Genomic DNA, 230,686 nt, shown 5'->3' with positions numbered 1-230,686 from the left:
TTTTTCAATTATTTTTACTTTAAAATTTTCTTTACAAAGATTTCTTGCTGTTTTAAACCCAATACTACTTCCGCCTAAAATCATAACATTTTTAATAGTTATTTGTTTTTGACCAATTATTGGATATAGTTTTTCGATACTACTTTTAGGAACAGAAAAATAAACTTGATCTTTAATGTTATAAACCGTATCTCCACGAGGAATTATTGTTTGAGCAACACCTTCTCGTTTTATGGCAATAGTGATAAAATCTACTAAAGGAAACTTTTCTTTTGCTTCTTTAACCGTTAAATCTAAAATAGGAGATTTGTACTCTAAGGTTGTTCCCATAATGTTAAACAATCCTTTTTCAAACTCAACCGTATCATTAAATGAAGATTGATATAACAACATTTTTATTTCATTTGCAGCTAACTCTTGTGGCGAAATCATAATGTCTACTCCAAATTTTCTAAAATCGATTATATCATTTTTTAAAAATTCAGGATTATCTATTCTGGCAATGGTTTTTTTAACGCCAAGCGCTTTTCCAATAACCGAAACAGTAAAATTTGTATTTTGAGATTCGGTTACCGCTAATAATAAATCAGCAGATTCTATTCCTATTTCTTTTAAAAGATTAATAGAAGTAGCATCTCCTTTTTTTGTAAATACGTCTAAATGATTATTTATGTATTCTAGCTTATCTCCATCAAAGTCAACAACATAAGTATCTTGAGCTTCATAAGATAATAATTTAGCTAAATGGAAACCAACGTCTCCAGCACCAGCTATTATAATTTTCATAAAAGTTTAAAAATGAAAGATAGTGTACAAAGGTATTGTCTTTAATTGTATCCACAAAAAAAAAGAATTTATAATTAAATTTTAAAACGCTAAATAAATCTTATATTTATTCTTAAAACTGCTAAAAATGAAAAAATTAACCATAAAATCTTGGGCAATAGAAGATAGACCAAGAGAAAAGTTAATACTACAAGGAAAATCTGTTTTAACAGACGCAGAACTTATTGCCATTTTAATTGGTTCAGGAACAAGAAAAGAAAGTGCTGTTGAACTAAGCAAAAGAATTTTAAACTCTGTTAATAACAATATAAACGAACTTGCAGCTTTAACTTTTGAACAATTAAAAGAGTTTAAAGGAATTGGAGAAGCAAGAGCCGTAAGTATTATTACTGCTTTAGAATTAGGTAAGAGAAGGCATTTTGAACAAGTAGAACAAAAACCAATTATAAAAAGTAGTAAAGATGCTTTTCAAATAATGCAGCCAATTATTGGAGAATTAGAACACGAAGAATTTTGGGTGTTGTATTTAAATAATTCGAACAAAGTAATTGCTAAAATGCAACTAAGCAAAGGTGGAATTACAGCTACAATGGTTGATGTTAGATTATTGTTTAAAAAAGCAGTTGCCTTAACAACTGTAGGTGTTATTGTGTGTCACAACCATCCTTCAGGAAAATTAACGCCAAGTAAATCTGATGAATTGTTGACTCAGAAAATTAAAGAAGCTGGGCAAACTTTAGATATAAAACTACTAGATCATTTAATTATCACACAAAAAGATTATTTTAGCTTTGCAGACAACCAAATGCTTTAATTTAAACCTTATTTACAAAATTTGATACTCGTTTATACTCATAAAATAACACCAAGATTACGTTATGTTTTTAAGCATATTTTTACGCGTGTTTTGCAAATTCCTGTAGATTTTACAACAACTATTGAAGAGTTTATTGCTTTTAATGGTTTAAAAATGACCTATTCTAAAGCGCCGCTTGGAAGCGAATTTTTTGTAAGAAATAACGACTTGTTATTTGAACAAGGAGTAAACGATTTAGATATTAATATTTTTCATTGGGATGAAACTCCTTGTTTTTTTAATGCTGGATCAAAATCTGTAATTCCGTTTGATATTTTTGCCGCAAGTTTTTATTTATTAAGCAGATACGAAGAATATTTACCACATGTTAGAGATGTGCATGAGCGCTTTACTGCTGAACAAAGTTTAGCGTTTAAATATCGGTTTTTAGAAAAACCATTGATAGATATTTGGGCGTATAAATTACTAGAAAAACTAAAAGAAAAATTTCCAGATTATACATATAAAAACAGAAAATATAACTTTATTTCTACGATAGATGTTGATAATGCTTATGCTTATAAACACAAAAGCTTGGTAAGAACTTTTGGTGCGTTTATCAAGGATTTTTTCACAATAAAGATTCGAAATTTTTGGGATCGGTTAGCAGTAATTACTAATTTAAAAAAAGATCCTTATAATACTTTTAGTAAAATTTTATCGCTACAAAAAAAATATAAAATACAGACAATTTTCTTTTTCTTAGTTGCAGATTACACCACTTTTGACACGAACGTTTCTCCTGCAAAAAATAAATTTAAATTGCTGATAAAATCAATGGTTGATTATGCAAAAGTAGGTTTACATCCTTCTTATTTTTCTATGAAAGATGAAACAATTTTAAAAAAAGAAAAAGAACGTTTAGAGGCAATTACGAATATGCCAATGGAAAAATCTAGACAGCATTTTTTGCGATTTAGTTTACCAGAAACCTATCAACATTTAATTGATTTAGAAATAAAAGAAGATCATTCTATGGGTTATGCAAGTCATGTTGGATTTAGAGCAAGTACCTGTACACCATTTTATTTTTACGATTTAGATTTTGAAATTCAAACACCATTAAAAATTGTTCCGTTTGCTTTAATGGACACAACTTTAAACGATTATATGGGTTTAACTCCAAGACAATCTTTAGGCAAAATTAGAGAGTTAAAAAACGAAGTAAAAGCTGTAAACGGAACGTTTGTTACATTGTTTCATAACGAAAGTTTAAGTGATTATTTACGATGGAAAGGTTGGAGTAAAGTGTACGAATCAATGTTGAAAATTGCAACCGATTAATATGATTCGTTTTGTAAAAAGAAATCAAATTAATGAAGAAAAATACAATAATTGTATTTCTAATTCTTTGCAAACTAGAACTTATGCCTATTCTTGGTATTTAGATGTAGTTGCAGATAATTGGAGCGTTTTAGTTTTAGATGATTATAATGCAGTGATGCCTTTGCCTTTTCAGAAAAAATATCTGATTTCATATATTTCACAACCATTTTTTACACAGCAATTAGGTGTTTTTTCTAAGCGAGAAGTTACTGAAAAATTAATAGAAGAATTTTTAAAAAAGATTCCTAGAAAATTTTTAAAAATAGCATTGCAATTCAATTCAGAAAACAATTTTTCTACAGAAAATACCATTAAAAAAAACAATTATATTTTATCTTTAAAAGAACATTATAATACACTTTATAAAGAATTTTCTAAAGGAAGAAAACATGCTGTACAGCAAGGTTTAAAAGAAGATTTTACCATCGAAGAGGTTTCTTTTTCTGAATTATTAAAATTATCTAAAAAACATTATTCTTTTAAAGAAGTTACAGCAAAAGAATATAAGAAATTGACAAAATTAGTTTCCGTTTTACAAAGTAAAAACAAGGTAAAAATACTTGGAATAAAACTCGAAAAAAAATTAATAGGCGGATCCGTTTTTGTCTTTGATTCTAAAAGGGTAATTTATTTGTTTTCTGCAGTTTCTGAAATTGGTAAAGAAAAACAAGTTGCAAGTTTGTTGTTGAATCATATTATTAAAGAAAATTCAAACACAGAATTACTATTAGATTTTGAAGGTTCTCAAATTCCAGGAATTGCAAAGTTTTTTAAAAGTTTTGGAGCAAAGCCCGAAACTTATTTTTTACTTAATAAGTGGTTGTTGTAAAGTTTCCAAAATAAGATTGCTGAAACAATTCCTGTAAACCACATTAAAGAAGCTGAAGTTATTGCGGCACCTTTTATTCCGTATTTAGGAATCAAATAATAATTACTAAACACATTTATTAGCAACGCAACAGAAGTAATGTAAAAATTTACGTGTGCTTTGCCGATTGATGATAATAGATTACCGAATAATCCTCTGAAAATTAAGATTCCGCAAACACCAACAATTAAAATTAAAAAGGAGGTTTTGTGTTGTGTAAAACCTGCATCAAATAACGTTAAAATAACATCAGCAAACAGCCAAAAGAAAAGACAAAAACCTACACTTAAAAGAGTAAATAACAATATGTAACTTTTACTATATTTTACAATGTATTTTTTGTTGTAAATATTTTCTGTAAACGCAACAAAATCCGTATTGATAAACGCTCTTGGTAAAAACAATAAGCTCAACGGAATTAAAGAAATGTATTTATAATTGGTAACCATTTCTGCATCGTTTAATAATAAACCAATGAGCAAAATATCGATAACAAACAACAATTGAGTTACTACATTAGATAAGCTTGCAAAAATTCCGTAATTCCAAAATTTACGATTTATAATGGTTGGTTTTTTCTTGAAAAGTAAATTAGATTTGAATTTATTTATGAAAAATAAAAGAGAGAAAGTTGGTGTTAAAACTAGCGCAATTGCATAGCCTTTTTCTTTAAAAAAATAACTTAAAATCAATACAGAAATCGTTAAAACTATTGTGAATACAATTTCTGTAAAGGCAAATAGCCTGTTTTTGTGTTGTAATCTAAACTGTATTTTTATCAATTCAAATAAATAAGTTGGTATGATTGTTATTGATAAAAAAGCAAGATAATTATTGGTGGTTTCAAATTTAAAATCAATAAATAGACTTGCTAAAATAATTGTAAAAATTAAAATGAATGTAACCCAGATTCCTTTAAAAAAAGTATAGCGGAATAAACTATTTTTTTCTTCATCAGTTTTTAATAATGCACCATACCTTAACAAGCTTTGATGCAATCCAAAACCGCCAAAAGGAATGATAAATAGAATAATATTATAAGCAAAAAGTACAACACCGAGTTCTTTGTTTGGAATTAATTGTAGCGCAATCCAAGAAGCAACAAAAGATAAAAGTCTAGCAATTATGGAAGCAGATAAAATGTAAGTACCAGCTCTAGAAATAAAATTTTGTATGTAACTTTTTAATAAACTCAAGAGTCTTTTTTTAATGTTTTAAAATACAATTTAGAAAATGTCTCAGAAATAACTTCTTTGCTAAATTTGTTTTCTACAAACAAATGCATTTCTTCTGTGTTTAATTTTGTCGGATTCTTGTACTGTTTTACAATTTCTGTTGTCAACGCTTTTTTGTCTTTTACGGGAATTACAGAAAAGAAATCTTGTGGTTTTAATTCGTTTAGAATTCCTGTATTAGTAGAAATAACAAACGTTCCGCACGCTATAGATTCTGGCATTACAATTCCAAAAGTTTCGTAATTACTAAACGAGACACAAACAGTTGCATTTTGTAAATGTGTGGCTAATTCTTTTTGAGAAACATGATTTATAAACTCAATCTTTGCAGTTTTAAAGTTTAAATCAGAAATTAATTTTTCATAGTTTTCTGATGTTCCTCCAATAAATTTCCAATAAAAATCAGTTATTTCATTTTCCAAAAGTTTGGCAACTTTTAGCATATCAGTTATGTTTTTTTGAGTATCATTTAACCCAGAAACATGAACAACTGTAAACGTTGTGTATTTTTTTTCAGAAGGAATAAAAGTAGTTATGTCAACAACATTTCCGAGAGGAAAATAGTTTCCTTTTAAACTAAAATTCTGCATTCCTTTTTTTAGCTCATTACTAACTGGACACACAAAAGCGGCTTTTTTAGTAATCAATTTAGAACACATTTTTTGAAAAGCAGAAATTTTTGTTTTTCTCGAATTCAAATAACCAGTCCAATGTTCAGAAATGATAAATGGTTTTCTTTTTGTAAAATGTTGATGTAATGCAAACAACCCAAACGGATACAACGTATTTACGTGAATAAGATCAAAATTACCAATCAATTTTAAAATCTGAAAGTACGTTTTGTAAAATCGAATTGTTTTTAAAATTGGATTTTTGGTGTGCTTAACATAACCAATATAAGTTGATAAATTTTCTTCTGTATTTTTATCAATAATAGTTTTTGTGATTTTTTTGCTAGAAACTATGTGTAAAACTGAAACCTTGTGTTTTAAACTGACAGCTTTTGCATGTCTTTCAATAAAATCTCCATTTGTTGGAAATTCTTTTGAAGGAAACCAGCTACACAAAAATAGAATATGTAATTTTTTAGTCAAAAAACAGAAACTTTAGTTACAAATATAAAGACTTAAAAGAGTTTTAAGGTTTGGTTTATATTTATATTTTAGCCAAATGGAAATAAAACACATTTTTTTTGATTTAGACCATACGTTATGGGATTTCGAAAGAAACTCTAATCTAACATTCGAGCAGCTTTTTATTACGCATGATATTCAGTTAGAATTGCAAGAATTTCTAACAGTATATTCACCGATAAATTTTGAATATTGGAAACTGTATAGAGAAGAAAAAGTGAGTAAAGAAGCGTTAAGATATGGTAGATTAAAAAACACTTTCGATAAATTAAATTATGCTGTTACGGATGATTTAATCAATCAATTATCAGAAGAATATATCCATTTATTACCATTAAATAATCATTTGTTTGATGGTACAATAGAGTTGTTAGATTATTTACAGCCAAAATACAAATTGCATATTATTACAAACGGATTTGAAGAAGTTCAGAGTTTAAAGTTAGAGAAATCGGGTATTAAAAAATATTTTAATGAAATAATTACATCAGAATCTGTTGGTGTTAAGAAACCAAATCCAAAAGTATTTGAATTTGCATTGGCAAAAGCAAGTGCAAATGCAGACAATAGTGTAATGATTGGCGATAATTTAGAAGCAGATATTATAGGCGCATTAAATTGCGGAATTTCAAGTATTCACTTTAATTTAGAGAATCTTAAATTTGATAAAAAAAAATATACATCTGTTTCTCATCTTTTACAAATAAAACAATATCTTTAAACGCTATTCGTTGTTGCTAATAACACTTTAATAAATGAAAAACATTAGAAAAACTCCCATATTTTTAATCTTTATTTTTTTATTTTCTTCATGTATTAAACATGTTGATTTTGACCAAATTGAAGACTTAACTGCAGAGCCAGTTTTTAAAACTTCGTTAGCATATTTTACATTAAATCAGGTCACTTTTTTTGATCGAATTAACTCTTTAGAAATAATAGCACCCATAAGTAGAACTTCAAAATTTTTATCACTTAACAGTTCTTTTGTTAGAGAAAATTTAGAAAAATTATCTATCGAGTTCGAAATAAAAAATGAATTTAATCGAAATTTTACGGTAGATTTTCAGTTTTTAGATGATAATGACATCGTAACACATAGCTTAAGAAGATTTTATATTGGAGCAAATAATTTAAAATATTTACATAACGAAACAATTATTGTTTCTGGAAATCAGAAATTTCTATCTTCAACAAAAATTAGAGTTTTAATACAGCTATCTCCCAGTAATAATGGTGGTGGTATTAATCCTAATATCGATAAAAAGTTAGTATTTAAAACAGCAGGAACTTTTTCCCTTAAAATATAAATATGAATTTTAGAAAGTTATTTGTTGTTTTTGGGTTTTTTATTAGTTGTTTAGGTTACAGCCAAAATAAACAATTGTTGTATGGTTTTGCAGAAATGCCAAACACGTTAATGGTAAATCCTGGAGCAGAAACTAACTTTAGGTTTCATGCAGGAATTCCGGTATTATCTGGGTTAGCATTTAATATTGGCGCTTCTAAAGGAACAATTTCAGATTTATTTTTAGATGATAATAGAAGTTTTACATCAAAATTTAAAAGTTTAATAGGGAAATTATCAGAAAGAGACTTTTTAGACTTTAATACAACTATAGAGGTTTTAAACGGTGGTTATCGTTTAAATGAAAAAATGTATTTAAGTTTTGGTTTATATCAAGAAATGGATTTTGTTGGATATTTCCCAAATGATATTGTAAATTTTGCATACTATGGAAACGGAGTAAATGCAGACAAAACAGTGCATTTTTCTCAGCTAAAATTTAGAGGAGAAGTGTTAGGTGTTATACACGCCGGACTATCTTATAAAGTAAATAAAAAACTAAATATTGGTGGTAGATTTAAAATCTACTCTGGTAGTGCACATATGTCTTCAAATAATAATACAGGTACTTTTAGTACAGTGGAAGGAGGAAACAATATTTATAGAAATTATTTAAGTAATATAAATATTAATGTTAATACATCTGGAATATTAAATGAAAATGATAGAATTAGTGTTGGTTTAAAGGATGTTATTAGTAACACTTTTTTAAGTAAAAATATTGGTGTTGGTGTAGATATCGGATTTACCTATCATTACACACCACAAATAGAATTTACAGGTAGTATTTTAGATGTTGGTTTTGTTAATTACTCAAAAAATGTAAAAAATTTAACGATAGTTGGTAGTCATCAATTTGATGGAGTAGAAGTGCTATTTGATGAAAATAATAATAACTATTGGTCACCAATTAGTAAAGATTATTTAGCTGAATTAGATAGCGAATTTAAGGCAAACATTCCTAGAGAAATAAATACAGGTTCTTTTGTTTCTTGGAGACCAATAAAATTTAACGGAGCTGTAAGATATAGTTTTGGAAGAGCCAGATCTAACAAAGAGTGCTACGATGAAACCTATAAAGAGTATTATAATAATTCTGTTGGATTACAATTATATGCAATAACAAGACCTTTAAGTACACAAGTTGCTGCAACAATGTTTCTAGAGAAAAGTATTGGAGAAAAGTTCCATGCTAAATTTACATACACCGCAGATGATTATTCGTTTACAAATATTGGAGTAGGAGTTTCTACACAAATGGGTAAATTTCATATGTATGGTTTGTTAAATAACGTATTAAAATTATCAGAATTATCTGAAGCTAAGAGCGCTTCTTTACAATTTGGGTTTAATTTAATTTTTGATTAAAATGAAGAAATTATTTTTTTTTGGGTTTTTTGTATATAGTTTTTCTTTTTTTGGACAACAAAAATTAAGCAATTATAAATATGTTGTAGTTGCAGAGAAGTTTCAATTTTTTAAAAAAGCAGATCAATACCAAACAAGTTCTTTAACAAAATTTCTTTTTAATAAATATGGATATACATCGTTTTTAAGTATAGATAATTTGCCTGATGATTTAAAAAAGGATAACTGTTTAGCTTTATTTGCGTCAATTAATAATACTTCATCTATGTTTACAACTAAAGTAAATGTGGTCTTAAAAGACTGTAATGATAAAATAATTTACTCAAGTATTATTGGAAAAAGTAAGGAGAAAGAGTACAAAAAATCTTTTCATGAAGCTATTCGAAACGCCTTTCAAGATCCAATAATTAAAAACTATTCTTATAAAGCACAAGCAAACACTATAAAACCAGTTGTCAAAGTTGTAGAAACTCCTAAGGTAAAAAAAGTAGCTGTTGTAAAAGCAGTTGTAGCAAACACAACAAGCACTAATAAAGTAACAGAAACTAAAAAGGGAATAAAAAATGTATTATATGCTCAAACTACTAATAATGGATTTCAATTAGTAGATACAACTCCTAAAGTAATTTTTAAAGTTTTAAAAACACATCAAGAAAACATTTTCATTATTGAAAATAAAAATGGAATCTTATATAAAAAGAATGTTATTTGGGTTGCTGAGTTTTATGAAAACAATGTGTTAATTCAGAAAGAATATCAAGTTAAGTTTTAGTATTTATACTTGCCTTTCCATCTGTTTTTTAAAACTTCTCTAAAAGCAGTTTCTCTTGGATTATTTCCTGGTTCGTACAATTTTGTATTGCTAATTTCTTCAGGTAAAAACTCTTGATTTGCAAAGTTATTCTCGTAATTATGTGCATACTTATAGTTTTTCCCATAATCTAAATCTTTCATCAATTTGGTTGGCGCATTTCTCAAAGCTAAAGGAACCGACAAATCACCAGTTTTTCTTACTAATTCTTGCGCATTTCCAATGGCTTCATATGAAGCGTTGCTTTTTGCAGAATTTGCTAAATAAATAGCACACTGACTTAAAATAATTCTCGATTCTGGATGACCAATTATAGAAACCGCCTGAAACGTATTATTTGCTAAAATTAAAGCCGTCGGATTTGCATTTCCAATATCTTCGGATGCTAAAATTAATAACCTTCTTGCAATAAACTTAACATCTTCGCCGCCTTCAATCATTCTTGCCAACCAATACACTGCGGCATTTGGATCGCTTCCACGTATAGATTTTATAAACGCAGAAATAATATCGTAGTGTTGCTCGCCAGTTTTGTCATAATGAACAGTATTTTTTTGCACTTTCTCTAAGACAAATTTGTCAGTAATCTTTACCGGATCTTCAGATGAATTGACCAACAATTCGAAAACATTTAAGAGTTTTCTTGCATCACCACCAGAAACACGAATTAACGCATCTGTTTCTAGTAGTTTTATTTTTCGCTTAGAAATAAACTCATCTTTTTTTATTGCTCGATCTATTAAAGCAATTAAATCTTCTTTATCAAACGAGTTTAAAATATACACCTGACAACGAGAAAGTAATGCAGGAATCACTTCAAAACTCGGATTTTCTGTAGTTGCCCCAATTAATGTTACCCAACCCTTTTCTACTGCGCCTAATAAAGAGTCTTGTTGAGATTTACTAAAACGATGAATTTCATCGATAAATAAAATAGGGTTTTTACTTGTAAATAAACCACCGCTATTTTTTGCTTTTTCAATAATTTCTCTAACGTCTTTTACACCAGAACTAATTGCGCTTAGCGTATAAAAAGGTCTGTCAGATTCTTGTGCAATAATATTTGCTAATGTGGTTTTGCCAATTCCTGGTGGTCCCCATAAAATTAAAGAAGGAATAATTCCTTGTTTAATGTGGTTTGTAAGAATACCGTTTTTACCAACTAAATGTTGTTGACTAATATAGTCATCCAATTTTTTTGGTCTTATACGTTCTGCTAGAGGTTCGTTCATACTGTAAAAATAAGGAAGTTTTATGACAGATTTTCAGTAAATTTTAAATGGCTGAATTTTTGCTAATTTTATATGGATGAAAACAAGCAATCAATTTAAATTTACAAAAGAGGTATTGATAGTTCCTCTTACTTTTATTTTTGCCATCTGGTTTGTTTATTGGTTTGAAATTCAGTTTTCATTTAATTTCACAAAAGCAGGAATTTTACCAAGAAGTTTAAGTGGCTTAAAAGGTATTTTTCTTTCTCCTTTTATTCATAGCGACACAAACCACCTTTTTAATAATTCAATCCCTCTGTTCGTCTTATTATCGTTTTTAATTTACTTTTATAAATCTGTTTATATAAAAGTTCTTTTTTTAGGTGGACTTATTTCTGGATTACTAACTTGGTTGATTGCTCGCGATGCATATCATATTGGTGCAAGCGGAATTGTGTATTTAGTATTCAGTTTTGTCTTTTTCTCAGGGATTATAAAAAAACAATTTCAATTAGTTGCAGTTTCATTAATTGTAATTTTTTTATATGGAAGTATGGTTTGGTTTGTCTTTCCAATTAAAGAAGGTGTTTCTTGGGAAGGACATCTGTCAGGTTTTTTAGTAGGATTTATTTTTGCTTTTATATTTAAACAAAAAGGAATAGTTAAAGAACAATATGAATTTAAAGAAACAGAATTCGATTTGCTTTTTGATGATGATGGCAATTTTAATCCACCAAAAAAAGAAGTAGAAGAGGAGTTAAATTCAGAAGAAAAGTAAACAATCCTAACTACTAATTCCTAACCACTAATTAACCTCTGTCTAACTGTTTCGTATAAAAAAGCACCACAAGCAACAGAAACATTTAATGATTCTATATCTCCTAGAATAGGAAGCTTTGCTTTATAATCTACCATTTTTAAAATAGAAGGATTAACTCCTCTATGTTCAGAACCCATTATAATTGCAATAGGTTGATTAAAATTGATGTCAAAAATGGAATCGTCTGTTTTTTCTGTGGCGGCAACAGTTTTAATATCTGATGCTTGCAAGATAAACATAGCATCTTTAATGTGATCTACTTTACAAATTGGTACTTTAAAAGCTGCACCGGCAGATGTCTTTATTGTTTCTGCATTTACTGGAGCACTTCCATTTTTTTGAATGATAATTCCGTTAACGCCTGTACATTCTGCAGTTCTTATAATAGCTCCGAAATTTCTAACATCAGAGATTTGATCTAATAATAAAAATAATGGAATTTTATTGTTTTCTAAAGTCGTTTCAATCAATTCATCTAAATCATAAAAATCAATAGGAGAAATTTGTGCAACAGCTCCTTGATGATTGTTGTATTTTGATAAACGATCTAATTTTTCAACAGGAACATTGCTTGTAGATATTCCGTTGGCTTTTATTAGTCCATTTAACTCAGAGAATAAACTTCCTTTTAGCTCTTTTTGTAAATATACTTTACTAATTGTATTGCCGCTATGTATAGCTTCTATAATAGCTCTAATTCCAAAGATTATTTCTGTTTTAATTTCCATATTGCAAATGTAATTATAAATAAAAAAACCACCTCAATTGAGGTGGTTTCTTTTATAATTCTAATAATTAATTAGTATCCAGTATTTTGAACCATATTTGAATTGGCATCAATTTCACCTTGTGGAATTGGCCAAGCAAATGCGTTATTTGGATACGTAAATGTTGCAGCAAAATTTTGTTGCACTGAAGACTTAACTAATCCAGCTCCTGTTCTCATTAAATCATCAAAACGGAAACCTTCAAACATTAATTCTTTTCTTCTTTCTTCTAAAATTTGTGCTTTAGATATTGTATTATAAGCAGCGGCTCCTCTTTTACTTGTAATAGCATTTAATTGTGCTATTGCAGCAGGATGAGATGCAGCTCCTTCTTCAAATAATGCTTCTGCATAGTTTAAAATAACTTCTTCATATCTAATAACAACTACGTTGTCATATCCTTGATTGTCTGGGTATTTACCAATATTTCTTAACATAGTTCCTTCCATACCTAAAATACCTTTTCTAACATCACCAGCATCAAAAATACCATCAACACCATCTATAACCTGAACATCTCCGTAGCTTCCACCACCTGTTGTTCTATAGATGTATGCCAAACCATTAATACCTGCATTATCAGTTGGGCTGAAAGCTAATTCAAAAATTGAATTTCCATTCCCTTTACCAGTCCATGAAGATACATAGTTTGCAGCTGACATTACTGAATATAATCCAGAGTTTATAACAATTGACGCAGCACTTTTAGCTCTAGGATAATCTCCAAAATAAATTGCAGCTCTAGATTCTAAAGCTTTTGCAGTCATTTTAGACATGTATTCTTTTGAACCATCAAAATATGCATTACTCATTTTAGTGTAAGCCATTTCTAAATCTGAATAAATATCAGCTTTATTAGCAGCTACAGTTTCACGAGCAGGGAATAAATCAGATCCTTTAAATTCCTTAACATAAGGAACACCTAAAGTACCACCAGCATGTTGTTGACCATACATCTTTACTAAGTCAAAATGAGCTAATGCTCTCATTGCATATGCTTGCCCTTGAAGGTGCACTCCATAAGCAGCATCTCCTGTTAAAGTAGTTAAATCAGTTGCGATAACAATATTTGCAATTGCAATTGCACGATAAGCATCATCAAACATAAACCCAGAGTTTGCGTTATATGTTAAAGAAGCTTGTGTTGTAAAACGCCCAGAGTTACCGTTAGAAAAACAGTTATCAGAACGAACTTCACCATTTATGATAAAATCTCTACCATAATATCCTGAGCCAGTAATTGCATTATAGGCTCCTTTCATAATACCTTCTACATCCGATATCGTTTTAATACTTCCTTCTACTGATTTACTTTGCTCTAAACTTGGGTCTAGATCAGCAGTATTACATGAAGAAAATACTAATGTAAGGATGAAAAGAGTTGTAAATAATTTATTTATTTTTTTCATGATCTCTAAAATTTAATATTAATACCAAAAATGATAGATTTAACTGGAGGTGTTGTTAATCCAGCTGTACCACCAGCATTTACCTCAGGGTCATATTTTAAATTATCTTCTTTAACCCAAGTAAATAAGTTGGTTCCTCTAACAAATAATCTTGCAGAAGAAACTCCAATAGATTCAGATACATCCGCATCTAAATCATAACCAAAAGTTAAGTTCTTTAATCTAAAGTAATCTCCGTCGTATAAGAACTTAGAATTACTTTGCCAAGGAATTGTTGTCGCTTGCATTCTACCAAATCTTTTTCCTGTATCTCCAGGTTTTTGCCATCTATCTAAAATAGCATCGACACCTTGGTAATACAATGTAGAAAAGAAATCTGTACCGTTAGTATATCTGTGCCAGTCTTCATAAACTTTATGCCCACTTGCGTAATATCCATTAAGGTCTAAAAAGAATCCTTTAAAGTCAACATGTACGTTTAATCCACCTGTTAATTTTGGAATTGCACTACCACCTTGAAATGCTCTTTCAGCAAGATTAAAGTTATTTGTAGTAGCACCGTCTTTACCATTTAAGTAGTATAGTTCATCTCCATTAGCAGGATCTACTCCGGCCCATTTTCGCATATACCATCCCCAAACAGGTTGTCCAACTTCTGTTCTAGATCTAGAACTAGAACCATTAGAACCTCCATTAATATTAATATCGTTACCATTACCATCAACAGCTAATTCTAACACTTCGTTTTTAGTTGTAGCAAAATTACCACCTACAGAAACGTTAAAGTCTTCAGACCTAATGATGTCAGCATTGAATTCAACTTCAAACCCTTTATTTTCCATTCTACCAATGTTTCTCGTTTGATTATTAAAACCAGTCGTTAAAGAAAGAGGAACATCTAATAATAAATTTTTAGATTCTCTTCTGTAGTATCCAACAGAAGCACTAACTCTATTTTGGAATAATCCAACATCAAGTCCTACGTCAAATGTATGAGAAGTTTCCCAAGATAAATCGTTATTACCAAAACTTGTAGGGTTAATAGCACCACCACCACCATAAGTTCCTCCAAAACCAAACAATGCTTGGTAAGAGTTTAACCCGATGTTAGCGTTACCAGTTACACCATAAGATGCTCTAACCTTTAAATTATTAATATAATCTAAGTCTTCCATAAAGCTTTCTTTATGAAGGTTCCATGCAGAACCAACAGACCAGAAGTTACCCCATCTTTTTGCTGGTGCAAATCTTGAGTTACCTTCACGTGTATAAGTTGCATCAAAAACATAACGTCCTTGAAAACCTGAATAGTGTAGTAAACCTAAGTAACGTGCTACTGCCCAATCAGAGAAAGAAGAAGTTGCAGATGTAGGGTTACCAGCCGAAGCTAAGTTTGTCAATCCATCTGTTGCAAAGTTGTCACCATCACCATCTAAGTATAATCTTCTATTTTTTTGAAATTCTTGTACTAATGTAAAATCTAATTGATGATCTTCATTAATGTTATAAGTATAATCTAATGTATTTGCAAATACATAGGTTACATTATTTGTGTGTGCAGCCCAAGCATATCCGTTAGAACCTGCTCCATCTCCACTAATTCTGTTTCTATATCTCTTATAGTTATACACTTGATAATCGATATTGATTCTAGACCCCATTCTTAAATTTTCGATTGGAGTTTCCCACTCAAATAAGTTGTTCGTAATAATTCTTGTAAATTTAGAATCATCAATGTCATTTTGAGCAATCCATAATGGATTCGGTAACGTTGTATTCAAATTAATAGTTCCGTCAGGATTATATGGTTGATCAATTGCAGGCATAAAGAACTTTACCGCACGAGGTGAAGAAAAGTATGCACTAGATTCTAATAAACCATCTTGATATGTATGAGATGCACTATTCTTTGTTGAAAACTTTAACTTATCAGTTAAGTTTTTAGAAAAGTTAATAGACCCAGATACTCTATCAAAAGTAGAACCAATTACCGTAGCATCTTGTTTGTAATATCCTAAGGATGCAAAAAAGTTATGATTTTCATCACCACCTTGTGCACTTAAGTTGTATTCTTGAAATAAAGCATCTTTATTTGTAATAGCTTCAGCCCAATTACCTTCTGGTCTACCAGCGGCATTCCATTTTACGTAATCATCTCCAAAAAAACCTGTAGTTTCATACCAAGTTTTTGCAGCAGCTACATCAGCTAAACCAAAACCAGTACCATAAGTATTGTATAAAGCTTCGTAAAATAACATTTCTCTTTGAGCTCCAGTTAAAACTGTTGGTCCATCAGTTGCGTCATTTGAGAAACCAACAGAAGAGCTAAAGCTAAACGTTGTTTTACCAGACTTACCAGATTTTGTTGTAATTAAAATTACACCGTTAGATCCTCTTGCACCATAAGCAGCAGTAGCAGAAGCATCTTTAAGTACCGTAATACTTTCAATGTTGTTACTGTTGATAGATGATAATGCAGATAAAGAAGAACCTGAACCTGTAGCAGAAACGTTGCTATTGTTCATTGGTACTCCATCAATTACATATAAAGGCTCATTACCAGCTGTAATTGAACTTACACCTCTAATTCTAATATCTGTTGCAGAACCTGGTGTACCAGAATTTCCACTAAATACCAAACCAGCTACTTTTCCTTGCAGTACTTGATCTACTGTAGAAACAGGAACTAATTCTATCTCTTCAGAATTAACCTGAACAGTAGAACCTGTAAGTTCTGTTTTCTTTTGAGAACCATATCCTAAAATAACTACTTCATCAAGAACGTTAGCATCTTCTGCTAAAGTTACATTGATTACTGCAGCACTTCCAACAGTTCTTTCAATTGTTTTGTAACCAAGGTAGCTAAAAACTAAAACATTACCAGATCTAGCTCTAATGGTATATTTACCATCAAAATCTGTCTCAGTACCAGTTATTGTTCCCTTAATTAAAATACTTACTCCAGGCAATGCACCAGATGCATCTGTAACAGTTCCTGAAATAGTCTTGTCCTGTGCAAAACTCATTTGCACAACAAACGCTAATAAAAGCGTCAAGATTCCATTAAACTTTGTCTTCATTTTATAATTATTTGAATTAATTGTTACAAAAATCCTAATATTTTCTTAATTATCCCAATGTTTTAACATTTATTATTGTTAATTATTGTTAATTAAACATAATCTATTGATAAATATTAAAATTCAACATTTTTCAATAAAAAAAAGCTGTTAAGAGAAATCTTAACAGCTTTTAATTTTTTTAAATTATATTTCTATAATTAATTTACATCCCACCATAATTTAGTGTGTAAATCATCTGCTCCTTGAAAAGCAAGCATAGCAGCATAGTTATCTGGATTGTTATCTTGAACAGATGAACTATAAGCATGTCTTACAGGAATCTTCTGTACAAGTGCATATATAGAAGGTGTCAATGCAGGTGCATCTAGTCTTCTCCATTCTGCCCAAGCTTCAGGTCCGTTTAAGTATAAAGCCATATACTTTTCATAAGCAATATCTGCCATAGTAGCACCAGGGTTAGCAGCAGTATATGTATTGATATCTGCAATATCAACACCCCAGTCCATCATTGATGCTTCAATACCCATTTTTTGATGAGCGGCAGCTGAACCACCACCAACATTCCAACCCTTCACTGCAGCTTCTGCTAAAGAGAAGTGAGTTTGAGCAGCTGTATAGATTGCTACTTTGTAAGTAGGGTCACCAATAACTGTATCAGAAATAAAAGCATAATCTTTAGTATTACCATTTACCTTTCCGTTCGGTGCTCCAGCCCATACATCTGGTACTGTGTTGTCTTGTGCAGGTTTAGCATACTTTGTTTTTCTAGGATCGTTTTTAGCAGCTATAAAGCCCATAATCGTTTCTGACATCATATAGTCTTCACGGCTAAAAAATCTGTCTTCCCAAGGATTATCACTTCCTTCATCAGAACCATAATTAAATCTAATGTTTTGAGAATTACTCATGATTAATTTACCAGAAGCAACAGCTTGTTCAAATTTAGTTTTTGCAGTTGCTGCATCAATATCAGAAATTCTTAAAGCCATGATCATTTTTAATGTGTTACCAAAAGTAGCCCATCTTCCCATGTCTCCGCCAAAAAGCATATCACCTTGAGGTCCAGCATTTCCATTCATTCTTCCTAAGGCATCATCGACTTCTGCAAACATAAACGTGTAAAGTTCTTTTTGTGTATCAAACTTAGGTTGAGTTCCTTCAATACCTTTAAAAGCTTCAGACCAAGGTAATGCACCCCAAGTATCTGTCATATAGTGTAAAAAATATGCTCTTAATAGTTTAGAAACAGCAATTTGATTATCGTTATCTCCAAAACTTGCTACCACCGGAGCAGTTGCTGCATCTGAATTTACTTCAATAATTTTGTTTAAGTTTTGAATTGGTCCTGTGTACCACCCATTATAACTAAACGTTAAACCTGCATATCTAGAAGGTCCAGGATACTGTCCTTCTGTAATGTGTTGTACATAATTTATACCGCTTACAGTTGTAATAACTGAAGACACAGAAATTTGAGCCTGTGGTAACAGTTGAGATGTAACGGCAGCTGTAGGTCCATTTGGATTATTATTTATGTCTCCAAAATCAACAGTTTCACATGAACTGATAATAGTAGCAGCAAACATAAAGACAGCTATTTTTTTAATTGTTTTTTTCATTTTATATATTTTTAAAATGTTAATTTTAAGTTCAATCCGAATGATCTTGTGCTTGGTAATGTACCAGCTTCAGCCCAGTTTACTCCAGATCTTTTTTCAATTTCCGAAGGATCAATCCATGGAACATCAGAGTATATTAACCAAACATTATTTGCAAAAGCTCCGATAGAAGCAGACTTAATATTAAATTTATTTACAAAATCTTTGTTTAAAGAGTAGTTAAATCTAATAGTTCTTAATTTTGCATATGTTGCATCGTGTAAGTTGTTTTCATAAACATTACCTAAGTTACCAAGATAAAAGTGATCTACAGCCTCTACATATCTATCAACAACTGTACCATCAGAAGTTGGGTTACCATCTGCATCTGTTCCAGTTTGTAATACACCAACTATATGAACACCACCACCAGAAGCAACAGGGTCTCTTTTAGGATTTCCTTTGTCGTTTAATCCTGCAGTTATCATAGATAAACCAGAGTGGTCCATATATCTTTCAGTTCTTGAGTAGTATCTACCACCAACTTGAAAGTCAAAACCTAAGGTTAAGCTCATGTTTTTATAATCAAAATTAGTTGTTACACCTCCAGTGAAATCTGGTAATAAAGAACCTAAGAATTTGTTAGGCTGTAAAGCGAAGTTACCACTTGCTTTATACATGATTTCTCCATTAGCTCCTCTGGCGAATCCTCTTCCGTAGAATAATCCCCATTCTTCACCAACTCTTTCTTGTAACTTCATGTTAGAAGTATAAGTACTAATATCTCTAGATAAAACTCCATCATAAATATAGTCTACAACTTTAGATAACGTTGCAAAGTTTGCAGCAACACCAAAAGTAAAATCTTCAGTTCTGATAACATCCCCAGATAAACCTATTTCTATACCAGAAGAAGTTGTTTTACCAGCATTTACAGTTACACCAGTATATCCAGTTGATCCATCTAAAGGAACACGTACAGGAATACCTTCATCTTTTCTGCTGAAGTAAGTAATATCTAAACCTAATTTGTTATTAAAGAAAAACATTTCTGTTCCTAATTCTAACTCTTTTCTAATACCACCTTCTAAGATAGGGTTTGCTTGTGTACTTGACACCGACAACGTTCCGTATCCATTATATAAGTTACCTGGATTGAATACACTAGAAATTTGGTACGCACCAGGGAAAAATGGAGATGTAGAATATCCTGCTCTAACTTTAGCAAAATTTAAAACATCATTTTTAGGTAATACTTTGTGTGCTAAGAAACTTCCAGAGAATCCGTAAGTTTCAACTCTGTTAGCTAATGGGTTTGCAGTAGATTTCCAATCTAATCTGTAAGATGCATCTAAATACACTGTACTTTTATATCCAATAGAAGTTTTAGAGAAAATACCTCTTGACTCTGTTTGAGTAAGTCCTGAGCTTGTATTAACAGCATCTTTAGAACCAGCTAAGTTATAAAATAAAGGAATTGTTAAACCTCCAGCAGAACTTGCGCTTAAAGACTTATTTTCAAATTCACTAATTTCAGTACCTACAGAAACATCAACATCTAACACATCATCCATAAATTTATTGTTGTAGTTAGCCATTGCAAAAAATTCTTTTTGAGTAGCTCTAGACTGAGATTCTGAATAGAATGATTGGTCTAATAAACTTTTTGTTGTTCCTCTGTCGTCATTTTGATAAGAGTTAAAAGTTCTTCTAACCTCTGCAGTAAATGAAAGATTGTCATCAAAAGTATAGTTAACACCAATTTTACCATATACAGCATTTTTGTTGTTATGCTTTAAGTTCTCATATGAGTGTAAGTAAGGAGAATCCCAATATAATGGTTTAGTGCTTCGTGGGCTGTTAATGTTCCAAGAAACAAGGTTACCTTGTTGCTCGTAATTTCTTAACCTTTTAAAGTCTAATTGTCTTTGCCACCATTGGTTAAAGTTAGATCCTAAGTTACCATATCCTTGATCAGGATTGTTTAATAATTGTCTGCTATCATAATTCATGTTAACAAAAAATTCAATTTTATCAGAAACATTGTATTTTGCGTTAAGCGCAATTCTTGTTTGCTCTCTTTTTGAATTTGGAATAACTCCATTTTGTTGCAAGTAAGAAACAGAAGTTCTGAAAGAATAGTCTTCATCAGCTTTATTAAAAGATACAGTTGCATTTTGAGTTAAAGAAACATCATAAAATGTATCAATATCATTTGCTGTAGGAGACCAAGCTCTTAGTTCACCAAAAGTTGGAGCTCCAACAATCCATGAATCCCAGTGACGAACCATTGTTCCGTCTAATTTAGGACCCCAAGACTCATCTGCATAATATTCAGGAATTTTTTGCCCATTAAAAGATGCCCATGACGCAGGATCTGTTGCTGGATTGTATGTAAAAGTGTTCCAAGATTGACTATAACCACCACCATACTCATTTTGCATGCTTGGTAAGTTTGTTACAGAGTTTACAGTAGTTGCGTAATCTACATCAATAGTAGCAGTACCTTTTTTTGCTTGTTTTGTTGTAATAACAATAACTCCATTTCTACCTTCAGGACCGTAAATTGCTGTTGCAGAACCACCTTTAAGTACAGAAATATCAGCAATATTGTCTGTGTTAATGTCTGAAGACGCATATACTTTTATACCATCAACAACATAAAGAACGTTAGTTTCACCTCTTAATTTAATTTGAGAAGATCCAAAAGTAGAACTGTTGTTACCAACAATTTGTACCCCAGAAATTTTACCAGCTAATGCGTTAGAAATATCAACTTCTTTTGCTTTAACTAAAGCCTCACCTTTTACAGATTGTTGAGAGAAACCTAAGGCTTTTTTATCTCTTTTAATACCTAGACCAGTAACAACTACTTCGTCTAATACATTTGCATCTTCTTTCATAGTAACATTAATTGTACTAGAAGAGCCAATAGTTCTTTCGACTGTAGTGTATCCTAAATAACTAAAACTAAGAACATCACCTGCCTTAGCTCTAATAGAATACTTACCGTCAAAATCAGTTTCCGTACCTGTAGTTGTTCCTTTAATAAGGACACTAACTCCTGGTAAAGCACCTGAATTGTCTGAAACTGTACCCGAAACAGTTTTTTCTTGTGCAAAAGAAATTTGCACCACCAACGCTAGTAATAGCGTTAAAATTCCATTAAACTTTGTTTTCATTGTGTAATTATTTGAATTAATTAGAGCCAAAAATCATAATAAAAAGTTAAATACACAACTAAAAAGCTAAAAAATGTTAAATTAATTATAATTCAAAGCCAGGTTTTTTCGATTATTTTAAAATAAAGTAATCAATTTAATAGATAAAATTGAAGAATTTAAAGATGATATTGCTTCTGTAGAATTACCATATATATATGATATGTCTATTGAATTATTGTTTTTAATAAAGTTGTAACCAAAACCTAATGAGTATAAAACACTGTTTCTTGTGTTTAGATTAAAAAAGCCAACATCATGAATACTATACAAGTAAGAATTATTATTAGATAGAAAGCGAAGTTCGCTATTTAGATATGAAAATTTTGAAGAAAATATTGACTGCGCATTAAAACCTCTAATACTATTTGTACCGCCTTCTCTAAAAAGTTCATTATTTAAATAAAAACTAGAAAATAAAAACCCGCTTTTACTCCTTATATATATAGCTGTTTTATTTGAAGTTTTTATGATTCCAGAACTTGTAAGATTTAATAATAGTTGATTGTTTTTTGTATTTGTACGTCTTGTTCCGAATAAAATGTTAAAATTAAGATTAAACTCGCTGTTTTTGTGAGAATTGTAATATACTCCAAAGCCAAACATTTTTTTATCAAAATTAGAAATGTTGTTTGAGGTAAAATTTATAGTAGAATTTTCTGCTGAAAATAAAATGGATATATCTATAAATTGATTTAAAGGATAGTTTAAAGAAATTTTTGAGTTTGTGTTGATGTATGTCGAGTCGTTTCTAAATAAATTAAATGATGCTTCGGTGCTAATCTTACTGTTAAAAATATATGGCACTTTTGTGCTTAAAGTAAAATCTTGTTTTTTGTTGCTGTTGTTTTTCCAATTGATTTTAATTTCTTCTCCTTTATTAAAAATATTTACCAAGTTCAGATCTAAATAACCTCTAAAATTTAGTTTTTTGTTTTCGGTAGAAAAATTAATCAAACCATCAAAACTGTTTGCGTTTTTCTTTTTTAAATACAGATATAAAATTGTAGAATCTTTACTGAATAAAATTTCTGGTTTTTTAATTTCTGAAGCAAAATGTAATCGATTTATTTTTTTAGAGATATCTTCAATTTTATTTTCAGTAATTAAAATCTTATTGTTTAACTTTAAATAATGATTTACAAATGATGAAGGAAAATCTATATATCCATTTAGAATTGTTTTGTTGATGCTTCTTTTTTTAGAATAGCTAATTTGAAGTTCTGTGTAAAGAGATTGATTTTTGATGTTTGCGTTTATCAATTTAACTTTAGAAAAAAGCAGACCGTTTTCAATTAAATATTTATTGATAGTATTTAATAAAGGTTTTAGTTTTTCGCTTTCAAGAATCAAAAACTCATTTTTGGTTTTTAAATTTAAAGCAATAAAAATTTCAGCATCTTTTGGTTGTACCTTTATATATATGTCTTTTATTTTAGTTCCTAGTCTTAAATAATACGTGTACTTCTTTTTTTGTTGATTTACGCTGTCAATTAATAAGGTGTAATATCCTTTTTCTTTTAAAATGTTTAGAACACTATCTTTTGTTTTATACAGGTTTTCTTTTTTGTTGAAAATATTTTTGTAAACAATGCTTTTGATAGAGTTGTTTTCAATACTGTCTTTGCTTTTTATATTTAAAATATAATTATTGTTTTCCTGACTGTAAGTCGTGCACACAAAAAAGCTAAAAAAAAGTATATATATATAAGGTGTAAATTTTTTATTCAAAATCAATAAATCTATAGCCATTAAAAGTAAGTTGAAAATTATAATTGGCAATAAAAAAATATTGTTTTAAAAAATAACTTGCTGACATTTGAATAATTAGAATTTAATTGTACATTTGCAAACTCTTAAAAAGAGACAAATTATAAATAAAAACGTAATTATTAACAATTTAGTATGCCAACGATACAACAATTAGTACGTAAAGGAAGAACCAAAATAACTAAGAAGAGTAAATCGGCTGCTTTGAAATCATGTCCTCAAAGAAGAGGAGTATGTACACGTGTTTATACTACAACACCTAAGAAACCTAACTCTGCGATGCGTAAAGTAGCCAGAGTAAGATTGACTAACGGTAATGAGATAAACGCATACATTCCTGGAGAAGGACATAATTTGCAAGAGCACTCGATAGTATTAGTTAGAGGAGGAAGGGTAAAAGATTTGCCAGGAGTAAAGTATCACGTAGTACGTGGAGCTTTAGATACAGCGGGAGTTGAGGGAAGAACTCAACGTAGATCAAAGTATGGTGCAAAACGCCCAAAGAAGTAATTTTATTAACTTTTTTAATGTAAAGACATGAGAAAAAGAAGAGCGAAAAAAAGAATTCTTTTACCAGATCCAAAATTTAACGATCAATTAGTTACACGTTTTGTAAACAACTTAATGTGGGATGGTAAAAAATCAGTAGCCTTTAAAGTATTTTACGACGCGTTAGAGCTTGTAGAAGAAAGAAAAGGTGAAGAAGAAAAATCAGCATTAGAAATTTGGAAAGAAGCATTATCAAATGTAATGCCTCACGTAGAAGTTAGATCTAAACGTGTGGGTGGAGCAACATTCCAGATTCCAATGCAAATTAGACCAGATAGAAAAGTTTCTTTAGCTATCAAGTGGTTAATCTTACATACTCGTAAGAGAAATGAAAAAACAATGGCTCAACGTTTAGCTGCAGAAGTATTAGCTGCATCTAAAGAAGAAGGAGCTGCTGTTAAGAAAAGAGTGGATGTTCATAAAATGGCAGAAGCTAACAAAGCATTTTCACACTTTAGATTCTAAGAAATGGCAAGAGATTTAAAATTAACAAGAAATATAGGAATTGCTGCACATATTGATGCAGGAAAAACAACTACAACTGAGCGTATTCTTTTTTACACAGGTGTTTCTCATAAAATTGGTGAAGTTCATGATGGAGCTTCTACAATGGATTGGATGGAACAAGAAGCAGAAAGAGGTATTACCATTACTTCTGCAGCAACAACTTGTGATTGGAAGTTTCCTATTGAAAATGGGGAGCCAACAGCAGATGCTCAAGATTACCACTTTAATATTATTGACACTCCTGGTCACGTTGATTTTACGGTTGAAGTAAACCGTTCGTTACGTGTTTTAGATGGGTTAGTATTCTTATTTAGTGCCGTTGATGGTGTAGAGCCACAATCTGAAACTAACTGGAGATTAGCGGATAACTATAAAGTTCCAAGAATTGGGTTCGTTAATAAAATGGACCGTCAGGGATCTGACTTTTTAGGTGTTTGTCAGCAAGTTAAAGATATGTTGAAGTCGAACGCAGTACCAATTGTTTTAAATATTGGTGATGAAGATGAGTTCAAAGGTATTGTAGACTTAGTTAAAAACAGAGCTATTGTATGGCATGATGACAACTTTGGATCTACGTTTGATGTAGTTGCTATTCCAGAAGACATGAAAGATGAAGTGCGTAAATACCGTGCTTTATTAATCGAAGAAGTAGCTAGTTACGATGAAGACTTATTAGAAAAATTCATGGAAGATGAAGATTCTATAACAGAAGACGAGGTGCACGCTGCACTTAGAGCTGCTGTAATGGATATGGCTATCATTCCTATGGTTTGTGGCTCTTCATTTAAAAATAAAGGAGTGCAGTTTTTATTAGATGCTGTTTGTCGTTATTTACCTTCTCCTATGGATAGAGAAAGTGTAATAGGAGTTAATCCAGACACTAACAACGAAGAAAGACGTAAACCAGATGTTAAAGAACCTTTTTCGGCTTTAGCATTTAAGATTGCTACAGATCCTTTCGTAGGACGTTTAGCATTTTTCCGCGCATATTCTGGTCGTTTAGATGCTGGTTCGTATGTATTAAATAATACATCAGGTAAAAAGGAACGTATTTCTAGAATTTATCAAATGCACGCTAATAAGCAAAATGCTATCGATTTTATTGAAGCAGGAGATATTGGTGCAGCTGTAGGATTTAAATCTATTAAAACTGGAGATACTTTATCAGATGAAAAACATCCAATTGTTTTAGAGTCTATGGACTTTCCAGATCCAGTAATTGGTATCGCGGTTGAACCTAAAACTAAAGCAGATGTAGATAAGTTAGGTATGGCTTTAGCAAAATTAGCTGAAGAAGATCCAACATTTCAAGTAAGAACTGACGAAGCTTCAGGACAGACTATTATTTCTGGAATGGGTGAGTTACACTTAGATATTATTGTTGATCGTTTAAAACGTGAATTCAAAGTAGAAGTTAACGAAGGTCAGCCACAAGTTGAATATAAAGAAGCTATTACTGCTTCTGCAGATCACAGAGAAGTGTATAAGAAGCAATCTGGTGGACGTGGAAAATTTGCAGATATCGTATTTACGATGGAACCAGCTGATGAAGGTGTTCAAGGATTGGTATTCGAATCTGAAATTAAAGGTGGTAACGTGCCAAAAGAATTTGTTCCTTCTATTGAGAAAGGTTTCAAAATGGCAATGAAAAACGGACCTTTAGCAGGATACGAAATGGACTCTTTAAAAGTAACATTAAAAGATGGTTCTTTCCATGCTGTGGATTCTGATCAGTTATCTTTTGAGATTGCTGCTAAATTAGGGTACAAAGCTGCTGCAAAAGCTGCAAAAGCAAAAATCATGGAACCTATTATGAAAGTAGAAGTACTAACTCCTGAAGAAAACATGGGAGATATTGTAGGTGATTTAAATAGAAGAAGAGGGCAAGTATCTGACATGAGTGATAGAGCTGGAGCTAAAGTAGTAAAAGCTACTGTACCATTATCTGAAATGTTTGGATATGTTACTGCATTAAGAACAATGTCATCTGGTAGAGCAACATCTACAATGGAATTTTCTCACTATGCAGAAACTCCATCTAATGTTTCTGAAGATGTAATTGCAAAAGCAAAAGGATAATTTACTAAATAGATAAAAAATGAGTCAAAAAATTAGAATCAAATTAAAGTCTTATGATTACAATTTAGTAGATAAATCTGCTGAGAAAATCGTAAAGACAGTAAAGAGTACAGGAGCATTAGTAAATGGTCCAATTCCTTTACCAACACATAAAAAGATTTTTACAGTATTACGTTCACCACACGTAAACAAGAAATCTAGAGAGCAATTTCAATTATCTGCTTATAAAAGATTATTAGACATTTATAGTTCTTCTTCGAAAACTATTGATGCTTTAATGAAACTTGAGTTACCAAGCGGTGTTGAAGTTGAGATTAAAGTATAAGTATTTGAAGCTAACCTTTTCAGCTTATTTATAAGTTGAAAAGGCTTAGTTTAAAAATTTTTCCGATACAAATCGGAATCTCATAAATGAGATAAAAAAATTCTGAAGGTATTCAGAATACACATGTCCGGAGGGTTTCGCGAAGGAAAAACGGTAAAAACATATTCAGCGTTGAACATGTTTAACGCTGTTTTTTTTGAACGAATTTCTAGAAAGACAAAAGAAACGGAAGTTTCAAAAAAATAATTTATTAATAATAGACGCGATGGATAATATAAATCTAACGTCTTAAATCTAAACAGAATGTCTGGGTTAATAGGAAGAAAAATAGGAATGACCAGCTTATTCGACGAAAACGGGAAGAATATTCCTTGTACAGTAATCGAAGCAGGTCCTTGCGTTGTTACCCAAGTCAGAACCGAAGAGGTTGACGGCTACAACGCCTTGCAACTTGGTTTCGATGACAAAAAAGCAAAAAGCTCTAATAAAGCTTTAGATGGACACTTTAAAAAAGCTGGTACATCTGCTAAAAGAAAAGTCATGGAATTCCAAGGATTTGAAAAAGAGTATAAATTAGGAGATTCAATTACAGTTGAGCACTTTGAAGAAGGTGAATTCGTAGATGTATCAGGAACTTCTAAAGGTAAAGGTTTCCAGGGAGTTGTAAAGCGTCATGGATTTGCAGGGGTTGGTCAAGCAACTCACGGGCAACATAACCGTTTAAGAGCGCCAGGATCTATTGGAGCGGCATCTTATCCAGCTAGAGTATTCAAAGGAATGCGAATGGCAGGAAGAATGGGTGGAGATACAATTAAAGTGCAGAATCTAAAAGTATTAAAAGTGGTTGCAGATAAAAACCTACTTGTTGTTAAAGGAGCAGTTCCTGGACACAAAAATGCTTACGTAACTATTCAGAAATAATGAAAGTAGCAGTTTTAGATATTACAGGAAAAGATACAGGTAGAAAAGTTGAACTTTCTAACGATGTATTCGGAATCGAACCAAATAAGCACGCTATTTACTTAGATGTAAAGCAGCATTTGGCAAATAAAAGACAAGGAACTCACAAATCGAAAGAAAGAGCTGAGATTTCTGGAAGTACAAGAAAGATTAAAAAACAAAAAGGAACTGGTACTGCAAGAGCAGGTTCTATCAAGTCTGGTGTTTTTAGAGGTGGAGGACGTATGTTCGGACCAAGGCCAAGAAATTACTCTTTCAAACTAAACAAAAATTTAAAGCGTTTAGCTCGTAAATCTGCGTTAAGTACACAAGCAAAAGATAAAAATTTAGTAGTTGTAGAGAACTTTGATTTCGATACAGTAAAAACTAAGAATTTTGTTAATGTATTGAAAGCATTAGGGTTAGAAAACAAAAAATCTTTGTTTGTGTTGGCTGAGTCAAATAATAATGTATATTTGTCATCACGAAATTTAAAAAGAACAAAAGTTGTAAGTAGTTCAGATTTAAGTACTTACGGAGTTTTAAACGCTAATAAAGTTGTGTTTACTGAAGGTTCTTTAGAAGGAGTTGAATCAAATTTTAGCAAATAATAGCAATGAATATTTTAATTAAACCTATTATTACCGAAAAAGCAACAACCGATAGCGAGTTAAATAACCGTTATGCATTTGTTGTAGATAAAAGAGCTAACAAGTTGGAAATCAAAGGAGCTATTGAAGCTGCTTATGGAGTTGCAATTTCAGCTGTAAGAACAATGAATTATCCTGTTCAGAGAAATACTAAATTCACAAAGAAAGGTATGGTTACGGGAATGAAAGGAGCTTACAAGAAAGCAATAGTGCAGTTAGCAGAAGGAGAAACTATAGATTTTTATAACAATCTTTAAGTAAAAAGACAAGAATGTCAGTTAGAAAATTAAAACCAGTAACACCAGGTCAGCGTTTTAGAGTAGTAAGTGGGTTCGACACCATTACTACTGACAAGCCGGAAAAAAGCTTATTAGCTCCGAAAAAAAGATCTGGAGGTCGAAACAATCAGGGTAGAATGACAACTCGTAATATTGGAGGTGGTCATAAGAAAAAATATCGTATTATCGATTTTAAAAGAGATAAAACAGGTATCCCTGCAACAGTAAAAACTATCGAATACGATCCAAATCGTACAGCATTTATTGCTTTAGTTAGTTATACTGATGGAGAAAAACGTTATGTGATTGCACAAAACGGATTAGAAGTAGGTCAAACTATTGTATCAGGTGCAGGAGCAGGTCCAGAAATTGGAAATGCAATGTTGTTAAGTGAGATACCATTAGGAACTACAATTTCTTGTATTGAATTACGTCCAGGACAAGGAGCTGTTATGGCTCGTTCTGCAGGATCTTTTGCTCAGTTAATGGCAAGAGAGGGAAAATATGCAACAGTTAAGTTACCTTCAGGTGAAACAAGATTTATTTTGTTAACATGTATGGCAACTATTGGAGTTGTTTCTAACTCTGATCATCAATTATTAGTATCTGGTAAAGCAGGTAGAAGTAGATGGTTAGGAAGACGTCCAAGAACTAGACCAGTAGTAATGAACCCAGTTGATCACCCAATGGGAGGTGGTGAAGGGAAATCTTCTGGAGGACATCCAAGATCAAGAAATGGAATTCCTGCTAAAGGATTCAAAACTAGATCTAAAACGAAAGCTAGTAATAAGTATATTTTAGAACGTAGAAAGAAATAATAAGTTATGGCAAGATCATTAAAAAAAGGACCTTACGTTCACTACAAGTTAGAAAAGAAAGTTTTAGCTAACGTAGAATCAGATAGCAAATCAGTAATTAAAACTTGGTCAAGAGCAACTATGATTACTCCTGATTTTGTTGGACAAACAATTGCAGTTCACAACGGAAAGCAGTTTGTACCAGTATATGTTACTGAAAACATGGTAGGGCATAAATTAGGAGAGTTTTCACCAACACGTTCTTTTAGAGGACACGCAGGTGCAAAAAATAAAGGTAAAAAATAGTAGGAAATGGGAGTTCGTAAACATAACATGGCAGAACAGTTAAAAGAAGCTAGAAAGCATAAAGCTTTCGCTAAGCTTACTAACTGTCCTACATCACCAAGAAAAATGCGTCTAGTGGCGGATCTAGTAAGAGGTGTAGAAGTAGAAAAAGCACTACAAATTTTAAAATTCAGCTCAAAAGAAGCATCTATTAATTTAGAGAAATTGTTATTGTCTGCTATTGCAAACTGGCAAGCTAAAAATGAAGATGCATCTATTGAAGAAGCTGGGTTATATGTGAAGTCTATTTGTGTAGACAGCGCAGGGATGTTAAAAAGATTAAGACCAGCTCCGCAAGGACGTGCTCATAGAATTCGTAAGCGTTCTAATCACGTTACTTTAGAGTTAGGTAGTAAAAATATTGAAAGCAAATAATTAAAGTAGACATGGGACAAAAAACAAATCCAATAGGACTTCGTTTAGGAATCATCAGAGGTTGGGAATCTAACTGGTATGGTGGAAATGACTACGGAGATAAAATTGCAGAAGATGACAAAATAAGAAAGTATGTAAATGCTAGATTATTTAAAGCAAGTGTATCTAGAGTTATTATTGAGCGCACGCTTAAACTTGTAACCGTTACTATCACTACTGCTAGACCTGGTATTATTATCGGAAAAGGAGGACAAGAGGTAGACAAGTTAAAAGAAGAGCTTAAGAAAATTACTGGTAAAGAAGTACAGATTAATATTTTTGAAATTAAACGACCAGAATTAGATGCAAAATTAGTTGCTTCTAGTGTTGCTCGTCAAATTGAAAATAGAATTTCGTACAAACGTGCAATAAAGATGGCTATTGCTGCTGCAATGAGAATGAACTCTGAAGGGATTAAAATCCAAATTTCAGGTCGTTTAAATGGAGCTGAAATGGCACGTTCTGAACACTATAAAGAAGGTAGAATTCCTCTTTCTACTTTTAGAGCAGATATAGATTATGCACTTGTAGAATCTCATACAACTTACGGTAGAATCGGAGTTAAAGTATGGATTATGAAGGGCGAGGTTTATGGAAAAAGAGAATTATCTCCATTAGTTGGTTTGTCAAAAAAGCAAGGTGGAGCTAATAAGAAACAACAATCTCGTAGAAGAAAATAATTTTTAAAATTAGAAATTAAAAATGTTACAGCCTAAAAGAGTAAAATACCGTAAGGTACAGAAAGCGAAGGGGAACATGACAGGAAACTCTGGTAGAGGGACTCAACTTTCAAACGGAATGTTTGGAATTAAATCTTTAGATCAGAATTTACTAACATCTCGTCAGATAGAAGCAGCTCGTATTGCGGCAACTCGTCATATGAAAAGAGAAGGTCAATTATGGATTAAAATTTTTCCAGACAAGCCTATTACTAAAAAACCATTAGAAGTACGTATGGGTAAAGGTAAAGGAGCTCCAGAATATTTCGTTGCTGTTATAAAGCCAGGAAGAGTTTTATTTGAAGTTGGTGGTGTACCAATCGAAGTTGCAAAAGAAGCATTACGTTTAGCAGCACAAAAACTTCCAGTAAAAACTAAGTTTATAGTCGCTCGCGATTTTGATAACGCTTAATTCGATAAGAAAATGAAACAGTCAGAAATTAAAGAATTATCAACTGCAGATTTACAAGAAAATCTTGGCACGTTGAAAAAAAACTATACTGATTTAAAAATGGCTCACGCGATTTCTCCTTTGGAAAATCCAATACAGTTAAGAGCCTTAAGAAAATCTGTTGCAAGAATTGCTACAGAGTTAACAAAAAGAGATTTACAATAATTGTAGTCAGTTTTAAAGATGGAAAAAAGAAATCTTAGAAAAGAGAGAATTGGTGTTGTATCCAGCAATAAAATGGAAAAATCTATTGTTGTTTCTGCAGCAAAAAGAACAAAGCACCCAATGTATGGTAAGTTCGTTTTAAAAACGAAAAAGTACGTTGCACACGATGAGACAAACGATTGTAATGTTGGAGATACTGTAAAGATTATGGAAACAAGACCTTTAAGTAAATCTAAACGTTGGAGATTAGTAGAAATCCTAGAAAGAGCTAAATAATATGTTACAGACAGAATCAAGATTAAAAGTAGCAGATAATACTGGAGCTAAAGAAGTTTTAGTAATCCGCGTTTTAGGAGGAACAAGAAAGCGATACGCTAGAGTTGGAGATAAAATTGTTGTTACAGTAAAATCTGCAACACCAAACGGTACTGTAAAGAAAGGACAAGTTTCTAGAGCAGTAGTTATTCGTACGAAGAAAGAAGTTAGACGTAAAGATGGTTCTTATATCAGATTTGATGATAATGCTTGTGTACTTTTAAATCCTACAGAGGAAATGAGAGGCACACGTGTTTTTGGACCAGTTGCTCGTGAACTTCGTGAGAAACAATTCATGAAAATAGTATCATTAGCACCTGAAGTGCTTTAAAAGAGAAAAGACGATGACAAAGTTTAAAATCAAATCAGGAGATACTGTTACAGTAATCGCAGGAGACCATAAAGGATCGGAAGGAAAGGTTTTACAAATCCTTAGAGATAAAAACAGAGCTATAGTTGAAGGTGTTAATATGATTTCAAAACACACAAAACCTAGTGCTCAAAGTCCGCAAGGAGGAATAGTAAAGAAAGAAGCTTCAATTCATATCTCTAACTTATCGTTAGTAGAAGGAGGAAAAGCTGTAAGAGTTGGATATACAGTAGAAGGAGATACTAAAACTAGAATCTCTAAGAAAACTAAAAAAGCAATATAATCATGAGTTACGTACCAAGATTAAAAGCAGAGTATAAGAGCAGAATAGTAGGTGCTCTTACAGAAGAATTTGGTTATAGCAACGTTATGCAAGTGCCTAAATTACAAAAAATTGTAGTTAGTAAAGGTGTTGGTGCGGCTATAGCTGATAAGAAATTGATAGATTATGCTCTTGAAGAGTTAGCTACAATTACAGGACAAAAGCCAATTGCTACTTTATCTAAAAAAGATGTTGCAAACTTTAAATTACGTAAAGGAATGCCAATTGGTGTGATGGTTACGTTAAGAGGAGAAAAAATGTACGAATTTTTAGATAGATTAGTAACCGCATCTTTACCACGTGTTAGAGATTTTAACGGTATTAAAGCAAATGGTTTTGATGGAAGAGGTAATTATAATTTAGGAATTACTGAACAAATTATCTATCCAGAAATTAATATTGATAAAGTAAATAAAATCGGAGGAATGGATATTGCTTTTGTAACATCAGCAGATACCGATAAAGAAGCAAAATCATTATTAGCAGAATTAGGTTTACCATTTAAAAAAAATTAAGACATGGCTAAAGAATCAATGAAAGCCCGTGAGGTAAAAAGAGCAAAAATAGTAGCTAAGTACGCTGAGAAAAGAAAAGCTTTAAAAGAAGCTGGAGATTACGAAGCATTACAAAAGTTGCCAAAAAACGCTTCTCCAATTAGAATGCACAATAGATGTAAGCTAACAGGAAGACCAAAAGGGTATATGCGTCAATTCGGATTATCACGTGTGACATTCCGTGAAATGGCAAACCAAGGATTAATACCAGGTGTTAAAAAAGCAAGTTGGTAAAAACCTTATAAAATAAAATAGAATGTGTATCTTTGCACGCTCTATTTTTTTGAGTAATAAACATTAACTGATTTCAGGTTTAATTATCACAGAGTAATCTGTAGCATAAATAGAGATAATTAAAAACCAAAATCGCAATTTTAAATAAATATGTATACAGATCCAATCGCGGATTTTTTAACGAGAGTTAGAAATGCAATCGCAGCAGGACACAGAGTTGTAGAAATTCCAGCTTCAAACTTGAAGAAGGAAATGACAAAAATTTTGTTTGATCAAGGATATATTTTAAGCTACCAGTTCAATGATGAATCAGTTCAAGGAACTATCAAAATAGCTTTAAAATATGATAGAGAAACAAAAGAATCAGTAATTAGAAAACTAGAACGAATCAGTACACCAGGTTTACGTAAATACGTTAGTGCATTAGAAATGCCTAGAGTGTTAAATGGTCTTGGTATTGCAATCGTTTCAACATCTAAAGGTGTGATGACTAACAAGAAAGCACGTCAAGAGAATGTTGGAGGGGAAGTAATTTGTTACGTTTATTAATACTATAGTAAGATGTCAAGAATAGGAAAAAACCCAATAAGCATTCCAGCCGGAGTTGAATTAAACATCGATGGAAATGTAGTAACGGTAAAAGGAAAGTTAGGAGAATTATCTCAAGAGATTTCTGGCGATATTACTGTAAGGATAGAAGGTGAAACTGTTATTTTAAACAGACCATCAGAAAGTAAGCCTCATAAAGCTGCTCACGGATTATATAGATCATTAGTATTTAATATGATTGAAGGAGTTAGTAAAGGTTGGACTAAAGAACTAGAATTAGTTGGTGTAGGTTATAGAGCTTCAAACCAAGGACAAAAATTAGATTTAGCATTAGGTTTTTCTCATAATATTGTTTTAGAATTAGCTCCAGAAGTTAAGGTAGAAACTGTATCTGAAAAAGGAAAAAACCCAATCGTTAAACTAACTTCTTACGATAAACAATTAGTTGGTCAAATTGCCGCAAAGATTCGTTCTTTCCGCGCACCAGAACCATACAAAGGTAAAGGAGTTAAATTTGTAGGAGAACAATTAAGAAGAAAAGCAGGTAAATCTGCATAATATATAGCATTATGGCATTATCAAAGCTTGAAAGAAGACAAAGAATTAAAAATAGAATCAGAAAGATTGTTTCTGGTACTGCGGCAAAGCCAAGGTTATCTGTTTTTAGAAGTAATAAAGAAATATATGCTCAATTAGTAGATGACGTTACTGGTGTTACATTAGTAGCTGCTTCTTCTAGAGATAAAGATGTTGCAACAGGTTCAAAATTAGAAACTGCTGCATCTGTTGGAAAAGCAATAGCAGAAAAAGCTGCTAAAGCTGGTATAGAAACAATTTCTTTTGATAGAAATGGGTATTTATACCATGGTAGAATAAAAGTATTAGCAGAGGCTGCTAGAGAAGCTGGTTTAAAATTTTAAGAAGTTTATTATGTATCAAAATTATAAAAACGTAGAAAGAGTAAAACCTAGCGGATTAGACCTTGTTGATCATTTAGTAGGGGTACAACGTGTTACTAAAGTAACTAAAGGAGGTAGAGCTTTTGGATTTTCTGCAATTGTTGTTGTAGGAGATGGTAACGGAGTAGTTGGTCATGGATTAGGTAAATCTAAAGATGTTGCATCAGCAATTGCTAAAGCAATTGAAGACGCTAAGAAAAATTTAGTTAGAATTCCTATTTTAAATGGAACTTTACCTCATGAACAAAAAGGGAAATTTGGTGGAGCAAAAGTGTTTTTAAAGCCTGCTTCACATGGTACCGGAGTTATTGCTGGTGGTGCTGTACGTGCGGTATTAGAATCTGTTGGAGTACATGATGTTTTATCAAAATCTCAAGGTTCTTCTAACCCTCACAATGTGGTAAAAGCAACATTAGATGCTTTATTACAATTGCGTAGTGCAGTTACAATTGCAAAACAAAGAGGAATTTCTTTAGAAAAAGTATTTAACGGATAAATCTAAGAACGATGGCAAAAATTAGAGTTAAGCAAGTAAAAAGCAAAATCGGACGCCTTCAAAGTCAAAAAAGAACTTTAGAAGCATTAGGTTTACGTAAAATGAACCAAGTAGTAGAACACGAGGCAACTCCTTCTATCATTGGTATGGTAAATACAGTTAAACACTTAGTTTCTTTCGAAGAAATTAAATAAACACATATATAGAAATGAGTTTACATAACTTACAACCCGCAGAAGGATCTGTAAAAAAAGAAAAAAGAATCGCAAGAGGTGAAGGTTCTGGTAAAGGTGGTACTGCTACTAGAGGTCACAACGGACAGAAATCGCGTTCAGGATATTCAAGAAAAATAGGATTCGAAGGAGGGCAAATGCCACTTCAGAGACGTGTTCCTAAATTTGGATTTACTAACATTAACCGTAAGGAATATGTTGGGGTTAATTTAGATAAATTACAATCATTAGTAGACGAAGGTAAAATTACAGATACTGTAACTTTAGATATCTTAATTGCTAATAGAGTAGTAAGTAAAACCGAATTAGTAAAAATACTAGGTCGTGGAGAGCTTAAGGCTAAATTAAATATTACTGTTCACAAATTTACTGCTACTGCAAAAGCTGCTATTGAAGCTGCCGGAGGTGAAGCAGTTACATTATAAGATTAAGTAAATATGAAGTTGATAAACACCTTAAGAGACATTTGGAAAATAGAAGAGCTTAAACAAAAGCTTATTTTAACTTTAGGTTTAATTGCTGTATATCGTTTTATGGCTCAAGTTCCTTTACCAGGAATTGATCCATTACAATTAACAGCGTTAAAAGATAGTACTTCCACAGGTCTTATGGGCTTATTAAATGCATTTACTGGTGGGGCATTTTCTAGAGCGTCTATTATGGCACTTGGAATTATGCCTTATATTTCTGCTTCTATTGTAGTTCAATTAATGGGAATTGCGGTTCCTTATTTACAAAAACTACAAAAAGATGGAGAAAGTGGAAGAAAGAAAATTACACAAATAACACGTTGGTTAACAATTGGTATTACTTTGGTACAAGCACCAACATATATTACAGCGATTAAAACATCATTTGGATTGCCAGAAGAAGCATTTTTAGTTTCTGGAGGAGCCTTTTGGTTTTCATCGATTATATTGTTAACAGCAGGAACAATCTTTGCAATGTGGTTAGGAGAGCGTATTACAGACAAAGGAGTTGGTAATGGAATTTCATTATTAATTACCGTTGGTATTATCGCAAATTTCCCTGGAGCATTTATGCAAGAATTTGTATCTAAAACGTCAAGCGCAGGAGCTGGAGGAATTATGATGATTCTTTTAGAAATCTTTGTTTGGTTTGTTGTGATTTTATTGTCAGTTTTATTAGTAACAGCCGTTCGTAAAATTGCGGTACAATATGCTAGAAGAACTGTAGTTGGAGATATTAAAGATGTTGCTGGAGCAAGACAATACATTCCGTTAAAGTTAAATGCAGCGGGAGTAATGCCAATCATTTTTGCACAAGCAATTATGTTTTTACCAGTTGCATTAGCAAGAAAGTTTCCAATGTTAAGTGAGTTACAAGACATGAATGGATTGTGGTATAATGTTTTATTTGCCGTGTTAATTATCATATTTAGTTATTTTTATACAGCAATTACAGTACCTACAAATAAAATGGCCGATGATTTAAAAAGAAGCGGTGGTTTTATACCAGGTATTAAACCAGGAAGTGATACAGCTGAAAGATTAGATTCGGTATTGTCTAGAATTACGTTCCCAGGATCGTTGTTTTTAGCAGCTCTATCTATTTTGCCAGCAATTGTATATCAATTTGGTGTATCACAAAGCTGGGCAATGTTTTACGGTGGAACATCATTAATTATTATGGTAGGAGTTGCAATTGATACAATTCAACAAATTAACTCGTATTTATTAAACAGTCATTACGACGGTTTAATGAAAACAGGAACCAGTAGAAAATCATTAAAATAATATGGCTAAGCAACCAGCAATACAACAAGACGGAACAATAACAGAAGCATTATCAAATGCAATGTTTCGTGTAGAGTTAGAAAATGGACATATTGTTACAGCACATATTTCTGGTAAAATGCGTATGCATTATATTAAATTATTACCAGGAGATAAAGTGAAATTAGAAATGAGTCCTTATGATTTAACTAAGGCCAGAATTACTTATAGATATTAAAAAAAGACACAGATGAAAGTAAGAGCATCAGTTAAGAAAAGAAGTGCCGACTGCAAAATAGTTCGCAGAAAAGGTAGATTATATGTGATTAATAAACAAAATCCTAGATTTAAACAAAGACAAGGGTAATGGCAAGAATAGCAGGTATTGATATTCCAAAGAATAAAAGAGGAGTTATTGCTTTAACTTACATCTTTGGTATAGGAACAAGTAGAGCTAAAGAAGTTTTAGCTAACGCAAAGGTTGACGAAAGTATTAAAGTTCAAGATTGGACTGATGATCAAATCGCAGCAATTAGAGAACAAGTTGGATCTTTCACAATTGAAGGAGAATTACGTTCTGAAGTTCAAATAAACATCAAACGTTTGATGGATATTGGATGCTACAGAGGTATTCGTCATAGAACTGGTCTTCCTTTAAGAGGACAAAGAACTAAGAACAACTCTAGAACAAGAAAAGGTAAAAGAAAAACTGTAGCTAACAAAAAGAAAGCTACTAAATAATAACTAGATATTATGGCTAAAGCAAGTACAAAAAAGCGTAAAGTTATTGTTGAATCTGTTGGTGAAGCACATATTTCAGCTTCGTTTAACAACATCATTATTTCTTTAACAAATAAAAAAGGTGACGTAATTTCATGGTCGTCTGCTGGTAAGCAAGGATTTAGAGGTTCTAAAAAGAATACTCCATATGCTGCGCAAACTGCTGCAGAAGATTGTGCAAGAGTTGCTCATGAAGCTGGACTTAGAAAAGTGAAGGTTTTTGTTAAAGGACCAGGTAATGGTAGAGAAAGCGCAATAAGAACATTACATAATAACGGAATTGAAGTTACAGAAATTATTGATGTAACTCCAATGCCACACAATGGATGTAGACCTCCAAAAAGAAGAAGAGTATAATTAAATTTGAACTAAGTTGGATTTTTAGATTATCGAAGGAGTTTCGCCTTAATTCATAATCCCAACTTTAATAACTAAGAAATGGCAAGATATACAGGACCAAAAACTAAAATTGCCCGTAAATTCGGAGAAGCAATTTTCGGAGATGATAAAAACTTTGAAAAAAGAAATTATCCTCCAGGACAACATGGAAACGCAAAAAGAAGAGGTAAAAAATCTGAATATGCTACCCAGTTGCAAGAAAAACAAAAAGCAAAATACTCTTATGGTATTTTAGAGCGTCAATTCTCTAACTTGTTTAAAAAAGCTCAAAGAGCCGGTGGTATTACTGGTGAGGTTTTATTACAATTATGTGAATCTCGTTTAGATAATGTAGTTTACCGTTTAGGTATTGCAAAATCTCGTAGCGCAGCGCGTCAATTAGTTTCTCACCGCCACATTACTGTGAATGGAGAAATTTTAAACATTCCTTCACATACTTTAAAAGAAGGAGATGTTGTAGCTGTTAGAGAAAAATCTAAATCTTTGGTAGCAATAGAAAGCGCTTTAGCTTCTAATAGCAATGTGTACGAATGGTTAACTTGGAACTCTGATATTTTATCAGGTACGTTTGTAAAAGCACCAGAAAGAGTACAGATTCCAGAGAATATTAAAGAGCAATTAATAGTAGAGTTATACTCTAAATAATAAATTAATCATATTGAAATTTGGCCAAAGGATTTATTTGAACATCTTCACTCTTATAAATCGCGCAACCAAATAACAATTAAAACGAAGAAAACATATGGCAATTTTAAATTTTCAGAAACCAGATAAAGTAATAATGATTGAATCTACAGATTTTTCTGGGAGATTTGAGTTTAGACCTTTAGAACCAGGTTTTGGATTAACAGTAGGTAATGCATTAAGAAGAGTATTATTATCTTCATTAGAAGGTTTTGCAATTACATCATTAAGAATTGATGGTGTTGAGCATGAATTTTCAGCAATTAAAGGAGTTGTAGAAGATGTAACAGAAATGATATTAAACTTAAAACAAGTGCGTTTTAAGAAACAAATAGAAGAAACAGATAAAGAGTCAGTTTCAATCAATATTTCTGGTCAAGAGCAATTAACTGCTGGAGATTTACAACGTTTTATCTCTGGTTTTCAAGTGTTAAATCCTGATTTAGTTATCTGTAATATGGATAAATCTGTGAAACTAAACATGGAAATTTCTATAGAAAAAGGTAGAGGATTTGTACCAGCAGAAGAAAATAAAAAATCAACTGCACCATTAGGAACAATTTTTACAGATTCTATTTACACTCCAATAAAGAATGTAAAATATGCTGTTGAAAATTTCCGTGTAGAGCAAAAAACTGACTACGAAAAATTAATTTTCGATATAGACACAGACGGTTCTATCAATCCTAAAGATGCATTAACAGAAGCTGCAAAAATATTAATTCACCACTTTATGTTATTCTCTGATGAGCGTATCACTTTAGAGGCTGATGAAATTGCACAAACTGAAACATATGATGAAGAATCATTACATATGCGTCAGTTATTAAAGACCAAATTGGTAGACATGGATTTATCAGTTAGAGCTTTAAATTGTTTAAAAGCAGCAGAAGTAGATACTTTAGGAGACTTAGTATCATTTAACAAAAACGATTTAATGAAATTCCGTAATTTCGGTAAAAAATCATTAACTGAATTAGAAGAGTTAGTGATTAATAAAAACCTAAACTTCGGAATGGACTTAAGTAAATACAAATTAGATAGAGATTAACCTTTCATATTTTGCGCCCCAAACAGGGTTGATGCAAGATGAGAGTAAAAAGAAAATGTCATGAGACACGGTAAGAAATTTAATCATTTAGGAAGAAAAACAGCACACAGAAAGGCGATGTTAGCTAATATGGCATGTTCATTAATTGAGCATAAACGTATTAACACAACAGAAGCAAAAGCAAAAGCATTACGTAGATTCGTAGAGCCTTTACTTACAAAATCTAAGAACGATACTACACACAACCGTCGTGTTGTATTTAGTTATCTTAGAGATAAATATGCTGTTACAGAATTATTTAAAGAAATATCTGTGAAGATTGCAGATAGACCTGGAGGATATGTACGTATCATCAAATTAGGAAATCGTCAAGGAGATAATGCTCCTATGGCAATGGTAGAATTAGTTGATTATAACGAACTTTACAATCCTAATGGTAAGAAAGCTAAGAAAACTACTCGTAGAGGTAGAAAAAAAGCTGACACAACTGTTGATGTAGCACAAACTGAAACACCAGAAACTACTGAAGAATAATAAGATGTTTCTAATGAAATCATATAAAAAGGGATAAGCGTTTACGTTTATCCCTTTTTTTTATACAATTTTATAAACAACAAAAGCTTACTAGTTAAGATATTATTACTTTTGTAAGCGAAACGATTGAAATAACAATTACTAAAAGTACACACAACTAATAATGAAATACCAACAACAAAAAAAAGCTTTAGTTTTATTAGCTGACGGAACTATTTTTCATGGTAAATCTATCGGTATTGAAGGAACTGCTACCGGAGAAATTTGTTTTAATACAGGAATGACAGGTTATCAAGAAATCTTTACAGATCCTTCTTATTTTGGTCAATTAATGGTTGCAACAAATGCACATATTGGAAATTATGGTGTTAATGACAACGAAGTTGAATCTGACGGAATCAAAATTGCAGGATTAATTTGTAGAAATTTTAGTTTTACACACTCAAGAGTAGATTCTGATGGAAACCTAAAAGATTGGTTTATCAAACACAATAGAGTAGCGATTTCTGATGTTGATACAAGGGCTTTAGTAGCTTATATTAGAGATAATGGTGCAATGAATGCAATTATCTCTACAGAAGTAGATGATATTGAAGCATTAAAAAAACAATTGGCAGCAGTGCCAGACATGAATGGTTTAGAATTGGCATCAAAAGTGTCAACCAAAGAGCCTTATTTTGTAGGTGATAAAAATGCAACCTATAAAATTTCTGCCTTAGATATTGGTATTAAAAAGAATATCCTAAGAAATTTTGTAAAAAGAGATGCGTATATAAAAGTGTTTCCTTACAATACAAGTTTTGAAGAAATGAGTGCTTTTAAACCTGACGGATATTTTATTTCTAACGGACCTGGAGACCCAGAACCTTTAATTGATGCGCAAAATACAGCAAAAGAAATCATCAAAAGAGATTTGCCTTTGTTTGGTATTTGTTTAGGGCATCAAGTAATTGCACTGGCAAACGGAATATCAACGTATAAAATGCATAACGGACATAGAGGAATCAATCATCCAGTAAAAAATTTATTAACTGGAAAAGGAGAAATTACTTCTCAAAACCACGGATTTGCAATCAATAGAGAAGAAACAGAAGCAAATGAAAATGTAGAAATTACACATGTGCATTTAAATGATCATACTGTGGCAGGAATTAGAATGAAAAATAAAAATGTGTTTTCTGTGCAGTATCACCCAGAGGCAAGTCCAGGACCACACGATGCAGAATATTTATTCGATCAGTTTATAGAAAATATTAAAAAATAAATAAGATTTTTTTATTTGAATTAAAGAAATCTTAACTTAAAAAAGAAAACTATGAGTATTATAATTAACATTCATGCACGTCAAATTTTTGATTCTAGAGGAAATCCAACTGTAGAAGTTGATGTGTTTACAGAAAATGGAGTTTTAGGAAGAGCTGCGGTTCCTTCTGGAGCATCAACCGGAGAACATGAAGCAGTTGAATTACGCGATGGCGGAAAAGCATATATGGGCAAAGGCGTTTTAAAAGCAGTTGCCAATGTCAATAAAATTATTGCACAAGAATTATTAGGAACTTCTGTTTTTGAACAAAACAAAATTGATCAAATGATGATTGATTTAGACGGAACAGCAAATAAATCGGTCTTAGGTGCAAATGCAATTTTAGGAGTTTCCTTAGCAACTGCAAAAGCAGCAGCAAACGAATTAGGAATGCCATTATACAGATATGTTGGTGGAGTTTCGGCAAATACATTGCCAGTTCCGATGATGAATATTATTAACGGAGGATCACATTCAGATGCACCAATTGCATTTCAAGAATTTATGATAATGCCAGTAAAAGCAGAAAACTTTACACAAGCAATGCAAATGGGTTCTGAGATTTTTCATCATTTAAAAAATGTGTTACACGATAGAAATTTAAGTACAGCAGTTGGTGATGAAGGTGGTTTTGCACCCACTTTAGATGGAACAGAAGATGCATTAGATACAATTGCTTTGGCAGTTAAAAACGCTGGTTATTCTTTTGGAGATGAAATTATGATTGCATTAGATTGTGCAGCAGCAGAATTTTATGTAGATGGAAAATACGATTACACAAAATTTGAAGGAAAATCAGGAAAGATAAGAACCAGCCAAGAACAAGCAGATTACTTAGCCGAATTGGTAGAAAAATATCCAATTATTTCAATTGAAGACGGAATGGATGAAAACGATTGGGATGGATGGAAATACTTAACAGATAAAGTTGGAGATACAGTACAATTAGTTGGAGACGATTTATTTGTAACTAATGTAGAGCGCTTGTCTAAAGGAGTTGAAAACGGAATTGCAAATTCGATTTTAATTAAAGTAAATCAAATTGGAACCTTAACAGAAACTATTTCTGCTGTAAATATGGCGCACAACGCGAGTTATACATCTGTAATGTCTCACAGATCTGGAGAAACAGAAGATAATACAATTGCAGATTTAGCTGTGGCATTAAATTGTGGTCAAATAAAAACAGGGTCGGCTTCTCGTTCAGATAGAATGGCTAAGTACAATCAGTTATTAAGAATCGAAGAAGAATTAGCAAATACAGCATATTTTCCGAAGGAAAAAGCTTTTAAAATAAAGTAAATTTATTTTTACAAAAGTAAAAACCTTATAATTCATTTTATAAGGTTTTTTTTATGCTTAAAAATAAGTTAAATATATGTTTTTATGTTAAAATTCTATCTCACTTGACTTTTAAAATCTTTGAAAAATTGGTATCTTCGCAGTTCACTTCATAATTAAAACAAGTTAGAAATAATGTCAGATAAAGCTACCATAAAAATAGACGGAAAAGAGTTTGAATTTCCTTTAGTTACAGGAACAGAAAATGAAACAGCAATTGATATTAAAGATTTAAGATCGGTAACTGGTGGAATTGTTACAATTGATCCAGGATATAAAAATACTGGCTCTTGTGAAAGTGCAATTACATTTTTAGATGGTGAAAAAGGAATTTTAAGATATAGAGGATATTCTATAGAAGAATTAGCTGAGAAAGCAGAATTTCTAGAGGTAGCTTATTTATTGATTTTTGGAGAATTACCAACTTCAGAACAATTAGAAAAATTTAAACAAGATATTTGTGCACAATCTATAGTAGATGAAGATATTAGAAAAATAGTAGATGCATTTCCTAAATCTGCACATCCTATGGGTGTAATTTCTTCATTAACTTCAGCTTTAACAGCATTTAACCCTTCATCTGTAAACGTTGATTCTGAAGAAGATATGTATAAAGCTATTGTTAAAATATTAGGTAAATTTCCAGTACTTGTAGCTTGGACTATGCGTAAAAAACAAGGACTTCCTTTAGATTATGGAGACTGTAGTTTAGGCTATGTAGAAAATACTTATAAAATGATGTTTAAACAACCAAATAGTGACTATGTCATGAACCAAGTTGTTGTAGATGCATTAAATAAATTGTTAATCTTACACGCAGATCACGAACAAAACTGTTCTACTTCTACAGTAAGAATAGTTGGATCTTCTCACGCAGGATTATTTGCTTCTCTTTCTGCAGGAATTTCTGCACTTTGGGGTCCACTTCATGGTGGTGCAAACCAAGCTGTATTAGAAATGTTAGAAGCAATTAAAGAAGACGGTGGTGACACAAAAAAATATATGGCAAAAGCCAAAGACAAAAATGATCCTTTCCGCTTGATGGGATTCGGACATAGAGTTTATAAAAATTTTGACCCAAGAGCTAAAATTATTAAAGTAGCTGCAGATGAAGTTTTAAATGATTTAGGTATTGATGATCCTATTTTAGATATTGCAAAAGGTTTGGAACAAGAGGCTTTAAATGATCCTTATTTTGTTGATAGAAAATTATATCCAAATGTAGATTTCTATTCAGGAATTATTTATCGTGCGATGGGAATTCCAGTTGAAATGTTTACAGTAATGTTTGCTTTAGGAAGATTACCAGGTTGGATTGCTCAATGGAGAGAAATGCGTTTAGGAAAAGAGCCAATAGGAAGACCAAGACAAGTTTATGTTGGAGAAAAGTTAAGAAGCTTTACAGCTATTAAAAAAAGATAATAAACATTTTAGAACATGTTAAATTCAATAAAAATAATTAAGAATAGATCTGATATTGGAGCCGGAACTCGTGGTTCTGATATGGGAATTGACGCAATAGAAATTGCTGCTATAAATAAAAATAATAATTATTTTGACCAGTTTGAATTTACCGATGTAACTACAGCCAACGAATCTATTTATAATAAAGTAAAAAATTCTTTCGCAAAAAGAATAGATAGTGTGTTAATGCAATGTACCCGACTAAGCAATCATGTAAAAGTTACGTTGCAAGAAAAAACTTTTCCAATCGTTTTGTCAGGAGATCATTCTTCTGCTTTAGGTACAATTAGTGGTGTTAAAGCTGCGTATCCTAAAGAAACTGTTGGTGTGGTTTGGATTGATGCGCATGCGGATATTCACTCACCTTATACATCACCATCAGGAAATATTCATGGAATGCCATTGGCAGCAGCTTTATCTCAAGATAATTTAGACTTTCAAATAAATGAAGTAAGTAGAGAAACTTCTGATTTATGGGAGCGAATGAAAAATATTGGTATTCTTGGAGCAAAAATAGCGGCAGAGAATGTGGTATATTTTGGAGTTAGAGATACAGAAGAGCCAGAAGAAAAACAAATTGAAAGCCTTAAAATAAAAAACTATACAGTTTCTGAAACTCGTTTTAAAGGTTTAGAAAAATGTGTAAACGAAGCTTTAGAAAAACTATCTAATTGCGATGTTATTTATATTTCTTTTGATGTAGATTCTATGGATTGTGATATGGTTTCTTACGGAACAGGAACACCAGTTTCTAAAGGTTTTGATCAGCAAGAAGTAACACAAATAATGAATCAAATTATTGAGTCAAAAAAAGTAGTTTGTGTAGAGTTTGTTGAAGTAAATCCGTTGTTAGATTTAAAAGGAAATGTAATGGCAGAAACAGCATTCGAAATTTTGGATGACGTTACTAAAACCATAAAAAAATCACTTTAATTTTTTATAAATTTTTTAGTAATTATTGTATTGTTTTTTGATACAATTTTTAAAAAATAAACTCCAGTAGTTAATTCTTTAATTTCAATTTGATTGCTGATTATTTTTTGAGTTAAAACAATCTTTCCATTTACATCAATTAAAGAAAGGTGTTTAATGTCTAATCCTTCAATAAACAAAATTTCTTGTGTAGGGTTCGGAAATATTTTTAAATTATTTGATTTGTATTCTTCAATATTTAAAGCAGCAAACGAACCATTATCAAATCGATATAATTTTTGGTTAAAAACAATTGGATTTCCATTTATAAAGGTGCTCACTTTTTCGCGAGATAAAAAATATTTTTTATCATTAATTACTGTAACCCCTTCAGTTTGACTAGCTCCTAATTCGGCATTAATATCTGTTTGTTCTATAATTCCGCTAAAAATATCATCATTTATAATTGAGTTAATTTGTACATGAATTAAAAAAGGTTTTCCTGTTTGATATGTATAACCACACAATAAAAAACTGTCATCATCTTTGTTATACGTAGAACCAGTTATCAATCCGTTGGAGTTATACGAACTTACTTTTTTGGCTGAATGATTTCCAATAGTTTTCGGAATTGTGTACGCATTTACAGTTTTATCTTTCCAGTTTTTTGTAAAAATAACCAACTTGTCTTTATAAATAGAAATCGCTTCTGCATCAAAATTTGAGTTATATCTTTGCAAAGTAAAATCCGTTTGATCCTCGTAACTAAACGTAATTGTTTCTGATGTAATACTTGTGTTATTTGTATAATCAGACTTTAGAATTCTATAAATTTTTAAATCTTTTCTATTGCCATTATTGTTTCCAAAATCGGCAATATAAATGTACATTTCATCTTGCGTAATATCTTCCCAATCTACATTTGTTGCGTTAGAAATATTTATAGTTCTAACAATATTTCCAGAAATTGTGTCCAATTCATATAAGTTAGCAGCATCGCCAGAATCGTTATGTGTAATTAATTTTCCGTTAAAAAAAAGCAATCCAGAAGTTTCTGAAATCGTATTAGGTAAATCATATTTTTCTGATATATTTTCTATTTGAGCTTGTAAAGTAGCACAAAGTAAGAAGCAACAGGTAATTAATATGTATTTCATAACTATTTTGGATCTAAAGTCATAACATAATCATAGCTTTCATTTAATAAAGAAACAACAAGTTTAGAATTGGTATAAAGGTTTTCGGGAATTAAGATATAACCTTTCATAATTGCTCCGTATGATTTGTAAATCGTTGTATTAAATTTTTCAATGTATTTTTCTTGAACTTCTTTAGAAAACCGAATTCCGATTTCGCCAGCTTTATTAAATAATGAAAACATATAACCGTTTGCAGAAGTATAAGGCATGGTTTTTCCTTTGCGCTCAAAACGATTGCAATTGGCTACAAAAGCGTCGTATATTTTTAAATCTTTGTGCATTTGTATTTTTAATTTAGTTAATTTGTTTGCTTATGATTTTGCGGAATTTTAGCAAAGTGTTATACACTAGGATTAACCATTTATAGTGCAAATTCTAACGCATTTGCACAACAACTGGCTGTCTGCTATATTTTTATGTAATCATAGGTTTGTTTAAATATATAAATTTAAATCTAAACTTTTATTAATTCATGTGTTATAAACATTGTTCTACTGAATATCTTTCAAATGTTAAGTAAAAAGGACTAAAATGTTTCATTCTCTATTATTTTGATTTCAAATAATTATCCAATGATATTTTGTCGGTTCCATGAAAAAACAAAGCTAGACATCCAAATAACATTGCTAGTGCAGGTGTCATTCCTTCAATTGTGTCATCTATTCGGATATGAACAAAAATCAATGCCACTATAAAATTTATTGAAATTATAAAAGTGGTAAATCTTAATTTGTATCCTATTAATATTAGAATTGAACCGAAAAATTGGACATAAACTGAAATAACTGCGCTTGTTAATGGAAAATAAAAATTGTTAGAATTTAAGAAATGAGAAAATTCAATCATTTTCTCCCAACTCAAAATATTATCAATTACTCCATAAAGTAATCGACAGCCTATAAAAACTCTTAGCAAGAAGATTCCAATGTATTGTTTTTCTTTTAAATACTTTTCTATCATTTTAACACTTAATATTTACTTTTGCTCTATAGATAAAATAGGTGTAATGTTTTTTATTGCTAAAAACAGTTATTAACGAAGTTATCTAAAAAAGCATTTAGAAACAAACCAAATTATTAACTTTGCAACATGCAACAAACAACAAATACAATTTTAATGGTTCGCCCAGTTGGTTTTCGAATGAACGAACAAACGGCGGTAAATAATTATTATCAACAAGAATTAACAGATACTTTACCAGCTACAATAAATGCAAAAGCGCAAAAAGAATTTGATGATTTTGTAATAAAATTACAGAAAAACGGAGTAGAAGTTGTTGTTATACATGATACAGAAAAACCAAGTACACCAGATTCTATTTTTCCAAATAACTGGATTTCTTTTCACGAAAATGGCGATGTTGGTTTGTATCCGATGTTTGCAGAAAATAGAAGATTAGAGCGTAGAGAAGATGTTTTAGAAATACTAGAATCTAAAGGGTTTGTAATAAAAAATATTGTTGATTATACCGATGCTGAAGAAGAAGCTGTTTTTTTAGAAGGAACTGGAAGTATGATTTTAGACAGAGAAAACCAAAAAGCATATTGCGCATTATCGCCAAGAGCAGATGAAGAATTATTTATCGAATTTTGTGAAGATTTTGAATTTACTCCAGTTGTTTTTACCTCAAATCAAACAGTAAATAATCAAAGAGAAGCCATTTATCATACCAATGTTATGATGTGTGTTGCAGAACAATTTGCAATTATTTGTTTGGCTTCTATCGATGATAAAAAAGAGCGCAAAAATGTCATCAAACATTTAAAAGAAAACGGAAAAGAAATCATTGATATTACCGAGCAACAAGTAAATGCTTTTGCAGGAAATATGTTGCAAGTAAAAGGTGCAAATGAGCAACGTTTTTTAGTTATGAGCTCATCGGCTTATCACTCGTTAAGAAAAGAACAATTGCAGAAAATAGAAAAATACAACCCGATTATTCATAGTTCTTTAGAAACCATTGAAACTTGTGGTGGAGGAAGTGCACGTTGTATGATGGCAGAGGTTTTTTTACCAAAAGAGTAAGTTTATGACTTTATTAGCATTGGCGTTAGCACCAGCGATTGTAATAATAATTTATATTTATGTTAAAGATAAATATGAAAGAGAACCGATAAAATTTGTGCTTAAAAATTTTGGTTTAGGAGCATCAGCAAGTATCATTATCACATTAATTATTGGATTAATTCTTAAAATGATTTTTCCAACTGCAGATCCGTTAAGTGTTGCTCAGCAATTCTTAAAAGCATTTGTTGTAGTAGCGTTGGTAGAAGAATTTTCTAAATATATTATTGTTAGATATTACGCACAACGCAATAAAGAATTTGATGAACCTTTTGATGGAATTGTCTACGCAGTAATGGTTTCTATGGGTTTTGCAGCCCTAGAAAACATTATGTATGTATTTCAATTTGGAATGGCAAACGGGATTGTAAGAGCTTTTACAGCAGTTCCTGCGCATGCAACTTTCGGAATTTTAATGGGTTATTTTATGGGGAAAGCAAAATTTGCTGCTACCAAAAAATATAAAATTAGATTGAATTTAACAGGATTATTTGCCGCAACAATCTTTCATGGAGCGTATGATTTCTTTTTGTTTATCAACTTTATTCCTGGTATTTCTATTGGTGCTTTTGTATCTTTGGTAATCGGAATTATATTGTCTAGAAAAGCAATTAAAAAACACCAAGCGAGATCTCAGTTTAAGCATTGAGATATTAAAAATCTGCGTTTTCATTTTTCAATATTTTTTATAACGGTTTAAAAATTGATTTTTTATAAAAATTATAACTTATTGATTTACAGACCAATGAAATTGATGCTCTCACGGTTTTCCGTGAGTTAACTCACGGAAAACCGTGAGAAGAAAAATACCCCATTTATGGGGATTGACAAGAGCGCTTTTTTATTGATATTTATAACAATATTAATTTTAAAAATATAATAAAATGAAAAACAAAAAATTGCTAATTATTTAAAAACAGGAATCCTTTTACTTGGAGTTTCTGTATTGCTATGGAATTGTGAGAAAGAGGAATTCATCAATGAAACTGAAACCTCAGAACATCAAGAATTAAATTCACTACAAAAAATTACTTTTGAAGATCTATTTCACGATAGAACATTTACTAAAATAGCAAAGGAGTTTGAAATTGAAGATAGAATTTTAAGAAAAAATGATAATGATTTTAAAAGTAAAGGAGCTAATAATGATTTTGAAATTGATACTCAATCTATAATAAAAATTAAAAAAGAAAATTACACATCCTATACTTTTGTTGTTAAGCGTAATAATTTGCCAAAAAACACTATTGAAAATCTAATAATTGAACAAAAAACAGATACAATTAGAGGTTTTTTTGTTAGATATAAGTTTTCTGATGATTATATTAAAAATTCCTTAACACAAAAAAATCTTCCGTTTGAAGGAACAGTTCAAAGAACTAGTTATCAAAAAAATATTAATAAATTATTGGAAAGTTTAACAAAGAAAAGTAATCATTACTCTAAAGCTTTAGAGTGCTTTACTACCTCTTATACTGTAAGAGTAAAGTGTTTTTCAGGAAAACATGAAGTTGAAGAAAATTGTCAATATATTGGTAAATCGGGTGCAGCTTATAATTATACTCTAAGTAATACAACATGTACTTCTGGAGGAAATACAGGATGGGGAGTTGAAGTTGATTTTGGGGATAATACAAATTCAGGAGGAGGGACGACAAGTAATACAAATAATGACTCTAATACTTCAATAAATTTTGCTTGTGATAACGAATTTCATGGATGTGATAAAGTAGCTAGGCAATTAGCTTCAAGATTAGGCTTAGATAGCTCTCTTTTACTTGGTTTGTCAGAAGAAAACTTAGAGAAAATAGAAGAAATAGCAACAATGAAAGAGGATTTATCTACTGTTATTGATTCTCCAAACTTTGACCCATTAAATGATACATGGCTAAAAGTAATGAGAGAGTTTGCTAAACTAGTTGAGTATACAAAAAATTTCAGCAAAGATGTATATGATAAACTTACAGAACAATTAGATACTAAATTAAGTAATACTTTGAGAAGTGTTGCAAAGCAATTATATGCCGACTCGCCAAGCACAATGTTAGAATATAAGAAGGAAGAGAGGTTTAAGTACAATGGTAAACAAGGTGTTGCTATTTTGTTAGATGAGTTTGCAACTGGACTAGGAAAAGACGAAAGACCCTTTTCTGCTGATTATGATATAACAAAACAAATGATAGCAGGAAATGTACAAAATGACATTAAAGCTGATTTCTTAAAAGAACTTAACGATAAAGGCTTAACCTTTAGTCAATTTATTGCTAATGGCACTGTAGAAGATGGAAGTTATAGATTTAGTCCTGATCACACAGGGGTCGTAGATTCTTTTAATAAACATGTAAATGCAAATTGGGTGCAATTTTTTATAGGAGGCGCTAGCACTAACTATTATCCTAGCTCCGATCCAGGTTTTATCATTGTTGAACTTGCCAATGATACTAGTAGAAAATCGCTACTTTTACATGTGGGAAACAGTTATGATAGAGATGGAACGGGGAATAATAGACCTCTTTCTACAATAAAACAAATATTTAGATTCAAATTAAAAATTCAATAAATGAAATTAAAATCACTAAAAATAAAAGGTAAATTATATTTTTACATGTTGTTTTCCATTATCTTTTTTAGCAATTGTTATCTGATTCCATGTAATCTTGATTCTGGACTTAATGAATTAAATATAAAACAAGAAGATGATTTTTTTATAGGGGAATATGTTGTAGAAAAAGTAATTAATAATAGTTATAATTTTAAAATTAATAATACTATAATTAAGTTAAATAGAGACGGTACGATAGAGATGAAAAATATGCCAATAAAAGTTTTTGACTTAAAGAGAATAGATAAAGAAATAAATGTTAAAGGTACTTGGAGACAAAATTTTATAGAAGACCGCCGAGAAGATCGTTATTACATGCCTACAAATTTAGAGTTTGATAATAATTCTGATATAAGAGTTGTTTTAAGAACTATAAAAATTTATACCAAGAACAACAAACCTGTATTGTTTATTGAGTTTGGAGACCCTGATGAATGTACTGCAATTAGATTTATAAAAAAATAAATTCATTATTTTAAAAGCTTCACTTTTAAGTGAAGCTTTTTTACTTCAACGCTTCATCAACAATATCTCCAGTAGTTCCATTCGGAAATTCTATTTGTAATAAATTAGCAATCGTTGGTGCAATATCTGTAACTGTGTGTGCTTTTTTAGAAACGCCTTGTTTAATTCCGTTTCCGTAAAAAATAATTGGTACGTGCGTATCGTAGCTGTATCCAGAACCATGTGAAGTTCCGGTTTTAGAAGCTCCAATTAACGTTGATGGCAACGGAATTAAAAGCACATCACCAGAAAATTTTTGATTGTATCCCTTTTGTAATTTCTGCAAAATACCGTCTGTAAAATGCGTTGTTTGCATTGTTCTTGCAGTTACAGCTTTGTATATGTTATCAAAATTGATAATTTCATCAGCAATTTTTTGAGCAACGGTATGTACATCTAATTTTAATGCTGCTATCTTTTCTTTATTTAAAAATAGTTGAAAGTTTGAGATGTTTTCTACCAGTTTATCAGATTTAAAATGTTTTAAAGTAATTCCGTTTATATATTCTCTTAGTTTTCTAGAACTGATATAATGTGCCGGAATTTTTTCTGATTGTAAATACGAAGGCACTTGCACAGCAGCATGATCTGCAGTTAAAAACAAGGTATAATTTCCTTTACCTACCTCAGTGTCTAGATAAGTAAATAAGCTTGCTAAATCTTTATCTAAACGTAAATAATTGTCTTGAACTTCTTTAGAAGCAACACCAAATTGATGTCCGATATAATCTGGAGTTGAATAACTTATTGCTAAAAAATCTGTGAATTCAGATTTTCCTAAGTTTTCTCCTTTAATTGCAGCCTTTACAAAATCCGTTGTAAAGGAATTTCCAGCAGGAATTGCTTTTATCATTTCGAAATGTCCGTTTTTCTCTTTTAAAGTCGGAATGTCATAAGGGAAAGTTGGTGTTTCTTTTCCATTAAATTTTCCTTCAAACGGATTGTCATCGGCTAAACTTTCAGTGTAGGTATTTATATCATATAAGGTATTCCAAGGTTGAGCCATGTATTCTGCAATTTTACCCGAATTATTAAACTCGTTTACCCAACTTGGTAATTCGTCCATATAATAAGAACTGGTAATCCATTTTCCTTCTTTTTTTCCTTCTAGCCAATACGCTCCGTTTGCTGTATGTCCGCCAGGTAAAACAGCAGATCTATCTTTAATGGCAATACTAATTGTTTTTCCGTTCATATTTTGCGCCAATCGCAATTGATCTGTAATTGTTGTGGTTTGCATTCTGTTCGGAGATTTTTTTCCGCCTTTAGAATCAACTCCAACGCTTGTATAAGTATCATCATCTACACAATAAATATATTTTTTAGCATATTTATCGTACCAACTATTTCCAATAATTCCATGATTTTCTGGAGTTGTTCCAGTATAAACAGATGTATGTCCAACCGCTGTATACGTCGGAATATAATTGAAATGTGCATTTTCTAAAGAGAAACCGCCATTGATAATTCTTTTAAATCCGTCTTCGCTATATTTATCAGCAAACCGTGTTAAATAATCGTAACGCATTTGGTCAATAACAATTCCGATAACTAATTTTGGCTTTTTTGGAGCTGTTTTTTCTTGTTTACAACCAGAAAAGATTAGTAGTGATAAGAATACAAATACAATAGAGTTTTTCATTACGATAGGTTTATGTGAATCAAAAATAAATATTTTAATTAAGAATACTACAATTTTAAGGACTGTTAATGATAATTTAATACTTTAGCAGATAGAAAATGAATACATGAATTATCTAGAACATATTGGTAAGTATTTTATGATGCTTAAACAGGTTTTTAGAAAACCTCAAAGAGCTCGTGTTTTTAGAGAGGCGTTATCTCGAGAAATTGAAGAACTTGGTATAAAATCTATTGGTATTATTGCGTTTATCTCTTTTTTTATTGGTGGAGTTATCGCTTTGCAAACGGCATTAAATTTAAACAATCCTTTAATCCCAAAATCTTTAATAGGATTTGCAGCAAAAAGATCTATCATTTTAGAATTTGCGCCTACATTTTGTTCTATTATTTTGGCAGGAAAAGTGGGATCTTATATTACATCGAGCATTGGTACAATGAGAGTTACAGAGCAAATTGATGCTTTGGAGGTTATGGGAATCAATTCTTTAAACTATTTAGTATTGCCAAAAATAATTGCTACTGTTTTCTTTTATCCTTTTTTAATTATTCTTGGAATGATTTTAGGAATTTTTGGCGGATGGCTTGCTGGTACATTAACAGGTTTGTTTTCTGGAGTTGATTATATTGAAGGATTGCAAACAGATTTTGATCCATATTTAATACAATATTCAATCATTAAAACATTAATTTTTGCGTTTATTATTGCAACAGTTCCTTCTTATCAAGGATATTATGTAAAAGGTGGTTCTTTAGAAGTTGGTAAAGCAAGCACTAGATCTGTAGTTTGGACAACGGTTTTAATTGTAATCTGCAATTATTTATTAACTCAAATGCTATTAACTTAAATGATTGAAATAAAAAATTTGCATAAAGGATTTAGCGGAGTAGAAGTTTTAAAAGGGATTTCAACCACTTTTGAGCCAGGGAAAACCAATTTAATTATTGGACAAAGTGGTTCTGGTAAAACCGTTTTTTTAAAATCATTAATAGGTTTACACACGCCAGAAAAAGGTAAAATTGTTTTTGATGGACGTGTAAATACTGAAATGAATTCTGATGAAAGAAGACAACTGCGCCAAGAAATTGGTATGGTTTTTCAAGGAAGTGCATTGTTTGATTCTCAAACAGTAGAAGAAAATGTAATGTTTCCTTTAAAAATGTTTACGAAAAAATCAGACAAAGAAATGTTAGAACGCGCAAATACTGTTTTAGAAAGAGTTGATTTGATTGGTGCTAACAAAAAATATGTAGCAGAACTTTCTGGAGGAATGCAAAAAAGAGTTGCCATTGCAAGAGCAATTGTAATGAATCCTAAATATTTATTTTGTGATGAACCCAATTCAGGTTTAGACCCGCAAACAGCAACTATCATTGATAACTTAATCAAAGAAATTACAGAAGAATATCAAATTACTACGGTAATTAACACACATGATATGAATTCTGTGATGGAAATTGGAGAAAAAATATTGTTTCTTAAAAACGGAATAAAAGCGTGGGAAGGAAGCAATACAGAAATCTTTAAAACTGACAATGAAGCAGTTGTAAATTTTGTGTATAGCTCTAATTTATTCAAGAAAGTACGTCAAGCATATTTAAACGAAACAAATTAAAAAAAACATTTGTTTATTTAGATATTGCTACTATATTTGCACCCGCTAAGACAAAAGAAAAATGACCTGGTAGCTCAGTTGGTAGAGCATCTCCCTTTTAAGGAGAGGGTCCTGGGTTCGAGCCCCAGCCCGGTCACAAAAAGCTTCTCATTTCGAGAAGCTTTTTATTTGAAATTTTTGGTGAGATACTCAAGTGGCCAACGAGGGCGGACTGTAAATCCGCTGACTACGTCTTCGCAGGTTCGAATCCTGCTCTCACCACAACTTTATAAAGCAGTTTACTTTTTGTAAACTGCTTTTTTTATATCAACTATTTAACGTACTTTTGTTTAACAAAATAATAAAAAAATTAAACAAAATGAAAAATAGGTTTTTTTTAATACTATTATTAGCGTGTTCATTTCAATTATTTTCTCAAGGAACCATTAAAGGAAAAGTTATTGATGGTAAAACAAGAGATGCATTACCTTTTGTTTCTATTCTAATATTAAATACGCAAAAAGGTGAAACTACTGACGAAAATGGGAATTTTACTATTACAAATACGCCTTTAGGTTATTTTAAATTACAAGTATCTTTTATTGGTTACGAAACTGTTATAACAGATGATTATTTGGTTACAAATGATAAAATTCCGTTTGTAACTATTGAACTTTTTGAAAAAGCATCTACTTTAGATGAGGTTGTTATTAGAAGTAAATTGTTTAAAAAATCACTTGTAAGTCCGTTGTCTTTACAAACACTTGGGGTTGTAGAAATAGAAAAAAATCCTGGAGGAAACAGAGATGTTTTAAAAGTAATACAATCTTTGCCTGGAGTGGCATCTAATCCTGGTTTTAGAAACGATATTATTATAAGAGGTGGAGCAACATCAGAAAATAAGTTTTATGTAGATGGAATAGAAATTCTGGTAATTAATCATTTTCAAACACAAGGTGCATCTGGCGGGCCAGTTGGAATTATCAATGCAGATTTAATTAGAAAAGTAGATTTTTATTCAAGTGCTTTTCCTGCAAATAGAGGAAATGCTTTGAGCTCTGTAATAGAGTTTACTCAAAAAACAGGAAACCCAAACTCTTTAAATACTAGAGCAACTTTAGGAACTTCTGATGCAGGAGTTACATTAGATGGACCAATCGGAGATAGCACAACATTTATTGCTTCAGTTAGACAATCGTATTTGCAATATTTATTCAAATTGATAAAACTACCTTTTTTACCAACGTATAACGACTTTCAAATCAATGTAAAAACAAAACTAGAGAATAACGATGAAATATCTTTTATTGGGTTAGGTGCAATAGATAATTTTGAATTGAATGAAAGTGTTAATGATGGTGTAACAGACGAAGAAACGATTAAAAGAAATGGATATATTTTAAGTAATATTCCGGTTCAAGAACAATGGAATTATACTGTTGGAGCAAGATATAAGCACTTTGGAGAAAACTCAAATCAACAATACGTTTTAAGTAGAAGTGTGTGGAATAATAATTCTACCAAGTATTTTAATAATTCTGGAAATGCAAATGATTTGTTATTAGATTATACATCAAAAGAAATTGAAAATAAATTTAGATTTGAAAATAACGTCAACTTAAATGATTTTAGTATTAACTATGGAGTTGGTTTAGAACAAGCAAATTATTCGAATACAACATTTCAAAAAGATGCAAATTCGCAGGGAACAGCTACACAAAATTTTTCATCAGAATTAGACCTATTTAAATATGGTATTTTTGGTCAAATATCAAAAAATTACTTAAATTCTAAATTAGGAATTTCTTTAGGTTTAAGATTAGACGGAAACAATTACAACACTTCTATGAATAATGTGTTTAATCAGTTTTCTCCAAGAATTTCAGCAACGTTTGCTTTAAATGATAAATGGTCAATCAATTCTTCTGTTGGTAGATATTATCAATTGCCAACATATACATCTTTAGGGTTTAGAAATAATGCAAACGTGTTGGTAAATCAACCACATTTAAAATACATACAATCAGATCACTTTGTTTCTGGGTTAGAATTTAAACCAGATGCTAGCTCAAAAATTACCTTAGAAGGTTTTTATAAGGCGTATTCTAATTACCCCTTTTCTGTGAGAAATCAAATTAGTTTGGCAAATTTAGGAGCAGATTTTGGTGTTGTTGGTAGCGAAGAAGTTACTTCTACATCAAAAGGTAAAGCCTATGGTTTTGAGGTTTTTGCGCAGAAGAAATCGTATGAAGGTTTGTACGGAATTTTATCGTACACTTTTATAAGAAGTGAATTTCAGAATCAATTAAATCAATACATTCCGTCTTCTTGGGACAACAAGCATTTATTAACTGTTACAGCTGGAAAGAAGCTAAATAATAATTGGGAAATCGGATCAAAATTTAGATTAGTCGGCGGAAAACCTTATTCGCCTTATGATTTAAATGCGTCATCTATAATTGCAAATTATGATGTTGCAAATAGAGGAATTTTAGATTATACTTCATTAAATTCTGAACGTTTTGGTACCTATTCTCAACTTGATTTACGAATTGATAAAACGTGGTTTTGGAGCAAATTTTCATTAAATTTTTATGTAGATGTACAGAATGTGTTGGCAAGTAAATCTAACGGTCAATCGTTTTTATTACCAACGGTTGATGCAAACGGAAATAAAGTAATTAACGCAAACGATTCTTCTAGATATGTTTTAGAAGAAGTAGAAAGTACAAGCGGAAATGTGTTGCCTGGATTCGGATTTATAGTAGATTTTTAATTTTTAAGAATGTTATATCAAATTCATATTTTAATATTTATGACAATGATTACAAATGAATTAATTTTTGATTTCAACCAGCAAAATAGCAATTCTGATTGGGTAATTTTAGATGATGTTGTTATGGGAGGAAGATCTTACGGGAATTTTAAAATAAATAAAAATGGTCACGGACAGTTTTTTGGAACTATTTCTACAGAAAATAATGGCGGTTTTTCTTTGGTTAGATATCGATTAGATAAAAAGGATTTAGAAAAATATTCAAAATTTATAATTACTGTAAAAGGCGATGGAAAAGCGTATCAGTTTAGAGTAAAAAACAATCAAAATGATTCTCACTCATATATTTCAACTTTTCAAACAACTTCAAATTGGCAAAAGATAGAAATTCCATTTTCAAAAATGTATCCTGCATTTAGAGGACGAAAGTTAGACATGAAAGCGTATCAAGGAAAACAACTCCAAGAATTAGCATTTTTAATTGGAAATAAAAAAGCAGAAAATTTTCTGTTAGAAATTGATAAGATCGAAATAATTAAATAATCATTTAAACATTTTCTTTTTGTATATTTCCAATGTTTTTTAATCACAATTTATAGATGGAAGAAAATAATATTCAAGACGAAGCTGTAGAACAAGCAAAACAAGACATTCAAAAAGATGCAAAAGGTTTGTTTAAAGGCATCAAAAAATTTCTAATAGAATTATTAGATTTTCGCCAAGATACAGATCATCAAGCTACAATTGAAGCAATAAAAATTGATATTCCGTTTAAAGGAGCAACTGCTTGGATTTTAATCTTTGCAGTCTTTGTAGCATCCATCGGATTAAACGCAAATTCAACCGCTGTTGTAATTGGAGCCATGTTAATTTCTCCATTGATGGGACCAATTTTAGGAATTGGAATGTCTATTGCAATCAACGATATTGATACTTTAAAAAAATCACTAATCAACTTGGCAACCATGATTGTGCTGAGTTTAATTACTGCTTTTTTATTCTTTTATATTTTTCCCTTAAGTGAAGATAATTCTGAATTATTAGGACGTGTTCGTCCAGATATTAGAGATGTTTTAATTGCCTTTTTTGGTGGATTAGCTTTAATGGTTGCCAGAACTAAAAGAGGAACTGTAGCATCAGTAATTTTTGGAGTTGCAATTGCAACTGCTTTAATGCCACCATTGTGTACTGCTGGTTATGGATTGGCGCAAGGAAATTGGAGTTACTTTTTTGGTGCCATGTATTTGTTTACGATTAATACAATTTTTATTGCGTTGGCAACATTTTTAGTATTAAAACTATTGAGTTTTCCAATGCTTAAATATGTGAATTCTGCAAAAAGAAAACGTACTGCCCAATTAGCTTCTGTGTTGGCAATTGTTGTAATGATTCCTGCGGTCTTTACCTTTATTACAGTTTATAAAGAGAGTCAAATGAACAATCAAATATCAGCATTCATTAAAAATGAGGTTAAATCAAATCAGTACTTACAATTGATAGAATATGAAAGAGATTTAGATAAAAAAGAAATTAAATTAAATTTCTTTAACGAGGTTGATGATGCCACAAAAAATGCGTTGACAAATCAATTAGTGAGTAATAATAGCTATAGAAATTTAAAAGAATTTCAACTAAGTATTAAAGGAAGCGATACAAAAAGTTTTGAGTTGATTACGACTGCGTATAAAGAGAAAAGACAAGAACTAGAAGATAGTAAGAAAATTATTGATGGGCTTAGAGTTGAGATTGAAGATTTAAAAAGCACTATTTCTATTTTAAATCAAAATATAGAACAAAAAGCAGCATTGAATAACGAAAAAGCAATAGCATTTAGTAGAATTGCCAAAGAAGCTAAAATACGTTATTTAGATATTGAGAAAATAGGTTTTTCTAAAGTACTTTCTTCTAGTGATTTTATCAAAATTGATACGATTCCGTTAGCAACTGTTAAATGGAATGCATCTATAAAAGATAGTATTATAAATCTAAAAGAATTGGAGTTAAGAAAGTGGATGCAAACCGAAATGAAACTCGATACTTTATTTATAAAACGAGAAAAGTAAACTTAAAAAGTAATGCTAAGATGCAATATCGAGCGGAGTCGAGATGTAATTAAAAGTTAGTTAATGATTAGTTCTCGACTCCGCTCGAATAGACAACCGAGTTCTTTTATACATAATCTTCACCAAAAGTAGTCTTTACTTCAGATGTAATTTCTTTAATATCTTGTTCTGCACTTTTTGGACAAATAAGTAAAACATCGTCTTTTTCTACCACAATAAAATCGTGCAAACCTTGTATTACAACACGCTTTCCAGATTGTGTTTTTACCATATTTCCGTTGGCATCTCTAAAAATTGTTTCTGCACCAACAACAGCATTTTCTTGTAAGTCTTTTTTTAACTTCTGATACAAAGAACCCCAAGTTCCAAGATCGTTCCAGCCAAATTCCACAGGTAAAATCTGCACATTATTTGCGCGTTCCATAATACCGAAATCAATAGAAATGTTTTCTGCTTTTTCGTAGTTTTTGTTGATAAAGTCAGCTTCTAAATCTGTATTCCAATTTTGATTATTTTGGTTAAACAAACCCATCATTTCTGGTAAATATTTTTCAAAAGCAGCAATAATACTTTTTGCAGACCAAACAAAGATTCCGGCATTCCATAAATAATCACCACTATTTAAAAATTTTGTTGCAGTTTCTAAATCAGGTTTTTCTGTAAACTGTTTTACTTTTTTAATTTCAGAATTGTTTTCTTCAAACTGAATATATCCATAACCAGTATTTGGCGAATTTGGTTGAATTCCCAGCGTCATTAAAATATCATTTTCAGCACACGCATTAAATGATGTTTCAATATTTCTAAGAAACTCAGTTTCATTTTCTATCCAATGATCCGAAGGCGCAATTAACAACACTGCATCTGGATTTTGATTGTAAATTTTTAAAGCCGACCATAAAATGCAAGGCGCTGTATTTCGCATTGCAGGCTCTAATAAAACTTGCTGTTGGGTTACTTGAGGTAATTGTTCTAAAACCAAATCATTATAACGAGAATTGGTAGCAATTAAAATGTTTTCAGACGGAATTAAATGATGAATTCTGTCAAAAGTTTGTTGTAACAAAGATTTTCCCGTTCCCAACATGTCATGAAACTGTTTTGGGAATTCTTGTGTGCTAATTGGCCAGAATCTAGAGCCAACGCCACCAGCCATAATTACTGCATAATAGTTATTCTTCATAAATTTCAACTTCTACATTTTGATTGAATAAATACACTTTTCCGTTTTTGGTTTGAAAGCATTCAAATCGTGTTCTTCTTTTATTTCCTCGTTTGTATATCGCATTTTTAAAACGAAACAAACTTCCGTAAGGAACTTCAAAGATATAATTCTTTCCGGTTTCTTTGGTGAACTCTTTAAATGCTAACGATAATTTAACGTCTGCATCTGTACTTGCTTTCGGATTTTTTAAATAATTGGCTAAAATGGGTAAAATGTGTTTGGGAAAAATTTCTGGTTGTAAAAATGGCAACATTAAATGTTGAAAAATAGTTTTCCATTCTTTTCCGTGTGGCTGTACTCTTCCAAATTTTTGATAGGTTACATGATGTGCAATTTCGTGAATCAATGTTAATAAAAATTGATATTGATTTAAGCTGTTATTAATAGTGATTTGAAATCTTCCGTCAGGCATTTTTCTAAAATCGCCATGTTTTGTTAGTCGTTGATTTACAATTTTTAACGTAAAATGATGCTGCTCAATTAAATATTGAACAATCGGAATTGCCTTTTCTGGAATGTATGTTTGATAATTATTTTTCAAATGTCTTATCTGTCAGTTCGAGTGAAAATTTGTAAAATTTTTGTATCGAGAACTCATTATTAAAAACTTCTCGATATAATTTTCTTTCAGGAAATCACTCGAAGTGACACTCTGGTTTTTTATGGATTTGTACTAGAAACTTGCAATACTTTTCCGTTGTAAAACTGATTTCCTGTTAAAGAGAAGTTACAAATATAACTCGCCATTTCTTTTGCAGTTGTTGGTGCTTTATAACCTGGGAAAGCTTCTTCTAACATTTCTGTTTGTACTGCTCCAAGTGCCAACACATTAAAAGAAATTCCTTGTTCTTTGTATTCTTCGGCTAACAATTCTGACAATGTAATTACGGCTCCTTTCGATGAGCTGTACGCGGCTAAACCAGGAAATTTTAAACTTCCTTGAATTCCGCCAATACTACTAATTGTTACAACATGACTTCCTTTTTGTAAAAAAGGAATCATACTTTTTGTCAATTCTGCAACACCAAAAACATTAACTTTATAGACTTCTAAAAAATCGTTAGAAGTAATTTCTGCAAATGGTTTGTTAACTAGCATTCCTGCATTATGAATAATAATATCGACATTTTTCCAAGTTGATGAAACAAAATCAACTACTTTGTTTACATCCTTTTCATCAGAAATATCAACCGATAAAGCAGTAATTTTTGGGTGATTTAATTTTGAGATCGTTTCTATATTTCTAGAAATTGCTAATACATTATGATTTGCATCCGCAAATAATTGCGCTAATTCAAATCCGATTCCTCTGCTAGTTCCTGTAATTACAACGTTTTTCATCTTTTTTGGTATTCTTTTTGAAAGCTAAGATTAAAGCAGGCAATCTACTCATTTTTTAATACATTTATAAAATCTAAAAACAAGAATCATGAAAAAATTAGTGTTATCTATCATTCTATTATTATCTGTAACTTTTGTGTCTGCCCAAAAAACATATATTTTATGCGGAAAATTAGTGGATACAAAATCAGGTAAAATAGAAAGCAGAAAAACAATTGTTGTAGAAGGAAATAAAATTATCAATATTCATAATGGATATATTCAACCAAAAGACAGAACATCAAAAACAATAGATCTAAAAAACAAAATAGTAATGCCCGGTTTAATAGATATGCATGTTCATCTTGAAATGGAATTTGATGCAAATACACGTTTGAATAAATATATTTTAAACGATGCAGACATTGCCTTTAATGCTACAGTTTTTGCAAAAAAAACGTTGTATGCTGGTTTTACAACGGTTAGAGATTTAGGTGGTTCGGGTGTAAATGTTTCTGTTAAAAATGCAATCAATGCTGGTAAAATAGAAGGCCCAAGAGTTTTTACTTCAGAAAAATCATTAGCAACTACTGGCGGACACGCAGATCCAACCAATGGAAATAGTAGAAGATTAATTGGAGATCCAGGGCCAAAAGAAGGAGTTGTAAATAGTGTTACTGATGCAAAAAAAGCAGTAAGACAACGTTATAAAAATGGTGCAGATGTAATTAAAATTACTGCAACAGGTGGTGTTTTAAGTGTTGCTAAAAGTGGAGATAATCCGCAGTTTACAATTGAAGAAATTAAAGCAATTTGCGATACAGCAAAGGATTATGGAATGCACGTTGCAGCGCATGCGCACGGAGATGAAGGAATGCGTAGAGCAATTATTGGCGGTGTAAAAACAATTGAGCACGGAACATATATGAGTGATAAAACAATGGAGTTAATGATACAACACAACGCTTTTTTAGTCCCAACAATTACAGCAGGAAAAGAAGTGGAAGAAAAAGCAAAAATTAAAGGTTTTTATCCAGCGATTGTAGTTCCAAAAGCATTAGCAGTTGGTCCGCAAATTCAAGGAACATTTGCTAAAGCATATAAGAAAGGAGTTGGAATTGCATTCGGAACAGATGCTGGAGTTTTTAACCATGGAAATAATGGAAAAGAGTTTGGCTATATGGTAGAAGCAGGAATGCCAGCAATGGAAACGATACAGTCTGCAACGATAACAAATGCAAAGATTTTAAACATGGAAACTGAAATAGGACAAATTAAAAAAGGTTTTTTTGCCGATATAATTGCTGTAAATGACGACCCAACAAAAGATATTAAAACCATGGAAAATGTAGTTTTTGTAATGAAAGATGGAATCGTTTATAAAAAATAATCTATGAAAAAATACGTGAGTTTAATTCTGGCAATAATAATTATTATAGATGTTATTGTAAGTTTTGTAAAAGACAAAGGTGTTGAAAACGTTTTTGGAATTGAAATGGATATTTGGGTGTATAGATTTCTTTGGTCTCTCTTGGCTTATCTGTTAATCAAAGGTTTTTTGAAAGAGTTGAAAAATGAAAAAACTACTGAAAAGTGATATGTTGATACGCACCAATATCAGGAGAAGAAGTTCTGTTTGTTCCTAAAATATCTAACGGAATTAATTGTGAAGCACTGTTTAATGCTTTATTGATACCGCTATTGTTTTGACCAATATTAAATTGATTGATAAGCGAATTTTGAAAATGAACTGTTCCGTTTATAATGTTGTTTAGGTAATGAGAAGTATCATTAAAATCTAATTCTGCATTTGATGCAAAAATATTGTCAATATCGTTAAACTGAATCATGTTATTTTGCACAGAATAATTAAATAAACTTCCAGAAACCTTGTCTAATACAAACTCGATATTGTTGTTTCCGGCAATAATACAATTGGTAAAATTAGCAGCGTGTAAATCTCTTGTTTCTGTAATTTCTTGGTTATTTGCATCTACATAAGTAAAAAAATTATTTACTAAAACAGCTGGTAATTGTCGTGTTCCGTTGCTCCAATAATTTGCGAAAGTTGAATGTGTAAAGTTGTATGTTCCGCCAATTGTACAGGCTAATGCAGATTGACCTGTGTTTCCAATCACTAAATTTTCTCCTTTAATATTGGTTTCTCTTCCTAAGATTCCAAAATTAGAATTGTTGTAAATCTGAGAATTTTTTATGGATAAAGTTGGTGTATTTGAGCCTAAAGAATCAACTAAAATACCGATAATTCCGTTTTTAATAATGGCGTAATTAATTTCGTTTTCTTTGCTTCCGGCGCGCATCCATATGGTTCCCCATTGACCAGGAACATCATTAAAACGATGTTCTAATCTGTCGCCTTCAAAAACAACTTCATTATTGATGGTTCCGTTTACTTTTAAACTTCCTTTTGTATCTACAATGATTCCTGAATTATTATGAAAATACAACTTTGCTCCAGCCTCAATTATTGCTGTTTTATTTGCTGGAACTGCGGCATATCCATAAATTACATACGGTTTTGTATTGGTAAAAGTTAATTCAGCATCAGTTAAAAACCGACCTTTAATCGTTGTTGGTTTTCCATCCAAAGACAATGAATCAATTTTCATGGAAATAGGATCTTTTCCTGGATACATAAAAATTGCATCTTGAACTAAAGTAACTAAATCAACATCTTGCTGATTGTTTCCTGTATCAAAAATAATTTTATCGGTATATAAAGGATTCGAAACCGAAGCATAATCAATAGTGGTTTCAACAAAAATAAAGAGACTGTCTTTTGCTAAAATATCGATGTTTTTAAAATCTTTAGCAGGAATTCCATCAACACTAATTCTGTAATTAGAAGCATTTCCGTTTTCTAAACTAATAGACGGAATTGTAATTGCATTGTTGCTTTTGTTATACACTTTAAGATTATAAGTGCTAGAACCAATATTTGTAAAAACCGTGTCTAAAAAAACGGTGTCTTTAGAGAAAGTAAGTTTGCCAAAACTAGGAATTGTATCAAAATCTTTTCTGCAAGAACTTACAGAAATTAAAAGAATGCAAATTAAAAAGGTGAAAATTTTTCTCATAAAGTTACAATTGACTCCTTGAGCGGAGTCTAAAGGTTTTTTGGAGGTCTCGACTAAGCTCAACCTGACATTTTAGATTCTTAAAATATAACTTTTAATTGATTTAAATATTGTTATTGTTTTACTAATTCTATTTCAAAAAGTTTTCCCCAATGTTTACCAGTAACAAAAATTCTTCCTGTTTTTTTGTCAAAAGCAATTCCGTTTAAAACTTCATCCTGATCAGTTAACTTCTGTTCTTTTTTCATCAGATTTTGAAGTTTTTCTAAAAGGATAACTCCTTCAACAATTCCAGTTTCTGGATTGATAATGCCAATATTTGGTTTTTTCCAATAATTTGCATAAATCTTTCCATTAATATAATCTAATTCATTTATCTCATAAAAAGGAGTGCTTTTTAAATAAACTTGAATAGATTTTTGCTCTTTCTGCGTTGCAGGATCTAAGAACCAAATTTTGTTTGTTCCGTCAGATTTTATCAATTGATTTCCATCATTTGTTAATCCCCAACCTTCATTACTCCACGTGTAAGGGAACTCTTTTTTTTGTTTAAAAGTTTCTAAATCATATACAAAACCTTTTCTTGCTTGCCAAGTTAACCAAAAAATATTGCCATTTAAAATGGTCATTCCTTCGCCAAAATATTTTTTATCTAATTTTGTTTCTTGCAAAACTTTTCCTGTTTTTAATGCTATTTTACGCAACACAGATTTGCCTTTTTTTCCAGTGGTTTCGTATAAAAAGCCGTTGTAAAACTCTAATCCTTGCGTATAAGAAGTTTTGTCGTGTGGATATGTATTTACTATTTTGTAATCATAAATAATAGGATTTTTTTCAGAGTAAACTAAAAATGAATTGTTTACTTTTTTAGTTTTTTCAGGATAAAATGCCAAAGCAGTTACGGTAAACTTTCCAACGCCTAATTTTTTAGTATCAAATTTTATGGTATTCCCAGTTGATGCAACTCTTTTTCCGTTAACAAAAAACTGAATAGAATCAATTGGTTTGTTATTAACTTCTGTTAAAGTTGCTGTTGCTTCTTGATTGATTACTAGTTTTTTAGAGGTTGTTAGCTTAAACCTATAAGCATTGCTGCAAGAAGTTAATACTGTTAAAAAGAGTGTTACTAGAGATATGTATTTTAATAAACGCATAGTTTAAATAATTTTACACAAATTAAATAAATTATTTCTTTGTAATCTTAAAAATATCGTTAAATTTGCAGCCTTAAATAACTAATGCTCGTTATTTTAAGATTAAGAGTAAGAATTTACCAGCTTAACTCTTTTATAAACAAAGTATTAAAAAGATTATAAAAGTAAAAGTAAGATGAAAAAAGGCATACATCCAGAAAATTATAGAATGGTAGCTTTTAAAGACATGTCTAATGGCGATGTTTTTTTAACAAAATCTACTGCAGATACAAAAGAAACTTTAGAGGTAGAAGGTGTAGAATATCCACTAATTAAATTAGAGATTTCTAGAACATCTCATCCTTTTTATACTGGTAAATCTAAATTAGTAGATTCAGCAGGACGTATTGATAAATTTAAAAATAAATACGCAAAATTTAAAAAGTAATTTTTTAAATTTTTAAACATATTTAAAAGCTCCAACATTTTTGTTGGAGCTTTTTGTTGTTTATTTTTCAAATAATTAATCAATTGATTATTTATATTATTTACTTTTGGTTGAAATTACATTAGTTTAAAATTTTACATTTTATGAGAAATACAATTTTATCTATCTTTATTAGTATTACAATCTTGTCAGGGGTTTTGGTTTTTTTTGTTCCGCAAATAGGGACAATTATCATGTTTTCCATTAGTGTTATTTTAACAGCAGTTGCCATTAGAGATAGTTTGCAAAGAAGACATTCTTTATTAAGAGCTTTCCCTTTAGTTGCAAGATTAAGATGGCTTTTTGAAGAAGAGAGAGATAAAATTCAACAATACTTTATAGAAGATAATTTAAACGGAAAACCAATAAGTAGAGAGCAAAGAAGTTTGGTGTACCAACGCTCAAAACAACAAGTAGAAACCATTCCGTTTGGTACACAACATAATGTATATGCTAAAGGATATGAATTTGTAAAACATTCAATATTTCCAAAAGATCACCACAATATAAAAGGTGATCGGGTTGTTTTTGGTTCTGATAAATGTTCTCAAAAATACGATGCTTCAATCATCAATATTTCTGCAATGTCTTTTGGGTCGCTAAGTAAAAATGCCATAATGGCTTTAAATCAAGGAGCAAAAATGGGAAATTTTGCACACAATACTGGCGAAGGTGCAATTTCTCCGTATCATTTACAAGGAGGTGATTTAATTTTTCAGGTAGGAACTGGTTATTTTGGAGCAGGAAAACATGATGAAAATGGAAAAAGATTTTTTGATGCAGAAATATTTAAAGCAAATGCATTGAGACCAACAGTTAAAATGATAGAAATAAAATTATCTCAAGGAGCAAAACCTGGTCATGGCGGAATTTTGCCAGCGAAGAAGAATACAGAAGAAATTGCAAAAATTAGAGCTGTTACGCCATTTACTAGAGTAGAATCGCCTCCTGGACATACTGCTTTTTCTAATTTTGATGAAATGATTTCTTTTATCCAAAAAGTAAGAGATTTATCTGAAGGAAAACCTGTTGGAATAAAATTATGTGTTGGAGATTACCCAGAAATAGAAGCTATGATTAAAACTTTTGCAGCAACAAAAAATTATCCTGATTTTATTTCTGTTGATGGTGGAGAAGGAGGAACAGGTTCTGCTCCGATGGAATTTACAAATTATATAGGAACTCCGTTATTAGAAGGTTTGACTTATGTTGTGCAACTACTAGAAAAATACAACTTAAAAAGTCAAATTAGAATCATTGCAAGCGGTAAAGCTGTTGATGCTTTTGATGTTGTAAAATTATTAGCTTTAGGAGCAGATACTGTAAATATGGCGCGTAGTTTTATGTTGAGTTTAGGCTGTATTCAGGCTAGAGAATGTAATTTAGATACATGTCCGGTTGGAGTAGCAACGCAAGATCCACATTTGGTAAAAGCGTTGGTTGTAATGAAGAAAAACGTTCGTGTAAAAAACTATCACGATAAAACCATACAAGCTGTGAAAGAAGTTGTTGCTGCAATGGGAGTTGATTCTATTTCGAATTTACAACCAAATCAAGTTTTTAGAAGAGCTAAAAACGAAAAAGTGGTTAGTTTGGAAGAGGTTTATTATAAGTAATTTTTATACTTTAATGTCATTCTCATTAAAAGTAAACCTAAACTTTAGTTGTTTTTTAATTTTCTCTTTTAGACGAATTAAAACCTTTAAATAGCAACCAAATCGGAAGTGTTAATTGAATCAAGCCAATTGGTAAAAGCATGTCCATGCTGATGCTATTTCCGTAAATTGAAAACATTTCTTGCACAAGCATAATAAGAACAGCTACAATTCCGAAAACAGAAAAGAACCTTGGAACAAGCTTAGAAATAAACAAAGTATAATACAACACAAAAACAGGAAAGCAAGAAATTAGTAAATATAAATAATGCGTCCACCAATGTTTTTCGTAAAGAAGAGTTTCCGTCACTTTTAAAGAACTAGATTCTTCTCCATGATTCAAATATGCTTTGCTAAATTCTAACATTGATAAAACACTGCTGTTATCTAACATTATTGCGATAAAATTTAAAATGCAAAAAGCAACATATAAATACGCTAATCTATAATTGTATTTTTTAAAAATAGGTAATAGAATTACAGCAATTACAATTGATATTACTCCACTAAAGATTCCAAGAACTATAGAACTAATTAATTTGGTTGCATTTTCAGAAGCAGAAGTTATATAATCATTTGAAAAAAGTACAGCTCCTTGTAAAAATTGAAAAATAGTAACTCCTGAAATAAAAACAAATAGCAATAACGCTCCAGTGATTCTTCCAATTTTTTTATTTGAATTCATAATGTTTTTTTGAATGATTATTAATTTAACTCTATATAAAGACGTAAGTAATTTATAAATAGTTGCCTAGATTTTAATGTTTCTAATTTAAGGATAGATTAATTTCAGTAAAATCGGCTAAATATTAAAAAATAGGTTTGCTGTAAATAGTCTTTATTTTTTTAAACAAAAAAAACCGTTTCAAATAAATGAAACGGCCTTTAAAATACTTATTTGTAGACATTGACTGCTACATGTAATCCTCGATTGGGTTACAAGAACAAATTAAGTTTCTATCTCCAAAAGCGTCATCAACTCTACGAACCGATGGCCAAAATTTATTTTCGGCAATATAGTCTAAAGGAAATGCTGCTTGTTTTCTAGAATAAGGCAACGTCCAATCATCTGAAGTTAACATTTCTTGAGTATGTGGTGCGTTTTTCAACGGATTGTTAGCATCGTCTTTAGAAGCTTCAGAAATTTCTTTTCTAATAGAAATCATTGCATCACAAAAACGATCTAATTCAGCTTTGCTTTCAGATTCTGTTGGCTCAACCATAATTGTTCCAGCTACCGGGAAAGAAACCGTCGGAGCGTGGAAACCGTAATCCATTAAACGCTTTGCGATATCTACTACTTCAATTCCGTTTCGTTTAAAATCTCTACAATCTAAAATCATTTCATGAGCTGCTCTGTTCATTTCTCCAGTATACAACGTTTCATAATGTCCGTGTAAACGATCTTTCATGTAATTGGCATTTAAGATGGCATTCTTAGTAGAATCTGTTAATCCATCAACACCTAACATGGTAATATATCCGTAAGAAATTAAACAAACCAAAGCAGAACCCCAAGGTGCAGAAGAAATAGCTGTGATAGCATTATCTCCACCTGTTTCTATAATCGGATTTGTTGGTAAAAACGGAACTAATTGTGGAGCAACACAAATTGGTCCAACTCCTGGTCCACCACCACCATGAGGAATAGCAAATGTTTTATGTAAATTTAAGTGACAAACATCTGCGCCAATTGTAGCCGGATTTGTCAATCCAACTTGCGCATTCATATTTGCACCGTCCATATAAACTTGTCCGCCATTATCATGAATAATTTGCGTAATTTCTCTAATTTCTTTTTCGTAAACTCCATGTGTTGAAGGATACGTTACCATTAAAGCGGCTAAATTATCTTTGTGTAAAATCGCTTTTTCACGTAAATCTTCCACATCAATATTTCCGTTTTCTGCGGTTTTAGTAACCACAACTTTCATTCCGGCCATCACTGCTGATGCAGGATTTGTACCATGAGCAGAAGCAGGAATTAAGCAAATGTTTCTATGCGACTCATTATTTGATTGATGATAAGCTCTAATGGTCATTAGTCCAGCAAATTCTCCTTGTGCACCAGAATTTGGTTGTAAAGAAGTTCCCGCAAAACCTGTAATAATATTTAATTGATGTTCTAAATTTTTAAGAACAGTTTGGTAACCTTCAGCTTGATTTAAAGGCACAAATGGATGAATATTTCCCCATTGTGGATTGCTCAAAGGCAACATTTCAGATGCTGCATTCAATTTCATTGTACAAGATCCTAAAGAAATCATAGAATGATTTAACGCTAAATCTTTACGCTCTAATTTTTTGATATAACGCATCATATCAGTTTCTGAACGATAGGTGTTAAATACTTCGTGATCTAAAAAAGAAGTGTTTCTTAGCACATCTTCTGAGATAGTTGTAGAAGTAGAAAGTTCTGAAATTGGAGTGCTATCAACATTAAAAGCTGATTTAAAACAATCAACAATAGCATTTATTTCTTTTAAAGAAACAGTTTCGTTGATAGAGATAGATACTGTGTTATTATCAATATAATTGAAATTGATTTCGTTAGATTCTGCAACAGCTTTTAATTTCTTTGCATCAACTTCTACAGTAATTGTATCAAAGAAAGAGGAGTTTGTTTGCTTAAAGCCTAAGTTAGATAAAGCATTTGCTAAAGTTACTGTAGAAGCATGAACTCTATCAGCAATATATTGAATTCCGTCTTTTCCATGATAAACAGCATACATTCCTGCCATTACAGCTAATAAAACTTGCGCAGTACAAATGTTAGAAGTTGCTTTTTCTCTTTTAATATGTTGCTCACGAGTTTGCAATGCCATACGCAAAGCACGTCCGCCATCAACATCTTTTGAAACTCCAATAACTCTTCCAGGAATACTTCTTTTATATGCTTCTTTTGTAGCAAAATATCCTGCATGTGGACCACCGTAACCTAATGGAATCCCAAAACGTTGTGTAGTTCCAACAACTACATCAGCTCCAAATTCTGCTGGTGCTTTTAATTTTGCTAATGATAATATATCTGCTGCAACTGCAACTTTAATATTGTTTTCGTTTGCTTTTGCAACAAAATCTGAATAGTCATAAACTTGTCCGTGTTTTCCAGGATATTGTAAAATTGCTCCGAAAAAGGCATCAGAAAAATCAAATTCTTCATGATTTCCAACAACTAATTCTATTCCGATTGGTGTAGAACGTGTTTGTAAAATTGATAAGGTTTGTGGTAATATTTCTTCAGAAACAAAAAACTTGTTTACATCTGCTTTTTTCTGAGCTCTTTCTCTAACATCAAACAATAACGCCATTGCTTCAGCGGCAGCAGTTCCTTCATCCAATAAAGAAGCATTTGCCAATTCCATTCCTGTTAAATCACAAAGCATTGTTTGAAAATTTAACAAAGCTTCTAATCTACCTTGAGCAATTTCTGCTTGATAAGGCGTATAAGCTGTGTACCAACCTGGGTTTTCTAAAATATTACGTTGAATTACACTTGGTACAATTGCTTCGTGATATCCTAAACCAATATAACTTTTAAATACTTTATTTTTTGCTCCTAATTCTTGAATATGACTTAAATATTCATATTCGCTCATTGCAGGGTCTAAATCTAATTTGCCTCCTAAACGAATATCATCTGGAATTGTTTCTGAAATTAATTGATCTAAACTATCAGCTTTAATTGTTGCTAACATCTCTTTTTGCTCTGCTGTGTTCGGACCTATATGTCGTATTTGAAATGAATTTGTGTTCATTATTTAGTTGTTTTATGTTGTACGTATGCAAATTTTAATTTGCTTACCAAAAGTAATTAAAAATAAAGAATATTTTATGATACAAAATTAATTAAAAGAAATATTTTATGAACCAATTCAAAGGGTTGTTAACATAAATGTTATTTTTGTAGGATGATTATTCTAAAAAAGCTTTTAAACTTTTACTTAAACGCAAGTATTCACGTTGCTTTGTCGGTATTTGCGTTTGTGCGAATTACGGAGCTTTATTTTGAAATTGAAAACAATACTGCTTTTAATTTTTTTATGTTTTTTAGCACAATTACTGCGTATAATTTTGTAAAGTATTTTGGCATTGCAAAATTTCATCATAGAAGTTTAACGAAAGATTTAAAAGTCATTCAGGTTTTTTCGTTGTGCTGTTTTTTATTGATGTGCTTTTTCGCCTATCAATTGTCAATAGAAATTCTTATTTTATTTATTCCGTTTGGCTTTTTAACTGTTTTATATGCGATTCCTTTTTTAAGCGGATTGCAAAAAAGTTTACGAACAATAAGTTATTTAAAAATAATAATTGTTGCCATAGTTTGGGCTGGCACAACAGTGTTTTTACCATTATTAAATGCTGATAAAGTGATAGACGAAAATGTTGTTTTATATATAATTCAACGTTTTTTAATTGTGGCAGTTTTAATTTTACCTTTTGATATTAGAGACATACAATACGATGCCATTTCTTTACAAACAATTCCAAAGAAAATCGGAATTAAAAACACCAAAAAACTCGGATTTGTATTGTTGGCTTTTGCATTAGTTATTGAGTTTTTAATTTCTACACAAACAACATCAAAAAATATATTCTTAGTTTTTTCTTTGGTAACATTATTATTTTTAATGCGCGCAAAAGAAAATCAATCTAAATATTACAGCTCTTTTTGGGTAGAATCTTTGCCAATTATTTGGTGGATAATTTTAACAAGTATAATTTAAATTTTAATGAACAGAAACTACGTTTTCGATTTTGATAGTACACTTACAAGTGTAGAAGCATTAGATGTTTTAGCAGAAATAACTTTGGCAGAAAATCCAAATAAAAATGCAATTATTCAAGAAATTATAGACATTACCAATTTGGGAATTGATGGCGAAATTTCGTTTACAGAATCTTTAGAAAAACGAATTAAATTATTACAAGCAACAAAATCTGATTTACCAATATTGATTAAAGAATTACACAAAAAAGTTTCTCCGTCTATAGAAAGAAATAAAGCCTTTTTTGAAAAATATGCGAACTCTATTTATGTAATTTCAGCAGGATTTAAAGAGTTTATAATTCCTATTGTTGCTGAATATAATATTGCTGCAGATCGTGTTTTTGCCAATACGTTTGAGTTTGATAATCAAGAAAATATTGTTGGTTTTGATAGAGAGAACCCGTTGTCTGTACATAACGGAAAAATACAATGTTTACGCGATTTAAACTTAAAAGGAGAAATTCAGGTTATTGGCGATGGTTACAGCGATTATGTAACAAGAGAAGCCGGAATTGCAGATAAATTTTTTGCTTATACAGAAAATGTTTCAAGAGAAAAAACAACTAAAAATGCCGATTTTATCGCTCCGAATTTAGATGAATTTTTATTTGTAAATAAATTACCAAGAAGTATTTCATATCCAAAGAATAGGATTAAAATATTATTGCTAGAAAATGTGCATCCAGATGCTTTTGAGAAGTTGTCTAAAGATGGATTTACAGTAGAAACAGTTTCTAAAAGTTTGTCGGAAGATGAATTAATCGAGAGAATAAAAGATGTTCATGTTTTAGGAATTCGTTCTAAAACACAATTAACTAAAAAAGTAATTAAATCAGCAGAGAAATTAATGGTAGTTGGTGCTTTTTGTATCGGAACTAAGCAAATTGATTTAAATGCTTGTAAAGAAAATGGTGTGGTCGTTTTTAATGCGCCTTACAGTAATACAAGATCTGTTGTAGAATTAGCTCTTGGAGAAATTATTATGTTAATGCGAAGTGTTTTTCAACGTAGTACAGAGTTGCACAATGGTCAATGGAATAAGACAGCTCAAGGTTCAAGAGAGGTTAGAGGAAAGAAACTTGGAATTGTAGGTTACGGAAATATTGGCAAGCAATTATCAATATTGGCAGAAGCACTTGGTATGGATGTTTATTATTACGATGTAGAAGATAAGTTGGGACTGGGTAATGCTACAAAAATTGAAAAATTATCTGAGTTATTGTCTATCGCTGATGTGATAACTTTACATATTGATGACAATGCAGCCAACAAAAATTTTATCGGAGAAAAAGAAATTTCTCAAATGAAAGATGGAGTACATTTAGTAAATCTTTCACGTGGATTTGTAGTAGATATAAAAGCTTTAACCAAAGCATTAAAAAACGGTAAAATTGCAGGAGCAGCAGTAGATGTGTATCCGGAGGAGCCGCGAGCGAACGGAGATTTTTATACAGAATTAAAAGGATTAGATAATGTAATATTAACTCCGCATGTTGGTGGTAGTACTGAAGAAGCACAAAAAGATATTGCAGATTTTGTGCCTAGTAAAATAATGGCGTATATCAATTCTGGGAATACAGTTGATGCAGTAAATTTCCCTAATATAAGATTGCCAAAACATAGCAATGCACATCGTTTTTTACATATTCATAAAAATGTACCTGGTGTTATGGCAAAAATTAATAAAGTATTGGCAAAATATAATATGAATATTATTGGGCAATATTTATCTACTGATGAAAAACTTGGGTATGTTATTACAGATTTAGATAAAGGCTACAATCAAAAAGTTATTAAAAAACTTAGAGAAGTAGAAGGTACTATAAAATTTAGAGTGTTGTATTAAACGAGAAGCATGAAAAAAATCAACAGGTGTTTATACCTGTTTTTGACCCTACGTATTGCTAATAATTAATAAACTATTCTTTTATATAATTTATTTTACCTAAATTAGACGAAGCAAAGGAGCTATGCTTTGCTAAAAATTGCAATATTAACTTAAATTTATATACAATGAAAAAGATGAAAAAAATCTTAATTTTCTCTATTTTTATAGGGGGGGGCAGCACTATTTTTTAACTGTCAAAATACTGATTTCGAAGAAATAGTACAAGAAGAACAATTTCTTGGAAAGAAAAAACCATCAAAATTTATTTACTACCAAGGTTTAAAGGTAAAAAAACGTTTTCTAGCTTCAGAAGAAGAATTAAACACAAAGAAAGATAAAAAAGACTTAAAGAAGCTATATAATAAATTAAGAAAAGAAGCTAGGAAAAACACTAACACTCAGGGTAAAAAATCTAAAATTAGTTATGAAATAGATGATGGGCCAATAGAAGATGTAGAGTTGCCAAGCCCAGAAGCACTTGTTGAAGCGGCTAAAGTGGTTTTAAATCAATTTCCATATGAAGAGATTGAAGGATATGCAACAACTAATAACCCGAATCCTTATTCTACAAATCATGAAATGATTAAAAACGATTTTTCGGATTTATCTGATTCACAGCTTGAAACAAATACAACTATCATTGATGATTATTATTCCGATAACTTAGACTATATGGTGCTGAATGAGATAGCTATAAACCCACAATTATACAATCATCTTGGGACTAATAAATATAAACAAGGAGTAACTATTGGTGATGTTTGGAATGAGATTGTAGTTACGACCTGTACACTATCTTTTACATACGATTACGGACTTGTTCGACCGGCTATTTCATATTTTTTGGCTACACCAATCGCATATTTTTCAGCAGAAAGTAAATATCCTAATCTTGGAGGGAGTAATGACAGGAGAGATGCATACAGACATATGTTATGGAGTTCCTTATTAGCACAGTATTATTTTACAATATCTTCTAAATCTAAGGGGTTTAATTTTTCAAAATTGGTCACAGACCTCAGAGAAGGCAGCATTTGTGGAACGGGAAACCCTATTGATGGTAAAGCAATGGATCTTCATAACAATTTTATTGGCAGGAAAATATGGAGCGATGGAACTGACTATTTAAAAGTATTTGGTATAACAATAGGTTTAATAAAATCTTCTACATCACAATACAAAATACGTATTTATAATATAGTTGAAAGGGAAAGTTGTTATATTGTAAAAACTAATAAAGATAATTCTAATTTTGATTATAGTAAGGAAGAGGTTTATTCAATAATTCAACAAGAAAACATTAATACACCAGTTTATTTTATTGACCCAATAGCACCTGTAAGCTATGTCGGAAGCATTGAATTAGAATATTATGAGTGTGATGATAACGAAGGTGATTTTATACCGAAACGAAGAAGAAAAACTACGAACGCATTTGGTATAGTACCAGATGAAACTGGTGATTGTTTTCGAGAAATAATGGTGTACACTCCTGTTTACCCTTGCTACAAGACTGAAGACCCTAACTATAACCCATATTGATTATGAAAAAACAAAATATAATAGTTGTCTTAACTTTATTTATTTTAATTTCTTGTTTGAAAGATGAAGATAGAGTGCGTTATGGTTTTACTATAGCATTTTGGAACTATACAAACGAAGTTTATGACGCCAAAATGATTATTGGTGGAATGAAAAATGGAATATTTATTCCAACAGATTCAATTAGTGTAAATAAAATTAAATTGGGTGGGGATATTCATCCGTATTATTTCATAAACGAAAATAGATGGAAACCTAACCTTGATAAAATAAGAACTATTCCATCAGAACGCTGTTATTTTATGCTAAAGTTATCTAGTCAAAGAGAAGAAATGATTAAAAAATATGAGCAACAAGAACTAATGAGTATGTTATTGCCGAGTAGTGATACTTTTATTGATGATTATGGGCGATTATTAATTTCAATTAGAGATAATCAAATAACAGGTAGAGCAGCTAAAGAATAATAATTAAACAAAATATTTAGTTCAAACTTATTTTTAATACATTTTGGAGTTTCTAATAAATATAAATTGCTAAAAAAAAGAAAAATGAAAACAAAAATTTTAATGGTAGCTATTGCACTAATTTTTATTAGTTGTTCTAGCTCAAAAGAAGAGTCAACAGACCCAGTAGTAGGAATTTGGAAGTTGAACTCAATTACAATGCTAGGTCAAGAGTTTATTAATAATTGTAAATTAAAAGACAATATAGAGATACGTTCAAATAAAACTTTTACAATAACTTCTCATAACTTAGACGATAATTGTGCTATAGAAACTGCTTCTGGTAATTGGGTTTCAGTTTCAAATGATAAATATAATTTTAGCGCTGCAGGAGATACTCAAACGTTTACATTGGTGTCAGATAATATGCTTACTTTTAGTTTTGTGCAAAATTCAAATACCGTTGTGTATACATATATAAAATAATAATTTAATTTAAAGCCTCCAGATATTGGAGGCTATTTTTATGGTTTTACAATCAAAGATTCTTTTAAATCAATAATTTTATCATCTTTAACCCCTAAATAACGTCGGCTTCCTAAATATCTATTGGTGTTAAATTTATCGTAGTGTTTTTCGTTTTCGTTTACAGAACTTAAATGTACATTACTCGCAGAATGAATAAACTCTCCTTTTCCGTTTCCTAACCAAATTCCAACATGTGTAACTCGCATTTTTTTACCATCTTTTGCTGGTGTCCCAAAGAACATTAAGTCGCCTTTTTCCAACCCTTCAAATTTCAACTCTTCATCTACAACTTTACCTGCAGTAATTTGTTGTGATGCGTCACGCGGAATTACAAATCCGTTCATTAAATATACTGTTTTTGTAAAACCACTACAATCATTTCCTTTAGGTGAAGTTCCGCCCCATAAATAAGGAACACCTAACATTGTTTTTGCAGATGTTTCTATAAATTCTGCATTTGCAGGATTCTTTTTTAACCAAGAATTGTACAACACAGCTTCCGATTTATCTAGAAAACCAGTTCTTCCATCAGGATATTCCACTTCGTAAAAAGAATCGTGTTCTTTTTTTATTGCTAAAATTCCGCCAAAAGCAATATCAGAAACTCTGGTAGACTTTGCGTTTTTTTGTTCATAAACATATCCTGAGTTTTTTGTGTAAATCAGTTTGTCTTTTTTATTCCAATTTTGCAAATCTTCGGCAGTCATTCTTTCAATTCCGCCACCATCAACCCAAGAAATATAATTATCTGGAGTTTGCACTCTGTACCAACTTCCTTTTTTGTCTAATACTTTTAGTTCCATTCCTAACAAACCTTGCGTTCCTAATTCAGACGAATGTCTTGGATACGTTCTAATGTTAATTACAGAGTTGTTTCCTAATGCAAATTTTCTGTTTCCAACAGCGGAATCTGGTAGAATTCTTACTTCATTTTTAAAGGAAATATTTTTTATTTTTAAACTATCAATTAAAAGATCTAAAGCTTTTTTTGTGGTCGTTTCTCCTTTTAAAACAAGCGTATTATTTTCAGTTTCAAATTTAATATCAAATAATTCTACACGTTTATCTGGAGCAAGTTGTTGCTTAATGTTTGCGTGAATTGTTTCTAAATCTGAAACAGAATTTGAGGTGTCGTTACAAGAAATAAATACTGTAAAAATTAGAACAAAAATAATTTTAATTGATTTCATCTGAATGATTTTTTTGCTAATGTACAAAATCGTTAAATTATTCAAATTGATTTATCGAATAATCTTATATTTGGGGATAACCATTTTTTTAATGACACACCAAAACAATTTAGCGTACGCAAAACAACAAGATACAGAAGATAAATTGTCGCATTTACGTGATCAATTTCACATTCCGAAAGATAAAAACGGCAATGATTGGCTATATTTTACAGGAAACTCTTTAGGATTGCAGCCAAAAAATACGCAAAAATACATTCAACAAGAATTAGATGATTGGGCAAATTACGGCGTAGAAGGTCATTTTGAAGCGAAAAAACCTTGGGTAAAATATCATGAGTTCTTAACAGAATCAATGGCAGAAATAGTTGGCGCAAAACCAATAGAAGTAGTTGTGATGAATACTTTAACAACCAATTTGCACTTGTTAATGGTGTCTTTTTATCAGCCAACAAAAACCAAATATAAAATTGTAATTGAAAGCGATGCTTTTCCTTCGGATCGATACGCGGTACAATCGCAACTACAATTTCACGGATTTAATTCAGAAGAAGGATTGATAGAATGGAAACCAAGAAAAGGAGAAGATTTATTAAATATTGACGATTTAGAAACCATCGTTTCTGAACAAGGTGATGAAATTGCTTTGCTATTAATTGGCGGCGTTAATTATTATACGGGACAATCTTTAGATTTAAAAAGAATTGCAGAAATAGGTCATTCAAAAAACTGTTTTGTCGGAATTGATTTAGCACACGGAGCAGGAAATATTTCTCCAGATTTACATAATTCTGGAGTTGATTTTGCAGCTTGGTGTACGTATAAATATTTAAATGCTGGTCCAGGAAGTTTAGGTGGATTATTCGTCCACGAAAAACACGCTCATAATAAAGAATTGCCACGTTTTTCTGGTTGGTGGAATCATAACAAAGAAACACGTTTTAATATGCGTCAACCATTTGATGTAATGCCAGGCGCAGAAGGTTGGCAATTGTCCAATCCGCCAATATTATCAATGGCAGCTATTCGTTCATCACTTGATTTATTTGATAAAGTGGGAATGGACGCTCTGCGTCAAAAATCAGAAAAATTAACGGGTTATTTTGAGTTTTTAATTAATGAAATCAATTCTGATGATATCAAAATTATCACACCAAGTAATCCGAAAGAACGCGGTTGTCAATTATCAATTCAAGTAAAAAATGCCAATAAAAGCTTACACAAAAAATTAACTAAAAATAATGTTATTACAGATTGGCGAGAACCCGATGTAATTCGTTGTGCACCAGTTCCGATGTATAATTCATTTGAAGATGTGTATAGAATGGTAAAAATCCTATCCCTAGCCCTTTCCGAAGGAAAGGAACTCATGCCGATAAATAATAAAGAAAAATAATTTTGAATACGAATAAAGAAATATCAAACAATAACAAAAAAAACCTTTCCTCTAGGAAGGGTTGGGATGGGAATAAGATCTTGATAATCGGAGCTGGATTATGTGGTTCATTGTTGGCACTTCGTTTAGCGCAAAGAGGTTTTAAAGTTGCCGTGTACGAAAGTCGTCCAGATTTAAGAATAACCGATATTTCTGCTGGAAGAAGCATCAATTTAGCATTATCAGATCGTGGATTTAAAGCCTTGCGTTTGGCAGGAGTTGAAGAAAAAGCGAAAGCAATTTGCATTCCGATGTACGGACGTTTAATGCACGACACAAAAGGAAATACATTTTCGTCGAATTATTCTGGTAGAAATGGAGAATATATCAATTCGATTTCTCGTGGAGATTTAAACGGAATTTTATTAACAGAAGCAGAAAAGCACGAAAATGTAACCATTCATTTCAATTCAAAATGTGTTTCTGTAGATATTGAAAACACAAAAGCTACTTTTGAAAACTATAATAATAAAGTAGAATTTTCTGTAAATGCAGATGTTATTTTCGGAACAGATGGCGCAGGTTCTGTTTTGCGAAAAAGTTATTATTTAGAAAGAAAATTTTTGTTTAGTTATTCTCAAAATTATTTATCACATGGATATAAAGAATTAGAAATTCCTGCTGATAAATACGAAAAACATCAAATAAGTAAAGATCATTTACACATTTGGCCACGTGGCGATTACATGTTAATTGCATTGCCAAATATGGACGGAAGTTTTACTGTAACATTATTTTTAAGTTATGATGAAGGCGAATATAATTTCAATAATTTAACTTCCGAAGAAAAAATTACAGCGTTTTTTGAAAATGAATTTCCGGATGCCTTGGCGTTAATTCCAAGTATAAAAGACGAGTTTTTAAACAATCCGGTTGGCGCTTTAGGAACTGTAAAATGTTCGCCTTGGTCTTATCAAAATAATACTATTTTAATGGGCGATGCCGCACACGCAATTGTTCCGTTTTATGGGCAAGGAATGAATGCTTCTTTTGAAGATGTTACTGTTTTTGATGAAATTTTAAATCAAGATTTAGATAATTGGGAAACTATTTTTAAAGCGTATGAGAAAGCAAGAAAACAAGATACAGACGCTATTGCAGATTTAGCGATTGATAATTTTCATGAGATGAAAAATCATGTTGCAAATCCGTTATTTAAGCAAAAGCGAAAAATAGAAATGGATTTGGAGAAAAATTTTCCAACTGAATATTTTTCAAAATATTCTATGGTTACTTTTAATGAAAATATCAGTTATGATGAAGCAATGAAAAAAGGACGTGCACAAGACAAAGCATTGTTAAATATGATTGCTGATGATGATATTTCGACTTCGCTCGATATGACAAAAGAAGAATTACAAATCGTTTTAGAAAAAGTGAAGCAAGAAACAAACGAAATTTTAGAAGAAGATAGAATCGCAGAATTATAAATGAAAAAATACATCGTATTACTAAGAGGGATTAACGTGTCGGGGAAAAATAAACTTCCGATGGTCGAATTGCGAGAACTCTTAAATGATTTACAGTTTCAAAATGTAAAAACCTATATTCAAAGTGGAAATATTATTTTAACTTCTGATGAAAGTAAGATGGTAATCTGTCAAAAAATAAAAGATGGAATTTTTGTTAAATTTGGATATGATGTTCCGGTTTTAGCAAGAACAATTTCTGAATGGGAAAAGGCAATAAAAAACTACCCTTTTTCAGTAGAAAATGAGAAAATAGTAGCATTTACTTTTTTAGAGAAACCGGTTGATGTAGAAACAATTGAAGTAAACGGAATAAAAGAAGATCAATATAAGATAGAAAAAGACGTTATTTACTTGTATTGTCCGTCAACGTTTGCTGACACAAAATTAAGTAATAACTTATTTGAAAGAAAGTTAAAAGTAACAGCCACAACACGTAATTTAAGAACAACATTAAAGTTGTTAAAATTGGCTAAAATCAAATAATTGTCTCCTCGAGCGCAGTCGAGAGGCTTTTAGAAGTAATAAATAATAAATAGGTCTCGACTGCGCTCGACCAGACAAAACAATGGAAGAAAAAAAAGTAACACCAAGAGGCGCATATCCACATGTAAAAGTTGTAGGAGATTTTATTTTTGTATCAGGAACTAGTTCCCGAAGAGCAGATAATACAATTGCTGGAGTTGATATTATTGACGAAATGGGAACTAAATATTTGAATGCTGAAACACAAACCAAGGAAGTCTTAAACAATATTGACAAGAACTTACAAAAAGTAGGAGCATCTTTAAAAGACGTTGTAGATGTTTCTACTTTCTTAGTTAATATGAATGATTTTGCAGGATATAATAAAGCGTATGCCGAGTTTTTTGACAAAGAAACTGGACCAACAAGAACTACCGTTGCTGTGCATCAATTGCCACATCCAGATTTGGTTGTGGAAATTAAAGTGACGGCTTATAAGAAACAATAAAATAAAATGTCTCCTCGAGCTCAGTCGAGAGGTTATTAAGTGAATGAAAATTAAATAGGTCTCGACTTCGCTCGACCTGACAAACGTAGATAAATGATTAAATTCTTCCGGAAAATCCGTCAAAATCTCCTTATGGAAAACAAAACACGCAAATACATTAAATACGCAATTGGAGAAATTGTATTGGTGGTTATTGGTATTTTAATTGCATTGCAGATTAACATCTGGAATGAACAAAAAAAAGAACAAAAAATAGTCAAATCTTATTTAAAGAACCTTGTAGTGGATTTGAATGAAGATATTAAAATGACAGAAAACTTGATTCAAATTATAAAGTATAAAGTTTATTATATAGACAAGCTTGCAACGTTTTTTAGAAACAAAGAGATAAATGAATTGGATAATTTAGAGGTGTTTTATGAAGCTTATGACAATTATGGATATCGCCCTTTTACTTGGTATAAAAGTACAATAGATGAAATAAAGAATTCGGGGAGTTTAAAATTGATTAAAAATGATTCGCTACGGAAACAAATAAATCAATATTATGCTTTAACAGATCATTTAGATCAGGACTTTATTAATGATAGTGAAACAGCAACATCATTACGTACATCTTTATTTAATATTGTAAATACAAATTACCCTAACCGAAAAGATCTAATAGATACCTTAAATCTATCCTACAGAAAAAGTGATAAATCTATATTTACAAACTCCAAAGTTTATAAAGAGGCAAAAAAAAACAATTTTAAATTGCTTACAAATGATATCAATGATATTCATGTGTTTGTAAATAACTTATTTAGATATAATGGTTTATTGAACGTTAGGTATAAAAGCGAGTTTCCTAGATTAATAAAAATGGGGAAAAATATAATTGAATCTGTTGAAAAAGAATACAATGATTAAATTCTTCAGACATATCAGAAAGTCATTACTTATGGAAAATAAAACATCTAAGTATTTTAAATATGCAGTTGGTGAGATTCTATTAGTAGTTATAGGTATTTTAATAGCATTACAGGTAAGTAATTGGAATGAAAATAGGAAGTTACAAGAACGAGTCAATAATTTTTACCCAAAATTAAAATTACAGATAGAAAAAAATATTAAAAAAGTTGATATGTATTTGTACGAAGTAGATTATCAATTTAAGGTAGCGAAAAGGAATATAAATCTTCTGGGTAGTAAAAAAAGTGAAATAACCTTGTTAAGGTTAGATTCATTAATTATTTTCACAGGGATAGATTATCATCTAAATTTAGATATGATTACTTTAAATGAAGCTAGATTAAACGAAAATTTATCACTTATAAAATCAGACACTTTAAGAAAAACTATATATACTTTTATTAAACTTAATGATGATATTATTGAAAGAGAAAAAATTGTAAATGAAGATTTAAAAAATGAGTTAAAACCATTTATAAACAAACATTTTAATCTTAGAAACTTATTTAATGTTTTAGGGTATAGTGGGTTAAGTAAATCTAAAGTATATAAAGATGACAATGAAAAGATTATAGATAATCAAGAGTTTGAAAACCTTATTGTTACCAGAATCATGTATATAGAAGATGTATTTGTTTTGTATTCAGATGCATTAAGTATTTTAGAAATAATTAATGATTTATTAGAAAAAGAAATTAAAAAATAGAATGATTAAATTTTTAGGCTAAAATGAACATCCAAAACTACATCAATGGAAAATTCGTAAACCCAATAAATGGAGAGTATATTGATAATTACAATCCTTCAAACGGAGAAATCTATGGGCAAATTCCGAATTCAACTACAAAAGATGTTAATGTTGCCTATCAAGCAGCAAAAGATGCATTTCCTAATTGGTCAAACTCAACATTAGAAGAACGAAGCAGAATTTTGATTAAAATTTCTGAATTATTAGAAGCAAATTTAGAACGTTTTGCAATGGCAGAATCTAAAGACAACGGAAAGCCATTAAGTTTAGCTAAACAAATTGATATTCCGAGAGCTGCAAGTAATTTTCGTTTTTTCGGAAATGCCATTACTCAGTTCGCTTCAGAATCTCACGAAAGTGTTGGATTGAATGCTGTAAATTTTACGTTACGTCAACCAATCGGAGTTGTAGGTTGTATTTCTCCTTGGAATTTACCCTTGTATTTATTTACGTGGAAAATTGCGCCAGCAATCGCTGCAGGAAATTGCGTTATCGCTAAACCGAGTGAAGTAACTCCTATGACCGCTTATTTATTAGGAGAAATTTGTACAGAAGCTGGTCTCCCAAAAGGCGTTTTAAATATTGTTCACGGTTTGGGAACCACAACAGGTCAAGCAATTGTTGAGCATCCAAATATCAAAGCGATTTCATTTACTGGCGGAACTCAAACAGGAGCACACATTGCCAGAGTTGCAGCGCCAATGTTTAAGAAATTATCGTTAGAATTAGGAGGTAAAAACCCGAATATCATTTTCGCAGATTGCGATTATGACAAAATGTTAGAAACCACGGTTCGGTCTTCTTTTGCCAATCAAGGTCAAATTTGTTTATGCGGAAGTAGAATTTTTGTGGAAGAAACTATTTATGAAAAGTTCAAGAAAGATTTTGTGCAAAAAGTAAAACAATTACAAGTTGGTCATCCATTGGATGAAGCTACAAATATTGGAGCATTGGTTTCGAAACCTCATTTAGAAAAAGTAGAAAACTACATCAAAATTGCAGAAGATGAAGGCGGAAAAGTGTTGTGTGGAGGACTAGAGGTAACTGTTCCTGGTTTTGAAAACGGCTATTATTTACAACCAACAGTAATTGAAGTTCAAGATAATTCATGTCGTATCAACCAAGAAGAAGTATTTGGTCCAGTTGTTACGATGATGTCATTTAAAACAGACAAAGAAGCGTTACATTTAGCAAATGATGTAAAGTATGGCTTGTCTGCAACCTTATGGACAAACAATTTAAATAGAACCATGCAGTTTTCGAAACAATTACAAACTGGAATTGTTTGGGTAAACACGTGGATGTTACGTGATTTACGAACGCCTTTTGGTGGTTCAAAAGCATCTGGAGTTGGGCGAGAAGGCGGTTTTGAAGCTTTGCGTTTTTTTACTGAATCAAAAAATGTGTGTATTAAATATTAAAAAATTGAAGGATTTAAAAATTAAAGGATTGATTTTCAGTTTTTGAATCATTGAATCTTTAAATAAAAATAAATGAACTTAGAAATACAAAACAAAAACGCTTTAGTTTGCGGAAGTACACAAGGAATCGGAAAAGCATCTGCAATAGCATTGGCTGCAGAAGGAGTAAATGTAACTTTGGTGGCAAGAAATGAAGACAAATTAAAAGCAGTTTTAGCAGAGTTACCGAACAACAATCAATGTCATAGTTATTTGGTTGCCGACTTTTCGAATCCACAAGAATTGAAAGAAAAAATTGAAGCTTCTGCGTTGCAATTTCATATTTTGGTAAACAATACTGGCGGTCCGGCTGGTGGACCAATTTTTAACGCTAAGTTAGAAGAATTTGAGAGTGCTTTTACGCAACATTTAAAATGTAATCACGTATTGGTGCAAGCGGTTGTTCCGTTTATGAAAACTAAATGTTTTGGTAGAATTATCAATATTATTTCAACTTCTGTAAAGCAACCATTAGATGGTTTAGGAGTTTCAAATACCATCAGAGGAGCTGTGGCAAGTTGGTCAAAAACATTGGCAAATGAATTGGGTGAATTCGGAATTACAGTAAACAATGTTTTGCCAGGAGCAACAGGAACAGAGCGTTTGAATGAAATTATTAAGAATAAATCAGCGAAGTCAGGAAAATCTTTTGATGAAGTTGCAGAAGCAATGAAAAATGCTTCTCCAGCAAAACGTTTTGCAAAACCAGAAGAAATTGCAAATGCTGTAGTGTTTTTAGCAAGTGAAAAAGCAAGTTTTATCAACGGAATAAATGTTCCGGTTGATGGAGGAAGAACAAAAAGTTTGTAAATTGAACGAAATCTCGCGTTAGGGATTGAAGCGGCATCCTTTTTATGTCAGTTTGTAAAGAGCGTCATTACGAGTAAAACGAAGTAATCTCTTTATAAATTTGAGATTGCCACAGAAAGTGAAAAACTTTCTTCGCAATGACCATAAAAAGATATAGCAGAAAGCCCGACCTTTAGGTAACGCCCAAAAAAAAGAATAAAGAATAGAGAAAAAAGAGTTGAGATAGTTTTAACTGAAATCTTATCTTTTGATTCTAACAATCTAAATATCCAATAATTTAAAAATCTATAAAAATGAATTTAGTACAACCTTTAAATTTTAAAAAGTGGATTGATGAACATCGTCATTTATTAAAACCACCAGTTGGAAATAAATGTGTTTGGGACAACGGAGAATATATTGTGATGGTTGTTGGTGGTCCAAATGCTAGAAAAGATTATCATTACAACGAAACGCCAGAATTCTTTTATCAGGTTGAAGGAGATATGGTGTTAAAAATTATGGTGGATGGAAAACCGCAAGATGTAGAAATTAACGAAGGTGATATTTATTTATTGCCAGCAAAAGTGCCACATTCTCCGCAACGCAAAGCAAATACAGTTGGTTTGGTAATTGAATATCCACGTTCTAAAGGAATGTTAGATGCGTTGGAATGGTATTGTGAAAACTGTGGAAATCAATTGTATAGAGAGAAATTTGCGTTGGATAATATTGAAACCGATATGCCACTAATTTTTGACACGTATTATTCTGATAAAGAGAAATGTACCTGTTCTAATTGTGGAACGGTAATGGAAGCACCCAGAAAAATTAAATAAATTTGTTTGTCATTACGAGGAAGTAATGACGAAGTAATCTCACTATAAAATAAAAAGATTGCCACGGCTAAAGCCTCGCAATGACAGAAAGAATGGAAAAAAGAAAATTACGTATTAACGGACATTCACATTTATTACCCTACCCAGAAGAGATTCCGCAGTTTATGAAAGACAAAGGAATTTTTTGGGTGGATAAAGACCGTAAATTTATGCTTCAAAAAGATTGGAGCAGACCAGTTACAGATTCTAGTTTTTTCTTAGATGAAAAATTAGAATGGATGGAGCGTTTTAAGATTGACCACGCAGTTGTATTGAATTTATCTCAATTGTACGGAAATGGTTTGCGTGTTGAGGAAATGAAACAAGCCTTGCGCTTTCAAAATGATTTTAATGCGAGAATTCAGCAAGAAAATCCGTCTAAATTTACTTGTGGGTTTGTGGTTCATCCAGGATTTGTTCAAGGAGCTTGTTGGGAAATTGAGCGTTGTGTAGAACAATTAGGAATGCGTTTGTTGTGTTTGCCAACACATTATATGGATACAATCGGAACATGGCGCTGTATTTTTGATGAAGAAAATGAACCAATTTTTGAATTAGCAAGCAAGTATAACTTAGCGGTAGAAATTCATCCGTATGACGGAGAAAAATTCATCAAATTAGAAAATACTTCTTGGCGTTTTCATTTAATTTGGATGTTGGCACAATGTGCAGATGCATATCATTTTTTAACCTTAAATGGATATCAAGATAAATACCCAGGAATGCGCGTTTGTTTTGCGCATGGCGGACAATTAGCACAAATAAATTTAGGGCGTAGAATTCAAGGTTTTGACGGAAGGCCAGATTTATTTGAAGGAAAAACACATCCACGAAAAGCAGTTGGACATAAAAATATTTTCTTTGATACGTTGGTGCACGATACTGGCGGATTGCAATTATTGATTAAGAATCAAGGTTCAAAACAAGTGTTAATGGGCTTAGATGATCCGTATCCGTTAGGAGAAATGGAAAGTGAAATACAATCTTCCTATCCAGGAAAAATTTTAGATTTAGCGATTGAAGAAGGCATTATCAACGAGACAGAAAGAGATGAAATTTGGGATGATAATGTGCTACAATGGATTTTTGGAGATGATGAAAAAGGAAAACAAGAATTGGTTAAAAAGATTTTATCTTAAATAAAAAAAGCCTCGCAATTGCGAGGCTTTTTTTATGTAATTATTTCTGTTTTTATTTAAAAGTAGAAGTAATGTTAATTGCAACTTCACTCCAAGTTTTAGAAACTCCGTCTGCAGCTTTATGTAAATCTCCACAAATTTCATTTAAAGATTTTACAGCATTTTGAGCATTCCAATTATCTAAATTCATCGTTGCGTTTAACTTGAATTCTTTTCCTTCTAATGTATAAGTAAAAGGTAAATCTGCTGTTACGCCATTCATTGTAATTGACGCAACTCCGTTTGTTTCATCTGTCAACATTAATTTCCCAGATAATAAACTTGTATTGTCCATTACTCCGAAGAAAAACTTACGCAGTTTAAAATCTCTGTCGTCTAAATTTGAAAAAATACTACTAACAGGAATTGAAAATTCAGCATTATTTACGGCATCTTTTGCAGTATCTCCATTTCCGTTTTTAGTAATGTTTACTTTTTTAAATTCGCCTTTAACAGCAATTTTATCTGTTGTTTTATAAGCAACCCAATTAATTGAATTACTTGCTTTATCTAATGAAAAAGCGGCTGTTGCAACTTCTTTTGTTACTGTTTTCTTCTTAACATCAGTTTTACAAGCTGTAAAATGAAAAGAAAATACTGTTAGTACAGTAAGTATAATTAATTTTTTCATGGTTGATTTTGGTTGTTAAAATTATAATGTATTTACAATTTTGATGTATTCTTTTTTTGCTTTTTCTATCGACATTCCTCTTAATTGAATCCATGCATTTAGTTTAAATCCATTTCTTAAATCTAAATCATTTTCGTCGTCAATATAAGCTGGATTGTTATCGCCGTAGGTAGCTTGTTTGTAGAAGGCATATAGCTTTAACATAATGTCTGGAGCAAATTGATCTTGAGACAAACTAGAAACTGTTTTATAAGCTTCTTGAAATTGTATGTCTATTGATTTACCCATTTTTTACTTATGTGCAACTATTTGTTCTCCGCCTTTAACTTTGTCGCCAATTTTTACATCAACTTTAGTGTTTAAAGGTAAAAATAAATCTACTCTAGATCCAAATTTGATAAAACCAGCATCTGTTCCTTGAACAACTTCTTGCCCTTCTTTAGCGTAATTTACAATTCTTTTAGCTAATGCACCTGCAATCTGCCTGTATAAAACTTGACCAAAAGTGTTATTCTCTAAAACAATTGTAGTTCTCTCGTTCTCTGTAGATGCTTTTGGATGCCAGGCAACTAAATATTTCCCTGGATGATATTTACTGTATTTAACAGTTCCGCTTAAAGCATAACGAGTAACATGAACGTTTATCGGAGACATAAAAATTGAAACTTGTAGTCTTTTGTCTTTAAAAAATTCTGGTTCAAAAACTTCTTCAATTACAACAACTTTTCCGTCTACAGGAGCAATAATTTGACCATCATTAATTACAGTGTTTCTTCTAGGGTTTCTAAAAAATTGAAGTACAATAATAAATAGAAAAATCAACCCAATTTGAATTGTTTTTTGCAACCAAGCAACCTCAATAAATTTGTCTGCTAGTAAAATTCCGCCAACAATAATTAAAGAGGTAATTGTAATGATTTTAAATCCTTCTTTATGAAACATAAAAGTTCAATTTTAAATGATGAAGTATAAATACAAATATACAAATGGAGCGGCAAAAAACAAACTATCTAACCTGTCTAATAATCCACCATGACCAGGCATAATGTTTCCGCTATCCTTAATATTTGCTTGTCTTTTAAATTTTGATTCTATTAAATCGCCAATTGTACCAAAAATAGATAAAATAGCTGCAATAATCATCCAATCTATCAATGTGATTTTTGAGTGATTATGTTGTTGTGTGATAAAAAATGCCGCAATTAATGAAAAAATCAATCCACCAAAAAAGCCTTCAATAGTTTTTTTAGGAGAAACACTTTCAAATAACTTTGTTTTTCCAAAGTTTTTTCCAACTAAATAAGCAAAACTGTCATTTACCCAAATAAAGATTAATACGCAGATTAAAATTTTTGGTTGATAATTACCAAAGATAAAAGGTATAGAAATTAAAAAATAAAAAGGTAAAACAAGATAAATAAGTTGTAAAAATAGACGTTGAAAAATGGTGTCGGTTTTAATTTTTTTAGAACTAAAAAGTAAATAAATTAAAATAACTAGACCAACAATAGTAAAACCTAAACTTGTTACCGACGAATAACCTTCTATTGGGTTTATGAAAAAATAGAGCATTCCACCTAAAAAAAGATACGGAATAACATTTTTAGATTGTACAAGTTTAGAAAATTCCCAAATGCAGACAATAGCAAAAACAGTTGTTAAAGCAATATAACTTTTTGCGTCGTATAGAATTGCAAATAAAAAAAGAGTAACATAAACAAATCCAGAAATTGATCTGGTTAGTAGGTTGCGCATATTAAAAGTCTTCAAACAGCAGCAAATATAAGTTTTTTGAATTACTGTTGCCGTAATTTAAGAAATTATCATCTTTTTTTTGCAAACAATAATTTTTAACAGCACTAATATTTGTTGGAATATTACCTTTAAAATTAGTTTTAATACCTGTTAAACCTTCTCCCGTATTTTTAACTAATTGACTTGTAGTTGCGTACACTACAAAGTGCTCTGAAAGAGAAGATAATTTTTTACTACGTATTTGATTTGAAGAAAAAAGAACATCTCCATTATCTGCAATTAAATGTTCACAAGTTGTAAAAAAAGGAGCAGAATAATTAATATCTGATTTGATAGTTATGCCTGTTTTTTTAATCAATCCACTTAGCTTTTTGTCTATGCAAACCAACTCATTCCAACTATTTTCTTTGATGATGTTTTGTAGGTGGAATTCAATTTCTTCCTTTTTTGTACAGTATAAAAATTTACCGCCTTTTTCTAAAAAATAGTGAACAAAAGAATCATCTAAAGATAAATTGACTTCTTGTTGTTTAGCCGCTTTTTCTTCAGATGTTTCTGATGATAATTTAAATACCTTTTTAAAAAAACTCATTTTGTAAAAATAAGATTATTCTTCTTTTTTGTCCGATTCTTTTACGTCAATAACAATTTCTTTTTTTACGATTTCTTCTTCTTCATCAAAAGGTCTTTTTCCGAATATTTTCATTAAATCATCTTTAAAGATGACTTCTTTTTCTAATAATAACTCAGCTAAAATGGTTAATTTTTCTTTGTTATTTTTTAACAATTCGATGGCTCTAAGATATTGTTCTTCGATCATCTTAGAAATTTCTCTATCAATTTTTTTAGCAGTTTCTTCGCTATATGGTTTTACAAAAGCATCGTTACCAGATGAGTCATAATAGGTAATGTTTCCTACCTCTTCATTTAAACCATAAACAGTTACCATTGCTCTTGCCTGTTTTGTTACTTTTTCTAAATCGCTTAAAGCTCCTGTAGAAATTTTATCAAAAATAATTTTTTCTGCAGCTCTTCCGCCTAAAGTAGCACACATTTCATCAAGCATTTGTTCTGTTTGAACAATCATTCTTTCTGCGGGTAAATACCACGCTGCACCTAATGATTGTCCTCTTGGTACAATTGTAACTTTTACCAAAGGCGCTGCATGTTCTAACATCCAACTAACAGTTGCATGACCAGCTTCGTGATATGCAATTGTTTTCTTTTCTTTTGGTGTGATAACTTTATTTTTCTTTTCTAAACCACCAACAATTCTATCTACAGCATCTAAGAAATCTTGATGTTCAATAGCTTTTTTATTTGTTCTAGCAGCAATTAAAGCAGCTTCGTTACACATATTTGCAATGTCTGCACCAGAAAAACCAGGAGTTTGTTGTGCTAAAAATTCAATATTTACACTTTCTGATAACTTTAAAGGCTTTATATGTACTTCAAAAATTGCTTGACGCTCATTAATGTCTGGTAAATCAACATAAATTTGTCTATCAAAACGACCAGCACGTAATAATGCTTTGTCTAAAACATCTGCTCTGTTTGTAGCAGCAAGCACAATAACATTAGTGTCTGTTCCAAAACCATCCATTTCTGTTAAAAGCTGATTTAACGTATTTTCACGTTCATCATTTCCTCCTGTCATACTGTTTTTTCCACGTGCTCTACCAATTGCATCAATTTCATCAATAAAAATAATTGATGGTGATTTTTGTGCAGCTTGTTTAAATAAATCTCTAACACGAGAAGCTCCAACACCAACAAACATTTCAACAAAATCTGAACCAGATAATGAGAAAAAAGGCACACCAGCTTCGCCTGCAACGGCTTTTGCTAATAATGTTTTTCCTGTTCCAGGCAATCCAACCAATAATGCTCCTTTCGGAATTTTTCCTCCTAAAGAAGTATATTTTTCTGGGTTTTTTAAGAAATCTACAATTTCTTGCACTTCTTCTTTTGCGCCTTCTAAACCTGCAACATCTTTAAAAGAGGTCTTTACTTTGGTATCTTTATCAAAAAGCTTTGCTTTAGATTTACCAATGTTAAAAATTTGACCGCCACCACCGCCACCAGCACCACCGCCCGACATTCTTCTCATGAAGAATAACCAGATTGCAATTAAAATAATAAACGGTAAGAATGCAAAAATTTGATCCATAAAACTTGTTTGCTCTATGTGTTTTTGATCAAAATCTAAATTGTTTGTTTTTTTAGCTTCGGAAAGCTGATTTTCAAAATTTTGTAAATCACCAAAATCATAAGAAAATGCGGGTGCTTTCTGATTAAAAACAGTTGTTTTTTTATACTTTCTATAAGCTTCTTTATTTAATGCTTTTTCGGTAAGATAAATTTGCGCACTACTTCTGTTTACTATAACTATTTCTTTAATATCGTTACTGTTTAATATTTCAGAAAATTTATTTGTTGATATGTTTTTAGAAGCTGTATCACCAGAATTTAAAAACTGAAATGCAATTAAAAGAACAAATATTGCTCCGTAAATCCAGTAAAAATTAAACTTAGGTATATTTTTTTTATTGTTATTTTTTGAATCACTCATGTGTAAAATTTCTATGCTATTGATTAATTGCTTGAGCTAATTGTAGTTATTTTAGCATCGCCCCAAAGACTTTCTATATCGTAAAATTCTCTAATTTGTTTTTGAAAAACATGAACTACAACATTTACGTAATCCATTAAAATCCATTCAGAGTTTATTTCTCCTTCTATATGCCAAGGTTTGTCTTTTATACTTTTACTAACAATTTTTTGAATTGAACTAGAAATAGCTTTAACTTGTGTGTTAGAACTTCCAGAACAAATAATAAAATAATCGCAAACTGTATTTTCAATTTCTCTTAAATCTAGTAGTTGTACATCTTCTCCTTTTACATCATCAATTCCTTTAATTATTTCAGCAATTAACTCGTCCGTGTCTATTTTTTTTATCGTCATTAAAATTCTTTAATATTTAAAACAAAGTTATTGTTTTTTTATGATTATTTTGCGGTATATTCTACATGTTTGTAGAATATTTAACAAATGAGGATAATCAAACTTAATGCCATCGATTCTACCAATTCTTTTTTAAAGGAAATGGCACATTCTTCGGTGCTTGAAAACTTTACTGTAATTGTAGCAAAAAAGCAAACAAAAGGCAGAGGACAAATGGGAACTAGTTGGCTTTCTGAAGCAAATAAAAACTTATTATGCAGTGTGTTTGTTCGGTTTAATTCTTTTCCAACAACTCACAAAGTATTGGTTAATTATGCAGTTTCTATTGCTATTGTAAATGTGCTAAATAGTTATAAAATACCGAAAGTAACCATTAAGTGGCCTAACGACATTTTGTCATCAAATAAAAAATTGTGCGGGATATTAGTAGAAAATGTCATGCAAAAAGATGAAATTAAATCTTCTATTATTGGGGTTGGTTTAAATGTAAATCAATTAAATTTTCCGACTAATTTTAATGCAACTTCTCTTTTAAAAGAAACACAAACAGAAGTAGATCTTGATGAGCTTTTAAATAAATTAATTACTGAACTAAAAATTCAAATTTCTTATATTACCAATGCTTCAACAAATGTTTTAAAGAAAAACTATTTAAAAAATTTGCACAAAAAAAACACCCCAGCAATGTTTAAAGATAGCGAAGGTGTTTTATTTATGGGTAAAATTGTAGGTGTTTCTCCTGTAGGAAAACTTCAAGTTGAATTAGAAAATGATTCAATTAAAGAATTCGGAATCAAAGAAGTTTCTTTTGCTTAAATTTTAGAAATATTTTCAGCTAAAACTTCAATAAATTTTGTCAATGGTTTTTTTACCATCATTGCCATCATCGGATTAAAATCGCCATTAAAAGATAATTGAACTTCACTTTTTTCATCAGTTAATTCAGAAATATTTGCAGACAATGTAAAAGGCAACTTGCTGCTTGCGGCTCCTAAAGTGATGTTAGAAAATTCCGTTTTTTCTTTTAAAATCAACCTAATTTCAGGCATTCCTTTTAAAGCAAATAAAAACGATTCTCCATCAACTTCAAATTTCTGAGTGTTTTCTGGCATTAATTGCTCAAAGTTTTGAAGACTTATTAAAAATTCAAAAACTTCTTTTGAGGATTTTGCAACGGTAACTTTAGTGCTTTCTAAATTCATAGTTTGTTTTATTGATTCCACTTGCTTGGATTTTTTCTCCAATCTTGTAGTGTGTTTAATTCTTTGTCTGAAATGTAATTGCTATCTAGCGCTTGTTCTAGTAAATATTCGTAGCTACTTAATGTAGTTAGTTCTACGTTATTTTCTTTAAAGTTATTGTCTGCAATTTCAAATCCGTAGGTAAAAATAGCAACCATTCCTTTAATATTAACATCGGCCTCTTTTAAAGCTTCAACAGCTAATAAACTGCTTTTTCCGGTGCTAATTAAATCTTCAATAACAACAACGTTTTGTCCTTTTTCTATGTAGCCTTCAATCTGGTTTTTACGGCCGTGTTTTTTAGCTTCTGGTCTCACATACACAAACGGAACACCCAATTCTTGAGCAACTAAAACGCCAATTGCAATTGCGCCAGTTGCAACACCAGCAATTACATCTGGTTTTCCATGTTTTTGCTCAACAAGTTTAGCAAGTTCTGTTTTAATAAAATTTCTAACAGGAGGAAAAGATAAGGTAACTCTATTGTCACAATAGATCGGGGAATTCCATCCAGAAGCCCAAACAAAAGGCTCTGATGGGTTTAACTTTATTGCTTTTACTTGCAATAAAAGTTCAGCTGTTTTTTTTGCTGTATCTTTGTTTAAAATCATGTCGCAAATGTATAAAGTTTTTGTAAATGATAAGCCAATTATTTTAACAGATTCATTAAAAAAAAACAATAATTACCGTGTTTATATTTTTAAGGATATTGTTGTTGATGAAATTTTGCACAAACTAAAAAAAGGCAACTCAAAAGGTGTAAATTTATTCTGTGCTAACTTAGAAAAAGATTGGAAAACTTTTAAAAAACATTTTAAAGTGGTTTCTGCCGCTGGCGGATTGGTTTTAAATCCAAATAATGAAATGCTTTTTATCCACCGATTAGGTATGTGGGATTTACCAAAAGGAAGAATTGAAAAAGGTGAAACCATAGAAGAAACAGCTGTTAGAGAAGTAGAAGAAGAATGCGGAGTTAAAAATTTAGTTTTAGAAAAACCATTATTAACTACCTATCATTTATTTTTTATGGATGATCTTCAGCAATTAAAAATTACACATTGGTTTTTGATGAAAACAGGTTTTCAAGAAAAACTAACTCCACAATTAGAAGAAGGAATTACCAAAGTAGCATTTAAAAACGAAGCACAAGTTAATGAAAATCTGCAGAATACCTACGCAAACATTAAGTTGGTTCTAGATTCTTACAGGCAATTATAAGTTCAAAATAAAACCTATATTTGCCGTCTTCAAAAATCAATCAAAATTATGACTGAATTTATTAGAAAAAGAGTACAAAATGTAAAGAATGATGTCTTATCAGGAATTACAGTTGCCTTAGCTTTGGTGCCAGAAGCAGTTGCTTTTGCTTTTGTTGCTGGAGTTGATCCTTTAGTTGGATTGTATGCTGCATTTATGGTTGGTTTAATTACATCTATTTTTGGTGGTAGACCAGGAATGATTTCTGGTGCAACCGGTGCTTTAGCAGTTGTAATGGTTTCGTTGGTTTCTGAAGGAAATGCAATGGGAAATCCTGATGAAAATTTAGGATTGTATTATCTATTTGCTACCGTAATTTTAATGGGATTGATACAAATTTCTGCAGGAGTTTTTAAGCTTGGTAAATTTGTTAGATTGATTCCGCATCCAGTAATGATGGGATTTGTAAACGGATTGGCAATTGTTATTTTCTTATCACAATTAGGAATGTTTAAATCAACTGTTAATGGAGAGAAAGTATGGTTAGAAGGAAATAACTTATGGTATATGATTGGTTTAGTTTTGTTAACCATGATTATTATGTGGGGTTTGCCTAAAATAAAAGCAACAAAAAAATTACCAGAAGCATTAATCGGAATTTTAGTTGTTACCGGAATTGTAATTTTTGCAAATTTAGACGTCGCAACTGTTGGCTCATTTATTAGAGACGGTGGAGGAGAAGGCTTAAAAGGTGGATTGCCAACGTTACATTTAGAAACATTTTCTAAAATACCAATGAATTTTGATACCTTGAAATTTATTTTTCCATATGCTTTAATTTTAGCAGCAATCGGGTTGATAGAATCGTTAATGACGTTGAATTTAATTGATGATTTAACAGAAACTAGAGGAAACTCAAATAGAGAATGTGTTGCACAAGGTGGTGCAAATATTGTAACTGGATTGTTTGGTGGAATGGGAGGTTGCGCAATGATTGGACAATCAATTATCAATATTAAAGGTGGTGGAAGAGGAAGATTATCTGGAATTACAGCAGCAGTTATGTTGTTAATTTTTATCGTTTTTGCATCTTCATATATTGAACAAGTTCCAATTGCAGCACTAGTTGGAGTTATGTTTATGGTTGTAATTGGAACCTTTGCTTGGTCTAGTTTTAGAATCTTAAATAAAATACCAAGAACCGATGTTTTTGTATTGGTGTTGGTTTCTGGTTTAACGGTAATTTTTGATTTAGCAATTGCAGTTTTAGCTGGAGTTATTGTAAGCGCATTGGTTTTTTCTTGGGAAAATGCAAAACGAATTAGAGCTAGAAAACGAATTAAAGAAGACGGAACAAAAGTGTACGAAATTTGGGGTCCTTTATTCTTTGGAAGCATTTCTGCTTTTAATGAAAAGTTTGATGTTAAAAATGATCCACAACACGTAGAAATTGATTTCGTAGAAGCTCGAATTAGTGATCATTCTGCAATTGAAGCAATTTTTGCGCTGGTAGAAAAATACCATGCAGAAAAAAAATCGATTGTTTTAAAACATTTAAGTGAAGATTGTAAAGTATTGTTGTATAAATCGAGCCCAATTTTTTCTGGAATTATAGAAGAATCAATTGATGACCCAAGGTATCATTTAGCAGCAAATCCAGAAGATTTTACAAAACCTTTATCAGAATATAAATTTTAAGATCTAAACGCTTGCCAATCTTTTGGTGTGTTTAAATTCTTCAAAATAGATGCATCGTTAATTTCTACCAATGAAATTTTTGATGCATTTCTTTTTTTGATTTGAATATCTAATCTTGAATCTACATCCATATTGTTTAATTCTAAAAGTGATTTCCAGAATTTTGGAGCTAACTTCACTGGATGACCGTTTTTGTTGTTATAAGTCGGAATGATAATTTCATTTTCTGAATCCATGATTTTTTTCAATTCTGATGGTTTTAACATCGGAACATCAATTGGTAAAATGACTGCTTGATGATTTGTGTTGAGTGTTTTTAAAACGGATTGTAATGTAGAAAATAATCCAAATTCTGGAGTTTTATTAATGATTACACGTACTTTTTTTTGTTGATATATTTGTGGACTTTCAACAGCTTTTTCTAACCAAGGAATTGCATCAAAATACAATTGACAATCAAAACCTAATCCTATAAAAACTTCATTTCCAATATAAGATTCTATTTGAGAAAGCAACCAAAAACGATTATTGTGTTTTAATAAGCCTTTTGGAAATTTCATTCTAGATGATTTTCCGCCTGCGAGAATAATAAGAACAGTGTTTGTATTCATAAAAAAGATTCCCGCAAAGTGTGCGGGAATTTTAGTTTAATAATTTTTATTTTTTACACCAAACCATGTTCAGATAAAGGCAAAGAACGATATCTTTTTCCTGTAGCGTTAAAAATGGCATTTGTAATTGCTGGCGCAATTGGCGGAACTCCAGGTTCTCCAACTCCAGTTGGAGCTTCATCACTTTCTACTAAAGTAACATCAACTGTCGGAATATCATTCATTCTTGACATTTTATAATCATGGAAATTACTTTGTTCAATCTTGCCATTTTTTGCAGTAATTTTTCCGTGTAATGCAATCGATGTTCCAAAAACAGCAGCACCTTCCATTTGGTTTAATACATTGTCTTTGTTAAGAACCATTCCGCAATCTAAAACTGTCCAAATATTATGGAGTTTTACTTTATTGTTGATAACTGAAACTTCAACAACAGTTGCAACATAACTATAAAAACTATAATAAAAGGCAATTCCTAAACCATGACCTTCAGGTAAATTTCTTCCCCAATTTGCTTTTTTAGCAGCAATATTCATCACATTTTTTAAACGTTTTGTATTTAATGGATGTGGAGAGTTTTCTTTTCTAATTCTGTCATTTCCAACTAAATCTAGTTTAAATTGTAACGGATCTTTTTTTGCTTTATCTGCCAACTCATCAATAAAAGAATTGATTCCGAAACTATGAAATATCGCACAAACGGAGCGCAGCCAACCAATTCTTACATGCGGTTCGGCTTTTGCATTTTCATAACGAGTATTTTCAATTTCAAACGGATTGTTATTCATTCCTTGACCAATTTCCCATCCTGCTGCATAATCTACTCCAGGCACAAAAGTTGAGTTAATTGAAGGAAAAGCAGTTCTGTGTAACCAACCAGTTACTGTTCCGTTTTTATCTAACGAAGCTTTTAAATATTGTGCATTTGTGGTGTGGTAATAACTATTTTGTATATCATCTTCTCGAGTCCAAACTACTTGAACTGGAGCATTCATTTTTTTAGATAAAGCAACAGCTTCATTCACAAAATCTGGTTTCGATTTTCTTCCAAATCCACCACCTAAAAAAGTAACATTAATGGTAACATCTTTTACTTCAATTCCTAAATATGCAGCAACATCTGCTCTTGCAGTTTGCGGATCTTGTAATGGCGCCCAAACTTCACACTTTCCATCATGAACCCAAGCTAAAGCGTTTGGTGTTTCCATTGGTGCATGTGCTAAATGTGGTAATTGATAGGTTGCTTCAACAATTTTAGAAGCTTTAGAAAAAGCTGTATTTACATTTCCTGTTGTTGGCGGAACAATTTTTCCTTTATTATGTACACGATTGGTAATTTTTTGCATGTACTTTTTGCTATCATATTGTCCGTTTTTACCGTTATTCCAAGTAATATCTAATTTGTTTTTTCCCTGTATTGCTGCCCAAGTATTTGTTGCAATTACTGCAACTCCACCAAACATTCCGAAAGGTTTTTTTACTTGTTCTAATTCAACAACATCCAAAACTCCATCAATTTTAAGCGCATCGGTTTTATCAAAGTTTTTAACGGTTCCGAAAGCAGACGGACAACGAGCAACTGTTGCAAATTTCATGTTTGGCAAGCGAGCATCCAATCCGTAGATTGCAGAACCATGTGTAAAATGATTGATGTCGATACTTTTTAAAGCCTTACCAATATAATTAAAGTCTTTTTTGTCCTTAAGTTTTACATCTTTAGGAATTTCAATTTGCATTGCATCTTCAACTAAATCGCCAAAAAAGAGTTTTTTATTGTTGTTCTTATTGATAACATAATGCATTTCTGCCTTACAATCTGTTATAGAAACTTGCCATTTTTTTGCAGCAGCAGCAATTAATATTGCTTTTGCAGTTGCACCCATTTTACGCATCGGTTCTAAAATAGTTCTTACACTACGAGAACCATCGGTATTTTGATTTCCGAATTTTTTATCACCAGTTGCTTGTTCTACAGAAACATACTTCCAATCTGCTTCCATTTCATCGGCAATTGCCGAAGTTAATGAAGTTCTAATTCCTTGTCCCATTTCTGAACGAGAACAGATTAAAATTAATTTTCCGTCTTTTTTTAATTGTACAAATAAATTCGGATTAAACGTAGTTCCGTCATCAATTCTAACAATTTCATTTCCTGAGGTAAATTGACATCCAATAATTAATCCTCCTGAAGCTAAGCCAAAAACTTTTACGAAATTTCTACGGCTCATATTTTGCATACCTTCCATATCTATTTGTTTTTAAGTTTTACTGCTGTATGAATTGCTTTTCTAATTCTAGGATAGGTTCCGCATCTACAAATATTTCCGCTCATTGCATCATCAATTTCTTGGTCTGTTGGATTAGAATTATTGTCTAATAAAGCAGTTGCTGCAATTAATTGTCCTGACTGACAGTAACCACATTGCGGAACATTAATTTCTTCCCAAGCTTTTCTAAGAATTTCTAAATTGTCTGTTTTTCCTTCTATGGTTGTAATTTGTTTTCCAACGCCATAACTTACAGGTAAACTACAAGAGCGAACTAAATCGCCATCAATTAAAATAGAACATGCGCCACATTGACTAACTCCGCAGCCGTATTTTGTTCCTGTTAATCCAATAATATCTCTAATTGCCCACAACAAAGGCATATCATCTTGCGCTTCTAGATTGTGGTTTTTTCCGTTAATTGTAAGTGTTTTCAAATGGTTGATTTTTTTATGCTCACTAAGTTACTACTTTTTTAAAAAAAGCATAGAATTTAACCAAATTTAACTTTTTACAAAAGCAGAATGTACTGGTTTTTTTGATTGATTTTTTTTAGCTTCTATTTTATTTCAATAAAATTAAAAAGGGATTTTTTCTGAATCATTCGTTTAAAAGTTTCTTAAATGGTATCTTAGCAATAATGCTAAAAATAGGAGTTTTTCTTCTGATTTTACACAAAAAACACATAAAACTCATTGGAATCTACAAAAAACACACTAAACTCATTACAAACATTCTCGGAACTTATTCAAGTTTTAGATGAAGAAGAGAGGACAAACTACACAGCTATTTTAAAATCGATGAAACTACCAAATGCAGAATTTAAAAAACATGCAAATTGGTCTAAAACTTGTTATACTCGAAACTGTATTTTTGAAAATGAAAACTTTGAACTGATTTTAATTTGTTGGGAAAAAGAACAAGTTACAGCAATTCACGATCATGGAGGAGAAGAATGTTGGGTATATTTTGTTGAAGGAGAGTTTAAAGAGAATGTATATAAAAAAAGTGAAAAAGGTGAGTTAAAAATCATTAAAACTACAAACGCTAAAGCTGGTGATGTTGCATATATGATTGATTTTATGGGTTTTCATAATTTAGAAAACACATCAAATAAAAGAAGCATGTCGTTGCATTTATATGCAAAACCAATTAAGAATTGTAATGTGTACGATTCAAAAAAAAATAAATTTGTTCGTAAGGAATTATGTTATGACAACGTCGAAGAAGTAGCACAAATAAAACCAAAAAAGAAGAAAAATATATGTCTGAATTAAGTAATGATTTAACCCTATTTAATGAGCTAGTTGAAGTTTTATTAAACGAAGAAAAAAATCATCCAGTTGCAAAACGCATTGATTCAAGTATTTTATACGATTCTATTGATTTGTCTCTTCAAGAAAATGCGTTGGTAGAAGATGCTTTTAAAAAAGTGTTAAAAGAGGTACTTATTGCAACGCCAAAAACTGCTACAAATTTATTTTTCAATCAATTATTTGGAGGAAGACAAAGCAAAGCTATTTTAGGAGATTTATTGGCTGTTTTGTTAAACAATAGCATGTATACATACAAAGTTGCTGGTCCGCAAGTTGGTATTGAACAAGAAATAATAAGACAATCTTGTAATTTGATTGGTTATGGATCGCAGAGTAACGGAACTTTTCCTGCTGGCGGATCGATGAGTAATTATATGGCGCTGATAATGGCAAGAGATGTAAAAGATCCAGATTGTAGACAAAACGGAATGTCGAAACCTTTAGTTGTATATACTTCTAAAGAATCTCATTATTCCAATGCTAAAAATGCAAGTTTTACAGGAATTGGAAAAGCAAATATTCGATACATAGAAGCTGATGAAAGAGGACGAATGATTCCTGCTAAATTAGAAGCACAAATTAATCTTGATATTCAGAATGGAAAGATTCCAGCTTTTGTAAATGCAACTGCAGGAACAACTGTTTTAGGAGCTTTTGATCCGATAGATGAGATTGCTACTATTACAGAAAAATACAATATTTGGTTGCATGTTGATGGTGCTTATTGTGGTTCTATTATTTTTAGTGACACAAAAAGACATTTGTTAAAAGGAATTGAAAAATCGGATTCTTTTAGTTATAACGCACATAAAATGATTGGAACACCTTTAACCTGTTCTGTTATTTTAGTGAAAGAAAAAAAACATTTACATAATTCTTTTAGCAATGATGCAGATTATTTATATCAAACAGATGGCGATGATTTTAATTTAGGGAAAACTTCTTTTCAATGTGGAAGAAGAAATGATGCGTTGAAATTTTGGACCTTGTGGAAATCAGTTGGGACAAACGGATTAGAAAAAATTGTAGATCAACAATTTTATTTGGCAGATATCGCTAGAAAATATGTTGTAAATCACCCAGATTATACCTTGTATAGTTATGAGGATTCAGTTTCAATTTGTTTTAATTATAAAAATATTGATCCAAAAACATTGTGTACGTTGTTGTACGAGCATCAAATTACTGTTGTTGGTTTTGGTGATTTCAAAGAAGATACTTTTATAAGATTGGTTACAATAAACGCAACAAATACTGAAAAAGATATTTTAAACTTCTTTAAAGTATTAGAAAGTTTCGTGGAAAAAAATCAACAGCTTTTAGAAGCTGTTTACTAGAAATTTATTTTTTATTTAAAGATTCTGATACAGATTTAGGTACTAAAATAGAAGCGTCTCCACCATTTTTAAGAATATCTCTAACAATTGTAGAACTGATAAAAGAAGTTTCTGCGCTCGTTAATAAAAACACACTTTCTATATTTGACAACTTTCCATTGGTTTGAGCAATCGCTTTTTCAAATTCAAAATCTGCAGGATTTCTCAAGCCTCGTAAAATAAAATTTGCGTTGATGGATTTACAATAATCAATCGTTAAACCACTGTATGTTTCTACAGTAATATTATTTTCTGAAGAAAAAGCATCCTCAATAAATTTTTTACGCTCTTCAAGAGAGAACATGTATTTTTTTTCGGCATTAATTCCGATTGCGATGACAATTTCATCAAATAAATGAATTCCTCTTTTAATAATATCTATATGTCCTAATGTTATTGGATCAAAAGATCCGGGAAAAATTGCTTTTCTCATATTGTTACTTAGTTAGTGCCATTTCTATCGCATTGTCAAATAAATCTGGTAAGCTAATATTTGCTTCGTTTGCTTGTTGAGGTAATAAACTTTCGTTAGTTAAACCAGGAACAGTATTCATTTCTAAAAAATGTGGTTCTCCATCAACTAAAATATATTCAGAGCGAGAAAATCCACTCATATTTAAAACTTGATATACTTTTTTTGCAACTTTTCTTACTTTTTCTGCAACATTTTCTGACAAATCTGCCGGAGTTATTTCTTGAGATTTTCCTTCGTATTTTGCTTCGTAATCAAAAAAATCATTTTCTGTTTTAATTTCGGTTATTGGCAACACTTTAATTTCTCCTTTGTATTGAATAACACCAACAGAAACTTCGCGTCCGTCTAAAAAACTCTCTATTAAAATTTCAGAATCTTCTTTATAAGCTTTTTCTATTCCTTTAATAATTTCTTCTGCAGAATATGCTTTTGAAATTCCGAAACTTGAGCCAGCATTGTTTGGTTTTATAAAACAAGGCAAACCAACTTTTGCAATAATGTTATCGGTATTAATTACATCGCCTTTGTTTAAGTATACTGATGCAGCAGCAGGAATTTCGTAATGTTTTACAACGCTTAAACAATCTCTTTTGTTAAATGTTAAAGCCATTTGATAAAAAGGCGCAGATGTGTGTTTTATTCCGATTAAATTAAAATAAGCTAGAATTTTACCATCTTCTCCAGGAGTTCCATGTATGGCGTTAAAAACACAATCAAAAGTTATTTTAGTTCCGTTTATGGTTACAGAAAAATCATTTTTATCAATAGGGTATTCAACTTCATTATCATCTAAAACCACCCATTTTTCTTTTAAAATATGTACTTTATACGGATTGAATTTTACTCTATTCAAATTATTGTAAACCACTCCACCACTTTTTAATGAAATGTTTACTTCAGAGGAAAAACCTCCCATAATTATGGCAATATTTTTTTTCACTTGTAAAAATTAAAAATGTATTAACAAATTTATCAAAATATAAATAGAAAGACTAACGTTTGGTTTTATATCTTTGTTGTTATTAAAAAATTGATCATGAGTATAATTCAATTTATAAAAAGTAAAACTTTCTTTAAACAAGTAGCAATTGCTGTAGCGGGCTTATTTATTATTGTTTTTGCTACACAATGGTGGTTTGGTTACACTACCAATCACAATCAAAAAATTGAAGTTCCAGATTTACATAAAATGGAACTATCTGAAGTTGATAAAAAATTACAAGAATTAAATTTAACTTTTATTGTATTAGATTCTACTAGGTACAATCCAGAATACCCAAATAAATCTGTTATAGAACAGGAGCCAGAAGCTGGCGATTTTGTAAAAGAAAAAAGAAAAATTTATTTAACGGTAAATCCTTCAAAGTATAACGATGTTACCATTCCAGATTTAAACGGAAGAACAAAAAGGCAGGCAATTACGCATTTACTTTCTATAGGGTTTAGAATCGGAGAGTTTTCTTATGTACGCGATATTGGAAAAGATGTTGTTAGAGGTATGAAACACAAAGGAAGTAGATTAAAACCAGGAGAAAAACTACCAAAAGATTCGGTCATCGATTTAATTTTAGGAGACGGAAAAGAGTAAATTCAGTTATCAGTTATCAGTTATCAGTTATCAGTTAACAATTATCAATTAGCAGTTAACAATTATCAATTAGCAGTTGTTAAACTGAATTATTGAATAGTCTTACTAAAAAACATTATAGCGCAACATTTATGCAGGAAGAAAATACAGATTTAGAGAACGACGAATTATACGAGCATTTTAGGTTTACAGCAAGCGAAGGTCAAGAACCTTTAAGAGTTGATAAATATTTAATGAATTTTGTAGAAAATGCAACGCGTAATAAAGTGCAACAAGCAGCAAAAGCAGGAAATGTTTTGGTAAATGATGTTGCAGTAAAATCGAATTACAAAGTAAAACCGCATGATGTTGTTCGTGTTGTTTTAGCACATCCGCCAGCAGAAAATTTATTGGTTGCAGAAGATATTCCGTTAGATATTATTTACGAAGACGATACAGTAATTGTTGTGAATAAACCAGCCGGAATGGTAGTGCATCCAGGACACGGAAATTATTCTGGAACATTGGTTAACGGGTTGATTCATCATATAGAAAACTTACCAACAAATTCTAACGAACGCCCAGGTTTGGTGCATAGAATTGACAAAGATACAAGTGGATTGTTAGTGGTTGCAAAAACCGAATTTGCCATGGCACATTTATCGAAACAGTTTTTTGACAGAAATACAGAACGTATGTATTACGCATTAGTTTGGGGAAATGTAGAAGAAGATGAAGGAACTATTGAAGGAAATATTGGACGTAGTTTTAAAAATCGTTTGCAAATGGATGTTTTTCCAGAAGGAGATTTTGGAAAACACGCCGTTACTCATTTTAAAGTTTTAGAACGTTTAACCTATGTAACTTTGGTGCAGTGTAAATTAGAAACAGGTAGAACGCATCAAATTAGAGCGCATTTTAAACATATTGGACACACATTATTTAATGATGAACGTTATGGCGGTGATGATATTTTAAAAGGAACCACCTTTACCAAATACAAGCAATTTGTACAAAATTGTTTTAAAACGTTGCCAAGACAAGCATTGCACGCAAAAACACTTGGATTTACACATCCAAAAACAGGTGAATTTATGCGTTTTAATTCCGAAATTCCGAAAGACATTTCAGATTGTTTAGAAAAATGGAGAACCTATACAATAAATTCTAAAGACGAGGTTTAGAGGGTTTCTATACAAGTTCACAAATCATTTTTAATTGCTAAAGAGCACATTAAGAGTGTTTAAGGAAGTAATAATTTTAATTATTGATGCTATTATTCCGGTAGGAAAACTATATAAGTCTAATTTTCTTGAACTGTTAAAGGGATAGTTTGTTTCTGTTTTAACTTTTAAATAATGAGTTGTTTTAGCTAATTTCTTATTAATATTAAAATGTAACTTATTCTATTTTATCAATTTTCTAAACTGTTCAATATTACTCTGACTTCCTTGAATGTATAAAATGTCTCCTTGTTTTAAAACTTCTGTGGGTTGTATGCTTTCCAAAACGTCATCTTTTCTTTTAATTACCAAGATATTTATCCCATAATTAACTCTAAGATGCAAGTCGTTTAAAGGTTTTCCTAAAAACTTATTACTGTCTGTATTCATGCGTACACAACTTATATTAAAGTCTGCTAATTTTGTTGGTCGGTAAGTTTTAGAAGGCTTTAATTCATCTTTAAACAAACGATAATTATCTGATCTTACTTTTTCAATAAGTTGTTCAATTTCGCCTTCTGGTACAAGAAAGTTATGCAAAATATGTCCAAATATTTGTATGGATGTTTCAAATTCCTCCGGAATTACTTCATCGGCTCCTAACGCCAATAATTCAGAAGTTTCTGCAACATATCTTGTTCTTACTACTAAATATAAAGAATCAGATTGTGCTCTAATATTTTTAATAATACTTTCGGTTGCAGTATTTTCAGAAATAGCAATTACAGCTGCTCTAGCTTGAGAAATATTTACGGTATCTAAAATGTGATGATTTGTTGCGTCACCAAAAATAATTGGCAATCCTTTTTCTTTTTCTTGTTTTACCGTTTCAGCATCCATCTCAATAACTATAAACGGAATTTTACTTGCAGTTGCAGCTTTTGCCAAATTGCTTCCATTTATTCCGTAGCCAATAATTACCAAATGGTTTTCTAACTTATCTTTAATATTTTCTTCAATAATACTGTTTGTAGCGTCTGTTTTTTTTATTCCTAATTTTTTTGAAATGCTAATTAATTTTTCAGCAATATCTTCCGAAAAAATGATGACAAACGGAGTTAGAATCATTGATACAATAGAAACTGATAAGAAGTATTGATTTGTTTGCGGAGTTAACAAATTATATTCAATTCCTATTTTAGAAAGGATAAAAGCAAATTCTCCAACTTGAAAAAGCGATAATCCTGTTAAGATTGCTGTTTTTGTTGGATATTTTAAAATTGCAACAGCAATTGCCGCAACAGTAGATTTTAAAATGAGTACAACAAATACCAATAATAAAATAATTGGTATGTTGTTGATGAAAAAGCTTAAATCAAGTAACATTCCAACAGAAACGAAAAAGAAACTTGTAAAAAGCTCTCGAAAAGGAAGAATAATACTTGTTGCTTGATGACTATATTCTGATTCTGAAATAATAAGTCCGGCAATAAAAGCACCTAATGCTAATGACAATCCTATTTCTGCTGTAAAAAATGCAATTGCAAAACAAAGTGTAATTGTTACTAATAAAAAAAGTTCTTTACTATTGGTTTTTGCAACAGCATGCATCAATTTTGGCACAATATATCTTGCACTAATATATGTCATAACTACAACTATTGCAGATTTTACAAGTAACATAAAAATGTCCATGCCAATATCCGAAGATTCTCCTGCAATCATTGGTGTAACAAGCATCATTGGAACTACAATAATATCCTGAAAAATTAAAATTGCCAATGCATTTCTGGCGTGTGGCGCCGAAATTTCTTGCCGATCTTGTAATGTTTTTAAAACGATTGCTGTACTCGATAAAGAGAAAAGAAAACCAACAAATACAGATTCATTCCAAGAATTTCCCAAAAGATTATAAACAAGAGCAGCAACACCAACAGTTAATCCTACTTGTAAAAGTCCACCAATAAAAACAGTTTTTCTGATGGATGTTAATTCTTTAATAGACAGTTCCATTCCAATTACAAAAAGTAACAGAATTACACCAACTTCCGATAAAATTTCTACTTGTTCAACAGCTGTAATAAGACTTAATCCATAAGGACCAATAATTACACCAGTTAATAGAAAACCAATAATAGAAGGAAGTTTTAGTCTTTGAAGTACAAAAACGATAACGACTGAAAAGCCTAAAAGGATAAGTATATCTTGTAATAATGGCATATTTTAGTGTTTTTAATTTCCTTTTTTAATCCGCTCAATTTTATATATAAAGCACAAATTACAAAACTAAATTAATTACAATTAAATTATCTATTAATATGATTTTTCTTTATTAGAAAAATATGTAGTTTTTTTACTGAAGAATAGTATCCAAAGAAAGCATAGAAATAAGTAGAATTAAAGAGTTTATTATATTAAAAATATCACAAAAAAACAAAACCCTATAATTAAATTATAGGGTTTTGTAGCTGCTATACTTTTAGAGCTAATTGATTATTAATAATGGTCAGCCATTTTTTAATAGATTCTAATTCTCCACTAAGCATCATATTAACATCGGCATCAAAAAAAGTTAATTTTATTTCTGATTTACTTTTTACAAGCGGAATAAAACTTAAAAACAACTGATCTATTTCCTTAAAATGTTGATTTTTATCTTTTACTGTTTGATAATGAGTACAAATTGTACATTCTTTGAAATCAGAGAGTTTAATACAATCTTCAACAATTGCCTTATTGATTTCTTTATTAAAAAATAGAACACCATTTTTAGTGTCAATTCCGATGAGATAATCTCCACAGAATTCATGTGTGTCAATTTTACATTCAATATTTTGTGCGTTTAAATGGAGTAATTTTAACCTGTTTTTTTTCTTTTTTCTACTTTGTTGGTTTAAAATTACAAATGGTGTTATACAAATAATTGCCAAAATAACTCCAACAAGCGTGTTTCCTAAATTCATTTTTATGATTTTTTATTTAATTGATAAATTGATTGGCATTGTAGCTTTTACAATGCATTAAAACGATGATAATAGTCAAGCGACTACTTAGTTTATATCAATTACCAATGATAATGGAAAGGAAAAATTAGGTCAGATTTTCTAGAGAGAATAAGAAAGTTTTGTTCAGTATTTGTGTATTGTAAAAACTGAAATTTAATAAACTGCTCTAGTGATTTGTTTGTAATAAAAGGCTTAGCAATTGATTCTCCATAAAAAAATAGAAACGTGTTAGATCCTAATTGATTTATAGTTGTTTCTTCAGCTTGTATTGCTTTAAGAAAAACTAATTCAAAAGAAGTAGAAGAAGTTTTTTCTTTAAAAAAAGAAGCTTCGTTATGCTCAATGTTGGTAGTGCTTGTATGCGTTTCTCCTTTTGTAAAGGAGCAACATACAATTAGCAACGCTAAACCAAAAAAGTGCATATATTTTTTCATATAGTAAAAGTAAATAAGAAAATGATACAAAGTAAAAATAAAATATATTTTTTATATTATTTAAACAATAATTAACAAATTTTATGGCTTCACTATTTTTGAAAACATATAATTTAAGCAATCAATTCTATTTATAAGTACATCAATTTTAATTTTTTAAAAACTTGACTGTTTTAGTTTCTAATTGTATTTTTACTCTATTAAGAAAACAGTTTTATGAAAATAATTATTTCTCCAGCAAAGTCATTAGATTTTGAAAGTAAAGTTCCAACGAGTTTACATTCGCAGCCACAATTTTTAGACGATTCAGTAAAGCTGAATAAGAAATTAAAAACCTTGTCTAGAAAAAAACTTTCTGAGTTTATGGGAATTTCTGATGATTTAGCAGCACTAAATTATGAACGTAATCAAAATTGGAATTTGCCATTTACACCAGAAAATTCTAAACAAGCCATTTTTGCGTTTACCGGAGAAGTTTTTAGAGGCATCGATGTAAACACTCTAGATTCTGATAAAATTCCGTTGTTACAAGATCGTTTGCGTATACTATCAGGTTTGTATGGTTTACTAAAACCATTAGATTTAATACAAGCTTATCGACTAGAAATGGGAAAAAAGTTAAAAGTTGGTCGAACAGAAAACTTGTACAAATTTTGGGGCGATAAAATTGCCGAAGCTTTAAATGAAGAGTTATTAGAAGATGATTTGTTGGTTAATTTAGCAAGTTCAGAATATTTTAAAGCGGTCAATCAAAAAGTATTAAAAGTGCCAATGATTACGCCAGTTTTCAAAGATTTTAAAAATGGCCAATACAAAACCATTATGACGTTTGCTAAAAAAGCTCGTGGATTAATGGTGCGTTATATTATTGATAATAATATTACAACGATTGATGCTTTAAAAGGATTTAATGTTGATGGTTACGGATTTGATGAAAATATGTCTACCGAAACAGAACTGGCTTTTACACGTTAAACAATTAGCAATTCTTAAATTGTTAATTTAAGATTTTTCAACCGTTCTACTTTTTCCAAAAGACAAAACCCAAAAAAAGAGATTGCTTCATTACATTCGCAATGACCAAACTTTGCTACTTTGCAACTTTCTAACTCAATAATTAGCAATCCGCCAAACGAACCGTAATAGCCAAACCGCCTTCAGAAGTTTCTTTGTAGTTTCTGTTCATGTCTTTTGCAGTTTCCCACATGGTGTCAATTACTTTATCTAACGGAACTTTTACTTCTTTCGGATCCGTTTCTAAAGCCAATTCAGCGGCATTAATTGCTTTAATCGCTCCCATTGCATTGCGTTCTATACAAGGAATTTGAACCAAACCACCAATCGGATCACAAGTTAAACCTAAATGATGTTCCATTGCAATTTCTGCAGCAACCAAGCATTGTGCTGGAGTTCCGCCTAAAACTTCAGTTAACGCAGCTGCAGCCATTGAAGAAGAAACTCCAATTTCTGCTTGGCAACCGCCCATCGCAGCAGAAATAGTTGCATTTTTTTTAAAGATACTTCCAATTTCACCAGCAGTTAATAAGAACTTTTTAATCTCGTTAAAATCAGCTTCGTGATTTTCAATCACTAAATAATACATTAAAACTGCTGGGATTACACCAGCACTTCCGTTAGTTGGTGCTGTAACAACTCTTCCTAAAGAAGCATTTACTTCGTTTACAGATAATGCAAAACAACTAACCCATTTTAAGATTTCTCTAAATTTTACCTCTGAACTTCTAATCGCTGTTATCCATTCTTTCGGATTTGTATAAGAACTGTCTTTAATCAATTTATTGTGCATTGTTAAAGCTCTGCGTTTTACATTTAATCCGCCAGGTAAAATTCCGTCTGTATGACAACCAATGTACATACACTCTAACATTGTGTCCCAAATTCTACGCAATTCAAAATCAATTTCATCGGCAGATTTTAATTCTAATTCGTTTAAAAAAACAATATCAGAAATTGATTTGCTTTCTATTTCACAATAATTTTCTAATTGCGTTGCTCTATTTATTGGAAAAGGAAAGTTCTTTTTTGAAATTTCTATTTCTTCTTCTAAATTATCATTTTCTTGAACAATAAATCCGCCACCAATAGAATAATAGGTTTCTTTAGAAAGCACTTTGGTATCATGATATGCTGTAAACGTCATTCCGTTAGAATGAAATGGTAAAAAATCTCTATTAAAAGTGATGGTGTTTTCGGTATAAGGAACATCGTCTAATGCATTCAATTTTAAAATACCAGTTTCTTTTATGTTTGATATGATACTATCTATAGAATCAATCGGAATATACTCAGGATCTGTTCCGCTTAACCCTAATAAAACAGCTAAATCGGTTGCGTGCCCTTTTCCTGTTAAAGAAAGTGAACCGTATAAATCTACCTTAATGTGTGTAATTGCATCGGTAATAATTTCCAAATTCAGCTTTTTAATCCAAAGTTGGGCGGCACGCCAAGGTCCAAGAGTGTGAGAACTTGATGGTCCAACTCCAATCTTTAACATATCAAAGACACTAATAAATTGCGACATACTTAAATTTTTGGCTAATGTATAAAATTTGTCGATTTCAAAAATTTTATTTCATAGATTTTACGATGCCCAAAAAACTAAAATTTCTGTCAACCTGTCACATTTTTTGAGTTGTAAATCCTATAAACTGACATTTTTTTATTTAAACAGAGATGGCATACAAATTGACTATTAGAGAATTGTAAAATAGAAATAACAATATTAATTATATAAATAACAATTATGAGTAAAATTATAGGAATTGATTTAGGAACAACAAATTCATGTGTTTCCGTGATGGAAGGAAATGAGCCAGTTGTAATTCCTAACGCAGAAGGAAAAAGAACAACACCATCTATTATTGGTTTTGTTGAAGGTGGAGAACGTAAAGTTGGTGATCCAGCAAAAAGACAAGCGGTAACCAATCCAACAAAAACTGTTTATTCTATCAAACGTTTTATGGGAAACAAATTTTCTGAATCTAAAGAAGAAGTAGAAAGAGTTCCTTATAAAGTGGTAAAAGGAGACAATGATACACCAAGAGTAGATATTGATGGACGTTTATATACGCCACAAGAAATATCTGCTATGGTATTGCAAAAAATGAAAAAAACTGCTGAAGACTATTTAGGACAAGATGTTACTGAAGCGGTAATTACTGTGCCAGCATATTTTAATGATGCACAAAGACAAGCTACAAAAGAAGCTGGAGAAATTGCAGGTTTACAAGTTCGTAGAATTATCAACGAACCAACTGCTGCTGCTTTAGCATATGGAATGGATAAAAAAGGTACTGATCAAAAAATCGTTGTTTTTGATTTTGGTGGTGGAACACATGATGTTTCTATCTTAGAATTAGGAGACGGAGTTTTTGAAGTTTTATCTACAGAAGGAGATACACATTTAGGTGGAGATGATGTCGATCAAAAAATCATCAACTGGTTAGCAGACGAGTTTAAAGCAGAGGAAAACATGGATTTAAGAGAAGATCCAATGGCTTTACAACGTTTAAAAGAAGCTGCTGAAAAAGCAAAAATAGAATTGTCTAGTTCTGCTTCTACAGAAATTAACTTGCCTTATGTTACTGCTACAGCTAGCGGACCAAAACACTTGGTAAGAACTTTATCAAAAGCAAAATTTGAGCAATTGATAGACGATTTAGTGAAGCGTACAATTGCGCCATGTAAATCGGCTTTAAAAGCTGCTGGTTTATCTACTTCAGATATTGATGAGGTAATTTTAGTTGGTGGTTCTACAAGAATTCCTGCTGTACAAGAAGCAGTAGAAAAATTCTTTGGAAAAGCGCCAAGTAAAGGAGTTAACCCTGATGAAGTTGTTGCTTTAGGAGCTGCAATTCAAGGTGGAGTTTTATCTGGTGATGTAAAAGATGTATTGTTATTAGACGTTACACCTTTATCATTGGGTATCGAAACAATGGGGAATGTATTTACAAAGTTAATCGATGCAAATACAACAATTCCAACTAAGAAATCGCAAGTATTTTCTACAGCAGTAGACAATCAGCCTTCAGTAGAAATTCATGTTTTACAAGGAGAAAGAGCAATGGCTGCAGACAATAATACTATTGGACGTTTTCATTTAGATGGATTGCCACCAGCACAAAGAGGAGTTCCTCAAATTGAAGTAACTTTTGATATTGATGCAAACGGAATTATTAAAGTATCTGCTTTAGACAAAGGAACTAATAAATCTCACGAGATTAGAATCGAAGCTTCATCTGGATTGTCAGAAGAAGAAATCGAGAAAATGAAGCAAGAAGCAGAAGCAAATGCAGATGCAGATAAAGTAGCAAAAGAAACTGCTGAGAAAATCAATGGAGCTGACGGAATGATTTTTCAAACTGAAAAGCAATTGAAAGAATTTGGAGAAAAATTATCTGACGATAAAAAAGCACCAATTGAAGCTGCATTAGTTGAATTAAAAGCTGCTCACGAATCTAAAGATATTGCACAAATTGATGCTGCAATGGAAAAGATAAATGAAGCTTGGAAAGCTGCTTCAGAAGAAATGTACAAAGCAGAGCAAGAGGCGCAAGCTGGAGCTGGAGCAACAGAAGGTCAACCAGAAGCAAACGATGCTCAAGGAGACAATGTTGAGGATGTAGATTTCGAAGAAGTAAAGTAAGTGAAATAGTATTTTGTTTTCAAAATACGTAATTGAACTTATCCCGCTGAAAAGCGGGATCTATCTAAAAGAAATTTAAGTCTTTATAAATATCAAAACGCAATCATTAAGTTGGTTGCGTTTTTTTGTTTTTAAAAAACACATTTTTTTTGAGGTTAAAGTTATTTTATTACATAACTTTAAGTGTTTTTTAATCTACATAAATGAGTCTTAAAAGTAAAATCGTAATCTGTGAAGATCATCCAATTTATGCAAATGGAATGAATGATTTTCTAAAAAAACATTTTGATATAGTGCAAATTGTAGATAACGGAAAAGATGCTTTAAAATACCTAAAAAAATACAAAGCAGACATTCTTCTTTTAGACTTAAATATGGAAGAGATAAATGGAATTGAGGTTGTAAAAAAGCTTAAAACTTCAGGAAACAAAGTTAAAATTGTCATCGTTAGCATGTACAACGATAAAATGTTAATTGAGAAATGTAAAAAACTAGGCGTAAATGCATATTGCAGTAAACAGGTTGTAAATAGTGAGCTACTAACTATCTTAAACACATTAAAGCACGGTGAGTTTATCGTAGATTCTAGTTTAAAAGAAAAAATAAGAAGCAATAATACAATCTCTAAGAAAGAAGATTTTGAGAAAAAGTATTTATTGACCAAGAGAGAAAAAGAACTCATTATTTTTTTCTCTGAAGGATTGTCTAACAAAGAAATTGCAAGTGAATTAAATGTAAGTAGTTTTACGATTGATACTCACAAAAAAAACATTTTTAGAAAATTGAATATTAACTCAACAGTTGAACTGGTAAAGTTTTATTATGAAAATTTCTAAACAAATATTTCTTGTTTTCTTTTTTTTATCTGGATTTAACTTGAGTTATTCTCAAACCAATTTTAAAGTAGAAGAGAATTTTAAAACTGTAAAATTCGACCAATTCATACACATTCATAAAACTGAATTAGATACGAATGCCAACGATTTAATAAATGATAATGCTATAAAATGGGAAGAAAACAAAACTTCTTATGGTTTTTCTAAAGCCTTTTATTGGCTTAAGTTTTCAATAGAAAATACATCGACTTTAAAAAAGGAATTGTATTTTGAAGTTAATAATCCACATATAAAATATATTGAGTTTTACGAATCTAAAGAAGAAGAATATCAACTTAAATATTATTGTGGCGATTATATGCCGTTTGATTCGAGACCAATTGATAATGAAAAATTTATTTTTCCTATTGTTTTAAATCCAAATCAAAAATCATCATTCTTAATTAGAATTGATAAACGAAATACATCGGTTAGTTTTCCAACTTATTTATGGGATAAAGATGAGTTTATCAAAAATAGTAATAAGTACAAATTAGTTCGAGGTATTTTTTATGGCGGATTTGTAATTTGTTTTCTTTTTAGTTTCGTGAGTTTTTTCTTTTTACGAAAACAAATTTACTTGTGGTATAGCTTGTATATTTTGGCTTCGAGTTTGTATTTATTTACAACAATGGGATATTCTTTCCAATATTTATATCCAAATACAGTCATATTTACATCCTTTTTTAGAATGACAACCTTAGTTTTTGGCGCGTTGTTTTTATTAAAATTTACTCAGAGTTTGTTAAAAACAAAAGAATATGCAACTAAAACTCATTTGTTAATGGATTTTTGTGTGTACGCTTTTCTGTTTTTATTAGCTGTTTGGTTAATATTTCCAGAATTCTTTCAAAGTCAGATAACCTTAATGATAAAAACATTGTACATTTTGTTATTTATCTCTTTAATGAGTTATTTTTTAGCAGCTTTAATTACTTATTCAAAACAAAAGGAAGTCGCTAGATTGTATTTAGCATCTTTTGGCGTTTTATTTCTTTGTGGCGCATTTTCTTTATTATTAGAATACGGTTGGTACTCAGAATTACGAACTTATATTTCATTATTATTTATAGGAACTTTACTAGAAGTAGTTATTTTGGGAATTAGTTTGCTTAATGATGTTCGTTTAACTTATCAAGCAAAAAGCGATTTAACACTAAAAGTTGCAGAAAAACAAAAAGAAATTACTGAGGCTTTTATTGATGGAATGGAAAAAGAAAAAGTAATTATTTCTAATGAATTGCATGATGATATTGGTAGTAGAATGGCAAATTTTCTCAGACAAATAGATCATGATAAAAAATTATCTGACACATCTAGAGAAAAATTAATTTCAATTATTGATGATGTTAGAAAAATATCTCATCGATTAACTCCAAAAAAAAGCAGCTTACTTTCATTTGAAGAACGGCTTACAAATTTGGTTGAAGAAGCTTTTTATGAAAGCGGAATTACGTATGATTTTCAGTTTATTGGCAACAAGAATTTTTTAGACGAAAAAGAAGAACTGAACGTTTATCGAATACTTCAAGAAATATTACACAACATTTTAAAGCATGCAAAAGCAAACTCAGTAGAAATTCAGTTTGTAAATTTTGATAACGAAATTACTATAACTATTGAAGATGATGGAGTTGGCTTTAATTCAAGCAAAAGAAAAAAAGGATTAGGAATATACAATATTCAAAAAAGAGTAGCTTATTTAAATGGAACTATAGAAATTTCATCCATTAAAAATAAAGGAACTTTTATCGTAATTGTAATTCCAAATATTCAAAAAAAGGAAATTTAAAAAATACCGTAAATAAGGTATTTTTTTGGGTTTATAAGTTGATTAATTTTATGGTAAAATTAATTCTATTCATATGATTCAAAAAACTACACTTACAGTATTCTTTTTATTTTTAATATCATTTTCTTTTTCGCAATCAGTTGCAATTCCAGATGCAAATTTCGAACAAACTTTAATTGATTTAAAAATAGATTCAGACGGAGTAATAAACCAATCGGTTTTACTAACTGATGTTGCAACCGTTACAACATTAGATGTATCAGATAAAAAAATTAAAGACTTAACGGGTATCAGTTCATTTTCGGCTTTAGTTACATTAATTTGTAATACAAACGAATTAACAGAATTAGATTTAAGCGCAAATACCAATTTAATGAATTTAAATTGTGATGATAATTTTTTAACCTCTTTAAATGTAAAAAACGGCAATAACACCAACGTAAAATTTGGTGGTGGAAGCTACAGCGCATTAAATAACAGATTATTTTGTATTAATGTAGATTTTGCTGGACAATATTCTGAGTTTGCACCAGGTACAACACGATGGATTGCATCAGATGATGAAGTAAAAGGTTTTAGCGAAGATTGTGAAAATGTTGATGTAATGCCATTTATATCGTCTTTTCCGGCAGAAATTATTACACTTTTAAAAGAAAAAGTAGACACAAATAAAGATGGTAAATTATTGTTAAGCGAAGTAAAACTATTTGTTGGAAACTTAGATTTATCATCAATTACAGGAATTGCAGATTTATCTTTTTTAGATTCATTTGTAAATATGCAAGGGTTGGTTTTGGGTAAAAGCGATTTATCTGCGATAGATTTATCACAATTTAGAGATTTAAAAAACATTGATTTAAGTGATAATGATGCGTTAAAAAACATCGACTTAACTAAAAATCCATTTTTACAAGCTTTTGCTGCAAACGGAAATGCAATATTAGAAGCGATTGATTTTTCTAAAAACCCATTATTAACAGAGTTAATATTGAAAAATTGTCCTGTTATAAAAGCGTTGGATATTACAACTGTAGCAGAATTAGATAGTTTGGTTGCAAAAGGAAATACTGCGTTAACTCAAATTAATTTTGCAACAACAAATGCTAAAAGAAAATCAGCAGTAAATAACACAAAACTTAAAACAGTAGATCTTAGTAATAACGCTTTAACTACGTTAGATTTATCAAGCTTTCCTTCATTAACAAGAATTATTGTTAATAATAATGCATTAACATCGTTAAAAGTAAATAACGGAAATAATACAAATATTACAAACGATAATTTTAATGCAACAAATAATAATTTAACAACAATAACGGTTGATGATGCTACGTTTTCTACTGCAAATTGGACGAATATTGATGCAGGAACTACTTATGTTAGTGGTGCATTGTCTGTAGATTCTGAAGTCTTAGCTTCAATGATTAATGTGTATCCAAATCCGTTTACAGATTATATAAAACTAGATTTCGATGCAAGTATTAATGTTAAAAGTGTTTTGTTAAGAGATATTACCGGAAAACGAATTTCTAAATTTTCATCAAAAAATAATAAAACAATAAACGTTTCTCATTTAACAAGCGGAATGTATTTATTGATTGTAGAAACAGATAAAGGAACCGTTTCTAGGAAAATCATCAAATAAAAGTTCTTAATTCAATTAAAAAATGCGCAATCATTAAGTTGGTTGCGTTTTTTTGTTTTTTGTCATTGCAAGGAACGAATCAATCTTTTTATGAAACAACTGATTTCTTTATTACATTCGCAATACACTTTAATTACTGACTTTGAAAACCTACAATCAAACAAACTTCTTTAAACAAACTTTTTGTGATTTTACGCAAGTGAATAATTTTGTTTTTCCAGAAAACACACATTATAAAAGTAAATCAAATAGCTTTTATTTTTATACGAATAAAGGTGTGTATAGAAAATCAAATCATTGGGGGCGCGTTGCAAATTGCAGATGGCGTTTACTTTCTGATGAGAAAATTAAAAGTCAAAACGATTATGTTGGATTTGCAAAATGGACAGATTTTTATCCATTGAATGAAACAGAAAAGCAGTTTTATATCACTGTAGAATTTAAAAATAAAACTGTGGATTTTCATCATAAGGCAACCAAAGAAAACGCTTTCTTGTTTTTTGCAGAAACTGCTCAGAAAAAAATCATTCAAGTTAGAAAGTTATTTTCAGATGATAAATGGGCAAATTATTTTGAAGAAGAAATTTCAGTTCTGAGAAAAGAAATAGTTTTTGAATTGATAAATTCTAATAAAAGCTTGCAAGAAATAAAAAACGCAATGCGTTAATAAAAATGTATTTTTGAAAAAAAAACGAGATGTTATTTAATTCTTTTGATTTTTTATTTTTTTTACCTACAATTTTTGTATTGTACTGGTTTGTTTTCAAAAAGATACAAAATCAAAATATATTATTGCTAATTGCTAGTTATGTTTTTTATGGTTGGTGGGATTGGCGATTTTTAATTTTAATTCTTGTAAGCACAGTTGTAGATTATTTTATTGGTTTATTATTACAAAAAGTTGAAAATTGTAAACGAAGAAAACATTTACTTTGGATTAGTTTGGTTTTTAATTTAGGGCTTTTAGGTTTCTTTAAGTATTTTAATTTCTTTATTGATAATTGGGTAGAAGCGTGGTCTTCTGTAGGAGTTGAAATGCATAAAAGTTCTTTGAATATTATTCTACCAGTCGGAATTTCTTTTTACACATTTCAAACATTAAGTTATTCGATTGATATTTATAGAAATAAATTAAAACCAACTAAAAACTTTATTGCTTTTGCAAGTTTTGTCTCCTTTTTTCCGCAATTGGTTGCTGGTCCAATTGAAAGAGCAACAAATTTGTTGCCTCAGTTTTATAAGAAAAGAACCTTTAATTATGAGTTGGCAGTTTCTGGAATAAAACTTATTCTTTGGGGCTTGTTTAAGAAAATTGTTATTGCAGATAATTGTGCAATTTATGTTAATGAGATTTTCGGAACCTACGAAGATCAATCAAGTTTAACCTTAATTTTAGGAGCTGTTTATTTTGCATTTCAGATTTATGGAGATTTTTCAGGTTATTCTGATATTGCAATCGGTACAGCAAGATTATTTGGCTTTAAATTAATGAGAAACTTTAACTATCCATATTTCTCTAGAGACATTGCCGAGTTTTGGAGACGCTGGCACATTTCATTATCAACTTGGTTTAGAGATTATGTTTACATTCCGCTAGGTGGTTCTCGTGGTTCAAAATCAATGCAAATTAGAAATGTTTTTGTGATATTTTTAGTGAGCGGATTTTGGCATGGTGCCAATTGGACATTTGTTGTTTGGGGCGGATTAAATGCTCTTTTCTTTTTACCTTTATTGTTAGCGAAAAAAAATAGAAATCATGTTGGAGATTCTGCAGAGAATAGAGTTTTTCCTTCTGTTAAAGAATTTTTTCAAATAGGAATTACTTTTTGTTTAACCACATTTGCATGGATCTTTTTTAGAGCAAATTCTGTAACTGAAGCTATAGATTATCTTGGGAATATGTTTAATACTAGAAATATCTTTTCAATAGATTATTTAGGCGGAATCGAAAGATATTCTTTTGAAATGGTTTTTTTAATTCCAATTTTAATTCTTTTTGAATGGATTTACAGAAAAAAAGAAACACCTTTTGAAGGTAGGTTTAAAAATTTAAATGAAGTGATTATACTATTATTTTTATTGGTTTTTGGTCAGTTTACAAATCATTCGAGTTTTATATATTTTCAATTCTAATGAAACGATTTATAAAATATATTAGTCTAAGAGTTGTAGCATTAATTTTTATGCTATTTCTACTAGATATTTTATTTACAAGCATTTTTTTTAACAAAAAAGGAATACGAAATAAGGTAGAGTTTGTTTTTCAAAACAAAGAGAAAAACTTTGATTATATTTTTTTAGGTTCATCAAGAGTTGAGCATCATATAGATACAGATTTTATCAATGAAAAATCTAATTTGAAAAGTTTAAATATGGGAGTTTCTGGGCAAAATCTTTCAGAAACTTTTTTGCTATTGAAATTATTGATAGACAAAGAGTTTAAAGCGAAAAAATATTTTATTCAAATAGATGAATCAGATTTAAATGCTATGAAAAGTAAATCTGTAATTGGTGCAAGTTATTTTATGCCATTTATTAAAAATGTTGAAGTAAAAAATCATTTCAAAAAATATGATGAAGATTTTATTTTAAATTCTAAAGTTCCATTTTATAGATATATGAATTTTGGTTACAAAATTGGATATAGAGAACTATTATTAAAACTGAATAATAAAACAAGAGAGAAAAACTTTTTTATTGGTTTAGAAAAAAACTTAGCAGATTCAGAAGCTTCTTATGTTTTTGAAGAAAAACATCAAAATGATTTGTTAAATGAAATAAAATTATTTGCTCAAAAAAATAATTTGCAGTTAGCTTTTTTTACTTCACCTTATTATAATCCAATTAAAACAGAAAAATATAAATCATTTGCAAAGAGAAATAATATTGTTCAATACATTGATTCTATAAAAGAAGTAAAATATTTTAAAGATTCAGACCATTTAAATATTAGGGGAGCAAAATTGTTTACAAAAATGATTATTAGAGATTTTAATTTAAAAAAATAGAATCTCATTATAATTTTAATATTAAATTATAATTTTAAAGTTGTTCTTATTGTTGATAATTTCGTAAATTTATTCAGTTAAATTTCACTGAAATTAATCGTATTTATTTACAATGCATTTATGAACATACCACAAACTAGTTTGCCAAGAGTTGTAATTGTTGGTGGAGGTTTTGCTGGATTAGCACTCGCAAAAGGATTAGAAAAAAAAGAAGTTCAAGTTGTTTTAGTCGATAAGCACAATTACCACACTTTTCAACCATTGTTATATCAAGTTGCAACTGGCGGATTAGAACCAGATTCTATTGCATTTCCTATCAGAAAATTATTTAACAATTTAAAATATTATCATTTTAGATTAGCAGAAGTGTTAAAGATTCATCCAGAAAAAAATGAGATAGAAACATCAATTGGCAATTTAAGTTATGATTATTTGGTTTTAGCAACAGGTTCTAAAACTAATTTTTTCGGTAATAAAAACATCGAAAAACATGCAATGGAAATGAAAAACATTCCGCAATCTTTAAATATTAGAAGTTTAGTCTTAGAAAATTTTGAAGAAGCTTTACTCACATCAGATTTTGAAGAACGCAAAGCATTAATGAATTTTATTATTGTTGGTGGCGGACCAACAGGAGTTGAGTTGGCTGGTGCTTTAGCAGAAATGAAAAAAGGTATTTTGCCAAAAGATTATCCAGATTTAGACATTAGAGAAATGCAAATTAATATAATTCAAGGCTCAGATCGTTTAATTGACGCAATGAGTGCTAAAGCATCTGAAAAAGCAGAAGATTTCTTAGCTGATTTAGGTGTGAATATCTGGAAAAATTTACGTGTAATCAAGTATGATGGCGAGTTGGTTACAACCAACACAAATGAGGTTTTTAAAGCAGCAACTGTAATTTGGGCAGCTGGTGTTCAAGGTGAAACAATTAACGGTTTAAATGAAGAATGTATTGTTGAAAGAGCAAACAGAATTAAAGTTGATGCTTTTAATAAAATAAACGGACATAAAAATATTTTTGCGATTGGAGATGTTGCTTCCATGAGTTCTGAGAAAAATCCACACGGGCATCCAATGATGGCGCAACCAGCTTTGCAACAAGGAAAACTATTGGCAAAAAATATTTTAGCAGCATTAAAATCAAAACCATTACAGCCATTTGTTTATAATGACAAAGGATCAATGGCAACAATTGGTAGAAACAAAGCTGTTGTAGATTTAAAAAGATGGAAATTTCAAGGTGTTTTTGCTTGGTTTGTATGGATGTTTGTGCACTTATTTTCTTTAATAGGTTTTAGAAACAGAGCAATTGTGTTTTTAAATTGGGTGTATAATTATATTCGTTTTGATAGAGAATCAAGATTGATAATTAGACCTTTTAAAAATAAAAACAACCAATCTTTTAAATAGCAAGATTTGTCTACTACTTCACACATAAAATGTTTAAATTGCGGGGTTTTTAATACAAATAGAGAGTATTGCGAAAATTGTAATTCATTAATTTCTCACAAAAAAAAGCAAGTTGAAAGAGCAACTAAAATTCATGAAAAAGAAATAACTTTAGCAAAAGAAGAGCTAGAAAAATTAAGTTTTATAGATAAATTAAGAAAACATCCTTTTTTTTTGGTAAAAATTATTGGTTGGATTTTACATTCAGTTTGGATACTGCTTAACATTATCGGTGGATTAATTGCTTGGTTGATTGTAAGTCTTTCTGGATGAAAAAAGCACTTCCATATTATATTATAATTTCTGTAGTTCTCGGATTTGGAATTTACATTTGTGAAGTTCTCGGAATTTTATTACCAAAGATAATTCGGTTTTATGTAAACGATTTTTTAATTATTCCGATTGTTTTATATCTAAGTTTATTTGTGATTCAAAAACTAAAAAGAGATTCAAACATACAATTATCGCTTTTAAATATTCTATATATCTGTTTGATGTATTCAGTGATATTTGAATATTGGTTGCCTAAATTTCATTCAAGATATACATCAGATTTTATAGATGTTTGTTTGTATTTCTTAAGCGGATTTGTATTTTATTATTTACAGAAAAAAAAACTAAATTAGTGACTAAAATATGAATACAGAATCTGTAAGAAAAGAAAACGTTGCTAGAATTAACAATGCAATTCTGTATATAGAAACACATCTTTCAGAGAAATTAATTTTGAGTGATATTGCCAAAGAAGCGTATTTTTCTCCATTTCATTTTCATAGAATTTTTTCTTTAGTTGTAGGTGAAACAGTCAATAATTTTATTGCTCGTTTGCGAATAGAAAAAGCAGCTAATTTTTTAATTCATCAAAAAGAAATATCAATTACAGAAGTTTCGGAAATCATTGGTTTTACAAGTTTATCGTCTTTTTCTAGAGCATTTAAAAAATTTTTCGGAATTAGTCCTGCAGAATTTAAAGAATTAAGTCCAGATAAATATAGCAAGATTTGTAAAATAGAAAGCAAGAATGGGCAAGTTGTTGTGACTTTTGAACAATACATTTGCAATGTAAATAACGCATTAAATTGGATTAAAATGAACGGAAAAACAACCATACAAAACGTAGAAGAATTACAATTGGCATACATTTCTCATAAAGGAGAAATGGAAAAAATTGGAGAAGTTTTTAACAGATTAATTCAATGGGCAGCACCAAAAGGATTGATGAATCAAGAAAATTTACGATTGCTTACTATGTATCATGATAGCCCAAAAATTACAAGTCCAGAAAATATTAGATCGAGCATAGCAATTGTTTTAAATACCAAAACTACTGTTGAAGGAGAAGTGCGTTTAAAAACGATACAACCAGGAAAATGTATTGTATCAAGATTCGAAATTACTCCAAATGAATTTCAACAAGCGTGGGAATCTAATTTTGTTTGGATGTCAGAAAATGGGTATAAAAAAGGCGATAAAGATCCGTTTGAAATTTATTATAACAACGCTGCAGAACATCCAGAGAATAAATTTATTGTAGATATGTGCATTCCTGTTTTATAGTTGATGCATTAAACTTTACATTTAAACAATTCATCATTACTTTTTTACAATTCAGTAACTCTTTTTAGTCAGAGCTTGTTTTCTGCTACATCTTTGTGGCATCAAACAAACAAAACAATTCATAAAAATGAAACGACTATTATTTTTTATTATCGCTATTTGCCAAATTTCTTTAGCAGCACAAACCACAGTTTCGGGTAAAGTAACAGACAAAAAAGGAGAACCAATTATTGGTGCAAATGTATTTTTAGATGGCACTTATGACGGAACATCAACCAACGAAAAAGGAGAATTTTCTTTTACAACTTCAGAAAAAGGAATTCAAACCTTAAAAATTTCATTTATATCATATGTGCCATATTCTAAAACTGCGGATGTAAAAACATTCTCAAAATTGCTAATAAAATTAAGAGAAGATGTAAATACTTTAGATGCGGTAAATATAAATGCTGGATCTTTTGAAGCTGGAGACAACGCAAAAGTTACCGCTTTAAAACCATTAGATATTGTAACAACTGCTGGCGCGATGGGCGATTTTGTTGCGGCTTTACAAACTTTGCCAGGAACATCAAATGTTTCTGAAGATGGGCGACTTTTTGTTCGTGGAGGTGATGCAGGTGAAACGCAAATTTTTGTAGACGGAATTAGAGTTTTTACGCCGTATTCTCCAACTCCAAATAACATTCCAACTCGCGGACGTTTATCTCCGTTTTTATTCAAAGGAATTACATTTTCTACCGGTGGATATTCTGCTGAATACGGACAAGCATTGTCGAGTGTTTTGTTGTTAAATTCTATTGATGAACCCACAGAAGAAAAAACAGATTTGTCTTTTATGACACTTGGTTTGGGTTTAGGGAATACACAAATTTGGGATAATAAATCGTTAAGTGTAAACGCATCATATATAAATTTGGCGCCGTATAATGCAGCTTTTCCAGATAATGAAGTTTGGCATAAATCACCAGAAGCTTTAGGCGGAGAAATGATTTATCGTCAGAAAATGAAAAATGACGGAATGTTAAAAATGTACGGAGCTTTTGGTTATTCAGATTTAGATGTAACCCAAGAAGATATCAATTTACCAAACGGATTTCGTTTTGGATTAAAAAATAGAAACGTATATTTTAATACTTCTTACAAAGGATTTTTAAAAAATAATTGGACCTTTTTAACTGGTTTATCTTTAACAAACGATCATTCTGATATTAAGTTAGAAGCTGATGAAGTTACAAATGACGAAAATTCGGCACATTTTAAAGTGCGTTTCAAAAGAAACATAAACAATAGAGTGAAACTAAATGTTGGTGCAGAATATTTTATGACCAATTTTAAAGAAGATTATAAAAGCACAAATGTTGGGAATTATAACTATGGATTTGACAATAACATTTTTGGAACGTTTGCAGAAGTAGATGTTTTTTTCTCTAAAAATGTTGCTGCAAAAATTGGGTTGAGATCAGAATATTCGCAATTATTAAAAGAGCTTACAATTTCTCCAAGACTTTCATTAGCATATAAAGCGAGTGAAAATGGACAATTTTCGTTGGCGTACGGACAGTTTTATCAAAATCCAAATAGTGAATATTTAAAATTCAATTCTAATTTTAAAGCAGAAAACACATCACATCTAATTGCCAATTATCAATATGTAAAAGACAAGAAAATTTTAAGAATTGAAGCGTATTATAAAAAGTATAACGACTTGGTAAAATACGACACTGATTTTACGTTGCCAACATCAAACTATTCGAATAATGGCTTTGGGTATGCAAAAGGATTAGATGTTTTTTGGAGAGATAATAAAAGCTTTAAAAATACAGATTATTGGATTTCATATTCTTTCTTAGATACCAAAAGAGATTATAAAAATTACGCAGCTTCTGCAACGCCCAATTTTGTTGCAAAGCACAATTTGTCTGTTGTTGTAAAACATTTTATTACCGATTGGAAAAGTCAAGTTGGGTTTAGTTATAATTACGCTTCTGGTAGAAATTTTACAAATCCAAATATGACAGGATTCTTAAACGATCAAACAAAAAGTTACAACGCATTAAATGCTAATTGGGCGTATTTAATTAGTCAGCAAAAAATACTTTATTTGTCTGTAAGTAATGTGTTGGGAACTAAAAACATCAACGGATATCAATACTCAAATCAACAAAACCCACAAGGTAAATTTGATAGTAGAGCGATAACTCCATCTGCTGATAGATTCTTCTTTGTAGGTTTCTTTTGGACGATAAGTGATAACAAAAAAGACAATCAATTAAAGAATTTATAAATTGATTACAACTCAGTCATAAAAAACAACAATTCGGTTATAAATATATTTTTAGGGCTTTAAATAATTAGATATTTGAACAGAAATAAAAATCAAACATTATGCAAAAAGTAATTTTAACGTTCGTACTTATCATCACAAGTTTTTTCTTTTCACAAGCATTTGCTCAAGAAAAAGAAGCAAACACACTTACAATAACAATCTCTGGAATGAAATCTGACAAAGGTGACGTTTTTGTAGCCTTGTACAATTCTGAAAAAGATTTTTTAAAGAAAAGCTTTAAAGGAAAAATTGTAAAAGTATCAGCTAAAAAAGCAACGGCAGTTTTTAAGAATATTGAAAACGGAATTTATGCAATTTCAGTTTTTCATGATGAAAATAACAATAAAAAACTTGACACTAAAATCTTCGGAATTCCGAAGGAACCAATAGGAATGTCTAACGACGCAACAGGATTTATGGGGCCGCCAAAATATAAAGACTCAAAATTTAGTGTAACCAAAGACATTACAATTCCTATAAAAGTAAAATAACTACTGTCATTAAAAACCACGTATAGCAATCTTTTAAATTAATGAGATTGTTATGAAATTAAAATTTCTTGAGAAGAAAATAAACAATATTAACAAACTAAAATATTTAAAAATGAAAAAAATAACTCTAGTACTAGCACTAATTTTTGCAGTAAACAGTTTTGCTCAAACACAATATGAAAAAGGAATGACCAAAGCATTTGAACTTTGGGGACAACAAAAAAACACGGAAGCTGTTCAGCTTTTTGAAAGAATTGCATCTGCAGAAAAAGACAATTGGTTGCCACCATATTATGCTGCAACTGTATTAATTATTGATGGTTTTGCTATCAAAGATGAATCGAAGTTGAAAACACATTTAGACAAAGCACAAGCGTTGTTAGACGATGCAAATGCACTTTCTAAAAGCAATCCAGAAATAATGATTACACAAGCTTTATTAAACACGGTGTATGTTGCTTTTGACGGACAAAAATACGGAATGACATTATCTGGTGAGAACATACAATTATACAATGCAGCGTTAAAAATTGCACCAAATAACCCAAGAGTTGTTTTAGGAAAAGCACAATGGGATATTGGCGGAGCAGCATTTTTTGGACAATCTACCAAGCCATTTTGTAAAGAAATAGAACGTTCTATAGAATTGTTTAAAAAGGAAAAGCAAAAAGGAAAGTTTCATCCTTTTGGCGGCATTGAAAGAGCGCAAGAAGCGTTAAAACAATGTAGTAAATAAGTAATTTTAAAATTAGTTGAATTTAAAAACCTTCATCATAAATGATGAAGGTTTTTATGTTTCGCTAACGGTTTTGGCTATGATTTGTTGCGGATAAATCCGCGAGGATTTTCCGCCGTAAACCAAAGATAGCAAACTTGCGTTGAATTCCGATTAGGAATTCAGTAGCAATGAATTATAGCCGTTGTTGGCAACTGTATTTATTTGTTTTTTATCACCTTAGAATATTTCATATTAAACTTAATTGTTTCTCCAACTTTCAATTTTTGACTAGGATAATATGGTTCATTAATAACCATATTATCGTAATTGCAATCAGGATAATCAAGAACTCTGTATACTAGATTATATCCACCTTTACGTTTATTTTTCTTAGTGATTACTCCTTTGATAATACAATCAAAGTTTTCTCCATCAAAAGTATATGAATATGGATTCAAAGTTGTAATGTCTGTACCATTATGTCTTTGAATTACATTGTACGGAACTTTTATAATATCTCCTATTTTCAGTTCTTTAAATTTTGTTTTAATCTGTTTCTTTCTCAATTTATCTTGTCTTCGAATTTCGTCAAGATTAGGGAAGTCTAGTTTAAAAGTTCTAATGACGCAAGTTTTTTCGGTTTTAAAAAGTCCTTTTTGGTATGCTTGTGAATGTAACTCGGGTAATTTATCAAATTCTTTTTTGCGAAGTCTGTCAATTTTCTTAGGTGATATAAAATCATAGGTAGAAGCCATAAAAAGAACTATTTCTGCATTTTCACATTCTTTTGGAATAGAGATTGTTGCTGATTCGTAGCCAACTCCAGCAAAAATTAATATATCTGTTTCTTTAGGTAATTTAATCTTAAAATATCCATCCAAGTCAGACAACCCGATCTCGGTAGTGTCTTTATTGGATATTGTAATTCCAATGGCGGTTTCAAAAAATTGGTCGATAATTCTACCTTTTAAAGTCCGTTGACCAAATACGGAAAGGATGCAAAAAAATAATGATATGAAAAATGTTATTTTAAATCTCAATGTTTTCGGTTTTCATATTGTTGCCAATGCATTTTAATATGAATCTGTTTCAATGATTTATATCAGCAGTTAGCGAAGTTATCAAAAAAAGAGATTAGAAACAAGCTAAACTACAGCGCTTTATTTTTAGTTTGAATAATTTCTGCGGCAATACTAATTGCAATTTCTTCTGGAGTTTCACTTTTAATATGAATTCCTATTGGCGCAAAAACAGTATCAAGTTCTTCTTGTTTAAAACCTTCTTTAAGTAAAACTTCCCACATGGTTTTTAGTTTGGCTTTGCTTCCTAAAACACCAACATAAGCGTAGTTGTTTCGTAGCAATTGACTCAATACTAATTTATCATCTGTATATTTATTGGTCATTATTGCTACATAACTATCGTTTCCTTTTTTAATAAAATCAGCAATTTTTGTATACTCAATGACGTGTTTTTGATGCGCAAAAGTATTTGATTCTAGCGTGTTTAAGTTATCTCTATTATCAAAAACTACAACAGTAAAATTTAAAAAACAAAACAGTTTAGAAACCGCCAAACCAACATGTCCGCCACCAACAATATATAGCGTTTCTTTAAATCCGATATTTTCGTTGAACTGCCAATCAGTTTCAGAATTGATTTCTGCTTGATATTTTTCTAATTTTTTTGTTTCTGTAAAATCAATTCCAGTAGGAGAGAAGCTCAATGTTTTTTGTTGATTGTTTTGCAAACAATTAAGAATGTTTTCTACAAGCTGAATATCTGTAGTTTGTAACGGATGAAAAACCACTGTTTGTTCTCCAGAACAAATCATTCCAGATTTGTCTTTTCCGCTTCCTTGGTGAATTTGTTTTTTGAAAAATATTGGTTGATTTTCTTTTTGCAACAATTCTTTTACTTCTTCTACTAAAGTAAATTCCATTACACCACCACCAACAGAACCAAAAATAAATCCATCATCAGCAACCAGCATTTTAAATCCTTTTCTGCCGGGCGAACTTCCAAAATTTTCAATAACCGTTAAGAGATAAACCTTTTTATCTTGTTGTAATTGTGTTAAAAGTTGTTGCCAAAAATCCATAGTTCTATTTATGTTAGCAATATACAAAAATGCAAATACTAGAAAACGGGTTTTTAGTGAATTTCATTTATCTTTGAATTAAAAGAATTTTACATGGAATCAATTTTAGAACAAAAAGATGCTTTGCGAAAAGAAATGTATAAAAAACGCGCAAGAAATAGATCTAAAACTAAAAAAGAATATGATTTATGGATTTGTGCTGAACTAGAAAAGTTGGTAAAAGAACGAAATGTAAAAGTGGTTCATGCCTATTTGCCAATGGGAACAGAAATTGATATTCGTCCATTTATACAAAAAATGTTGCAGCAAAATATCAAAATTATTTCTCCAAAAACGTTGCCAAAACGTCAATTAGAAAATTTAGAATTACATTCTTTAGAAGACGTAGAAAAAGGTGTTTTTGGAACATCACATCCAGCAAATTCTACTATTTATTCTGGAAATTACGATTTGGTTGTTGTGCCAGGTTTGGCTTTTGATCATCAAAATTTTAGATTGGGTTATGGCGGCGGATATTACGATACGTTTTTAGCGCAATATCCAACTACTTTTAAAATCGGAATTTTTTATCCGTTTCAAGAAGTGAAATCAGTTCCTAAAGAAAACCACGATGTTTGTTTGGATCAAATTTTAGTAAAAGAATTAGTTTAACTCGTTGTCCATTTTATCATTTAAAAAGTTTTCGATACAATTTTTCGTTCCTCATAATCACTCGAACTTACGTTTTAATACAATTTAGAATTATTACTTTCTCTTAAGTTTTAGAATAAATTGTTTAAAGAGCTTTCTAATTTTTTATGAGCAAACTGAAAACCTGTGTTTTCTATTTTTTTAGAAGAAACTCTACTTCCAGTTGTTAATATTATTGACAATTCACCAAAAATTAGTTTTAATAAAAAAGCAGGCACTCCAATTGGTAGAAACGGCCTTTTTGTTTTTTTAGCCAATAGTTTTGTAAACGTATAACTGGTTTGTTCTTCTGGCGCCACTGCATTAAAAATTCCTGTTAACTTATTTTCAACAGCAAAAACGAACATAGCAGTTAGGTCATTAATATCAATCCAAGGTAAATATTGTTTTCCGTTTACAATTGGAGTAATAATGGGTGTTTTCATTTTTTCTAACGCTCCGCCTTTTTTACTCAATACAATTCCGAGTCTAAAAATTGTAGTTGGAACATCAATTTTATCAAACTCTAAAACTGAGTTTTCCCAAAGTTGGCAAACATTGCCAAGAAAATCGTTTGCAGAAATATCATTTTCTGTAAAAATTTTCTCTGAAGTAATTGCTCCGTAATAACCAACAGCAGATGCAGAAATAAAACCACGAAGCGACACATTTAATTCTTGTACTTTATCTAATAATAGTTGTGTAGATTTTGTTCTGCTATTAATAATTTCTTCTTTTCTTTTGGATGTCCATCTTTTATCGGCAATTCCTGCGCCAGCTAAATGAATGATGTAATCAAGGTTTTCAAAAGCTTTTTCATCTATAAAATTGTTAGAAATATCCCAAGAAAACTCATTTTTTTCTTTTGGAGTTCTTGTTAAAACACGAACATTATAATTTTTGTTAGTCAATTTTTCTGCAAGTAGTTTTCCAACCATTCCAGTTCCTCCAGTAATTAAAATTGTTGCCATCATTCAAAAATAAGGATTCTTTTCATAAAAAAAACAATTATTTCTCCGTCACTTAAACTACATAAAATCAAGTATTTATAATTTATTTTTTAAATAAAATTCATTTTTATCAAAAAAAATAAAACCGTGCCTTTCATTTTCTCGTAAGTAGAGGTGAATAAGTAATTAACTAAAATTTACAATCATGAAAAAAATGAAATTAATTATTGGAACATGCGCATTTGCAGTATTAGGTTTAATCTTATATGCAGCAGATCATATTGATGCTCCAGCAGTCTCAGGTGGTTCAAGTGACATCACCGATTTTTACGCCTTTCAAGGTGAAAACACCAACAATTTAGTTTTTGTTGCCAACGTACAAGGATTATTAAGTCCGATGGCATCACAAACCGCAAAATTTGACGAAAACGTTTTGGTAGAATTTAACATTGATACCAACGATGACAAAATTGAAGATTGGGTAATACAAGCAATTCCAAGAAACGGAAAAATGTATTTCTTCGGTCCATTTATGCCAAATACCACAGGTTTAAATAGTACAATTCCCACAGATGATTCTGAATATGGAGTTGCAATTACGCCATACGGAGCAAGTGCAATTGTAGGAACAAAAGGAGAAATGAAATATTTTGCTGGTCCAAGAGACGATCCTTTCTTTATGGATTTTGCACAATACGGAGAAATTATTGGCGGTAGAGCAACAAGCTTTAACGATCCTGGGGCAGATACTTTTGCAGGAACAAATGTTTTATCTATTGTAGTTGAAGTTCCAAAATCTATGATTGGCGGAACAGGAACTATTAATACTTGGGTAGAATCAAAAGTAAAACAATAATAAAATATCAACTTTAAAACTTAAAATTATGAAACTTAAAAACATAAAATACTTATCAATTATAGTAGTAGCAGTAATTGCTTTTGCAAGTTGTACTAAAGAGGATACAATGATGGAAGAGGTAGCTATTGATTTTTCTGGAACTTTTGTTCAAAAAGATCAAATGGGAAGACCAGCAATTAATACTGTATTTGTAAATTCAAATATGAAAGATGCTTTTAATACTACAATTCCTTCTCAACAAGGAGCTGCATTTCAAACAATGTTCGAAACAAATTTAAAAGCGTTAAGTCCGGCGTACGCAAATGCAGGAGATAAAAATGCATTAATGTTAGACGCTGCAACTTTTACAAGTGTTTTGGCAACCGATGTATTAACGGTTTCTTTAGACGGAACAACTACTTTTTATGACGGTACAAATGTGTTAACAGGAAGAGCGTTGGCAGATGATGTTATTACTGTAGAATTGTTATTGATTTTTGGAGGAGAAGATTTTTCTGAAAACCCAACATTATCAGATGATCATGTAGATGCAAATGATAAAACTTTTTTAACATCGTTTCCTTACTTGGCTTCGCCTTGGTAAAAAGCAGAATTTAAAAATTGGCTGTTGTAATAGACGGCCAGTTTTAAATACTAATTATGAATTAAAATCCTTCGAGAAAATGAAAACTCAACAAACTATATTTTTAGCATTATTTACTTTTGTTTTACTTAGTTGTTCAACAAAAAATAATACTACAATTACACATAAAAGCGATTACGATACGTATTTAAATTTATCGGAAAATACTTCAAAAACAACTGCCCAAAAAGAGCTTACTTTTTGGCAGGAAAAACTTAAAAAGCAACCAAGCCAATATCCGTATTTAGGGAAAATTGCTAGCGCAAATACGATGCTATTTTCATCTGATGGAAACATAGAGTATTTAGTAAATGCAGAAAAGAAATTAGTAGAATTAAACAGTAAAACCAATTATACAAACTCTGGTAGTTTAAGGGCTTTGGCTAGAAATTATATTTCTCAGCATAAGTTTAAAGAAGCTTTAGAATTGGTAAAAAAAGCAGAAACTTTAGGAGATAATTTAAAAGCAACTCAAAAAATGCTTTTTGATATCCATTTAGAGTTAGGAAATTATACAGAAGCAGAAAGTTATTTAACTGAAATTAAAAGCTTTTCAGATTTTGATTATTTGATTAGAGATTCTAAATGGAACGATCATATTGGCGATTTAGATTCTGCAATCCATTTTATGGAAAAGGCAACTGAAATTGCTGAATCTTCAAATAATACAAATTTAAAAATTTGGTCTTACACAAATTTAGCAGATTATTATGGTCATAATAATGAAATTAAAAAAGCATATACTTTTTATTTAAAGTCTTTAAAATTAGATGCTAATAATTCGTATGCAAAAAAAGGAATTGCTTGGATTGTGTATTCTCATGAGAAAAACCCAGAAGAAGCATTGCGAATTTTAAATTCGATTTCTAAAGAAAATGCATCTCCAGATTATTATTTGTTAAAGGCAGAAATTGCCGAGTTTAAGAATAATTTAACAAGTAAAAATGAAAACCTAGACTTATATTTGTTAGCTGTAAATAATGACTTTTATGGCGATATGTATAATCAATACAATGCCAAACTATTTTTAGAAGAGTTTGATAAGAAAGCCGAAGCTATGGCAATTATTCAAAAGGAAATTGAAAACAGACCAACACCACAATCTTATGATTTATTGGCGTGGTATTATTTTCAAACCAAAGAATATACTAAAGCATTAGAATTAATGAATTCTTATGTTGTTGGAAAAACATTTGAGCCAGAAGCGCAATATCATTTAGCAGAAATTTACAAAGTAAACGGTTTTACAAAAAAGGCTTTAAAGATTAAAAAAGAATTGCTAGAAAGTGCTTTTGAGTTAGGGCCATTAATGGAGAAAAAAATTAATTATATTTAAAAAAAACTGTTTTGAAAACGAAAATTTTACTTTCTGTTTGTACAATGTTGTTTAGCTTACAAAGTTTTGCACAGCTATTTTCTGGTCGAATTGTGAATACAGATAAAGAACCTTTAGAAAATGTTTACGTATATAATACAACGTCAAATAGTCATACACACACAAAAATTAACGGAGATTTTATTTTAGAAAACTGTAAAGTTGGAGATGTTATTGAAGTAGGAATCTTAGGTTATAAAAAACTACAATTTACTTTAAATGACACTCAACTTAAAAACAATACAACGTTAATTTTAGAAACCAAAGTGTTTTTATTAGATGAATTGATGTTGACTAAAAAAATGGATCCAATACAAACTGTTGTAAAAATAGATTTGGCTAAAAACCCAGTAAATTCATCGCAAGATATTTTACAAAAAGTTCCAGGTTTGTTTATCGGTCAACATGCTGGTGGAGGAAAAGCAGAACAAATATTTTTACGTGGTTTTGATATAGATCACGGTACAGATTTAAGTTTGTCTGTTGACGGAATGCCGGTAAATATGGTTTCTCATGCGCACGGACAAGGATATAGCGATTTACATTTTTTGATTCCAGAAACCATTCAGAAAATTAATTTTGGGAAAGGACCTTATTATGCAAATCATGGAGATTTTAATACGGCTGGATATGTAGATTTTAAAACTAAATCAGCAATACAAAAAAGTCAAATTAACATTGGTATTGGTCAATTTAATACTTTTAGAACCTTAGGAATGTTTAATTTATTAGGGAATAAAGGTAATGAAAGTGCTTACGTTGCTTTAGAGTATTTAGCAACTGATGGTTTTGTAGAATCGCCTCAAAACTTTAGCCGAATTAATTTGTTTAGTAAATACAATACATACTTAAAAGACAACAGTAAATTTACATTAACAGCTTCTCATTTTACAAGCAAATGGGATGCTTCTGGACAAATTCCGCAAAGAGAAATTGACAATAAAAATATCACTCGTTTTGGATCAATTGATGATACCGAAGGAGGAGAAACATCTAGAACAAATTTAAATTTTCAATACAATAAAACTTTGGATGATAATGTAGAATTACAAACCAATGTTTTTTATACAAAATATGCTTTTAAACTGTTTTCAAACTTTACGTTCTTTTTAGATGATCCAATTAATGGAGATCAAATTAAGCAACAAGAAGATAGAGATATCTTTGGATTTAATTCCCAGTTTAAAAAGAGTACAAACATTTCTGATATTGATGTAATCTTAACAGCAGGTACAGGTTTAAGAACTGATGTTGTAAAAAATGTTGAATTATCGCACACATTAAACAGAAAAACATTGCTTAATAATATTCAGTTAGGTGATGTAAATCAAACCAATTACTATGCGTTTTTAAATGCTGAATTTGAATTTGGAAACTTTACAATTGCACCAGCTCTGCGTTTAGATTATTTAGATTTTCAATATAATGATGCTTTACAACCAACTTACACAAGTGAATCGGCATCTAAAGCAATTGTAAATCCGAAGTTAAACTTTACCTACACACCAAATGAAAATGTACAATGGTTTATAAAATCTGGAATTGGTTTTCATTCAAACGACACGCGTGTTGTTGTAAAACAAACCAATAAAACATTGCCAAGAGCTTATGGTTTAGATTTTGGGAATAGTTGGAAACCAACATCAAAATTAATTTTAAACACAGAACTTTGGTATTTATTCTCTGAGGAAGAATTTGTGTATGTAGGTGATGCCGGAATTGTAGAACCATCAGGAGAATCTGAACGTTATGGTTTAGATGTAGGAATTCGTTATCAGTTTGCAGATTGGTTGTACTTTAATACTGATGCAACATTTACAAAAGCAAGAAGTGTAGAAGAAGTTGCGGGTCAAGATTACATTCCGTTAGCTCCAAAAGTTACTTTAACTGGCGGATTATCAGTAAATAATTATAATAATTTTTCTGGCGGAATTAACTATAAATATATTGGAGATAGAGCTGCAAACGAAGACAATTCTATTGTGGCAGAAGGATATTTTGTTGCAGACGCAAATGTAAATTATAAAATGAACAATTTAACATTGGGTATTTCTTTTGAGAATTTATTTGATGTTGAGTGGAACGAAACTCAGTTTGCAACAGAATCTAGATTAAAAAACGAAGCAAATCCAGTAGAAGAAATTCATTTTACACCAGGAACACCATTTTCAGCAAAACTATCAGTTAGTTATACATTTTAAAAATACAGTTGATTTTTTATCGGGGGATCTAAATCAATGTTTGTTATTATATTGTTTTGAAGGATTCAAATAGTAACAAAAAAAATAGCCGCTTTTAAAGCGGCTATTTTCATGTGTAAAATTTTCTTTCTAAGGGCTTACTGCACCTAATGTATACAATTGTTCTAAAGTTGGCGAAACGCTTCCTCCTTCAGGCTCTAATGTAATTCCGAATGCTTGAGATTGGTTTGGGTTTTCAATCGAGAAAATCTTATTTGCATCCGCAGTAAAATTATCAATTGTACCTAAACTTGTTGGCGACAACGGATTCAGTTTTAAAGACCAAACCTGATATACTTTTCCTTCTGGTGGATTTGGTAAACCTTGCGCGTCTAAATAAATATTCTGCGTTTTTTTATCCCAATATACTTTTGCGTACGCTTCAGGAAAAACTTTTTGTCCTTGTAACGGAATCGAAATAATATTTTTATCTCTAATTATTGTTAGTAATTTTTTGTTCTGCGCTAAATCTATTGATGCTTTTTCTAATTGTAACTCAAATAGCTGTTTTTCTGTATTTAATGCTTCTAGTTTGTTGTTTAAATTAGAAGTATTATAAACAGAATACGTTAATGTAGAGCCAATAATAATTGCTGCTGCCCAACCAGAATATTTTGCCCAGTTATTTGTTGATTTTGATATAGAAACTACTTTAGAAGTATTTTCTTTATCCTGAATCATTTTTATTAAAATATTCTTAAAAGAATTTTCTGTTTCTTTAGGCGCAACACTAGAAGTAAGTGTAGAAATGGTTTTTTCTATTTCTCTAATTTCTTCTAATATCTCTGGATGTTCTTGTAGTAAACGATATACTTGTTCGTTTTCTTTTTCAGAAAGCGCACCAGCAATATATAGCTCTAATATTCCAGATTCTATGTGTTCGTTTTTTGTCATTATTTTAGCATGAGTCTTAGCTCATTTATACAATTTCTATTTCTTGTTTTTATAGTTCCTAACGGAACATCTAAACTTTCAGAAACTTCTTTTTGAGTAAATCCTTTAAAATATAAAAGTTCTATTACTTTAATACATTTATCTTTTAATTTATTTACAAAGTTTCTAATCCCGATAGCATCCGTTTTTGAATCTAAACTATCATGTGTCTCTAATATATCTACGAAAATTTGGGCATCTAGGTTTTTAGAATTGTTCTTAAAGTTTTTAGAACGTGTTTTATCTATGGCTGCATTTCTAGCAATATTGATAATCCAGGTAAAAAAACGCCCTTTTTTTGCAGCATAAGAATCTGCGTTATTTCAGGCTTTGATAAAAACATCTTGTGCAATTTCTTCTGCAGATTCTTTATCTCTAACAATATTAAAAACAACACCTTGTACACTTTTATGATACATTTCATATAAAGTTTCAAAAGCTTTTACATCTTTATTTTTAAATTGAACAACAAGTTCTTCTAATTGCATCTATAAGTTTTTAAGAGGTTGTAAAATACTAAAAACAATTACCAATCTCCTCTAGATTTCATATTTCTTTCACAAAGTAGAATTATTTCTTTAATTCTTTTTTCTCTTGTAGCTTCTCTTTTTACTTGATGCAACCAATATAAATAGCTTTTTCTATAACTTGGAGCAAAGTTTTTATAGTTAGAAAAAGCAGTTGAGTTATTATCGAATACTTGTTGTAAATCATCCGGAATAATTCCTTTTTCTACAGCATCTAAAGCTGTCCAAGAACCATTACTTTTCGCAATTTTAATTTTATCTAAACCAGAAGGATGCATCAACTTATCTTTCAGTAATTCTTTAATGTACCTTTTGTTTAAAGCGCTCCAAACACTTTTGTCGTTTCTTGGACCAAATGTTTGTTTTCTTTTTCCGTTTCCTAAACTTTTCACGGTAGAATCTATCCATCCAAAACACAAAGCAACTTTTACAGCTTCTTCCCATCGCATTGATTCTTCTCTGTTTTCTACTTTATAGAAAATTAAATAAACTCCGTTTGAGGAACTGTAGTTTGCAGAAAGCCATTTTCTCCATTCAATATCATTTTTAAAATAGAGTTCTGGTTTTTTTACCATTTTCTAATAATTTTAGAAGGGAAAACAACAACACTTTCGTGTCCGTCTTTTCCAATAGCTGCAACTCCAAATAAATAATTGTCAACAACAATACCTTCTAAAACAAAACGAGAAACATCACCAACATAACGACTTTTATCCCAAGTAGGAGAAGTAGTGTCTCTCCAGTAGATTTTATACCCTTTAGCGCCTTTTACTTTATCCCATTCTAATTTTACAGATGCTTGAACTGCACCTCCAATTCCAACATTTGTTGGTGATGGTGGAGCAGAAGCTAAGCCAGCCATTGTAATTGCATTTACAGCAGTTAACTTTTTTGCGTAATCAAAATTTACGTGCTCAAAAGTATCGCCATATTTAATGCCATTTTCTACTCTAATATTTTGATGTTGTTGTGTGTAATTTTCGTGGGCTTCCATAATTCTGATTCCTGCAAAACCCAAATCATTAAAAGGTCTGTGATGTCCGCCACGACCAAAACGATCTAATCTGTAAATCATCATCGGATTCATTTCTGGCATATAGGTTTTTGTCATTTTATGTGTATAACGAGCTAATTGACGAGAAATACCGTCAACTTCTCCGCCATAAAAACGTCTTGCTCTACGTTGTCTTTCTGTTTCATTTGCAGGAACTGGTTCTGAAAAAATTCTAAACGTTCTATTGTCAATTACGCCATCAACTCCAGTAATATTTCCAATCATATCATTATTTAAAACACCAATAATATCCCAACCTTTGTCTTTTGCATATTTTGCCAAGCCTGCGCCGCCAAACAATCCTTGTTCTTCGCCAGATAAGCCAACATAAATAATACTATTTTCAAATTTATATTTTGATAAGACTCTAGCGGCTTCAATGGTTCCTGCCATTCCGGAAGCGTTATCGTTTGCGCCAGGAGCATCATTACTTGCACGAGAGTCAATATCTCCACTCATAATAATATATCTGTTCGGGTATTTTGTTCCTTTTTGTACGGCAACAACATTTACAATCCAAGCGTCATGAGGAACTCTATTACTCATTTTAGTGGTTACTAAATCTTTTTGATAAAAGACATTGATACAATCATTACAATCTTTAGAAATGTTTTCGAATTCAGATTTTATCCAACGACGAGCTGCACCAATTCCACGAGTATTAGAAATAGTATCAGAAAAGGTGTTTCTTGTACCAAATTCAGTTAACGTTTTAATGTCTTTTTTAATTCTATCTGCTGATACATTATCAATAATGTCATAAATTTTTTGATCTGTTTGTGCAGTTAAAAAGATAGTTGCAAATAAAGCGAAAGTTGTAAGTGTTTTTTTCATTGATTTAATTTTTAAAATACCAAAATGGAATATGAATATCTGTTACAAGTATTGTGTCATTTTTTCTTTTTCTTAATCTTTTTAATTTTAAAATATGTTTTCCTTCAGAAAGGTTTTTGATGTTGATGTAGGTTTCAAATCCAAATTGTTTTTTTTTATTCTTTGCAATTAAAAAATCTTTATTAAACTGAACGGAATCAATATAAATTTGATGCATTTTGTTTAAAACTTCTAAATATTTTTTTGTTAAACTATCTCTTTTTACTAAAGATTCTGTAGAATTAAACATAATAATATCAGTTTTAAAACCTCTTGTATCATTTTTTGGTTTTAATGATGGATGATAATTATAAATCTGGTTTTCTACATTTTCTGTAAAAATTTTAAAGATTTTTAAATATGGATCGGTAATTACTTTAGATTGAATGGTGGCAATCTTTGCAAAATCATCACCTTTAACTAATAAATCTTCGTAGTTCCTATTATCAATATATGTAGAAGATACATGCTTCGCTGATTCTAAGTAATTAGTATTGTTGTTTTTAAAAGAAATAAGGATTGAAATTATAATATAAGATGGTACTAAAAAAAAGCTTAATCTTTTGGTAAATTTATTATCTAAAAAATTATAAACTAATGGTCTATACAGGAAAGTTAAAGTAAGAAAACTAAATACCCAATAAAATGGAAAATAAATTTTAGAAAGCCATTTGTTCTTTTTTAAATATCCTTGCGTTAAAAAATCTATAAAAACTAAAAATGCGCCAATGAGTATAAAAAATAAGAAAAATACACCAATAAATACTCTAGAAAACTCAGGCAAACTATCATTAGCAATAATTAAAGTTGAAATTCCTACAATACTAAGAATAATGATAGAAATTGAAATAACGTAGAAAATGAGTAAAAATGATGCAGCAAATAATACACTACAATAATTCTCTAAAGTTGCTACATATTTATCAAAAGAAACAATTTTCTTTTCTAGGTATTTTGTGAATTTTGGACTGTAGTTTAGCTTTTCAAAATCTATTTCTCCAGAAACATAACGCAAACCTAAAGCGCCAATCCATAAACCTCTTAGAATTACATGAATTAATAAGTTAAAAATTAAAATACAACAAGCTATAAAAGCAATTAATAATAGTCCGAAAGCGTAAATCTGTTTATCATTTTCTGCTATAATCATTTCCGTTCTAACAAACGGAATAGCAGTAATTAACCCAAAAATAGCAAAACCAGAAATTAGTAATTCTAGTTGCCAACTTTCTTGCTGAAGTTTGTCTAACAGCTTTTTAAATTTACTGTCTTTATAATCGTTATTCATTAAAAAAATATTTTTTTTAAAGATACAGACTTTTTAAAAACAAAAAAACCATTTCATTTACTGAAATAAATTCAATAAATAAAATGGTTTTAGTAATTGAATTTAAAGAAAGAGGTTATTCTTCTTTATCCATTTTTTTTACCAAGTTAAACCCAATAAATAATGAAGCTCCAGCACATAAAAAGATAGATGCTGCATAGAATGTTTCTGGGCTTACATATTTTTCTGGACGACTCTTCCAAGGTCCATCATAAGCAAAGTTATAACTTAAAAGAGTTCCTAATAAAATTCCAACTCCAATTCCCATTGCCAATAAACCTAAGTTTAATATAAAAACTTTAGCCAAAGACGGTGCACCTTTTCTTCTTTCTCCTTGCATAAATATTTTTGCATCTACACCTTTTTCTATCAATGCTAAGCGTTCTTTGTTTCTCGTTGAAAAGAATAAATAAAAGATTCCGAAAAATGTTCCAAAAATTATTGCGAATACTGCTACTTCCATAATTGTTATTTTAAATGATTAATTTTAATGCGTTCATTCCATATGACTTTGTCTTTTTAAAAAAGGTTACAAAAAAAAGATAAATAATTTTTTTTAGATATTTTGTAACCTAATTATTAGAATAGAAGTCAAAGATAATAATGACCAAGCTAACTGACGAAAACTATATAGAAAAAACCATTAAAGGAGATTCTAATGCTTTTGCTTTCTTAATTGATAAGTATAAGGATATGGTTTTTACGTTAGCAATAAAAATGGTAAAGAATAGAGAAGTTGCAGAAGAGGTTTCGCAGGATGCATTTTTAAAAGCCTATAAATATTTATCAAAATTTAAAGGCGATTCGAAATTTTCTACTTGGTTGTATAAAATTGCCTACAACACATGTTTGGACGCTATTAAAAAGAATTCGAATCAAAAAAATAATATAACAATTGATGAAATTACAATTAACTATATTTCATCTGTAGAAACTGTTTTAGACGGAATAGAAAGAGAAGAAAGAGCAGAAATCATAAACGATTGTTTAGAACAATTGCCAGAAGATGAAAAAGCAATATTATTGTTTTTCTATTTTAAAGAGTTAAGTTTAAAAGAAATTATAGAAATTACATCTATAAGCGAAACAAATGTTAAAGTAAAATTACACAGAGCTCGTAAAAAATTATTGAGTATTGTAAAAAACACTGTAGAACCTGAATTAATTAGCCATTATGGGAGAAAATAAACATATTAAAGAAATTGATGCTTTTGCAAAAAAGTATGTAAAAGAGATTCCGACAGAAACTCCTTCAGTAGATTTTACATCAAATTTAATGAAGTCAATTACGCAATTAGAACCTGTAAAAAGTACAATAGTTTACAAACCATTAATATCTAAAAAAGGTTGGTTTGTTGTTGGGTTAGCAATTCTAGCAATTATTCTAATTCCTTTTAGTTCTTCTAAAGAAGAAATAGTTACATTACCAAAACTAGATTTTTCTTTTCTAAATAAATTGAGTTTTTCTGGTGTTTTTGAAAACCTAGCAGTTTCTAATACAACATTTATTATAACAACTATTTTTGGGTTATTGTTATCAATTCAAATAATATATTTAAAAGGATATTTCGAAAAAAAGTTACATTAATCTAAAGAGTGCTTCTTTCTAAATCTCACAGAATGCCACCAACATAATAAACCTAATGAAGCGTAAACAAATCCTGGTAATCCAAAATGTAATCCTATTTTAAATTTTGCTAAAATAAACGATATAAACCCAACAATTACAAATATTAAAAAGTGACGAGCGTAAAATAATAAATTGTAATTTTTACCTTCTTTTCTATCTTTTTTAAAAGCTCTTAAGTACATTAAATACACAGATAAAAAAATAGATAAAAACCCAACACTATACATTTGAAAAATATTAGACAATTGATCTATGTTTATTTTTTTTCCTCCAAGAGCTGTGTTTAATAAAGATTTTACAGGAAATACATAAAATAATACTGTAAAAAGCAGTATCATATTTAAGGCGATAATCCAATTATCAATATAATCTGTTCTTCTAAAAAAATTATAATGAACTTTCCAAATTGCCATCATTACAAAAAAACTCACAGCAAAACTCACCAAATTTGGGAGTTCTTCTTTAAAAGAAATTAGATCTGTGGTAATACCAACATTAACAACCATTAAAGTTGCAGCAAAAGCAAAAACACCATCGCTAACAGCTTCTAATCTATTTTTAGAATGTAGAAGTTTCATAATTAATCAGACACTAAAGCTAGTTGTGTACCAGCCGAATTTACAAGAATTCTCGAAATATTTTTGAACTTATTTATTGGAAACGTATGAAAAATACTCCAATCGCTATCAGTTGCTGGGTTAAATTTCATAATTGTATTTCCAACTGCAATTAATAATGTTCCGTCTGGCAACCAACAAACATCTTCTTTATTACCAACGGTTTCAATAATTTTTCTTCGTTCACCATTTTTAGGATTATACATTGTAACTTCCCATTGTTCTTTATCTTTGTTGATATAACTTACAAAAGTAGTATTGGGAATATGATGTACAGATCTACCTACTTTTTTTTGAATGGTTGTATTTCTATTTGATTTTAATTCGCTTTTAATTAAATCTAAATCTTCGCCAACAATAACAGCATTTATAGTAGTATTTTTATCGTACCACATTGGATACGCAACCTTTAAATCTGCAATAATTTCTGTGTCTTTTCCTGTTTTATAATTGTATTTGTAAAATCGTTGTAAACCATCAGTATCTAACCTTACAGCAGAAATATCTTTAGATTTCGGAATTCGTTGCGGCGAATATTCTCCGCCATTTGGTGTGCTATTTATAAATTTAATTTTGCCAGTTTTTATATTGTATTCTGCAATATCTGTTTGTTTATTTCTGGTTGATGAAAAAATAACTGAATTCTTTGAATAAAAATGTGGCTGACTGTCGTAACCTGGATTGTTAGAAATATTTTTTCCGCTACCAACAGACCAATTTCCTTTGTTGTTGTTTATTTTAAAAAGATAAACTTCTGTGTTTGTTTGCGCAACAGCAAAAGTAGTAGCAAATAAAAAGAATAGGATTTTTTTCATTTTTTATGATTGAGTTTTTCAAATATACTAAAATTCTTATTGCAGATTTGGTTATTTCATAAATGTAAAGTATATTTGTCATATGGTAAAAATAGTTTTACTTAATATAAAATAAATTTGTCAATTATGGGTTCAAAAAAAATTATAGACTGCGAAAGAAGTACTATACAGAAAATTTTAGATTTTCGATTACCACAATATTTTAAAATGATTGGAATTGTGTTGTTTGCAGTTTCTTTTTTATTTATGTTTTTAAAATCTTCCTTTCCAGAATATGCATCAGTAATAAAAGAAGCTACAAAAAAGCTAATGCTTGTAGCCATGTTGCTTATGTCTATGGCAAGAGATAAAGAAGAAGACGAGTTAATAACATTAATCAGAGGTCAATCATATGCAGCAGCATTTATTTTAGGAGTTATTTATGCCTTAATAATGCCTTATGTTGAGTTTGGAGTATCTAACTTGGTAAATTCTGAAGTAGAGCCTTTTAAAGAATTAGGAGATTTTCAGATATTAATTTTTATGCTAATGATACAATTAATGTATTATCATATTTTAAAGAGAAATAGATAATGGTAAATACAATTAAAGTAGAACGGGCAATATTAAATCTTACTCAAGACGATTTAGCAAAAAAAATTGGTGTTTCTAGGCAAACCATTAATTCTATAGAAGCTAATAGATATGTGCCTTCCACAGTGTTGGCGTTAAAGCTATCTGAGGTTTTTGGTAAGCCAGTGAACGATTTTTTTAAACTTAGCGAAACAGATTAACTAAAAAACCTCTTTGAAAAAATCAAAGAGGTTTTTTATTGTAAGAAAACAGTTCTCTTAAGCCATTACTTTGCTTATTTGAACCACAGGTTCTGCATTTGTAAAGTTTGGTAAATCAGCTAAAATTTCAGAAGCATTTGGTCCAAAAGAATTTTGAAAAGAATCTACAGATTCAAAATAAATGTTTCCTATTGCGGCAAAAGTTGCAGGAGAATTTGGAACTGGTCCACCTAATCCTTCTTCTACAGTTGCACCTTTTATAGCATTACCTAATAATTTGGCAACTAACGGAATGTGAGAATCTAAATAATAATCCATGTTAAATGTTTTGTCTTCTCCTGATGGATATAGTACGCTTAGTTTAATCATTCCTGGTTTCATAAATTGTTGTTTATGGTTAGTTTTTTGTAAGTTACAACAAATATACTTAGAGTAAGTGTTTTTAAATTAATCTAGAGAACTGTAAATTAGCGGTAAAGAAGCATCTAAAAACATTCCTTTTTTAAAATCTTTTTGAAATTGATCCCAATTAAAATTATAAACCGCTTTTTTATCTTTATTTTTTATTGGATTTGGAAACAAAGTATCATCAAAAAAATAATCAGTTTTAATATCTGTAACTTTAATTTGGTGTTTTTTGTCTAAATAATTAATTATAGACTGTAATGTATTAAATTGATATACATAACTTTCTACCAAATTATCTCCAAATAAATCTAATCCTAAACACATCCATTCTAAATTTAATTGATAGTCATTTTTATCAATATTAAAATAGACACCAATATAAAAAACCATGCCTTCATAGTTTTCTAAATTTTGATGCTTTATAGAAAATGCTCCTTTTTTTGCATTAAATGCAAAAGTATTTAGCTCTTCAAAGTTTTTAAAAAAAACAGTTTTAGAAGTCATTGATTACAATTTTAAAAAACAGTTTTAAGATAGAGGATTAGTAATAGGAAGCTCTTTTTTGCTAGAAATAAAATTAAAAACTTCTCTAATTGTTTGCTTTCTAATTTTACGTTGCATATCCATATCAACTTGTTTTAAAGTGTATTGAAATTTAAGATCTAAATAATCAACTTTCATTTCTACTACTTTTAAATTGTATGTTTTTGGCTCTATATATTGACTAAAACTTTTAAGCGAAGAAATAATTTCTTTTTCAAGTAGTTCAACACTATCAATATATTTTAATGCGATTTGAAAATCAACCGTCATAAAACGAGCATCTCTTTTAGTGTAGTTGATAATTTCGTTGTAATGTACTTTAGAGTTTGGAATGATAACAATATCATCATCATCATTTAAAACCTTTACTTTTAGCATATTAATTTCTACTATTTTTCCTTTTAGATGATCAATCTTTACATAATCGCCAATTTCAAAAGTGTTGGAAAAACTTAGGTAAATTCCGCTGATAAAATCAACGATATATTCTTTAGTTAAAATTGCAATTGCCGCTGCAACAATGGTTAACGATGTTATTAAATCCTTTGGATTTACACCACTAAAAAAGCTGATAAGCATAATAATGGCAGCTATACCAACTGTAAAATTAGCGATATTTTCGATTCCAAAATGAACATTATTTTTTTTACCTGTAGAAATTTTATTTCTTTTAGAATACAAGTATTTTGCCAGATTTGCAGTAAAAATGACAGAGATGTAAAAAATAAAAAAAGCAACTAAAGATTGTAATTCGTTATACTTTTGTATAAAGCCATGAGTTGTTTCGTTAAAAAGCTTTAGATAGATTATACCGATTAATAGTATCGGATATAAAGCAAATTTCCATTTTCTATTCATCTTAATTTCTTTTATTCAAAGATAGTGAAAAGAATAATGTACAATTTAAAAATGTAAATACATTACATGATTTGGGTTTGTATGTGTGGCAGAAATTCTAAAATCGTACGTTCCTACAATTTTAAAACCCATTTTTGTGTAAAAATTAATGGCGCGTTTGTTTTCTATCCAAACATGCAACCAAATTCCTTGTTGTTGGTGTTGTTTAGCAAATTCAATATTAAAATTGAATAGTTTTTTTCCTAATTGTAAACCATAAAATTCTTTAAGCAAATACAATCTGCTTAAACAAGTTGTGTTATTTGAAGTAATATTTTTGTTGGGTGTATTGAGTGTAATTTTAGAATATCCGGCCAGTTTATTATTGTGATATATCAAATAATAATGATTTTCTGGATTTGAGATTTCTTTAATAAATGTGGTTTCATTAAAATTTTCTGAAACATAAAAATCTACATCTTCTTTAGATGCAGAATGTCCGTGCGCTGGTAAAAAAGTTTCTTTAGCAAGTTCTGCTAAGGTTTTTGCGTCTGTTAGTTTGGCTTTGGTAATGTTGTGCAATCTTAAATAGTTTATTTAATTATTAAATATGCTAAAATAATTAATACAGCTACTATGATTGCTAAAATAATTGTGTTTTTATCAAATCCTGAACTCCAAGGTTTTACATTTTGTGATTTATAAAACTGGTCTTTATCTAATCCATTGCCTTTTAGAAAAGTGTCTTTATTGTACTTGAAAATAAATGAATCTTTTGGTAAATTTTCTTTATAAGTTTGAAAATGAATAGATTTTTCCAAAAGCTCTCTGTATTTTTCCATTATAAGACTTCCAGGGTTTCTTTTTTTTCTTTCTCCAAAAACCACTTCAGTTACAGCTCTCATATATACAGGAGGTCCTAAATGAAAGACTCCACGTGGATTAATTAAATACCTGCCTTTTAGATTGTAATCAATGGCTTTTTTAAAAATAGGATTACCTTTTGAGCTTATCATAAAATCTTGAGAAAAATCAACATCATTATACGTAGGTAAAACACACTTTGTATTGGGTTTTATAACAGTATTAAAACTAATGTTACAATACCTATCTATATCAATATAAATACCACCTTCTTTGTAAATTTTTATCAACCTCCAAAGATCTAATTTTTCAACAATTTTTTTATTTTTTATTTTAAAATATTCCCATTTACTAAGGTTTTTTATAAGATAACTGTCTACATCCTTGTCGTCACTAATTTCTAATTTATAATTGGGATTTAATTTTTTTAGATTAACAAGACCGTTTAAAATTAATGGAGATTGACTATTTAAAATATTTTTATTTTTCCATGAAACATGAATGATTTTAGGTATCGGTTCTAGCTTAGATAGATCTAATTTTATTTCCATTTTAAATTTAATATTTCTTTGCTTATTATTTAGTAAATTGTAGCATTACAATTTACAAAAAAAAACCTCTCTGTTTGCACAAAGAGGTTTTGGGTTTATTTGTCATTGCGATTGTAATGAGGAAATCTTGTAAATGAGAAACAGGTTATTTCGCTATTGCTCGTAATGACGTTTTATTTTTATGAGATTGCCACGTCATTTGTTCTCGACTACGCTCGAACTGACATTTCTCGTAATGACACTTCGTGTCTATTTAATCAATTCGTATGAACGTTTGATAAAATTGGTCAACTCTTCACCATGTAATAGGTTTTGAGACAACTTTGCCAAATCAAAAGATTGTTTAATTAAACGCTCTTGTTTTTTAGCGGTTTTGGTGTTTAAAATTTCCCCAACTAATGGATGATTTGTATTTACCACCAAATTGTACATGTCTGGCATATTTCCCATTCCCATCATTCCGCCACCAGTTGCGCTCATTTCTTTCATTCTACGCATAAATTCTGGAACTGTAATTAAAAAAGGAGAAGCTGCAGAATCCATCGCTTCTAACTGAACTGTGTATGTTTCTTTAGGAACAGCAGCTTCAATAATTGGCTTTAATTTATCTTTTTCTTCGTCAGATAATTTAGAAATAATAGTATCGTCTTTCTTAATTAAATTATCAATATGATCAGAATCTACACGCGTAAATTTTAACTTTTCGTTGCTTCCTTCTAACTTCTGAATTAAATGCCCAACAATTGGAGAATCTAACAACAACACTTCATATCCTTTTGCTTTTGCATCTTGTATATAACTGTGTTGTGCTTCTTTATTTGCAGCGTACAAAATGATTTGATTTCCATCTTTATCGGTTTGTGCGTCTTTTGTTTTCTCTTTTAATTCTTCTAAGTTAAAATACGTATCATTTACCGTTGGATACAATGCAAAACTTTGCGCTTTGTCAAAAAATTTATCGTCAGATAACATTCCGTATTCAATAATTACTTTGATGTCGTTCCATTTTTGCTCAAAATCTTCACGGTTGTTTTTGTACAACGAGTTTAATTTATCAGCTACTTTTTTGGTGATGTATCCAGAAATCTTCTTCACCGCACCGTCTGCTTGTAAATACGAACGAGAAACGTTTAACGGAATGTCTGGAGAGTCAATTACACCTTTTAACATTTGTAAGAAATCTGGTACAATTCCTTCAACATTATCCGTTACAAAAACTTGATTTTGATACAACTGAATCTTGTCTTTTTGAATGTCCATATTCGGACTCAACTTTGGAAAAAATAAAATCCCAGTTAAGTTAAACGGATAATCAACGTTTAAATGGATGTGAAATAAAGACTCTTCAAATTGCATTGGATACAATTCTCTGTAAAAGTTCTTATAATCTTCATCTTCTAAATCAGCCGGTTTTTTTGTCCACGCAGGTGTTGTATTGTTGATGATATTATCAACCTCAATTTGTTTGTGTGGTTCCGTTGTTTCTTTACCGTCTTTATCTTTTGTAGTTTTTGGTGTAAAATCTGGATCGTTTACTTTTTTTGTTCCAAATTTAATTGGAACTTGATTAAAACGATTGTATTTGTTTAGCAAACTAGAAATTTTAGATTCTTCTAAAAAGTCTTTTTCATCATCAGAAATGTGTAAAATAATTTCTGTTCCTCTTTCTGTTTTGTCGTGTACTTCAATAGTATATTCTGGAGAACCATCACAGGTCCAATGAGCAGCTGGCTCGTCTTTAAAAGATTTGGTAATAATTTCTACTTTTTCTGCAACCATAAATGCAGAATAGAAACCTAATCCGAAGTGACCAATTACACCAGTATCGTTATTGTCGTCTTTGTATTTTTCTAAAAATTCTTCAGCACCAGAAAACGCAATTTGGTTGATGTATTTTTCAACTTCATCAGCCGTCATTCCAATTCCGTTGTCTTTAATTGTAAGTGTTTTCTTTTCTTTGTCGATGCTAATTTCAATTTTAGCATCACCTAATTCTACTTTGGCTTCGCCGATAGCAATTAAGTGTTTTAATTTTGTAGTTGCGTCTGTTCCGTTAGAAATTAACTCACGTAAAAATATTTCGTGATCAGAATACAAGAACTTTTTAATTAACGGAAAAATATTTTCTACCGATACATTAATGTTTCCTTTACTCATAATTTTATATTTATTTTAGATTTTTAATTTATTACTGTCACTTCGGGTGATTTTCTTTTTTTGAAAATTGTATCGAGAAGTCTTTTTTCTCGATACTAATTTTATTGTTCCTCAAAATTCACTCGAACAGACAATTCGTTTATTTCATTTACTAATAGTCAAATAAAATACCAAAAGAAAATTTGTGACAAACTGACATAAAAAAAACGCCAATATAAAATATTGACGCTCCTTTTAGTTTGGTTATAGTTGTTTGTGCTTTTTGTAAACCACTTACAAGTTGTAAATATATAAATAAATTTAGTAAGTTTGATAGACTAAATTTTAAAACATAAAAAAGACATAAAAAAGTATGTATAATTCAAAAATAACAGGTTTAGGTTATTACGTTCCAGAAAATGTTGTAACAAATGATGACTTGAAACAGTGGATGGAAACAAGTGACGAGTGGATCCAAGAAAGAACAGGAATTAAAGAACGCAGATGGATTGATCCTAAAACGGGAGATACAACTGCAGTAATGGGAGCAAAAGCTGCTAAAATTGCCATTGAACGCGCGGGATTAACTAAAGATGATATCGATTTTATTGTGTTTGCAACTTTAAGTCCAGATATGTATTTTCCTGGTGGCGGAGTTCAAATTCAAGAAATGTTAGAAATGCCAACAATTGGCGCATTGGATGTTCGTAATCAATGTTCTGGTTTTATTTATTCGATGTCGGTTGCAGATCAATTTATAAAAACCGGAATGTATAAAAACATTTTGGTCATAGGATCAGAAAATCATTCTGGCGGATTAGAAAAATCTACAAGAGGAAGAAATGTTTCTGTAATTTTTGGAGATGGAGCAGGAGCAGCAGTTTTGTCGAGAACAGAAGAAAAAGGAAAAGGAATTTTATCGTCTCACTTACATTCTGAAGGAAAACACGCTAAAGAATTGGTTTTAGAAGGTCCTTCAACTTCTCGTTGGGTTCCAGAAATTATGGCAGAAAACAATCCAGAAGATGTTTCGTATTATCCATATATGAACGGACAATTTGTATTTAAACACGCTGTAACTCGTTTTTCTGAAGCAATTGTAGAAGGTTTAGAAGCAAATGGTTTGCAAAAAGAAGATATTGATATGTTAATACCGCATCAAGCAAATTTAAGAATTGCGCAATTTATTCAACGTAAGTTTAGATTAGAAGATGATAAAGTGTATAATAATATTATGAAATATGGAAATACAACTGCAGCATCTGTAATTATTGCGTTAACAGAAGCATGGGAATTAGGTAAAGTAAAAGACAACGACTTGGTTGTATTGGCTGCTTTTGGTAGTGGATTTACTTGGGGTTCTGTAATTATGCGTTGGTAGTTATAAAAAACATAAAAAAAGATAAACAATAAAAAAACCGAAGCATTTGCTTCGGTTTTTTTTTAATTCAAATACTAACTTGGTTGTATAATAATATTATAGAAAGCTACCGCCTTGTTTTTCGTTGTTGTCTCTATTTCTTCTGCTTTTTGCACGATTTTTTCCGCCGCCAAACCTGTAGTTAAAGCCAATATATGCTGATTGATTTTCTCCTTGAAATTGACCAGTTTGTGTAAATGGCGTTGTAGAGTTAAACTTAAATTTCATTGAGTTAAAAATATCGTTTACTCTAAAAGTAAAGTTTCCTTTTCCGTCTAAAACTCTATAATTTGCTCCTGTATTTATCATCCACATTGGAGAAATATCAAATTGTAAATTCTTGTTTGCACCTCTATACATTGCAAATAATTGAAAGCGTAAATTCTTTGTTGCTGTAAAACTATTGCTTACTCTTAGATTTAAAGCGGTGTTTGTAATTTCACTTTGTACGTTAGCAACCAAACCTTTTAATGTTTGAGAATAGAAATCTAAACTCGCATTTGCTCTCCACCAATTTGTAATTTTATAATTGGTAGACATTTCAAATCCATATCTATTATTTCCATCAAAATTTGCATCAGATTTTATTTGTTTTGTGTCAGTTGCATCATTTGGGTCTTTGTATAAGATGGTAGAAATTTCATCATTTACTCTTCTAAAGAATGTTCCAACAGTTACAGAGCCACCATTTATTTGTCTTGTATAGTTTACTTCAAAAGAGTTGGTAAATTGTGGTAATAAATTTGGGTTCCCTAAAGAAGTTACTAAAGGAGTACTCCATTCTCTAATAGGGTTAACTTGCTGAATCGATGGTCTATCAACTCTTCTGCTATAACTAAATTGCCATTGGTTTTTTTCTGATGGATTGTAAGTTACAAATGCTGAAGGATATAAACTAAAGATGTCGCTCTTGTAATTTGCAGAAGGTTTTGTTTCTTCATTAAACAAGCCATCAACAGTATATAATTCTATTCTAGCACCTAATTGCATTGTTACTTTGTTAATTTTATAACCGTAGTTAAAGTAAGAAGAAAGAATAGTTCTGTCATATGTAAATGAAGAATTGTTAAACCCTGCTTGCGATGTGGTATTTGTATTTGATGTTTTATTGATGCGAACTTCTGCACCTAATTCTACTTTTGCATTTTCTGAAACAGGATTTGTATAATCGATATTTAACAAGGTGTTATTTCTATTATTTTTTACAAGATTTGTATAAGAACTTGGGGTAATTAACTGACGATATATTGCAGTTTCTGGTTGTTTAGATTCAGAAAATGTTGCTTCCAATTCTAAATTATGTCCTTTCTTTTCAAAATCTACTTTGTAGTTCATATTATAAACGCTAGATGTAATTCCACTTAAATCAGATTCAAATGGCGCATTAATTAACAAGTTTCCGTTTTGTGAAACTTTTGTTGATCCCATTCCAAATACATCAGTAAAATTTTGAGTTGTATATACTGAGAACGTTTTTTTATCACTAATATAGAAATCTGCACCAAATTTTATTAAGTGAGATTCGTTACTATTTAAAAAGTCAAACTCTTGTAATGAAGCATTTGACCCTGTTCTTGTAACATTTCCAAAATTGTGCTGATCTCCTTTATTAAATCCGTAATTGGTGTAAAAATTTACATTTCCAGTTTTATAGTTCATGTCTATCGAACCATTATATCTTGTGTTTTCTCCTTGTGTAATTCCGGTGTTTACAGATCCGTTAAAACCAATATTTGCGCTTTTATTTAAAATAATATTTATAATTCCACTCATTCCTTCTGGATTGTATTTTGCGGACGGATTTGTAATTAATTCAATACTTTTAATTGATGTAGACGGAATTTGTTGTAATAATTGCGCTGTGCTAATATTTGTTGGTTTGCCATCAACTAAAACTCTAACATTATTGTTGCCACGTAAACTTAATGCGCCAGTTTGGCTATCAACACTTACAGATTGTACATTGTTTAATAATTCTGAAGCTGTTGCTCCTGCAGCAGTTAGATCTTTACCAACATTAATAACTTTTCTGTCAATTTTTTGGGTAACGGTAGAAAGTTCTGCTCGTATTTCAACTTCATCTAAATTGGTTGCATCTTCTGATAATGGGATTGTACCAAGACTTAGTCTGTTATTTCCATTTTTGATATTTATTTCTTTAGAAAAAGTTTTATACCCAATAAATTGAATTTCAACCAAACTAATTCCTTCAGGAATATCTTTTACTTTAAAATTTCCTTCTAAATCTGTAATCCCGCCAGTAATAATTTTTTTGGCTGTATCTTTAATTACAATATTAACGTATGGTAAGGTTTCTTTTGTTGTTTTATCTACTACCTTACCAGTAATTGTTCCTGGTTTAGCAATTTTACTTTTGTCTAATTGAGCGTAGGAGCTAATACTAAATGTTAAGACAAAAAGTAGGATTAATTTTTTCATAAAATGTATTTTAAGTTGTTTTGATTTGATGCTAAGTAGACATAAGATTTCATATATTTGTTACAGACTTTAACAGTCTTTAACTTTTAATTAACAAAATGAAAAAAACTACTTTAGTACTCGGAGCGTCAGTAAACACTGAGCGTTATTCAAATAAAGCAATTCTTAAATTAAGAGCTAACAACATTAAAGTTTTTGCTGTTGGTGCAAAAAAAGGAACTGTTTTAGATGTAACAATTGAAGTAGAAAAAGTACCATTTAAAGATATTAATACGGTAACTTTATATTTAAATCCAACCAGGCAAAAAGAATATTATGAGTATATAATTGGATTAAAACCAAAACGTGTAATTTTTAATCCAGGAACAGAAAATAGTGAATTTGAAGAGTTGCTAAAACAAAAGAATATTAAAACGGAAGTTGCTTGTACATTAGTACTTTTAAGCATCAATCAATATTAAAAAAAAGTAAATTGAATTGGCTTGTAAATTTTCTTTTTCAAATGTTTTTATCCCCTAATAAATACTTTAAAAAGCCAATCCAATTTACAAAAAAAAGTTGTCGTTGAATTTCATTGTAAAGGTAGCAGTTCTCTTAATTTGATACAATACTCATTGTGAGTATTTTCTAAAATTAAATTAAATTAGAGTTTGTTTTAAGATAACTGCTTAGTTCTATTGTAGAGGTTAGATTTAACTTTTTTAGAATATTTCTTCTGTGAGTATCTACTGTGTGTTTGCTAATGTTTAAGCTTTCAGCAATCTGTTTGCTAGATTTATTTGTAATTAATAAACGAATAATATCTCTTTCTCTATTGCTAATAACATCTAACAAATTGGTGTTCGAAACATTTTTATAAAACAATGTTTCGTACTCGTTTTTGTCGTTTAAATACTTTGCGCAAGCACAGATATCCATGTTTAAATCACATTCTAAAACAGTATAATGTGCCAAACCAATCATCGGCTTGTTTTGATCATCGAACTGAATTGGAGTAGTATTCTGAATGATAGTTACATAGTTTCCTTTTGCATTTTTTATTCTGTAATTCCAAGTGTAACTCATTCTTTTTCGTTGCTCGTCTGTTAATTCGGTCATCGTAAAATTCATGAGTTCTTTTAAGCAATCTAACCATGGATTTATATCGTCTTTATGAAACAACGACCAAAAATAATTCATGCCGCCTTCAATCATTTTATCTTTTGATAAACCTGTACAAGCAGTAAAATTTTTACTTATAAATTCAAAATTCTGATTGGCGGTATTTGTGATGCAAAAAAAAGTAGTGTTGTACGGATAATAATAATCGAGTTCAATTAATTTATTGATATGTTCTTTGACTTCAATATTGGGATATGAATCAAAAATTTCGTTATAAATCGTGTTTATTGATTGATTATTTAAAAGGGACATTATAAGGGGTTAATTACCTTATAAAGATATCTTTTTTCCTGCTTCTGCTAAAGTAACTTTCGAAAAAATTTTCTCTGCTTCTTCTTTAAATAATTCGATGTTTTTATATCTACTTGAATAATGACCAATAACTAACTGATTTACATTTGCTTGCAATGCAATTTGCGCAGCTTGTTTTGCGGTAGAATGTTTTGTTTTTTTTGCTAAATCTTCTCGGTCAGATAAAAAAGTAGCTTCGTGATACAGTAAATCTACATCTTTTATAATCGGAACAATGTCTTCTTTGTATGAAGTATCGCTACAAAAAGCATAACTTTTTGTTTTCGCTGGCGGCAATGTTAATTCTTCGTTTTTGATGATTTCTCCACTTTCTAAAACCACATCTTTTCCTGCTTTTATGTTGTGATAATCGCAAGTTTGTATTTCTGAATATTGCTGAACATTTTCTATGTGCAATTTTCTAGCACCAGCTTTTTCTCTAAACAAATAACCGTTTGTATATACTCTGTGATTTAACGGAATTGTAGTAACAGAAACTTTATCATCTTCAAAAATAAGTTCGCTGTTTTTTGATGTTAATTCATGAAAAATAATATCGAACTTGGCATACGATTTTGAAACTTTTAATTGCAAATTAGTAACTTCTTTGATGCCTTTTGGACCATAAATATGCAATTCTTTTTCTCGATTTAAAATTCCGAATGTAGAAATTAAACCAATCAATCCAAAGAAATGATCGCCGTGTAAATGAGAAATAAAAATATGATTGATTTTTGCAAAACCAACTTTGTATTTTCGCATTTGACGTTGGGTTCCTTCGCCACAATCAATTAAAAAATGACTGTTATTTATTTCTAAATATTGCGCTGTTGGATGTGAGTTTACTCTTGGTGTAGCAGAATGACAACCTAAAATAGTTAGCTCTAAATTCATTTAATTACAAAGCGTTTCGAAACCATTTCATTGCTACTTCTAATTGCATAAATATACATTCCAGATTGTAAATTATCTCTGTTAAAAGTAATTTTATTAATGCCTTTTTTTGTTGAATAAGTTTTTGAAAAAACAGTTTTTCCTAAGACATTTTTAACGACTAAAAAAACAGTTTGATTTTTTGTGGTATTAAATTGTATGGTTGTTTTACTAAAAAATGGGTTTGGAGCAGCAGCTAATTTCTGCAACGTTTTCTGAGAAAAAACGGCTGTAGAAAAACATAAAAATAGAATAAAAAGTAGTTTTTTTACCATTTGTTAGTTGTTGTTATTTAAAAAAGAAATCAGTTTTAAAACCCTAAATCTCTTTCTATTGCTTCCATTTCTAGAACATCTTCTGCTTCTTGTAATGTAGGTACAACATTAATTTCATCAGGAATTTCGTCAATGTCGATTCCGTTACAAATTACTACAAAAGACATGCCATTTGCTCTGTAATTTGTAGCGATATCCAAAAATAGAGACAAATCGTTTACGGTTGTGTTAAGGTTTTCAGAAAGTTCAAGAACCATATGATTTTTTGCAGTATCTAATTTTTCTGCTTGAAACGCATTTATAAATTCAGTAAAAGAATTTTCGGTTGATGAAATAAGTATATAACTGTCTTTTTGAGAAATTTTCATAAGAAAAGGATTAAGAAAATAAATTATCTTTTAATCTGTTGCGCCAGTAAATAAATAACTGCCATTCTAACGGCGACGCCATTTTCAACCTGATTTAAAATAATAGAATCGTTAGAATCTGCAACATCACTTGTAATTTCTACACCACGATTTATTGGTCCTGGATGCATAATCACAATCTTCTTGTCTAAGCTGTCTAACACTTGTTGATTGATTCCGAAAAGTTGCGTGTATTCTCTGGTTGAAGGAAAATAATTAACATCCATTCGTTCGTGTTGTACACGTAAAACATTGGCAACATCACACCAGTTTAATGCTTTTTTTAAGTTGGTTTCTACAGTAACTCCTAAGCTTGTAATGTATTTCGGAATTAACGTTGTTGGCCCGCAAACTTTCACTTCTGCACCTTGTAATTGCAGTGCAAAAATGTTTGATAATGCTACTCTAGAATGTAAAATATCGCCAACAATTACAATTTTTTTACCTTTTACACTTCCTAGTTTTTCTCTAATAGAATACGAATCTAGCAATGCTTGTGTTGGATGTTCGTGTGTGCCATCACCAGCATTTATAATTTTTGCATCAACATGTTTTGATAAGAAAACGCCAGCGCCAACATTTGGATGACGCATCACCACAATATCAACTTTCATTGATAAAATATTGTTTACCGTATCAATTAAAGTTTCTCCTTTTTTTACAGAAGATTGACTTGCAGAAAAGTTGATAATATCCGCAGAAAGTCGTTTTTCAGCCAATTCAAAAGAGAGTTTTGTTCTTGTGCTGTTTTCAAAAAATAGATTGGCAATTGTAATATCTCTAAGCGAAGGAACTTTTTTAATTGGTCTATTGATAACTTCTTTAAAATGATCGGCAGTTTCAAAAATAAGATTAATATCGTTTTTGTTCAGATATTTTATGCCTAATAAATGGTCTACGCTTAGTTGTTTCATTTTATGAATTCTGTTCTAAATAAACTACGTCCTTTTTGTGTGTTTCTTTCCAACAAACTTTTACTTTTTCTTGGTTGATAGCATCAACTTGTCTTCCTCTATAATTTGGCTGAATTGGTAAATGTCTGCTAAAACGTCTGTCAATCAACACTAATAATTCCACCAAATTTGGTCTTCCAAAATCGTTTATTGCAGATAAACCAGCTCTAATACTTCGTCCAGAAAATAAAACATCATCAATTAAAACCACGTTTTTATCTTCAATTAAAAAATCGATTTTTGTACTGCTTGCATCAATCGGAGAATCTCTTCTTCTAAAATCATCTCTATAAAAAGTAATGTCTAGAAAGCCTAATTTTAAATCTTTGATATTGTAATCGTTTACTAAAATAGTTGCAATTCTATTAGCCAAATAAATGCCTCTTGGTTGTAAACCAATTAAAACAGTGTTAGAAAAATCGTTATGGTTTTCGATAAGCTGACACGCTAGTCGATGTAAGATGATTTCAATTTCTTTCGAGTTTAATAATACCTTCGAGCTCATAAGAAAAATGCCCAGATTTAATCTGGAATAAATCAGTAAAACTGATAATTAATACTAAGCAAAATTAGTGTAAATAAAAGGATTCGCAAAATTTTACTGAAAAGCATTTTAAAAAAGGCGTAATTTTTGTTAATTAATTTGTTGAAAAGTAAAGTGTTTTTTATAAAAGTGCGCCAAGACTTGTAGTACTTTTATTTATGTAATATAATCAGATTATTACAGCTTATTTAATCGAATAATAAAGGAATATTCATTTTTGTTTTTTCCTTTTGATGATAAAATCAGAAGCCTATGTCACTATCAAAATTCGAATCCATGTTAAAAACAAATAGTGTGTACTTCTTTGACTCTGTTGAGTTTGAAGAAATCATTCAGCATTATTTAGATAACGGAAAGCATTCTTTAGCAAACAAAGCAGTAAAGTTAGGTTTGGAGCAGCATCCAACTTCTATCGTGTTAAAATTATTAAAAGTTGAGCTGTTAATTTTTGAAGACAAACTACAAAATGCAACTTCTTTAATCAACGAAATAGAAGCAATTGCTCCAAACAATGAAGAATTGTTGATTCAGAAAGCAATTATTTTATCTAAAAACGATAAACATGTTGAAGCGATACAAACATTGAATAAGATTTTAGCGGTTACGGATGATCCTGTAGATATTTGGTCTATGGTTGGTATGGAATATTTGTATTTAGACGATTTTGAAAATGCGCGACTAAATTTTGCCAATTGTATTGATGTAGATTATGAAGATTATTCGTCTTTATATAATGTTGTGTATTGTTTTGACATGGAAAATAACCACGAAGAAGCAATTGTGTATTTAACAAATTATATAGACACAAACCCGTTTTGTGAAGTTGCTTGGCATCAATTAGGAAGACAATATTTTGTGTTAAATAGATTTAAAGAAGCGTTAAGAGCTTTTGATTATGCGGTACTTATTGATGAATCTTTTATTGGCGGATATTTAGAAAAAGCAAAAACGTTAGAAGAATTAAAACGATACGAAGAAGCAATTCAGAATTATTTAATTACGTTAGAATTAGACGATCCAACAGCATTTGTATTTGTAAGAATTGGAGAATGTTATCACAAATTAAACGATTTAGATGCTGCAACAAAATACTTTAAAAAAGCGGTGCATGAAGATCCGTTATTAGACAAGGCTTGGTTGTTGCTAACCAATTTATTTCAAGAAGAAAAAGAATATCAAAAAGCTTTGTATTATATTAAAAAAGCCTTGCATATTGATGATTCAAACCCAATGTATTGGAGAAAATATGCAGAGATCAATTTAAAATTAAACTTTTATGAAGAAGCGGTAAAAGCTTTTGAAAAGTGTTTAGATTTAGACGACCAATCTTTAGAGATTTATGTTGGTTTGGCGGATGTTTTATTGTTTTTGGGCGAGTTTAAAGATGCTTTAAAAGTGATTATCAAAGCTAAAAACACCTACAAGCAATTTGCAGAAATAGAATATCGTTTGTGTGGTTTGTTTATGTTGACTTCTAAGGAAAAATATGCTTTGATTCATTTAAAAAACGGACTCGCAATTGACGAAGATTACAGAAAGATTATTGAAGAATTGTATCCAACAGTTTTTGATAATGAAAATGTGCAAACAATTATACAGAATTACTTGAAAGCTACGGAATAATACTGTTCTGAAAAGTTTATAAATAAAAAACCGAGTTTGTTAACTCGGTTTTTTTGTATTAATTTAATTTCCGCCTTATTACTTTTGACATTCCAAAATGAACTTTACTGTGTGGTCCAGAAATTTTTCTAAGAACAATATCAAATTCAAATTTGGATTTATTTTTTGGTAAATCAATTATTATATCAATATATCCTTTCTTCCTAAATTCGATTTGAACTTTCCCTTCTAAATCTTTCTTTTGAATGTAATAATTTCCATCTCTTTTTGATCTTACTACTTTTTTACTATTCTCGGATCTTAAAATAACTTTTACTCTTGGAAAAGGTTTTGTTAATGTAGTATCTCTATATATTTTTCCTGTAACTTTTATTTGTGCAAATGATAATCCAATAGTAAAAAAAGTAATTAATACTGTGGTTAAAATTTTTTTCATTTTAATTTCCTATTTCAAATACCAATTCAATTGAACAACGTTAATATCGCTATTTCCAGCGTTTACCAAACTTTTAAATTTTGCAACATCACTTAAACCACCAGTTCCTCTATAATGATACGGATATACTTCTTTTGGTTTGAATTCCAACACCGCATCAGCAGCACTTTCAATAGTCATTGTGTACGGTAAATTCATACAAACAAAAGCTTTGTCAATATTTTTTAATGCGCGCATTTCTGGAATGTCTTCTGTATCGCCAGAAAAATAAATTCGCTGATTGGCAATGGTAAAAACATAGCCATTTCCTCTTCCTTTTGTATGAAACTTTAACGCTTCTTCTCTAAGATTGTACATCGGAATTGCCTCAGCTTTTAAAACACCAAATGTTTTTTCTTCTCCGTTATTCATGATGATGATTTCTTTTGCAATTCCTTCTGGTAATTTTTCTGCAACCGCTTTTGGAGCAACAATTGTTGTTTCAGATAAATCTAAAGATTCCAATGTTTTTATACTTAAATGATCTCCATGAATATCCGTAATAAAAATATAATTTGGAGCAGAAAAGTTAGCAAACGCATCTGCATTTCCTGTTGGATCAATAAATACTGTTAGCTTATCCAATGTAAAAACAGCTGTTCCGTGTTCAATTGGCGTTATCACTAATTTAGCTTCTTCTTTTGTTTTACAACTGATTGAAACTACTGCAATCAGAAATAAGAATATCATTTTTTTCATGTGTATTGTTTTATTTATTTGATTTTAATTTTGGTTCTTTTCTATGTAATGTTCCTTGTTCGTAAGAATAGGCAAGTTTTATCAACGTTGGTTCTGCATACATTCTACCCAAAAATTGAATTCCTGCTGGTAAATTTCCTTTTGTAAATCCCATCGGAACAGTAAAAGCTGGTTGCCCAGTATGTGGCGCAATAATTTGATTGTTATCGCCCAAATATTCTTTTTCAAAGAAATCGATTCTTGCGGGTTTATTATTCCAAGTTGGATAAATAATGGCGTCTAATTGTAAAGAATCCATTACTTTTTCAATTGCTTCTCTAAAAGCAATTCTTCTTGGATCTTTATATGCATCCAAACATTTCTCTTTTACATCGCCCCAACGCGTAAACTTTTTGCTTGCAGATAATAGATTATCGCTTGCATATTTTGAAGTGCTACCAATTCTGATAATATCTTCAATAGTTTTTATAGTATCGTTTTTAACATAGGTTGCTAAATATTCTTCAACATCTTTTTTAAACTCAGAACACCATTGATTTTGACGTAATTCCGCAAAATTTGGAACAACAATTGGGTCGATAATTTTTGCGCCTAATGATTCTAAATCTACAATTGCTTTTTCAAATAAAACTTTTACTTCAGCATCAACATTGTCTTCACTTAATTCTCTTAAAACTCCGATTCTAGCGCCTTTTAATCCGTCTTTATTTAAAAACTGCGTGTAATTTTTAAAAGTTTTTCCTTCAGAATAGGAAGTTATTTTATCTTTTGGATCAATTCCTACCATAATTTCTAACACACGAGTTGCATCTTCAACAGTTCTTCCCATTGGGCCAACAACATCATTTCTTAAAAACAACGGAATAATTCCTTCTCTACTAATCAATCCGAGCGTAGTTCTAAATCCGACCAATGCATTATGCGAAGAAGGTCCTCGAATAGAATTTCCAGTGTCAGTTCCTAATCCAATTGTTCCGAAATTTGCAGCAACAGAAGCTGCAGTTCCTCCGCTTGATCCAGCCGGAACATATGCTAAATTATAAGGATTTCGAGTCGTTCCTTTTGTTGAACTTTCTGTATGCATTGCAGAAAAAGCCCATTCTGCCATATTCGATTTTGCAATAATAATTGCTCCAGCGTCAATTAATTTATTGATAACAAATGCGTTTTCTTCTGGAATAAAATCCTTTAAAGCCAAAGCGCCACCAGTTGTTGGAAGATTTTTTGTGTTGATATTATCTTTTATAATAATTGGTATTCCGTGAAGCGGTCTTAATTTGTTGGTTTTCTGAAATTCTTCATCCAATGCTTTCGCTCTAGAAATTGCATCAGGATTAATTATGGATATTGAATTGATTTCAGAATCGTGCTCTTTAATTCTTTTGATGTATTCTTTTACCAATTCTTCACTCGTGTAATTTTCTTTTTGATAAGAATCATGAATTTGAGAAATGGTAAGTTCAGAGACATTTATGGGTGTTTCTTTTTGATGATCACAACCAATTAGCAACACTGTAAAAAATGAAAAAAGTGCTATTTTTCTATGCATAATTTCTAGTTTGATGAGAATAGTAGGCTAAGTTAAGTTTTTAAATGCTTAGTTTCAAACTAAATAAAATTACAATATCGCTGTTTTCACAATTTCGTGTATCTTCGTTTTACTAAAAAAAACAAACCAAACAGATGAGTAGAACAATTAAAGATTTTGTTGTAATCGGATTAAAAGGAATGGCAATGGGAGCAGCAGATGTTGTGCCTGGAGTTTCTGGCGGAACGATTGCTTTTATTTCTGGAATTTATGAAGAATTGCTAACGTCAATTAGTAACGTGAATTTAAGTTTGCTAAAAACCTTAAAATCAAACGGAATAAAAGCTGCTTGGAAACAAGTTAATGGCTCATTTCTATTATCATTATTTATCGGAATTTTTGTCAGTATTGTTTCTTTGGCAAAAGCCATAAAATGGATGTTAGAAAACGAACCAATTATGTTGTGGTCGTTCTTTTTTGGTTTGGTGTTGGCAAGTATTATTTACATTGCTAAGCAAATTACAAAATGGAACACCTTAACTTTTGTTTTACTAGTTCTTGGCGCTGGTTTGGCTTATTATATTACAACGTTAAATCCGTTAGTTACAGAAAGTTCTTCTTCATTGTTTTTATTTTTAGCAGCTGCTTTGGCAATTTGTGCTATGATTTTACCTGGAATTTCTGGAGCATTTATTTTAGTGTTATTAGGAGCGTATAAACCAGTTTTAGCTGCAGTAAATAATAGAGATTTTACAACGATTGCAATTGTTGCTGCAGGAGCAGTTGTAGGATTATTAACTTTTTCTAGAGTTTTAAAATGGTTATTTACGAAATTTAAAAACTACACATTAGCTGTTTTAACAGGATTTATTATTGGTTCGTTAAATAAAATTTGGCCTTGGAAAGAAACCTTGACATGGAGAACCAATTCTCACGGAATAGATGTTCCGTTAAAGCAACAAAGTGTTTCTCCGTTTGCTTTTGAAGACAATCAATTGCTGTTTGCAATTGGATTAGCAATTGTTGGTTTTGGGTTGATTTTATTATTAGAAAAATTAGCGGTTAAAAAAGAATAATAGTTGTCTGAGCGTAGTCGAAAACAACAATCTTAAGAAAGTCTAAAATGAAATTTGAACGTACTTTTTTACAGAAAGCCTCACTTTTTTTAAAAGGATTGGCAATGGGAGCAGCAAATAAAGTTCCTGGAGTTTCTGGTGGTACAGTTTCTTTTGTGTTGAGTTTTTACGAAGAATTAATTTATTCTTTTCAAAAGATAAATTTAAAAGCATTTAAACTTCTAATTAATGGACGATTTAAGAGTTTTTACCAATATGTAAACGGACAATTTTTGCTCTTAATTATGGGCGGAAGTATGTTTAGTTACTTTAGCATTTCTTTAGTTTTAGATTATCTTTTGCATCATTACGAATTGTATGTTTGGAGTTGGTTTTTCGGAATGATTATCGGATCTGTTTTTTATATCTACAAAGATTTTGGCGATTGGAATTTAAAAAATACACTCTCTTTTGTTATCGGAATTTCTGTTGGAGTAGGAATTAGTTTTATGACGCCAGCACAAGAAAATGATAATTTATGGTTTGTGTTTTTATGCGGAATTATCGGTGTTTCTGGAATGACATTACCAGGTTTGTCGGGTTCATTTATTTTAATTTTGCTAGGAAATTATGTGTTGCTTTTGGTAGATTCTGTAAACGGATTATTTACCGTTGTTACAGGAATTTTATCTGGGAACTTTGAGGTTTTAGACCTTCCAGAAAATATAAGATATCTAAAGATAATTTCTGTTTTTACTGCTGGATCTGCTTTTGGATTGGTGTCATTTTCTCATATTTTAGGATATGTTTTAAAACGATGGCATCAAATAGTTACAGCAATAATTATTGGTTTTATTGCAGGTTCTTTAGGGATTGTTTGGCCATGGAAACACAAAATTTTTGCAGTTAAGAACCAGGTGTTTTTATTAGACAAAAAAGGAAATAAGATTATACAGAATTACGAACGATATTTCCCAGATTTTTCGAATTCAGAAACGTGGTTTGCCATTTTTTATATTGTAATTGGTGTTGCATTAATTTTAGGAATAGATTATTATGATAGAAGAAAAAAAGCAAGAAAGTAAACATTTATTTGGACTGTTAGGAAAAAATATTTCCTATTCATTTTCTAGCGGATTTTTTAAAGAAAAGTTCGAAGAATTAGAATTAAGCAATCATCAATATCAAAATTTTGATTTGCAATCTATTGACGATTTTCCATCACTTTTAAAGAAACAGAATTCTTTATGTGGAATGAATGTTACAATTCCGTATAAAGAAGAAATCTTACCTTATTTGTCAGAAATAGATGATGAAGCGAAAGAAATTGGTGCAGTAAATACCATCAAATTTTTAGAAAACGGAACCATTAAAGGTTTTAATACAGATGTGTTTGGCTTTTTAAATTCTTTAAAACCATTGTTAGAAATTCATCATACAAAAGCTTTAATCTTAGGAACTGGTGGCGCGTCAAAAGCAATTGCTTTTGCATTAAAGAAATTACAAATCGAGTTTGTTTTTGTTTCTAGAAATCCACAAAAAGAAAATGAAATTTCCTATTCAACTCTTTCACAAGAAGTAATCTCAAATCATACAATAATTATTAACTGTACGCCTTTAGGAACTTTTCCTGAAACAGATTTATGCCCAGATATTCCATATCAATTTATAACTTCTCAACATTTATTATACGATTTAATCTACAATCCGGCAATAACTACATTTTTACAAAACGGTAAAAATAAAGGTGCTAAGATTAAAAACGGATTGGAAATGTTACAACTACAAGCTGAGAAATCTTGGCAAATTTGGAATCGCTAATTTTTTGTTATAAAAAGCTTAGTTTTTTTGTCATTTTGTAATACATTCCTATCTTTAGAGACTTAATATAGGAACCTTAAACATTATAAGATGTTAGATAAAAATCAAGAGAATACAGAAGATCAAATCAATCAAAATCCAGAGGAAAATAATGTAACACCAATTGAAACTCCGAAAACTGAAAAAGTTGAAGAAGCAAAAGAGGTAGAAGCAGTAGAAGCAGTAGAAGAAGTTGAGGATGAAAAAGCGTCAACAGATAAAGCTGTTGAAGAGATTGAAGAGAAAGTGGCGGAAGATGCAGAAAAAGATGAAGAAAGAAATTCTATACCAATGTTAGAATATGAAAACATGGAATTAGAAGCTTTGACAGATGAGTTAGAAAAGCTGCTAAAAGATTTTCCGGTACAACAATTAAAGAAAAATATAGACGCAATTAAAAATGCTTTTAATGCAAAATTTGGTGCAGTTTTAGCCGAAAAAAAGGCAGCATTTTTAGCAGAAGGTGGTAATTCTATCGATTTTCAATATTCAAGTTCAGTTAAAGCTACTTACAATTCTTTATTGTCTGATTATAAAAAGAAAAGAGACGCCTATTATTCTGATTTAGATACGCAATTAAAAAATAATTTAGAAAAAAGACATAAAGTTATTAACGAACTTAAAGATTTGATTGAAAATGCAGATCCAAAAACAATGTATAAAAACTTTAAAGTTATACAAACAAGTTGGAGAGAAATTGGAGCTGTGCCAAGAAACAAATACAATGATACTTGGAGAAATTATCATCATCATGTAGAACGTTTTTATGATTTATTACATTTAAGTAATGATTTTAGAGATTTAGATTTTAAGAATAACTTAGAAGAAAAACTAAGATTAATTGAAAAGGTTGAAGCCTTAGCAGAATTAGATAATGTTAATGATGCGTTTAAAGAATTACAACAATATCATAAAGCTTGGAAAGAAGATATTGGTCCTGTTTCTCAAGAATATAGAGAAGAAGTTTGGCAAAAATTTAGTGCAGCAAGTAAAAGAATTCACGATAAAAGACACGATTATTTTAGGTCATTAAAGTCTCAATATCAAAATATTATAGAGAAGAAATTAGAGATTGTAGCATCTATAGAAAACTACGATACTTCTAAAAATAAAAAACATAGCGATTGGCAAAAAAGCATCAACGATATTGAAGCGATTAGAAAACAATATTTTGATGCTGGTAAATTACCTTACAGCAAAAGCGAAGAAGTTTGGCAAAAATTTAAAGCTGCAACAAAAAAGTTTAACGCAGCAAAAAATGTTTTTTATAAAAGAGAAAAAGGTATTCAGCAGGATAATTTAGATAAGAAAAATGCCCTTATTGAATTAGCTGAATCTTACAAAGAAAGCGAAGACTGGGAAAATGCAACAAATGCAATGAAAAAAATCCAAGCTGATTGGAAAAAAATTGGTCATGTTCCAAGAAAATTTTCTGATGATATTTGGAAACGTTTTAAAGCTGCTTGTAATCATTATTTTGATAGATATCACAATAGGCAAGATGATTTAAACAAAGAACAGCAGGTTTTTATTGAAGAGAAAAAAGTTTTTTTGGATGAAATTAAAAAAGTAGAAAAAGCTACTATTGAAGAGATTAACGAATTTATTCAAAAATGGAGAGATCTAGGTGATACACCAAGAAGTGTAAGACATATAGAATCTAAATTTTACAAGCAGATTGATAAATTGTTAGAAGGATTATCTTTAAGTAAAGAAGAAATTTCTATACTTAAATATAAAAACTTAATTGACGGACTTATGGCTCAAGGAAATGGGCACAAATTAAATTCAGAGCAATTATTTGTTAGAAAAAAGATTGATGAAATTAATAAAGAGATACAGCAATTAGAAAATAATTTAAGCTTTTTTTCAAATGCTAAAGAAGACAATCCGTTGTTGGTAAACGTAAGAAATAATATTGATTCTTTTAAAGACGAAATTAGTGTTTGGGAACAAAAATTAGAGTATATAAAAAGTTTAGATTATTAAATAACTACGAATTTAAAAACAAAAACTCGGAGAAATTTCTCCGAGTTTTTTTTATGTATTAAGAATTGATTTTTGTTTAAGAAATTAAAGCATCAATTTTCTCTTTTTCTTCTTTTGCTAAATCAGCATCTACTAAAATTCTACCACTATATTCATCAATCGTAATTTTTTTACGAGTAGCAATTTCTACTTGAACTTGAGGTGGAATTGTAAAGAAAGAACCTCCAGAAGCACCTCTTTCTATAGATACAACTGCCAATCCATTTTTTACTTTAGAACGAATTCTTTTATAAGCAACTAATAAATGCTCATCGATTGCTGCCGAAAATTCTGCAGACTTAGCAACTAACATTTTTTGCTCTTTTTCAGTTTCTTTTAAGATTCCGTCTAATTCAGCTTTTTTATGTTTTAAATGCTCATTTTGCTTTGCTAATTTTTCTTTAGTAGCATTTATGATTTCATTTTTTTGTTCAATTCTAGCAGAGTATTCTCCAATTCTTTTTTCAGCTAATTGAATTTCTAATTCTTGATATTCAATTTCTTTTGTGATAGAATCAAATTCTCTGTTGTTTCTAACTTTCTTTTGTTGCTCTTCGTATTTTTTCATCAACCCTTTAGATTCTTCTATTAATAATTTTTTGTTATTAATGTCTGTACCTAAGTTTGCTACGTCTTCTGCATAATTTGAAAGTCTAGTGTTTAAGCCTGCAATTTCATCTTCTAAGTCCTCAACCTCTAAAGGTAGTTCTCCACTAACACTTTTTATTTCATCAATTCTAGAATCGATTAATTGCAAGTCGTATAATGCTCTTAATTTTGCTTCTATCGTAACCTCTTTCTTCTTTGCCATGTTTTAACTATAATAAATTGGGTTTGTACTTTTTTCTGATAAAATGACTGCAAAATTAGTGAATTTTTTTGTAAGATACTCAACTAAAAGATTTTTTGTGAATTGTTCACTTTCATAATGTCCAATATCTGCTAATAAAATTTGTTTTTCTGCTTTAAAAAAATCGTGATATTTAAAATCAGCACTAATAAATACGTCTGCATTTAAAGCAATTGTGTTCTCAATTGCAAAACTTCCAGAACCGCCTAAAACGGCTACTCTCTTTATTGATTTACCTAATAATTCAGAATGACGAATACATTCGGTTTTCATTGTAGTTTTTACAAATTGTAAAAAATCTACTTCATTCATTTCTGTTTCTAATTCGCCAAGCATTCCCATTCCAATGGTTTCCTGAGTGTTTAGATTTGATTTCGGAATTAAAATTTCTGTATTTTTTAAACCTAAAACTTCACAAATTTTCCCGCTTACGCCATCTTTTTTATTGTCTAAAGCGGTATGCATTGCATAAATTGCAATGTCATTCTTTATCGCTTTTAGCACAACACGTTCTACATATGTATTGCCATTTAATTTTTTTAATCCGCTAAAAATAATAGGATGAAAACTAACAATTAAATTGCAATTTTTAGCAATTGCTTCATCAACCGTTGCTTCTAAACTATCTAAAGTTACCAAAACTCCAGTAACTTCTGTGTTGTAATCGCCAACTAATAAGCCAACATTATCAAAACTTTCTGCATAAGAAAGCGGAGCTAATTCTTCTAAATAATTGGTTATGTTTTGTATTTTCATTGCGTTTAAATTAAAAATAAACTAGTGTACTATTCTTTAAAAAGAAAATTATTACGAGAACCAAAGTTAAGATTTTTAATTACTTTAGTACTAATGAAATTAATTCGATTTTTATTATTTCCGTTTGCCATCATTTATAGTATTATTACTACTATTCGTAACTACTTTTTTGATATTGGTTTGTTTAAATCTACGTCATTTAAAAAACCAATTATTGCCGTTGGTAACTTATCTGTTGGCGGAACAGGAAAAACACCACAAATAGAATATTTAATTCAATTGTTAAGAGACAATTATAAAATTGGAGTTTTAAGTAGAGGTTATGGCAGAAAAACAAAAGGTTTTATTCTGGTTGATGACACGAAGAACGCTGTAGATGTTGGTGACGAACCATTACAATTTTCTAAAAAATTTAAAGAAATTGCGGTTGCAGTTGATGAAAATAGAGTAAACGGAATTCAGCAAATGCAAAGCTCAGAAGTTATTTTATTAGACGATGCTTTTCAGCATAGAAAAGTAAAAGCCGGGTTTTATGTGTTATTAACAAAGTACAATGAACTGTTTTCCAATGATTTTGTATTGCCAACAGGAAATTTAAGAGAACGAAGAATTGGCGCAAAACGAACAGATGTTTTAGTAGTTACTAAATGTCCAGCTACAATTGATACTTTAGAAAAAAAAGAACTTAAACAATTGATAAGTAGATATTTTAACGGCCCAATTTTCTTCTCGACAATACAATACGCTGATGTTTTATTCAGTAATAATGATGTTCAAATTAAAACTTCAGATTTAAATTTATACGAAGTTTTATTGGTAACAGGAATTGCAAACCCGAAACCTTTAGAAAGCTATTTATCAAGTTTAAATTGTGCATTTAAACACGTAAAATTTCCAGATCATCATCAATTTTCTGAAGAAGAAATCGCTGATTTAAAAGAACAATTTATTGCATTAAAATCTAAAAATAAAATCATTTTAACAACAGAGAAAGATTTTGTGCGTTTGTTTAATCAACTAGAAAACTTGTATTATTTACCAATTCAAACACAATTTTTAGAAGGTCAAGAAAAGTTTAATTTGTTAATTACAGATTATATAAAAGAAAGCTTATAATTTATTGCGATATAAACTTTTTATAATTCCGTCTGCTAAACCAATTTTTGGAACATAAATTTTTCTTGCTCCGCTCCATTTCATAGCAGATAAATAGATTTTTGTTGCCGGAATAATTACATCGGCTCTATCTGGATTTAAACTTAATTCAGAAATACGATCATCAAAACTCATTTTTTTTAAGAACTGATATTGCGCATTTAAATAGATATAAGAAATAGGTTTTCCAATTGTTCTACCAGACATTTTAAATATTTTATTAATATTTCCGCCAGAACCAATTAAGGATAATTTTTTAAGATCTTTTGTGTTGGATTCTATCCATTTTTGCACTTCTTTAAAAATGATTTTGTTTTCTGCTTTGCTGTTGTTTATCAAACGGACAGTTCCCATTTTAAAAGACTTAGTGTTGATGATTTTTCCTTTGGAGAAAATGGTAAATTCTGTGCTTCCGCCACCAACATCAACATATAAGTAAGACGAATCACTTTCAATTAATTCGTTTAAATCTGTAGAAGAAATAATTGCAGCTTCTTTTTTACCACCAATAATTTCTATCTCAACACCTGTTTTTTCGAAAATCATTTTGGCAATTTCTTTACCATTTTCAGCTTCACGCATTGCAGAAGTAGCACAAGCTTTGTATTTTTCTACATTATTAATTTTCATTAATAATTTAAAAGCTTCCATTGCATTTACCATTCTTTGTGTATTTGCTGGAGTAATTTCTCCAGAAACAAAAGTATCTGCTCCTAAACGAATTGGTACACGAACCAAAGATGATTTTCTAAATTGTGGTTCTTTATCTTTATCAACAATAACATTTGCTATGAGTAAGCGTATGGCGTTTGAACCAATATCTATTGCTGCATATTTTTTTATTTCTAACAAACGGACTTTTTTTATTTATGGTTTTTTGGAAACTCAATTAATATTGTTTTTCCTTTTTTTAAGCTTTTCCAATGTTCATTTTCAAATTCAATTCCGATAACACCACAAGTTGGCACGTGAGCAATTGGTTTGCTTCCATATTTATTTACAAAAGTGTTAATTCCGTGATCGTGGCTAAAAATAATTGCCGAATCAAAACTATCATCTAACGCTTTAATGGTTTTTACTAAGTAGCCATCGCTAAAGCTATATAATTGCTTTTTTATATATAAGTTAGACAATGGATAACCAAAATTATCGCAAAAAATAATTGCTGTATGCATTGCTCTATTTGCGCTACTGGTTACAAAAACATCTGGTTTTTTAATGGTTTCTGCTAAGAAATTTGAGATTAAATGAGCGTCTTTAATGCCGCGTTCTTTTAGTGGTCTATCAATATCTGCAATACTTTCATATTCCCAAGAAGATTTTGCGTGACGAACAATATAGAGTGTTTTCATTCTAAAGTTTGATAAGGTAAAGATAAAAAATTATGGAGCTAATCGTTCTATTTTCCAAGAAAAATCTTCTTGTAAAGTATAGCGAATTCTATCGTGCATTCTGTTGGGTCTTCCTTGCCAAAACTCTATAGAAATAGGTTTAACTAAAAATCCGCCCCAATGTTTAGGACGTGGAATTTCTTGTTGATTGTATTTTTCTTCAAAGGTTTTAAGTTGATTGTCTAATACTTCTCTTGATGAAACAACTTCACTTTGGTTTGATGCCCAAGCGCCTAATTTACTTCCGTCTGGACGAGATTCAAAATAGCCGTCAGATAAATTTTCTGCCAATTTTTCTGCTTTTCCTTTGATGATGATTTGTTGCTCTAATCCAGCCCAAAAAAAAGACAAACAAATATGATTGTTTGCTAAAATTGCTTTTCCTTTTTCAGAATTGTAATTGGTGTAAAAGATAAAACCTTCCCAAGTATATTTTTTAAGTAATACAACTCTACTTTTAGGAAATCCGTCTAAACCAATAGAAGCAACAGTAACTGCATTTGCTTCGTGAATCATTTCTGAAGCATCTGCATTTAAAAACCATTGTTGAAATAATTCTATAGGGTTTTCTGGACAATTACTTTCTAGCAATTCTTGCTTTTCGTAAGATTTTCTATGATTGCTTAAATCGTGGGCCATAAATTTAAGTTACTTAATTTTTTGTTTAGCGCCAATCATAAAGTATAACAGTGTACCAAGTAAATTCATAAACAAAACTAATAATACCCAAATAATTTTGTCATTTCCTTTAAAATCACTTCTTAAAATATCGATTAATGCTATTATTGGTAAGGCAATAGCAAATAACAGAATTACAATTAAAGCAAATGGTCCAATAAATCCTAAATAGTTCATATTTATATTGTTTTTACTCAGTAAAAATACAAATGTTTTCTGAGCGATATAGTATTAGTTTTCTTTTTTTAATCCTGCTTTATATTCTGGGCGCATTAAGTTTTTTACGGTTAAAATTGCATCTAATTCTTCTATAGATAACAATTCTTTTTCCAATACTAATTCTCGAATAGATTTTCCTGTTGCAATGGCTTCTTTGCCAATAATATCTCCCATATGATGACCAATATACGGATTCAAATAGGTAATCAATCCAACAGAATTGTACACCATATTTTTAGTGTGTTTTGCGTTTGCGGTAATTCCGCTAATACATTTATCGGCGAGAGTTATACAAGCGTTAGAGAGTAATTCTAAAGATTCAAAAAGCGATTGAGCAATTACGGGTTCCATTACATTTAATTGTAATTGTCCGGCTTCAGCAGCAAAAGAAATAGTAACATCATTTCCAATTACTTTAAAGCAAACTTGATTTACAACTTCCGGAATTACAGGATTTACTTTTGCTGGCATAATAGAAGAACCAGCTTGCATTTCTGGTAAGTTAATTTCATTAAAACCACATCTTGGTCCAGAAGATAATAAACGTAAATCGTTACAAATTTTAGACATTTTAACAGCCGTTCTTTTTAAAGCACCAGAAACCATTACATAAGCGCCACAATCTGAGGTTGCTTCAATTAAATTATGTGCCTTTATAAATTTAACACCAGTAAAATCTTGTAAATAATTGATAGATTTTTCTGTGAAATTCTTTGGTGCATTTACGCCAGTTCCAATTGCTGTGCCTCCTAAATTTAATTCTAAAATTAGATTTCTAACAGTACGTAAGCTTTTAATTTCTTCTCTTAAGTTGGTTGCCCAAGCAGAAAATTCATCGCCCAAAGACATCGGAACAGCATCTTGTAATTGCGTTCTTCCCATTTTTAAAACGTTTGAGAATTTTGCTGATTTTTTACTTACTTCTTTAATTAAATAACTTAAATCTTCAATAAGTTGATTGATATAATAATACAACGCAATTCGAAATCCAGAAGGATACGCATCGTTGGTAGATTGTGATTTATTTACATGATCGTTTGGATGTACAACACTGTAATTTCCAAATTCATATCCATTTAATTGCAAAGCTACGTTGGCAATTACTTCATTGGTGTTCATGTTTACAGAAGTTCCTGCGCCACCTTGAAAAACATCAACCGGAAAATATTTAGCGTATTTAGAAATATTATTTAGAATTTCATCACAAGCTTGGATAATCATATCTGCTTTATCTGCCGGAATTGTACCAATTTCTTTATTGGCAAAAGCACAAGCTTTTTTAGTCAACACCATTCCTTTTATAAAAATAGGATAATCACTAATTGTTGCTTTTGATATTTTAAAATTATCAATGGCTCTTTGTGTGTGAATTCCGTAATAGAGATTGTTTGAAATCTCCATAGTTCCTAATAAATCTTCTTCGATTCTGTTTTTCATTACTTACGTGTTATTTGTAAGTATAAAAATAGTAGTTTTTTATTAGTTTTTGAGAAAGATTACTTATAAACTTTCACAATAAAATCCTTCTTTTTGAACAATGTTTTTTACATCATTTTCATGTAAATTATCATTCGCTTCAATTCGCAATACATTATCGATGTCTTCTAAATCGATAGACCAACTTGTAATAATTGGGTGTTGGTTTAGCAAAGGTTTTATTTGTTTAACTTTTTTCTTTGTCTTGATATCTGTTCTTAGGATAATTAATTGCATAATTTAGTTCTTAAAAACTTAGTTTTCATCAGGAATAGTATCTGTTATTGGATGGTTTCTCTTTTTAATATATTCTTCATAGGCAGATTCTCCTTCTTCTTTCCAATAAGAATCGTACAACTTCCATTTAGAAAAATCATTTTTAGATTTTTTTTCTTTTTTAGAATTTGGCTCACAACTGCTATTGTCGCTACTTCCTCCAAAGCCACCAAATATAAATTTAGCGAGGATAAAAAGTCCAACTGCTTGCCAATATGTAATGGTTGTTAATCCGAATATTTCTGGCATTAACCAATTCCATAACCACATCACCACAAAACCAAATAATATAGCGATTCCAGTGATTGCAAGTATTCCTAATACGATCCACCCAGCAATTTCTAATGGGCTTTTTGTTCTTAATTTGTGTTTCCAGTAATTTGACATATTATGTGTTTTTAACTATTATTTTTTTTATTTTCTAGACTTTTAAAAAGAATGGAAATAGCTCTGTGTCTTCTAGACATTAGCGTACCAATCGGAATTCCTGTATCATAAGAGATTTCTTTATAACTATAACCTTCTACATCTACAGCTAAGATGATTTCTCTGTAATGAGGTTTTAAATTAAAAATAGCTTTCTTTAATTCAGTTTTTAATTCTTCTGAATATTGTTGTTCTGAACTTTCGTAAAAATTTTCTGCAAAACCTGCTAACTGATTTTCAAAATCATCATCAATATTTGTAGTTTTTTTGTTTTTCCTTAAACTGTCTATAATTTTATTTTTTATCGAATAATAAACAAAACCAGCGATGTTATTTATTGGTAAAACACTTTTACGAGAAAATATTTTTAATGCTACATCTTGAATGATATCTTCGGCATCTCTATCAACATCGTTTTCAATCTTAGAATGCACATAAGCTTTTAGGTTATGATATTCTGAGTTAAAGAATGCTTTTAGTTGCTTATCGTTTTCTGTTTCTGATGACATTCAAGTCCCTTTTTTGTAGGTCTTCATATATAAAGACGAAGCAATCTACAATTATTGCATTTTTTTTGAAGTTTTTTTAATTTATTTTATTCAAATGCTTTGCAACATACACGCCAATACTTGCACAAGATTGTAGTAAGTAGCCGCCAGTTGGTGCGTCCCAATTAAGCATTTCGCCAATACAAAATTGATTTGGTAAACTTTTTAATTCAAAATTTTTGGTGATGGAATTTAATTCAATTCCGCCAACGGTAGAAATAGCTTCATCTAATTTTGCAGTATTTGAAATTTCTAATGGAAATTTTTTAATGAATTCTGCTAATACACTTGGAGTTAAATACGACTCTTTAGAAAGCGTTGTTTTTAAAAGGTCGATTTGTGCCGAACTTAGTTTCAGATCTTTCTTTAAGGTTGCAGTTGTGTTTTTTTGTGTTGATGAATTGATTTTAGAAAGCACATTTTCTAAAGTGAACGAAGGTTTAAAATCGATAAAAATGGTTGCTTTTGAATCTTTAGAAAGTGCTTCTCTAATTTGTGGACTCAATCCGTAAATGGCATTTCCTTCCAAACCAAATTTGGTAATCACAGCTTCTCCTTTTTGTGTTTTATTTCCACAAGAAATTGCAATGTTTTTTAAAGGAATTCCCTCGTTTTTATTGATGAATTCTGATTTCCAATTGATTTGATATGCGCAATTTGAAGCTGCAAAAGGTTTAGTGTTGATTCCTTTTTTAGCAAATGTGTTGCGCCAATTTCCATCAGAACCCGTAATTTTCCAGCTTCCGCCGCCTAAAGAAAAAACAGTATAATCTGACTTGACAATTTTGTTGTTAATTATCGGATTGTTATCAATGTCCCAATCTTTAAAAATATGTTCGTATGTAATTGTGATTCCTTTTTCTTTTAAAGAAGTAAGAATTGCATTTAGTACTTCAATCGGTTTAATGCCTTCTTCTGGATAGATTCTTTTACTGCTTCCAACATAAGTCGGAATTCCAATTTGTTTTAACCAATTTTTAAAATCAGTATTTGTAAAATTTAGTAATGCATCTTCTAAAAAATCAGTAGGCGTATAGCGTTTAAGGAATTGCTCCATCGGTTCTGAATGCGTGATATTAAATCCGCCTTTACCTGCAACTAAAAACTTACGGCCAGCAGTTTTGTTTTTTTCATAAATAGTAACATCAAATTTTGAAGTATCTAAAAAAGCCGCTAATAAAAAAGCTGAAGCTCCTCCGCCAATAATAGAAATTGTTTTTTTCATGTTGAAAGAGTTTTTTGGAGGTTTCGCTAACGTGTTTGTGTATGGGTTGTTGCGTGTTTAAGCAACTAATTTAGTAAACAAAAACGAACGCGAGAAAATTCCGAAGGAATTTTCCAAATAGGCACTTGCCAAAGCAATTAATTATACACGGTGTTAGCCACTGTTATTTTAGTTTTTCAAGTATCTCAATAATTTCATTTCCTTCTCCCATTTTTAATTCCTCTCCTTCTAATTTTACATATGGAATTCCTCCTTTAACATATTTTAAAACTCCATTTTTATCTAAAAATAAATTCATTGGATATGCTGTAATTCCTAATTGGTCTGTAAAGTTTTCAGCGTTTATAAGATGTTCAAAATTAAAAGGATGTTTTTTTAGAAATTTCTTTACATCTTCTTCTTTTTCGTAAGTGATTGCAATAAAATTAAAATCATCTTTATACTTTTCCTTAATTTTATTCAAGATTGGCATTTCGTCTATGCAAGGTGCACATCTTGTAAACCAAAAATTTATCATAGTTGGTTTCCCTTTTAGATTTTCCGAATCAAAATTTTCTTCTGTTAAAGTATTCAAGTCAAATTTTGGAAATGCTTTATCTTTAAATTCAGAAAGCGGACCAGTATTCAATAAGTCATTTTTCTTTTTATCACTTATAGCAAAAGTTATTTTAGAAATTATTGAATCCTTTTTTGTTATCGTTTCTTCGACTGTTAAACTCCCATATAATTGTTTACCGAGTATTTTAGTCATTTTGTCAACTTGTTTAGTTAACCTTTCCTTGGCTTCTGCTTTTGTGATTCTGTTTTTCCCATCAGTTGTAAAATATTCTGTTTGACAATAAGAATTAAAAGAAATTAATAAGAATAATGATGTAATTAATATTTTCATAGGTTTTGTTTTTTAATAGTGGCTAACTTTTATGATATCGAACGTTTTAACGTTATATATCTGGAGTTAGCGAAGTTACCGAAAAAGGTGTTTGGAAACAAGTTAAATTACTTTCTCTTAAACAACCACAATCCAATAAACGTAATCAATCCGTTTAATATCAATAAAGCAAAATTAAAATCGAAACTTAAATAGGTTATGCACAAATAATTGATTAAGAAAGTTAGTATTGGAGAAGATAAACAGATAAACGGAACGGCTTTGTCTTTTACGTTGAGTTTGGTAAATAAACCAAAAGCATACAAACCTAATAAAGGTCCGTATGTGTAATTTGCAAACGTAAAAATCTTGGCAATAACACTTGCATCCGCAATAAAATATTTAAAAATAAGAATGGTTGCTATCAACACAAAAGAAAACAACACATGAATTTTTTTACGAATTTTTTCTTGTTCACTTTTCTCTTTTTTCTTGTCAATTTCTAAAATATCAATACTAAAAGAAGTCGTTAAAGAAGTTAATGCAGAATCTGCGCTTGAATACGCAGCAGCAATCAATCCTAGTAAAAAGAAAATTGCAGTTGCCAAACCTAAAGTTCCTTTGGTGGCGATAATCGGAAATAATTCGTCTTTATGTGCGTCAATTCCGTTTCGTTGAGCGTAATCTGTTAATAAAACTCCCAATGCTAAAAAGAAAAAGTTGACAATTACCAATACAATGGTAAACCAAAACATGTTTTTCTGTGCGTCTTTTAAGTTTCTGCAGGTTAAGTTTTTCTGCATCATATCTTGGTCTAAACCTGTCATTGCAATGGCAACAAAAGCTCCGGCTAAAAATTGTTTCCAGAAATAATTTCCTGCTTTTGCATCTTCAAAAAAGAAGGCTTTAGACAAATCGCTATCTGCAACATAACTAAAAATATTACTGATTTGCATTTCACCAGAAATGGTATAAATACAAACTCCAACTGCAATTAGCATAAATAAAGTTTGCAAAGTATCTGTCCAAACAATGGTTTTAATTCCGCCTTTAAACGTGTACAACCAAATCAATAAAATAGTAATAGAAACGGTTACCCAAAACGGAACACCATACGCATCAAACAATAATAATTGCAATACATTGGCAACTAAAAATAATCGGAAAGCTGCTCCAATTGTTCTAGAAATCAGAAAGAACGTTGCTCCGGTTTTGTAAGAATTTCGTCCAAATCTGTCTTCTAAATACGTGTAAATCGACGTTAAATTTAATCGATAATACAGCGGTAATAAAACCAAACCAATAATTGCATACCCAACTACATAACCCAAAACCATTTGCATATAACCCATACTTTGGTCTTCTACCCAACCCGGAACAGAAATAAATGTGACTCCAGAAAGTGATGCGCCAATCATGCCAAAAGCAACTAAATACCAAGGCGATGAATTATTTGCTTTAAAAAAAGTTTGATTAGTTGCTGATTTTCCTGTGATGTAAGAAATTAAAATTAGAACACTAAAGTATGCTACGATTAATAAAATAATATGAAGTGGTTGCATGGGTAATTATGAATTACAAATTTTTGAATTACGAATATAGTTTTTTTAGAGGATAGATAAGTGAGAAATGAAAATAGATATATCGAAAAGTCTTTTTTCTAAATTCTCTATTCTTTTTTCTTTTTGAAATTGTAGATTTGCATCTATGGATTTTTCATCAAAATTGTTAGAAAATGCAGTAAACGAAGTTTCGCGTTTGCCAGGAATTGGAAAGCGAACAGCATTGCGTTTGGTGTTGCATTTGTTAAAACAACCAACAGAACATACCAATTATTTATCAGAAGCGTTGTTGCATTTACGTAATGATGTAAAGTCGTGCGAAAAATGTCATAATATTTCTGATACCGTTTTGTGCGAAATCTGTAACAATCCAAAACGGAATTCAGAAATTGTGTGTGTTGTAGAAGATATTAGAGATGTAATGGCGATAGAAAGTACTTCGCAATTTAAAGGTTTGTATCATGTGTTGGGCGGAAAAATTTCTCCGATAGAAGGTATTGGTCCACACAATTTACAAATAGAATCGTTGGTAGAAAAAGTAGCAAACGGAGAAGTGAAAGAATTGATTTTTGCACTAAGCTCTACAATGGAAGGCGATACAACCAATTTCTATATTTTTAAACAAATAGAAAAATTTGAAATTACAACTTCTACTATTGCACGCGGAATTTCAGTTGGCGACGAGCTAGAATACGCAGATGAAGTTACCTTGGGAAGATCAATTGTAAATAGAATTCCGTTTGAACAATCGATAAGAAGTTAATTTTCTAAATCTTCTTCTTCTAATAAATCATTTTCTTCAGAAGTATCCCAATTTTTTTTAGCTCTAATATTTTTGTAGAGTTTAATTCCGAGCATTAATAAAACTCCGAAAAGCGCAATTCCTACAACGCCCCAAATCCAGTTAATAGCACTTTTTAATGTGACTAAAAACACAACAGCAAATAGAATAATGGTGGCAACTTCGTTCCAAATTCGTAATTTAAAAGAAGAATATTTAATGATGTCGTTTTGTAATTGTGTAAATATTTTTTGACAAGCGCCATGATAAAAATACAACGCCAATACAAATGCTAATTTAACCAACATCCAATCCATTGTTAAATACGCAGGATTTTTATACAACATCCAAAAAGCAAAGAAACTCGCTAAAATTGCAGACGGCCACGTAATGATATACCACAATCTTTTAGACATCAATTTATATTGATTTTGTAAAATTTCTTTTGCGGGTTCTTCCTTGTCTTCGGCTTCTACATGATAAATAAACAAGCGAATAATGTAAAACAAACCTGCAAACCAAGTAACTACAAAAATAATGTGTAATGCTTTTACGTATAAAAAATCCATAATGTTATACTAAGTTTTAAAGTCGAAAGTAAAAGTAATTATTCTAATTTTAATGAGATTGCCACGTCATGCTTCCTCGCAATGACAACTATTAACTGCTACTGATTACTGCCAACTATTTTTCCGCCCATTCATCAATCCAAGTATTCATTACTTTAACCCAATCGTCATTATCGTTTAAACACGGAATGTGTTTGTAATCCGTTCCGCCACCTTCTAAAAATTGCTCTTTTCCTTCCATGGCAATTTCTTCTAAAGTTTCTAAACAATCGGACACAAAAGCCGGAGTAACAACTGCCATTTTTCGTTTGCCTTCTTCTTTTGGAATACGGTCAAACTCAAAATCTGTGTATGGTTTTAACCAAGGATCTTTTAATAAACGAGATTGAAATGAATTGCTATAGGTTCCTTCTTTTAAATCCAATGCTTTTACAATTTCTTTGGTAGTTTCAAAACATTGATGACGATAACAAGTTTCGTGCGCAATCGATGGTTTTTCGCAACAAGATTTATCAAGTTTACAATGCTTTTTTGTTGGATCCGTTTTAAAAATATGACGTTCAGGAATTCCATGATATGAAAACAAAATATGATCATATTCAAAATCCTTTAAATAATTTTTGATGTTGTCAGACATTGCTTTGATATATCTTGGTTCATTATAAAAATGCGGAATTTCAGTCGTTTTTATATTTGGATAAAACTCTTTTCTAATTTCTTCTGCTTTTACCAAAACGGTTTCTGTAGAAGACATTGCATAATGTGGATACAAAGGAACAATTAAAATTTCGTTAACACCTTTGTCTGCTAGTTCTTGAAACCCTTTTTTAATAGTCATACTTCCATAACGCATTGCCAAAGCAACCGGAATTTCTGTGTTATCAGCAACTTTTTTCGTAAAACGTTCAGAAATCACCACCAAAGGCGAACCTTCTTTCCACCATATTTTTTTATACGCAGCAGCAGATTTTTTTGGTCTAACGTTTAAAATAATTCCTTTAATTAGTAACCAGCGTTTCCAATACGGAATATCGATGACGCGTTCGTCCATTAAAAATTCGTCTAAATACGTTCTAACGTCTTTTGTTTTTGTGCTATCTGGCGATCCTAAATTTATTAATAAAACTCCTTTCATTTTTATATTTTCAAAGTTCAAAGTTCAAAGGTTCAGAGTTACAGAGGTTCAAAGTTGCAAAGTAAAAAAAGTTACAAGTTTTATTGTTTTGTAAATTTCAAAATTTTAGTTTTTCCTAATTCCTAATTCCTAATTCCTAATTCCTAATTCCTAATTCCTAATTCCTAATTCCTAATTCTTAATTGATTCGTTACTTCATACAATGCAATTGACAAACTATGCACAACATTCATCGAAGAATTTCTTCCGTACATTGGTATTGCAACTGTATTGTCAACTAAATTGATGTTTTCAATTCCGTTGCGTTCACTTCCTAAAAGCAACACTATTTTTTTATGTTTTGTAAAATCAAAATTTTGAATTTCTACACTTTTATCGGTGATTTCAATTCCGATAATGGTGTTTCCTTCTGCTTTTAATTGATGTATGGTTTTCGTAAAATCAGAATACGTTTCATGTTCAATTTGATTGAGTGTATTTCTCGCTGTTTTTTTTACAATTCGGTTTTCAATTGACGGCGAAGTTTCGTGTAAATAGATTTTTTGCACACCAAAACTTTCAGAAATCCTGAAACACATTCCGATGTTTTCTGGAGTTCTTATCGCGTCACAAACAATGGTAATTGGAAAATCTTGTTGTTTGTTTTCTATTTCAGTGTGATGTAATTGCTTCATTTAACTGTTTTGTAAAGAACTCACGTATTTTTTTGGAGTGGTTCCAAATTTCTTTTTAAAAGCAGCAATAAAATGACTTGATGTGCTGTAGCCAATTGTAGAACCCACTTCGTTTACATTGTGCTTGTTGCTTTCTAACAATCTTCTGGCGTGTTCCATTTTATAATCAAATAAAAAACCATAAACAGTATCGCCATAAATTTGTTTAAAACCTTCTTTTAATTTTTTTAAGGATAAACCAATTTCTGTAGATAATTCTTGTAAACTTGGCGGTTCTGCCATTCTAGAAATAATGATGTCTTTTGCTTTTCTAATTTTTAAAACATTTTGCTCATCAACTAAAAACGGACAAAAATCTGCATTTGCAGTGTCTTCTTTTTGAAAATGCAAACTCAATAATTCGTATATTTTACCTTTAATAAACAATTCTTTAATAGAACTGTTTACATTAGAATTGATAATTTGCTGCAAAACAATTAATACCGAAGGTTTGATAACATCGTCGTTATAATATTTTCTGTTGATGTTTTCATCACTTAAAAAAGGAATGTGATTTGCTTCTTTAGAAAACAACGAATGAAATTTTTCTATAGAAATCAACAAAGAAACCAAAGAAGTATTTGGATCTATTTCTAAATTTATTGGTAGTTTTTGTTGTGGATTATATAATAAAATACAATGCTGGTTTAAAACATCAAGTGTGTAGCTTCCGTTATTAAATAGAAACTTAGAATTTCCTTTAATACAAAAATGCAATTGAATAAAAGAGCTATCTATGTCTCTTTCAAAACGTTGTATTTTTTTACTTTCGTTTTCGAAGTGCAATAAGAAAAATAAATTTTCAATACTTATTTCTTTTAGAGTACTTTTTGCGTTGTTTTTTGTCATTTTTAAAATTTAATAAGAATCTTTTTTATTTAGAATGATTCTATATAAAAATCGATAGAAGTCCTTATTTTTCGGCAAAAATACATATTTTTTAGTTTTATTTAATATTAAATAGTTAAAAAACGTAGAACGACATTAATAGTTCTTTTAGCGACACTTTTATTGGTAATAAGTTTTTACTTTTGAGCTACTTTTTGAAAAAAGATACATGACAACCAAAAATCATCAAGTAAATTTATTCAATATCGGAGTAAGCTATAAAAAAGCAGAAGCAGATGTTAGAGGTAAATTTTCGTTAACTAAAGAAGCTCAGACTCTTGTATTAAAAGAGGCAAAAGAAAGTGGTATTGATGGCATTTTTGTATTATCAACTTGCAATAGAACAGAGATAACTGGTTTAGCAGAAGATCCTAAGCAATTAATAGATTTATTATGCAAGCATTCTAAAGGAACTGCAGAAGATTTTGCAGCTGTTTCTAATGTGTATGAAAACCAAGAAGCCATTTCGCATCTGTTTAGAATGGGAACTGGTTTGGATAGTCAGATTTTAGGAGATTACGAAATTGTTGGTCAATTAAGAAACTCTTTTAAGCAGGCAAAAAAACAAAAAACGACCAATGCTTATTTCGAAAGACTTTTAAATCATGTAATGCGAGCAAGCAAACGTGTTAAAAATGAAACGCGTTTAAGTTCTGGCACAACTTCTGTTTCTTATGCTGCGGTACAATATATCATTTCTAATTTACCAAATTATAATCATAAGAATATTTTGGTTTTTGGTTTGGGTAAAATGGGAAAACATACCTGTAAAAATTTAGCAGAATACACAGAAAATAAATCGGTTTGCTTAATCAATAGAACAGAAGAAAAAGCAACAGAATTTGTTAAAGAGCATCAATCAATTAGAAAAGCAACAATCAATAATTTAGCTTCAGAAGTAAAAAAATCTGATGTTTTAATTGTCTCAACTGGTGCAAATTTTCCAACAATAACAAAAGAACACATTCCTACAGATAAAGAAATTCTAATTTTAGATTTATCAATGCCTGCAAATGTTGACGCCGAGGTAAGAAATTTACCAAACGTAACACTTGTTAATGTTGATGAATTATCTAAAATTACGGATGAAACCTTGGCAATTCGTCAACAAGAAATACCTTTTGCAGAATCAATTATAGAAACTCATAAAAACGAGTTTAATGAATGGTTAAATCATCGTAGATTTACACCAGCAATTAATGCGCTAAAACAATCGCTAGAAACGATTCAGCAAGATGAAATTGCTTTTCATAAAAAAAAGTTGAAAGGTTTTGATGAAGAACATGCAGAAATTATCACATCAAGGTTTATTCAAAAAATAACAACACAGTTTGTAAAACATTTAAAAGACGACGAAACGTCAATTCCGCTAAGTATAAATGTGGTAAGTAAAATGTTTGGAACTGAATTAGAAAAACTACATGCAGAAGATTATTAGAATTGGTACTAGAGATAGCGAGTTAGCACTTTGGCAAGCAAAAACAGTTCAACAACAACTAGAATATTTAGGACACAAAACAGAAATCAAAGCAGTAAAATCAGCGGGAGATTTAGTTTTAGATAAACCTTTGTACGAATTAGGAATTACAGGAGTATTTACAAGAAATTTAGATATTGCTTTAATGAATGATGAAATTGATATTGCGGTTCATTCTTTAAAAGATGTGCCAACAGTATTGCCAAAAAGTATTGTTCAGGCAGCAGTTTTAAAAAGAGGAAACTCTAATGATATGCTTGTTTTTAAAGACAACGAAGAGTTTTTAACCCAAGAAAATGCCATTGTAGCAACCGGAAGTTTACGTAGAAAAGCACAATGGTTACATCGTCATCCAACGCATCAAGTTGTTGGTTTAAGAGGAAATGTGCAAACCAGATTAGAGAAATTAAAAAATAACGATTGGAATGCTGCAATTTTTGCAGCTGCCGGACTGGAAAGATTAAAAATAAAACCAGACGGCGCTTTTAGTTTAGATTGGATGATTCCTGCTCCCGCACAAGGAGTTGTAACTATTTCTGCATTGGCAGAATCTACAGATATTTTAGAAATTTGTAAAGAATTAAATGATGAAGAAACTGCAATGCTTGCAAAAGTAGAGCGCGATTTCTTAAACATTTTAGAAGGCGGATGTTCTGCTCCGATTGGCGCTTTAGCTTTTGTAAAAGAAGATGAAGTATATTTTAAAGGTGTTTTGTTAAATGCTGATGGAACCAAAAGAATTGATGTTACTTCTAAAGAAAAAATTGGAAGACATAATTACATCGCTAAAGAATGTGCAGATTTTGTATTGAATAGAGGCGGAAAAGAAATAATGAATTCGCTAAAAGGAAATAAAGAAAAAGAATTTGCAGTGTATTCTACAAAGAAACTTTCTGAAATTCAAAAACGTTTATTGCCAGAAACTGTTGCGGTTGATGATAGTGATTTTATTAAAATTCGCTTTAATAGAATTCCGCCAAAAGTGGTTAAAAATGAAATTGAAAATGTGATCATAACTAGTAAAAACGGCGTAGAATCGTTGTTGAATAGTTTTGTAAAACAGGAATTAAATTTCAAAAACATTTACTGTGTTGGCAGAAGAACAAAGAAGTTAATAGAGCAGAAAATAGGAAAAGTTACACATTCTGAAAAGAATGCAGAAAAATTAGCAGAATATCTTTCATCAAACATAAAAGGACAAGAAGTAACCTATTTCTGTAGCGATTTACGTTTAGATACCTTGCCAGAAGTATTGACAAAAAATGAAATTACAGTAAACGAAGTAGAAGCCTATAAAACCATGTTTAGTCCAGTAAATGTTAGAGATAATTTTTCTGGTGTACTATTTTACAGTCCGTCTACAGTAGAAAGTTATTTGCAAGATAATCAACCAAATAAAATTGCTTTTTGTATCGGAGAAAGTACCGCGAAAGAAGCAAGAAAACATTTCGAAAATGTACAAGTTGCCAATTTGCCAACCGTAGAAAGTGTGTTAGAATTGGTGAATTTACATTTTGTAAAAAAATAAATTAAAATGTCTCCTCGAGCGGAGTCGAGAGGTTTTAATTAGGTCTCTACTCCGCTCGACCTGACATCGAAGAAAATAAAGATAATGTTCAGAACAAGAAGACTTAGAAAATCAGAAGGAATCAGAAGATTGGTTAGAGAAACTAAACTATCTGTTGATGATTTTATTTATCCGCTTTTTATCGAAGAAGGAGAAAACATTGAAACAGAAATTGTTTCGATGCCAGGCATCAAACGTTTTTCTTTGGATAGAATTTCTAAAGAATTAGACGAAGTTGTAGCCTTAAATATTCCAGCAGTTTTGTTATTCGGAATTCCGTCTAAAAAAGATGATGAAGGTACAGAAACTTGGAATGATAACGGAATAATGCAACAAGCAATTCGTTTTATTAAAAAAAACTATCCGAGTTTATATGTGATTACTGATGTGTGTTTTTGTGAATACACTTCTCATGGACATTGCGGAATAATCCACGAGAATGATGTGGATAATGATGCTACTTTAGTCAATCTAGCAAAGCAAGTAATTTCGCATGCAAAAGCAGGTGTAGATATGGTTGCGCCATCAGGAATGATGGACGGAACAATTGATATGGTGCGTCAGTCTTTAGATAATTCAGGTTTTGAAAACTTGCCAATTATGGCGTATTCAGTAAAATATGCATCCGCATTTTATGGACCTTTTAGAGATGCTGCAGATTCTGCTCCAACTTTTGGAGATCGAAGAACCTATCAAATGGATCCATCAAATAGAGAAGAAGGAATGCGTGAAGCAACCTTTGATGATCAAGAAGGAGCCGATATTTTAATGGTAAAACCAGCTTTATCTTATTTGGATATCATTAGAGATTTAAAAAATAATTTTGACCGACCAATTGCATGTTATAATGTAAGTGGAGAATATGCCATGATAAAAGCTGCGGCAGAAAAAGGTTGGATTGATGGTGAAAAAGTAATGATGGAAAGTTTACTATCTATGAAAAGAGCAGGAGCAGATATCATCATTACGTATTTTGCTAAAGAAGCTGCTAAAGTTTTGTTGAGAAAAAGTTAAAATGTCTCCTCGAGCAGAGTCGGGAGGTTTTTTAAGTTCTCGAATGCGCACAATCAGACAAAAAAATAAAAAAATGAAATTCGAAAAATCACAAAAGTTATACGAAAAAGGATTGGTAAACTTAGTAGGAGCGGTAAATTCTCCAGTAAGAGCATTCTCATCAGTTGGAGGAAATCCGTTGTTTATCAAAAAAGCAAAAGGAACTAAAATTACAGATGTTGATGGCAATGAATATATTGATTTAGTGTTGTCTTACGGGCCAATGATTTTAGGGCATCGTCATAAAAAAGTACAAAAAGCAATTACCAAAGCTTTAAAAAATGGCTATTCTTTTGGGGCATCAACAAAAAATGAAATCAAACTTGCTAAAATTGTTTGTGATGCGTTTCCAGGAATGGACAAAGTACGTTTTGTAAACTCAGGTACAGAAGCTGTGTTAAGCGGAATCCGTTTGGCAAGAGCTTATACAGGAAAAGATAAAATCATCAAATTTTCTGGCTGTTATCACGGACATCAAGATGCTTTGTTGGTGGCTGCAGGTTCTGGGTTAGCAACATTGAGTTTACCAGGAAGTAAAGGAGTTCCAGATGGAGCAGTAAAAAATACACTAATTGCCGAATTCAATAATTTAGAAAGTGTAAAAGCACATTTTGAAAAATACGATGATATTGCGGGAGTTATTATTGAGCCTATTGCAGGAAATATGGGTGTTGTAATTCCGCAAGATAATTTCTTAGTAGAATTAAAATCCTATATAGAAACCAAAGGGGCCTTGTTGATTGTTGATGAAGTGATGACAGGTTTCCGTTCTAAATTTGGAGGAGCGCAAGAATTGTTAGGAGTTGAAGCAGATATTACCTGTTTAGGAAAAGTAATCGGCGGAGGTTTTCCTGTTGGAGCGTATGGAGCACGAAATGAAATTATGCAAGAAGTTGCTCCGCTTGGAGGAATGTATCAAGCAGGAACGTTGAGTGGAAATCCGATTGCGATGGCAGGAGGAATTGCAACATTAACTGAATTGAAAAAGCAAAATCCGTATGAACAATTTAATGCAGTAGCAGAAAAAATAGAAGGATTTTTACACGCATCAGCAGAGAAAAATGGAGTAGGAATTACGGTAAATAGATTTGGTTCTATGATCAATCCGTTTTTCACAAAAAGCGATGTAACAAATTTTGAGCAAGCACAAACTTCTGACACACAAAAATTTGCAGTATTCTTTTGGGAAATGATAAAAAATGGCGTGTTTTTACCACCAAGTCAATTTGAAGCCTGGTTTTTATCATCTGCATTGAGTGAAAAAGATTTAGAAAAAACAAGTAAAGCAATTGATGCAGCAATGTTAGCTGTTTCTAAAATGTAAATAATAAATGCCTTAAGCAATATGCTTTAAGCTCTATGCAGCCTAAAGCCTAAAGCCTAAAGCCTAAAGCAAAATCATGATAAAAAACGATTTATTTTTAAGAGCCTTAAAAGGAGAAACTGTTGATAGACCACCAGTTTGGATGATGCGCCAAGCAGGAAGATATTTGCCAGAGTTTATGGAAATCAAAAAGAAATACGATTTCTTTACACGTTGTCAAACTCCAGAATTAGCATCAGAAATTACAGTGCAGCCAATTCGAAGATACGGAATGGACGCTGCAATTTTGTTTTCTGATATTTTGGTAATTCCACAAGCAATGAATATTGATGTAGAGATGAAACCAAATTTTGGTCCCTATTTACCAAATCCTATTAGAGATCAAAAAGGTGTTGACAATGTTATAATTCCTGATGTTCATCAAGAATTAGGATATGTAATGGAAGCAATTAAAGCAACCAAAGAAAAGTTGAATGATGAAATTCCGTTAATTGGTTTTGCAGGTTCACCATGGACAATTTTATGTTATTGTGTGCAAGGTCAGGGTTCAAAGAATTTTGACAAAGCAAAAGAATTTTGTTTTACAAATCCAATTGCAGCACATCAATTATTACAAAAAATTACTGATACAACCATTGCCTACTTAAAAGCAAAAGTGGAAGCAGGAGTAAATGCTGTTCAGGTTTTTGATTCTTGGGGCGGAATGTTATCTCCAGTAGATTATCAAGAGTTTTCGTGGCAATATATTCAGCAAATTATTGATGCATTAAAAGAAGATGCGCCAGTAATTGCATTCGGAAAAGGATGTTGGTTTGCATTAGACACGATGGCAAAATCAGGTGCTTCTGCTTTGGGTGTAGATTGGACATGTTCTCCAAGAAATGCACGTTATTTATCGGGTGGAAATATTACATTACAAGGTAATTTTGATCCAACAAGATTGTTTTCTCCACCGGCAGAAATCAAGAAAATGGTACATCAAATGATTAATGAATTTGGAAAAGATAAATATATTGTGAATTTAGGTCACGGTATTTTACCAAATATTCCGTTAGAAAATGCAAAAGCATTTATTGATGCGGTAAAAGAATATAAAGCAAACTAAAATTCGAATATTTTGGGCGTTCCCTAAAGGTCGCGCTTTCCGTTATATCTTTTTGCAAAAAAGCAAAAAGGATGTCACTTCAATCGCTAACGCACATTTTAGTCCATTTATAGAATGAAGAACAAATTTTACGCTTACATAGAAAATCTACAAGACACCATTACTTCAACATTAGAAAAAGTTGATGGAAAAGCAGCATTTCAAGAAGATCTTTGGAAACGTGCTGAAGGCGGTGGAGGTAGAACTCGTGTAATTGAAAATGGAAACATTTTTGAAAAAGGAGGCGTCAATATATCTAAAGTATTTGGAGAATTGCCAGAAGCTTTACGAAAACAATTTGGAGTAGAAGAAGGAAATTTCTTTGCTTGTGGATTGAGCTTGGTGTTGCATCCAAAGAATCCATTTGTGCCAACTGTTCACGCCAATTGGCGTTATTTTGAAATGTACAACTCATCTGGAGAAATTGTTACGCAATGGTTTGGTGGCGGACAAGATTTAACTCCGTATTATTTGTTTGAAGAAGATGCAATTCATTTTCATACTGTTTGCAAAACAGCCTGTGATAAACATCACCTAGAATTTTATCCGAAGTTTAAAGAAACCTGTGATGACTATTTCTGGAATACTCACAGAAATGAAGCGCGTGGAATTGGTGGTTTGTTTTTTGATTATTTAAAAGAAACCGATGAGTTTTCTATAGAAGATCGATACAATTTTGTTACTGAGGTTGGTAATAGTTTTTTAAATTCTTACGTTCCAATTGTAGAAAAAAGAAAAGAAATTGAATACACTAAAGAGCATGAAGATTGGCAAGAAGTTCGCCGAGGTCGTTATGTTGAATTTAATTTAGTACACGATAGAGGAACATTGTTTGGTTTAAAAACTAATGGACGCATAGAAAGTATTTTAATGAGTTTACCACCAACAGTTCAATGGAAATACAACCATCATCCAGAAGAAAATTCTGAAGAAGCTAAATTATTAGAAGTGTTATCGAAACCTAAGAATTGGATTTAAAACATTATTATATCTTTATAAATTAATCAACATATTTGTTGATATGATTATTTATCTCATAATAATTGAATTTTATTAAGAATAATGTAATTTTTAATTTTAAGGCATTTCAATTTTTCAATAAAAATTTTGATAAATAATCATTGAAATTTAGTACTTTCGCAGTCTGTAAAACAATTAATATAATGGCTAGATTTGAATTAAAACTTCCTAAAATGGGTGAAAGTGTTGCAGAAGCAACAATTACATCATGGTTAAAAGAGGTTGGTGATACGATAGAATTAGATGAAGCAATTGTAGAAATAGCTACTGATAAAGTAGATTCTGAAGTGCCAAGTGAAGTAGAAGGGACCTTAGTTGAAATTTTATTTGAGAAAGATGATGTTGTTGCAGTTGGTGCAACAATTGCTGTTATAGAAACTGAAGGAGGAGAACCTGTTGCGGTTTCAAATGAATCAAATGAGTATCCAAAAGAAGTTGTTGAAATAGAAAAAGAAATAGAAGCAACAATAGAACAAGTTGCTACTCCAATTACTAAAAATTCTGAAAGCGGAAAGTTTTACTCACCTTTAGTTAGAAATATTGCTCAGAAAGAAGGCGTTTCTATGCAAGAATTAGAATCAATTTCTGGCAAAGGAAAAGACGGTAGAGTTACAAAAGATGATATTTTATCATTTATAGAAAATAGAAGCTCTGCTCCTCAAAAAGTTACAGAACAACCGAAAGCTACTCCAATTAAACCTCAAGTTACAAAAGAACTTTCTAAAGCGGCTCCAGTTTCTGTAAACGGAGAAGACGAAGTTATTGAAATGAGTAGAATGGGAAAATTGATTGCCAAACATATGGTAGATTCTGTTCAAACATCTGCGCATGTACAATCGTTTATAGAAATTGATGTTACAAATATTGTAAAATGGAGAACAAAAGTAAAAGATGCTTTCTTTAAAAGAGAAGGAGAAAAATTAACTTTTACTCCAATTTTAATGCAAGCTGTTGCATCAACTATTAAAAAATATCCACTAATTAATATTGCTGTTGATGGTGATAACATTATTAAAAGGAAAAGTATTAATTTAGGAATGGCTGCTGCTTTGGCTGATGGAAATTTAATTGTTCCTGTTATTAAAAATGCAGATCAGTTAAACTTAGTTGGTATGACAAAAGCGGTAAATGATTTGGCAGTAAGAGCAAGAGGAAATCAATTAAAACCAGACGATATTCAAGGTGGAACCTACACAGTAACTAATGTAGGAAGTTTTGGTTCTGTGATGGGAACTCCAATTATAAATCAACCACAAGTTGCTATTTTAGCATTAGGAGCTATTAGAAAAGTTCCTGCAGTTATTGAAACTCCTGAAGGTGATTTTATCGGAATCAGACAAAAAATGTTTGTTTCTCATTCTTATGATCATAGAGTTGTAAATGGTGCTTTAGGCGGAATGTTCATCAAAACATTAAAAGAAACATTAGAAGCTTGGGATGTAAATCAAGACTTTTAAAAAGTAAATTATAAATAGATTAACAAAACGCTTGGAATTTCCGAGCGTTTTTTATTTTGTAATAATCTTAAAATAAATCAGTATTTGATGCTATATTTGTCATCTTAAATTATATACATAAAAAAAATGAAAAAACTACTTATTTTAATTGTTATTGCATTTACAATTAACACAAATGCACAAGAATCAACTTTATTAAGATTAAACTATAAGAAAGGAGATGTGTATAAAATGGTTATGACTCAAAACGTAAGCTCTGCTCAAATGGTTTTAGACATGAAAATTAACTCTGAGTTAACTGTTTTAAATGTAAACGGAGACATTTATGAAAGCGAAACTAAATTTACAAAATTAGTTGTAGATTTAATGCAAGGAACTAATATGATGAGTTACGACTCTAGTAAAAGTGATGATGAATTAGATCAAATGGGTTTGATGTTAAAGACACAAATGAGTCCAATGTTAAGTGCAGTTATTTCAACTAAAGGAAATAATTTAGGGGAAGTAATTGAATCAAAAACAAGTATTCCATTTCAAGGATCAGAAAATTTAGGGGAAAGCAATGTTATTTATCCAAAAGAAGCTGTTAGAGTAGGAGATACCTTTAAGATGGATAAATCTGCTGCTGGTGTTACTATAAATATGGTATATACAGTTAAGTCAATTTTAAATGATAAAGTAATTTTAGATTTAGCTGGTTCTGGTAGTGCAAAAATTAAAGGAACATTAACTATTGATAGAGCTACTGGTGTAACTTTAAAAATGGATATAGTTACAGAAGTAGTAGAACAAGGTGTAACAACTACTGTGGGAATGATTACTACCAAACAATAGTAAATTCATAGCATATCACCTTAAAAACTGAACACAGTTTATAAAGTAATAAAAAAGCCTCAAGATTTCCTTGAGGCTTTTTTTATTATTCGATACTTACATGAAAAAGAGCATCTCCTTTATTTACAATTGGAGTTTTATTTATACAAAATATATGACAATTAAAAGGAGCATAAATTTTCTTTTTAAACTCTCCAAAAGGATCTTCAATTATTCCTAAAACTTCTTTCTTTTTTATTTTTGCTCCATTTTTTACTAAAATCTTAAACATTCCAGAATGTGAAGATCTCAACCACTTTGCTTTTTTAATTAAAACAGGTTGTTCTTTTATAGTAACCTCTCCTTCAATTAAACCTAAATAGATCAATACATTTTTTGCGCCATTTACGCCTTCATTAATTATAGAAGCATCTAATTCTTTTGATTTTCCACCTTCAAATAATAGTACGGTTTTCCCCATTTTATTAATGGTTTCTCGTAAAGATTTTGCAATATTATTAGAAAAAACTATGATTGGAGGATTAAAAACTTTAGCCAACTCTAATCCCTTTTCGTCATCAATATTACATCTAATTTGAGCAATGTTTTCTCTTTGACCACCACCAGTATGAAAATCGATTACATAATCTACATGAGGTGCAATTTCTTTGGTAAATTGATAAGCAAACTGGCTCGCTAAAGAACCATTTGATGAACCTGGAAACATTCTGTTTAAATCTCTTCCGTCTGGAAACTCTCTTGTTTGAATTAAATATCCGAAAATATTAAAAACAGGAATACAAATTATAGTTCCGTTTACAGGTTTGTTTATTTTCTGCCCAATGATTTCTCTTAAAATACCAACTCCATTTATTTCATCACCATGAACACCGGCTAATAGTAATACTACTGGGCCTGGATTTAAAGATCGTTCAATAATTACAGGAACTTTTAAGGTGGTTCTTGTATGTAATTTGGCAACTTCTAAATCTAAAACGGTACGTTCTCCTTTAGGAATTTCTTTCCCTAAAATTTTAAAAGGTTTATTCAACATTTAATTCTAAATAACGGATAATTTCTTTAGCAATATTTTTCTTTGTAGCAACTTCTATGCCTTCTAAACCTGGCGAAGAATTTACTTCTAATACTAATGGACCTTTAGAAGATTGTAACATGTCAACTCCGGCAACACCTAATCCCATTGCTTTGGTAGCTTTTAATGCTGTTTTTTCTTCTTCATCTGTTAATTCAATAATATTTGCATTTCCTCCTCTGTGTAAATTAGAACGGAATTCACCTTCTTTTCCTTGGCGTTTCATTGCGCCAATAACTTTTCCATCAACAACAAAAGCTCTAATGTCTGCTCCGCCTGCTTCTTTGATAAATTCTTGAGCAATAACTCTTGCTCCAAGTCCATTAAATGCTTCTAAAACTGATGTTGCAGCATTTTGAGTTTCTGCTAAGACAACACCTAAGCCTTGAGTACCTTCTAAAAGTTTTAATACCAAAGGTGGCCCACCAACAGATTTTACAACATGTTCTACATCTTTTGTGTAATTTGTAAAAACTGTTTTTGGTAATCCAACTCCAGCTCTTGCTAATATTTGTAAGCTGCTTAATTTGTCTCTAGACCTAACCAATGCCATTGAAGACACTGCGGTAAATACTTTCATCATTTCAAATTGTCTGATTACTGCTGTTCCATAAAATGTTACAGAAGCGCCAATTCTTGGGATGATTGCATCAATATCTGTTAAATATTCTCCTTTATAAAAAATCTTTGGAGCTTTTCTTTCAATTTCTATATTGCATTTTAAATGATCTACAACAATAACTTCATGACCTCTTTTTTCTGCAGCTTCTACAAGCCTTCTTGTTGAGTATAATTTTGGATTTCTTGATAAAATGGCAATCTTCATAATTAGATTCTTTATTTTAATTTGTAAGAATTATTTTTTTGTGATGTATCAACAATAAATTTTTTAGTAAGAAACTTTCTTCCTAATAAAATAGGATACTTCATGTCGCTTCTTTCGCTTAAAGTTAATTCGATATTGTGAGTTTCGTTAAAAAGAGTAACAGTTGTTTTGATAGCAAAGCGTTCTTCTGATGTTCCGTTAGAACTTTTAATTACTTTTTTATAGTAATTTTTCGTTCTAAACTCTTTTTCATTGTATTGAATGTGTTCTGGATCTAAAAGTGTGAAGTTAATAAAATTCTCACCATTTATTATGGTTTCTTCTATTTTATGTGCGTGTATAGCTGATGTATAGGCTCCAGTATCAACTTTGGCTTCAATATTTAAAAGGCCAAATTCTGGAAAATCAATTTGATCAATTCGTCCAATTGTTTTTTTTTTCATTGTTTTTAAAAAAAATATACTCTGTTTTATGTAGGTTGCTAAGGTATAACAATTGTTGTTTCAAAAAAAAAGCTCAGAAATATTTCCGAGCTCTTTTTATCAAATATTTATAAACCCTTTTACGCTAACATGGTAACAGGGTTTTCTAAATACGTTCTTAAAGTTTGTAAAAATTGTGCTCCTACAGCTCCGTCAACAGTTCTATGATCACAGGCTAAAGTTACTTTCATGGTGTTACCAACCACAATTTGTCCGTCTTTTACAACAGGTTTTTGTACAATGGCACCAACAGATAAAATTGCTGAGTTTGGTTGGTTGATAATTGAAGTAAATTCTTGAATTCCAAACATTCCTAAATTAGAAATTGTAAAGGTGCTTCCTTCCATTTCGTTTGGAGTAATTTTTTTATTTCTTGCTTTTCCTGCTAATTCTCTAACATTCCCGCCAATTTGAGTTAAGCTCATTTGGTCTGCAAATTTTAAAACTGGTACAACCAATCCTTCATCTACTGCAACAGCAACCCCAATATGAATATGACTTTTAAAAACCGTAGCATTATCTGTCCAGCTTGTATTTACTTGCGGATGTTTTTTTAATGCCATTGCACAAGCTTTAACAACCATATCATTAAATGATACTTTTGTGTCTGGAATTGAGTTAATGGTTTTACGAGAATCCATTGCATTGTCCATATCAACTTCTATTGTTAAGTAGAAATGTGGTGCATTAAATTTCGAATTTCCTAAAGCTTTCGCAATTGCTTTACGCATTTGCGAGTTTTTTACTTCTTCTGTATGTTCTTCTCCTGCAGGAACAAATTTTGCAATTGTAGCAGAAGATGTCGCAGCTGGTGTTTCAGTTGCTACAGTAGTAGATGGAGTGTAATTTTCTACATCTTTTTTAGTAATTCTTCCATTATCACCAGAACCTTTTAAGTCAGCTAAATTGATGCCTTTATCACTAGCAATTTTCTTTGCTAATGGCGATGCAAAAATTCTTCCACCAGAATTAGTAGTTGCTTTTGTTTCTACAACTTCAGCAACTGGTTCTGCAAATTCCACTTTTTCAGGTGCTTCTTCTTTTTTCTTTTCTTCAGGTTTAGCCTCTTTAGGTTTAGAACCACTAGCACTTAATAAACTAGAAATGTCTTCACCTTTCTCACCAATAATAGCTAATAGTGTGTCAACCGGAGCACTTTCTCCTTCTTGAACACCAATATGTAATAAAGTTCCTTCGTTAAACGATTCAAACTCCATTGTTGCTTTATCTGTTTCTATTTCTGCTAAAATATCTCCTTCTTCTATAGAATCTCCAATATTTTTTAACCATTGTGCCACAACACCTTCTTCCATGGTGTCACTTAAACGCGGCATGTTTACTACTATTGCCATAATCTATCTTTTGATAAAAGGATAATCTTTTTGTTCGTATACAACATCGTATAATTGATCTACTTCTGGATAAGGAGAGTTGTCTGCAAACTCTTCACATTCTTTTACTAAATCTTTTACTTCTTGGTTGATTGTTTCAATTTCTTCTTCTGTAGCGTATTTTTTTTCTTTGATAACATCTAAAACTTGCGTAATAGGATCAATTTTTTTGTATTCTTCTACTTCTTCTTTCGTTCTATAATGTTGTGCATCAGACATTGAGTGTCCTCTATAACGGTAGGTTTTCATTTCTAAGAAAGTTGGCCCATCTCCACGACGAGCTCTTTGAATTGCTTCGTCAACAGCTTCTGCAACTTTAATAGGATTCATTCCGTCAACGGGTCCACAAGGCATTTCGTATCCTAAACCAAGTTTCCAAATATCTGTATGATTTGCTGTTCTTTCAACTGAAGTTCCCATTGCGTAACCATTATTTTCAACAATAAAAACAACTGGTAATTTCCAAAGCATTGCCATGTTAAAAGTTTCGTGTAAAGAACCTTGTCTTGCAGCTCCATCACCAAAATAGGTTAATGTTACTCCGTCATTTCCGGCATATTTATCTCCAAAAGCAATTCCTGCACCTAATGGTATTTGTCCACCAACAATTCCGTGACCACCGTAAAAACCTTTTTCTTTAGAGAAAATGTGCATAGAACCGCCCATTCCTTTTGATGTTCCAGTTACTTTACCGTACAATTCTGCCATTACAGCTTTCGGATCAACACCCATTCCAATGGGTTGAACGTGATTACGATATGCGGTAATCATTTTGTCTTTACCTAATTCCATTGCATGTAACGAACCTGCTAAAACAGCTTCTTGTCCGTTATATAAGTGTAAAAAACCTCTTACTTTTTGTTGGATATATACAGCAGCAAGTTTGTCTTCAAACTTTCTCCAAAACAGCATATCTCTATACCAATTTACGTAAGTTTCTTTGGTGATTTTCTTCATTATTAGTTGATGTTAAAAAGTCTAATTTAAGTAGCATAAAAAATGAATGCTAACAGCAAAAATAAGGGTTTTTTAGTTTTTAAAAAAAATGTTTTTAATAAAAAGTAAAATGCTTAAAAAAGGAGCTTTATAAAAAGAATTATTATTTGTCTTTTGCTATTAAAATTGTAGCAACAGCACCAGTTGCAAGATTCCATTCGTTAGATGAAATTAAATTATTTTCATCATCATAAACTTTAAAAGCTGCTGTGTTTGGTCCAGAAGTACCTTGATTTAAAGCTTTAAAAGCAATTCTATTAATTCCTACTCCAATTGGAATCGTAAATTTTTGATAGTTTTGCTTTAAAGTAATATTTGTAATAACAGGAATGTTGTTTACAAGAATGGTAACCATATCTCCGTCCGGATATTGAAAATCTCTACAAATAATAGTTACATTTTTTGAGTTGGTTCTAAAACTACCTAAATCTTGATCTACTTTTGGATATTGATATCGACCATTTATTTTTTTGTATGCTTTTAAAACACGTTCCTCGTTGAGTTTAGCTTGGTTTAATATTCCTTTATTTCTTAAATCTGCATCTTTTTGAGCTTGCGTTTTTGTTTTTTGCGAATTTTTGTAGGCATCTTGAAAACCTTTTGTTGCATCAAAATCTAAGGAGCCGGGTTTTTTTACAGGAATCGTTTTTGCTTTTATTGTAACCTTCTTTTTAGCGCCAATTTTATCCTCTTGTGAATACAAAGATTGGGCAGCCAATAGCAGTAAGCTTAAAACAAAAAAGAGTTGTTTGTTCAGGTTCATAAAATAAAAATATAATTTCTATACTGCAAATATAGTACCATTAATTTAAAAGATTGAGATCATTTTCTAAAAAAAGTATGCAGCATTAATTGCATTAATAAGAGTTCTATAATTTTTTTATGATCTATAGTTATTGAACAGTCATATTTGTTTAATCTTAATTATTTTTAGACTTAAGAAACGTAATTTATACTTTCTAAAAAAATAATAAAAGGTGTTTATGTTTAGTAATAATTTATATTATATGTTGTAAATTAGTGTTTTAGAAATATGTTTACTATATTTACGTGTGATTACTAATATTAAGCCTTAAAAACTAAAGATATGAAAAAACTAATAATTTTAATTTGTGTTTTAGCTGTAGTCAGTTGTACAAATGAAGAAAGTGATGAAAATAATTATGTAAATTTTGATACTGCGGTTGATTTTTCAATAGTAAATAACATAGGAGAAAATTTATTAAACCCTAACCACCCAAATACTATTGACATAAGTAAAATTAGAATTTTCTATGTGGTTAATGGGGTTAAAAAATTATACTACGGTGGCACAAACTTAGACCACCCAAATGGTTTTATGATATTTGGTTCTAATTATAAAAAAATAAGAATTTTTCAAAACCCATCAGTTACAGAGTCAAGACCAAAAACTATAATTGAGTGGGGACAAAACAATAGTGATGTTTTAGAAGCAAAATATAGAATATATCAAAATACCCCTATTTTACTTGAAGAATTTTGGTTAAACGGTACTTCTGTTTGGACAATTGCAGATGAATCTAATTCTGAAACAACTTATAAATCTTTTAAGCTGATAAAATAAGCCTTAATTATTTTATATTTAATTTGGATTTGTATGATGATAATAATGGAAGGTTTGGTTTGCTTTTGATTTTTTTGTGAGTAACTTAAATTTTATTATTGCTAAATGAATGATTGTTAATATTAAATCATTTTTATTGTTTTTAGTTTTGTTAAAACTAAAACTATTCAATAGGAAAATTAAAATAAGTGTCAGGAAAAGGTTCATTTTTTAAAGTAAAATGCCACCATTCAGTTTTTATTGGCTTAAAGCCGTTTGTAACCATTAGGTTTCTTAATAGCAATCTGTTTGCTCGTTGTTTTTTTGATATTTTATCATTTAAAGCATGAGATTGCTCACCGAAAAAATCATACGGACTTCCCATATCTAATTCTTCTCCACTTGTTAAATCCATAATTGTTAAATCTACTGTGCTTCCTCTTGTATGACCAGATTTTGAAGAAATATAACCTCGATTAAACAATTGTGTTTTAGGAACATTTGGGTAATATTGTCTTTTCATTAATGTGTCGTTCAACACTTTTGCCCAACGCACAAAATGATCTACCGCTTGTTGTGGTCTATAAGTATCAAATATTTTAAGGCTTAAATTAAATTGTAGTAATTCTTGCTGTACTTTTTTTAATGCATTTGCAGCAGTTTCAGAAATAATAATTGTTGGTTTAATATAACCATCAATTGGTTTTCCAATAAAATTATTATTAGAAATATATCTCATTTCTGTTTGAATACTTGCATCAACATTAGAGAGATACACAAAGCCTTTTGGTAAATTTTGTCCGCAAGATGACATTGAAATACAAAGAAATAGAAGTAAGGTTATTTTTTTCATAGTTATAAATGTACAAAAAAAGTAAAAGCCATATTATAAATATAATATGACTTTTACAAAGTAAACTAATAAAACCAAGTATTAGTACTATAATTAAGGTTGAAGTTGCCTTAATATAGATCTTAAATATGTTAATGTAGGCTAATCACTTTTGTGATTTTCCAACTATTTTTTTCTTTTTTCCAAACCATAATAAATTTACTAGGAGTCGATTTTGCATTTGGTTCTTTTTTGTTATAAAATTTATGATATCCAATTTGAATGGCTCCATAATCTTTTATAGGATATACCTCAATACTTCCTTTTATTAATGTTCGTGTTACTTTGTTACAAATGTTTTCTTTTAAAGCTTTTAAAAGGCCATTTTTATCTGTTGACAAACCGCCTTTATCGTGAAAAAACTCAATATTTTCATCGTATAATTCAGCTTGAGTTTCCATATCGCACGTATTGTATGCAGTGAAATATTTTGCATCCATTTTTACAATCTGATTATGTAAATCTACATTTGATGGTTTGTATTTCGGAATTTCATTTATTTGTCCAATTGCAAAATAAGACATTGTTACTGCGATAATAAAAAGGTAAATCTTCATCATAATTGTAACTTTTTTAATTCTTTATTTTAGTTTGAAGAAATACTTCCTCCAGAAGATTTCTTTTTATCAATTCTCTTCGGATTTCCTCTGTAATCAATATCTCCGCCACTACTTGCTTTTGCGGTTAAAGATTCAACTACATGTACATCTATATCTGCGCCACTATTTACTTTTACGGTAGCATTTTTGCTTTCTAAACCGTAAGCTCTAATCGAACTTCCGCTTGTTGCTTTTGCAGAAAAATAATTTGCTTTTCCATTTAGTCTTAAATCTGCTCCGCTAGAAGAACTTGAATTTACAGTATCAGCATTTATATCAATTCTTGCATCTGCGCCACTACTTACATGTGCATCAAAAATATCAGCATTAATTGTGTTTTCTGTTACAACATCGCTTCCGCTAGTTGCTTTAATTGCGTTGATGTTTGGTGCAGAAAGATATATTTTTTTAGATTTTGCTCTTCTAATATTTCTTTTTGATGATATTTTTAAAACACCATTCACAACTTCTGTTCTAATTAGTTTGTGTAGGTTTTCATCAGCTTTTACAACTAAAGACAAATCACTGTCTTGTGTAATGTACAATTGAATTCCTTGACCAATTTCTATTTTTGTGAAGTCGTCATTAATTTTACGAGTTTCTGTAATTACATTTCTATTTCCTGTAACCGTGTTAATACCATCTAACATACAAGATGTAGAAACGGTTGCGATAAAAAGAAATGCGAATGCTTTGGTGATGATTGATTTCATAATTTTTATATTTTAAAATTCAAATGTCAATAGATAGCTGTTTTGAAACGAATTTTGGTTACTCAATTGTCGTTTTTTATTGACGAACTGTTATTCTTCGTCATTTTCTTCTAAGGCTTTTAGTTCTTTACTGTGCAATCCATCATCCGTCATTAGAAAATAATGGTTTACCATTCTTGGATCGTAGGTGTTTGTTGTATTTTCTATATTGTTCAAATATTTTTTTGTGGAAGTATCAAAATACACAGTTACCCCATTTGGAATAAATAATTTTATATATACATCTTCATCTTTAAAAGCATTTTTAAACTCGCTAATAAAATAAGCATCTAGCAAAATTTTGTTGTCTTCAATTTTATAATTGTACGAAATGCTTTCTGCATTTTTAGTTGCGTTTAATTTATTTCTTCCTTCAGAATATTTTCTAATTTGCAGATATGCTTTATCAGAATTGCTTTTTTCTACATCAATATATACATCGGTAGATGATAATTTCTTTTTATCATCAATATAAATTACCTCTACATTGTTGTTGCTGTATCTGTTGTCTTGAAAATAAAGATCATCACTTTTTACCATTTTTAAAGTAATTGTGTCATTTGCAACAGTAGTTAAATCAATGGTTTCAATTTTATTTCCATCAGCAGCTCTAGTAGTACCATATTCAATTCCTGTAAAAACAAGTGCTAAAACTGCAGCTAACCAAATGCCAAATAAGGTTAATGATGTTGCTTTGCTAAATTGTTTTACATTACTAGATAAGATTCTTAATCCTAATACAAACAGAATCAAGAATGGAATTCCGATTACTAAAAACGAACAAATCATTAATAACCAATAGGGCATTATTGAGTCATGGAAAAATGGTTGAAATATTGGGAAATCACTATCAAATCCAATAAATTCTAAACTTCCGATAGAAAATGCACCAATGATTAAAGAAATTAAAGTGATTGCGGCAACAAACATTAGAATCACTCCAATAAACTTACCAATAATTTTAAATATTGTAAGAATTATTGTGCCTAAAGTGTCTAAAAAATCTTGAAAACCCGATGTTGTTTTTTTGCTTCCTTTTTTTAAACCGTCATTTACTTTTGATGCACCATCTTTAATTTTACTAGAAACTTCGCTAGCACTATTTTTTATGGTTTCTGAAACATGACTAAATTCTTCGCGAATTTTTTTTTCAATATTATCAATGTTTACAGCTTCGCCTTCCATTTGTAATTTCTCTGCAGTTGTTTCTGCTTCAGGAATTACAATCCAAAGAATAACATATGTTATAATGCTAAATCCGCTGAACGCTAATAAGATAAATGCCAAACGAATCCAAACTGTATCTACATTAAAATAATGCGCAATACCAGATGCAACACCACCTAAAAATTTATCGTCTCCGTCTCTAAATAGTTTTTTGCCACTAGAAGTTCTTCTTCTTTGATAGTTATAATCTTCGTTTGCATAGCCTTCTTCTGCATCAGCATAATCTTCTGGTTGTCCCATAATTTTGATAACTTCATCAATATCACCTTCATTTACAACCTGACGTGCGTCTGTTATTTTTTCTGATAGCAACTCGCTAATACGAGCTTCGATATCTGAAATGATTTCATTTTTTCCTTGAGGATCATCGCTTAAAGATCTAGAAATAGAATCTAAATATCTTTTTAATTTTTGAAAAGCAATTTCATCTATATGGAAAAAGAATCCTCCTAAATTTATGTTTATTGTCTTATTCATTACTTTGTTTTTTTACTTGTTATTTGGTTTACAGCTGTTACTAGGTTTCCCCAGGTTTTGTCTAATTCTTTAGAAAACATTGCTCCGTTTTCTGTTAATACATAATACTTTCTTGGTGGGCCAGAAGTAGATTCTTCCCAACGATAGGTTAATAATCCTGCGTTTTTTAATCTTGTTAATAGCGGATAAATAGTTCCTTCTACTACAATCATTTCGGCACTTTTTAATGTTTCTAATATTTCAGAAGTATACGCATCGCCGTGTTTTAATATCGACAAGATGCAGAATTCTAAAACTCCTTTTCGCATTTGTGCTTTTGTGTTTTCTATCTTCATATAAAGAGTTTTATACGTGTTATTTAATAAATTTTATGGTCAAAGGATATTTGTAATTTTCTCCTTCTTTAGATTTTAAAGCTGCAATAATTATTAAAGCAATCTTTAACAAACCTAGAATTGAAATTAATGCCCCCATTCCTATGAATCCAAATAATCCAGTTCCATCACTAAAGTGAAAGTTAAAATCAAAGTCATTGTAATGGCGCATATGACTAAAAAATGAACTGAAAGCAAATGGAAGTATAGATAAACCTAAAATGAATACATATAAAGCGTAACTTATATTAAAGTTAACAGCTTCTTTTCCTTGTTCGTCTAAAAAACGACTTCTATCTTTCATAGTTTGCCATAATACTAATGGAACAATAATGCTACCAAATGGAATTATATATCCAGAAAATGCTGAAACATGGATTAAGAATGCGTTTGTGTTTTCGTTATTTCTACTCATTGTTTTATTTTTATATACTACTTGACTATGCAAATATATGTATAAAAGATGGTACTATGCAAAACAAAGTACTATATTTTTTTAAAATATTTTTAATTTATTGATTTATTTATCAATTAAAAATGCTTACATTGCTTGCTTATAAAGGGTTTTGTGAATTTTTATTTCAATTAAAAAAAAGCAATAATTTTTTATTTTTAAAAATTATAATTCAAAAGAAACAATCAAAATATGAAAATTACACCACGTAAAATCAATTTATATATGCTTTTTAAATTGCCTTCTGCATTTTTTTGTGGTGTTAGAGTAGTGTCAATTTCTGATACAAAAGCGGTTGTAAAAGTAAAACATCGATGGATTAATCAAAATCCGTTTAAATCGTTGTATTGGGCAGTTCAAGGAATGGCTTCTGAATTTGCAAGCGGAATCTTAATGATGGAAGAAATAAGAAAATCAAACAGAAAAATTTCGATGTTGGTTACGCATCAAGAAGGTCGTTTTACAAAAAAAGCGACAGGTAAAATTAATTTTACGTGTGAAGATGGAAGCTTGATAAAAGATGCAATTCAGAAATCTATTGAAACTGGAGAAGGACAAATTATTCATTTAAAAACTGGTGGTTATGATGCAACTGGAGAATTGGTTTCTCAGTTTGTATATGAATGGAGTATTAAAGTGAAAGAATAATCAATGTACAATTATCATTTATCACTAGAGTAGTCTATTGTACTATGTACGCTGCCATCTTTATTATATTTTGTCCAAACTCCAACTCTTTTATCGTTTTTATAATAATTAATTTTATATAATTGGCCACCAACTAGGTAGTAAATCCATTTGCCATCTTTTTTACCATTTAAATAATGTGTAGAACTAAATAACCTACCATTTTCCCAGTAACTTTTCCAATTACCATGTCTTTTATTATCCTTATAGTATTTAATTTGATCTAATGAACCATCACCATAATATGTTTTCTTAATGACAACATCATTGATTTTTTTATCAAAAGAATCTATATAATCTCTTTTATCAGAAATGTTTGAATTACCGCCCTTTTTTTCAATACTTTTAACAATAATAGAATTATCTAAATCGTGTATTTCTAAAGTCAGTTTTCTCGCTTTTTGTATTTGTAAACTAAAACTTTTATAATTTTCAGCTATGTTTTTATAGTTTTTACTTTTATTATTATTGTTGCTTGTTCTCACAAATCTATCAGTATAAACAGTCAGTTCTTTTAAATAAGTAAAACTATGATACAAGAGTCTTTGTAAATAGGTAGTTTTACTTCTCAACTTTTTATATTCATCTCCATTTTTGCTTCTCTGTAAAATGATCGTATTATTCTGAGCTCTTTTTAATATTCTAATGTATTCCTTGGCTTTGCTTTCAGCTTTTTTAGAATAATTATTCTTGTCGTATTTGTTTGTAGAACTAGCAATTTTGTTAATATAGTTAAGTAAAGTTTTCTTTCCTTTATATACTTTTTCAATATCAGTAAAAATTTTTCCTGCTGATTGAGATTGAATTGTTGAAAATGTTAAAAAACAAAATAGAAGAGTCACATTTTTTTTCATAAAATAAGAAGTTAGAAATCAAAAATATAAAAAAAAGGGAAGAACAAAAAAATACTTTTATTCCTTTCGCTTTTTTTATTTCTGTTTTATCGGTATCCAAATTTCTTCTTCAGAATTTGGATCGTTATTTTTATACTTCTCTCCCAAGACTTCAAAATGTGGTCTATCGTCTAATACATACTCTGAATTTGGAATCCATGTTCCATAAATATATTGAAAAATACTGGTGTCAGCACCAGAGCGTTTATGTTCAAAAACTGCATAAAGTCCCTCAGAAAGTAAAAATGTTTCCATGCCATTTGGTACAGCATTAAATTCTGAAACTTCTGTTAGTGCCCATTTTTCAAATTCTGCTTTAGGATTAAAAGATTGAAAATGAGTTGGATTATAGACTTGTAAACTAATGAAATCGTTAGATGTGTTGTTGGTTATTTCTTTGCGCCTTTGCATAAAACTTTTCCAAAGTTGGCCAGTTTTATTGTTAATTAACGACATTGTTATATGCAAACCAATTAATTTTTTTCCTGATAGCTTTTCTATTCTTGGTTGTAATTTTTCTTTATTTATTTTGTTTGTTCTTGTTTTGTCGATTTTAATTACCAACTCCTTTTTTCGGCTTTTTATTTAAACAAGTTTTATTCATTTGCTTTTAAAACTCGTAATAAATTACTTCCAAGAATTTTAACAATATCTTCTTCGCTATATCCTTTTTCTACCAACGCTTTTGTAATTACTGGATATGTAGTAACGTCGTCTAACTGCTTTGGTGTAAGATTTATTCCGTCAAAATCAGAACCAAGTCCAACATAATCAACACCAACTAAATTAACAATATAATCTATATGATCCATCAATTTAGATAAAGGTGGTCTCATTGCTTCAACTTCAGTATTGTATTTTTTGTACAGAAAATCCATTGTGTACCAATCATCTAGTCCGCTTTTTTTGAGCGAATCAGCTTCAATAGCATGTTTTTTTAGAAAATCCATTTCTTTTTTATCAAAACTATCATCAATAAAACCAGGATGAAAATTTACCATTATAACTCCGCCGTTTTTAGCAATCGCTTTTATTTGATCATCTTTTAAGTTTCTATGACTCGGTACAAGACTATATACAGAACTGTGAGAAGCAATTATTGGTTTTGTGGTGATTTCAATTACATCCCAAAATGTTTGATCTCCAACATGACTCACATCTACCATCATTCCTAATTCGTTCATTTTTGAAACGACTTGTTTGCCGAAATCTGTTAATCCTTTTTGTGCTAAATCTGGATTTGTAGTTTCATCTGCAGCACTTGTTGCCCAAGATGGAGCAACATTATGTGTTAAGGTTAAATATCTTGCTCCACGATAGTAAAGCGCTTCTAATTTGGTAAGATCATCTTCAATCATATGTCCGCCTTCTACACCAAACAAAGCTGCAATTTTATGTTCTTTTACAGCTTTTAAAATAGCTGCATAATTTGCTGCTTTGGTAATTTTAGTTGGATTTCTAGCAACTACAGCATCTAAACTGTCCATTTCTCTGTTAGCAATTGCAAAAGCATTTTTCACACCACCATCTGTATAGACAGAAAATATTTGAACATCTAAACCTCCAATTTTCCATCGATCTAAATCGCTATGCGTTTTTCCGGTTAAATCTTGATCAAAAATAACTCCGTTGTCAACAGCTTTCATTAAAATGTCATTATGAGTATCAACCACAATAGCATTAAAATGAATGTCTTTATAATTTTTTGATTCAGGTTTTTTATCTGTTGCTGTTTTGCAGGACGATAAAACAACAAGTAATATTAGTAAATATCTCATAAGTTTTAATTCAGGATTTTGCACCAAGTTAGTAAAAAAAGAGCAGTCAAGTTTTGGTTTTATTCTTTAGATTTTAATTCAGATCTTTTGCTAAGTTGCCACATTAAAATTCCGCCTGTAATAAACATCCAAATAGAATATGCTGCAGTTGGAATTGCCATTTCTATATTGTTTAAGATAGATGTTGCAATAACAAATGCTAACGTTCCGTTTTGTATGCCGCTTTCTACAGTAATTGAAATAGCATTTTTTATATTCAGTTTAAATAATTTGGCTGTTAGAAAACCCAATCCCATTGTTAGGATATTTAATAGTAAAGTAACAATTCCAACTTCTGACATTGCTTTACCAATTAAACTAAAGTTAGCAGTTAATACAGCAATAAACACTAAAATAAAAATAACGGTTGATGCAATTCGCATTGGTTTTTCCATTCTTTTAGCAAAATTAGGTTTAAACTTTCTAATCAACATTCCAATAGAAATTGGAATTACTGTAATTACCATTATTTGTAAAATGGTATCTAGAATTGGTAATTTAATAGTAACATCTGTGCTTGTACCAAAAAATGCTAAAGCATATGATAAAATAAACGGAATTGTAAGAATGCTTATAATACTAGCAATTGCAGTTAATGTAACTGATAAAGCAATATTTCCTTTACAAATTTGTGTGATTAAATTACTTGTTGGTCCACCAGGACAAGTTGCTAAAATTAGTAATCCGACAGCCATAACTGGACTTAAATTAAAAATAATGGCAAGAGAAAAACCAATGATTGGTAAAAAGATAAGTTGATTGGTCATGCCAATTAAAATAGCTTTAGGATATTTTATAATTCTTGTAAAATCGGCAAGAACTAATGTCATTCCCATACCAAGCATAATAATTGCGAGTGATAAAGGTAAAAACACTTTGCTTAAAAGTTCGGCAACAGTCATAAGTTGTAATGTATTAATGTTCTCTTGTAAAAAAGAGTTAGGTTGTAAAGCAACTAATTTAGGAAATTAAATTTGAAACTTCTGAAGATGCCAAAGAGCGTAATTTTTTTTGGAAGTGAATAGTAGAGAGTTGTCGAAAAATAAGTTTTAAAAAAAGGCTCTAAAGTTTAATTTAGAGCCTTTTAAGGTTAATGTGATTTTATACTCGAGATTTACGTTTTTTCATTTTTTTATCTTCAAGTTTTTTTAAAATTTTTTCTTGCCTTTTATCGTTTATTTCTTTCTTCGTTAGCTTTTTTCTTAAAACTGCCATGATATAATATTTTAATTACTAATAAATAAAAACATCACTAAAACTCCAAATAAGTACATTATTTTAGTTGTGAGTAGTAGCACTCAATATGTTTTGATTGAAAAGCTTTTTAATAAATAATGTAATAGAGTTGTTCAGACACACTCACGGTGTCTGATTAATCGTGGAAGATAACTTTGCGTTGTAGCATAACAAGATAATAATAAGAACAAAATAACCTGTAGACTAACTTATTGTAGTAGTTTTTTTGGTGTTTTGTTATTTGTTGCATTTTAATATTATCAATAAATTAGTGGTAATAAAAGCCAAACATAGCCATAAAGTTTCAACTTTCCTAATTTACAAATAGAGTTTAACTATTCTGTTATAGAGTCTATTAAAATAGTCAACATATCAATAGCAGCTTGTGCAATTTTTGTGCCTGGACCAAAAACTCCAACCGCACCAGCATCAAATAAAAATTGGTAATCTTGTGCAGGAATTACGCCACCAACAATCACCATAATATCTTCGCGTCCGTATTTTTTTAATTCAGAAATAACTTGCGGAACCAACGTTTTATGTCCGGCAGCTAACGAAGAGATTCCTAAAATATGAACATCATTTTCTACAGCTTGTTTTACTGCTTCTTTTGGAGTTTGAAATAACGGACCAATATCTACATCAAAACCTAAATCTGCATAACCGGTTGCCACCACTTTTGCGCCTCTGTCATGACCATCTTGCCCTAATTTTGCAATCATAATTCGTGGACGTCTTCCTTCTGACTTAGCAAAACTATCTGCTAACTCAGTTGCCTTTTTAAAGGTCTTATCTTCATTTATTTCTTTACTATACACACCAGAAATGGTTTTATGAACTGCTTTATGTCTTCCGAAAACTGCTTCTAAAGCATCAGAAATTTCGCCTAATGTTGCTCTGTTTCTTGCGGCAATAATTGCTAATTCTAATAAGTTTTCTTCGCCAGATTTTGCAGCTTCAGTCAAAGCTAACAAAGATTTTTCAACTTCGGTAGTATTTCTTTCAGATTTTAGTTTGTTTAATCTTTCTATTTGTGACAAACGAACGGCTTCATTATCAACTTCTAAAATATGTAAAGGATCTTCTTCTTTTAATTGATATTTATTTACACCAACAATTACATCTTGTCCACTATCAATTTTTGCTTGTTTAATTGCCGCAGCTTCTTCAATACGCATTTTCGGAATTCCTTTTTCAATAGCTTTGGTCATTCCGCCTAATTCTTCCACTTCTTTAATCAATTCCCACGCTTTGTTGGCAATATCTTCTGTCAATTTTTCTACATGAAAACTTCCAGCCCAAGGATCAACTGTTTTAGTAATATTGGTTTCTTCTTGTAAATAAATTTGTGTATTTCTTGCAATTCTTGCAGAAAAATCTGTTGGCAAAGCGATGGCTTCATCCAACGCATTTGTGTGTAAACTTTGCGTTCCGCCAAAAGCTGCTGCCATTGCTTCAATGGTAGTTCTGGCAACATTATTAAACGGATCTTGTTCTGTTAAAGACCAACCGCTCGTTTGACAATGTGTTCTTAAAGCTAACGATTTTTGATTCTTTGGATTAAATTCTTGAACAATTTTTGCCCACAACATTCTTGCTGCTCGCATTTTTGCAATTTCTCTAAAATGATCCATTCCAATTGCCCAGAAAAAAGAAAGGCGAGGAGCGAAGCTGTCAATATCCATTCCAGCTTCAATTCCTTTTTTGATGTATTCTAATCCGTCTGCCAATGTGTATGCCAATTCAATTTCTGCAGTTGCTCCGGCTTCTTGCATGTGATAACCAGAAATAGATATCGAATTAAATTTTGGCATTTTATTACTTGAGTATTTAAAAATATCAGCAATAATTTTCATGGATGGAGTTGGCGGATAAATGTACGTATTACGCACCATAAATTCTTTTAATATATCATTTTGAATGGTTCCAGAAAGATTTTCTGGTGCAACTCCTTGTTCTTCTGCGGCAACAATATAAAATGCTAAAATTGGTAAAACAGCGCCGTTCATTGTCATAGAAACCGACATTTTATCTAACGGAATTTGGTCAAATAAAATTTTCATGTCTTCAACAGAATCGATGGCAACTCCGGCTTTTCCAACATCGCCTTGCACACGTTCGTGATCAGAATCGTAACCTCTATGAGTTGCTAAATCAAACGCAACAGACAATCCTTTTTGTCCAGCTTCTAAATTTCTTCTATAAAAAGCATTGCTTTCTTCTGCGGTAGAAAATCCTGCATATTGCCTAATCGTCCAAGGTCGGCGAACATACATAGTAGAATAAGGTCCACGTAAAAAAGGAGGAATACCTGCAACAAAATCTTCGTGAAAAAAAGTTGTCTCATCTTGATTTTTAGGAGTTGATAAAGAAATATTTTGAAGATTTTTTCTATTCATTTTTTTAAAACTTTACAGCTTCATTTTATTATACATTTTTTCTCCCAAAGATTTTATTTTTCTATTAATTTTATTAATTTTTTGATACATTAAAATTAAATAAGTAGATGTTAATAACACTAAAAGAATACTGATAACTAAAACTAAATTATAACTGTTTCCAACAATTTTATTCAGTTTTCCGTCTAACAAAGCAATAAGAGCAAAACAAAAAAAGATTAACCCAAAGATTGAATATGGTATTTTCTTTTTTGTTTTTTTAACCAATTTTTTTAATACTCGTTGTTTTGTTTCGTATTCAATTACTATTTTTTCTTTCTCCACAATAATAGTTTTGTTCAGAGTCTATTCTGCTTTTTTCAATAGCCTCAGATAATCGTCTTTTTATTACGGGAGATAATAATGTTTTGATCGGTTTTATTTTGATAAACGGATAAATTTCAATTTCATTTTTCATAGAATCATTTTTATTGGCTTGTTTATTTGTGCCAATTAAAACGATTTCTTTTTTGTCGAATTTTTCTTGTTCTTTGTTGGCGCTTTCTGTAATTTTTCTTTGGATAACTCCTTGTTTTAATTGTTTTAAAAAACCGCCAGATTTTTCAATATCTTTAAATATTTGTAATGTTTTTTCTGCTAATTTATTGGTAATACTTTCTATATAATACGAGCCATTTGCAATAGTATTTGCATTTTCTAAATTGCTTTCTTGCTGTAAAATTAGTAATTGATTTCTAGAAATACGCTCTCCAAACTCATTTTTTTTATGAAAAACACAATCATAAGACAAATTATTAACTGTATTTGCACCTCCTAAAATGGCACTCATACATTCTGAAGTTGTTCTTAACATATTTACGTTATAGTCGTAAATTGTTTTATTTCTTTGTGTTGGTTGCGCAAAAATATGTGCGTTTGCCTCAGTTACATCGTATTCTTTTAAAAGTGATTTCCAGAGAATTCTAAACGCTTTTATTTTAGCTATTTCGAAAAAATAATTGCTTCCAACGGCAAAATTAAAATGAAATTTATGTGCAATTTCTTTTCCAAAATGATTTAAATATTCGTTGGCATGAGCCAAAGCATACGCTAATTGTTGCGTTATTGTTGCTCCAGCATTTTGATATAAAGTAGCGTCAATTCCAACTGAATTATTACAAGAGTTTACAATAGCTTCAAAAGCTAAATGATCTGCTTTTAAATTCGTGAACCAATTTCCGCTTTGTGCTAAATTGTTGATAATATCAACCTGAATAAAACAATTTTTAGAATCGATAAACTTAGAAAGTTTATTAATAAATGTAGCATCTAAAAAATGAAACCTAAAATAAAGTTTCGTTTGTTTTGTGTCAATTTTTTTAAGAACAGCTTTGTAATCGAAGGTTTTTTCTACAATAAATTCAATTGCATTTGCACCTTTTTCTAAAGCGTTTAACGCAATATAATTTGCTATTTTTTCATCATTAATAAAAATAGATTGAGAGATATTACAATTGAATTTAGCTTCTGTTGAGTTGCTGTTTTTTCTGTCTTCTTTTGTGTAAAATGGTTTTACAACAATATCTTCATCAGTTTTCCATAAAAGTGTTTCGTTATAATCAGCACCTTTTAAATCAACTTGAATTTTTTGTTTCCAAGCTGCGGCAGATGTTGTGTTAAAATGTTTAAATAACGTTGAACTCATTATTTTTTTATGGTATCAAATTCTATAATATAAATATCTTCATTTTCTTTCTTCATCAAATATTGCTCTCTTGCAAATCGTTCTATTTCTACAGAATCTTCTAAGTTTTTTATGGTTAATTTATCTTCTTCAATCTTTTTTTTGTAAAATTCTATAGCAGTTTCTAATTCATCAATCTCTTTGTTGAACTCTTTGTGAACAAGATAAGAATTTTCGTCAAAAAAAAACATCCAAACAGAAAAAGCAATTAGTATAATTACATATCTGTTGGTGAAAAATCTGACAAACTTATTTTGTTTTAACTGCTTAAAAGTCATTATAATTTATTGCTGATTACAGTTCTAACTATATCTATAGCAACATTATTATGTCTGTCGTTAGGAATTATGATATCGGCATAATTTTTTGTTGGCTCAATAAACTGTTGATGCATTGGTTTTAATGTGTCTTGATATCTACTTAAAACTTCGTTAACATCTCTGCCACGTTCATTAATATCTCTTCGAACTCTTCTAATTAATCGTTCATCAGTATCTGCGTGTACAAAGATTTTAATGTCAAAAAGATTTCTTAATTCTTCATTATTAAAAATTAAAATTCCTTCAACAATTATTACTTTTCTTGGATGCGTTTTTACAACATCTTTAGTTCTGTTGTGTGTAACAAAAGAATATACTGGTTGATTAATAGTTTTACCAGATTTTAATTTCTTTAAATGTTCAATAATTAATTCGAAGTCAATAGCTCTTGGATGATCAAAGTTTATTTTTGTTCTTTCATCATAACTTAATTCATTAGTAGCTTTGTAATAAGAATCTTGTGAAATAACACAAACTTCATCTGTAGGAAGCTCTTTTATTATTTTATTTACAACAGTAGTTTTTCCGCTTCCTGTTCCTCCAGCAATTCCAATTATAAGCATGTAGATAAGGTTGTTTATGTGTGATAATTGTGAACAAATTTAATAAAAAATCATTCAAGTGTAAGCATAAAAAAAGTCCTTTCTTTTGAAAGGACTTTAAAGAGCCGATGAAGGGACTCGAACCCCCGACCTGCTGATTACAAATCAGCTGCTCTAGCCAGCTGAGCTACATCGGCTTTTGCTTATTTTTAAGCGTGGCAAATATATTATCATTTCTGATATTGACAAACTATTTTTTATTTTTTTTTCTCTAATACAATTGCTTCAGGTTTTGAAGAAAAATTAGTTTGATAAACGATATTCCAATCTTTTACTTTTGCTGTAAATCCTTTATGGCTAAATAAGTGTTCTTGAAGTCTTTCTTTTACATTTTTGCTAGTATAACCAACATAGTGTTTTTGAAGTGATATAGAAAAAAGAATATAAACGGTAAACATTTTTCTAAAACAAGAAAAAAGTTGAATATAAATAAAATATTCAACTTTTTGTCGGGGTGGCAGGATGATAACTCATTCTCCACTATGCAGTAAAATCAATACTTTAGGTAAAATACTAAAACAGTGTGAACCGAATTGTTGACCTATTAGTTAAATTGAAATAGTATATTTTGATAGAACGTCTTTGACAAATTTACGAATTTAACTTCATTAAAACCAGATAAATAGCATCAAATATTATGGTTAATCTATTAAGTATTTATTAATAATTTCTTCTTCAATACCACTATAAATAGCAAAATCCTTTACTGTTAAAAATTGATGAGGTTCTTTGTCTAAATACTCTTTTATCCTATTAATAAGCTTACGACAATAACGCTCGCTACGTCCTGTGATACGTTGAATGTCCTTTGGGTATATACAAGCTCTTTTTGTAATCATCATACTTTATCTATGCTTTAACCATACTTAAAACCAGTAGTGTCATTTTAGGAGTATTTAGGTTTAATCGGTAAGAATGGTTTTAATCGGTTTCTCTTTTTCTTTAGTAAGTCATAAAGTTACGTGATTTGAAAGATTAATCATAAAAAATGTAAAATTATGGCAAAACAAACAGGAATTATTAAACTAAAAGGAACTATCGGAGGTATTTCTTTTTATAAAACAAGTGATGGACACCTTGCACGTGAAAAAGGAGGTGTGGATAAAAGCAGAATTCAGAATGATCCTGCCTTTCAAAGAACTCGTGAAAATGGTTCTGAATTTGGAAGAGCTGGTAAAGGTGGTAAAGTATTGCGAAATGCAATTCGTGTGCTTTTGCAAAATGCAAAGGACAAAAGAGTTGTCTCTCGTTTGACAAAATCTTTAGTGGCTATCACAAAGACAGATACGACTAATGAAAGAGGTTTAAGAACGTTGCAAGATGGAAATTTAAGCCTTTTAGAGGGTTTTGAATTCAATTTGAATGGAAAGTTAGGAGCAACTTTATTTGCTGCATTTACAAAAACATTTGACAGAGTTTCTGGAGATGCAACTTTAGATTTGGCTGCATTTTCACCAACTGTTAGAATTGCTGCACCTGCAGGAACTACCCATTTTAAAGTAGTAATGGGGGCTTCTGAATTAGATTTTGTAAATGAAACTTCAACATTTGAAAATGATGAAACAGCAATTTTGCCTTATACTGCTGCAAATACTGCTGCAATTGCATTATCTGCAACAATTACTGCTAATTCTACATTACCAGTAGTACAGGTTTTAGGTGTAGAGTTTTATCAAGAAGTAAATGGAGAAATGTATGCCCTTAAAAATGGTGCTTACAATGCTTTATCTGTTGTTACAATTGATACTCCATAATAATGGAGTTAGTGCTTCAAAGAGCTTATTTTAAAGAGGGTACTAACGGTACTCTCTTTTCTTCTGATAATTTTCTTTGTCATACCATTGAGTTACCCTGGTTAAATAATAAGAGAAATGTTTCTTGTATTCCTGAAGGAGCCTATGAAGTTGTTCCTAGATTTTCGAAACGATTTCAACATCATTTGATTTTGAAAAATGTGAAAGGTAGAAGCTTTATTTTATTTCATCCAGCAAATAATGCCTTAAAAGATTTACAAGGCTGTATTGCTCCTGTAACTTATTTAAGTGGGATTGGTAGAGGTATATATTCCAAGGATGCCCTACAGAAACTATTATCATTAGTTTATCAAGCTAAAGACCGAAAAGAAAAAATAATATTAAAAATTAAATCACAGAATTATGAAAATTATAGAACGTTATAAAAAACCAACTCCGAAATTTTTTAGAGTATTAAGAAATATAGGTATTGCATTAGCTACTGCAGGAGGTGCTATTATTGCAGCTCCTGTTAGTATACCTGCTGCAATAATTACTGTGGCAACCTATATGACTGTTGCAGGAACTGTAGCTACAGCAGTTAGTCAAGCTGTTGTTTCTGATGAAAAAAAGGATGAATAAAATATGTTTCAGAACGATATTCAAATAAAGTCAGGTGTTGTTGGGGGAACATTACTTTCTACAGTTTTTACTATTAGTTTAGACGATATACTTTTTACTGTTATTATGGCTGTTATTGGAGCAGTTGTTAGTTTTTCTGTTTCTACATTATTAAAGTGGTTGTTTTTTAGAAAGCAAAAAAAGAATACCTAGTCTTAGTACTGGGTATTCTTTTGCTTTCATTGACTAGATAGTCAGAATTTCGTTTTCAAAGAGAATTATTCTAGTTTTTAAATGTCTTTGTTTCGCAAGTTGAATTATGTTTTTTGTTCCTTTACTTTTTCCATCCCAAAAAGCAATTAATGCGTCTGCATATATTGCCATTTGTTTATTTCTTTTTGGTCCAGCAGCTTTTACGTATTTTATCCAATCGGCCGGAAATTTTACGATTTTGATTTTTTTTTCGGACGCGTATTTCTCTCCTAATTTGTCTGCACCTTTGTAATGAGCTCCAGATACAATCTCGATATTTTTATAATCCTGGAGGAATTTATCACATTCTTGTTTTAATTTTTGATAGTTGGTGAAGTTTCTGCTCCCTGCTATAATTATTTTCATAGTTTAATTTGTTAAGATCTTAGTAAGGCTATTTTTAGTTTTGAAATAGTTGACAATTGTTGTTTTAAGTTGTCTTCGAAAGCAGTTATTTTTTTGAGTTTTTCAACTTTCAATTGCCATTGTTGTTCCTCATAGTTTTGCAGTGCAGTATTGATTACTTTTTTTACGTCTGAAATACCAATAAATGGAATGACAGAACCTTTTAAATAATACCCAAAGTATTGACCAACTTTTAAGGATAAACACAGGTAATACAAAGACTCTCTATTTGCTCTAGAAGTTGTGGAAACTACAAAGCAGTTTGGGCAAGGTTTGTCTAATGGTTTTCCAGAATTTAATCCTTTATTCAAAATAAAAAAATGTGGGTTTGAGTAAGTTCGTCCAATTTTGTGGGTTTTGATTTCAAAAATTTGCATAAGTATCCATTTTTAGGTTTAGATTCTTTTGCTATTTTTTTGCCCATAAAATTTTGGAAAGGAAAACAACAAAAAGAAAGCTGTTTCTAAATGGAGAGGATAGACTATCAAGGTTTTTGAAAAAAATACTACCAACTACTGAATGTTGAATTTTAAGTATTAAGTTGTTATTTGGTGGAGATTTTTTTCAAAACCCGAAGGGCTTGACCTTTATAGGCTAAAAGCGGAGGCTTTTAAAAGACAAAATTTTATACAATTACATTTTTTCTTGAATGAAACAGATGCTGAAAGTATTGCTACATTAAGGGAACCATTTGTTTTGCTGTCTTTTTTTTGTTTTTCTTTTTATCCTTTATTTTTTATTATATGTAAAATGATAGATTTTATCTGGATTTTATTTGTGATTACTTAACGAAATGAAACAAATAAAGACTTGAGATAAGGAATATTTGGACTTAGCGATGGTTTTGTGCAGTTGAATGAGGTAAGGAATTATAAAAAATTAAAATACTTAGTGCGCGGGCAGAAGCGAGAATAAGTGTATTGTTTTTTATTTGTTTTGTTCCAATTTCCTTAATTGGTTTTGTTAAAAGTGAATGCTTTATATTTTTATTCAAGAATTAATGGTGAGATTTTATACGTAATTTTAATAAAACACTATTTGCATTTGCTTTTAGTGAAACCAATATTAACTACATTTTATAGCAAATAAAAAACAATAATCTTATTGGCTTTTTTTGATTTTATGGGTGCTTTATAATTGTAATATAAACTGAAATTATAATAGTTTTAGTAATGTTAATTTAAAATTACAAATAAGCACTTATAAAAACAATGCAACAATTTCTAAATGTTGTTTAAATAACTAAATGTTATCAATTATTAACTACGTGAGCGTTGGAAGAGCAGCTATTTTACATAATGGCGTTATAGACCAGAAAGTGAATGAATGTGTATATAACTGCGCATTATGTAAAGATAGCTTTGGGAAGTTTTGTGTTTTATGAAATAATAAAAACACGTTGCTTTTTAGAGTTGTGCAATGAGTATGCGAATGGAACAAGCTGTAAAATGCAACTAACAATAGAATATTAAAACGCTAAACTTGCATTGGCACGCGGAACAAACCAAAATACAGCGATTTTTTGCTTTTGCAACAAATTGGATTTTGGTTTGTGTGGGATTTTAAGAAGTGAAATCTATATCAAAACCATTTCTTGATAAATAGGCCATAAAACTATGTAATAAATCTGTTGAATATGGTTCTTTGTATCTTTTTACACGTTTAATTTTAAAATTAAAAATCCTGTTTTGATAATCATAAACTTCTAGATCTTTAATTTTAAATTCTTTAGTTAATGAAGGATTGTTAAAGAAAGAATTTAATAAGTTAAACTCGCTAGTAAATTTACCATCTAATTTTTTTCTTATAGTATTATAAGCCTGATAAACTTTTTCCTCTTTTATAAAATTTTTATGAATTGCTTTATATCTTTTTTTCCAAGATTCTTGAATTACATTGTTATCATCAACGTTTTTATTATTCATATCTATTATGGCAGAACTTGTTGAATTGAAAACTGTTAAATCTAAAATATCAAGTTTAATATTTTGATATTCTGAAAAAAGAGCACATAGAATTTTATTATTACTGTCTGTACGATATAATTTATACGAAGTTGCTGGGTTGAAGTTTTTCACATCTAAATCAATTAATGGAATTAATATACCCTTATTATAGGATCTATTTCTAATACCCTTACTTCTTAATGCTAAATTACAAGGTTGTACTGCCAAAATATACCTTTGGGAATCTATCTCAAAAATATCACCGTTGGCAATCGGTAAATTGAGAATGTTTAAATAATCTTGATTTGTATATAATTCTTTCTCTCTGATTAGTAAAGATTCTGGACTTATTTTTTTATTATAGCCAGTATATATACTATCTATATTTCTAACACTTAATACTGATTGGTCAAATTCTTTTCTAACATTCTCTTCTAATAAAGATGAAAAATTGGCATCTGAATTTAAAATTGTGTTTAAACGAAATAATGATTCAACCTCCCAAACACCTTCTTTATACGATGATTTTTGAATAATTTGATTAAACGTTTTTGGAGATATTTTTTTAAAATCTTTAATAGATTTTTCGTTACTTTCTCTAAGTATTTTTATAGATTTAGATTTTAGGTCTTCTATATACCTAGTTATCAATATATACTTAATTCCTTCCGCAAAACCACTTAATTGAGGGTCTTTTGCAAATCTACTTTTAGAAATAGTGCAAAAATGTTTTTTCTTCAAATCAAACTCTTTTCGATATATTTTTCTATAAGTGTCTTCTTCCTCTTCAGAGTATTTATGTGAAAAAATACCACATATAACCTTGTCAGAATAACCAGTTTCTATAAGTTCTTTAATAAGTTGAATTCCATTTGTTTCTTTGTTGGGACCTGAGAAGTTTTCTAATTCAAAGTCAAATAAACATAAGACTTTACGACCTTCAGGTATGGAATCTAATATTTCTTTTTTACTTGCAATCCATTCATTTGGTGTTAAATATAAAGCATTTTCACCAGGAAAATAATCTTTAAACTCTAATGCAGGGGTAATGTTTGAACTTTCGTTGTCACCAATTAGATTAGAAATATTATGGATAAGCTTTTTTTTATCTATTGTGTCTTCCCATATTTTTAAAATTTCTTTATTAAATGCGGCTAAAGGTAGCTGCCAATTAATGTTTGAAATGAAATTATCATCTGTAGGAAGTTTACCACTATTTTTTATTTGTTTTAGCATTCCAAGGAAAAACGCTTTTTGAGCTTCAATATCAAATTTGTCGTCTATATATAATATTTTTTCAATACCTTCCTTATCTAATAAAGTATTAATAGCTTTGACAGCAGTATCAGTTAGACTAGGATTTTCTTTGGGAATTATTTGAAGGCTTTCTTCTTTTAGACTTAGGATAATTTTCTCACTCATATTAAATCATAGCATTATTTAAGTTGATAGCAAAAATGTATTTTTTATCAAATTCATTTCTTTTAGGCTCCAATGAAATTGAACTTCCCATAGAATCTAATAATTGTAGAACTATAAAAAGACCTAGACCACGACCTTCACCTCTTGGTTTAGTAGATACAAATGGTTCAAAAATTTGATTTTCTATATTTTTTGGTATGCCAAAACCATTATCTGAGATATATAGCCACGGTTTTTCAACTGTAATATTTATTTTAGGGTTGAAATGTTTTTCTTTTAATTTTTTTTCTTTGAGCCAATACTCTGAGTTTATTAGAATATTATCAATTATTTGAGTTAATTTACCTTTATTAATTTTCAAGGAGAAATCATCTTTAATTTTTACAATGACTTCAATTTCTTTAGAATTGAATCTTTTTTTATAATAACTTTTCTCTTCGGAAAAATATTTTGATAAACTAAATTGGTTTTTCTTTTCTCTTTGATATTTAAGAGCAGGGTCTAAATGTCTTAATTGAATCTTTAAACCATTTACGGTTTCATTTATGTATTCCAATAGTATGAAACTATCGGACTCTTTTAACTCTTTGTTTTTTAACTTTTGTTGATAAAATAGCGCTCTTTCATTTAAATTATCTACTATGTTTAAAAACTCGTGACTGATTGATTCTGCTGTTATTCCTAAACCAGCTAATTCAGTAAAATTATTTAATTGTTCTTCTAATACTTGTATTTTTGGCTTTAAAATATCAATTACTTCATTTAAATCTTCAGTTTTCTTAATTACCTTCTCGACCTTAGAAAAAGCTTCTTGAATTGACTTTAATTTGTTTAATAAGAGTTGTGCTTTTTTAACGTTTTTTTTATTTTCTTCTGTAGCAAAAAGAGGATTGTCTTTTACATCACTTACAATGATTGTTTGTTCTTTTACTAATTCACTTATTACTGAACCTGAACTCTTTAATTCGTCTGATATTGCTGTTGAAGAAACAACGATATTATTGATATGATTAAAAGATTGTTTAACCGAAGTTATTCCATTGTTTTTTGTTTTAGATATTTTTACATAATCAACAAAAGCTCTACGAATCCTTTCTTGATAATTGTTAATTTGTCTTATTATAAAAAATGCTAAAACGAAAAAATTCCTAGAATAAGGGTTGGATATTAATCCTTCTCTATCAGTTTTATCTTTTAGATTTTTATTTACACCTTCATCAATAGAAAAATATCCAATAACGTTTTTGGGTCTTAAAGGATAATATGATGATGCATTAGTTTGTGAATCTGCCAGTTTAAGCCAGTCTTGACCATTAATACCAAAAGGTTTGATAGCGAAACCATTTCGAAATAATTTAATACCTGCTTGACTTTGTGCAAAAGCTCTATAATTAGATAACCCGTTAAAAATATTATTTACTTGTTCATCATAAGTCATCCAATTATCAAGGCTGAATTCATCTATAACACCTTCAAAACTTCCGGGATTTGCTATTTCACCATCAAAAACTTCCATACCGGAAATTTCATCAAGTGTAAATTCGTTTTTTAATTCTAAAAAGTAATTATTTTTATCAGAAAGTAGAATATCATTATAAGCACTTTCTTTTAAAAAATTATAGAATTTTTTTCCATTATCAGATTCCAAAAATTCTACAAAGTGCTCTTTCTTATTCCCAATAAACTTTGTTAGTTTAGTTTTACCACTAATCTTTACTTTTTTACTATTATAAGAAAATTCAAATTTTGAAATTGCTAAATCTCTAAGGTCATCATTTATTTTTTCTAAGTCAATTACTTCGTTATTAACTGTAAGATAAACATCAAAAGGCCTGTTTTCTTTGTATGGTGAGATTATTTGAGAAACAAAACCTTTAAATCTTTCTAGGTTTTTACCTTCCCAAACTTCAGAGTGATTAAGATTAGTTAGTATTAATTTTGTACCATTTTTAATTAAAGGATTGTAAATTTTTGATTTAATTTCAACATCTGAAAGCCTTTCTTCTTTTTCAAAATCTTTCCAGTTAAATGCTAAATGAGTCCCTTCTGTTTTGTTAGTGTTGGTAAGTATTTCACAAATATCAGCTAACCTTTGTGTGCTTAATCTCCCTAAACCCTTTTCTCCTAAAGGTGTCCTACCACCAGGTGTTTTAATGTTTTTTGCTTTTTGTTCCCTTTTTTTCGAATACGAAATCAATAGCCACGATTTGAGTATCGTTTCTTTACTCATACCAAAACCATCATCTTCTACAGCTATATATCCATTATGCTTTGGAAAGATTAAGTTTTCATCAGTATATTGACCTTTAGTATTAATATCTATTGAAACATAATTAGCATCTGCATCATAAGAGTTTTTAATTAACTCTAATAAAGCTGTTACTTCATCTGAAACTAATTGTTCACCTAATTGTTTAACAATGTGGGGTGTTATATCAAAATGGTAATCGTTGCTCATTGAATATTTTAACTATTGTAGATTAAGATTTTTTCTTTACTCATAGTTTTAGAAAAATTATTTTTGTCAGGCATTCTTTTAGATAGAATATCCCTTTCTAAATCTGTAAAAATGTTTATACCTTTTGTTGCTAATAACTCGGTTAAAATTTTATCATTCTCAACTTCTTTATTATTAACATTTCTATTACCAACTGTCCAAGCAAAATATGAATTAGGCATCATTTTTTCTAAAACATTGTCAATTGTAATATCTAAATCATTAATAAAACTCACTACTTTTCTAGCTCTTAGTCTTTCTTCTGCATTAAAATTTCTAAAAAATTTCTTTAAAGTTTTTGATTTGGAAAACATCTCTTTTTCTATAACTGAATAATCAGAAACATTTTTACCTCCTAAACTTCTTGAATCAATTTCTTGTATTACATCTAAATAGTTCATAGTTATACTTTCATCAATATCTACTACAGGAATCCATTGTAAAGGGAGATATGAAAATTGGCCATATGTTACTGTTGTATGATTGTCACCATAAGGAGGTGAGGTAACAAGAAGATTATGTTTTTTTGTTGTATTTAATTTCTCTTTAGAATCACCCCAAGCGACTTCAACTTCATAAATGTATTTATCTTTTTCTAAAAGATTATTCTCTAATAGTTTATTTTTTACTTCAAAAATATCATTTATACTTCTTTGACATATTTTTATAAAATACACTTTAGGCGACAAGTTACGGTTGTTTATATCTTCTTGAGCCCTAACGTGCATTTTAAAGGTTGATGTTCTATCATTATTTGTTAAACGAATAACTTCAGCTAGAGCAACCCAATAAAACTTTCTTATAAATAAATTTTCTTCTTGAATGATTAATCTTCGAATTTGAGATAACTCAATTTGAACATCTTTTTTAAACCATTTATTAATATTCTTAAAATTAATATCAATTTTTGCAGATCTACTTCTATTTAATCTTTTTTTGAAATTTAAAAAGCTAGTTTTTAGCTCGTTTGAAAATATATGTGTTTTTACTTGACTTATAAGGAGTGATAATGGATTTATATCTTGACCAAATGAATTAATACCATAACGCATTGATGTAATAATAGTATTTGAAGCGCCCATAAAAGGATCAATCATAGAAGAATTTTCTGGTAGCGCATCTATTAAAGTTTTTATTATAGGTTCTTGAACACTTGGAACCATCATTGCTGGATAGTTCAAAATTTTTCTTGCATAATCATTTCTATCAAAACTATCACCGTTTAAAACTGATGCAGTTATAGAATTTAATTGATTTTTTATTTGGTTACTAGTTAACACTTATTCTTTGATATAATTAATCTGAAAGATATGAATTTTAACAATATATTTTGTATTAATTTGATATAATTAAACGTTTGATTCATTGTCTTTTATCTATACAATCTTTATTAAATGCTATCAAATTAAATAATTGACGCATTCTACTCCTTACTCTATTGCCATATCTTTCTTCTAATTCTTGTGCATTTAAGTTAGTTGTTGCGTGTGTTTTAGTATTTTTTTTTAGGAATAAATCGTAACGTGATAAAAGGATTTCACCCATTACATTACAATCTTGACCAAAATGCCTGCCAGTTGTTTCTACACCTAAGTCATCAAAACAATAAAAACCATTATTACCATAATCTTCAATAATTTTGAACCCGCTTTTATTGAAATTAAATGTAATATTTCTTGCAGGTACAACTATATACTTAATTTGATGAGGAACAATGTGTGGTAATAATTTCATTAAACTTGTTTTACCACAACCTACTGGACCAGATAATAAAATTCCTTTATTGGGATCTATATTTAATTTTTTGCAAGCATCAAAATCACGAATAAAATAAATGCATAATTTGTATAAAATTGCTTCATCTTCTGAATATATTTTGAAATTTTTATCAAATAATAATTTCCCTTTTGCTTCTAAATAGATTAGCATTTTTGGAAAATCGTATATTATTTGATTTCCTTTTAGTTCGCCTAATTGGTATTGGACGCTGCCTTCTTGGATTATGTGAGGTGTATTTGTTTTCATTTTTTCTTTTTATACTTATTATTTTCATTTTGCCTTGATGCAAAACGAAACAAAAGATTAAGACTTGGATTTTCAGCGGTCAATTTAATTTTCAAAAGCTAAAAGAAAATAACTCGCTAAGCTCAAACAGATTTTCTTTTTACACTTTTTCAAATGATTGACACTCGCTTGCAAATCCTATGTCGAGTTTACATTATGAAATCATTTTGTATTTGGCTTTATTAGATTTACAGTTGTTCATTTCTTTTTATTTTATCGTCAATTTGCAGAGAGGAAGGGATTCTAAACCTTAGAAAACAGAATAGTAAATACGAAGGTGGTTTTAATAAGAGCTTTCGACTATGCAGAAGGTGACATTTAGAGCGGTTCATTGTAGTTTTTATTTTTACTGGTCTTTAGGTTGTCTTGATTTTGGCTAACTGGATTTTGGTTTTCTTTGTTTTTAATTTCTTCTGCTTTTATCATCCAATTTTTTGCTGTTGCTTGCCAATTGACAATTTTTGTTTTTCCGCCAACTTTCCATCCTATTCCTTGGTAATGGTTGAAGAATTTTTGAGCTTCAATTGTTGACCATTTTTCTTTTTTAAAAAAAGCAATTACCTCTTTTTCATTTTTTGGCTGGTCAAGTTTATAAATGTTTTTAATGTTTCTATTAGTTTGTATATGTTTATTAATAGATACCAGTGCTTGTCCAGTACTTGTCTCATTTTTGGTACTGTTGTGTACCACAACTTGTCCAGAACTTGTCTCGAATTTGAACATCTTAATTTTACTCCCTTTGTAAGGATTGTGTGAAGGGTAGTAAATGATATATTTCCAATGACTTAAATCTTTTATGCATTTATGATATGTTGATTTTGAGCCAATTTTAGAAAAGCACATTACTTCTTCTCGATTGATATAGAATTCTTCTAAAAACCGATTGTTATTCCAAATTTGAAAAAGTGCTATATACAAACTGATATGCGTTGGATTTAGTCGATTATCTTTAGAGAATTGAATAAAAACTCCTTTGAGATGTTTTATGAAATTTACGTTTTGCATAATTTATATCAATACTTTTTTGCTTGATCAAAAAGTATTCAAAAAATCAAGACTCACTTTCATTTTTATTGAATTCTACTTTTTATTACACTTACGAATCCAGACCGTGAACTCTTTGGATTCTCCCGTTTCATAAAAATTGAATTTCTACTAAAAATAAAATAGGTCGGATTTAGATTCTGACTATATATAATATATTCCTTTTTTTTATGATGAGATTGCTTCACTTTGTTCGCAATGACGTTTAGAACTTATTGTGAATGCGATTTTCCTCTAACACTTTTACAATTTCTTCATAATCGTAATAGATGACACCACCAACTTTAGAATAGGGGAGTGTTCCATTGATTCTTAAATTTTGTAATGTACCTGGAGAAATACTTAACAAGTCTCTAACCTCTGGAGATTTTAACCATTTTTTAGGTGCGAAACCTGATTGATGGTTAATCATTGCTTTTATGTCTTCTAATAATTCTTCTTTGAACTCTCTTAAATCTTCTGTAGTAATAATAGTTGCTGCCATTTTCTAACAATTTTAGTAAAGAAGCTGTTGAATGCCCCCACATTCAAGCAGCTTCTTTTGGTTAATTTAGTTCACGATTTTTCTGTTATTATGTGAGTGTGAACCAACGATTTGACTTTCGTTAGGCAAATATGATATGATTTATTGAAGTTTATACACAAGTAAAACCCAACTTGGGTAATTTTATATCTACATTTTTAATACGTTGTATTGACATTGATTGCTATTCTCATTATTTTTTTTGGTAACAAAAAAGTGCAAATTATATGTAAATAATTTGCACTTAAAAACACCCAGCTTGGGTATTTATTCATCAGAATCTAACATCTTATTTTCTAAGGATTGTTTAAGTTTATCTATGAATTTGGTTTGATTAATTTTGCGTGAACGAATTTCTAAAAATGTCCTATAATAATCACCAAGGTCTATATTAAACATTTGCTCGCAAGCTGATGCCATTTCTTTAATATCTGCAGTACCACTATTTACGGAACCAGAACTATGAAGTGCATAGATAAGCTCTATTAAATCGGTTTTATTTCCAGTTCAAAAAAGTTTTGACTGCTTTTTAAATGCATTGAAATTGGTTTCCATACTATTATTGTTTTCAAGTTTATCTATTTCTCTTTTTAGATAGATGATTAACATATCATATGCCATAATAGTAGCCACAGTTGTATCGTGACTCGTAGAAAATTTATCATCTGTAAAAAATGATAATGAGTCTGGAAATAGCCTAATATCTGCTTTACCTCTCATAAAATATTCTTCATCTAAAAAAATGGCACCTCTTCTGAAATAATGATAAAATTCTAGATTATCATTAAAATAGTTTTGAAGCCTATCTATGTGATTATTGAAGTATTTTACTTGAGATTTATTACTACTTCTTGGTCTTTTACTTTCTATACTAAATAATTTGACATAATATATTAGTTTACTAAAAACATAAGGTTTAATGCTTTTGAAAAAACCAATCTCTTCGTTTTTCGGGATTAATTTTTTCCTTAAAAAAAGTATTCTTATTTGTTCTAATGCTCTTTTTGTTATTCTAATACTTTCTTCTGCTTTTTCTAATACTCCTTCTGTTTCTTTTTCTAAAAAATCTAAATTATAGTCTAATTCTTTAACAATTTTTTCAATCTTTTTCAATTTTTTTCATCTGTAAAAAATCATACCAATATCTAAATTAGTATGATTTTAGTTATCACTTTATTTATCGCACATATTTATATTTCATTAATATTTAATTTATGGAGTTGTTTTTTAATTCACACTCCATTTCATTTTCTGTAATCTCACAGCATTTAAAATAGCTAATAACGCAACACCTACATCTGCAAAAACGGCTTCCCACATTGTAGCTAATCCACCAGCTCCTAAAATTAACACAATCACTTTTACACCAAATGCTAATCCAATATTTTGCCATACAATTTTTCTTGTAGAACGACCAATTTGAATTGCTTTTATCACTTTTGAAGGTTGATCTGTTTGAATAATTACATCTGCTGTTTCAATAGCAACATCGCTACCTAAACCACCCATTGCAATACCAACATCACTTGCAGCCAAAACAGGCGCATCATTAATTCCATCACCAATAAAAGCAATCTTATTTTCTGAATTTTGTTTTAATTTTTCTACTTCATTCAATTTATCTTCTGGCAATAAACCGCCTTTAGCTTTTTCAATATTTAGTTCTGTAGCTACTTTTTGCGTAATAGAATCCTTATCCCC

Annotated in this window: 241 protein-coding genes, 3 tRNA genes and 2 pseudogenes (2 of these 246 running past the window's edge); 128 read left to right on the top strand and 118 right to left on the bottom strand. The window is 30.4% G+C overall.

What is annotated here, in order from left to right:
- Positions 1–786 carry the 5' portion of a Trk system potassium transporter TrkA gene (gene trkA / locus ABDX67_RS06490; protein WP_347174146.1) on the bottom strand. 564 nt of this gene lie to the left of the window's left edge, so the window shows 786 of its 1,350 coding nt (coding positions 1–786); its start codon is at positions 784–786; its stop codon lies off the left edge, out of view.
- A gap of 127 nt (positions 787–913) precedes the next feature.
- Here trkA and radC point away from each other — a divergent pair, with 127 nt between their 5' ends.
- The 3 genes from radC to ABDX67_RS06475 are packed head-to-tail and all read left to right on the top strand — an operon-like array spanning position 914 to position 3,797.
- Positions 914–1,600, top strand: a complete 687-nt coding sequence (radC, locus tag ABDX67_RS06485; RefSeq protein WP_347174145.1) for a RadC family protein — start codon at positions 914–916, stop codon at positions 1,598–1,600.
- A gap of 21 nt (positions 1,601–1,621) precedes the next feature.
- Complete coding sequence (locus ABDX67_RS06480) at positions 1,622–2,926, top strand: polysaccharide deacetylase family protein (RefSeq protein ID WP_347174144.1); 1,305 nt, start codon at positions 1,622–1,624, stop codon at positions 2,924–2,926.
- A gap of 1 nt (position 2,927) precedes the next feature.
- Positions 2,928–3,797 (top strand): hypothetical protein, encoded by an 870-nt coding sequence (locus ABDX67_RS06475; RefSeq protein WP_347174143.1) that lies wholly within the window; start codon positions 2,928–2,930, stop codon positions 3,795–3,797.
- On the opposite strand, the gene ABDX67_RS06470 is transcribed toward ABDX67_RS06475, so the two are convergent.
- Both ABDX67_RS06470 and ABDX67_RS06465 read right to left on the bottom strand, forming a co-directional pair.
- Positions 3,767–5,032, bottom strand: coding sequence for an MATE family efflux transporter (locus tag ABDX67_RS06470; protein ID WP_347174142.1), 1,266 nt, complete (start codon positions 5,030–5,032; stop codon positions 3,767–3,769). The genes ABDX67_RS06475 and ABDX67_RS06470 overlap by 31 nt on opposite strands.
- Positions 5,029–6,165, bottom strand: coding sequence for a glycosyltransferase family 4 protein (locus ABDX67_RS06465; protein ID WP_347174141.1), 1,137 nt, complete (start codon positions 6,163–6,165; stop codon positions 5,029–5,031). Before ABDX67_RS06465 ends, ABDX67_RS06470 begins: the two co-directional genes overlap by 4 nt.
- Positions 6,166–6,241: 76 nt before the next feature.
- On the opposite strand from ABDX67_RS06465, the gene ABDX67_RS06460 reads away from it, so the two are divergent.
- The 4 genes from ABDX67_RS06460 to ABDX67_RS06445 are packed head-to-tail and all read left to right on the top strand — an operon-like array spanning position 6,242 to position 9,692.
- A complete protein-coding gene (locus ABDX67_RS06460) occupies positions 6,242–6,925 on the top strand; it encodes a YjjG family noncanonical pyrimidine nucleotidase (protein WP_347174140.1) in 684 nt (227 codons plus the stop codon).
- Positions 6,926–6,959: 34 nt separating this feature from the next.
- Complete coding sequence (locus ABDX67_RS06455; RefSeq protein WP_347174139.1) at positions 6,960–7,514, top strand: hypothetical protein; 555 nt, start codon at positions 6,960–6,962, stop codon at positions 7,512–7,514.
- A 2-nt stretch (positions 7,515–7,516) separates the two neighbouring features.
- Positions 7,517–8,920 carry a DUF5723 family protein gene (locus ABDX67_RS06450; protein ID WP_347174138.1) on the top strand — a complete coding sequence of 468 codons (1,404 nt, stop codon included), beginning with the start codon at positions 7,517–7,519 and terminating at the stop codon, positions 8,918–8,920.
- Position 8,921: 1 nt separating this feature from the next.
- Positions 8,922–9,692 (top strand): hypothetical protein, encoded by a 771-nt coding sequence (locus ABDX67_RS06445; protein ID WP_347174137.1) that lies wholly within the window; start codon positions 8,922–8,924, stop codon positions 9,690–9,692.
- On the opposite strand, the gene ABDX67_RS06440 is transcribed toward ABDX67_RS06445, so the two are convergent.
- Positions 9,689–10,963, bottom strand: coding sequence for a replication-associated recombination protein A (locus tag ABDX67_RS06440; RefSeq protein WP_347174136.1), 1,275 nt, complete (start codon positions 10,961–10,963; stop codon positions 9,689–9,691). The genes ABDX67_RS06445 and ABDX67_RS06440 overlap by 4 nt on opposite strands.
- A 76-nt stretch (positions 10,964–11,039) precedes the next feature.
- Here ABDX67_RS06440 and ABDX67_RS06435 point away from each other — a divergent pair, with 76 nt between their 5' ends.
- Positions 11,040–11,720 (top strand): rhomboid family intramembrane serine protease, encoded by a 681-nt coding sequence (locus ABDX67_RS06435; RefSeq protein WP_347174135.1) that lies wholly within the window; start codon positions 11,040–11,042, stop codon positions 11,718–11,720.
- Between the two features lie 20 nt (positions 11,721–11,740).
- Here ABDX67_RS06435 and rlmB read toward each other — a convergent pair whose 3' ends face one another.
- From rlmB to ABDX67_RS06405, 6 genes are all read right to left on the bottom strand, one after another.
- Entirely contained in the window at positions 11,741–12,490 is a 750-nt protein-coding gene (rlmB, locus tag ABDX67_RS06430) for a 23S rRNA (guanosine(2251)-2'-O)-methyltransferase RlmB (protein WP_347174134.1), read from the bottom strand.
- 71 nt (positions 12,491–12,561) lie between these two features.
- The gene (locus tag ABDX67_RS06425; protein WP_347174133.1) at positions 12,562–13,938 is read right to left on the bottom strand and encodes a RagB/SusD family nutrient uptake outer membrane protein; all 1,377 of its coding nucleotides are present in this window, start codon (positions 13,936–13,938) and stop codon (positions 12,562–12,564) included.
- A gap of 5 nt (positions 13,939–13,943) precedes the next feature.
- On the bottom strand, positions 13,944–17,018 hold the full coding sequence (locus tag ABDX67_RS06420) for a SusC/RagA family TonB-linked outer membrane protein (RefSeq protein WP_347174132.1): 3,075 nt from the start codon (positions 17,016–17,018) through the stop codon (positions 13,944–13,946).
- 200 nt (positions 17,019–17,218) lie between these two features.
- Positions 17,219–18,640 (bottom strand): SusD/RagB family nutrient-binding outer membrane lipoprotein, encoded by a 1,422-nt coding sequence (locus ABDX67_RS06415; protein WP_347174131.1) that lies wholly within the window; start codon positions 18,638–18,640, stop codon positions 17,219–17,221.
- Between the two features lie 11 nt (positions 18,641–18,651).
- Positions 18,652–21,801, bottom strand: coding sequence for a SusC/RagA family TonB-linked outer membrane protein (locus tag ABDX67_RS06410; RefSeq protein WP_347174130.1), 3,150 nt, complete (start codon positions 21,799–21,801; stop codon positions 18,652–18,654).
- Positions 21,802–21,918: 117 nt separating this feature from the next.
- Positions 21,919–23,520, bottom strand: a complete 1,602-nt coding sequence (locus tag ABDX67_RS06405; RefSeq protein WP_347174129.1) for a BamA/TamA family outer membrane protein — start codon at positions 23,518–23,520, stop codon at positions 21,919–21,921.
- Between the two features lie 225 nt (positions 23,521–23,745).
- Between ABDX67_RS06405 and rpsL the strand changes: the two genes are divergently transcribed.
- The 36 genes from rpsL to rocF all read left to right on the top strand — a co-directional run bounded on the left by rpsL (position 23,746) and on the right by rocF (position 46,085).
- On the top strand, positions 23,746–24,120 hold the full coding sequence (rpsL, locus tag ABDX67_RS06400; RefSeq protein ID WP_188597492.1) for a 30S ribosomal protein S12: 375 nt from the start codon (positions 23,746–23,748) through the stop codon (positions 24,118–24,120).
- 27 nt (positions 24,121–24,147) lie between these two features.
- The gene (gene rpsG / locus ABDX67_RS06395) at positions 24,148–24,624 is read left to right on the top strand and encodes a 30S ribosomal protein S7 (protein ID WP_347174128.1); all 477 of its coding nucleotides are present in this window, start codon (positions 24,148–24,150) and stop codon (positions 24,622–24,624) included.
- A 3-nt stretch (positions 24,625–24,627) separates the two neighbouring features.
- Complete coding sequence (gene fusA, locus ABDX67_RS06390; protein ID WP_347174127.1) at positions 24,628–26,745, top strand: elongation factor G; 2,118 nt, start codon at positions 24,628–24,630, stop codon at positions 26,743–26,745.
- A gap of 19 nt (positions 26,746–26,764) precedes the next feature.
- Positions 26,765–27,070, top strand: a complete 306-nt coding sequence (rpsJ, locus tag ABDX67_RS06385) for a 30S ribosomal protein S10 (RefSeq protein WP_347174126.1) — start codon at positions 26,765–26,767, stop codon at positions 27,068–27,070.
- 303 nt (positions 27,071–27,373) lie between these two features.
- Positions 27,374–27,991, top strand: a complete 618-nt coding sequence (rplC, locus tag ABDX67_RS06380) for a 50S ribosomal protein L3 (protein ID WP_347174125.1) — start codon at positions 27,374–27,376, stop codon at positions 27,989–27,991.
- Positions 27,991–28,620: a 50S ribosomal protein L4 gene (gene rplD, locus ABDX67_RS06375; RefSeq protein ID WP_347174124.1), complete on the top strand. Its 630-nt coding sequence runs from the start codon at positions 27,991–27,993 to the stop codon at positions 28,618–28,620. The genes rplC and rplD overlap by 1 nt, the downstream gene beginning before the upstream one ends.
- 5 nt (positions 28,621–28,625) lie before the next feature.
- Positions 28,626–28,916, top strand: a complete 291-nt coding sequence (gene rplW, locus ABDX67_RS06370; protein WP_301401472.1) for a 50S ribosomal protein L23 — start codon at positions 28,626–28,628, stop codon at positions 28,914–28,916.
- Between the two features lie 14 nt (positions 28,917–28,930).
- Positions 28,931–29,755, top strand: coding sequence for a 50S ribosomal protein L2 (gene rplB, locus ABDX67_RS06365; protein ID WP_347174123.1), 825 nt, complete (start codon positions 28,931–28,933; stop codon positions 29,753–29,755).
- A 6-nt stretch (positions 29,756–29,761) separates the two neighbouring features.
- The gene (gene rpsS, locus ABDX67_RS06360; RefSeq protein WP_347174122.1) at positions 29,762–30,040 is read left to right on the top strand and encodes a 30S ribosomal protein S19; all 279 of its coding nucleotides are present in this window, start codon (positions 29,762–29,764) and stop codon (positions 30,038–30,040) included.
- A gap of 6 nt (positions 30,041–30,046) precedes the next feature.
- Positions 30,047–30,454 carry a 50S ribosomal protein L22 gene (gene rplV, locus ABDX67_RS06355; protein WP_347174121.1) on the top strand — a complete coding sequence of 136 codons (408 nt, stop codon included), beginning with the start codon at positions 30,047–30,049 and terminating at the stop codon, positions 30,452–30,454.
- 11 nt (positions 30,455–30,465) lie between these two features.
- Positions 30,466–31,173 carry a 30S ribosomal protein S3 gene (rpsC, locus tag ABDX67_RS06350; RefSeq protein WP_347174120.1) on the top strand — a complete coding sequence of 236 codons (708 nt, stop codon included), beginning with the start codon at positions 30,466–30,468 and terminating at the stop codon, positions 31,171–31,173.
- A gap of 22 nt (positions 31,174–31,195) precedes the next feature.
- Positions 31,196–31,624 carry a 50S ribosomal protein L16 gene (rplP, locus tag ABDX67_RS06345; RefSeq protein ID WP_347174119.1) on the top strand — a complete coding sequence of 143 codons (429 nt, stop codon included), beginning with the start codon at positions 31,196–31,198 and terminating at the stop codon, positions 31,622–31,624.
- Between the two features lie 12 nt (positions 31,625–31,636).
- On the top strand, positions 31,637–31,828 hold the full coding sequence (rpmC, locus tag ABDX67_RS06340; protein ID WP_301401462.1) for a 50S ribosomal protein L29: 192 nt from the start codon (positions 31,637–31,639) through the stop codon (positions 31,826–31,828).
- Positions 31,829–31,846: 18 nt separating this feature from the next.
- Complete coding sequence (rpsQ, locus tag ABDX67_RS06335; RefSeq protein WP_347174118.1) at positions 31,847–32,104, top strand: 30S ribosomal protein S17; 258 nt, start codon at positions 31,847–31,849, stop codon at positions 32,102–32,104.
- Between the two features lies 1 nt (position 32,105).
- Positions 32,106–32,474, top strand: coding sequence for a 50S ribosomal protein L14 (gene rplN / locus ABDX67_RS06330; protein WP_347174117.1), 369 nt, complete (start codon positions 32,106–32,108; stop codon positions 32,472–32,474).
- A gap of 13 nt (positions 32,475–32,487) precedes the next feature.
- Positions 32,488–32,796, top strand: a complete 309-nt coding sequence (gene rplX, locus ABDX67_RS06325) for a 50S ribosomal protein L24 (RefSeq protein ID WP_301401457.1) — start codon at positions 32,488–32,490, stop codon at positions 32,794–32,796.
- A 2-nt stretch (positions 32,797–32,798) separates the two neighbouring features.
- Positions 32,799–33,350 (top strand): 50S ribosomal protein L5, encoded by a 552-nt coding sequence (gene rplE, locus ABDX67_RS06320; protein ID WP_347174116.1) that lies wholly within the window; start codon positions 32,799–32,801, stop codon positions 33,348–33,350.
- 3 nt (positions 33,351–33,353) lie between these two features.
- A complete protein-coding gene (gene rpsN / locus ABDX67_RS06315; RefSeq protein WP_347174115.1) occupies positions 33,354–33,623 on the top strand; it encodes a 30S ribosomal protein S14 in 270 nt (89 codons plus the stop codon).
- 150 nt (positions 33,624–33,773) lie between these two features.
- A complete protein-coding gene (gene rpsH, locus ABDX67_RS06310) occupies positions 33,774–34,172 on the top strand; it encodes a 30S ribosomal protein S8 (protein WP_347174114.1) in 399 nt (132 codons plus the stop codon).
- Positions 34,173–34,184: 12 nt separating this feature from the next.
- Positions 34,185–34,730 carry a 50S ribosomal protein L6 gene (gene rplF / locus ABDX67_RS06305; RefSeq protein WP_347174113.1) on the top strand — a complete coding sequence of 182 codons (546 nt, stop codon included), beginning with the start codon at positions 34,185–34,187 and terminating at the stop codon, positions 34,728–34,730.
- Positions 34,731–34,741: 11 nt separating this feature from the next.
- Positions 34,742–35,092, top strand: a complete 351-nt coding sequence (gene rplR / locus ABDX67_RS06300) for a 50S ribosomal protein L18 (protein ID WP_347174112.1) — start codon at positions 34,742–34,744, stop codon at positions 35,090–35,092.
- 10 nt (positions 35,093–35,102) lie between these two features.
- Positions 35,103–35,627: a 30S ribosomal protein S5 gene (rpsE, locus tag ABDX67_RS06295; RefSeq protein ID WP_347174111.1), complete on the top strand. Its 525-nt coding sequence runs from the start codon at positions 35,103–35,105 to the stop codon at positions 35,625–35,627.
- A gap of 11 nt (positions 35,628–35,638) precedes the next feature.
- Complete coding sequence (gene rpmD / locus ABDX67_RS06290; protein WP_301401447.1) at positions 35,639–35,821, top strand: 50S ribosomal protein L30; 183 nt, start codon at positions 35,639–35,641, stop codon at positions 35,819–35,821.
- Between the two features lie 14 nt (positions 35,822–35,835).
- On the top strand, positions 35,836–36,285 hold the full coding sequence (rplO, locus tag ABDX67_RS06285) for a 50S ribosomal protein L15 (protein ID WP_347174110.1): 450 nt from the start codon (positions 35,836–35,838) through the stop codon (positions 36,283–36,285).
- Positions 36,286–36,297: 12 nt separating this feature from the next.
- Complete coding sequence (gene secY, locus ABDX67_RS06280) at positions 36,298–37,617, top strand: preprotein translocase subunit SecY (RefSeq protein ID WP_347174109.1); 1,320 nt, start codon at positions 36,298–36,300, stop codon at positions 37,615–37,617.
- Position 37,618: 1 nt separating this feature from the next.
- A complete protein-coding gene (infA, locus tag ABDX67_RS06275) occupies positions 37,619–37,834 on the top strand; it encodes a translation initiation factor IF-1 (protein WP_068206835.1) in 216 nt (71 codons plus the stop codon).
- Positions 37,835–37,846: 12 nt separating this feature from the next.
- Positions 37,847–37,963: a type B 50S ribosomal protein L36 gene (ykgO, locus tag ABDX67_RS06270; protein WP_004568720.1), complete on the top strand. Its 117-nt coding sequence runs from the start codon at positions 37,847–37,849 to the stop codon at positions 37,961–37,963.
- Positions 37,963–38,337, top strand: a complete 375-nt coding sequence (gene rpsM, locus ABDX67_RS06265) for a 30S ribosomal protein S13 (RefSeq protein ID WP_347174108.1) — start codon at positions 37,963–37,965, stop codon at positions 38,335–38,337. Before ykgO ends, rpsM begins: the two co-directional genes overlap by 1 nt.
- A gap of 12 nt (positions 38,338–38,349) precedes the next feature.
- Complete coding sequence (gene rpsK, locus ABDX67_RS06260) at positions 38,350–38,733, top strand: 30S ribosomal protein S11 (RefSeq protein WP_347174107.1); 384 nt, start codon at positions 38,350–38,352, stop codon at positions 38,731–38,733.
- Positions 38,734–38,814: 81 nt separating this feature from the next.
- Positions 38,815–39,420: a 30S ribosomal protein S4 gene (gene rpsD / locus ABDX67_RS06255; protein WP_347174106.1), complete on the top strand. Its 606-nt coding sequence runs from the start codon at positions 38,815–38,817 to the stop codon at positions 39,418–39,420.
- 97 nt (positions 39,421–39,517) lie between these two features.
- Entirely contained in the window at positions 39,518–40,510 is a 993-nt protein-coding gene (locus tag ABDX67_RS06250; protein ID WP_347174105.1) for a DNA-directed RNA polymerase subunit alpha, read from the top strand.
- Between the two features lie 60 nt (positions 40,511–40,570).
- Complete coding sequence (gene rplQ / locus ABDX67_RS06245) at positions 40,571–41,044, top strand: 50S ribosomal protein L17 (RefSeq protein WP_347174104.1); 474 nt, start codon at positions 40,571–40,573, stop codon at positions 41,042–41,044.
- A gap of 163 nt (positions 41,045–41,207) precedes the next feature.
- Positions 41,208–42,308, top strand: coding sequence for a glutamine-hydrolyzing carbamoyl-phosphate synthase small subunit (gene carA, locus ABDX67_RS06240; protein ID WP_347174103.1), 1,101 nt, complete (start codon positions 41,208–41,210; stop codon positions 42,306–42,308).
- Between the two features lie 51 nt (positions 42,309–42,359).
- The gene (gene eno / locus ABDX67_RS06235) at positions 42,360–43,649 is read left to right on the top strand and encodes a phosphopyruvate hydratase (protein ID WP_347174102.1); all 1,290 of its coding nucleotides are present in this window, start codon (positions 42,360–42,362) and stop codon (positions 43,647–43,649) included.
- A gap of 174 nt (positions 43,650–43,823) precedes the next feature.
- On the top strand, positions 43,824–45,110 hold the full coding sequence (locus tag ABDX67_RS06230; protein WP_347174101.1) for a citrate synthase: 1,287 nt from the start codon (positions 43,824–43,826) through the stop codon (positions 45,108–45,110).
- Positions 45,111–45,125: 15 nt separating this feature from the next.
- Positions 45,126–46,085 (top strand): arginase, encoded by a 960-nt coding sequence (rocF, locus tag ABDX67_RS06225; RefSeq protein ID WP_347174100.1) that lies wholly within the window; start codon positions 45,126–45,128, stop codon positions 46,083–46,085.
- Here rocF and ABDX67_RS06220 read toward each other — a convergent pair.
- From ABDX67_RS06220 to ABDX67_RS06210, 3 genes are all read right to left on the bottom strand, one after another.
- Positions 46,082–47,221: a T9SS type A sorting domain-containing protein gene (locus ABDX67_RS06220; RefSeq protein ID WP_347174099.1), complete on the bottom strand. Its 1,140-nt coding sequence runs from the start codon at positions 47,219–47,221 to the stop codon at positions 46,082–46,084. The two genes, rocF and ABDX67_RS06220, sit on opposite strands and share 4 nt — an antisense overlap.
- A gap of 2 nt (positions 47,222–47,223) precedes the next feature.
- Positions 47,224–47,544 carry a hypothetical protein gene (locus ABDX67_RS06215; protein WP_347174098.1) on the bottom strand — a complete coding sequence of 107 codons (321 nt, stop codon included), beginning with the start codon at positions 47,542–47,544 and terminating at the stop codon, positions 47,224–47,226.
- A gap of 265 nt (positions 47,545–47,809) precedes the next feature.
- Positions 47,810–48,223 carry a DoxX family protein gene (locus ABDX67_RS06210; protein ID WP_347174097.1) on the bottom strand — a complete coding sequence of 138 codons (414 nt, stop codon included), beginning with the start codon at positions 48,221–48,223 and terminating at the stop codon, positions 47,810–47,812.
- A 129-nt stretch (positions 48,224–48,352) separates the two neighbouring features.
- On the opposite strand from ABDX67_RS06210, the gene ctlX reads away from it, so the two are divergent.
- The 4 genes from ctlX (at position 48,353) to ABDX67_RS06190 (ending at position 52,394) form a co-directional block, all read left to right on the top strand.
- Positions 48,353–49,288, top strand: coding sequence for a citrulline utilization hydrolase CtlX (ctlX, locus tag ABDX67_RS06205; RefSeq protein WP_347174096.1), 936 nt, complete (start codon positions 48,353–48,355; stop codon positions 49,286–49,288).
- A gap of 4 nt (positions 49,289–49,292) precedes the next feature.
- Positions 49,293–49,976: a PrsW family intramembrane metalloprotease gene (locus ABDX67_RS06200; protein WP_347174095.1), complete on the top strand. Its 684-nt coding sequence runs from the start codon at positions 49,293–49,295 to the stop codon at positions 49,974–49,976.
- A gap of 297 nt (positions 49,977–50,273) precedes the next feature.
- Entirely contained in the window at positions 50,274–51,887 is a 1,614-nt protein-coding gene (locus ABDX67_RS06195; RefSeq protein WP_347174094.1) for a hypothetical protein, read from the top strand.
- Positions 51,888–52,394: a hypothetical protein gene (locus tag ABDX67_RS06190; RefSeq protein WP_347174093.1), complete on the top strand. Its 507-nt coding sequence runs from the start codon at positions 51,888–51,890 to the stop codon at positions 52,392–52,394.
- A 40-nt stretch (positions 52,395–52,434) separates the two neighbouring features.
- Here the strand turns inward: ABDX67_RS06190 and pafA are convergent, their stop codons facing one another.
- Complete coding sequence (gene pafA / locus ABDX67_RS06185) at positions 52,435–54,075, bottom strand: alkaline phosphatase PafA (RefSeq protein ID WP_347174092.1); 1,641 nt, start codon at positions 54,073–54,075, stop codon at positions 52,435–52,437.
- A gap of 106 nt (positions 54,076–54,181) precedes the next feature.
- On the opposite strand from pafA, the gene ABDX67_RS06180 reads away from it, so the two are divergent.
- The 7 genes from ABDX67_RS06180 to ABDX67_RS06150 all read left to right on the top strand — a co-directional run bounded on the left by ABDX67_RS06180 (position 54,182) and on the right by ABDX67_RS06150 (position 60,508).
- Positions 54,182–54,922, top strand: a complete 741-nt coding sequence (locus ABDX67_RS06180; RefSeq protein ID WP_347174091.1) for an MlaE family ABC transporter permease — start codon at positions 54,182–54,184, stop codon at positions 54,920–54,922.
- Positions 54,923–55,690, top strand: coding sequence for an ABC transporter ATP-binding protein (locus ABDX67_RS06175; RefSeq protein ID WP_347174090.1), 768 nt, complete (start codon positions 54,923–54,925; stop codon positions 55,688–55,690).
- Positions 55,691–55,753: 63 nt separating this feature from the next.
- Positions 55,754–55,826: transfer RNA gene (locus tag ABDX67_RS06170), tRNA-Lys, on the top strand.
- 43 nt (positions 55,827–55,869) lie between these two features.
- Positions 55,870–55,951: transfer RNA gene (locus ABDX67_RS06165), tRNA-Tyr, on the top strand.
- A gap of 97 nt (positions 55,952–56,048) precedes the next feature.
- On the top strand, positions 56,049–58,445 hold the full coding sequence (locus ABDX67_RS06160) for a TonB-dependent receptor (protein ID WP_347174089.1): 2,397 nt from the start codon (positions 56,049–56,051) through the stop codon (positions 58,443–58,445).
- Positions 58,446–58,454: 9 nt separating this feature from the next.
- Positions 58,455–58,988, top strand: coding sequence for a CIA30 family protein (locus tag ABDX67_RS06155; RefSeq protein WP_347174088.1), 534 nt, complete (start codon positions 58,455–58,457; stop codon positions 58,986–58,988).
- A gap of 56 nt (positions 58,989–59,044) precedes the next feature.
- Positions 59,045–60,508, top strand: a complete 1,464-nt coding sequence (locus tag ABDX67_RS06150; protein ID WP_347174087.1) for a DUF389 domain-containing protein — start codon at positions 59,045–59,047, stop codon at positions 60,506–60,508.
- Positions 60,509–60,614: 106 nt separating this feature from the next.
- Here ABDX67_RS06150 and ABDX67_RS06145 read toward each other — a convergent pair whose 3' ends face one another.
- The 3 genes from ABDX67_RS06145 to ABDX67_RS06135 form a co-directional block, all read right to left on the bottom strand.
- Positions 60,615–61,691 (bottom strand): mannose-1-phosphate guanylyltransferase, encoded by a 1,077-nt coding sequence (locus tag ABDX67_RS06145; protein ID WP_347174086.1) that lies wholly within the window; start codon positions 61,689–61,691, stop codon positions 60,615–60,617.
- The gene (locus ABDX67_RS06140) at positions 61,681–62,274 is read right to left on the bottom strand and encodes a SprT-like domain-containing protein (RefSeq protein WP_347174085.1); all 594 of its coding nucleotides are present in this window, start codon (positions 62,272–62,274) and stop codon (positions 61,681–61,683) included. The genes ABDX67_RS06145 and ABDX67_RS06140 overlap by 11 nt, the downstream gene beginning before the upstream one ends.
- 119 nt (positions 62,275–62,393) lie before the next feature.
- Complete coding sequence (locus ABDX67_RS06135) at positions 62,394–63,074, bottom strand: SDR family NAD(P)-dependent oxidoreductase (RefSeq protein ID WP_347174084.1); 681 nt, start codon at positions 63,072–63,074, stop codon at positions 62,394–62,396.
- Positions 63,075–63,162: 88 nt separating this feature from the next.
- Here ABDX67_RS06135 and ABDX67_RS06130 point away from each other — a divergent pair, with 88 nt between their 5' ends.
- Both ABDX67_RS06130 and ABDX67_RS06125 read left to right on the top strand, forming a co-directional pair.
- Positions 63,163–64,443, top strand: coding sequence for a metal-dependent hydrolase family protein (locus tag ABDX67_RS06130; protein ID WP_347174083.1), 1,281 nt, complete (start codon positions 63,163–63,165; stop codon positions 64,441–64,443).
- A 3-nt stretch (positions 64,444–64,446) separates the two neighbouring features.
- A complete protein-coding gene (locus tag ABDX67_RS06125) occupies positions 64,447–64,650 on the top strand; it encodes a hypothetical protein (RefSeq protein WP_347174082.1) in 204 nt (67 codons plus the stop codon).
- Here the strand turns inward: ABDX67_RS06125 and ABDX67_RS06120 are convergent.
- Both ABDX67_RS06120 and ABDX67_RS06115 read right to left on the bottom strand, forming a co-directional pair.
- Positions 64,637–66,151 carry a hypothetical protein gene (locus ABDX67_RS06120; protein ID WP_347174081.1) on the bottom strand — a complete coding sequence of 505 codons (1,515 nt, stop codon included), beginning with the start codon at positions 66,149–66,151 and terminating at the stop codon, positions 64,637–64,639. The two genes, ABDX67_RS06125 and ABDX67_RS06120, sit on opposite strands and share 14 nt — an antisense overlap.
- A gap of 113 nt (positions 66,152–66,264) precedes the next feature.
- Positions 66,265–67,305: a glutaminyl-peptide cyclotransferase gene (locus ABDX67_RS06115; protein WP_347174080.1), complete on the bottom strand. Its 1,041-nt coding sequence runs from the start codon at positions 67,303–67,305 to the stop codon at positions 66,265–66,267.
- A 175-nt stretch (positions 67,306–67,480) separates the two neighbouring features.
- Here ABDX67_RS06115 and ABDX67_RS06110 point away from each other — a divergent pair, with 175 nt between their 5' ends.
- Positions 67,481–67,732, top strand: coding sequence for a type B 50S ribosomal protein L31 (locus ABDX67_RS06110; RefSeq protein ID WP_347174079.1), 252 nt, complete (start codon positions 67,481–67,483; stop codon positions 67,730–67,732).
- A 143-nt stretch (positions 67,733–67,875) separates the two neighbouring features.
- The gene (locus ABDX67_RS06105) at positions 67,876–69,387 is read left to right on the top strand and encodes an FMN-binding glutamate synthase family protein (protein ID WP_347174078.1); all 1,512 of its coding nucleotides are present in this window, start codon (positions 67,876–67,878) and stop codon (positions 69,385–69,387) included.
- A gap of 55 nt (positions 69,388–69,442) precedes the next feature.
- Here the strand turns inward: ABDX67_RS06105 and ABDX67_RS06100 are convergent, their stop codons facing one another.
- Positions 69,443–70,111: a DUF4386 domain-containing protein gene (locus ABDX67_RS06100; protein ID WP_347174077.1), complete on the bottom strand. Its 669-nt coding sequence runs from the start codon at positions 70,109–70,111 to the stop codon at positions 69,443–69,445.
- Between the two features lie 229 nt (positions 70,112–70,340).
- Entirely contained in the window at positions 70,341–73,184 is a 2,844-nt protein-coding gene (gcvP, locus tag ABDX67_RS06095) for an aminomethyl-transferring glycine dehydrogenase (RefSeq protein WP_347174076.1), read from the bottom strand.
- Between the two features lie 153 nt (positions 73,185–73,337).
- Here gcvP and ABDX67_RS06090 point away from each other — a divergent pair, with 153 nt between their 5' ends.
- The 5 genes from ABDX67_RS06090 (at position 73,338) to ABDX67_RS06070 (ending at position 78,559) form a co-directional block, all read left to right on the top strand.
- The gene (locus ABDX67_RS06090; RefSeq protein WP_347174075.1) at positions 73,338–74,153 is read left to right on the top strand and encodes a UbiA prenyltransferase family protein; all 816 of its coding nucleotides are present in this window, start codon (positions 73,338–73,340) and stop codon (positions 74,151–74,153) included.
- Between the two features lie 6 nt (positions 74,154–74,159).
- Complete coding sequence (gene serA, locus ABDX67_RS06085) at positions 74,160–76,043, top strand: phosphoglycerate dehydrogenase (RefSeq protein WP_347174074.1); 1,884 nt, start codon at positions 74,160–74,162, stop codon at positions 76,041–76,043.
- A gap of 501 nt (positions 76,044–76,544) precedes the next feature.
- Entirely contained in the window at positions 76,545–77,627 is a 1,083-nt protein-coding gene (locus ABDX67_RS06080; protein WP_347174073.1) for a DUF6973 domain-containing protein, read from the top strand.
- Positions 77,628–77,629: 2 nt separating this feature from the next.
- On the top strand, positions 77,630–78,094 hold the full coding sequence (locus ABDX67_RS06075; protein WP_347174072.1) for a hypothetical protein: 465 nt from the start codon (positions 77,630–77,632) through the stop codon (positions 78,092–78,094).
- Positions 78,095–78,178: 84 nt separating this feature from the next.
- On the top strand, positions 78,179–78,559 hold the full coding sequence (locus ABDX67_RS06070) for a lipocalin family protein (protein WP_347174071.1): 381 nt from the start codon (positions 78,179–78,181) through the stop codon (positions 78,557–78,559).
- A 38-nt stretch (positions 78,560–78,597) separates the two neighbouring features.
- On the opposite strand, the gene ABDX67_RS06065 is transcribed toward ABDX67_RS06070, so the two are convergent.
- Entirely contained in the window at positions 78,598–79,791 is a 1,194-nt protein-coding gene (locus ABDX67_RS06065) for a C40 family peptidase (protein WP_347174070.1), read from the bottom strand.
- A gap of 91 nt (positions 79,792–79,882) precedes the next feature.
- Between ABDX67_RS06065 and kynU the strand changes: the two genes are divergently transcribed.
- From kynU to ABDX67_RS06015, 10 genes are all read left to right on the top strand, one after another.
- On the top strand, positions 79,883–81,187 hold the full coding sequence (gene kynU, locus ABDX67_RS06060; protein ID WP_347174069.1) for a kynureninase: 1,305 nt from the start codon (positions 79,883–79,885) through the stop codon (positions 81,185–81,187).
- 77 nt (positions 81,188–81,264) lie between these two features.
- Positions 81,265–82,656 (top strand): FAD-dependent oxidoreductase, encoded by a 1,392-nt coding sequence (locus ABDX67_RS06055; RefSeq protein ID WP_347174289.1) that lies wholly within the window; start codon positions 81,265–81,267, stop codon positions 82,654–82,656.
- On the top strand, positions 82,657–83,181 hold the full coding sequence (locus ABDX67_RS06050; protein WP_347174068.1) for a DUF1697 domain-containing protein: 525 nt from the start codon (positions 82,657–82,659) through the stop codon (positions 83,179–83,181).
- An 82-nt stretch (positions 83,182–83,263) separates the two neighbouring features.
- Positions 83,264–83,668, top strand: coding sequence for a RidA family protein (locus ABDX67_RS06045; RefSeq protein ID WP_347174067.1), 405 nt, complete (start codon positions 83,264–83,266; stop codon positions 83,666–83,668).
- 132 nt (positions 83,669–83,800) lie between these two features.
- The gene (locus ABDX67_RS06040) at positions 83,801–84,580 is read left to right on the top strand and encodes a DUF6090 family protein (protein WP_347174066.1); all 780 of its coding nucleotides are present in this window, start codon (positions 83,801–83,803) and stop codon (positions 84,578–84,580) included.
- On the top strand, positions 84,573–85,328 hold the full coding sequence (locus ABDX67_RS06035) for a hypothetical protein (protein WP_347174065.1): 756 nt from the start codon (positions 84,573–84,575) through the stop codon (positions 85,326–85,328). The genes ABDX67_RS06040 and ABDX67_RS06035 overlap by 8 nt, the downstream gene beginning before the upstream one ends.
- A 23-nt stretch (positions 85,329–85,351) precedes the next feature.
- Positions 85,352–86,791 carry an aldehyde dehydrogenase gene (locus ABDX67_RS06030; protein ID WP_347174064.1) on the top strand — a complete coding sequence of 480 codons (1,440 nt, stop codon included), beginning with the start codon at positions 85,352–85,354 and terminating at the stop codon, positions 86,789–86,791.
- Positions 86,792–86,863: 72 nt separating this feature from the next.
- Positions 86,864–87,640 (top strand): SDR family oxidoreductase, encoded by a 777-nt coding sequence (locus ABDX67_RS06025; RefSeq protein ID WP_347174063.1) that lies wholly within the window; start codon positions 86,864–86,866, stop codon positions 87,638–87,640.
- Between the two features lie 293 nt (positions 87,641–87,933).
- Positions 87,934–88,458 (top strand): 3-hydroxyanthranilate 3,4-dioxygenase, encoded by a 525-nt coding sequence (locus ABDX67_RS06020; protein WP_347174062.1) that lies wholly within the window; start codon positions 87,934–87,936, stop codon positions 88,456–88,458.
- Between the two features lie 92 nt (positions 88,459–88,550).
- Entirely contained in the window at positions 88,551–89,636 is a 1,086-nt protein-coding gene (locus ABDX67_RS06015; protein ID WP_347174061.1) for an amidohydrolase family protein, read from the top strand.
- A 52-nt stretch (positions 89,637–89,688) separates the two neighbouring features.
- Here ABDX67_RS06015 and ABDX67_RS06010 read toward each other — a convergent pair whose 3' ends face one another.
- From ABDX67_RS06010 to rsfS, 7 genes are read right to left on the bottom strand one after another with little or no spacing between them, the layout of a single operon-like run.
- Positions 89,689–90,306 carry a YceI family protein gene (locus ABDX67_RS06010; RefSeq protein ID WP_347174060.1) on the bottom strand — a complete coding sequence of 206 codons (618 nt, stop codon included), beginning with the start codon at positions 90,304–90,306 and terminating at the stop codon, positions 89,689–89,691.
- Positions 90,307–90,327: 21 nt separating this feature from the next.
- A complete protein-coding gene (locus ABDX67_RS06005) occupies positions 90,328–90,594 on the bottom strand; it encodes an acyl-CoA-binding protein (RefSeq protein WP_347174059.1) in 267 nt (88 codons plus the stop codon).
- 3 nt (positions 90,595–90,597) lie between these two features.
- The gene (locus tag ABDX67_RS06000; protein WP_347174058.1) at positions 90,598–91,248 is read right to left on the bottom strand and encodes a phosphatidylserine decarboxylase family protein; all 651 of its coding nucleotides are present in this window, start codon (positions 91,246–91,248) and stop codon (positions 90,598–90,600) included.
- A gap of 12 nt (positions 91,249–91,260) precedes the next feature.
- Positions 91,261–92,061 (bottom strand): phosphatidate cytidylyltransferase, encoded by an 801-nt coding sequence (locus ABDX67_RS05995; RefSeq protein ID WP_347174057.1) that lies wholly within the window; start codon positions 92,059–92,061, stop codon positions 91,261–91,263.
- Position 92,062: 1 nt separating this feature from the next.
- Positions 92,063–92,653, bottom strand: coding sequence for an LUD domain-containing protein (locus ABDX67_RS05990; protein ID WP_347174056.1), 591 nt, complete (start codon positions 92,651–92,653; stop codon positions 92,063–92,065).
- A 15-nt stretch (positions 92,654–92,668) separates the two neighbouring features.
- The gene (gene ftsH / locus ABDX67_RS05985) at positions 92,669–94,633 is read right to left on the bottom strand and encodes an ATP-dependent zinc metalloprotease FtsH (RefSeq protein ID WP_347174055.1); all 1,965 of its coding nucleotides are present in this window, start codon (positions 94,631–94,633) and stop codon (positions 92,669–92,671) included.
- 23 nt (positions 94,634–94,656) lie between these two features.
- Entirely contained in the window at positions 94,657–95,028 is a 372-nt protein-coding gene (rsfS, locus tag ABDX67_RS05980; protein WP_347174054.1) for a ribosome silencing factor, read from the bottom strand.
- An 87-nt stretch (positions 95,029–95,115) separates the two neighbouring features.
- Here rsfS and ABDX67_RS05975 point away from each other — a divergent pair, with 87 nt between their 5' ends.
- On the top strand, positions 95,116–95,844 hold the full coding sequence (locus ABDX67_RS05975; protein WP_347174053.1) for a biotin--[acetyl-CoA-carboxylase] ligase: 729 nt from the start codon (positions 95,116–95,118) through the stop codon (positions 95,842–95,844).
- On the opposite strand, the gene ABDX67_RS05970 is transcribed toward ABDX67_RS05975, so the two are convergent.
- Positions 95,841–96,230 carry an SRPBCC family protein gene (locus ABDX67_RS05970; RefSeq protein ID WP_347174288.1) on the bottom strand — a complete coding sequence of 130 codons (390 nt, stop codon included), beginning with the start codon at positions 96,228–96,230 and terminating at the stop codon, positions 95,841–95,843. The genes ABDX67_RS05975 and ABDX67_RS05970 overlap by 4 nt on opposite strands.
- Before the next feature lie 8 nt (positions 96,231–96,238).
- The gene (gene pyrE, locus ABDX67_RS05965) at positions 96,239–96,880 is read right to left on the bottom strand and encodes an orotate phosphoribosyltransferase (protein WP_347174052.1); all 642 of its coding nucleotides are present in this window, start codon (positions 96,878–96,880) and stop codon (positions 96,239–96,241) included.
- A 7-nt stretch (positions 96,881–96,887) separates the two neighbouring features.
- On the opposite strand from pyrE, the gene ABDX67_RS05960 reads away from it, so the two are divergent.
- Together ABDX67_RS05960 and ABDX67_RS05955 are read left to right on the top strand one after the other, a co-directional pair.
- On the top strand, positions 96,888–97,487 hold the full coding sequence (locus ABDX67_RS05960) for an NUDIX hydrolase (protein WP_347174051.1): 600 nt from the start codon (positions 96,888–96,890) through the stop codon (positions 97,485–97,487).
- A gap of 48 nt (positions 97,488–97,535) precedes the next feature.
- Positions 97,536–99,164 carry a SulP family inorganic anion transporter gene (locus ABDX67_RS05955; RefSeq protein ID WP_347174050.1) on the top strand — a complete coding sequence of 543 codons (1,629 nt, stop codon included), beginning with the start codon at positions 97,536–97,538 and terminating at the stop codon, positions 99,162–99,164.
- Here the strand turns inward: ABDX67_RS05955 and ABDX67_RS05950 are convergent.
- Genes ABDX67_RS05950 through ABDX67_RS05940 form a run of 3 tightly spaced genes read right to left on the bottom strand, consistent with a single transcriptional unit; the run spans position 99,161 to position 102,479 of the window.
- Positions 99,161–99,775 carry a nucleotidyltransferase family protein gene (locus ABDX67_RS05950; RefSeq protein WP_347174049.1) on the bottom strand — a complete coding sequence of 205 codons (615 nt, stop codon included), beginning with the start codon at positions 99,773–99,775 and terminating at the stop codon, positions 99,161–99,163. The two genes, ABDX67_RS05955 and ABDX67_RS05950, sit on opposite strands and share 4 nt — an antisense overlap.
- A 53-nt stretch (positions 99,776–99,828) precedes the next feature.
- Entirely contained in the window at positions 99,829–102,003 is a 2,175-nt protein-coding gene (locus ABDX67_RS05945; RefSeq protein ID WP_347174048.1) for a xanthine dehydrogenase family protein molybdopterin-binding subunit, read from the bottom strand.
- Positions 102,004–102,023: 20 nt separating this feature from the next.
- A complete protein-coding gene (locus ABDX67_RS05940; RefSeq protein ID WP_347174047.1) occupies positions 102,024–102,479 on the bottom strand; it encodes a (2Fe-2S)-binding protein in 456 nt (151 codons plus the stop codon).
- A 258-nt stretch (positions 102,480–102,737) separates the two neighbouring features.
- Here ABDX67_RS05940 and ABDX67_RS05935 point away from each other — a divergent pair, with 258 nt between their 5' ends.
- Together ABDX67_RS05935 and ABDX67_RS05930 are read left to right on the top strand one after the other, a co-directional pair.
- Positions 102,738–103,319, top strand: coding sequence for a cysteine dioxygenase (locus ABDX67_RS05935; RefSeq protein WP_347174046.1), 582 nt, complete (start codon positions 102,738–102,740; stop codon positions 103,317–103,319).
- Entirely contained in the window at positions 103,307–104,695 is a 1,389-nt protein-coding gene (locus ABDX67_RS05930; RefSeq protein ID WP_347174045.1) for a pyridoxal phosphate-dependent decarboxylase family protein, read from the top strand. The genes ABDX67_RS05935 and ABDX67_RS05930 overlap by 13 nt, the downstream gene beginning before the upstream one ends.
- Before the next feature lie 4 nt (positions 104,696–104,699).
- On the opposite strand, the gene coaD is transcribed toward ABDX67_RS05930, so the two are convergent.
- Positions 104,700–105,167 (bottom strand): pantetheine-phosphate adenylyltransferase, encoded by a 468-nt coding sequence (gene coaD, locus ABDX67_RS05925; protein ID WP_347174044.1) that lies wholly within the window; start codon positions 105,165–105,167, stop codon positions 104,700–104,702.
- Positions 105,168–105,171: 4 nt separating this feature from the next.
- Positions 105,172–106,149, bottom strand: coding sequence for a D-alanine--D-alanine ligase (locus tag ABDX67_RS05920; protein ID WP_347174043.1), 978 nt, complete (start codon positions 106,147–106,149; stop codon positions 105,172–105,174).
- Between the two features lie 96 nt (positions 106,150–106,245).
- On the opposite strand from ABDX67_RS05920, the gene ABDX67_RS05915 reads away from it, so the two are divergent.
- Together ABDX67_RS05915 and ABDX67_RS05910 are read left to right on the top strand one after the other, a co-directional pair.
- Positions 106,246–106,797 carry a PASTA domain-containing protein gene (locus ABDX67_RS05915; RefSeq protein WP_347174042.1) on the top strand — a complete coding sequence of 184 codons (552 nt, stop codon included), beginning with the start codon at positions 106,246–106,248 and terminating at the stop codon, positions 106,795–106,797.
- A 131-nt stretch (positions 106,798–106,928) separates the two neighbouring features.
- Positions 106,929–107,960: an RluA family pseudouridine synthase gene (locus ABDX67_RS05910; RefSeq protein ID WP_347174041.1), complete on the top strand. Its 1,032-nt coding sequence runs from the start codon at positions 106,929–106,931 to the stop codon at positions 107,958–107,960.
- A gap of 222 nt (positions 107,961–108,182) precedes the next feature.
- Here ABDX67_RS05910 and ABDX67_RS05905 read toward each other — a convergent pair whose 3' ends face one another.
- The 3 genes from ABDX67_RS05905 to ABDX67_RS05895 form a co-directional block, all read right to left on the bottom strand.
- Entirely contained in the window at positions 108,183–110,159 is a 1,977-nt protein-coding gene (locus ABDX67_RS05905) for a monovalent cation:proton antiporter family protein (RefSeq protein WP_347174040.1), read from the bottom strand.
- Between the two features lie 251 nt (positions 110,160–110,410).
- The gene (locus ABDX67_RS05900) at positions 110,411–110,902 is read right to left on the bottom strand and encodes a hypothetical protein (RefSeq protein ID WP_347174039.1); all 492 of its coding nucleotides are present in this window, start codon (positions 110,900–110,902) and stop codon (positions 110,411–110,413) included.
- A gap of 101 nt (positions 110,903–111,003) precedes the next feature.
- Positions 111,004–111,378, bottom strand: coding sequence for a hypothetical protein (locus ABDX67_RS05895; RefSeq protein WP_347174038.1), 375 nt, complete (start codon positions 111,376–111,378; stop codon positions 111,004–111,006).
- A gap of 216 nt (positions 111,379–111,594) precedes the next feature.
- Between ABDX67_RS05895 and yaaA the strand changes: the two genes are divergently transcribed.
- The gene (gene yaaA / locus ABDX67_RS05890) at positions 111,595–112,353 is read left to right on the top strand and encodes a peroxide stress protein YaaA (RefSeq protein ID WP_347174037.1); all 759 of its coding nucleotides are present in this window, start codon (positions 111,595–111,597) and stop codon (positions 112,351–112,353) included.
- A gap of 142 nt (positions 112,354–112,495) precedes the next feature.
- On the opposite strand, the gene ABDX67_RS05885 is transcribed toward yaaA, so the two are convergent.
- A complete protein-coding gene (locus ABDX67_RS05885) occupies positions 112,496–113,920 on the bottom strand; it encodes an L-serine ammonia-lyase (RefSeq protein ID WP_347174036.1) in 1,425 nt (474 codons plus the stop codon).
- A gap of 222 nt (positions 113,921–114,142) precedes the next feature.
- Between ABDX67_RS05885 and dnaK the strand changes: the two genes are divergently transcribed.
- The 14 genes from dnaK (at position 114,143) to ABDX67_RS05815 (ending at position 129,926) form a co-directional block, all read left to right on the top strand.
- Complete coding sequence (gene dnaK, locus ABDX67_RS05880; protein WP_347174035.1) at positions 114,143–116,044, top strand: molecular chaperone DnaK; 1,902 nt, start codon at positions 114,143–114,145, stop codon at positions 116,042–116,044.
- A 203-nt stretch (positions 116,045–116,247) separates the two neighbouring features.
- Positions 116,248–116,880 carry a response regulator gene (locus ABDX67_RS05875; RefSeq protein ID WP_347174034.1) on the top strand — a complete coding sequence of 211 codons (633 nt, stop codon included), beginning with the start codon at positions 116,248–116,250 and terminating at the stop codon, positions 116,878–116,880.
- Positions 116,867–118,711 carry a sensor histidine kinase gene (locus tag ABDX67_RS05870; RefSeq protein WP_347174033.1) on the top strand — a complete coding sequence of 615 codons (1,845 nt, stop codon included), beginning with the start codon at positions 116,867–116,869 and terminating at the stop codon, positions 118,709–118,711. The genes ABDX67_RS05875 and ABDX67_RS05870 overlap by 14 nt, the downstream gene beginning before the upstream one ends.
- Positions 118,712–118,784: 73 nt before the next feature.
- The gene (locus ABDX67_RS05865) at positions 118,785–120,356 is read left to right on the top strand and encodes a T9SS type A sorting domain-containing protein (protein WP_347174032.1); all 1,572 of its coding nucleotides are present in this window, start codon (positions 118,785–118,787) and stop codon (positions 120,354–120,356) included.
- A gap of 142 nt (positions 120,357–120,498) precedes the next feature.
- A complete protein-coding gene (locus tag ABDX67_RS05860; protein ID WP_347174031.1) occupies positions 120,499–121,023 on the top strand; it encodes a hypothetical protein in 525 nt (174 codons plus the stop codon).
- 29 nt (positions 121,024–121,052) lie between these two features.
- A complete protein-coding gene (locus tag ABDX67_RS05855) occupies positions 121,053–122,489 on the top strand; it encodes an MBOAT family O-acyltransferase (protein WP_347174030.1) in 1,437 nt (478 codons plus the stop codon).
- Positions 122,489–123,364, top strand: coding sequence for a hypothetical protein (locus ABDX67_RS05850; protein ID WP_347174029.1), 876 nt, complete (start codon positions 122,489–122,491; stop codon positions 123,362–123,364). Before ABDX67_RS05855 ends, ABDX67_RS05850 begins: the two co-directional genes overlap by 1 nt.
- Before the next feature lie 120 nt (positions 123,365–123,484).
- A complete protein-coding gene (locus ABDX67_RS05845) occupies positions 123,485–124,777 on the top strand; it encodes an NAD(P)/FAD-dependent oxidoreductase (protein ID WP_347174028.1) in 1,293 nt (430 codons plus the stop codon).
- A 6-nt stretch (positions 124,778–124,783) separates the two neighbouring features.
- Positions 124,784–125,089, top strand: a complete 306-nt coding sequence (locus tag ABDX67_RS05840; RefSeq protein WP_347174027.1) for a hypothetical protein — start codon at positions 124,784–124,786, stop codon at positions 125,087–125,089.
- Entirely contained in the window at positions 125,086–125,442 is a 357-nt protein-coding gene (locus tag ABDX67_RS05835; protein ID WP_347174026.1) for a hypothetical protein, read from the top strand. Before ABDX67_RS05840 ends, ABDX67_RS05835 begins: the two co-directional genes overlap by 4 nt.
- 10 nt (positions 125,443–125,452) lie before the next feature.
- Complete coding sequence (locus ABDX67_RS05830) at positions 125,453–126,373, top strand: AraC family transcriptional regulator (RefSeq protein WP_347174025.1); 921 nt, start codon at positions 125,453–125,455, stop codon at positions 126,371–126,373.
- Positions 126,374–126,500: 127 nt separating this feature from the next.
- Positions 126,501–128,657, top strand: a complete 2,157-nt coding sequence (locus ABDX67_RS05825) for a TonB-dependent receptor (protein ID WP_347174024.1) — start codon at positions 126,501–126,503, stop codon at positions 128,655–128,657.
- Positions 128,658–128,758: 101 nt separating this feature from the next.
- Positions 128,759–129,190 carry a DUF2141 domain-containing protein gene (locus ABDX67_RS05820; RefSeq protein WP_347174023.1) on the top strand — a complete coding sequence of 144 codons (432 nt, stop codon included), beginning with the start codon at positions 128,759–128,761 and terminating at the stop codon, positions 129,188–129,190.
- A gap of 112 nt (positions 129,191–129,302) precedes the next feature.
- Positions 129,303–129,926 (top strand): hypothetical protein, encoded by a 624-nt coding sequence (locus ABDX67_RS05815; protein ID WP_347174022.1) that lies wholly within the window; start codon positions 129,303–129,305, stop codon positions 129,924–129,926.
- 200 nt (positions 129,927–130,126) lie between these two features.
- Here the strand turns inward: ABDX67_RS05815 and ABDX67_RS05810 are convergent, their stop codons facing one another.
- Together ABDX67_RS05810 and ABDX67_RS05805 are read right to left on the bottom strand one after the other, a co-directional pair.
- Entirely contained in the window at positions 130,127–130,948 is an 822-nt protein-coding gene (locus ABDX67_RS05810) for a carboxypeptidase-like regulatory domain-containing protein (protein ID WP_347174021.1), read from the bottom strand.
- Positions 130,949–131,058: 110 nt separating this feature from the next.
- Positions 131,059–132,009: an XdhC family protein gene (locus ABDX67_RS05805; protein ID WP_347174020.1), complete on the bottom strand. Its 951-nt coding sequence runs from the start codon at positions 132,007–132,009 to the stop codon at positions 131,059–131,061.
- Positions 132,010–132,102: 93 nt separating this feature from the next.
- On the opposite strand from ABDX67_RS05805, the gene ABDX67_RS05800 reads away from it, so the two are divergent.
- Positions 132,103–132,660, top strand: a complete 558-nt coding sequence (locus ABDX67_RS05800; RefSeq protein WP_347174019.1) for a 5-formyltetrahydrofolate cyclo-ligase — start codon at positions 132,103–132,105, stop codon at positions 132,658–132,660.
- A gap of 110 nt (positions 132,661–132,770) precedes the next feature.
- On the opposite strand, the gene ABDX67_RS05795 is transcribed toward ABDX67_RS05800, so the two are convergent.
- Positions 132,771–133,652 carry a TIGR01777 family oxidoreductase gene (locus ABDX67_RS05795; protein WP_347174018.1) on the bottom strand — a complete coding sequence of 294 codons (882 nt, stop codon included), beginning with the start codon at positions 133,650–133,652 and terminating at the stop codon, positions 132,771–132,773.
- Positions 133,653–133,833: 181 nt separating this feature from the next.
- Between ABDX67_RS05795 and ABDX67_RS05790 the strand changes: the two genes are divergently transcribed.
- The 4 genes from ABDX67_RS05790 (at position 133,834) to ABDX67_RS05775 (ending at position 138,685) form a co-directional block, all read left to right on the top strand.
- Positions 133,834–134,484: a DUF4331 family protein gene (locus ABDX67_RS05790; RefSeq protein ID WP_347174017.1), complete on the top strand. Its 651-nt coding sequence runs from the start codon at positions 133,834–133,836 to the stop codon at positions 134,482–134,484.
- A gap of 109 nt (positions 134,485–134,593) precedes the next feature.
- The gene (locus tag ABDX67_RS05785; protein WP_488168663.1) at positions 134,594–135,070 is read left to right on the top strand and encodes a DUF4331 family protein; all 477 of its coding nucleotides are present in this window, start codon (positions 134,594–134,596) and stop codon (positions 135,068–135,070) included.
- A 79-nt stretch (positions 135,071–135,149) separates the two neighbouring features.
- Complete coding sequence (locus ABDX67_RS05780; protein ID WP_347174015.1) at positions 135,150–136,445, top strand: tetratricopeptide repeat protein; 1,296 nt, start codon at positions 135,150–135,152, stop codon at positions 136,443–136,445.
- Positions 136,446–136,489: 44 nt separating this feature from the next.
- Positions 136,490–138,685 (top strand): TonB-dependent receptor, encoded by a 2,196-nt coding sequence (locus ABDX67_RS05775; RefSeq protein ID WP_347174287.1) that lies wholly within the window; start codon positions 136,490–136,492, stop codon positions 138,683–138,685.
- A gap of 129 nt (positions 138,686–138,814) precedes the next feature.
- Here ABDX67_RS05775 and ABDX67_RS05770 read toward each other — a convergent pair whose 3' ends face one another.
- The 6 genes and pseudogenes from ABDX67_RS05770 to ABDX67_RS05745 all read right to left on the bottom strand — a co-directional run bounded on the left by ABDX67_RS05770 (position 138,815) and on the right by ABDX67_RS05745 (position 143,901).
- Entirely contained in the window at positions 138,815–139,618 is an 804-nt protein-coding gene (locus ABDX67_RS05770; RefSeq protein WP_347174014.1) for an anti-sigma factor, read from the bottom strand.
- Positions 139,618–140,145 (bottom strand): annotated as a pseudogene (locus tag ABDX67_RS05765) (RNA polymerase sigma factor). Before ABDX67_RS05765 ends, ABDX67_RS05770 begins: the two are co-directional and overlap by 1 nt.
- A gap of 38 nt (positions 140,146–140,183) precedes the next feature.
- A complete protein-coding gene (locus ABDX67_RS05760; protein WP_347174013.1) occupies positions 140,184–140,759 on the bottom strand; it encodes a YdeI/OmpD-associated family protein in 576 nt (191 codons plus the stop codon).
- The gene (locus ABDX67_RS05755) at positions 140,753–142,072 is read right to left on the bottom strand and encodes a M28 family peptidase (protein WP_347174012.1); all 1,320 of its coding nucleotides are present in this window, start codon (positions 142,070–142,072) and stop codon (positions 140,753–140,755) included. The genes ABDX67_RS05760 and ABDX67_RS05755 overlap by 7 nt, the downstream gene beginning before the upstream one ends.
- A 4-nt stretch (positions 142,073–142,076) precedes the next feature.
- Positions 142,077–143,399 (bottom strand): hypothetical protein, encoded by a 1,323-nt coding sequence (locus ABDX67_RS05750; RefSeq protein WP_347174011.1) that lies wholly within the window; start codon positions 143,397–143,399, stop codon positions 142,077–142,079.
- A gap of 115 nt (positions 143,400–143,514) precedes the next feature.
- Entirely contained in the window at positions 143,515–143,901 is a 387-nt protein-coding gene (locus ABDX67_RS05745) for a DUF6249 domain-containing protein (protein ID WP_347174010.1), read from the bottom strand.
- A 140-nt stretch (positions 143,902–144,041) separates the two neighbouring features.
- On the opposite strand from ABDX67_RS05745, the gene ABDX67_RS05740 reads away from it, so the two are divergent.
- Together ABDX67_RS05740 and ABDX67_RS05735 are read left to right on the top strand one after the other, a co-directional pair.
- Positions 144,042–144,626, top strand: coding sequence for an RNA polymerase sigma factor (locus tag ABDX67_RS05740; RefSeq protein ID WP_347174009.1), 585 nt, complete (start codon positions 144,042–144,044; stop codon positions 144,624–144,626).
- Positions 144,613–145,026 carry a hypothetical protein gene (locus ABDX67_RS05735; RefSeq protein ID WP_347174008.1) on the top strand — a complete coding sequence of 138 codons (414 nt, stop codon included), beginning with the start codon at positions 144,613–144,615 and terminating at the stop codon, positions 145,024–145,026. Before ABDX67_RS05740 ends, ABDX67_RS05735 begins: the two co-directional genes overlap by 14 nt.
- On the opposite strand, the gene ABDX67_RS05730 is transcribed toward ABDX67_RS05735, so the two are convergent.
- Together ABDX67_RS05730 and ABDX67_RS05725 are read right to left on the bottom strand one after the other, a co-directional pair.
- Positions 145,023–145,646, bottom strand: coding sequence for a TMEM175 family protein (locus ABDX67_RS05730; protein WP_347174007.1), 624 nt, complete (start codon positions 145,644–145,646; stop codon positions 145,023–145,025). The two genes, ABDX67_RS05735 and ABDX67_RS05730, sit on opposite strands and share 4 nt — an antisense overlap.
- 2 nt (positions 145,647–145,648) lie before the next feature.
- On the bottom strand, positions 145,649–146,500 hold the full coding sequence (locus ABDX67_RS05725) for a TolB-like translocation protein (protein ID WP_347174006.1): 852 nt from the start codon (positions 146,498–146,500) through the stop codon (positions 145,649–145,651).
- Between the two features lie 126 nt (positions 146,501–146,626).
- On the opposite strand from ABDX67_RS05725, the gene ABDX67_RS05720 reads away from it, so the two are divergent.
- Both ABDX67_RS05720 and ABDX67_RS05715 read left to right on the top strand, forming a co-directional pair.
- Entirely contained in the window at positions 146,627–147,073 is a 447-nt protein-coding gene (locus ABDX67_RS05720) for a hypothetical protein (RefSeq protein WP_347174005.1), read from the top strand.
- Positions 147,073–147,273 (top strand): helix-turn-helix transcriptional regulator, encoded by a 201-nt coding sequence (locus ABDX67_RS05715; protein WP_347174004.1) that lies wholly within the window; start codon positions 147,073–147,075, stop codon positions 147,271–147,273. The genes ABDX67_RS05720 and ABDX67_RS05715 overlap by 1 nt, the downstream gene beginning before the upstream one ends.
- A 57-nt stretch (positions 147,274–147,330) precedes the next feature.
- On the opposite strand, the gene ABDX67_RS05710 is transcribed toward ABDX67_RS05715, so the two are convergent.
- The 6 genes from ABDX67_RS05710 to htpG all read right to left on the bottom strand — a co-directional run bounded on the left by ABDX67_RS05710 (position 147,331) and on the right by htpG (position 152,633).
- A complete protein-coding gene (locus ABDX67_RS05710; protein WP_347174003.1) occupies positions 147,331–147,654 on the bottom strand; it encodes an EthD family reductase in 324 nt (107 codons plus the stop codon).
- Between the two features lie 66 nt (positions 147,655–147,720).
- On the bottom strand, positions 147,721–148,185 hold the full coding sequence (locus tag ABDX67_RS05705) for a hypothetical protein (RefSeq protein WP_347174002.1): 465 nt from the start codon (positions 148,183–148,185) through the stop codon (positions 147,721–147,723).
- 24 nt (positions 148,186–148,209) lie between these two features.
- Positions 148,210–149,082, bottom strand: a complete 873-nt coding sequence (locus ABDX67_RS05700) for a mechanosensitive ion channel family protein (RefSeq protein WP_347174001.1) — start codon at positions 149,080–149,082, stop codon at positions 148,210–148,212.
- 45 nt (positions 149,083–149,127) lie between these two features.
- A complete protein-coding gene (locus ABDX67_RS05695) occupies positions 149,128–149,643 on the bottom strand; it encodes a GNAT family N-acetyltransferase (RefSeq protein ID WP_347174000.1) in 516 nt (171 codons plus the stop codon).
- 11 nt (positions 149,644–149,654) lie between these two features.
- Entirely contained in the window at positions 149,655–150,476 is an 822-nt protein-coding gene (locus ABDX67_RS05690) for a glycosyltransferase family 32 protein (RefSeq protein ID WP_347173999.1), read from the bottom strand.
- A gap of 249 nt (positions 150,477–150,725) precedes the next feature.
- Positions 150,726–152,633, bottom strand: coding sequence for a molecular chaperone HtpG (htpG, locus tag ABDX67_RS05685; RefSeq protein WP_347173998.1), 1,908 nt, complete (start codon positions 152,631–152,633; stop codon positions 150,726–150,728).
- A 352-nt stretch (positions 152,634–152,985) separates the two neighbouring features.
- Between htpG and ABDX67_RS05680 the strand changes: the two genes are divergently transcribed.
- Positions 152,986–153,993 (top strand): 3-oxoacyl-ACP synthase III family protein, encoded by a 1,008-nt coding sequence (locus ABDX67_RS05680; protein WP_347173997.1) that lies wholly within the window; start codon positions 152,986–152,988, stop codon positions 153,991–153,993.
- Positions 153,994–154,089: 96 nt separating this feature from the next.
- Here ABDX67_RS05680 and ABDX67_RS05675 read toward each other — a convergent pair whose 3' ends face one another.
- Entirely contained in the window at positions 154,090–156,471 is a 2,382-nt protein-coding gene (locus ABDX67_RS05675; protein WP_347173996.1) for a TonB-dependent receptor, read from the bottom strand.
- A 98-nt stretch (positions 156,472–156,569) separates the two neighbouring features.
- Between ABDX67_RS05675 and ABDX67_RS05670 the strand changes: the two genes are divergently transcribed.
- Positions 156,570–156,932: a CoA-binding protein gene (locus tag ABDX67_RS05670; RefSeq protein WP_347173995.1), complete on the top strand. Its 363-nt coding sequence runs from the start codon at positions 156,570–156,572 to the stop codon at positions 156,930–156,932.
- 172 nt (positions 156,933–157,104) lie between these two features.
- Here the strand turns inward: ABDX67_RS05670 and ABDX67_RS05665 are convergent, their stop codons facing one another.
- The 6 genes from ABDX67_RS05665 to pyrR are packed head-to-tail and all read right to left on the bottom strand — an operon-like array spanning position 157,105 to position 160,996.
- Positions 157,105–157,884, bottom strand: a complete 780-nt coding sequence (locus ABDX67_RS05665; RefSeq protein WP_347173994.1) for a response regulator transcription factor — start codon at positions 157,882–157,884, stop codon at positions 157,105–157,107.
- A gap of 18 nt (positions 157,885–157,902) precedes the next feature.
- Positions 157,903–158,817, bottom strand: coding sequence for a ribonuclease Z (locus ABDX67_RS05660; RefSeq protein ID WP_347173993.1), 915 nt, complete (start codon positions 158,815–158,817; stop codon positions 157,903–157,905).
- Positions 158,814–159,131, bottom strand: a complete 318-nt coding sequence (locus tag ABDX67_RS05655) for a T9SS type A sorting domain-containing protein (protein ID WP_347173992.1) — start codon at positions 159,129–159,131, stop codon at positions 158,814–158,816. Before ABDX67_RS05655 ends, ABDX67_RS05660 begins: the two co-directional genes overlap by 4 nt.
- 35 nt (positions 159,132–159,166) lie before the next feature.
- On the bottom strand, positions 159,167–159,499 hold the full coding sequence (locus ABDX67_RS05650) for a hypothetical protein (RefSeq protein ID WP_347173991.1): 333 nt from the start codon (positions 159,497–159,499) through the stop codon (positions 159,167–159,169).
- Between the two features lie 23 nt (positions 159,500–159,522).
- Positions 159,523–160,452, bottom strand: a complete 930-nt coding sequence (locus ABDX67_RS05645) for an aspartate carbamoyltransferase catalytic subunit (RefSeq protein WP_347173990.1) — start codon at positions 160,450–160,452, stop codon at positions 159,523–159,525.
- Between the two features lies 1 nt (position 160,453).
- Positions 160,454–160,996 carry a bifunctional pyr operon transcriptional regulator/uracil phosphoribosyltransferase PyrR gene (gene pyrR, locus ABDX67_RS05640; protein ID WP_347173989.1) on the bottom strand — a complete coding sequence of 181 codons (543 nt, stop codon included), beginning with the start codon at positions 160,994–160,996 and terminating at the stop codon, positions 160,454–160,456.
- A 315-nt stretch (positions 160,997–161,311) separates the two neighbouring features.
- Here pyrR and ABDX67_RS05635 point away from each other — a divergent pair, with 315 nt between their 5' ends.
- Positions 161,312–162,658 carry a tetratricopeptide repeat protein gene (locus ABDX67_RS05635; RefSeq protein WP_347173988.1) on the top strand — a complete coding sequence of 449 codons (1,347 nt, stop codon included), beginning with the start codon at positions 161,312–161,314 and terminating at the stop codon, positions 162,656–162,658.
- A 58-nt stretch (positions 162,659–162,716) separates the two neighbouring features.
- Here ABDX67_RS05635 and ABDX67_RS05630 read toward each other — a convergent pair whose 3' ends face one another.
- The 3 genes from ABDX67_RS05630 to ABDX67_RS05620 are packed head-to-tail and all read right to left on the bottom strand — an operon-like array spanning position 162,717 to position 165,381.
- Complete coding sequence (locus tag ABDX67_RS05630) at positions 162,717–163,094, bottom strand: hypothetical protein (protein WP_347173987.1); 378 nt, start codon at positions 163,092–163,094, stop codon at positions 162,717–162,719.
- A gap of 9 nt (positions 163,095–163,103) precedes the next feature.
- Complete coding sequence (locus ABDX67_RS05625) at positions 163,104–163,832, bottom strand: MBL fold metallo-hydrolase (protein ID WP_347173986.1); 729 nt, start codon at positions 163,830–163,832, stop codon at positions 163,104–163,106.
- A 10-nt stretch (positions 163,833–163,842) separates the two neighbouring features.
- Positions 163,843–165,381: an amidase gene (locus ABDX67_RS05620; RefSeq protein ID WP_347173985.1), complete on the bottom strand. Its 1,539-nt coding sequence runs from the start codon at positions 165,379–165,381 to the stop codon at positions 163,843–163,845.
- Positions 165,382–165,515: 134 nt separating this feature from the next.
- Here ABDX67_RS05620 and ABDX67_RS05615 point away from each other — a divergent pair, with 134 nt between their 5' ends.
- The 4 genes from ABDX67_RS05615 (at position 165,516) to ABDX67_RS05600 (ending at position 170,264) form a co-directional block, all read left to right on the top strand.
- A complete protein-coding gene (locus ABDX67_RS05615) occupies positions 165,516–166,436 on the top strand; it encodes a polyprenyl-phosphate transporter (protein ID WP_347173984.1) in 921 nt (306 codons plus the stop codon).
- Between the two features lie 47 nt (positions 166,437–166,483).
- Positions 166,484–167,500 (top strand): DUF368 domain-containing protein, encoded by a 1,017-nt coding sequence (locus tag ABDX67_RS05610; protein ID WP_347173983.1) that lies wholly within the window; start codon positions 166,484–166,486, stop codon positions 167,498–167,500.
- Positions 167,472–168,236, top strand: coding sequence for a shikimate dehydrogenase family protein (locus ABDX67_RS05605; RefSeq protein WP_347173982.1), 765 nt, complete (start codon positions 167,472–167,474; stop codon positions 168,234–168,236). The genes ABDX67_RS05610 and ABDX67_RS05605 overlap by 29 nt, the downstream gene beginning before the upstream one ends.
- A gap of 90 nt (positions 168,237–168,326) precedes the next feature.
- A complete protein-coding gene (locus ABDX67_RS05600; protein ID WP_347173981.1) occupies positions 168,327–170,264 on the top strand; it encodes a DUF349 domain-containing protein in 1,938 nt (645 codons plus the stop codon).
- A gap of 76 nt (positions 170,265–170,340) precedes the next feature.
- Here the strand turns inward: ABDX67_RS05600 and ABDX67_RS05595 are convergent, their stop codons facing one another.
- Together ABDX67_RS05595 and ABDX67_RS05590 are read right to left on the bottom strand one after the other, a co-directional pair.
- Positions 170,341–171,114 carry a zinc ribbon domain-containing protein gene (locus ABDX67_RS05595; protein ID WP_347173980.1) on the bottom strand — a complete coding sequence of 258 codons (774 nt, stop codon included), beginning with the start codon at positions 171,112–171,114 and terminating at the stop codon, positions 170,341–170,343.
- A gap of 3 nt (positions 171,115–171,117) precedes the next feature.
- Entirely contained in the window at positions 171,118–171,909 is a 792-nt protein-coding gene (locus ABDX67_RS05590) for a Nif3-like dinuclear metal center hexameric protein (protein ID WP_347173979.1), read from the bottom strand.
- A gap of 93 nt (positions 171,910–172,002) precedes the next feature.
- Between ABDX67_RS05590 and lpxK the strand changes: the two genes are divergently transcribed.
- Positions 172,003–173,025: a tetraacyldisaccharide 4'-kinase gene (gene lpxK / locus ABDX67_RS05585; RefSeq protein ID WP_347173978.1), complete on the top strand. Its 1,023-nt coding sequence runs from the start codon at positions 172,003–172,005 to the stop codon at positions 173,023–173,025.
- On the opposite strand, the gene ABDX67_RS05580 is transcribed toward lpxK, so the two are convergent.
- The 11 genes from ABDX67_RS05580 to ABDX67_RS05530 all read right to left on the bottom strand — a co-directional run bounded on the left by ABDX67_RS05580 (position 173,020) and on the right by ABDX67_RS05530 (position 181,733).
- Entirely contained in the window at positions 173,020–173,916 is an 897-nt protein-coding gene (locus ABDX67_RS05580) for a Ppx/GppA phosphatase family protein (RefSeq protein WP_347173977.1), read from the bottom strand. The two genes, lpxK and ABDX67_RS05580, sit on opposite strands and share 6 nt — an antisense overlap.
- Before the next feature lie 11 nt (positions 173,917–173,927).
- Positions 173,928–174,416, bottom strand: coding sequence for a SixA phosphatase family protein (locus ABDX67_RS05575; protein WP_347173976.1), 489 nt, complete (start codon positions 174,414–174,416; stop codon positions 173,928–173,930).
- Positions 174,417–174,446: 30 nt separating this feature from the next.
- Positions 174,447–175,094 (bottom strand): pyridoxamine 5'-phosphate oxidase, encoded by a 648-nt coding sequence (gene pdxH, locus ABDX67_RS05570; RefSeq protein WP_347173975.1) that lies wholly within the window; start codon positions 175,092–175,094, stop codon positions 174,447–174,449.
- 9 nt (positions 175,095–175,103) lie between these two features.
- Positions 175,104–175,310: a PLDc N-terminal domain-containing protein gene (locus tag ABDX67_RS05565; RefSeq protein ID WP_347173974.1), complete on the bottom strand. Its 207-nt coding sequence runs from the start codon at positions 175,308–175,310 to the stop codon at positions 175,104–175,106.
- A 54-nt stretch (positions 175,311–175,364) separates the two neighbouring features.
- Positions 175,365–176,789: an aspartate ammonia-lyase gene (gene aspA, locus ABDX67_RS05560; RefSeq protein WP_347173973.1), complete on the bottom strand. Its 1,425-nt coding sequence runs from the start codon at positions 176,787–176,789 to the stop codon at positions 175,365–175,367.
- A 63-nt stretch (positions 176,790–176,852) separates the two neighbouring features.
- Positions 176,853–177,065 carry a hypothetical protein gene (locus ABDX67_RS05555; RefSeq protein WP_347173972.1) on the bottom strand — a complete coding sequence of 71 codons (213 nt, stop codon included), beginning with the start codon at positions 177,063–177,065 and terminating at the stop codon, positions 176,853–176,855.
- A gap of 18 nt (positions 177,066–177,083) precedes the next feature.
- On the bottom strand, positions 177,084–177,491 hold the full coding sequence (locus ABDX67_RS05550) for a hypothetical protein (RefSeq protein WP_347173971.1): 408 nt from the start codon (positions 177,489–177,491) through the stop codon (positions 177,084–177,086).
- A gap of 11 nt (positions 177,492–177,502) precedes the next feature.
- Entirely contained in the window at positions 177,503–178,039 is a 537-nt protein-coding gene (locus tag ABDX67_RS05545; RefSeq protein WP_347173970.1) for an RNA polymerase sigma factor, read from the bottom strand.
- A 76-nt stretch (positions 178,040–178,115) separates the two neighbouring features.
- Positions 178,116–179,303 (bottom strand): BaiN/RdsA family NAD(P)/FAD-dependent oxidoreductase, encoded by a 1,188-nt coding sequence (locus ABDX67_RS05540; RefSeq protein ID WP_347173969.1) that lies wholly within the window; start codon positions 179,301–179,303, stop codon positions 178,116–178,118.
- 163 nt (positions 179,304–179,466) lie between these two features.
- Positions 179,467–180,192, bottom strand: a complete 726-nt coding sequence (locus tag ABDX67_RS05535; protein WP_347173968.1) for a TlpA family protein disulfide reductase — start codon at positions 180,190–180,192, stop codon at positions 179,467–179,469.
- A 107-nt stretch (positions 180,193–180,299) separates the two neighbouring features.
- Positions 180,300–181,733: a sodium:solute symporter gene (locus tag ABDX67_RS05530; RefSeq protein WP_347173967.1), complete on the bottom strand. Its 1,434-nt coding sequence runs from the start codon at positions 181,731–181,733 to the stop codon at positions 180,300–180,302.
- 145 nt (positions 181,734–181,878) lie between these two features.
- On the opposite strand from ABDX67_RS05530, the gene recR reads away from it, so the two are divergent.
- Positions 181,879–182,496: a recombination mediator RecR gene (recR, locus tag ABDX67_RS05525; protein WP_347173966.1), complete on the top strand. Its 618-nt coding sequence runs from the start codon at positions 181,879–181,881 to the stop codon at positions 182,494–182,496.
- On the opposite strand, the gene ABDX67_RS05520 is transcribed toward recR, so the two are convergent.
- The 4 genes from ABDX67_RS05520 to ABDX67_RS05505 form a co-directional block, all read right to left on the bottom strand.
- Positions 182,493–183,083, bottom strand: coding sequence for a CopD family protein (locus ABDX67_RS05520; RefSeq protein ID WP_347173965.1), 591 nt, complete (start codon positions 183,081–183,083; stop codon positions 182,493–182,495). The two genes, recR and ABDX67_RS05520, sit on opposite strands and share 4 nt — an antisense overlap.
- A 115-nt stretch (positions 183,084–183,198) precedes the next feature.
- Positions 183,199–184,218, bottom strand: a complete 1,020-nt coding sequence (hemH, locus tag ABDX67_RS05515; protein WP_347173964.1) for a ferrochelatase — start codon at positions 184,216–184,218, stop codon at positions 183,199–183,201.
- A gap of 164 nt (positions 184,219–184,382) precedes the next feature.
- Positions 184,383–184,892, bottom strand: coding sequence for a TrmH family RNA methyltransferase (locus tag ABDX67_RS05510; RefSeq protein ID WP_347173963.1), 510 nt, complete (start codon positions 184,890–184,892; stop codon positions 184,383–184,385).
- Positions 184,893–185,780 carry a helix-turn-helix domain-containing protein gene (locus ABDX67_RS05505; protein WP_347173962.1) on the bottom strand — a complete coding sequence of 296 codons (888 nt, stop codon included), beginning with the start codon at positions 185,778–185,780 and terminating at the stop codon, positions 184,893–184,895.
- Positions 185,781–185,988: 208 nt separating this feature from the next.
- Between ABDX67_RS05505 and hemA the strand changes: the two genes are divergently transcribed.
- From hemA to ABDX67_RS05465, 8 genes are all read left to right on the top strand, one after another.
- A complete protein-coding gene (gene hemA, locus ABDX67_RS05500) occupies positions 185,989–187,257 on the top strand; it encodes a glutamyl-tRNA reductase (RefSeq protein WP_347173961.1) in 1,269 nt (422 codons plus the stop codon).
- Complete coding sequence (gene hemC / locus ABDX67_RS05495; protein ID WP_347173960.1) at positions 187,241–188,824, top strand: hydroxymethylbilane synthase; 1,584 nt, start codon at positions 187,241–187,243, stop codon at positions 188,822–188,824. The genes hemA and hemC overlap by 17 nt, the downstream gene beginning before the upstream one ends.
- A gap of 84 nt (positions 188,825–188,908) precedes the next feature.
- Complete coding sequence (gene hemB / locus ABDX67_RS05490) at positions 188,909–189,877, top strand: porphobilinogen synthase (protein ID WP_347173959.1); 969 nt, start codon at positions 188,909–188,911, stop codon at positions 189,875–189,877.
- Positions 189,878–189,950: 73 nt separating this feature from the next.
- Positions 189,951–191,240, top strand: coding sequence for a glutamate-1-semialdehyde 2,1-aminomutase (hemL, locus tag ABDX67_RS05485; protein WP_347173958.1), 1,290 nt, complete (start codon positions 189,951–189,953; stop codon positions 191,238–191,240).
- 76 nt (positions 191,241–191,316) lie between these two features.
- Positions 191,317–192,345: a uroporphyrinogen decarboxylase gene (gene hemE / locus ABDX67_RS05480; protein WP_347173957.1), complete on the top strand. Its 1,029-nt coding sequence runs from the start codon at positions 191,317–191,319 to the stop codon at positions 192,343–192,345.
- 114 nt (positions 192,346–192,459) lie between these two features.
- Entirely contained in the window at positions 192,460–193,362 is a 903-nt protein-coding gene (gene hemF, locus ABDX67_RS05475) for an oxygen-dependent coproporphyrinogen oxidase (RefSeq protein ID WP_347173956.1), read from the top strand.
- Positions 193,363–193,547: 185 nt separating this feature from the next.
- Entirely contained in the window at positions 193,548–194,861 is a 1,314-nt protein-coding gene (locus ABDX67_RS05470; protein WP_347173955.1) for a dihydrolipoamide acetyltransferase family protein, read from the top strand.
- A 126-nt stretch (positions 194,862–194,987) separates the two neighbouring features.
- A complete protein-coding gene (locus ABDX67_RS05465; protein WP_347173954.1) occupies positions 194,988–195,695 on the top strand; it encodes a hypothetical protein in 708 nt (235 codons plus the stop codon).
- An 85-nt stretch (positions 195,696–195,780) separates the two neighbouring features.
- Here the strand turns inward: ABDX67_RS05465 and ABDX67_RS05460 are convergent, their stop codons facing one another.
- The 6 genes from ABDX67_RS05460 to ABDX67_RS05435 all read right to left on the bottom strand — a co-directional run bounded on the left by ABDX67_RS05460 (position 195,781) and on the right by ABDX67_RS05435 (position 201,225).
- On the bottom strand, positions 195,781–196,728 hold the full coding sequence (locus ABDX67_RS05460; RefSeq protein WP_347173953.1) for a succinylglutamate desuccinylase/aspartoacylase family protein: 948 nt from the start codon (positions 196,726–196,728) through the stop codon (positions 195,781–195,783).
- Positions 196,718–197,593, bottom strand: a complete 876-nt coding sequence (gene rimK / locus ABDX67_RS05455) for a 30S ribosomal protein S6--L-glutamate ligase (protein ID WP_347173952.1) — start codon at positions 197,591–197,593, stop codon at positions 196,718–196,720. The genes ABDX67_RS05460 and rimK overlap by 11 nt, the downstream gene beginning before the upstream one ends.
- Before the next feature lie 11 nt (positions 197,594–197,604).
- Positions 197,605–198,036 (bottom strand): ATP-dependent zinc protease family protein, encoded by a 432-nt coding sequence (locus ABDX67_RS05450; protein WP_347173951.1) that lies wholly within the window; start codon positions 198,034–198,036, stop codon positions 197,605–197,607.
- Between the two features lie 119 nt (positions 198,037–198,155).
- Complete coding sequence (locus ABDX67_RS05445) at positions 198,156–199,427, bottom strand: pyruvate dehydrogenase complex dihydrolipoamide acetyltransferase (RefSeq protein WP_347173950.1); 1,272 nt, start codon at positions 199,425–199,427, stop codon at positions 198,156–198,158.
- A 3-nt stretch (positions 199,428–199,430) separates the two neighbouring features.
- The gene (gene pdhA / locus ABDX67_RS05440) at positions 199,431–200,423 is read right to left on the bottom strand and encodes a pyruvate dehydrogenase (acetyl-transferring) E1 component subunit alpha (RefSeq protein ID WP_347173949.1); all 993 of its coding nucleotides are present in this window, start codon (positions 200,421–200,423) and stop codon (positions 199,431–199,433) included.
- 142 nt (positions 200,424–200,565) lie between these two features.
- Entirely contained in the window at positions 200,566–201,225 is a 660-nt protein-coding gene (locus tag ABDX67_RS05435; RefSeq protein ID WP_347173948.1) for a hypothetical protein, read from the bottom strand.
- 324 nt (positions 201,226–201,549) lie between these two features.
- Here ABDX67_RS05435 and ABDX67_RS05430 point away from each other — a divergent pair, with 324 nt between their 5' ends.
- Positions 201,550–202,047 (top strand): hypothetical protein, encoded by a 498-nt coding sequence (locus tag ABDX67_RS05430; RefSeq protein WP_347173947.1) that lies wholly within the window; start codon positions 201,550–201,552, stop codon positions 202,045–202,047.
- Between the two features lie 163 nt (positions 202,048–202,210).
- On the opposite strand, the gene ABDX67_RS05425 is transcribed toward ABDX67_RS05430, so the two are convergent.
- The 6 genes from ABDX67_RS05425 to ABDX67_RS05400 form a co-directional block, all read right to left on the bottom strand.
- A complete protein-coding gene (locus ABDX67_RS05425; RefSeq protein WP_347173945.1) occupies positions 202,211–202,879 on the bottom strand; it encodes a M15 family metallopeptidase in 669 nt (222 codons plus the stop codon).
- Positions 202,880–203,010: 131 nt separating this feature from the next.
- Entirely contained in the window at positions 203,011–203,478 is a 468-nt protein-coding gene (locus ABDX67_RS05420; RefSeq protein WP_347173944.1) for a nuclear transport factor 2 family protein, read from the bottom strand.
- A gap of 26 nt (positions 203,479–203,504) precedes the next feature.
- A complete protein-coding gene (locus tag ABDX67_RS05415) occupies positions 203,505–204,230 on the bottom strand; it encodes a head GIN domain-containing protein (RefSeq protein ID WP_347173943.1) in 726 nt (241 codons plus the stop codon).
- A 90-nt stretch (positions 204,231–204,320) separates the two neighbouring features.
- Positions 204,321–205,973 carry a PspC domain-containing protein gene (locus ABDX67_RS05410; protein WP_347173942.1) on the bottom strand — a complete coding sequence of 551 codons (1,653 nt, stop codon included), beginning with the start codon at positions 205,971–205,973 and terminating at the stop codon, positions 204,321–204,323.
- Positions 205,973–206,308, bottom strand: a complete 336-nt coding sequence (locus tag ABDX67_RS05405) for a PadR family transcriptional regulator (RefSeq protein ID WP_347173941.1) — start codon at positions 206,306–206,308, stop codon at positions 205,973–205,975. Before ABDX67_RS05405 ends, ABDX67_RS05410 begins: the two co-directional genes overlap by 1 nt.
- A gap of 19 nt (positions 206,309–206,327) precedes the next feature.
- Positions 206,328–206,762 (bottom strand): DUF4870 domain-containing protein, encoded by a 435-nt coding sequence (locus ABDX67_RS05400; protein WP_347173940.1) that lies wholly within the window; start codon positions 206,760–206,762, stop codon positions 206,328–206,330.
- Between the two features lie 231 nt (positions 206,763–206,993).
- On the opposite strand from ABDX67_RS05400, the gene ABDX67_RS05395 reads away from it, so the two are divergent.
- On the top strand, positions 206,994–207,449 hold the full coding sequence (locus tag ABDX67_RS05395) for a DUF4442 domain-containing protein (RefSeq protein WP_347173939.1): 456 nt from the start codon (positions 206,994–206,996) through the stop codon (positions 207,447–207,449).
- A gap of 14 nt (positions 207,450–207,463) precedes the next feature.
- On the opposite strand, the gene ABDX67_RS05390 is transcribed toward ABDX67_RS05395, so the two are convergent.
- The 12 genes from ABDX67_RS05390 to ABDX67_RS05335 all read right to left on the bottom strand — a co-directional run bounded on the left by ABDX67_RS05390 (position 207,464) and on the right by ABDX67_RS05335 (position 217,320).
- Positions 207,464–208,342, bottom strand: a complete 879-nt coding sequence (locus ABDX67_RS05390; protein ID WP_347173938.1) for a toxin-antitoxin system YwqK family antitoxin — start codon at positions 208,340–208,342, stop codon at positions 207,464–207,466.
- A gap of 75 nt (positions 208,343–208,417) precedes the next feature.
- Positions 208,418–208,945: a GyrI-like domain-containing protein gene (locus tag ABDX67_RS05385; protein ID WP_347173937.1), complete on the bottom strand. Its 528-nt coding sequence runs from the start codon at positions 208,943–208,945 to the stop codon at positions 208,418–208,420.
- A gap of 32 nt (positions 208,946–208,977) precedes the next feature.
- On the bottom strand, positions 208,978–210,159 hold the full coding sequence (locus ABDX67_RS05380) for a dipeptidase (protein ID WP_347173936.1): 1,182 nt from the start codon (positions 210,157–210,159) through the stop codon (positions 208,978–208,980).
- 59 nt (positions 210,160–210,218) lie between these two features.
- A complete protein-coding gene (locus ABDX67_RS05375) occupies positions 210,219–211,100 on the bottom strand; it encodes a bile acid:sodium symporter family protein (protein ID WP_347173935.1) in 882 nt (293 codons plus the stop codon).
- Positions 211,101–211,769: 669 nt separating this feature from the next.
- Positions 211,770–213,833, bottom strand: coding sequence for a methylmalonyl-CoA mutase (scpA, locus tag ABDX67_RS05370; protein WP_347173934.1), 2,064 nt, complete (start codon positions 213,831–213,833; stop codon positions 211,770–211,772).
- Between the two features lie 12 nt (positions 213,834–213,845).
- Positions 213,846–214,157, bottom strand: a complete 312-nt coding sequence (locus ABDX67_RS05365) for a hypothetical protein (RefSeq protein WP_347173933.1) — start codon at positions 214,155–214,157, stop codon at positions 213,846–213,848.
- Positions 214,132–215,517, bottom strand: coding sequence for a methylmalonyl-CoA mutase subunit beta (locus ABDX67_RS05360; protein WP_347173932.1), 1,386 nt, complete (start codon positions 215,515–215,517; stop codon positions 214,132–214,134). The genes ABDX67_RS05365 and ABDX67_RS05360 overlap by 26 nt, the downstream gene beginning before the upstream one ends.
- Positions 215,517–215,834, bottom strand: coding sequence for an FtsB family cell division protein (locus ABDX67_RS05355; RefSeq protein ID WP_347173931.1), 318 nt, complete (start codon positions 215,832–215,834; stop codon positions 215,517–215,519). The genes ABDX67_RS05360 and ABDX67_RS05355 overlap by 1 nt, the downstream gene beginning before the upstream one ends.
- Positions 215,834–216,439, bottom strand: a complete 606-nt coding sequence (udk, locus tag ABDX67_RS05350; protein ID WP_347173930.1) for a uridine kinase — start codon at positions 216,437–216,439, stop codon at positions 215,834–215,836. Before udk ends, ABDX67_RS05355 begins: the two co-directional genes overlap by 1 nt.
- A 102-nt stretch (positions 216,440–216,541) precedes the next feature.
- Positions 216,542–216,615: transfer RNA gene (locus tag ABDX67_RS05345), tRNA-Thr, on the bottom strand.
- A gap of 60 nt (positions 216,616–216,675) precedes the next feature.
- The gene (locus ABDX67_RS05340; protein ID WP_347173929.1) at positions 216,676–216,876 is read right to left on the bottom strand and encodes a GIY-YIG nuclease family protein; all 201 of its coding nucleotides are present in this window, start codon (positions 216,874–216,876) and stop codon (positions 216,676–216,678) included.
- 243 nt (positions 216,877–217,119) lie between these two features.
- On the bottom strand, positions 217,120–217,320 hold the full coding sequence (locus tag ABDX67_RS05335; protein ID WP_347173928.1) for a hypothetical protein: 201 nt from the start codon (positions 217,318–217,320) through the stop codon (positions 217,120–217,122).
- Positions 217,321–217,476: 156 nt separating this feature from the next.
- On the opposite strand from ABDX67_RS05335, the gene ABDX67_RS05330 reads away from it, so the two are divergent.
- Genes ABDX67_RS05330 through ABDX67_RS05315 form a run of 4 tightly spaced genes read left to right on the top strand, consistent with a single transcriptional unit; the run spans position 217,477 to position 219,045 of the window.
- Entirely contained in the window at positions 217,477–218,232 is a 756-nt protein-coding gene (locus tag ABDX67_RS05330) for a hypothetical protein (RefSeq protein WP_187482747.1), read from the top strand.
- 2 nt (positions 218,233–218,234) lie between these two features.
- Complete coding sequence (locus ABDX67_RS05325; RefSeq protein WP_347173927.1) at positions 218,235–218,657, top strand: DUF5675 family protein; 423 nt, start codon at positions 218,235–218,237, stop codon at positions 218,655–218,657.
- Complete coding sequence (locus ABDX67_RS05320) at positions 218,635–218,853, top strand: hypothetical protein (protein ID WP_088352981.1); 219 nt, start codon at positions 218,635–218,637, stop codon at positions 218,851–218,853. The genes ABDX67_RS05325 and ABDX67_RS05320 overlap by 23 nt, the downstream gene beginning before the upstream one ends.
- A gap of 3 nt (positions 218,854–218,856) precedes the next feature.
- Positions 218,857–219,045, top strand: a complete 189-nt coding sequence (locus tag ABDX67_RS05315; protein ID WP_347173926.1) for a hypothetical protein — start codon at positions 218,857–218,859, stop codon at positions 219,043–219,045.
- A 33-nt stretch (positions 219,046–219,078) separates the two neighbouring features.
- Here the strand turns inward: ABDX67_RS05315 and ABDX67_RS05310 are convergent, their stop codons facing one another.
- The 10 genes and pseudogenes from ABDX67_RS05310 to ABDX67_RS05265 all read right to left on the bottom strand — a co-directional run.
- The gene (locus tag ABDX67_RS05310) at positions 219,079–219,450 is read right to left on the bottom strand and encodes a DUF2493 domain-containing protein (RefSeq protein WP_347173925.1); all 372 of its coding nucleotides are present in this window, start codon (positions 219,448–219,450) and stop codon (positions 219,079–219,081) included.
- 11 nt (positions 219,451–219,461) lie between these two features.
- The gene (locus ABDX67_RS05305; protein ID WP_347173924.1) at positions 219,462–219,866 is read right to left on the bottom strand and encodes a DUF6943 family protein; all 405 of its coding nucleotides are present in this window, start codon (positions 219,864–219,866) and stop codon (positions 219,462–219,464) included.
- A gap of 1,185 nt (positions 219,867–221,051) precedes the next feature.
- Positions 221,052–222,857 (bottom strand): hypothetical protein, encoded by a 1,806-nt coding sequence (locus ABDX67_RS05300; RefSeq protein ID WP_347173923.1) that lies wholly within the window; start codon positions 222,855–222,857, stop codon positions 221,052–221,054.
- A gap of 1 nt (position 222,858) precedes the next feature.
- Complete coding sequence (locus ABDX67_RS05295) at positions 222,859–225,315, bottom strand: ATP-binding protein (RefSeq protein WP_347173922.1); 2,457 nt, start codon at positions 225,313–225,315, stop codon at positions 222,859–222,861.
- Positions 225,316–225,323: 8 nt separating this feature from the next.
- Entirely contained in the window at positions 225,324–226,634 is a 1,311-nt protein-coding gene (locus tag ABDX67_RS05290; protein ID WP_347173921.1) for a hypothetical protein, read from the bottom strand.
- 82 nt (positions 226,635–226,716) lie between these two features.
- Positions 226,717–227,379, bottom strand: coding sequence for a P-loop NTPase family protein (locus ABDX67_RS05285; RefSeq protein WP_347173920.1), 663 nt, complete (start codon positions 227,377–227,379; stop codon positions 226,717–226,719).
- Positions 227,380–227,736: 357 nt separating this feature from the next.
- The gene (locus tag ABDX67_RS05280) at positions 227,737–228,423 is read right to left on the bottom strand and encodes a hypothetical protein (protein ID WP_347173919.1); all 687 of its coding nucleotides are present in this window, start codon (positions 228,421–228,423) and stop codon (positions 227,737–227,739) included.
- Positions 228,424–228,667: 244 nt separating this feature from the next.
- Positions 228,668–228,946 (bottom strand): helix-turn-helix domain-containing protein, encoded by a 279-nt coding sequence (locus ABDX67_RS05275; protein WP_347173918.1) that lies wholly within the window; start codon positions 228,944–228,946, stop codon positions 228,668–228,670.
- A gap of 306 nt (positions 228,947–229,252) precedes the next feature.
- Positions 229,253–230,098, bottom strand: a pseudogene (locus tag ABDX67_RS05270) (RteC domain-containing protein).
- Positions 230,099–230,212: 114 nt separating this feature from the next.
- Positions 230,213–230,686 carry the 3' end of a heavy metal translocating P-type ATPase gene (locus tag ABDX67_RS05265; RefSeq protein ID WP_298765373.1) on the bottom strand. Its footprint extends 1,485 nt past the window's final position, so the window shows 474 of its 1,959 coding nt (coding positions 1,486–1,959); its start codon lies off the right edge, out of view — the gene reads right to left on this strand; the stop codon is at positions 230,213–230,215.

This window comes from Polaribacter uvawellassae (assembly GCF_039748955.1).
GTDB classification, from domain to species: Bacteria; Bacteroidota; Bacteroidia; order Flavobacteriales; family Flavobacteriaceae; genus Polaribacter; species Polaribacter uvawellassae.
Note: the sequence above shows the minus strand (reverse complement) of the source record. Positions and strands in the feature narration are given on the sequence as shown.

Coding starts and splice junctions, on each gene's coding strand:
- ABDX67_RS06435 (WP_347174135.1), top strand. CDS start 11,040: ATGAAAACAAGCAATCAATTTAAATTTACAAAAGAGGTATTGATAGTT.
- ABDX67_RS05900 (WP_347174039.1), bottom strand. CDS start 110,902: ATGAATTTAGGAAACACGCTTGTTGGAGTTATTTTGGCAATTATTTGT.
- rplW (WP_301401472.1), top strand. CDS start 28,626: ATGAATATTTTAATTAAACCTATTATTACCGAAAAAGCAACAACCGAT.
- ABDX67_RS05740 (WP_347174009.1), top strand. CDS start 144,042: ATGACCAAGCTAACTGACGAAAACTATATAGAAAAAACCATTAAAGGA.
- ABDX67_RS05275 (WP_347173918.1), bottom strand. CDS start 228,946: ATGGCAGCAACTATTATTACTACAGAAGATTTAAGAGAGTTCAAAGAA.
- ABDX67_RS05380 (WP_347173936.1), bottom strand. CDS start 210,159: ATGAGATATTTACTAATATTACTTGTTGTTTTATCGTCCTGCAAAACA.
- ABDX67_RS05355 (WP_347173931.1), bottom strand. CDS start 215,834: ATGACTTTTAAGCAGTTAAAACAAAATAAGTTTGTCAGATTTTTCACC.
- ABDX67_RS06200 (WP_347174095.1), top strand. CDS start 49,293: ATGACTTTATTAGCATTGGCGTTAGCACCAGCGATTGTAATAATAATT.
- ABDX67_RS05330 (WP_187482747.1), top strand. CDS start 217,477: ATGGCAAAACAAACAGGAATTATTAAACTAAAAGGAACTATCGGAGGT.
- ABDX67_RS05820 (WP_347174023.1), top strand. CDS start 128,759: ATGCAAAAAGTAATTTTAACGTTCGTACTTATCATCACAAGTTTTTTC.
- ABDX67_RS06005 (WP_347174059.1), bottom strand. CDS start 90,594: ATGGGTAAATCAATAGACATACAATTTCAAGAAGCTTATAAAACAGTT.
- gcvP (WP_347174076.1), bottom strand. CDS start 73,184: ATGAACACAAATTCATTTCAAATACGACATATAGGTCCGAACACAGCA.
- ABDX67_RS06145 (WP_347174086.1), bottom strand. CDS start 61,691: ATGAAGAATAACTATTATGCAGTAATTATGGCTGGTGGCGTTGGCTCT.
- fusA (WP_347174127.1), top strand. CDS start 24,628: ATGGCAAGAGATTTAAAATTAACAAGAAATATAGGAATTGCTGCACAT.
- infA (WP_068206835.1), top strand. CDS start 37,619: ATGGCTAAGCAACCAGCAATACAACAAGACGGAACAATAACAGAAGCA.
- coaD (WP_347174044.1), bottom strand. CDS start 105,167: ATGAGAAAAGCAATTTTTCCCGGATCTTTTGATCCAATAACATTAGGA.
- ABDX67_RS05470 (WP_347173955.1), top strand. CDS start 193,548: ATGGCTAGATTTGAATTAAAACTTCCTAAAATGGGTGAAAGTGTTGCA.
- rplF (WP_347174113.1), top strand. CDS start 34,185: ATGTCAAGAATAGGAAAAAACCCAATAAGCATTCCAGCCGGAGTTGAA.
- ABDX67_RS05390 (WP_347173938.1), bottom strand. CDS start 208,342: ATGAAAAAAAATGTGACTCTTCTATTTTGTTTTTTAACATTTTCAACA.
- ABDX67_RS06230 (WP_347174101.1), top strand. CDS start 43,824: ATGTCAGATAAAGCTACCATAAAAATAGACGGAAAAGAGTTTGAATTT.
- ABDX67_RS05725 (WP_347174006.1), bottom strand. CDS start 146,500: ATGAAAAAAATCCTATTCTTTTTATTTGCTACTACTTTTGCTGTTGCG.
- lpxK (WP_347173978.1), top strand. CDS start 172,003: ATGAAATTAATTCGATTTTTATTATTTCCGTTTGCCATCATTTATAGT.
- rimK (WP_347173952.1), bottom strand. CDS start 197,593: ATGAAGATTGCCATTTTATCAAGAAATCCAAAATTATACTCAACAAGA.
- radC (WP_347174145.1), top strand. CDS start 914: ATGAAAAAATTAACCATAAAATCTTGGGCAATAGAAGATAGACCAAGA.
- ABDX67_RS06105 (WP_347174078.1), top strand. CDS start 67,876: ATGAGAAATACAATTTTATCTATCTTTATTAGTATTACAATCTTGTCA.
- ABDX67_RS05995 (WP_347174057.1), bottom strand. CDS start 92,061: ATGCGCAACCTACTAACCAGATCAATTTCTGGATTTGTTTATGTTACT.
- udk (WP_347173930.1), bottom strand. CDS start 216,439: ATGCTTATAATTGGAATTGCTGGAGGAACAGGAAGCGGAAAAACTACT.
- ABDX67_RS05405 (WP_347173941.1), bottom strand. CDS start 206,308: ATGAAGATAGAAAACACAAAAGCACAAATGCGAAAAGGAGTTTTAGAA.
- ABDX67_RS05305 (WP_347173924.1), bottom strand. CDS start 219,866: ATGCAAATTTTTGAAATCAAAACCCACAAAATTGGACGAACTTACTCA.
- ABDX67_RS05520 (WP_347173965.1), bottom strand. CDS start 183,083: ATGGATTTTTTATACGTAAAAGCATTACACATTATTTTTGTAGTTACT.
- ABDX67_RS06410 (WP_347174130.1), bottom strand. CDS start 21,801: ATGAAAACAAAGTTTAATGGAATTTTAACGCTATTACTAGCGTTGGTG.
- ABDX67_RS05335 (WP_347173928.1), bottom strand. CDS start 217,320: ATGATGATTACAAAAAGAGCTTGTATATACCCAAAGGACATTCAACGT.
- rplE (WP_347174116.1), top strand. CDS start 32,799: ATGAGTTACGTACCAAGATTAAAAGCAGAGTATAAGAGCAGAATAGTA.
- carA (WP_347174103.1), top strand. CDS start 41,208: ATGAAATACCAACAACAAAAAAAAGCTTTAGTTTTATTAGCTGACGGA.
- ABDX67_RS06030 (WP_347174064.1), top strand. CDS start 85,352: ATGAACATCCAAAACTACATCAATGGAAAATTCGTAAACCCAATAAAT.
- ABDX67_RS05850 (WP_347174029.1), top strand. CDS start 122,489: ATGAAACGATTTATAAAATATATTAGTCTAAGAGTTGTAGCATTAATT.
- ABDX67_RS06420 (WP_347174132.1), bottom strand. CDS start 17,018: ATGAAGACAAAGTTTAATGGAATCTTGACGCTTTTATTAGCGTTTGTT.
- pafA (WP_347174092.1), bottom strand. CDS start 54,075: ATGAAAAACTCTATTGTATTTGTATTCTTATCACTACTAATCTTTTCT.
- aspA (WP_347173973.1), bottom strand. CDS start 176,789: ATGAAAAACAGAATCGAAGAAGATTTATTAGGAACTATGGAGATTTCA.
- ABDX67_RS05720 (WP_347174005.1), top strand. CDS start 146,627: ATGGGTTCAAAAAAAATTATAGACTGCGAAAGAAGTACTATACAGAAA.
- rplV (WP_347174121.1), top strand. CDS start 30,047: ATGGGAGTTCGTAAACATAACATGGCAGAACAGTTAAAAGAAGCTAGA.
- ABDX67_RS05930 (WP_347174045.1), top strand. CDS start 103,307: ATGTCTGAATTAAGTAATGATTTAACCCTATTTAATGAGCTAGTTGAA.
- ABDX67_RS06070 (WP_347174071.1), top strand. CDS start 78,179: ATGAAAACAAAAATTTTAATGGTAGCTATTGCACTAATTTTTATTAGT.
- ABDX67_RS05780 (WP_347174015.1), top strand. CDS start 135,150: ATGAAAACTCAACAAACTATATTTTTAGCATTATTTACTTTTGTTTTA.
- ABDX67_RS06090 (WP_347174075.1), top strand. CDS start 73,338: ATGATTATTCTAAAAAAGCTTTTAAACTTTTACTTAAACGCAAGTATT.
- rplB (WP_347174123.1), top strand. CDS start 28,931: ATGTCAGTTAGAAAATTAAAACCAGTAACACCAGGTCAGCGTTTTAGA.
- ABDX67_RS06190 (WP_347174093.1), top strand. CDS start 51,888: ATGAAATTAAAATCACTAAAAATAAAAGGTAAATTATATTTTTACATG.
- ABDX67_RS05590 (WP_347173979.1), bottom strand. CDS start 171,909: ATGAAAATACAAAACATAACCAATTATTTAGAAGAATTAGCTCCGCTT.
- ABDX67_RS05770 (WP_347174014.1), bottom strand. CDS start 139,618: ATGACAAAAAACGAACACATAGAATCTGGAATATTAGAGCTATATATT.
- ABDX67_RS05905 (WP_347174040.1), bottom strand. CDS start 110,159: ATGCCATTATTACAAGATATACTTATCCTTTTAGGCTTTTCAGTCGTT.
- ABDX67_RS05645 (WP_347173990.1), bottom strand. CDS start 160,452: ATGAAACAACTAAGCGTAGACCATTTATTAGGCATAAAATATCTGAAC.
- ABDX67_RS05340 (WP_347173929.1), bottom strand. CDS start 216,876: ATGTTTACCGTTTATATTCTTTTTTCTATATCACTTCAAAAACACTAT.
- ABDX67_RS05465 (WP_347173954.1), top strand. CDS start 194,988: ATGAAAAAACTACTTATTTTAATTGTTATTGCATTTACAATTAACACA.
- ABDX67_RS05730 (WP_347174007.1), bottom strand. CDS start 145,646: ATGAAACTTCTACATTCTAAAAATAGATTAGAAGCTGTTAGCGATGGT.
- ABDX67_RS06215 (WP_347174098.1), bottom strand. CDS start 47,544: ATGCACAAAGATTTAAAAATATACGACGCTTTTGTAGCCAATTGCAAT.
- ABDX67_RS05650 (WP_347173991.1), bottom strand. CDS start 159,499: ATGAAAATTTCTCAAAAAGACAGTTATATACTTATTTCATCAACCGAA.
- ABDX67_RS05300 (WP_347173923.1), bottom strand. CDS start 222,857: ATGAGTGAGAAAATTATCCTAAGTCTAAAAGAAGAAAGCCTTCAAATA.
- ABDX67_RS06000 (WP_347174058.1), bottom strand. CDS start 91,248: ATGTTTCATAAAGAAGGATTTAAAATCATTACAATTACCTCTTTAATT.
- ABDX67_RS06100 (WP_347174077.1), bottom strand. CDS start 70,111: ATGAATTCAAATAAAAAAATTGGAAGAATCACTGGAGCGTTATTGCTA.
- ABDX67_RS05960 (WP_347174051.1), top strand. CDS start 96,888: ATGTATAAAGTTTTTGTAAATGATAAGCCAATTATTTTAACAGATTCA.
- ABDX67_RS06135 (WP_347174084.1), bottom strand. CDS start 63,074: ATGAAAAACGTTGTAATTACAGGAACTAGCAGAGGAATCGGATTTGAA.
- scpA (WP_347173934.1), bottom strand. CDS start 213,833: ATGAATAGAAAAAATCTTCAAAATATTTCTTTATCAACTCCTAAAAAT.
- ABDX67_RS05415 (WP_347173943.1), bottom strand. CDS start 204,230: ATGAAATCAATCATCACCAAAGCATTCGCATTTCTTTTTATCGCAACC.
- ABDX67_RS05915 (WP_347174042.1), top strand. CDS start 106,246: ATGAGTATAATTCAATTTATAAAAAGTAAAACTTTCTTTAAACAAGTA.
- ABDX67_RS06040 (WP_347174066.1), top strand. CDS start 83,801: ATGGAAAACAAAACACGCAAATACATTAAATACGCAATTGGAGAAATT.
- ABDX67_RS05595 (WP_347173980.1), bottom strand. CDS start 171,114: ATGGCAAAGAAGAAAGAGGTTACGATAGAAGCAAAATTAAGAGCATTA.
- ABDX67_RS05970 (WP_347174288.1), bottom strand. CDS start 96,230: ATGAATTTAGAAAGCACTAAAGTTACCGTTGCAAAATCCTCAAAAGAA.
- rpsQ (WP_347174118.1), top strand. CDS start 31,847: ATGGAAAAAAGAAATCTTAGAAAAGAGAGAATTGGTGTTGTATCCAGC.
- ABDX67_RS05745 (WP_347174010.1), bottom strand. CDS start 143,901: ATGGAAGTAGCAGTATTCGCAATAATTTTTGGAACATTTTTCGGAATC.
- ABDX67_RS06220 (WP_347174099.1), bottom strand. CDS start 47,221: ATGAAATACATATTAATTACCTGTTGCTTCTTACTTTGTGCTACTTTA.
- rplP (WP_347174119.1), top strand. CDS start 31,196: ATGTTACAGCCTAAAAGAGTAAAATACCGTAAGGTACAGAAAGCGAAG.
- pdhA (WP_347173949.1), bottom strand. CDS start 200,423: ATGAAGAAAATCACCAAAGAAACTTACGTAAATTGGTATAGAGATATG.
- ABDX67_RS05295 (WP_347173922.1), bottom strand. CDS start 225,315: ATGAGCAACGATTACCATTTTGATATAACACCCCACATTGTTAAACAA.
- ABDX67_RS05450 (WP_347173951.1), bottom strand. CDS start 198,036: ATGAAAAAAAAAACAATTGGACGAATTGATCAAATTGATTTTCCAGAA.
- ABDX67_RS06130 (WP_347174083.1), top strand. CDS start 63,163: ATGAAAAAATTAGTGTTATCTATCATTCTATTATTATCTGTAACTTTT.
- pyrR (WP_347173989.1), bottom strand. CDS start 160,996: ATGAGCTCGAAGGTATTATTAAACTCGAAAGAAATTGAAATCATCTTA.
- ABDX67_RS05550 (WP_347173971.1), bottom strand. CDS start 177,491: ATGTCAAATTACTGGAAACACAAATTAAGAACAAAAAGCCCATTAGAA.
- ABDX67_RS05635 (WP_347173988.1), top strand. CDS start 161,312: ATGTTAAAAACAAATAGTGTGTACTTCTTTGACTCTGTTGAGTTTGAA.
- ABDX67_RS06120 (WP_347174081.1), bottom strand. CDS start 66,151: ATGAGAAAAATTTTCACCTTTTTAATTTGCATTCTTTTAATTTCTGTA.
- ABDX67_RS06020 (WP_347174062.1), top strand. CDS start 87,934: ATGAATTTAGTACAACCTTTAAATTTTAAAAAGTGGATTGATGAACAT.
- hemL (WP_347173958.1), top strand. CDS start 189,951: ATGAAATTCGAAAAATCACAAAAGTTATACGAAAAAGGATTGGTAAAC.
- ABDX67_RS05505 (WP_347173962.1), bottom strand. CDS start 185,780: ATGACAAAAAACAACGCAAAAAGTACTCTAAAAGAAATAAGTATTGAA.
- rpsM (WP_347174108.1), top strand. CDS start 37,963: ATGGCAAGAATAGCAGGTATTGATATTCCAAAGAATAAAAGAGGAGTT.
- rpsE (WP_347174111.1), top strand. CDS start 35,103: ATGTATCAAAATTATAAAAACGTAGAAAGAGTAAAACCTAGCGGATTA.
- ABDX67_RS06175 (WP_347174090.1), top strand. CDS start 54,923: ATGATTGAAATAAAAAATTTGCATAAAGGATTTAGCGGAGTAGAAGTT.
- ABDX67_RS05660 (WP_347173993.1), bottom strand. CDS start 158,817: ATGAATTTAGAGCTAACTATTTTAGGTTGTCATTCTGCTACACCAAGA.
- ABDX67_RS05430 (WP_347173947.1), top strand. CDS start 201,550: ATGAAAAAACTAATAATTTTAATTTGTGTTTTAGCTGTAGTCAGTTGT.
- ABDX67_RS05835 (WP_347174026.1), top strand. CDS start 125,086: ATGAAAAAAGCACTTCCATATTATATTATAATTTCTGTAGTTCTCGGA.
- ABDX67_RS05615 (WP_347173984.1), top strand. CDS start 165,516: ATGAGTAGAACAATTAAAGATTTTGTTGTAATCGGATTAAAAGGAATG.
- ABDX67_RS05310 (WP_347173925.1), bottom strand. CDS start 219,450: ATGAAAATAATTATAGCAGGGAGCAGAAACTTCACCAACTATCAAAAA.
- ABDX67_RS05575 (WP_347173976.1), bottom strand. CDS start 174,416: ATGAAAACACTCTATATTGTTCGTCACGCAAAATCTTCTTGGGAATAT.
- ABDX67_RS06160 (WP_347174089.1), top strand. CDS start 56,049: ATGAAAAATAGGTTTTTTTTAATACTATTATTAGCGTGTTCATTTCAA.
- ABDX67_RS06450 (WP_347174138.1), top strand. CDS start 7,517: ATGAATTTTAGAAAGTTATTTGTTGTTTTTGGGTTTTTTATTAGTTGT.
- yaaA (WP_347174037.1), top strand. CDS start 111,595: ATGAAAATAATTATTTCTCCAGCAAAGTCATTAGATTTTGAAAGTAAA.
- ABDX67_RS05665 (WP_347173994.1), bottom strand. CDS start 157,884: ATGTCCCTTTTAAATAATCAATCAATAAACACGATTTATAACGAAATT.
- ABDX67_RS05395 (WP_347173939.1), top strand. CDS start 206,994: ATGAAAATTACACCACGTAAAATCAATTTATATATGCTTTTTAAATTG.
- ABDX67_RS06440 (WP_347174136.1), bottom strand. CDS start 10,963: ATGAACGAACCTCTAGCAGAACGTATAAGACCAAAAAAATTGGATGAC.
- ABDX67_RS05285 (WP_347173920.1), bottom strand. CDS start 227,379: ATGAAAACAAATACACCTCACATAATCCAAGAAGGCAGCGTCCAATAC.
- hemB (WP_347173959.1), top strand. CDS start 188,909: ATGTTCAGAACAAGAAGACTTAGAAAATCAGAAGGAATCAGAAGATTG.
- ABDX67_RS05975 (WP_347174053.1), top strand. CDS start 95,116: ATGAGGATAATCAAACTTAATGCCATCGATTCTACCAATTCTTTTTTA.
- rpsN (WP_347174115.1), top strand. CDS start 33,354: ATGGCTAAAGAATCAATGAAAGCCCGTGAGGTAAAAAGAGCAAAAATA.
- ABDX67_RS05845 (WP_347174028.1), top strand. CDS start 123,485: ATGAACATACCACAAACTAGTTTGCCAAGAGTTGTAATTGTTGGTGGA.
- ABDX67_RS05870 (WP_347174033.1), top strand. CDS start 116,867: ATGAAAATTTCTAAACAAATATTTCTTGTTTTCTTTTTTTTATCTGGA.
- rplD (WP_347174124.1), top strand. CDS start 27,991: ATGAAAGTAGCAGTTTTAGATATTACAGGAAAAGATACAGGTAGAAAA.
- rpsL (WP_188597492.1), top strand. CDS start 23,746: ATGCCAACGATACAACAATTAGTACGTAAAGGAAGAACCAAAATAACT.
- hemE (WP_347173957.1), top strand. CDS start 191,317: ATGATAAAAAACGATTTATTTTTAAGAGCCTTAAAAGGAGAAACTGTT.
- ABDX67_RS05425 (WP_347173945.1), bottom strand. CDS start 202,879: ATGAAAAAAATAACCTTACTTCTATTTCTTTGTATTTCAATGTCATCT.
- ABDX67_RS05715 (WP_347174004.1), top strand. CDS start 147,073: ATGGTAAATACAATTAAAGTAGAACGGGCAATATTAAATCTTACTCAA.
- ABDX67_RS06015 (WP_347174061.1), top strand. CDS start 88,551: ATGGAAAAAAGAAAATTACGTATTAACGGACATTCACATTTATTACCC.
- rpmD (WP_301401447.1), top strand. CDS start 35,639: ATGGCAAAAATTAGAGTTAAGCAAGTAAAAAGCAAAATCGGACGCCTT.
- rlmB (WP_347174134.1), bottom strand. CDS start 12,490: ATGGAAATTAAAACAGAAATAATCTTTGGAATTAGAGCTATTATAGAA.
- ABDX67_RS05620 (WP_347173985.1), bottom strand. CDS start 165,381: ATGCATAGAAAAATAGCACTTTTTTCATTTTTTACAGTGTTGCTAATT.
- ABDX67_RS05825 (WP_347174024.1), top strand. CDS start 126,501: ATGAAACGACTATTATTTTTTATTATCGCTATTTGCCAAATTTCTTTA.
- ABDX67_RS06115 (WP_347174080.1), bottom strand. CDS start 67,305: ATGCGTTTATTAAAATACATATCTCTAGTAACACTCTTTTTAACAGTA.
- hemH (WP_347173964.1), bottom strand. CDS start 184,218: ATGAAAGGAGTTTTATTAATAAATTTAGGATCGCCAGATAGCACAAAA.
- ABDX67_RS05700 (WP_347174001.1), bottom strand. CDS start 149,082: ATGAATAGAAAATGGAAATTTGCTTTATATCCGATACTATTAATCGGT.
- rpmC (WP_301401462.1), top strand. CDS start 31,637: ATGAAACAGTCAGAAATTAAAGAATTATCAACTGCAGATTTACAAGAA.
- ABDX67_RS05755 (WP_347174012.1), bottom strand. CDS start 142,072: ATGAAAAAAACACTTACAACTTTCGCTTTATTTGCAACTATCTTTTTA.
- ABDX67_RS05510 (WP_347173963.1), bottom strand. CDS start 184,892: ATGAAGCAATTACATCACACTGAAATAGAAAACAAACAACAAGATTTT.
- ABDX67_RS06025 (WP_347174063.1), top strand. CDS start 86,864: ATGAACTTAGAAATACAAAACAAAAACGCTTTAGTTTGCGGAAGTACA.
- rsfS (WP_347174054.1), bottom strand. CDS start 95,028: ATGACGATAAAAAAAATAGACACGGACGAGTTAATTGCTGAAATAATT.
- rplQ (WP_347174104.1), top strand. CDS start 40,571: ATGAGACACGGTAAGAAATTTAATCATTTAGGAAGAAAAACAGCACAC.
- ABDX67_RS05400 (WP_347173940.1), bottom strand. CDS start 206,762: ATGAGTAGAAATAACGAAAACACAAACGCATTCTTAATCCATGTTTCA.
- ABDX67_RS05375 (WP_347173935.1), bottom strand. CDS start 211,100: ATGACTGTTGCCGAACTTTTAAGCAAAGTGTTTTTACCTTTATCACTC.
- ABDX67_RS06050 (WP_347174068.1), top strand. CDS start 82,657: ATGAAAAAATACATCGTATTACTAAGAGGGATTAACGTGTCGGGGAAA.
- ABDX67_RS05435 (WP_347173948.1), bottom strand. CDS start 201,225: ATGAACCTGAACAAACAACTCTTTTTTGTTTTAAGCTTACTGCTATTG.
- rocF (WP_347174100.1), top strand. CDS start 45,126: ATGTTAAATTCAATAAAAATAATTAAGAATAGATCTGATATTGGAGCC.
- rplX (WP_301401457.1), top strand. CDS start 32,488: ATGACAAAGTTTAAAATCAAATCAGGAGATACTGTTACAGTAATCGCA.
- ABDX67_RS05610 (WP_347173983.1), top strand. CDS start 166,484: ATGAAATTTGAACGTACTTTTTTACAGAAAGCCTCACTTTTTTTAAAA.
- ABDX67_RS05535 (WP_347173968.1), bottom strand. CDS start 180,192: ATGAAAATATTAATTACATCATTATTCTTATTAATTTCTTTTAATTCT.
- ABDX67_RS05445 (WP_347173950.1), bottom strand. CDS start 199,427: ATGGCAATAGTAGTAAACATGCCGCGTTTAAGTGACACCATGGAAGAA.
- ABDX67_RS05800 (WP_347174019.1), top strand. CDS start 132,103: ATGGAATCAATTTTAGAACAAAAAGATGCTTTGCGAAAAGAAATGTAT.
- ABDX67_RS05955 (WP_347174050.1), top strand. CDS start 97,536: ATGACTGAATTTATTAGAAAAAGAGTACAAAATGTAAAGAATGATGTC.
- ABDX67_RS05750 (WP_347174011.1), bottom strand. CDS start 143,399: ATGAATAACGATTATAAAGACAGTAAATTTAAAAAGCTGTTAGACAAA.
- ABDX67_RS06180 (WP_347174091.1), top strand. CDS start 54,182: ATGAATTATCTAGAACATATTGGTAAGTATTTTATGATGCTTAAACAG.
- ABDX67_RS06475 (WP_347174143.1), top strand. CDS start 2,928: ATGATTCGTTTTGTAAAAAGAAATCAAATTAATGAAGAAAAATACAAT.
- rplC (WP_347174125.1), top strand. CDS start 27,374: ATGTCTGGGTTAATAGGAAGAAAAATAGGAATGACCAGCTTATTCGAC.
- ABDX67_RS05895 (WP_347174038.1), bottom strand. CDS start 111,378: ATGAAAAAATATATGCACTTTTTTGGTTTAGCGTTGCTAATTGTATGT.
- hemC (WP_347173960.1), top strand. CDS start 187,241: ATGCAGAAGATTATTAGAATTGGTACTAGAGATAGCGAGTTAGCACTT.
- ABDX67_RS05605 (WP_347173982.1), top strand. CDS start 167,472: ATGATAGAAGAAAAAAAGCAAGAAAGTAAACATTTATTTGGACTGTTA.
- ABDX67_RS05830 (WP_347174025.1), top strand. CDS start 125,453: ATGAATACAGAATCTGTAAGAAAAGAAAACGTTGCTAGAATTAACAAT.
- ABDX67_RS05805 (WP_347174020.1), bottom strand. CDS start 132,009: ATGGATTTTTGGCAACAACTTTTAACACAATTACAACAAGATAAAAAG.
- ykgO (WP_004568720.1), top strand. CDS start 37,847: ATGAAAGTAAGAGCATCAGTTAAGAAAAGAAGTGCCGACTGCAAAATA.
- hemF (WP_347173956.1), top strand. CDS start 192,460: ATGAAGAACAAATTTTACGCTTACATAGAAAATCTACAAGACACCATT.
- rpsD (WP_347174106.1), top strand. CDS start 38,815: ATGGCAAGATATACAGGACCAAAAACTAAAATTGCCCGTAAATTCGGA.
- ABDX67_RS05530 (WP_347173967.1), bottom strand. CDS start 181,733: ATGCAACCACTTCATATTATTTTATTAATCGTAGCATACTTTAGTGTT.
- ABDX67_RS05910 (WP_347174041.1), top strand. CDS start 106,929: ATGCAGGAAGAAAATACAGATTTAGAGAACGACGAATTATACGAGCAT.
- ABDX67_RS06045 (WP_347174067.1), top strand. CDS start 83,264: ATGGAAGAAAAAAAAGTAACACCAAGAGGCGCATATCCACATGTAAAA.
- pdxH (WP_347173975.1), bottom strand. CDS start 175,094: ATGGCCCACGATTTAAGCAATCATAGAAAATCTTACGAAAAGCAAGAA.
- ABDX67_RS05855 (WP_347174030.1), top strand. CDS start 121,053: ATGTTATTTAATTCTTTTGATTTTTTATTTTTTTTACCTACAATTTTT.
- kynU (WP_347174069.1), top strand. CDS start 79,883: ATGACACACCAAAACAATTTAGCGTACGCAAAACAACAAGATACAGAA.
- serA (WP_347174074.1), top strand. CDS start 74,160: ATGAACAGAAACTACGTTTTCGATTTTGATAGTACACTTACAAGTGTA.
- ABDX67_RS06150 (WP_347174087.1), top strand. CDS start 59,045: ATGGAAGAAAATAATATTCAAGACGAAGCTGTAGAACAAGCAAAACAA.
- rpsG (WP_347174128.1), top strand. CDS start 24,148: ATGAGAAAAAGAAGAGCGAAAAAAAGAATTCTTTTACCAGATCCAAAA.
- ABDX67_RS05600 (WP_347173981.1), top strand. CDS start 168,327: ATGTTAGATAAAAATCAAGAGAATACAGAAGATCAAATCAATCAAAAT.
- ABDX67_RS05950 (WP_347174049.1), bottom strand. CDS start 99,775: ATGAATACAAACACTGTTCTTATTATTCTCGCAGGCGGAAAATCATCT.
- ABDX67_RS05280 (WP_347173919.1), bottom strand. CDS start 228,423: ATGCAAAACGTAAATTTCATAAAACATCTCAAAGGAGTTTTTATTCAA.
- rpsC (WP_347174120.1), top strand. CDS start 30,466: ATGGGACAAAAAACAAATCCAATAGGACTTCGTTTAGGAATCATCAGA.
- ABDX67_RS05545 (WP_347173970.1), bottom strand. CDS start 178,039: ATGTCATCAGAAACAGAAAACGATAAGCAACTAAAAGCATTCTTTAAC.
- ABDX67_RS05325 (WP_347173927.1), top strand. CDS start 218,235: ATGGAGTTAGTGCTTCAAAGAGCTTATTTTAAAGAGGGTACTAACGGT.
- ABDX67_RS05885 (WP_347174036.1), bottom strand. CDS start 113,920: ATGTCGCAATTTATTAGTGTCTTTGATATGTTAAAGATTGGAGTTGGA.
- ABDX67_RS05710 (WP_347174003.1), bottom strand. CDS start 147,654: ATGAAACCAGGAATGATTAAACTAAGCGTACTATATCCATCAGGAGAA.
- ABDX67_RS06075 (WP_347174072.1), top strand. CDS start 77,630: ATGAAAAAACAAAATATAATAGTTGTCTTAACTTTATTTATTTTAATT.
- secY (WP_347174109.1), top strand. CDS start 36,298: ATGAAGTTGATAAACACCTTAAGAGACATTTGGAAAATAGAAGAGCTT.
- ABDX67_RS05680 (WP_347173997.1), top strand. CDS start 152,986: ATGTATAATTCAAAAATAACAGGTTTAGGTTATTACGTTCCAGAAAAT.
- ABDX67_RS06460 (WP_347174140.1), top strand. CDS start 6,242: ATGGAAATAAAACACATTTTTTTTGATTTAGACCATACGTTATGGGAT.
- ctlX (WP_347174096.1), top strand. CDS start 48,353: ATGCAACAAACAACAAATACAATTTTAATGGTTCGCCCAGTTGGTTTT.
- ABDX67_RS05785 (WP_488168663.1), top strand. CDS start 134,594: ATGATGGAAGAGGTAGCTATTGATTTTTCTGGAACTTTTGTTCAAAAA.
- ABDX67_RS05690 (WP_347173999.1), bottom strand. CDS start 150,476: ATGGAAATAAAATTAGATCTATCTAAGCTAGAACCGATACCTAAAATC.
- ABDX67_RS06445 (WP_347174137.1), top strand. CDS start 8,922: ATGAAGAAATTATTTTTTTTTGGGTTTTTTGTATATAGTTTTTCTTTT.
- ABDX67_RS05735 (WP_347174008.1), top strand. CDS start 144,613: ATGGGAGAAAATAAACATATTAAAGAAATTGATGCTTTTGCAAAAAAG.
- rpsS (WP_347174122.1), top strand. CDS start 29,762: ATGGCAAGATCATTAAAAAAAGGACCTTACGTTCACTACAAGTTAGAA.
- ABDX67_RS06425 (WP_347174133.1), bottom strand. CDS start 13,938: ATGAAAAAAATAAATAAATTATTTACAACTCTTTTCATCCTTACATTA.
- ABDX67_RS05875 (WP_347174034.1), top strand. CDS start 116,248: ATGAGTCTTAAAAGTAAAATCGTAATCTGTGAAGATCATCCAATTTAT.
- rpsH (WP_347174114.1), top strand. CDS start 33,774: ATGTATACAGATCCAATCGCGGATTTTTTAACGAGAGTTAGAAATGCA.
- ABDX67_RS06455 (WP_347174139.1), top strand. CDS start 6,960: ATGAAAAACATTAGAAAAACTCCCATATTTTTAATCTTTATTTTTTTA.
- rplO (WP_347174110.1), top strand. CDS start 35,836: ATGAGTTTACATAACTTACAACCCGCAGAAGGATCTGTAAAAAAAGAA.
- ABDX67_RS05655 (WP_347173992.1), bottom strand. CDS start 159,131: ATGGTAAAAAAACTACTTTTTATTCTATTTTTATGTTTTTCTACAGCC.
- ABDX67_RS05420 (WP_347173944.1), bottom strand. CDS start 203,478: ATGATGAAGATTTACCTTTTTATTATCGCAGTAACAATGTCTTATTTT.
- ABDX67_RS05360 (WP_347173932.1), bottom strand. CDS start 215,517: ATGAGTTCAACGTTATTTAAACATTTTAACACAACATCTGCCGCAGCT.
- ABDX67_RS05865 (WP_347174032.1), top strand. CDS start 118,785: ATGATTCAAAAAACTACACTTACAGTATTCTTTTTATTTTTAATATCA.
- ABDX67_RS05630 (WP_347173987.1), bottom strand. CDS start 163,094: ATGAAAAAAATTTTAACCACAGTATTAATTACTTTTTTTACTATTGGA.
- ABDX67_RS05410 (WP_347173942.1), bottom strand. CDS start 205,973: ATGAATAAGACAATAAACATAAATTTAGGAGGATTCTTTTTCCATATA.
- ftsH (WP_347174055.1), bottom strand. CDS start 94,633: ATGAGTGATTCAAAAAATAACAATAAAAAAAATATACCTAAGTTTAAT.
- ABDX67_RS05775 (WP_347174287.1), top strand. CDS start 136,490: ATGTTGTTTAGCTTACAAAGTTTTGCACAGCTATTTTCTGGTCGAATT.
- ABDX67_RS05320 (WP_088352981.1), top strand. CDS start 218,635: ATGAAAATTATAGAACGTTATAAAAAACCAACTCCGAAATTTTTTAGA.
- ABDX67_RS05990 (WP_347174056.1), bottom strand. CDS start 92,653: ATGAGTTTTTTTAAAAAGGTATTTAAATTATCATCAGAAACATCTGAA.
- ABDX67_RS05565 (WP_347173974.1), bottom strand. CDS start 175,310: ATGAACTATTTAGGATTTATTGGACCATTTGCTTTAATTGTAATTCTG.
- ABDX67_RS05540 (WP_347173969.1), bottom strand. CDS start 179,303: ATGAAAAAAACAATTTCTATTATTGGCGGAGGAGCTTCAGCTTTTTTA.
- ABDX67_RS05460 (WP_347173953.1), bottom strand. CDS start 196,728: ATGTTGAATAAACCTTTTAAAATTTTAGGGAAAGAAATTCCTAAAGGA.
- ABDX67_RS05815 (WP_347174022.1), top strand. CDS start 129,303: ATGAAAAAAATAACTCTAGTACTAGCACTAATTTTTGCAGTAAACAGT.
- recR (WP_347173966.1), top strand. CDS start 181,879: ATGGATTTTTCATCAAAATTGTTAGAAAATGCAGTAAACGAAGTTTCG.
- dnaK (WP_347174035.1), top strand. CDS start 114,143: ATGAGTAAAATTATAGGAATTGATTTAGGAACAACAAATTCATGTGTT.
- ABDX67_RS06125 (WP_347174082.1), top strand. CDS start 64,447: ATGAAAAAATACGTGAGTTTAATTCTGGCAATAATAATTATTATAGAT.
- rplR (WP_347174112.1), top strand. CDS start 34,742: ATGGCATTATCAAAGCTTGAAAGAAGACAAAGAATTAAAAATAGAATC.
- ABDX67_RS05795 (WP_347174018.1), bottom strand. CDS start 133,652: ATGATGGCAACAATTTTAATTACTGGAGGAACTGGAATGGTTGGAAAA.
- ABDX67_RS06210 (WP_347174097.1), bottom strand. CDS start 48,223: ATGATAGAAAAGTATTTAAAAGAAAAACAATACATTGGAATCTTCTTG.
- ABDX67_RS06035 (WP_347174065.1), top strand. CDS start 84,573: ATGATTAAATTCTTCAGACATATCAGAAAGTCATTACTTATGGAAAAT.
- ABDX67_RS06110 (WP_347174079.1), top strand. CDS start 67,481: ATGAAAAAAGGCATACATCCAGAAAATTATAGAATGGTAGCTTTTAAA.
- ABDX67_RS05555 (WP_347173972.1), bottom strand. CDS start 177,065: ATGCAATTAATTATCCTAAGAACAGATATCAAGACAAAGAAAAAAGTT.
- ABDX67_RS05790 (WP_347174017.1), top strand. CDS start 133,834: ATGAAAAAAATGAAATTAATTATTGGAACATGCGCATTTGCAGTATTA.
- ABDX67_RS06155 (WP_347174088.1), top strand. CDS start 58,455: ATGTTATATCAAATTCATATTTTAATATTTATGACAATGATTACAAAT.
- ABDX67_RS05315 (WP_347173926.1), top strand. CDS start 218,857: ATGTTTCAGAACGATATTCAAATAAAGTCAGGTGTTGTTGGGGGAACA.
- ABDX67_RS05670 (WP_347173995.1), top strand. CDS start 156,570: ATGAAAAAAACTACTTTAGTACTCGGAGCGTCAGTAAACACTGAGCGT.
- ABDX67_RS06065 (WP_347174070.1), bottom strand. CDS start 79,791: ATGAAATCAATTAAAATTATTTTTGTTCTAATTTTTACAGTATTTATT.
- ABDX67_RS05760 (WP_347174013.1), bottom strand. CDS start 140,759: ATGGTAAAAAAACCAGAACTCTATTTTAAAAATGATATTGAATGGAGA.
- ABDX67_RS06250 (WP_347174105.1), top strand. CDS start 39,518: ATGGCAATTTTAAATTTTCAGAAACCAGATAAAGTAATAATGATTGAA.
- eno (WP_347174102.1), top strand. CDS start 42,360: ATGAGTATTATAATTAACATTCATGCACGTCAAATTTTTGATTCTAGA.
- pyrE (WP_347174052.1), bottom strand. CDS start 96,880: ATGATTTTAAACAAAGATACAGCAAAAAAAACAGCTGAACTTTTATTG.
- ABDX67_RS06010 (WP_347174060.1), bottom strand. CDS start 90,306: ATGAAAAAATTAATTATACTTACTGTACTAACAGTATTTTCTTTTCAT.
- hemA (WP_347173961.1), top strand. CDS start 185,989: ATGACAACCAAAAATCATCAAGTAAATTTATTCAATATCGGAGTAAGC.
- rplN (WP_347174117.1), top strand. CDS start 32,106: ATGTTACAGACAGAATCAAGATTAAAAGTAGCAGATAATACTGGAGCT.
- ABDX67_RS05625 (WP_347173986.1), bottom strand. CDS start 163,832: ATGAAAAAAATGATATTCTTATTTCTGATTGCAGTAGTTTCAATCAGT.
- ABDX67_RS05945 (WP_347174048.1), bottom strand. CDS start 102,003: ATGAGCCGTAGAAATTTCGTAAAAGTTTTTGGCTTAGCTTCAGGAGGA.
- ABDX67_RS05675 (WP_347173996.1), bottom strand. CDS start 156,471: ATGAAAAAATTAATCCTACTTTTTGTCTTAACATTTAGTATTAGCTCC.
- ABDX67_RS05705 (WP_347174002.1), bottom strand. CDS start 148,185: ATGACTTCTAAAACTGTTTTTTTTAAAAACTTTGAAGAGCTAAATACT.
- rpsK (WP_347174107.1), top strand. CDS start 38,350: ATGGCTAAAGCAAGTACAAAAAAGCGTAAAGTTATTGTTGAATCTGTT.
- htpG (WP_347173998.1), bottom strand. CDS start 152,633: ATGAGTAAAGGAAACATTAATGTATCGGTAGAAAATATTTTTCCGTTA.
- ABDX67_RS06415 (WP_347174131.1), bottom strand. CDS start 18,640: ATGAAAAAAACAATTAAAAAAATAGCTGTCTTTATGTTTGCTGCTACT.
- rpsJ (WP_347174126.1), top strand. CDS start 26,765: ATGAGTCAAAAAATTAGAATCAAATTAAAGTCTTATGATTACAATTTA.